218 protein-coding genes and 1 tRNA gene (1 of these 219 running past the window's edge) are annotated in these 223,784 nt (G+C 65.8%); 115 read left to right on the top strand and 104 right to left on the bottom strand.

The genetic code is table 11. From position 1 onward, the window contains the following. The 5 genes from ACZ1A1_RS01095 to ACZ1A1_RS01075 form a co-directional block, all read right to left on the bottom strand. On the bottom strand, nt 1–1,095 hold the 5' portion of the coding sequence (locus ACZ1A1_RS01095; protein ID WP_313192149.1) for a glutamate--cysteine ligase. Its footprint begins 279 nt before the window's first position; the window shows 1,095 of its 1,374 coding nt (coding positions 1–1,095); the start codon lies at nt 1,093–1,095; the stop codon falls past the left edge of the window. Nucleotides 1,096–1,259: 164 nt separating this feature from the next. Beyond that, nucleotides 1,260–1,997 carry a 16S rRNA (uracil(1498)-N(3))-methyltransferase gene (locus ACZ1A1_RS01090; protein ID WP_463618399.1) on the bottom strand — a complete coding sequence of 246 codons (738 nt, stop codon included), beginning with the start codon at nt 1,995–1,997 and terminating at the stop codon, nt 1,260–1,262. An 8-nt stretch (nt 1,998–2,005) separates the two neighbouring features. Further along, nucleotides 2,006–3,508, bottom strand: coding sequence for an inorganic phosphate transporter (locus tag ACZ1A1_RS01085; protein ID WP_463618398.1), 1,503 nt, complete (start codon nt 3,506–3,508; stop codon nt 2,006–2,008). A gap of 82 nt (nt 3,509–3,590) precedes the next feature. Then, complete coding sequence (locus ACZ1A1_RS01080) at nt 3,591–4,103, bottom strand: NUDIX hydrolase (protein WP_313192617.1); 513 nt, start codon at nt 4,101–4,103, stop codon at nt 3,591–3,593. 92 nt (nt 4,104–4,195) lie between these two features. Further along, nucleotides 4,196–4,990: a FadR/GntR family transcriptional regulator gene (locus tag ACZ1A1_RS01075; protein WP_463618397.1), complete on the bottom strand. Its 795-nt coding sequence runs from the start codon at nt 4,988–4,990 to the stop codon at nt 4,196–4,198. A gap of 142 nt (nt 4,991–5,132) precedes the next feature. Between ACZ1A1_RS01075 and ACZ1A1_RS01070 the strand changes: the two genes are divergently transcribed. Then, nucleotides 5,133–6,410 (top strand): DUF3422 family protein, encoded by a 1,278-nt coding sequence (locus tag ACZ1A1_RS01070; RefSeq protein ID WP_313192153.1) that lies wholly within the window; start codon nt 5,133–5,135, stop codon nt 6,408–6,410. Between the two features lie 18 nt (nt 6,411–6,428). Here ACZ1A1_RS01070 and ACZ1A1_RS01065 read toward each other — a convergent pair whose 3' ends face one another. Together ACZ1A1_RS01065 and aphA are read right to left on the bottom strand one after the other, a co-directional pair. Beyond that, nucleotides 6,429–7,325: a LysR family transcriptional regulator gene (locus ACZ1A1_RS01065; protein WP_463618395.1), complete on the bottom strand. Its 897-nt coding sequence runs from the start codon at nt 7,323–7,325 to the stop codon at nt 6,429–6,431. 23 nt (nt 7,326–7,348) lie between these two features. Then, the gene (gene aphA / locus ACZ1A1_RS01060; RefSeq protein ID WP_415214234.1) at nt 7,349–8,038 is read right to left on the bottom strand and encodes an acid phosphatase AphA; all 690 of its coding nucleotides are present in this window, start codon (nt 8,036–8,038) and stop codon (nt 7,349–7,351) included. Between the two features lie 260 nt (nt 8,039–8,298). Here aphA and ACZ1A1_RS01055 point away from each other — a divergent pair, with 260 nt between their 5' ends. The 4 genes from ACZ1A1_RS01055 to ACZ1A1_RS01040 all read left to right on the top strand — a co-directional run bounded on the left by ACZ1A1_RS01055 (nt 8,299) and on the right by ACZ1A1_RS01040 (nt 13,669). Next, nucleotides 8,299–9,735, top strand: a complete 1,437-nt coding sequence (locus ACZ1A1_RS01055; protein WP_463618393.1) for an FAD-linked oxidase C-terminal domain-containing protein — start codon at nt 8,299–8,301, stop codon at nt 9,733–9,735. Further along, a complete protein-coding gene (locus tag ACZ1A1_RS01050) occupies nt 9,732–10,931 on the top strand; it encodes an FAD-binding protein (RefSeq protein WP_463618391.1) in 1,200 nt (399 codons plus the stop codon). The genes ACZ1A1_RS01055 and ACZ1A1_RS01050 overlap by 4 nt, the downstream gene beginning before the upstream one ends. Nucleotides 10,932–11,105: 174 nt before the next feature. Further along, nucleotides 11,106–12,401: a glycolate oxidase subunit GlcF gene (gene glcF / locus ACZ1A1_RS01045; protein WP_463618390.1), complete on the top strand. Its 1,296-nt coding sequence runs from the start codon at nt 11,106–11,108 to the stop codon at nt 12,399–12,401. 521 nt (nt 12,402–12,922) lie between these two features. Next, a complete protein-coding gene (locus tag ACZ1A1_RS01040) occupies nt 12,923–13,669 on the top strand; it encodes a YoaK family protein (RefSeq protein ID WP_463618388.1) in 747 nt (248 codons plus the stop codon). A 136-nt stretch (nt 13,670–13,805) separates the two neighbouring features. Here the strand turns inward: ACZ1A1_RS01040 and ACZ1A1_RS01035 are convergent, their stop codons facing one another. Genes ACZ1A1_RS01035 through ACZ1A1_RS01025 form a run of 3 tightly spaced genes read right to left on the bottom strand, consistent with a single transcriptional unit; the run spans nt 13,806 to nt 18,239 of the window. Then, nucleotides 13,806–14,972, bottom strand: coding sequence for an FAD-dependent monooxygenase (locus ACZ1A1_RS01035; protein ID WP_463618386.1), 1,167 nt, complete (start codon nt 14,970–14,972; stop codon nt 13,806–13,808). A 10-nt stretch (nt 14,973–14,982) separates the two neighbouring features. Further along, nucleotides 14,983–16,986 carry a TonB-dependent receptor gene (locus tag ACZ1A1_RS01030; RefSeq protein WP_463618384.1) on the bottom strand — a complete coding sequence of 668 codons (2,004 nt, stop codon included), beginning with the start codon at nt 16,984–16,986 and terminating at the stop codon, nt 14,983–14,985. Continuing rightward, on the bottom strand, nt 16,983–18,239 hold the full coding sequence (locus ACZ1A1_RS01025; RefSeq protein WP_463618383.1) for an MFS transporter: 1,257 nt from the start codon (nt 18,237–18,239) through the stop codon (nt 16,983–16,985). Before ACZ1A1_RS01025 ends, ACZ1A1_RS01030 begins: the two co-directional genes overlap by 4 nt. A gap of 107 nt (nt 18,240–18,346) precedes the next feature. Here ACZ1A1_RS01025 and ACZ1A1_RS01020 point away from each other — a divergent pair, with 107 nt between their 5' ends. The 7 genes from ACZ1A1_RS01020 (at nt 18,347) to ACZ1A1_RS00990 (ending at nt 27,055) form a co-directional block, all read left to right on the top strand. Then, nucleotides 18,347–19,345 carry a helix-turn-helix transcriptional regulator gene (locus ACZ1A1_RS01020; RefSeq protein WP_463618382.1) on the top strand — a complete coding sequence of 333 codons (999 nt, stop codon included), beginning with the start codon at nt 18,347–18,349 and terminating at the stop codon, nt 19,343–19,345. Then, complete coding sequence (locus ACZ1A1_RS01015) at nt 19,342–20,259, top strand: helix-turn-helix transcriptional regulator (RefSeq protein WP_415212153.1); 918 nt, start codon at nt 19,342–19,344, stop codon at nt 20,257–20,259. Before ACZ1A1_RS01020 ends, ACZ1A1_RS01015 begins: the two co-directional genes overlap by 4 nt. A 118-nt stretch (nt 20,260–20,377) precedes the next feature. Next, nucleotides 20,378–22,552, top strand: a complete 2,175-nt coding sequence (locus ACZ1A1_RS01010) for a TonB-dependent receptor (RefSeq protein ID WP_463618381.1) — start codon at nt 20,378–20,380, stop codon at nt 22,550–22,552. A 7-nt stretch (nt 22,553–22,559) separates the two neighbouring features. Then, nucleotides 22,560–24,335, top strand: a complete 1,776-nt coding sequence (locus tag ACZ1A1_RS01005; protein ID WP_463618380.1) for an ABC transporter ATP-binding protein — start codon at nt 22,560–22,562, stop codon at nt 24,333–24,335. Beyond that, nucleotides 24,335–26,062, top strand: a complete 1,728-nt coding sequence (locus ACZ1A1_RS01000) for an ABC transporter ATP-binding protein (RefSeq protein ID WP_463618379.1) — start codon at nt 24,335–24,337, stop codon at nt 26,060–26,062. Before ACZ1A1_RS01005 ends, ACZ1A1_RS01000 begins: the two co-directional genes overlap by 1 nt. A gap of 251 nt (nt 26,063–26,313) precedes the next feature. Then, nucleotides 26,314–26,595 carry a hypothetical protein gene (locus ACZ1A1_RS00995; protein ID WP_463618378.1) on the top strand — a complete coding sequence of 94 codons (282 nt, stop codon included), beginning with the start codon at nt 26,314–26,316 and terminating at the stop codon, nt 26,593–26,595. Further along, the gene (locus tag ACZ1A1_RS00990) at nt 26,558–27,055 is read left to right on the top strand and encodes a DUF2478 domain-containing protein (RefSeq protein WP_463618377.1); all 498 of its coding nucleotides are present in this window, start codon (nt 26,558–26,560) and stop codon (nt 27,053–27,055) included. Before ACZ1A1_RS00995 ends, ACZ1A1_RS00990 begins: the two co-directional genes overlap by 38 nt. A 3-nt stretch (nt 27,056–27,058) precedes the next feature. Here ACZ1A1_RS00990 and ACZ1A1_RS00985 read toward each other — a convergent pair whose 3' ends face one another. Beyond that, complete coding sequence (locus tag ACZ1A1_RS00985; RefSeq protein ID WP_463618376.1) at nt 27,059–28,441, bottom strand: molybdopterin molybdotransferase MoeA; 1,383 nt, start codon at nt 28,439–28,441, stop codon at nt 27,059–27,061. On the opposite strand from ACZ1A1_RS00985, the gene modD reads away from it, so the two are divergent. Then, nucleotides 28,427–29,272, top strand: coding sequence for a ModD protein (gene modD, locus ACZ1A1_RS00980; protein ID WP_463618375.1), 846 nt, complete (start codon nt 28,427–28,429; stop codon nt 29,270–29,272). The genes ACZ1A1_RS00985 and modD overlap by 15 nt on opposite strands. On the opposite strand, the gene ACZ1A1_RS00975 is transcribed toward modD, so the two are convergent. Then, entirely contained in the window at nt 29,224–30,252 is a 1,029-nt protein-coding gene (locus ACZ1A1_RS00975) for an ABC transporter ATP-binding protein (protein ID WP_463618374.1), read from the bottom strand. The two genes, modD and ACZ1A1_RS00975, sit on opposite strands and share 49 nt — an antisense overlap. Here ACZ1A1_RS00975 and modA point away from each other — a divergent pair. Both modA and modB read left to right on the top strand, forming a co-directional pair. Beyond that, nucleotides 30,251–30,991: a molybdate ABC transporter substrate-binding protein gene (gene modA / locus ACZ1A1_RS00970; protein WP_463618373.1), complete on the top strand. Its 741-nt coding sequence runs from the start codon at nt 30,251–30,253 to the stop codon at nt 30,989–30,991. The genes ACZ1A1_RS00975 and modA overlap by 2 nt on opposite strands. Nucleotide 30,992: 1 nt before the next feature. After that, entirely contained in the window at nt 30,993–31,685 is a 693-nt protein-coding gene (gene modB, locus ACZ1A1_RS00965) for a molybdate ABC transporter permease subunit (RefSeq protein ID WP_463618372.1), read from the top strand. Between the two features lie 3 nt (nt 31,686–31,688). On the opposite strand, the gene ACZ1A1_RS00960 is transcribed toward modB, so the two are convergent. Then, complete coding sequence (locus tag ACZ1A1_RS00960; RefSeq protein ID WP_463618371.1) at nt 31,689–31,853, bottom strand: hypothetical protein; 165 nt, start codon at nt 31,851–31,853, stop codon at nt 31,689–31,691. 89 nt (nt 31,854–31,942) lie between these two features. Between ACZ1A1_RS00960 and ACZ1A1_RS00955 the strand changes: the two genes are divergently transcribed. After that, nucleotides 31,943–32,893: a LysR family transcriptional regulator gene (locus ACZ1A1_RS00955; protein ID WP_463618370.1), complete on the top strand. Its 951-nt coding sequence runs from the start codon at nt 31,943–31,945 to the stop codon at nt 32,891–32,893. Between the two features lie 15 nt (nt 32,894–32,908). Here the strand turns inward: ACZ1A1_RS00955 and ACZ1A1_RS00950 are convergent, their stop codons facing one another. Next, nucleotides 32,909–33,529, bottom strand: coding sequence for an arginase family protein (locus ACZ1A1_RS00950; protein WP_463618369.1), 621 nt, complete (start codon nt 33,527–33,529; stop codon nt 32,909–32,911). Nucleotides 33,530–33,845: 316 nt separating this feature from the next. On the opposite strand from ACZ1A1_RS00950, the gene ACZ1A1_RS00945 reads away from it, so the two are divergent. The 3 genes from ACZ1A1_RS00945 to ACZ1A1_RS00935 all read left to right on the top strand — a co-directional run bounded on the left by ACZ1A1_RS00945 (nt 33,846) and on the right by ACZ1A1_RS00935 (nt 36,634). Further along, nucleotides 33,846–34,508 carry an FMN-binding negative transcriptional regulator gene (locus ACZ1A1_RS00945; protein WP_463618368.1) on the top strand — a complete coding sequence of 221 codons (663 nt, stop codon included), beginning with the start codon at nt 33,846–33,848 and terminating at the stop codon, nt 34,506–34,508. Between the two features lie 337 nt (nt 34,509–34,845). Then, complete coding sequence (locus ACZ1A1_RS00940; protein WP_463618367.1) at nt 34,846–36,051, top strand: NAD-dependent formate dehydrogenase; 1,206 nt, start codon at nt 34,846–34,848, stop codon at nt 36,049–36,051. 58 nt (nt 36,052–36,109) lie between these two features. Beyond that, a complete protein-coding gene (locus tag ACZ1A1_RS00935) occupies nt 36,110–36,634 on the top strand; it encodes an HPP family protein (RefSeq protein ID WP_463618366.1) in 525 nt (174 codons plus the stop codon). Nucleotides 36,635–36,829: 195 nt separating this feature from the next. Here ACZ1A1_RS00935 and ACZ1A1_RS00930 read toward each other — a convergent pair whose 3' ends face one another. Both ACZ1A1_RS00930 and ACZ1A1_RS00925 read right to left on the bottom strand, forming a co-directional pair. Beyond that, nucleotides 36,830–37,540 (bottom strand): L,D-transpeptidase, encoded by a 711-nt coding sequence (locus tag ACZ1A1_RS00930; RefSeq protein ID WP_463618365.1) that lies wholly within the window; start codon nt 37,538–37,540, stop codon nt 36,830–36,832. Between the two features lie 195 nt (nt 37,541–37,735). Further along, a complete protein-coding gene (locus ACZ1A1_RS00925) occupies nt 37,736–38,473 on the bottom strand; it encodes a L,D-transpeptidase (RefSeq protein ID WP_463618364.1) in 738 nt (245 codons plus the stop codon). 214 nt (nt 38,474–38,687) lie between these two features. Here ACZ1A1_RS00925 and ACZ1A1_RS00920 point away from each other — a divergent pair, with 214 nt between their 5' ends. Both ACZ1A1_RS00920 and ACZ1A1_RS00915 read left to right on the top strand, forming a co-directional pair. Then, a complete protein-coding gene (locus ACZ1A1_RS00920; protein ID WP_415212181.1) occupies nt 38,688–39,317 on the top strand; it encodes a DNA-3-methyladenine glycosylase I in 630 nt (209 codons plus the stop codon). A 158-nt stretch (nt 39,318–39,475) separates the two neighbouring features. Then, on the top strand, nt 39,476–39,691 hold the full coding sequence (locus tag ACZ1A1_RS00915; protein ID WP_463618363.1) for a hypothetical protein: 216 nt from the start codon (nt 39,476–39,478) through the stop codon (nt 39,689–39,691). A gap of 237 nt (nt 39,692–39,928) precedes the next feature. Here the strand turns inward: ACZ1A1_RS00915 and copM are convergent, their stop codons facing one another. Beyond that, complete coding sequence (gene copM, locus ACZ1A1_RS00910; protein WP_463618362.1) at nt 39,929–40,312, bottom strand: CopM family metallochaperone; 384 nt, start codon at nt 40,310–40,312, stop codon at nt 39,929–39,931. 68 nt (nt 40,313–40,380) lie between these two features. Continuing rightward, nucleotides 40,381–40,701, bottom strand: a complete 321-nt coding sequence (locus tag ACZ1A1_RS00905; protein WP_463618361.1) for a hypothetical protein — start codon at nt 40,699–40,701, stop codon at nt 40,381–40,383. Nucleotides 40,702–40,851: 150 nt separating this feature from the next. Between ACZ1A1_RS00905 and hisS the strand changes: the two genes are divergently transcribed. The 6 genes from hisS to ACZ1A1_RS00875 all read left to right on the top strand — a co-directional run bounded on the left by hisS (nt 40,852) and on the right by ACZ1A1_RS00875 (nt 49,651). Then, complete coding sequence (hisS, locus tag ACZ1A1_RS00900; protein WP_463618360.1) at nt 40,852–42,366, top strand: histidine--tRNA ligase; 1,515 nt, start codon at nt 40,852–40,854, stop codon at nt 42,364–42,366. Between the two features lie 175 nt (nt 42,367–42,541). Continuing rightward, nucleotides 42,542–43,675 (top strand): ATP phosphoribosyltransferase regulatory subunit, encoded by a 1,134-nt coding sequence (locus tag ACZ1A1_RS00895; RefSeq protein WP_463618359.1) that lies wholly within the window; start codon nt 42,542–42,544, stop codon nt 43,673–43,675. Then, complete coding sequence (gene hisG / locus ACZ1A1_RS00890; RefSeq protein ID WP_313192167.1) at nt 43,672–44,367, top strand: ATP phosphoribosyltransferase; 696 nt, start codon at nt 43,672–43,674, stop codon at nt 44,365–44,367. The genes ACZ1A1_RS00895 and hisG overlap by 4 nt, the downstream gene beginning before the upstream one ends. A gap of 285 nt (nt 44,368–44,652) precedes the next feature. Continuing rightward, nucleotides 44,653–45,360 carry a glutathione binding-like protein gene (locus ACZ1A1_RS00885; RefSeq protein ID WP_463618358.1) on the top strand — a complete coding sequence of 236 codons (708 nt, stop codon included), beginning with the start codon at nt 44,653–44,655 and terminating at the stop codon, nt 45,358–45,360. A gap of 96 nt (nt 45,361–45,456) precedes the next feature. Continuing rightward, entirely contained in the window at nt 45,457–46,674 is a 1,218-nt protein-coding gene (locus ACZ1A1_RS00880) for an NAD(P)/FAD-dependent oxidoreductase (RefSeq protein WP_463618357.1), read from the top strand. 178 nt (nt 46,675–46,852) lie between these two features. Then, nucleotides 46,853–49,651 (top strand): bifunctional diguanylate cyclase/phosphodiesterase, encoded by a 2,799-nt coding sequence (locus ACZ1A1_RS00875; protein WP_463618356.1) that lies wholly within the window; start codon nt 46,853–46,855, stop codon nt 49,649–49,651. A gap of 24 nt (nt 49,652–49,675) precedes the next feature. On the opposite strand, the gene ACZ1A1_RS00870 is transcribed toward ACZ1A1_RS00875, so the two are convergent. The 3 genes from ACZ1A1_RS00870 to groES form a co-directional block, all read right to left on the bottom strand. Then, nucleotides 49,676–50,122 carry a hypothetical protein gene (locus tag ACZ1A1_RS00870; protein WP_313192171.1) on the bottom strand — a complete coding sequence of 149 codons (447 nt, stop codon included), beginning with the start codon at nt 50,120–50,122 and terminating at the stop codon, nt 49,676–49,678. A gap of 462 nt (nt 50,123–50,584) precedes the next feature. Next, nucleotides 50,585–52,222: a chaperonin GroEL gene (groL, locus tag ACZ1A1_RS00865; protein ID WP_313192172.1), complete on the bottom strand. Its 1,638-nt coding sequence runs from the start codon at nt 52,220–52,222 to the stop codon at nt 50,585–50,587. A 53-nt stretch (nt 52,223–52,275) separates the two neighbouring features. Further along, complete coding sequence (gene groES, locus ACZ1A1_RS00860) at nt 52,276–52,572, bottom strand: co-chaperone GroES (protein ID WP_119254427.1); 297 nt, start codon at nt 52,570–52,572, stop codon at nt 52,276–52,278. Between the two features lie 319 nt (nt 52,573–52,891). Between groES and ACZ1A1_RS00855 the strand changes: the two genes are divergently transcribed. The 6 genes from ACZ1A1_RS00855 to ACZ1A1_RS00830 all read left to right on the top strand — a co-directional run bounded on the left by ACZ1A1_RS00855 (nt 52,892) and on the right by ACZ1A1_RS00830 (nt 59,507). Then, nucleotides 52,892–53,740, top strand: a complete 849-nt coding sequence (locus ACZ1A1_RS00855; protein WP_463618355.1) for a TIGR01459 family HAD-type hydrolase — start codon at nt 52,892–52,894, stop codon at nt 53,738–53,740. Between the two features lie 19 nt (nt 53,741–53,759). Beyond that, nucleotides 53,760–54,740 (top strand): bifunctional riboflavin kinase/FAD synthetase, encoded by a 981-nt coding sequence (locus tag ACZ1A1_RS00850; RefSeq protein ID WP_463618354.1) that lies wholly within the window; start codon nt 53,760–53,762, stop codon nt 54,738–54,740. A 76-nt stretch (nt 54,741–54,816) separates the two neighbouring features. Further along, nucleotides 54,817–55,068, top strand: coding sequence for a hypothetical protein (locus ACZ1A1_RS00845; RefSeq protein ID WP_463618353.1), 252 nt, complete (start codon nt 54,817–54,819; stop codon nt 55,066–55,068). Nucleotides 55,069–55,335: 267 nt separating this feature from the next. Next, entirely contained in the window at nt 55,336–58,227 is a 2,892-nt protein-coding gene (ileS, locus tag ACZ1A1_RS00840) for an isoleucine--tRNA ligase (protein WP_463618352.1), read from the top strand. Nucleotides 58,228–58,403: 176 nt separating this feature from the next. Further along, nucleotides 58,404–59,018 carry a hypothetical protein gene (locus tag ACZ1A1_RS00835; RefSeq protein ID WP_463618351.1) on the top strand — a complete coding sequence of 205 codons (615 nt, stop codon included), beginning with the start codon at nt 58,404–58,406 and terminating at the stop codon, nt 59,016–59,018. Between the two features lie 3 nt (nt 59,019–59,021). Further along, a complete protein-coding gene (locus ACZ1A1_RS00830; protein WP_463618350.1) occupies nt 59,022–59,507 on the top strand; it encodes a GNAT family N-acetyltransferase in 486 nt (161 codons plus the stop codon). Nucleotides 59,508–59,514: 7 nt separating this feature from the next. Here ACZ1A1_RS00830 and ACZ1A1_RS00825 read toward each other — a convergent pair whose 3' ends face one another. Together ACZ1A1_RS00825 and ACZ1A1_RS00820 are read right to left on the bottom strand one after the other, a co-directional pair. After that, nucleotides 59,515–59,817, bottom strand: coding sequence for a hypothetical protein (locus ACZ1A1_RS00825; RefSeq protein WP_463618349.1), 303 nt, complete (start codon nt 59,815–59,817; stop codon nt 59,515–59,517). Next, a complete protein-coding gene (locus tag ACZ1A1_RS00820; protein ID WP_463618347.1) occupies nt 59,817–60,266 on the bottom strand; it encodes a nucleoside deaminase in 450 nt (149 codons plus the stop codon). Before ACZ1A1_RS00820 ends, ACZ1A1_RS00825 begins: the two co-directional genes overlap by 1 nt. Before the next feature lie 70 nt (nt 60,267–60,336). On the opposite strand from ACZ1A1_RS00820, the gene ACZ1A1_RS00815 reads away from it, so the two are divergent. The 3 genes from ACZ1A1_RS00815 to ACZ1A1_RS00805 are packed head-to-tail and all read left to right on the top strand — an operon-like array spanning nt 60,337 to nt 63,692. Continuing rightward, nucleotides 60,337–62,214: a pseudouridine synthase gene (locus ACZ1A1_RS00815; protein WP_463618346.1), complete on the top strand. Its 1,878-nt coding sequence runs from the start codon at nt 60,337–60,339 to the stop codon at nt 62,212–62,214. A gap of 6 nt (nt 62,215–62,220) precedes the next feature. Beyond that, complete coding sequence (gene rsmD / locus ACZ1A1_RS00810; protein WP_415212193.1) at nt 62,221–62,781, top strand: 16S rRNA (guanine(966)-N(2))-methyltransferase RsmD; 561 nt, start codon at nt 62,221–62,223, stop codon at nt 62,779–62,781. A gap of 41 nt (nt 62,782–62,822) precedes the next feature. After that, nucleotides 62,823–63,692 (top strand): patatin-like phospholipase family protein, encoded by an 870-nt coding sequence (locus ACZ1A1_RS00805; protein WP_463618345.1) that lies wholly within the window; start codon nt 62,823–62,825, stop codon nt 63,690–63,692. On the opposite strand, the gene ACZ1A1_RS00800 is transcribed toward ACZ1A1_RS00805, so the two are convergent. Then, nucleotides 63,689–65,491: a monovalent cation:proton antiporter-2 (CPA2) family protein gene (locus ACZ1A1_RS00800; protein ID WP_463618344.1), complete on the bottom strand. Its 1,803-nt coding sequence runs from the start codon at nt 65,489–65,491 to the stop codon at nt 63,689–63,691. The two genes, ACZ1A1_RS00805 and ACZ1A1_RS00800, sit on opposite strands and share 4 nt — an antisense overlap. 105 nt (nt 65,492–65,596) lie before the next feature. Between ACZ1A1_RS00800 and ACZ1A1_RS00795 the strand changes: the two genes are divergently transcribed. The 6 genes from ACZ1A1_RS00795 (at nt 65,597) to lpxK (ending at nt 71,569) form a co-directional block, all read left to right on the top strand. Beyond that, nucleotides 65,597–66,943 (top strand): TldD/PmbA family protein, encoded by a 1,347-nt coding sequence (locus ACZ1A1_RS00795; protein WP_463618343.1) that lies wholly within the window; start codon nt 65,597–65,599, stop codon nt 66,941–66,943. Between the two features lie 4 nt (nt 66,944–66,947). Further along, nucleotides 66,948–67,754, top strand: coding sequence for a 3'(2'),5'-bisphosphate nucleotidase CysQ (locus ACZ1A1_RS00790; protein WP_463618342.1), 807 nt, complete (start codon nt 66,948–66,950; stop codon nt 67,752–67,754). Between the two features lie 59 nt (nt 67,755–67,813). Continuing rightward, complete coding sequence (locus tag ACZ1A1_RS00785; RefSeq protein WP_313192186.1) at nt 67,814–68,050, top strand: DUF4170 domain-containing protein; 237 nt, start codon at nt 67,814–67,816, stop codon at nt 68,048–68,050. Nucleotides 68,051–68,212: 162 nt separating this feature from the next. Next, nucleotides 68,213–69,529, top strand: a complete 1,317-nt coding sequence (gene waaA, locus ACZ1A1_RS00780; protein ID WP_463618341.1) for a lipid IV(A) 3-deoxy-D-manno-octulosonic acid transferase — start codon at nt 68,213–68,215, stop codon at nt 69,527–69,529. 11 nt (nt 69,530–69,540) lie between these two features. Beyond that, the gene (locus ACZ1A1_RS00775) at nt 69,541–70,275 is read left to right on the top strand and encodes an HAD family hydrolase (RefSeq protein WP_463618340.1); all 735 of its coding nucleotides are present in this window, start codon (nt 69,541–69,543) and stop codon (nt 70,273–70,275) included. 247 nt (nt 70,276–70,522) lie between these two features. Continuing rightward, entirely contained in the window at nt 70,523–71,569 is a 1,047-nt protein-coding gene (gene lpxK / locus ACZ1A1_RS00770) for a tetraacyldisaccharide 4'-kinase (protein ID WP_463618339.1), read from the top strand. Between the two features lie 59 nt (nt 71,570–71,628). On the opposite strand, the gene ACZ1A1_RS00765 is transcribed toward lpxK, so the two are convergent. Both ACZ1A1_RS00765 and mutL read right to left on the bottom strand, forming a co-directional pair. Next, nucleotides 71,629–71,865: a DUF2093 domain-containing protein gene (locus ACZ1A1_RS00765; RefSeq protein ID WP_313192190.1), complete on the bottom strand. Its 237-nt coding sequence runs from the start codon at nt 71,863–71,865 to the stop codon at nt 71,629–71,631. A gap of 67 nt (nt 71,866–71,932) precedes the next feature. After that, nucleotides 71,933–73,738 carry a DNA mismatch repair endonuclease MutL gene (gene mutL / locus ACZ1A1_RS00760; RefSeq protein WP_463618338.1) on the bottom strand — a complete coding sequence of 602 codons (1,806 nt, stop codon included), beginning with the start codon at nt 73,736–73,738 and terminating at the stop codon, nt 71,933–71,935. Nucleotides 73,739–74,036: 298 nt separating this feature from the next. Here mutL and ACZ1A1_RS00755 point away from each other — a divergent pair, with 298 nt between their 5' ends. The 4 genes from ACZ1A1_RS00755 (at nt 74,037) to ACZ1A1_RS00740 (ending at nt 80,009) form a co-directional block, all read left to right on the top strand. Further along, nucleotides 74,037–75,734: a response regulator gene (locus ACZ1A1_RS00755; RefSeq protein WP_463618337.1), complete on the top strand. Its 1,698-nt coding sequence runs from the start codon at nt 74,037–74,039 to the stop codon at nt 75,732–75,734. A 192-nt stretch (nt 75,735–75,926) separates the two neighbouring features. Beyond that, nucleotides 75,927–77,282, top strand: a complete 1,356-nt coding sequence (locus tag ACZ1A1_RS00750; RefSeq protein ID WP_313192193.1) for a putative bifunctional diguanylate cyclase/phosphodiesterase — start codon at nt 75,927–75,929, stop codon at nt 77,280–77,282. A gap of 126 nt (nt 77,283–77,408) precedes the next feature. After that, nucleotides 77,409–77,744 (top strand): PilZ domain-containing protein, encoded by a 336-nt coding sequence (locus tag ACZ1A1_RS00745; protein ID WP_313192194.1) that lies wholly within the window; start codon nt 77,409–77,411, stop codon nt 77,742–77,744. A gap of 216 nt (nt 77,745–77,960) precedes the next feature. Further along, nucleotides 77,961–80,009, top strand: coding sequence for an oxidoreductase (locus ACZ1A1_RS00740; RefSeq protein ID WP_463618336.1), 2,049 nt, complete (start codon nt 77,961–77,963; stop codon nt 80,007–80,009). Nucleotides 80,010–80,077: 68 nt separating this feature from the next. On the opposite strand, the gene ACZ1A1_RS00735 is transcribed toward ACZ1A1_RS00740, so the two are convergent. The 5 genes from ACZ1A1_RS00735 to ACZ1A1_RS00715 form a co-directional block, all read right to left on the bottom strand. Next, nucleotides 80,078–80,773, bottom strand: a complete 696-nt coding sequence (locus ACZ1A1_RS00735) for a PRC-barrel domain-containing protein (RefSeq protein WP_313192196.1) — start codon at nt 80,771–80,773, stop codon at nt 80,078–80,080. Nucleotides 80,774–81,036: 263 nt separating this feature from the next. After that, on the bottom strand, nt 81,037–81,921 hold the full coding sequence (locus ACZ1A1_RS00730; RefSeq protein ID WP_463618335.1) for an SMP-30/gluconolactonase/LRE family protein: 885 nt from the start codon (nt 81,919–81,921) through the stop codon (nt 81,037–81,039). Beyond that, nucleotides 81,918–82,556, bottom strand: a complete 639-nt coding sequence (locus ACZ1A1_RS00725; protein WP_463618334.1) for a 2-dehydro-3-deoxy-6-phosphogalactonate aldolase — start codon at nt 82,554–82,556, stop codon at nt 81,918–81,920. Before ACZ1A1_RS00725 ends, ACZ1A1_RS00730 begins: the two co-directional genes overlap by 4 nt. Nucleotides 82,557–82,571: 15 nt before the next feature. Then, nucleotides 82,572–83,513: a 2-dehydro-3-deoxygalactonokinase gene (locus tag ACZ1A1_RS00720; RefSeq protein ID WP_463618333.1), complete on the bottom strand. Its 942-nt coding sequence runs from the start codon at nt 83,511–83,513 to the stop codon at nt 82,572–82,574. Further along, nucleotides 83,513–84,274 carry an SDR family NAD(P)-dependent oxidoreductase gene (locus ACZ1A1_RS00715; protein WP_463618332.1) on the bottom strand — a complete coding sequence of 254 codons (762 nt, stop codon included), beginning with the start codon at nt 84,272–84,274 and terminating at the stop codon, nt 83,513–83,515. The genes ACZ1A1_RS00720 and ACZ1A1_RS00715 overlap by 1 nt, the downstream gene beginning before the upstream one ends. 102 nt (nt 84,275–84,376) lie before the next feature. Between ACZ1A1_RS00715 and ACZ1A1_RS00710 the strand changes: the two genes are divergently transcribed. From ACZ1A1_RS00710 to ACZ1A1_RS00640, 15 genes are all read left to right on the top strand, one after another. Further along, nucleotides 84,377–85,165, top strand: coding sequence for an IclR family transcriptional regulator (locus ACZ1A1_RS00710; RefSeq protein WP_463618331.1), 789 nt, complete (start codon nt 84,377–84,379; stop codon nt 85,163–85,165). 269 nt (nt 85,166–85,434) lie between these two features. Next, nucleotides 85,435–86,172: a helix-turn-helix transcriptional regulator gene (locus ACZ1A1_RS00705; protein ID WP_119254455.1), complete on the top strand. Its 738-nt coding sequence runs from the start codon at nt 85,435–85,437 to the stop codon at nt 86,170–86,172. An 84-nt stretch (nt 86,173–86,256) separates the two neighbouring features. Next, on the top strand, nt 86,257–87,000 hold the full coding sequence (locus ACZ1A1_RS00700) for a helix-turn-helix transcriptional regulator (RefSeq protein ID WP_119254456.1): 744 nt from the start codon (nt 86,257–86,259) through the stop codon (nt 86,998–87,000). 123 nt (nt 87,001–87,123) lie between these two features. Next, on the top strand, nt 87,124–88,305 hold the full coding sequence (gene apbC, locus ACZ1A1_RS00695; protein WP_463618330.1) for an iron-sulfur cluster carrier protein ApbC: 1,182 nt from the start codon (nt 87,124–87,126) through the stop codon (nt 88,303–88,305). Between the two features lie 300 nt (nt 88,306–88,605). After that, a complete protein-coding gene (locus tag ACZ1A1_RS00690) occupies nt 88,606–89,589 on the top strand; it encodes a magnesium transporter CorA family protein (RefSeq protein ID WP_415214383.1) in 984 nt (327 codons plus the stop codon). 14 nt (nt 89,590–89,603) lie between these two features. Further along, a complete protein-coding gene (locus ACZ1A1_RS00685; RefSeq protein WP_463618329.1) occupies nt 89,604–91,505 on the top strand; it encodes a potassium transporter Kup in 1,902 nt (633 codons plus the stop codon). 117 nt (nt 91,506–91,622) lie between these two features. Beyond that, the gene (locus ACZ1A1_RS00680; protein WP_463618328.1) at nt 91,623–92,708 is read left to right on the top strand and encodes a helix-turn-helix transcriptional regulator; all 1,086 of its coding nucleotides are present in this window, start codon (nt 91,623–91,625) and stop codon (nt 92,706–92,708) included. 92 nt (nt 92,709–92,800) lie between these two features. Then, nucleotides 92,801–93,871: a helix-turn-helix transcriptional regulator gene (locus tag ACZ1A1_RS00675; RefSeq protein WP_463618327.1), complete on the top strand. Its 1,071-nt coding sequence runs from the start codon at nt 92,801–92,803 to the stop codon at nt 93,869–93,871. A gap of 133 nt (nt 93,872–94,004) precedes the next feature. Continuing rightward, nucleotides 94,005–94,358, top strand: coding sequence for a hypothetical protein (locus ACZ1A1_RS00670; RefSeq protein ID WP_463618326.1), 354 nt, complete (start codon nt 94,005–94,007; stop codon nt 94,356–94,358). 322 nt (nt 94,359–94,680) lie between these two features. Further along, nucleotides 94,681–95,871 carry a cell wall hydrolase gene (locus ACZ1A1_RS00665; RefSeq protein WP_463618325.1) on the top strand — a complete coding sequence of 397 codons (1,191 nt, stop codon included), beginning with the start codon at nt 94,681–94,683 and terminating at the stop codon, nt 95,869–95,871. Nucleotides 95,872–96,148: 277 nt separating this feature from the next. Then, nucleotides 96,149–96,544: an AtpZ/AtpI family protein gene (locus ACZ1A1_RS00660; protein WP_313192207.1), complete on the top strand. Its 396-nt coding sequence runs from the start codon at nt 96,149–96,151 to the stop codon at nt 96,542–96,544. A gap of 61 nt (nt 96,545–96,605) precedes the next feature. Continuing rightward, nucleotides 96,606–97,358, top strand: coding sequence for a F0F1 ATP synthase subunit A (locus ACZ1A1_RS00655; protein ID WP_313192208.1), 753 nt, complete (start codon nt 96,606–96,608; stop codon nt 97,356–97,358). Nucleotides 97,359–97,424: 66 nt separating this feature from the next. Then, nucleotides 97,425–97,652, top strand: a complete 228-nt coding sequence (locus ACZ1A1_RS00650) for a F0F1 ATP synthase subunit C (RefSeq protein ID WP_119254462.1) — start codon at nt 97,425–97,427, stop codon at nt 97,650–97,652. An 88-nt stretch (nt 97,653–97,740) separates the two neighbouring features. Continuing rightward, nucleotides 97,741–98,376 (top strand): F0F1 ATP synthase subunit B, encoded by a 636-nt coding sequence (locus ACZ1A1_RS00645; protein WP_463618324.1) that lies wholly within the window; start codon nt 97,741–97,743, stop codon nt 98,374–98,376. Nucleotides 98,377–98,387: 11 nt separating this feature from the next. Further along, nucleotides 98,388–98,873, top strand: a complete 486-nt coding sequence (locus ACZ1A1_RS00640; protein WP_463618323.1) for a F0F1 ATP synthase subunit B — start codon at nt 98,388–98,390, stop codon at nt 98,871–98,873. Nucleotides 98,874–98,944: 71 nt separating this feature from the next. Here the strand turns inward: ACZ1A1_RS00640 and ACZ1A1_RS00635 are convergent, their stop codons facing one another. The 5 genes from ACZ1A1_RS00635 to ACZ1A1_RS00615 all read right to left on the bottom strand — a co-directional run bounded on the left by ACZ1A1_RS00635 (nt 98,945) and on the right by ACZ1A1_RS00615 (nt 102,721). Beyond that, nucleotides 98,945–99,568, bottom strand: coding sequence for an ATP-dependent Clp protease proteolytic subunit (locus tag ACZ1A1_RS00635; RefSeq protein WP_463618322.1), 624 nt, complete (start codon nt 99,566–99,568; stop codon nt 98,945–98,947). Nucleotides 99,569–99,605: 37 nt separating this feature from the next. Beyond that, a complete protein-coding gene (locus ACZ1A1_RS00630) occupies nt 99,606–99,965 on the bottom strand; it encodes an SRPBCC family protein (protein ID WP_463618321.1) in 360 nt (119 codons plus the stop codon). Next, the gene (locus ACZ1A1_RS00625; protein ID WP_313192619.1) at nt 99,962–100,276 is read right to left on the bottom strand and encodes an ArsR/SmtB family transcription factor; all 315 of its coding nucleotides are present in this window, start codon (nt 100,274–100,276) and stop codon (nt 99,962–99,964) included. The genes ACZ1A1_RS00630 and ACZ1A1_RS00625 overlap by 4 nt, the downstream gene beginning before the upstream one ends. A gap of 353 nt (nt 100,277–100,629) precedes the next feature. Next, on the bottom strand, nt 100,630–101,298 hold the full coding sequence (locus ACZ1A1_RS00620; protein ID WP_463618320.1) for a ribonuclease HII: 669 nt from the start codon (nt 101,296–101,298) through the stop codon (nt 100,630–100,632). Between the two features lie 265 nt (nt 101,299–101,563). Next, nucleotides 101,564–102,721, bottom strand: coding sequence for a PA0069 family radical SAM protein (locus ACZ1A1_RS00615; RefSeq protein WP_463618319.1), 1,158 nt, complete (start codon nt 102,719–102,721; stop codon nt 101,564–101,566). A 135-nt stretch (nt 102,722–102,856) separates the two neighbouring features. Between ACZ1A1_RS00615 and ACZ1A1_RS00610 the strand changes: the two genes are divergently transcribed. Beyond that, on the top strand, nt 102,857–103,378 hold the full coding sequence (locus ACZ1A1_RS00610; protein WP_463618318.1) for a glycosyltransferase family protein: 522 nt from the start codon (nt 102,857–102,859) through the stop codon (nt 103,376–103,378). 71 nt (nt 103,379–103,449) lie between these two features. Here ACZ1A1_RS00610 and moaB read toward each other — a convergent pair whose 3' ends face one another. From moaB to ACZ1A1_RS00590, 4 genes are all read right to left on the bottom strand, one after another. Further along, on the bottom strand, nt 103,450–103,998 hold the full coding sequence (gene moaB, locus ACZ1A1_RS00605; protein ID WP_313192216.1) for a molybdenum cofactor biosynthesis protein B: 549 nt from the start codon (nt 103,996–103,998) through the stop codon (nt 103,450–103,452). Then, complete coding sequence (locus ACZ1A1_RS00600) at nt 103,985–104,881, bottom strand: 4-(cytidine 5'-diphospho)-2-C-methyl-D-erythritol kinase (RefSeq protein WP_463618317.1); 897 nt, start codon at nt 104,879–104,881, stop codon at nt 103,985–103,987. Before ACZ1A1_RS00600 ends, moaB begins: the two co-directional genes overlap by 14 nt. A 4-nt stretch (nt 104,882–104,885) precedes the next feature. Next, a complete protein-coding gene (locus ACZ1A1_RS00595) occupies nt 104,886–106,739 on the bottom strand; it encodes a tetratricopeptide repeat protein (protein WP_463618316.1) in 1,854 nt (617 codons plus the stop codon). A 163-nt stretch (nt 106,740–106,902) separates the two neighbouring features. Beyond that, nucleotides 106,903–107,919 carry a polyprenyl synthetase family protein gene (locus tag ACZ1A1_RS00590; RefSeq protein WP_119254471.1) on the bottom strand — a complete coding sequence of 339 codons (1,017 nt, stop codon included), beginning with the start codon at nt 107,917–107,919 and terminating at the stop codon, nt 106,903–106,905. A 108-nt stretch (nt 107,920–108,027) separates the two neighbouring features. On the opposite strand from ACZ1A1_RS00590, the gene ACZ1A1_RS00585 reads away from it, so the two are divergent. From ACZ1A1_RS00585 to ACZ1A1_RS00560, 6 genes are all read left to right on the top strand, one after another. Further along, entirely contained in the window at nt 108,028–108,249 is a 222-nt protein-coding gene (locus tag ACZ1A1_RS00585; protein WP_463618315.1) for a putative signal transducing protein, read from the top strand. A gap of 178 nt (nt 108,250–108,427) precedes the next feature. After that, entirely contained in the window at nt 108,428–109,207 is a 780-nt protein-coding gene (locus ACZ1A1_RS00580) for a tRNA1(Val) (adenine(37)-N6)-methyltransferase (RefSeq protein ID WP_463618314.1), read from the top strand. A 78-nt stretch (nt 109,208–109,285) separates the two neighbouring features. After that, nucleotides 109,286–110,161, top strand: coding sequence for a S49 family peptidase (locus ACZ1A1_RS00575; RefSeq protein ID WP_463618313.1), 876 nt, complete (start codon nt 109,286–109,288; stop codon nt 110,159–110,161). 30 nt (nt 110,162–110,191) lie between these two features. After that, nucleotides 110,192–110,383 carry a hypothetical protein gene (locus tag ACZ1A1_RS00570; RefSeq protein ID WP_119254475.1) on the top strand — a complete coding sequence of 64 codons (192 nt, stop codon included), beginning with the start codon at nt 110,192–110,194 and terminating at the stop codon, nt 110,381–110,383. 209 nt (nt 110,384–110,592) lie between these two features. Next, nucleotides 110,593–111,663 (top strand): dTDP-glucose 4,6-dehydratase, encoded by a 1,071-nt coding sequence (locus ACZ1A1_RS00565; protein ID WP_463618312.1) that lies wholly within the window; start codon nt 110,593–110,595, stop codon nt 111,661–111,663. Nucleotides 111,664–111,756: 93 nt separating this feature from the next. Continuing rightward, nucleotides 111,757–112,713, top strand: a complete 957-nt coding sequence (locus ACZ1A1_RS00560; protein WP_119254477.1) for a glycine--tRNA ligase subunit alpha — start codon at nt 111,757–111,759, stop codon at nt 112,711–112,713. Nucleotides 112,714–112,883: 170 nt separating this feature from the next. Here ACZ1A1_RS00560 and ACZ1A1_RS00555 read toward each other — a convergent pair whose 3' ends face one another. Next, complete coding sequence (locus ACZ1A1_RS00555; RefSeq protein ID WP_463618311.1) at nt 112,884–113,081, bottom strand: hypothetical protein; 198 nt, start codon at nt 113,079–113,081, stop codon at nt 112,884–112,886. A gap of 158 nt (nt 113,082–113,239) precedes the next feature. Between ACZ1A1_RS00555 and ACZ1A1_RS00550 the strand changes: the two genes are divergently transcribed. Together ACZ1A1_RS00550 and ACZ1A1_RS00545 are read left to right on the top strand one after the other, a co-directional pair. Next, nucleotides 113,240–113,788: a LemA family protein gene (locus tag ACZ1A1_RS00550; protein ID WP_313192224.1), complete on the top strand. Its 549-nt coding sequence runs from the start codon at nt 113,240–113,242 to the stop codon at nt 113,786–113,788. Nucleotides 113,789–113,802: 14 nt separating this feature from the next. After that, a complete protein-coding gene (locus ACZ1A1_RS00545) occupies nt 113,803–115,737 on the top strand; it encodes a DUF2207 domain-containing protein (protein WP_463618310.1) in 1,935 nt (644 codons plus the stop codon). Here ACZ1A1_RS00545 and ACZ1A1_RS00540 read toward each other — a convergent pair whose 3' ends face one another. Further along, nucleotides 115,738–116,829 (bottom strand): glycoside hydrolase family 25 protein, encoded by a 1,092-nt coding sequence (locus ACZ1A1_RS00540; protein WP_463618309.1) that lies wholly within the window; start codon nt 116,827–116,829, stop codon nt 115,738–115,740. Nucleotides 116,830–117,004: 175 nt separating this feature from the next. Here ACZ1A1_RS00540 and ACZ1A1_RS00535 point away from each other — a divergent pair, with 175 nt between their 5' ends. From ACZ1A1_RS00535 to mcpU, 4 genes are all read left to right on the top strand, one after another. After that, the gene (locus tag ACZ1A1_RS00535) at nt 117,005–117,502 is read left to right on the top strand and encodes a BA14K family protein (protein WP_313192227.1); all 498 of its coding nucleotides are present in this window, start codon (nt 117,005–117,007) and stop codon (nt 117,500–117,502) included. A 196-nt stretch (nt 117,503–117,698) separates the two neighbouring features. Further along, nucleotides 117,699–119,471: an acyl-CoA dehydrogenase gene (locus tag ACZ1A1_RS00530; protein ID WP_463618308.1), complete on the top strand. Its 1,773-nt coding sequence runs from the start codon at nt 117,699–117,701 to the stop codon at nt 119,469–119,471. 161 nt (nt 119,472–119,632) lie between these two features. Further along, nucleotides 119,633–120,394 carry a crotonase/enoyl-CoA hydratase family protein gene (locus ACZ1A1_RS00525; protein ID WP_463618307.1) on the top strand — a complete coding sequence of 254 codons (762 nt, stop codon included), beginning with the start codon at nt 119,633–119,635 and terminating at the stop codon, nt 120,392–120,394. A 180-nt stretch (nt 120,395–120,574) separates the two neighbouring features. Next, a complete protein-coding gene (mcpU, locus tag ACZ1A1_RS00520; protein WP_463618306.1) occupies nt 120,575–122,665 on the top strand; it encodes a methyl-accepting chemotaxis protein McpU in 2,091 nt (696 codons plus the stop codon). Between the two features lie 48 nt (nt 122,666–122,713). On the opposite strand, the gene ACZ1A1_RS00515 is transcribed toward mcpU, so the two are convergent. The 15 genes from ACZ1A1_RS00515 to ACZ1A1_RS00445 all read right to left on the bottom strand — a co-directional run bounded on the left by ACZ1A1_RS00515 (nt 122,714) and on the right by ACZ1A1_RS00445 (nt 134,389). Then, nucleotides 122,714–123,970 (bottom strand): class I SAM-dependent RNA methyltransferase, encoded by a 1,257-nt coding sequence (locus ACZ1A1_RS00515; protein WP_463618305.1) that lies wholly within the window; start codon nt 123,968–123,970, stop codon nt 122,714–122,716. After that, nucleotides 123,967–124,719 carry a TlyA family RNA methyltransferase gene (locus ACZ1A1_RS00510; RefSeq protein WP_463618304.1) on the bottom strand — a complete coding sequence of 251 codons (753 nt, stop codon included), beginning with the start codon at nt 124,717–124,719 and terminating at the stop codon, nt 123,967–123,969. Before ACZ1A1_RS00510 ends, ACZ1A1_RS00515 begins: the two co-directional genes overlap by 4 nt. Before the next feature lie 380 nt (nt 124,720–125,099). After that, a complete protein-coding gene (gene dxs / locus ACZ1A1_RS00505) occupies nt 125,100–127,028 on the bottom strand; it encodes a 1-deoxy-D-xylulose-5-phosphate synthase (protein ID WP_463618303.1) in 1,929 nt (642 codons plus the stop codon). A gap of 243 nt (nt 127,029–127,271) precedes the next feature. Then, nucleotides 127,272–127,664 carry a DUF1801 domain-containing protein gene (locus ACZ1A1_RS00500; protein ID WP_463618302.1) on the bottom strand — a complete coding sequence of 131 codons (393 nt, stop codon included), beginning with the start codon at nt 127,662–127,664 and terminating at the stop codon, nt 127,272–127,274. A gap of 18 nt (nt 127,665–127,682) precedes the next feature. Beyond that, nucleotides 127,683–128,105 carry a DUF1801 domain-containing protein gene (locus ACZ1A1_RS00495; protein WP_463618301.1) on the bottom strand — a complete coding sequence of 141 codons (423 nt, stop codon included), beginning with the start codon at nt 128,103–128,105 and terminating at the stop codon, nt 127,683–127,685. Beyond that, entirely contained in the window at nt 128,102–128,314 is a 213-nt protein-coding gene (locus tag ACZ1A1_RS00490) for a hypothetical protein (protein ID WP_463618300.1), read from the bottom strand. The genes ACZ1A1_RS00495 and ACZ1A1_RS00490 overlap by 4 nt, the downstream gene beginning before the upstream one ends. 13 nt (nt 128,315–128,327) lie before the next feature. Further along, nucleotides 128,328–128,747: an SRPBCC family protein gene (locus ACZ1A1_RS00485; protein ID WP_463618299.1), complete on the bottom strand. Its 420-nt coding sequence runs from the start codon at nt 128,745–128,747 to the stop codon at nt 128,328–128,330. Further along, nucleotides 128,744–129,067 carry an ArsR/SmtB family transcription factor gene (locus tag ACZ1A1_RS00480; RefSeq protein ID WP_463618298.1) on the bottom strand — a complete coding sequence of 108 codons (324 nt, stop codon included), beginning with the start codon at nt 129,065–129,067 and terminating at the stop codon, nt 128,744–128,746. The genes ACZ1A1_RS00485 and ACZ1A1_RS00480 overlap by 4 nt, the downstream gene beginning before the upstream one ends. Before the next feature lie 205 nt (nt 129,068–129,272). After that, entirely contained in the window at nt 129,273–130,196 is a 924-nt protein-coding gene (locus tag ACZ1A1_RS00475) for a pirin family protein (RefSeq protein ID WP_463618297.1), read from the bottom strand. Between the two features lie 97 nt (nt 130,197–130,293). After that, the gene (locus tag ACZ1A1_RS00470) at nt 130,294–130,542 is read right to left on the bottom strand and encodes an exodeoxyribonuclease VII small subunit (RefSeq protein WP_415214136.1); all 249 of its coding nucleotides are present in this window, start codon (nt 130,540–130,542) and stop codon (nt 130,294–130,296) included. A gap of 3 nt (nt 130,543–130,545) precedes the next feature. Further along, entirely contained in the window at nt 130,546–131,472 is a 927-nt protein-coding gene (locus ACZ1A1_RS00465; protein ID WP_463618296.1) for a histone deacetylase family protein, read from the bottom strand. A 70-nt stretch (nt 131,473–131,542) separates the two neighbouring features. Then, the gene (locus tag ACZ1A1_RS00460) at nt 131,543–132,493 is read right to left on the bottom strand and encodes a zinc-dependent alcohol dehydrogenase family protein (RefSeq protein WP_463618295.1); all 951 of its coding nucleotides are present in this window, start codon (nt 132,491–132,493) and stop codon (nt 131,543–131,545) included. 4 nt (nt 132,494–132,497) lie between these two features. Beyond that, on the bottom strand, nt 132,498–133,061 hold the full coding sequence (locus tag ACZ1A1_RS00455) for a biotin transporter BioY (RefSeq protein WP_463618294.1): 564 nt from the start codon (nt 133,059–133,061) through the stop codon (nt 132,498–132,500). Between the two features lie 48 nt (nt 133,062–133,109). Next, entirely contained in the window at nt 133,110–133,715 is a 606-nt protein-coding gene (locus tag ACZ1A1_RS00450) for an energy-coupling factor transporter transmembrane component T family protein (protein WP_463618293.1), read from the bottom strand. Continuing rightward, a complete protein-coding gene (locus ACZ1A1_RS00445) occupies nt 133,709–134,389 on the bottom strand; it encodes an energy-coupling factor ABC transporter ATP-binding protein (RefSeq protein ID WP_463618292.1) in 681 nt (226 codons plus the stop codon). Before ACZ1A1_RS00445 ends, ACZ1A1_RS00450 begins: the two co-directional genes overlap by 7 nt. Before the next feature lie 273 nt (nt 134,390–134,662). Between ACZ1A1_RS00445 and ACZ1A1_RS00440 the strand changes: the two genes are divergently transcribed. Then, on the top strand, nt 134,663–135,856 hold the full coding sequence (locus tag ACZ1A1_RS00440; protein WP_463618291.1) for a winged helix-turn-helix domain-containing protein: 1,194 nt from the start codon (nt 134,663–134,665) through the stop codon (nt 135,854–135,856). Between the two features lie 143 nt (nt 135,857–135,999). On the opposite strand, the gene ACZ1A1_RS00435 is transcribed toward ACZ1A1_RS00440, so the two are convergent. From ACZ1A1_RS00435 to ACZ1A1_RS00420, 4 genes are all read right to left on the bottom strand, one after another. Next, a complete protein-coding gene (locus ACZ1A1_RS00435; RefSeq protein WP_463618290.1) occupies nt 136,000–136,959 on the bottom strand; it encodes a hypothetical protein in 960 nt (319 codons plus the stop codon). A 74-nt stretch (nt 136,960–137,033) separates the two neighbouring features. Next, nucleotides 137,034–138,134 carry a 3,4-dihydroxy-2-butanone-4-phosphate synthase gene (ribB, locus tag ACZ1A1_RS00430; protein WP_313192247.1) on the bottom strand — a complete coding sequence of 367 codons (1,101 nt, stop codon included), beginning with the start codon at nt 138,132–138,134 and terminating at the stop codon, nt 137,034–137,036. Nucleotides 138,135–138,143: 9 nt separating this feature from the next. Continuing rightward, complete coding sequence (gene aroC, locus ACZ1A1_RS00425) at nt 138,144–139,241, bottom strand: chorismate synthase (RefSeq protein WP_463618289.1); 1,098 nt, start codon at nt 139,239–139,241, stop codon at nt 138,144–138,146. Nucleotides 139,242–139,507: 266 nt separating this feature from the next. Further along, a complete protein-coding gene (locus ACZ1A1_RS00420) occupies nt 139,508–142,639 on the bottom strand; it encodes a bifunctional diguanylate cyclase/phosphodiesterase (protein ID WP_463618288.1) in 3,132 nt (1,043 codons plus the stop codon). A gap of 274 nt (nt 142,640–142,913) precedes the next feature. On the opposite strand from ACZ1A1_RS00420, the gene ACZ1A1_RS00415 reads away from it, so the two are divergent. Then, nucleotides 142,914–143,174, top strand: a complete 261-nt coding sequence (locus ACZ1A1_RS00415) for a DUF1344 domain-containing protein (protein WP_313192250.1) — start codon at nt 142,914–142,916, stop codon at nt 143,172–143,174. A gap of 14 nt (nt 143,175–143,188) precedes the next feature. On the opposite strand, the gene ACZ1A1_RS00410 is transcribed toward ACZ1A1_RS00415, so the two are convergent. The 4 genes from ACZ1A1_RS00410 to ACZ1A1_RS00395 all read right to left on the bottom strand — a co-directional run bounded on the left by ACZ1A1_RS00410 (nt 143,189) and on the right by ACZ1A1_RS00395 (nt 146,356). Then, nucleotides 143,189–143,770, bottom strand: coding sequence for a histidine phosphatase family protein (locus ACZ1A1_RS00410; RefSeq protein ID WP_463618287.1), 582 nt, complete (start codon nt 143,768–143,770; stop codon nt 143,189–143,191). Between the two features lie 19 nt (nt 143,771–143,789). Beyond that, the gene (gene fabI, locus ACZ1A1_RS00405) at nt 143,790–144,608 is read right to left on the bottom strand and encodes an enoyl-ACP reductase FabI (RefSeq protein ID WP_119254947.1); all 819 of its coding nucleotides are present in this window, start codon (nt 144,606–144,608) and stop codon (nt 143,790–143,792) included. 132 nt (nt 144,609–144,740) lie between these two features. Continuing rightward, a complete protein-coding gene (locus ACZ1A1_RS00400; protein ID WP_463618286.1) occupies nt 144,741–145,784 on the bottom strand; it encodes a DnaJ C-terminal domain-containing protein in 1,044 nt (347 codons plus the stop codon). Nucleotides 145,785–145,885: 101 nt separating this feature from the next. Then, on the bottom strand, nt 145,886–146,356 hold the full coding sequence (locus tag ACZ1A1_RS00395; RefSeq protein ID WP_460929893.1) for an RT0821/Lpp0805 family surface protein: 471 nt from the start codon (nt 146,354–146,356) through the stop codon (nt 145,886–145,888). Between the two features lie 30 nt (nt 146,357–146,386). Here ACZ1A1_RS00395 and pdxH point away from each other — a divergent pair, with 30 nt between their 5' ends. Continuing rightward, nucleotides 146,387–147,007: a pyridoxamine 5'-phosphate oxidase gene (pdxH, locus tag ACZ1A1_RS00390; protein WP_415214149.1), complete on the top strand. Its 621-nt coding sequence runs from the start codon at nt 146,387–146,389 to the stop codon at nt 147,005–147,007. Between the two features lie 155 nt (nt 147,008–147,162). Here pdxH and ACZ1A1_RS00385 read toward each other — a convergent pair whose 3' ends face one another. Further along, complete coding sequence (locus tag ACZ1A1_RS00385; protein WP_463618285.1) at nt 147,163–148,218, bottom strand: polysaccharide deacetylase family protein; 1,056 nt, start codon at nt 148,216–148,218, stop codon at nt 147,163–147,165. A 36-nt stretch (nt 148,219–148,254) separates the two neighbouring features. Next, complete coding sequence (locus ACZ1A1_RS00380; RefSeq protein ID WP_313192258.1) at nt 148,255–148,398, bottom strand: hypothetical protein; 144 nt, start codon at nt 148,396–148,398, stop codon at nt 148,255–148,257. Nucleotides 148,399–148,485: 87 nt separating this feature from the next. Here ACZ1A1_RS00380 and ACZ1A1_RS00375 point away from each other — a divergent pair, with 87 nt between their 5' ends. After that, nucleotides 148,486–149,373 (top strand): LysR substrate-binding domain-containing protein, encoded by an 888-nt coding sequence (locus ACZ1A1_RS00375; protein ID WP_463618284.1) that lies wholly within the window; start codon nt 148,486–148,488, stop codon nt 149,371–149,373. Nucleotides 149,374–149,376: 3 nt separating this feature from the next. Here the strand turns inward: ACZ1A1_RS00375 and tldD are convergent, their stop codons facing one another. Both tldD and ACZ1A1_RS00365 read right to left on the bottom strand, forming a co-directional pair. Further along, the gene (gene tldD / locus ACZ1A1_RS00370) at nt 149,377–150,792 is read right to left on the bottom strand and encodes a metalloprotease TldD (RefSeq protein WP_463618283.1); all 1,416 of its coding nucleotides are present in this window, start codon (nt 150,790–150,792) and stop codon (nt 149,377–149,379) included. A 78-nt stretch (nt 150,793–150,870) separates the two neighbouring features. Next, nucleotides 150,871–151,401 (bottom strand): invasion associated locus B family protein, encoded by a 531-nt coding sequence (locus tag ACZ1A1_RS00365; protein ID WP_119254513.1) that lies wholly within the window; start codon nt 151,399–151,401, stop codon nt 150,871–150,873. Nucleotides 151,402–151,817: 416 nt separating this feature from the next. Here ACZ1A1_RS00365 and coxB point away from each other — a divergent pair, with 416 nt between their 5' ends. The 11 genes from coxB (at nt 151,818) to rnhA (ending at nt 161,455) form a co-directional block, all read left to right on the top strand. Then, a complete protein-coding gene (gene coxB / locus ACZ1A1_RS00360) occupies nt 151,818–152,702 on the top strand; it encodes a cytochrome c oxidase subunit II (RefSeq protein WP_463618282.1) in 885 nt (294 codons plus the stop codon). Between the two features lie 18 nt (nt 152,703–152,720). Beyond that, nucleotides 152,721–154,388: a cytochrome c oxidase subunit I gene (gene ctaD / locus ACZ1A1_RS00355; RefSeq protein ID WP_313192262.1), complete on the top strand. Its 1,668-nt coding sequence runs from the start codon at nt 152,721–152,723 to the stop codon at nt 154,386–154,388. A 202-nt stretch (nt 154,389–154,590) separates the two neighbouring features. Next, nucleotides 154,591–155,535, top strand: coding sequence for a heme o synthase (locus ACZ1A1_RS00350; RefSeq protein ID WP_463618281.1), 945 nt, complete (start codon nt 154,591–154,593; stop codon nt 155,533–155,535). After that, nucleotides 155,535–155,675, top strand: a complete 141-nt coding sequence (locus ACZ1A1_RS00345; protein WP_318913621.1) for a hypothetical protein — start codon at nt 155,535–155,537, stop codon at nt 155,673–155,675. The genes ACZ1A1_RS00350 and ACZ1A1_RS00345 overlap by 1 nt, the downstream gene beginning before the upstream one ends. Before the next feature lie 2 nt (nt 155,676–155,677). Then, nucleotides 155,678–156,283, top strand: coding sequence for a cytochrome c oxidase assembly protein (locus ACZ1A1_RS00340; protein WP_313192265.1), 606 nt, complete (start codon nt 155,678–155,680; stop codon nt 156,281–156,283). A 59-nt stretch (nt 156,284–156,342) separates the two neighbouring features. After that, nucleotides 156,343–157,221, top strand: coding sequence for a cytochrome c oxidase subunit 3 (locus tag ACZ1A1_RS00335; protein ID WP_313192266.1), 879 nt, complete (start codon nt 156,343–156,345; stop codon nt 157,219–157,221). 350 nt (nt 157,222–157,571) lie between these two features. After that, nucleotides 157,572–157,955, top strand: a complete 384-nt coding sequence (locus ACZ1A1_RS00330; protein ID WP_415213221.1) for a DUF983 domain-containing protein — start codon at nt 157,572–157,574, stop codon at nt 157,953–157,955. Nucleotides 157,956–157,980: 25 nt separating this feature from the next. Continuing rightward, nucleotides 157,981–158,709 carry an SURF1 family protein gene (locus ACZ1A1_RS00325; RefSeq protein WP_463618940.1) on the top strand — a complete coding sequence of 243 codons (729 nt, stop codon included), beginning with the start codon at nt 157,981–157,983 and terminating at the stop codon, nt 158,707–158,709. Nucleotides 158,710–158,797: 88 nt separating this feature from the next. Next, entirely contained in the window at nt 158,798–159,805 is a 1,008-nt protein-coding gene (gene ispH, locus ACZ1A1_RS00320) for a 4-hydroxy-3-methylbut-2-enyl diphosphate reductase (protein ID WP_119254522.1), read from the top strand. 247 nt (nt 159,806–160,052) lie between these two features. Beyond that, on the top strand, nt 160,053–161,018 hold the full coding sequence (locus tag ACZ1A1_RS00315; RefSeq protein WP_463618280.1) for a homoserine kinase: 966 nt from the start codon (nt 160,053–160,055) through the stop codon (nt 161,016–161,018). Next, the gene (gene rnhA, locus ACZ1A1_RS00310; protein WP_313192270.1) at nt 161,015–161,455 is read left to right on the top strand and encodes a ribonuclease HI; all 441 of its coding nucleotides are present in this window, start codon (nt 161,015–161,017) and stop codon (nt 161,453–161,455) included. The genes ACZ1A1_RS00315 and rnhA overlap by 4 nt, the downstream gene beginning before the upstream one ends. A 198-nt stretch (nt 161,456–161,653) precedes the next feature. On the opposite strand, the gene ACZ1A1_RS00305 is transcribed toward rnhA, so the two are convergent. After that, nucleotides 161,654–162,139 (bottom strand): redoxin family protein, encoded by a 486-nt coding sequence (locus ACZ1A1_RS00305; protein WP_463618279.1) that lies wholly within the window; start codon nt 162,137–162,139, stop codon nt 161,654–161,656. Between the two features lie 54 nt (nt 162,140–162,193). After that, nucleotides 162,194–162,982, bottom strand: a complete 789-nt coding sequence (locus ACZ1A1_RS00300) for a protein-disulfide reductase DsbD domain-containing protein (protein ID WP_463618278.1) — start codon at nt 162,980–162,982, stop codon at nt 162,194–162,196. 172 nt (nt 162,983–163,154) lie between these two features. Here ACZ1A1_RS00300 and ACZ1A1_RS00295 point away from each other — a divergent pair, with 172 nt between their 5' ends. The 3 genes from ACZ1A1_RS00295 to ACZ1A1_RS00285 all read left to right on the top strand — a co-directional run bounded on the left by ACZ1A1_RS00295 (nt 163,155) and on the right by ACZ1A1_RS00285 (nt 165,226). After that, nucleotides 163,155–163,760 (top strand): YqgE/AlgH family protein, encoded by a 606-nt coding sequence (locus ACZ1A1_RS00295; RefSeq protein WP_119254527.1) that lies wholly within the window; start codon nt 163,155–163,157, stop codon nt 163,758–163,760. A 107-nt stretch (nt 163,761–163,867) separates the two neighbouring features. After that, entirely contained in the window at nt 163,868–164,059 is a 192-nt protein-coding gene (locus ACZ1A1_RS00290) for a CsbD family protein (protein WP_306035209.1), read from the top strand. A gap of 108 nt (nt 164,060–164,167) precedes the next feature. Next, entirely contained in the window at nt 164,168–165,226 is a 1,059-nt protein-coding gene (locus ACZ1A1_RS00285; RefSeq protein ID WP_463618277.1) for a zinc-binding metallopeptidase family protein, read from the top strand. Nucleotides 165,227–165,235: 9 nt separating this feature from the next. On the opposite strand, the gene ACZ1A1_RS00280 is transcribed toward ACZ1A1_RS00285, so the two are convergent. Beyond that, nucleotides 165,236–168,148 (bottom strand): EAL domain-containing protein, encoded by a 2,913-nt coding sequence (locus tag ACZ1A1_RS00280; RefSeq protein ID WP_119254529.1) that lies wholly within the window; start codon nt 168,146–168,148, stop codon nt 165,236–165,238. Between the two features lie 16 nt (nt 168,149–168,164). Then, nucleotides 168,165–168,794 (bottom strand): GNAT family N-acetyltransferase, encoded by a 630-nt coding sequence (locus tag ACZ1A1_RS00275; RefSeq protein ID WP_463618276.1) that lies wholly within the window; start codon nt 168,792–168,794, stop codon nt 168,165–168,167. 258 nt (nt 168,795–169,052) lie between these two features. On the opposite strand from ACZ1A1_RS00275, the gene ACZ1A1_RS00270 reads away from it, so the two are divergent. Further along, nucleotides 169,053–169,202 carry a DUF1127 domain-containing protein gene (locus ACZ1A1_RS00270; protein WP_119254531.1) on the top strand — a complete coding sequence of 50 codons (150 nt, stop codon included), beginning with the start codon at nt 169,053–169,055 and terminating at the stop codon, nt 169,200–169,202. Between the two features lie 192 nt (nt 169,203–169,394). Here ACZ1A1_RS00270 and ACZ1A1_RS00265 read toward each other — a convergent pair whose 3' ends face one another. Beyond that, a complete protein-coding gene (locus tag ACZ1A1_RS00265) occupies nt 169,395–170,690 on the bottom strand; it encodes a M16 family metallopeptidase (protein ID WP_415213227.1) in 1,296 nt (431 codons plus the stop codon). A 17-nt stretch (nt 170,691–170,707) separates the two neighbouring features. After that, on the bottom strand, nt 170,708–172,105 hold the full coding sequence (thrC, locus tag ACZ1A1_RS00260) for a threonine synthase (RefSeq protein WP_463618275.1): 1,398 nt from the start codon (nt 172,103–172,105) through the stop codon (nt 170,708–170,710). A gap of 230 nt (nt 172,106–172,335) precedes the next feature. On the opposite strand from thrC, the gene ACZ1A1_RS00255 reads away from it, so the two are divergent. Then, nucleotides 172,336–172,902: a hypothetical protein gene (locus ACZ1A1_RS00255; RefSeq protein WP_313192277.1), complete on the top strand. Its 567-nt coding sequence runs from the start codon at nt 172,336–172,338 to the stop codon at nt 172,900–172,902. A gap of 73 nt (nt 172,903–172,975) precedes the next feature. Here ACZ1A1_RS00255 and ACZ1A1_RS00250 read toward each other — a convergent pair whose 3' ends face one another. Both ACZ1A1_RS00250 and ACZ1A1_RS00245 read right to left on the bottom strand, forming a co-directional pair. Beyond that, nucleotides 172,976–173,665 carry an HAD family hydrolase gene (locus ACZ1A1_RS00250; protein ID WP_313192278.1) on the bottom strand — a complete coding sequence of 230 codons (690 nt, stop codon included), beginning with the start codon at nt 173,663–173,665 and terminating at the stop codon, nt 172,976–172,978. A 322-nt stretch (nt 173,666–173,987) separates the two neighbouring features. Beyond that, nucleotides 173,988–174,665 carry an ArsR/SmtB family transcription factor gene (locus ACZ1A1_RS00245; RefSeq protein WP_463618274.1) on the bottom strand — a complete coding sequence of 226 codons (678 nt, stop codon included), beginning with the start codon at nt 174,663–174,665 and terminating at the stop codon, nt 173,988–173,990. Nucleotides 174,666–174,737: 72 nt separating this feature from the next. On the opposite strand from ACZ1A1_RS00245, the gene ACZ1A1_RS00240 reads away from it, so the two are divergent. Together ACZ1A1_RS00240 and ACZ1A1_RS00235 are read left to right on the top strand one after the other, a co-directional pair. Next, nucleotides 174,738–175,067, top strand: coding sequence for an NIPSNAP family protein (locus ACZ1A1_RS00240; RefSeq protein ID WP_463618273.1), 330 nt, complete (start codon nt 174,738–174,740; stop codon nt 175,065–175,067). Continuing rightward, entirely contained in the window at nt 175,064–175,411 is a 348-nt protein-coding gene (locus ACZ1A1_RS00235; RefSeq protein WP_463618272.1) for an antibiotic biosynthesis monooxygenase family protein, read from the top strand. The genes ACZ1A1_RS00240 and ACZ1A1_RS00235 overlap by 4 nt, the downstream gene beginning before the upstream one ends. Nucleotides 175,412–175,454: 43 nt before the next feature. Here the strand turns inward: ACZ1A1_RS00235 and ACZ1A1_RS00230 are convergent, their stop codons facing one another. Further along, the gene (locus ACZ1A1_RS00230; protein ID WP_463618271.1) at nt 175,455–177,113 is read right to left on the bottom strand and encodes a vWA domain-containing protein; all 1,659 of its coding nucleotides are present in this window, start codon (nt 177,111–177,113) and stop codon (nt 175,455–175,457) included. A gap of 233 nt (nt 177,114–177,346) precedes the next feature. On the opposite strand from ACZ1A1_RS00230, the gene ACZ1A1_RS00225 reads away from it, so the two are divergent. Further along, complete coding sequence (locus ACZ1A1_RS00225) at nt 177,347–178,477, top strand: DNA methyltransferase (protein WP_463618270.1); 1,131 nt, start codon at nt 177,347–177,349, stop codon at nt 178,475–178,477. A 511-nt stretch (nt 178,478–178,988) separates the two neighbouring features. Here ACZ1A1_RS00225 and ACZ1A1_RS00220 read toward each other — a convergent pair. Both ACZ1A1_RS00220 and mutY read right to left on the bottom strand, forming a co-directional pair. Next, nucleotides 178,989–179,606 carry an HAD family hydrolase gene (locus ACZ1A1_RS00220; protein WP_463618269.1) on the bottom strand — a complete coding sequence of 206 codons (618 nt, stop codon included), beginning with the start codon at nt 179,604–179,606 and terminating at the stop codon, nt 178,989–178,991. Continuing rightward, on the bottom strand, nt 179,603–180,697 hold the full coding sequence (gene mutY, locus ACZ1A1_RS00215; protein ID WP_463618268.1) for an A/G-specific adenine glycosylase: 1,095 nt from the start codon (nt 180,695–180,697) through the stop codon (nt 179,603–179,605). The genes ACZ1A1_RS00220 and mutY overlap by 4 nt, the downstream gene beginning before the upstream one ends. Before the next feature lie 177 nt (nt 180,698–180,874). Here mutY and ACZ1A1_RS00210 point away from each other — a divergent pair, with 177 nt between their 5' ends. The 5 genes from ACZ1A1_RS00210 to ppdK all read left to right on the top strand — a co-directional run bounded on the left by ACZ1A1_RS00210 (nt 180,875) and on the right by ppdK (nt 189,080). Next, nucleotides 180,875–181,381 carry a DUF721 domain-containing protein gene (locus ACZ1A1_RS00210; RefSeq protein WP_119254542.1) on the top strand — a complete coding sequence of 169 codons (507 nt, stop codon included), beginning with the start codon at nt 180,875–180,877 and terminating at the stop codon, nt 181,379–181,381. A gap of 115 nt (nt 181,382–181,496) precedes the next feature. After that, nucleotides 181,497–182,321, top strand: a complete 825-nt coding sequence (locus ACZ1A1_RS00205) for a DsbA family protein (RefSeq protein ID WP_463618267.1) — start codon at nt 181,497–181,499, stop codon at nt 182,319–182,321. A 234-nt stretch (nt 182,322–182,555) separates the two neighbouring features. Beyond that, nucleotides 182,556–186,020 carry a chromosome segregation SMC family protein gene (locus tag ACZ1A1_RS00200; protein ID WP_463618266.1) on the top strand — a complete coding sequence of 1,155 codons (3,465 nt, stop codon included), beginning with the start codon at nt 182,556–182,558 and terminating at the stop codon, nt 186,018–186,020. A gap of 81 nt (nt 186,021–186,101) precedes the next feature. Next, nucleotides 186,102–186,248 (top strand): hypothetical protein, encoded by a 147-nt coding sequence (locus tag ACZ1A1_RS00195; protein ID WP_162911171.1) that lies wholly within the window; start codon nt 186,102–186,104, stop codon nt 186,246–186,248. 162 nt (nt 186,249–186,410) lie between these two features. After that, entirely contained in the window at nt 186,411–189,080 is a 2,670-nt protein-coding gene (ppdK, locus tag ACZ1A1_RS00190; protein WP_463618265.1) for a pyruvate, phosphate dikinase, read from the top strand. A 27-nt stretch (nt 189,081–189,107) separates the two neighbouring features. Here ppdK and ACZ1A1_RS00185 read toward each other — a convergent pair whose 3' ends face one another. Together ACZ1A1_RS00185 and ACZ1A1_RS00180 are read right to left on the bottom strand one after the other, a co-directional pair. Further along, nucleotides 189,108–189,365, bottom strand: a complete 258-nt coding sequence (locus ACZ1A1_RS00185; RefSeq protein WP_245424701.1) for a hypothetical protein — start codon at nt 189,363–189,365, stop codon at nt 189,108–189,110. A gap of 62 nt (nt 189,366–189,427) precedes the next feature. Beyond that, nucleotides 189,428–189,808 (bottom strand): hypothetical protein, encoded by a 381-nt coding sequence (locus ACZ1A1_RS00180; protein ID WP_463618263.1) that lies wholly within the window; start codon nt 189,806–189,808, stop codon nt 189,428–189,430. Nucleotides 189,809–190,052: 244 nt separating this feature from the next. Between ACZ1A1_RS00180 and ACZ1A1_RS00175 the strand changes: the two genes are divergently transcribed. Then, nucleotides 190,053–190,958: a DUF1499 domain-containing protein gene (locus tag ACZ1A1_RS00175; RefSeq protein WP_415216159.1), complete on the top strand. Its 906-nt coding sequence runs from the start codon at nt 190,053–190,055 to the stop codon at nt 190,956–190,958. A 21-nt stretch (nt 190,959–190,979) separates the two neighbouring features. Here the strand turns inward: ACZ1A1_RS00175 and ACZ1A1_RS00170 are convergent, their stop codons facing one another. Beyond that, on the bottom strand, nt 190,980–191,927 hold the full coding sequence (locus ACZ1A1_RS00170) for an MBL fold metallo-hydrolase (RefSeq protein WP_463618262.1): 948 nt from the start codon (nt 191,925–191,927) through the stop codon (nt 190,980–190,982). Next, the gene (locus tag ACZ1A1_RS00165; protein WP_119254548.1) at nt 191,924–192,220 is read right to left on the bottom strand and encodes a cupin domain-containing protein; all 297 of its coding nucleotides are present in this window, start codon (nt 192,218–192,220) and stop codon (nt 191,924–191,926) included. The genes ACZ1A1_RS00170 and ACZ1A1_RS00165 overlap by 4 nt, the downstream gene beginning before the upstream one ends. Before the next feature lie 204 nt (nt 192,221–192,424). On the opposite strand from ACZ1A1_RS00165, the gene ACZ1A1_RS00160 reads away from it, so the two are divergent. Beyond that, nucleotides 192,425–192,499, top strand: a tRNA-Gln gene (locus ACZ1A1_RS00160). 214 nt (nt 192,500–192,713) lie between these two features. Then, nucleotides 192,714–193,199 (top strand): hypothetical protein, encoded by a 486-nt coding sequence (locus ACZ1A1_RS00155; protein ID WP_463618261.1) that lies wholly within the window; start codon nt 192,714–192,716, stop codon nt 193,197–193,199. Between the two features lie 601 nt (nt 193,200–193,800). On the opposite strand, the gene ACZ1A1_RS00150 is transcribed toward ACZ1A1_RS00155, so the two are convergent. The 14 genes from ACZ1A1_RS00150 to ACZ1A1_RS00085 form a co-directional block, all read right to left on the bottom strand. Next, complete coding sequence (locus tag ACZ1A1_RS00150; protein WP_463618260.1) at nt 193,801–194,430, bottom strand: CoA transferase subunit B; 630 nt, start codon at nt 194,428–194,430, stop codon at nt 193,801–193,803. Between the two features lie 69 nt (nt 194,431–194,499). Then, on the bottom strand, nt 194,500–195,198 hold the full coding sequence (locus tag ACZ1A1_RS00145; protein WP_463618259.1) for a CoA transferase subunit A: 699 nt from the start codon (nt 195,196–195,198) through the stop codon (nt 194,500–194,502). Between the two features lie 33 nt (nt 195,199–195,231). Beyond that, nucleotides 195,232–196,164, bottom strand: a complete 933-nt coding sequence (kce, locus tag ACZ1A1_RS00140; RefSeq protein WP_463618258.1) for a 3,5-dioxohexanoate:acetyl-CoA acetone transferase — start codon at nt 196,162–196,164, stop codon at nt 195,232–195,234. 8 nt (nt 196,165–196,172) lie between these two features. Then, nucleotides 196,173–197,180 carry a branched-chain amino acid ABC transporter permease gene (locus ACZ1A1_RS00135; RefSeq protein WP_463618257.1) on the bottom strand — a complete coding sequence of 336 codons (1,008 nt, stop codon included), beginning with the start codon at nt 197,178–197,180 and terminating at the stop codon, nt 196,173–196,175. A gap of 4 nt (nt 197,181–197,184) precedes the next feature. After that, nucleotides 197,185–198,048, bottom strand: a complete 864-nt coding sequence (locus tag ACZ1A1_RS00130) for a branched-chain amino acid ABC transporter permease (RefSeq protein ID WP_463618255.1) — start codon at nt 198,046–198,048, stop codon at nt 197,185–197,187. Between the two features lie 3 nt (nt 198,049–198,051). After that, a complete protein-coding gene (locus tag ACZ1A1_RS00125; RefSeq protein WP_463618254.1) occupies nt 198,052–198,753 on the bottom strand; it encodes an ABC transporter ATP-binding protein in 702 nt (233 codons plus the stop codon). Then, nucleotides 198,746–199,474, bottom strand: a complete 729-nt coding sequence (locus tag ACZ1A1_RS00120; RefSeq protein WP_463618253.1) for an ABC transporter ATP-binding protein — start codon at nt 199,472–199,474, stop codon at nt 198,746–198,748. The genes ACZ1A1_RS00125 and ACZ1A1_RS00120 overlap by 8 nt, the downstream gene beginning before the upstream one ends. A gap of 20 nt (nt 199,475–199,494) precedes the next feature. Continuing rightward, nucleotides 199,495–200,157: a DAPG hydrolase family protein gene (locus tag ACZ1A1_RS00115; RefSeq protein WP_463618252.1), complete on the bottom strand. Its 663-nt coding sequence runs from the start codon at nt 200,155–200,157 to the stop codon at nt 199,495–199,497. Between the two features lie 11 nt (nt 200,158–200,168). Continuing rightward, the gene (locus tag ACZ1A1_RS00110) at nt 200,169–201,371 is read right to left on the bottom strand and encodes an ABC transporter substrate-binding protein (protein WP_463618250.1); all 1,203 of its coding nucleotides are present in this window, start codon (nt 201,369–201,371) and stop codon (nt 200,169–200,171) included. Between the two features lie 144 nt (nt 201,372–201,515). Next, the gene (locus tag ACZ1A1_RS00105) at nt 201,516–202,775 is read right to left on the bottom strand and encodes an ABC transporter substrate-binding protein (protein ID WP_463618939.1); all 1,260 of its coding nucleotides are present in this window, start codon (nt 202,773–202,775) and stop codon (nt 201,516–201,518) included. 54 nt (nt 202,776–202,829) lie between these two features. Further along, entirely contained in the window at nt 202,830–203,756 is a 927-nt protein-coding gene (locus tag ACZ1A1_RS00100; RefSeq protein ID WP_463618249.1) for a 3-hydroxyacyl-CoA dehydrogenase family protein, read from the bottom strand. Between the two features lie 3 nt (nt 203,757–203,759). After that, complete coding sequence (locus ACZ1A1_RS00095) at nt 203,760–204,554, bottom strand: SDR family NAD(P)-dependent oxidoreductase (RefSeq protein WP_463618248.1); 795 nt, start codon at nt 204,552–204,554, stop codon at nt 203,760–203,762. Then, nucleotides 204,551–204,901 carry a cupin domain-containing protein gene (locus ACZ1A1_RS00090; RefSeq protein ID WP_463618247.1) on the bottom strand — a complete coding sequence of 117 codons (351 nt, stop codon included), beginning with the start codon at nt 204,899–204,901 and terminating at the stop codon, nt 204,551–204,553. Before ACZ1A1_RS00090 ends, ACZ1A1_RS00095 begins: the two co-directional genes overlap by 4 nt. 88 nt (nt 204,902–204,989) lie before the next feature. Next, entirely contained in the window at nt 204,990–205,826 is an 837-nt protein-coding gene (locus ACZ1A1_RS00085; RefSeq protein ID WP_463618246.1) for a cyclase family protein, read from the bottom strand. Nucleotides 205,827–206,010: 184 nt separating this feature from the next. Here ACZ1A1_RS00085 and ACZ1A1_RS00080 point away from each other — a divergent pair, with 184 nt between their 5' ends. Together ACZ1A1_RS00080 and ACZ1A1_RS00075 are read left to right on the top strand one after the other, a co-directional pair. Then, a complete protein-coding gene (locus ACZ1A1_RS00080) occupies nt 206,011–206,820 on the top strand; it encodes an IclR family transcriptional regulator (protein ID WP_463618245.1) in 810 nt (269 codons plus the stop codon). Nucleotides 206,821–207,169: 349 nt separating this feature from the next. Then, on the top strand, nt 207,170–207,310 hold the full coding sequence (locus ACZ1A1_RS00075; RefSeq protein ID WP_463618244.1) for a helix-turn-helix transcriptional regulator: 141 nt from the start codon (nt 207,170–207,172) through the stop codon (nt 207,308–207,310). Between the two features lie 409 nt (nt 207,311–207,719). On the opposite strand, the gene ACZ1A1_RS00070 is transcribed toward ACZ1A1_RS00075, so the two are convergent. Beyond that, on the bottom strand, nt 207,720–208,613 hold the full coding sequence (locus ACZ1A1_RS00070) for a LysR family transcriptional regulator (protein ID WP_463618243.1): 894 nt from the start codon (nt 208,611–208,613) through the stop codon (nt 207,720–207,722). Between the two features lie 143 nt (nt 208,614–208,756). Here ACZ1A1_RS00070 and ACZ1A1_RS00065 point away from each other — a divergent pair, with 143 nt between their 5' ends. The 4 genes from ACZ1A1_RS00065 to ACZ1A1_RS00050 all read left to right on the top strand — a co-directional run bounded on the left by ACZ1A1_RS00065 (nt 208,757) and on the right by ACZ1A1_RS00050 (nt 211,817). Then, nucleotides 208,757–209,704, top strand: coding sequence for an alpha/beta hydrolase (locus ACZ1A1_RS00065; protein WP_463618242.1), 948 nt, complete (start codon nt 208,757–208,759; stop codon nt 209,702–209,704). Nucleotides 209,705–209,758: 54 nt separating this feature from the next. Next, nucleotides 209,759–210,721: an alpha/beta hydrolase gene (locus ACZ1A1_RS00060; protein ID WP_463618241.1), complete on the top strand. Its 963-nt coding sequence runs from the start codon at nt 209,759–209,761 to the stop codon at nt 210,719–210,721. Between the two features lie 69 nt (nt 210,722–210,790). Next, complete coding sequence (locus ACZ1A1_RS00055) at nt 210,791–210,940, top strand: hypothetical protein (protein WP_463618240.1); 150 nt, start codon at nt 210,791–210,793, stop codon at nt 210,938–210,940. A gap of 193 nt (nt 210,941–211,133) precedes the next feature. After that, nucleotides 211,134–211,817 (top strand): Crp/Fnr family transcriptional regulator, encoded by a 684-nt coding sequence (locus ACZ1A1_RS00050; protein WP_463618239.1) that lies wholly within the window; start codon nt 211,134–211,136, stop codon nt 211,815–211,817. 176 nt (nt 211,818–211,993) lie between these two features. On the opposite strand, the gene ACZ1A1_RS00045 is transcribed toward ACZ1A1_RS00050, so the two are convergent. Beyond that, nucleotides 211,994–216,211 carry a cytochrome P450 gene (locus ACZ1A1_RS00045; protein WP_463618238.1) on the bottom strand — a complete coding sequence of 1,406 codons (4,218 nt, stop codon included), beginning with the start codon at nt 216,209–216,211 and terminating at the stop codon, nt 211,994–211,996. A 103-nt stretch (nt 216,212–216,314) separates the two neighbouring features. After that, entirely contained in the window at nt 216,315–218,081 is a 1,767-nt protein-coding gene (locus ACZ1A1_RS00040) for an adenylate/guanylate cyclase domain-containing protein (protein ID WP_463618237.1), read from the bottom strand. Nucleotides 218,082–218,364: 283 nt separating this feature from the next. Here ACZ1A1_RS00040 and ACZ1A1_RS00035 point away from each other — a divergent pair, with 283 nt between their 5' ends. The 4 genes from ACZ1A1_RS00035 to ACZ1A1_RS00020 are packed head-to-tail and all read left to right on the top strand — an operon-like array spanning nt 218,365 to nt 223,055. Next, complete coding sequence (locus ACZ1A1_RS00035) at nt 218,365–220,008, top strand: hypothetical protein (protein WP_463618236.1); 1,644 nt, start codon at nt 218,365–218,367, stop codon at nt 220,006–220,008. Between the two features lie 45 nt (nt 220,009–220,053). After that, nucleotides 220,054–221,340, top strand: coding sequence for a hypothetical protein (locus ACZ1A1_RS00030; protein WP_463618235.1), 1,287 nt, complete (start codon nt 220,054–220,056; stop codon nt 221,338–221,340). A gap of 12 nt (nt 221,341–221,352) precedes the next feature. Beyond that, nucleotides 221,353–222,636 (top strand): hemopexin repeat-containing protein, encoded by a 1,284-nt coding sequence (locus ACZ1A1_RS00025; protein WP_463618234.1) that lies wholly within the window; start codon nt 221,353–221,355, stop codon nt 222,634–222,636. 23 nt (nt 222,637–222,659) lie between these two features. Beyond that, nucleotides 222,660–223,055, top strand: coding sequence for a hypothetical protein (locus ACZ1A1_RS00020; protein ID WP_415216077.1), 396 nt, complete (start codon nt 222,660–222,662; stop codon nt 223,053–223,055). 90 nt (nt 223,056–223,145) lie between these two features. Here the strand turns inward: ACZ1A1_RS00020 and ACZ1A1_RS00015 are convergent, their stop codons facing one another. From ACZ1A1_RS00015 to ACZ1A1_RS00005, 3 genes are all read right to left on the bottom strand, one after another. Next, a complete protein-coding gene (locus tag ACZ1A1_RS00015; RefSeq protein WP_463618233.1) occupies nt 223,146–223,361 on the bottom strand; it encodes a phage integrase N-terminal SAM-like domain-containing protein in 216 nt (71 codons plus the stop codon). A 90-nt stretch (nt 223,362–223,451) separates the two neighbouring features. Further along, nucleotides 223,452–223,631 (bottom strand): hypothetical protein, encoded by a 180-nt coding sequence (locus ACZ1A1_RS00010; RefSeq protein WP_463618232.1) that lies wholly within the window; start codon nt 223,629–223,631, stop codon nt 223,452–223,454. Continuing rightward, nucleotides 223,628–223,784, bottom strand: a 157-nt coding sequence (locus tag ACZ1A1_RS00005; RefSeq protein WP_463618938.1) for a type II toxin -antitoxin system TacA 1-like antitoxin, incomplete at its 5' end; no start/stop codon positions are given. The genes ACZ1A1_RS00005 and ACZ1A1_RS00010, both read right to left, overlap by 4 nt.

Below are 223,784 nucleotides of genomic sequence, written 5' to 3'. Positions count from 1 at the left end.
CTCCTCGACCGTCCAGTCGCGCGTCAGCGCCTCGGCGGCATCGAGCGCGCCGTCGTCGTAGAGCAGGCCCACCCAGAAGGCGGGCAGCGCACAGATGCGCCGCCACGGGCCGCCGTCGGCGCCGCGCATTTCGAGGAAGCGCTTGAGGCGCACGTCCGGGAAGAGCGTGGAGAGGTGGTTCGTCCAGTCGCCGAGATTAGGTTCGAAGTCGGCGATCTCGCCCTTGAGGGCGCCTGCCATGAACTGGCGGAAGGTGACGTGCGTGCAGTCGTGGTACTTGCCGTCGCGAACGATGAAATACATCGGCACGTCGAGCGCCCATTCGACATAGTCCGCAAAGCCGAAATCGGGTGCGAAGGCGAAGGGGATGAGGCCGGCGCGGTTGTTGTCCGTGTCGCGCCAGATGTCGCCGCGCCAGGACAGAAGGCCGTTCGGCTTGCCGTCGGTGAAGGGCGAGGAGGCGAAGAGCGCGGTCGCCATCGACTGGAGCTTCAGCGACACCTGCATCTTGCGGCGCATGTCGGCTTCGCTGGAGAAGTCGAGATTCACCTGGATCGTGCAGGTGCGGTACATCATGTCGAGACCCTTGGTGCCGACCTTCGGCATGTAGCGGGTCATGATGTCGTAGCGACTCTTGGGCATGCGCGGGGTTTCCGCGAAGGTCCATTTGGGGCTGCCGCCCATGCCGAGGAAGCGGATGCCGAGCGGCTCGGCGATCTCGCGGAGCGTCGCGAGGTGCTGGTTGGATTCCTTGCAGGTCTGGTGCAGGTTTTCCAGCGGCGCGCCGGAAAGCTCGAACTGGCCGCCGGGCTCCAGCGAGATGGCGCCCATGCCGGAGGGTTCGGCAAGGCCGATGATGTTGCCGGCATCCATGATCGGCTCCCAGCCGGTCCTGGCCTGCATGCCGTTGAGAAGCGCCGAAATGCTCGCCTCGCCGAAATAGGGGACGGGGCTGTTGTCCGCCGTAAAGAAGACGAATTTCTCGTGCTCGGTGCCGATGCGGAACTTTTCCTTCGGCTTGCAGCCGTCGGCGAGATACTCGGCCATGTCCGCGACGGAGCGGATGGGCGTCTGGTCGGTGGTGTCACGGGCCATGGGCGTCTTCTTCTGAACGGATGGCGCCCGGCAGAACGCTGGGCCTGGGAGGGTGCTTGAACCGGAATTAGATGCGGTGCAAGCGAATTCCTTTCAAGGCAGATTCAAAAAAACCCAATCGACTTTTCCTGGACGCGGATTTTCCTGCTTTTGTGCAAGTCCGGCTATCGCCAGTCGCCGATCGCTGCCTGGATGACGGCCATCGCCGCCACCGCGGCCGTGTCGGCGCGCAGGATGCGCGGGCCGAGCGGGATGGGCGTCACGAAATCGAGGCTGCGCAAGAGCGTGCGCTCGCCATCCGAAAAGCCGCCTTCCGGCCCGACGAGAAGGGCGAGCCTGCGCTCCTCGATCTTCTGCAGAACCGGTAGCGGGTTCTGGCTGCCATGGCCCTCGTCGCAGAAGACGATCCGCCGCTCGCGCGGCCAGTCGGCAAGCAGATCTTCGAGCTTCCGTGGCGCGGCGACCTGCGGGATCGAGAGGATGCCGCATTGCTCGGCGGCCTCGACGGCATTGGCCTCCAGCCGTTCCAGGCTGGTAATCTTGCCCTGCACATGCTGGGTCATGACGGGCTGGAGCATGCCGGCCCCCATCTCCACCGCCTTCTGCACCAGATAGTCGAGCCGCCCGATCTTCAGCGGTGCGAAGAGGTAATGGAGGTCCGAGGGCTCGGGCTGCGGCCGGGTCTGCTCGACCGGCGTGAAGAGCAGGCGCTTGCGCGTCGGGAAGGAGAGCGTCGCGTGCCATTCGCCGTCGCGCCCGTTGAAGAGCAGCACGGCATCGCCCTCGGCCATGCGCAGCACGTTCGTCAGGTAGTGGAAATGCTCCTTGGAAGCCTCCACTGCCGAGCCCGCCGCAAGGGCGTCAGCGGTGAAGAGGCGCTGCATCCGGTAATTGGCGCGCATGACGTGTCTCAGCTGAAAAGCGTGTGGAGGGCGAGGAAGACGAGGGCGGAGAGGATCGCGGAGACGGGCAGCGTCACGATCCAGGCCGAGACGATCGTCATGAAATGCGAACGGCGCACGAGATAGCGCCGGCGCGTCTCGTCCGCGTTGACCGGCGGTTCCTCCGGCGCGACCTGGTTGCCGCGGCTGCGGATATAGTCGATGCGGCGGCGGGAATTGCGCGTGTACCATTCGCGGAAGAGGCCGACGCCGAAGACCGCGCCGACGGCGATATGCGTCGAGGAGACGGGAATGGCGAAGGCGGAGGCGGTCAGCACCGCGACGGCCGAGGAGAGCGCCACGCAGAAGGCGCGCATCGGGTTGAGCTTGGTGATCTCGCTGCCGACGATGCGGATGAGGCGCGGGCCGAAGAGCAGGAGGCCGAGCGAGATGCCCACGGCGCCGATGACCATCACCCAGAGCGGGATCGCGGCATCCCCGCCTGTCAGGCCCGAGCGCAGCGCCGACACCACGCCATAGAGCGGCCCGACGGCGTTGGAGACGTCGTTGGCACCATGCGCGAAGGAGAGGAGCGCGGCCGAACAGATCAACGGAATGCGGAAGAGCGTGCGCAGCGACTGGTTGCGGTTGTCGAGACCCTCCGCATGGCGGCGGACGATGGGCCGGGTGACGACATAGGTGAGGACGCCGAAGCCAAGGCCGATCAGCATCGCGTCGCGGAAGGAAAGGCCGAAGGAGCCGGTCGTGCCGCCATTCGCAAGGAAGGCAGCGAAGGCGCCGGCCATCAGTGCGACGAGCACCGGCACCCAGGTCTTCGCCGCCGCGATCTTGTCCTCGCGGTAGATGATGGTTTCCTTGATGAAGTAGAGGAAGGCCGCGGCGATCACCCCGCCGAGGATCGGCGAGACGGTCCAGCTTACGACGATGACGGCGATGGCGTCCCACTGGACGGTATGGAAGCCGCTCGCCGCCGCGCCCGCGCCGATGACGCCGCCGACGATGGCGTGGGTGGTGGAGATCGGCGCATTGGCGAGCGTCGCGATATTGATCCAGATCGCCGCCGAGACGAGGGCGGCCATCATGGCCCAGGCGAAGGTCTCGGGGTTCGGGAAGGCCGAGCGGTCGACGATGCCGGAGGCGACCGTCTGCGCCACGCCCTGGCCGGCCAGCAGCGCCCCGGCGATCTCGAAGACCGCGGCGATGACGAGGGCGACGCCCATGCTCATGGCGCGCGCGCCGACGGCCGCGCCGACATTGTTCGTCACGTCGTTGGCGCCGATGTTCATGGCCATGTAGGCGGCAAGGGCGGCGGTGACGGCGATGACCAGGACGCCCGCCGTGCCGGTGGCGAAGGTGCTGGCGACGACCATGGCGATCAGCAGGAAGACGAGCGAAATCCCCACGCCCGCCCAGGAGCGCAGCACGAACTGCGTGGCCTGTTCGGTATAGGTGAGTTTTTCAAGATCCTTGTCCAGCGTCGGCTTGCGGAGCTGGACCTGAGAATTCGCCATTCATGCTGCTCCGTTTCAAAGCCCCCCGCACTATCGCCTCAGGGCTTCGTCGGCAATATGACAACGGCCCGGCAGGGGCTTTTCAGGCGTCCGGCGTGCCGTTTTTGGGGATGGCCGCGATCTCGGAGAGGATTTTCCGCTCGAAGGCGAGGAGCAGCGTCTTGAGGCCCGGCTCCTGGACACGGTTGGAAGCTTCCGCGCAGTCGACCCATTCGGCGCGGCGCTCGCCCTTCTCCGGAAAATTCTTGCAGACGTCGTCGACGACGAGCGGGAAGACCCGCACCCGGCACTCGACCTTCATCCCGCCGGCAAGGCCCTTCAGGTAGTGGTAGCTGCCGACCGGCTCGTCGCTGATGACGCCCTTCACGCCGGCCTCTTCCCAGGCCTCGCGCGCGGCGGCGGCGGCGGCCGTCTTGCCGTCCATCGGCCAGCCCTTCGGAATGATCCAGCGGCCCGTGTCGCGGCTGGTGATGAGGAGGACTTCGACCGTCGGGCGCTTCTTCTTCACCCGATAGCACAGCGCGCCATACTGTTCGCGCACGGGCCGGCGGAACATGAGATGGACGTCACTGGCGATGCGGTTGAGAATGTTCAAGGTCTTCTTCATTCCTCTTGCCGGCCTCTCGCCGGGAAGCGCGCTCTGAGTCGTTATCGGCCATCTTGCTTGCGCGAGATTTGCGGCGCAAGTCAGGCTTGTGGGGGAAGGCCGCGCTTTTGCATGCGCAGCTGGGAAATCCTCTGCCATTCCCCGCTGCGCTCGGCTTTCCGGATCGCGTCGGCGATATAGTCCATATGCGCCTGGGCGGCCTGACGCGCGCCCTGTCCGTCGCCCGCCATGATGGCGCAATAGATCGCCTCGTGCTGGGCAAGCAGATGTCCGCGCGCTTCCTCCGAGGAGAAAACGAGGTGGCGGTGGAAAAAGATCCCCTGCGCCAGAAGCCTGTAGCAGGCGCGCAGCGTGTGCAGCAGCACGATATTGTGCGCCGCCTCGCCGATGGCGTTGTGCAGCTCCACGTCGGTTTCGAGCTCGGCATCGAAGGAGCTGCTGGCATGGGCCGCGCGCATCGCCTCCATGATGCGGGTCAGCATCTGCCGGTCGTAGTCCGTCGCGCGTCGCGCGGCGAGGTCCGCCGTGATGCCCTCCAGCTCCCGGCGGTATTCGATATAGTCCTCCGTCGCCCGCTGGTGGCGGGCGATGAGGTCGACGACGGGGCGCGAGAAGACCTGGCCGATGATGTCGGCGACATAGGTGCCGCCGCCGTGCTGGCTGATCAGCAGGCCACGGTTCTCCAGCTCCTTCAGCGCCTCGCGCAGGATCGGGCGGGAGACGTCGAGGCGTTTGGAAAGCTCCCGCTCGCCGGGCAGCCGGTCGCCGTCGCGCAGCACCCCTTCGAGCAGCAGCAACTCGATCTGCCGCACGACCTCGTCCGAGGTCCGGCTATGGCTGATGCGCGCGAAAAGGTCGAAGGCGGTGTCGGTCACGCTGCGACACTACCAATGCGGGCGGAAACTGGTCAACAATCTTGTCCAGTCTACGCCTTTCGGCCTGCGTCAATGCGCCCTATCGGCGCATGCCTGACATTTGTTAAGACTATGCTGTTGCACATGAGGGGAAGGTGCAGGCATGGCTAAGGGCAGTTTCGCCTTTCCGCAGGCGACCGCGCGTGCGCAGGCGCTCGGGGAAATTCACGCAAGACCGTATGCGCTGGTGCCGTCGCCGCGCGTCATCTTCCAGCTCGCGTTCCTCACGGAGGGCGGCTCGGCGGTCGACCATGCCGTCATGGCGGAGCTGTCGCGCTCGCGAGGCATCTCGCCGCCCGGCCGCGATTCCAGCCATCATGCGCTGAGCTGGGGGCAGGGCACGCTGCGCTGGGAGCGCCACACCGAGTTCTCGACCTATTTCTGGGATGCGCCGGTGCCGGAAAAGTTCGGCGGCGAGGTGCCCGTCCATCCCTTCGGCGACAGCTTCTCGCCGCCCGGCACGCTGATCTCCGGCATCCGCCTCGAAATCCGGCCGGATTCGCCCGAAACCCGCGAGGCGATCTCCGCCTTCGATCCGACGAGCCTCTGTTACAGCGAGATCAAGAACGGTCAGGGCGTCGTCCTCACCGACTTCCGCCAAGACGGCGACGGGCTGACGCAGATCCTCGTCATCGACCGCGGCATGACGGAGGCCGGGCGCGGCGCGCTCGTCCAGCGCCTGCTCGACATCGAGACCTACCGCACGCTCGCCATGATGGGCCTGCCGCTCGCCCAGTCGCTCTCGCCCGATATCCGCCGCATCGAGGACGGGCTGACCGGCATCACCAATGCCATGAAGCAGCACGCCCGCGACAAGGCCGACGAGCTGCTCACCGAGATCACCCGCCTTGCCGCCGAGCTGGAGGCCAACGCCGCCCTCAGCCTCTACCGCTTCGGCGCGAGCCGCGCCTATTACGGCATCGTGCAGGAGCGCATCCGCACGCTGGCCGAGACGGCGGTGCCGGGCTATGAGACGCTCGGCTTCTTCCTGGAGCGCCGGCTGGCGCCGGCCATGCGGACCTGTCAGTCCGTCGAGGAGCGGCAGGCGAACCTCTCGCGCAAGCTCGCCCGCGCCACGGCCCTGCTTCGAAGCTGGATCGACGTGGAACTGGAACAGCTCAATTCGACGCTGCTCAATTCCATGGACCGCCGCGCGAAATTGCAGCTTCGCCTGCAACAGACCGTCGAGGGCCTGTCGGTGGCGGCGATCTCCTACTATGTCGTGGGGCTCTTCGGCTATGTGGCGAAGGCGGCGCACGGTCTCGGCCTGCCGATCAAGCCGGAGACGCTGACGGGCATCGCCGTGCCCTTCGTCATCCTCGGCATGTGGCTGCTCGTGCGCGCCATCCGCCACCGCCATGCGGAGGAGGACCGGCACTGAGGGGAGCCGCCCCCGGCCTCAATGCTCCCAATAGGGCTGGTGGCCGTAGAGCTCGGCGAGATAGTCGATGAAGAGCCGCACCTTGACCGGCAGGAACTGCCGGCTCGGATAGACCGCCGACAGCACGACGTTGCGCGAGCCCTCGTAGCTCGGCAGCACCTGTTGCAGTCTGCCGCTCCTCAGCGCCGGGCCGACATCCCAGGTCGAGCGCAGCGCGATGCCCAGGCCGGACAGCACGGCCTCGGTCACGACCTCGCTGGAATTGGTATAGAGCGGCCCGTGCGGGCGGTAGGTGACGCTGCCTTCCGGTCCCTCCAGCCGCCAGGCGTCCTGGGTATGCGGCGGCAGGCAGACATGGTGCGCGAGGTCCTCGATCGAGGCCGGCGTGCCGTGGCGGGCAATATAGTCGGGCGATGCGCAGAGCACGCGCCGCACCGGCGCGAGCCGGCGCGCGACGAGCGAGGAATCCGACAGTTCCCCGATGCGGATCGCAAGGTCGAAGCCGCCGCCGACAATGTCGGAGAAGTCGTCGGTGAGGACGAGGTTGACCACCAGCTCGGGATAGCTGTCCATGAAGCCCTTGAGATGGGGCGCGATATGCATGCGGCCGAAGGAGGTCGGCGCGGAGATGCGCAGCGAGCCGCGCACCGCGCCGGAGCGTCCGGAAACGAAGGCTTCCGCCTCCTCGATGCCCGAGAGGATGCCGACGATGCGCTCGTAGAAGCCCTGCCCGGCCTCGGTCAGCGAGATCTGCCGCGTCGTGCGCTGGAAGAGGCGCGTGCCGAGCCGCTCCTCCAGCCGTTTCACGCGCTTGGAGACGACGGCGGGGGAAAGGCCGAGGGCCCGTCCCGCCGCCGACATGCTGCCCATGGCGATGACGCGGGAGAAGATTTCAAGATCGCCGAGATTTGTCACGCGCCGTCTCCGTCACCTGCGGTTCAATTGGTGGAATTGGCGATGACTTCCTCGCCGAACTTGCCGTTCTTCGGCTCCGGCTTGTAGGTCGAGTTCTGCGCCCGCATGACGCGGATCGGCCGGATGCCGGCCGCGAGCGCCGCCTTCATGTCGCTGTCGGCGTCGCCGTAATAGATTTTCAGCTTGTGGTCTTTCAGGAATTCCACCTTGTTTTCCGACGAGGCGGTGAAGACGACGTCGTTCATCTTCTCGATACCGAAGGCCTTCCTGATCGCGGCGGTCAGCGTCTCGCCGCCGCTGCCGCGGGTGCGGCCGGTGATGAAGAAAATCTCGTCGCCGCGCGCCGTGTGCATGTCGATCAGCTTGCGCGCGACCTCCTTGGGAATGGAATACTGGTCGCAATTGTTGGTGTGGATATCCGTCCAGAAGGCATCCATGTTGAGATATTCCTCCGAGGCCGGGGAATACTTCATCTTGCCGTAGTAGAAGCAGGGGCTGGAATAGAGCACCGTATCGTCCACGTCGAAGCCGACGGCCATGGGGGCCTCTCCTTCCAGCGAAGCCTCGACCTGCTCCACGGAAACCCAGTGCACCGGCGCGGTCGCCAGGAGCTCGGACGTCGTGATGCCGGGATTGAGGTTCGACACGTCTTCCGCGAACGCGGCGCCCGCGAGCAGCAGAAGGGCCGAGACGGCCGTGAACGATTTGCGCATGCTTTCCTCCTCATTGCCTGCCGACCGGAGGGGCGCGGGGCGTCGACTCCGGTCCGGGCGACTGTCGCATTCGTGTCACAGGCGGTCAATGCGATCGCGGCGCGATCCACCTCTCTCTCGGGCGGGCGGTGGCGACGGCATGGGTTTGCACTGGCCGGGACTCGGTGGTAAAGAAAATGGACCACTTGGGGATATGGGCGGAAGCGCCCGACGTTCCTGCCCGGCGAAAGCCGCAGGAAACAGGCGAGGAGAGGCACGGAATGGATCAGATAGAGTTCCTGGAGCCGCGTCCGGCGGTGCTGTCGCGCCGCCGTGAGATCGTTGCCGACCTCCTCGATCTCCTGCCGGAAGGCTGTCTCGTGCATGAGCCGCGCGAGCTGATTCCCTTCGAGACGGACGCCTTCGTCTCCTATCGCCGCCTGCCGCTCGCCGTCGCCCTGCCGGAAACGACCCAGCAGGTGGCGGCGGTCCTCAAATACTGTCATCGCTACGGCGTGCCGGTAGTGCCGCGCGGGGCGGGCACCTCGCTTGCCGGCGGGGCGATCCCGCAGGAGGACGCGGTGGTCGTCGGCCTTTCCAAGATGGCGCAGATTCTCGAAGTGGACTACGCCAACCGCACCGCCACGGTGCAGGCCGGCGTCACGAACCTCTCGATTTCCGATGCCGTCTCCGCCGACGGCTATTTCTATGCGCCCGATCCGAGCTCGCAGCTCGCCTGCACCATCGGCGGCAATATCGGCATGAATTCCGGCGGCGCGCATTGCCTGAAATACGGCGTGACGACCAACAACCTGCTCGGCGTCAAGCTGGTGCTGATCGACGGCACCATCGTCGAGCTCGGCGGCAAGGCGCTCGATGCCGGCGGGCTCGATCTTCTCGGCGTCGTCTGCGGCGGCGAGGGCCAGCTCGGCGTCGTCACGGAGGCGACGGTGCGCCTGATCGCCAGGCCCGAGGGCGCGCGCCCGGTGCTCTTCGGCTTCGACACATCGGAGGAGGCGGGCGCCTGCGTTGCCGACGTCATCGGCGCCGGCATCATCCCCGTCGCCATCGAGTTCATGGACAAGCCGGCCATCGAGATCTGCGAGGCCTTCGCCCATGCCGGCTATCCGATGGATGTCGAGGCGCTGCTGATCGTCGAGGTCGAGGGCTCCGAGGCGGAGATGGATGCGATGCTCGCCAGCATCATTGAGATCGCCGGCCGGCACGGCGTGAAAGTCGTGAAGGAAAGCCAGTCTGCCACCGAGGCGGCGCTGATCTGGAAGGGCCGCAAGTCCGCCTTCGGCGCCACCGGCCGCATCGCCGACTATATCTGCATGGACGGCACGGTGCCGCTCGGCCAGCTTCCCTATGTGCTGCGCGGCACGGCGGAGATCGTCGCCAGATACGGCCTGCGCGTCGCCAATGTCTTCCATGCCGGTGACGGCAACATGCATCCCCTCATCCTCTTCAACGCCAACGACCCGGAAGACGCCGCGCGCGCCGAGGCGGCGGGCAACGATATCCTGAAGCTCTGCGTCGATGCCGGCGGCTGCCTCACCGGCGAGCATGGCGTCGGCATCGAGAAGCGCGACCTGATGCGCCATCAATATACCGAGGCCGACCTTGCCCAGCAGATGGCCGTGCGCGCCGCCTTCGATCCGCAATGGCTGCTCAATCCCTCCAAGGTCTTCCCGCTCGAAGGGCGCCCCGCCGCATGACGCCGATCCACGAACCGCTTTCCGAAGAGGCCGCCGCGCGCCTCGTCCAGGTCGCCGCCCTCTCGAAGACGCCCCTCGTCATTCGCGGCGGCGGCACGCGCGATCTGCATGCCGTGCCCGAAGGCGCGGACGTGCTCTCGACGCGCGGCCTTTCCGGCATCGTCGCCTACAACCCCGCCGAAATGACCATGACGGCCCGCGCCGGCACGCCGCTGGAGGTGGTGGAAGCCTCCCTTGCCGAAAAGCGTCAGATGCTCGCCTTCGAGCCGAACGACCTGCGCGGCGTGCTCGGCACGTCGGGCCTGCCGACCATCGGCGGCGTCTTCGCCACCAATGCCTCCGGCCCGCGCCGCTTTACGGGCGGCGCGGCGCGCGACAGCCTGCTCGGCGTGCGCTTCGTCAACGGCAAAGGCGAGATCGTCAAAGCGGGCGGGCGGGTGATGAAGAACGTCACCGGCCTCGATCTCGTGAAGTTGCTCGCCGGCTCGCACGGTTCGCTGGCGCTCATGACGGAAGTCACCTTCCGGCTCCTGCCGGTGCCGGAAACCGCCGTCACGCTCGTCGTCTCGAACCTCAACGACGCGGAAGCCGCCGCCGCCATGGCGACGGCCATGTCGATGTCGGTCGAGGCCTCCGGCGCCGCCCACCTTCCCGAAAGCGTGCGCGGCCGCTTCGCCGGCGACGCATTGCCGGATGGCGCCGCCACCGTGCTGCGCCTCGAAGGCCTTGCCGCCTCCGTCAATGTCCGCGCGGAAAAGCTTGCGGCCGCCATGGCCGGCTTCGGCGCCGTCACGCGGCTGGAAGGGGAGGCCTCGCGCCGCCTCTGGCGCGAGATCCGCGACGGCGCGCCCTATGCCGACGGCACGCCGCGCCCGCTCTGGCGCGTCTCCGTTGCGCCGCTCGCCGGCCAGCAGCTCGTCGCCGCGCTCCGCCTCGAAGCCGGCATCGATGCCTTCTACGACTGGCAGGGCGGCCTCGTCTGGCTGCGCATGGAGGCCGATCCCGAGGCGGAACTCCTGCGCCGTTATGTCAAGGCCGTTGGCGGGGGGCACGCGACGCTCCTGCGCGCGCGGCCGGAGGCGCTGGCGGCAACCGAGGCGTTCCAGCCGCAGGCCGAGGCGGTCGCGATGCTTCAGGCGCGGGTGAAGGCGAGTTTCGATCCGGACGGGTTGTTCCGGTCACGGATGGTGGGGTGAGGAAATGATGACGATGCACGCTGTTCACCCCCCTCTGCCCTGCCGGGCATCTCCCCCACAGGGGGGGAGATCGGTTGGGGGCAAGGCGGTGCCACATCTCAATCTCCCCCCTTGTGGGGGAGATGCCCGGCAGAGCAGAGGGGGGTATGCCACGGCCTCGGAGGGCGCCCGCTGATGCAGACCAACTTCACCGCCGAGCAGCTCGCCGACCCGCATGTCGCGACATCGGAAAAGATCCTGCGCAAATGCGTGCATTGCGGCTTCTGCACCGCCACCTGTCCGACCTATGTGACGCTCGGCAACGAGCTCGACAGCCCGCGCGGCCGCATCTACCTCATCAAGGACATGCTGGAGAACGGCCGGCCGGCCGATGCCGAGGTCGTCACCCATATCGACCGCTGCCTTTCCTGCCTGGCTTGCACGACCACCTGTCCCTCCGGCGTCGACTACATGCATCTCGTCGACCATGCCCGCATGCATATCGAGGAGACGTACCGGCGGCCCTTCTGGAACCGTTTGACGCGCAACCTGCTGGCGGCGGTGCTGCCCCATCCCGGCCGCTTCCGTCTGGCGCTGAAGGCGGCAAGTCTCGGCCGCCCCTTCGCCGGCCTCCTCAAGCGCTTCAAGCCGTTCGAACCCTTCGGCGCGATGCTGGACCTTGTGCCCCGCCGCCTGCCGAAAGCCTCCGACAGCGCCAAGCCCGGCACGCATCCCGCCGCCGGCCCACGCCGCGGCCGGGTGGCGATCCTCTCGGGCTGCGCCCAGCCGGTGCTGAAGCCGGAGATCAACGAAGCGACGATCCGCCTGCTCACCCGCCTCGGCGTCGAGGTCGTGGCGCCGGCGGGCGAGGTCTGCTGCGGCTCGCTGGTCCATCATATGGGGCGTGAAGCGCAGGCGCTGGAAGCGGCGCGGCGCAATGTCGACGTCTGGCTCGGAGAAGTCGAGAAGGGCGGGCTCGACGCCATCATCGTCACGGCCTCCGGCTGCGGCACGACGATCAAGGACTACGGCTTCATGCTGCGCCTCGATCCCGCCTATGCGGAAAAGGCCGCGCGCGTCTCGGCGCTCGCCAAGGATGTCACGGAATATCTCGCCACCCTTGACCTGCCGCAGCAGGAGGCGAGGGGGCTGACGGTCGCCTATCACTCGGCCTGCTCCATGCAGCACGGCCAGAAGATCACCATGCTGCCGAAGACGCTTTTGAAGAAGGCGGGCTTTGCCGTGCGCGATCCGGCGGAAGGGCATCTGTGCTGCGGCTCGGCCGGCACCTACAACATCCTCCAGCCGGAAATCTCCGGCAAGCTGAAGGCGCGCAAGGTCAGGAACATCGAGGCGACGAAGCCCGATCTCATCGCGACCGGCAATATCGGCTGCATCACGCAGATCGCCACGGGCACGCAAATCCCGATTCTTCATACGGTGGAACTGCTCGACTGGGCCTATGGTGGAGAAAAGCCGGCGGTTGTGTGACATTCTGCCGAAAGGCCGCGGTGGGAATTGTCTTCCGCACGCGACCATCCCGATGGGGCAGCAGTTCGTATCCCTGTCGAAGCGGAAGAGGGTATCGTTTCAATCGCGGAACAGGGCGTCCGAGCCTTCGGGCCTTTGGTCGCCCGACGATACCACGATGAGCTTTTTCGTGATCTGCATCCGCCACGGGCATGAAGATTGGATCGGAGATTCTCTCTAGCGTCCCGCAGTGTACCGCGCATCGGCGGTTGATGATTCTGCAATCGGCGATCTGACGCGTTTGGATTTCCTATCAGGAATCGTTTTCCGCACCGCCATGGATGTGTGTATGCGGCACGATCATCGGCGAGAGCAAAGAGGAAGTTATCGCCGGGTGGCTGTTGGCTGCCATCTGGCGTGCAGCACTGAATATTCGGAAAGCTCCCACACACAAGCGGCTGCCGTCACGACGGTTTTGCCTTCATCGGACGCGGATTTCGCGGTAGGAGCCCGAATAGACGGCAACCTTGATGGAATTCGTAATGCGCGACTATTTTTTTGAGCTCGCTGACCGCGGCCGCAGCGAGCGAGCAGATACGCATCTCGCATATTTCTTGGCCTTCGTGGCGGGCGGAGCAAATGCCGGCGGCTTCATGGTGGTCCATCAATATACGTCTCATATGTCGGGTATCGTGTCCGGCATGGCCGACAGTCTGATTATCGGGCAGATGGATATCGCCTTGTTGGGAGCCGGTTCTTTCTTCGCATTCGTTTGCGGGGCTGCAACCTCGGCTTTTGCTGTCAACTGGGCCAGACGGCGCGAACTTCGCTCGGTCTACGCTCTCCCGCTGGCGTGGGAAGGTATTCTCCTCCTCCTCTTTTCCATCGTCTCCTGGCAGGCGCAACAGAGCGCGACCCACTTTACGTTTCAGGTGATTTTGCTCCTATGCTACGTGATGGGACTGCAAAATGCCGTTATCACCAAGCTGTCGGGCGCCCGCATTCGCACGACGCATGTAACGGGCATGGTGACCGATCTCGGCATCGAGATCGGCAAGCTCATTTACTTTAACAGGGATTCAACATCCGGGAGTTACCCGCCTGTCCGTGCGGACAGGCGGAAGATACGTGTGCTAGCGCTACTGATCGGCCAGTTCTTTGTTGGAGGGCTGACCGGAGCCTGGCTCTTCGAGACGGTGGGCTTGCCGGCCACGCTCGCCTTTGCGCTTCCGCTGTTAGGCATCGCCGCGCTCCCTTTATTCAGCGATCTCAAGAAATGCTTCCGTTGACTGCTGTGGCCTGCAGGCATCAGCCTTTCTTGCGAGACTGGCGTTATTTTGACCGCGAGCCTCATGCTGGATCGATGGCTCGGTTGAACTCGGCGACTTTCGGTGCAGCTGAATTCTGCGGTCTCGTCGAAGTGAGTCAATTGTCAGATTTCTCAAGTTCCACCGCGGGAGCTGCCAGACGGCTCGACGTGAATTTTATGAGCGGCCGGGAAAGCATGATCGGCAGGATCCAGGACTGCATGCGCATACCGAATGTGCTTTGTGGAACGTAGTGACCGCCGATCTTGCGGGAGACGGCCTGCATTTTCGTGACCAGTGGCCGCATCCGTGCCTCGTAGCTGTCGAGTGCTTCCGCATGGCCCTTGCGGGCAAGTTCCGCGGCCAGGATATAGGCGCCCGCCATCGCCGTGGACGTACCCTGGCCGGCGAGGAAAGTCAGGCACCATGCGGAATCGCCGAGCAGCGCGATGCGGCCCCTCGACCATTTCGACACCTCGATCTGGGAGACCGTGTCGAAGAAAGCCCGGTCCCAGTCGATCGCCGAGGTCAGCGCCGAGGCGATCGGCTCCGGCCAATCACCGAACTTCGCTTGCAGCACCGCGCGCCTCGCCTCGGGATCGAGCCGATCCGTCCGCGCGTCCCGCCAGCAGAAGAGCGTGGCGGCCGTGCCGTCGCCGACATCATAAAGGCCGCCCTGATGGTTGACGTCCATCATGCCGACGAAGCTTGCGCCGAGCGGCCTGGAGAGCGGCACGCGCCAGGCGCTGGCGCGATAGCCGAGCGGACGGAGAAAGTCTTCGTGCGGACCGAAGGCAAGGGCCCTGACCGTGCTGCGGTAGCCATCCGCCCCGACAACGAGGTCGAAGCGGTCGGTGCTGCCATCGGAGAAGGTCGCGGTAACGTCTGCGCCGTCATCGTCGAGCGCAGCGACCGTCGTCTCGTAGTGGATCGGGCATTTGTCCGTAACGGCCGCTGTCAGGATATCCTGGAAATCGCTGCGCATGATGGCGAGAAGGCGACCCTCCGCCGCCTTCGCCAAGACGCGGTAGTCATAGGAGAAGAGTTTTCGGCCGCGCCGGTCGAGATGATGGGCGGGTCCGAGCGGCATGGCCTTCGCACGGAAGGCCTCGACGAGGCCCAGCCGTTCGGCAACGCGCCAACCATTGATGTGAAGGCCGATGGAATAGCCGCCGGTGCTTCCGCGCGGGGCCTTTTCCACGACGACAGGCTCGATGCCGTGCCGCAGCAGGCAGGCGGCGAAGGTCAGGCCCGCGGGGCCGCCGCCGACGATGAGGATACGCATGGCCGCCTCCTCAGAACGTCACGTTGATGCGTCCGCCGATCGTGCGGCCCTGCCCGAGCTGATAGACGTTTCCATAGGGCGCGCCGGCATTGAAGCCGTAGGTCGTATAGGTCTTGTCGAACACGTTGGTCACGAAGGCCTCCGCCGCGACCGTCTCGTTGATTTCCCACTTCACGCCGAGGTCGACGAGGGCATGGGCCTTCTGGCCGATCGTGTTGGTCTCGTCGAAATAGAGATCGCCGACATAGGTGAGGCCCGCATAGGGCGTTAGCGTGCCATGGCCGCCTTCCAGCTCGAAGCGGTAGTCGACCATGAGATTGGCCGTGAAATCGGGGGCATAGGGCACGGCGTTGCCGGTGAGGTCGATGCCGGGCGTTACCGGATTGTCGTAGTCCGTGAAGCGCGTGTGGTTGTAGGCAAGGCCTGCAGTGATGCCGAGCTCTTCGGTGGGTCTTGCGCGGATCTTCAGGTCGATGCCCCTGGATGTCACCTCGCCGACATTCTGCAGATATTGCAGCGGCTGGACGCCGACGAACATCTGGTAGTCCTTGGTGACGTTGTAATAGGCCGAAAGCTGCGCTTCCAGCGTACCCGCCTCGTTGCGGTATTTCAGGCCGACCTCGCCGTTATAAGTGTGCTGCGGGTCATAGGTGAAGGCGATGTTGGCGGGCGTGAGGGTGCGGGTGAAACCCCCGGCCTTGAAGCCGGTGCTTGCGAGACCGTAGAGGCGCAGCTCTTCCGACAGGCCGTAGCTCGCCCCGAGCTTGGGGGAGAGCGCCGTGAAGGAGTTCTCGTCGTTGAGCGTGATGCCGCCGGTCGCCTCGGCCGCTGCGCGCTCGTAGTCGAGGCGAAGGCCCGGCGAGATGTCGAGCCGATCCGTGGCGTGCCAGGTCACGTCGCCGAACAGGGCGTAGGAGTCTATCTCCTGCTGCGAGACCTGCCCGGCGACCGGCACGTTCCTGGCGAAGTCGAGATGCTGGTAGTAGAGGCCCGCGACATAGTCGATGGCGCTGCCCTGGTCGGGATTGGAGGCGATGCGCAGCTCCTGGCTCAGCGTCCATTGCTTCTCCGGCGTGTAGGTGCCGAAGACGGTGCGGTCGAGGTCGCTCTTCTGGTAGCCTGTCAGCGCGGTGATCGTGGCGAAGCCGAGGTCGTAGGACGCGTTGAGGCCGAAATTCCAGGTGTCGAGATCGTATTGCGACGGGATGGGCAGCGCGATGCGGTCTTTCAGCATGGATTCCATCACGAAATATTCCTCAGTCGAGGAAACACGGCCCCGGCCGGCGCTGACCGTCACGTCCCAAGGGCTATCCTCGGGTGCGTAGCGAAGGCGCATCTGGCCGGAGATATCATCCGTGCCGCCGACGTCTTCGCCGGCGAACATGGTCTTGTAACTGTCGTCGCTGCGCGAGAGCGACAGGCTGGCATCGCCGTAGAGCACGCCGTCGATCAGCGGCGAGCTGGCATAGAAGGTGCCGCCCATGCCTTCGTTGCTGAGGCTGGTGTCCGCGCTGAAACGCGCTTCGTTATCCGGCTTGCGGGTGATGATGTTGATGACGCCGCCGATGGCGCCGCGGCCATAGAGCGTACCTTGCGGGCCATAGAGCAGCTCCACGCTTTCCAGCCCGCCGGGCAGGGTGCGCGTGAGGTTGAAGCTGTCCTGCGGCAGGCCGTCGACATAGACTTGGGTACTCGGATTGTAGAAGTCGAGCGAAGCCTGGCCGCGGATGGTGAAGTTGGCATAGGCGCGGCTGGAGCGCGAGCGGATGTTGACGTCCGGGAAGATGCGGTCGAGATCGGCGACCGCGTCGATGTCGCGCGTCTGCAACTCCTCCGCATTGGCGATGTCGGCCGCCGAGGGCAGCAGGAAGTAGTCCTCGCTGCGCTTGGTGGCGGTGATGATGATCGGCTCGAGCGTCGAGGTTTCGGTGCCGTCCTGCGCTGTTGCCGCATGAGGCGACAGGCCGACGGCGAGGGCGAGGAGGGAAACGCCGGACAAGCGGTGACGCATCATGGTTCCGATACCTTTTCTGGGATTGCGAAGCTCCGCGCCGCCCTTGCGGAAGCGCCGAGCGTGCGGGAGGCGAGGGCGATGGCTGCGAGGATGAAGGCGGCCGAAGCCGCGAAGAGCCAGCCGTAGCCGAAGGCGTTGCCGAGCATGCCGGCAATGGCGGATGCGGAGATGGCGAGGATCGCGTCGATGCTCTGGAGCGCGGCGAAATCCGTCGCCGTCTGCTCCGGATTGCACCAGTTCATCATGGCCGCATAGAGCGCGACGAAGGAGAAGGCGACCGCGCCCACCTGCAAGAGCAGGACGATGAGGGCAAGCGTCGGCGAGGCCGATCCGGCGAATTCGGCGGCGGCCAGGGTTGCAAGCAGCAGGACGTTGAGGATCGCGGCCAGCACGATCGACCGCGTGATGCCCAGCGCCTGCACGACGAGCGCGCCGAGCGAGGAGGCGACGAACCCGGCGAGCGCGCCGCCCGCGCCGCGCAGCAGGCCGATCGTGTCGAGCGCGATGCCCTTGTCGACGAGATAGGGGCCGGTCAGGGCAGAGCCCATGCGGATGCCGACCTGATAGACGACGAGGAAGACGAGCCCGGTCATCAGGGCGCGGTTCTTCATCGTCCTGCGAAGGCCGATTCTTTGCATCGCCGCAGCCTGTTTCACCCGCGGGCCGGCGAGCCCGCCGGACAGGAAGACTGGAACGGTCAGCAGGCAGACGAAGCCGGCCATGGCCGCCATGGAAACGGCCCAGCCGGCATGCTGATAGACGACGAGCCACAGGCCGCCGCCGATGAGGAAGCCGAGATAGGCGCCGGCGGTGGAGGCACCGCTGGCAAGCCCGCGTGTCTCGGCGTCGGAAGCCCGGACGGCAAGCGAATCGGTCGCGACGTCCTGCGTGGCGGCAAAGACGCCCATGACGAGCAGGACGATGGCAAGGGAAGCCATGTGGGTCTGCGGCGGCAAGGCCATGGCCGCCAGGAAGCACAGGATGATGCCGAGCTGGCAGAGGAGGATCCAGGTGCGCTCGGTCAGGAAACGGTCGATGAACGGCGCCCAGAGGAACTTCAACGCCCAGGGCAGGAACAGCACGGCGAGATAGCCGATTTGGTCGAGCGGCATGCCGGCGTCGCGCAGCACGACGGGCAGCGCGGTCTGCACCATCGAGCCGGTGACAGACTGGGCGGCATAGAGGCCGGCGAGCAGGCCGAGCACGGTCCAGCTTGCCGAGCGGGCGGCGAAATTCGTGAAAGCGGTCGACATTGCCCCTCGCAATGAGTTTCCCGACCTCACTAGGCCGATGTGCAAAACTTGACTATTGTAATCAGGTTCAACGATATTGCGATCAGGTCCATTATTTGGTGGGGCAGATGAATCTCCGTGTGGAACAGCGCGCTCTGGCGCAGTCCGATCAGGACGACGTGGTCGTGCTTGGCCCGAGCCCGGCCGACCCGACCTTTTCCGCGACCTCGACCGAAGGGGCCTACAAGATCCTCGGCGTGCGCCCGGGCCTGACCATCTCCGTCTTCGACATGGTGATCGGCGCCGATTTCGTCGGCCGCTTCGCGACGGAACCCTGCGTCGCGATCGATTTCCTCTTCGAGGCGTCGGGGCAGGGCTGGCTGCTGGGAAGCGACGCCGAGGAACGGTTATCGTCGATCCCCTATCGTCCGGGCCGCATCTACATCATGGCGGCGCCGCAGGGCGCCGTCGGCCTCTACGACGTGCCCGTCGGCACCCGCTTCAAGGGCATGGACATCCGCGTCGACATCGGCCTCTGGCAGAAGCTCGGTGCAGGCGATCTCCTTGCCAGTCTCGACGAGCAGCATGCCCTGCACATGGCGTCGGGCAACGGTACCTGGGTCGGCGTGCTGCCGGTGCCGCCGGACCTTCTCGCCGTGGCGCGGGCGCTGTTCGACAGCGCGATGGTCGAGAGCGACGACCTCGCCTTCGAGGCCCGCGCCCTCGACATCATCAATGCCTCCATCACCGCCGTGCGGCGCACGCAGCCGGCCCAGACGATCCCGCCACGCGACCGCCGCCCGCTCCAGCGCGCCCGTGACCTCCTGATCGCCGAGCTCGCCCGTCCCTGGACGCTCGACGAGCTCGCCCGCGAGGTCGGCCTGACGCAGAAGCGGCTGAAATCCGGCTTCAAGAGCCTGTACGGACTTGCCGTCTATGCCTTCCTCAAGGAGCAGCGGCTGCTGGAGGCCCGCCGCCTGATCGAGCGAGGGGAGATGAACGTCACCCAGGCGGCGATCGCCGTCGGCTACAGCAATCCGAGCCACTTTTCCCAACTCTTCCTCCGCCGCTTCGGCATGCAGCCGTCCCGGGCGCTTGCCATCCGCGCGGGGGACGGCGAGGCATGACGCAAGCCGTTCCGTTCGAGGCCGAGCCTTCCGCGGCCATGGAGGAACCGGCGGAAATGCAGGGCGAGTCGCGCCGCTGGCGCGAGGTCGGCCCGGGCATGTTCCTCGGCATCACCGATCTCCTGCTGGAGCGGCCGATTGCCTACCAGAGCCGGACTTTCCCCGCGATCTGCCTGTCGGTCGTGCTCGAAGGCTATGCGACCAACACGACCGAAGGCATCGAGGGCGGCTTCTGCCCGGACGAGGTGTGGATCACCTCCACCGGGGAAAGCCAGCCGACGAGCATGACGATCCATGCCGACCAGCCCGTGCGGGTGGTGGAACTGCTGCTGACCCCCGCCTGGGCGGAACACAACCTTTCGGCCATGAGGGGTGATCCGACCTTCGAGGCCATGCAGCGCGCCATGCGCCAGCCGGTCATGATCCGCCGGCATGCGCTCGATGCGCGGCTGCGGCAGATCGCCTGGTCCGTGCTCAATCCGCCGGCGATAGGTGCCTTCACCAACGTGCATCTCGATGCCAGCGCGATGAGCCTCCTCGGCTTCCTGGCGGAGGCTTTCCGGCCGCCCGAGATCGCGGCGACGGCGAACCTGACGCCGAAGTCGCTGGAGCGCATGCTGGAGATCCGACGGCATATCGATGCCAATGCCGCGACAATTGATTCCCTCGCCGCGCTCGCTGTCCGCTCCGCCATCAGCCAGAGCAAGCTCAAGCAGGACTTCCAGCGCGCCTTCGGCGTCAGTGCCCGGGAATACCTCCTGGAGCGGCGGCTCCTGATCGGCCGCAACGCCATCCTGCGCGATGGGCTGAGCATAGCCGAAGCGGCCTACAAGGCCGGCTACCAGCACCCGGCCAATTTTACCTCCGCTTTCACGAGGCACTTCGGCTATCCGCCTAGCCGGTTGAAATCTTGAACGATTTTAAACTTGATGAAAATCGCAAGCTTTTTGTCGAAACGCATAAGCCAACTGCCTCGACCCTCCCTCGCGCAATCAGGATAATCCGCGCGAAATCGGGTTCGGGGATTGATCAATGAAGACTGCCATCGGCTTTGCCGCGCTTCTGGCTGGCGTCAGCCTGCCTGTTCTCGCACTGGCGCAGGAGGTCGGCGAAGAGACCGTCCTCAAGCCGGTCATCGTCACGGCGCAAAAGCGCGCGGCCGAAAGCAAGGATGTGCCGGCCAGTATCGTGGTGCAGACCGGCGAAGGGCTGTCGCTGCGCAAGACGAAGCGCCGTGACGACGCGATCGCCGCCGTGCCGAATGCCCAGACGGGCGCTGTCACCGCCAGGCTCTATACGTCCTTCACGGCCATCCGCGGCGTCGGCTCCGCCCTTATCGAGAGCGACCCGTCGGTCGGCATCACCATCGACGGCGTCGGCATCGGCAATGCGCAGGCTCATAGCGGCACGCTGCTCGATGTCGACCGCATCGAGATATTGCGCGGCCCGCAGGGCACGCTCTACGGCCGCAACACAATAGCCGGCTCGGTCAACATCCTCTCCAACCGTCCCGATCCGGACTTCACCGGCGGCGAGGTCGGGGTGGACTTCGGCCGTTTCGGCACGCTGGGCATGACGGGCGTCTTCAACATGCCGATCGGCGACAATGGCTGGGCGGTGCGCGGAGCCATATCGGCCTCGAAAACGGAGGGCTTCCTGCATTCGACCGTGGACGGCGGGGATCTCGGCGGCGGCAGGGACGTGCATGGCCGCCTGAGCATTGCCGGCGACATCACCGACAATCTCGAGTTCCTCGGCATCGTCGACATCGAGCGGCAGGTGCTGGACGGCGAGATGTTCGGCATGCCGGAGGCGGACTTCCTGGCGGGCAGACGCGGTGTTGCAGTCGATGATCCCACCCGCATCGACAGCGATCTCGTCACGGCCTCGGGCCAATTGACCTACCGGCTCGACAACGGCGACAAGATCGTCTCGATCTCCGGCTTCCAGAAAAGCGCGGTGGGCGTGGGCGGCAACGGCTTCCCGATCGGCTACTTCGCCGCCTATGACGCGCTCTTCCAGTCCTTCGGCTTCCCCGATTTCCGCTACCGCGCGGAAAACCCCTTCGACGGCAGCTATCGCCAGTGGTCGCAGGAGGTGCGTTACGTTTCCGAGGACAATGACCGCTTCAACTGGGTCGCCGGCCTCTACGGCGAGTTCTCCCAGGCCTCGCGCATCTACGGCGCGAACAGTACCTTCACCGGTGGCGAGGCGACGCTCTCGACCCGCGGGGATACGGACACGGTTTCGCTCTCCGCCTTCGCGGACGGCACCTACGCGCTGAACGACCAGTGGAAGCTCTATGGCGGCCTGCGCGTCGGCCATGACCGCAAGGCGTTCGACTACGACTTCACCGCCAACGCCACCGCCCAGCTTCTGGGCCTCACGGGGACCTTCGCGCCGGGCTACAGCGCGAAGCTTTCGGAAACCTACGTCACGCCGCGCCTCGGCCTGCAGTTCGAGCCGATGGAGGGGCTGAACTTCTATGGCGGCGTTTCCAGCGGCTACAAGTCGGGCGGCTTCAATTCCGGCTTCGTCGGTCTCGGCGACGAGGGGGCATATGATTCGGAGCGCGTCGTCAGCTACGAGCTCGGCCTGAAATCGACAGCGCTCGATGACCGGCTCAAGGTGGAGGCGTCGGTCTTCTACATCGACTGGCGCGACCAGCAGGTTCAGGGCTTCAATGCACTGACCGGCGCGACGCCGATTTCCAATGCCCCGCGCAGCGAATCCTGGGGCGGCGAACTGTCCGTCGCCTATGACCTCGACGATCACTGGACGCTGACGGCCGGAGCCGGATATGCCGATGCGACCTACAAGGACTACCGCAACGCCCGGGCGCTCGATGGTTCCGGCACGGTCGATGTCAGCGGTAGCCAGCAGCAGTTCGTCTCGCGCTTCACCGGTTCGGCGGGCATCGCCTACCAGTGGGAGATCGGATGGGACGATCTCGTCGGCAAGGTCGGGATGAACTACCGCTACCGCTCGAGCTATTATTTCGATGTCCAGAACACGATCAGCCAGAAGGGCTACGGTCTCGTGGACGCCTATGCCGGCGTGGAGAACGACCGCTATGCGGCCTATGTCTTCGCCAGGAACATCGGGAATGTCGACTATCGCATCGTCGCCGCCGATCTAGGCACGGGTAAACTCGTCTCGCCCGGTGATCCGCTGACCTTCGGTGGCAGCTTCAAGATCAAGTTCTGAGCTGGCGATGGAAGAAAGCGCAGACGCGATGGCGCAGAGCGATGTTTCGGGCGGGGGTGCCGCCGTCCGGCTCTGGTCGCTCACCAGGGGCAGGCGCGGCCGGATGGCCGCCGTCATGGCGCTTGCAACTGGCGCCGCAGCCCTGGAAACGGGCGTTGCCGTCCTGATTGCGCTCGCCATCGGCGCACTGGTGGCCAATGAGCGGGACGGGGCGTTGCTCTGGTCCGCGGGCTTCCTGGGCGCGGTGGTCCTCTCTTGCATCCTGCAGGCGGCCTCGAACCTTCTTGCGCACCGCGTGGCGATCGACATCCAGGCGCAGACGCGGCTCGCCATCGGCCGAAAGCTCTGGTCCGCCCCTCTCGGCGCCATCCGGCGCATCGACGCCGCCGTGCTTCGCCGCACGCTGATGGAAGATGCCGAGCGCATCGAGGACGGCATTGCCCACCTGATCCCCGATCTCGTCGCCGCGCTCGTTGCGCCGCTCCTCATCGGAATCGCCATGCTTGTCGTCGACTGGCGTCTGGCGCTGGCGGCCTTCCTGCCAGTGCTTGCCGGGTTCCTCGCCTTTTCACTCATCCTGCGCAACGACGACGGCTTGTCGGCGCGCTTCGTCGCGGCGCAGGCAGGCGTGGACGCCGCCTTGCAGGAGGCGGTCGGCATGGTCCCCGTCATCAAGGCCTACGGCATGGCGCCCGAGAACCTGTCCCGCGCGGAGGGCGCCTTCCGTGAACTCGGGGATGTCGTGGGCCGGTGGCTCGCCTTTGCGGCATCGGGAACCAACTGGTTCTTCCTCGCCACGACGTCCGGCCTCCTGTTCGTCGCCCCGCTGGGGCTCTGGCTCTATCCGTTGCCGGATGGCATCGCCGTCCTGATATTCTTCCTGCTGGGGGCCTTCTCCCTGTCGTCCATCGGTGCGCGCCTCTTCGGCGCGATGGGGCGGCTGCGCATCCAGGAGGCTTCGCTTGCCCGTGTCGATGCCGTGCTCCGGCTGCCGGACCTTCCCTTGATCGAAGGCGCTGCGGCGGACGGCGGGAGCATCCGTTTCGACGGGGTCGGCTTTTCCTACGGGGACGGGTTCGCGCTTGAGGAGATCGATCTCGAGATCGGCGCCGGCCAGAAGGTCGCCCTCGTCGGGCCGAGCGGATCCGGCAAGACGACGCTGGCGCGGCTTCTCCTGCGCTTTTTCGATCCGGATACCGGCCGCATCATGCTCGGTGGGCACGATATCCGCGCCTTCCCGCAGGCGGAGCTTGCCGCGCGGTTCACGGCGGTCTTCCAGGAGACCTTCCTGTTCTCCCAGACGATCCGCGCCAATATCGCGATCGGCCGGCCGGGGGCGAGCGACACGGAGATCGTCGAGGCGGCAAGACGTGCCCGCGCGGACGATTTCATCCGCGCGCTGCCGGCCGGCTACGACACGGTGCTGCACAGGGGGGAGGGGCTATCCGGCGGGCAGAAGCAGCGGCTCGCCATCGCCCGCGCCTTTCTCAAGGACGCGCCGGTCCTCTTTCTCGACGAGGCGACCGCCTATCTCGATCCGGACGGCCAGCACGAAATCCAGGCGGCCCTGAGCGCGCTGGCGAAAGGCCGGACGGTGGTCGCCGTCGCCCATCGCCTGTCCTCCGTGCGCGACTTCGACCGCATCGTCTATCTGGAGGAGGGCCGCATCGTCGAAAGTGGCGCGCATGATGCCCTCATGGCCCTCGATGGCGCCTATGCACGGCAATGGCGCTCGCATGCCATCGCCCGCTCCTTCGCCCTTCGCATCACGGGAGCGGATTGATGGCAGTGCGTGACAGGCTTCTCGACCTTGGCTTCCGGCGCGATGCGGGGCTGCTCGGCCGCATGGCTGATGGCATTCTACTCGGTGCCCAGCCGCTGCTCGTCGCGCTCTTCCTGTGGCGGGCGGTCGGCGGGAATCCGGCCTCCGCGGCCTTGTGGGGCATCGCCGGCCTTGTCGGGATCGCCATCCTGCGCCGTCTTCTGCTGTGGCCCGCCTCGCGCCGGCTTCATGCACGAGCCTATGAGGATGGTCTTTGCCTGCGGCGCACCATCCTCGCCCGCCTCCTGCGCATGCCGCTCGGCGCGTTCCGCGCCATCGACGGCGGGAAGGTCATGCAGGCGGTGTCGGAAGATGTCCTCTGGCTGGAGAACCACGCTTCACACACCCGCCCGGAGATCGCCGCCAACGCCGCGGCGCTCGCCGCCTGCCTGGCCGGGGCGGCCGTCGTCTGGCCGGTCGCGGGATTGTCCGCCATCCTCGGCATGGCGATTGGCCTTGCCCTTCTGCTCTTCGCCCGCCGCAGGCTGTCCGTGGGGCTGGAACGGCGCGCCCGCAGCCTGGCCGAGATATCGCTGGTCATGCAGGAGCAGGCCGAGGGTGTCTCGGTGCTGCGGGCCTTTGCCGGAGAGGGGGATGCAAAAAGCGTGTTTGCCGGCTCTGTCGCACGCCTGCGGGACGGCGCATGGCTGGGCGTGCGGCGGATGACGCCGCTTGCCGTGCTGTTTCGCATGGTGATCGACCTGTCTGCCGCGCTCGCGATTTTCCTGTCGGTCCTCGCTTTCGGCGATGGATCGGGCGCCGATGCGGCCCGTCTGGCGATCGCGGGGTTTCTGGTGGTTTGCGCGACGGTTCCCGCGCGAAGCTTCGCCAGCCTTTCCGTCATGCTGGAGCTCGCACGGATCGGCCGCGGGAATGTCGATGGCCTTCTAGCCGTCCCTTTGCCGCCGGCTGGCCGGGATGGCCGCCCCGAAGCCTTCGACGTGCGCTATGAAGACGTGACCTTCACGCATCGCGGGCGAGAAGCTCCAGCTCTTTCCGGCATCTCCTTTACGGCGGAGCAAGGAGAGATGATCGCGTTCATCGGCGCCAATGGCAGCGGGAAGACCACCTGCATGCAGCTCCTCATGCGCTTCTGGGAGCCGGATCGCGGGCGGATCCTGATCGGCGGCCGGGACATCCGCGATATCGACGATCAGGCGTTCGCCGCGATGATCGCGCCCGTCTTCCAGGAGGCGTTGCTGTTCGACGAAACCATCGCTGACAATATCCGCGTCGGCCGTCCGTCCGCCTCGCGCGGGGAAGTGGAGGCGGCGGCGAGGGCCGCTGCCGTTCACGACGCGATCCTCGGCTTCGAACATGGCTACGAGACGAGGGTCGGTACGCTCGGCGCCCGACTTTCCGGTGGCGAGCGCCAGCGGATCTGCATCGCCCGGGCGATCCTGAAGGACGCACCGATCGTCGTCCTCGACGAGGCCACGTCGGCGCTCGATCCGGAAAACGAGGAAGCGATCCAGCGGGCGATATCGGCTCTTGCCGCAGGTCGCACCCTCTTTGTGATCGCGCACGACCTGCCTTCCGTCGTCAGGGCTGATCGGATCGTTCTCTTGAACGAGGGCGTCATCGAGGCCAGCGGCCCTCATGAAGCTTTGCTGGCTTCCTCACCAACATATCGGCGGCTCTGGACGTGCTCGATGGAAATGCGGCAATGGAAGATTGCTGCTGATTGAGGGAGTATGCTGCGGGTCGTTGTCCTAAGGACTACGGTAGCGGCGATCAACGACGCTTCGCCATTACCGATGGCGATGCCCGCATCGGCAATGCGCGTGCGCGTCAGAACGGGGGCGTCCGCGAGGAGCCGGGTTGTCGGGCTTCATGACGAGCTTGCGGCGGTGACCGTCGCGATGCGCCATCCGGAAGTCTTCGGCACCGCGCTCTCCGTGTCGGGTTCCTTTGGTGGAGCCCGGCCAGCACGCCGGAGATGGAGGATATCCAGTCCGCGACGTATGGCGAGGCGATGTCCTTCGAATTCATCCGCGAGGCGAACCCGGACTGGCTGCTGGTGCTCGACCGCGCCGCCGCCATCGCCTCCAGCGAACAGGCCGCCAAGGTCACGCTCGACAACGAGAGGCGGGCGGGAAGGATCAAACGGTGCTATGCTTTTGGCCATGACCAAGGTTCACTCCATCGCGATTATCGAGACCAGAGACAAAAGAGATCCCCAGTTGGTCCTTTCGCAGGCTGTGGCCACGCTTTCCGCTGAGGGCGTCAGGGTTGCGGGTACGCTTGCTGAAGACAGTGAGATCGAGGGCGCCTGCAGTGCGGGCTATCTACGCGATATCGTCACCGGAAGACGATTTTCCATTCAGCTTGGCACAGCGCCGGTTGGCACGAAATGCCATCTGGACGCCTTCGGAATCGAAAGCGCCTGCGACCTGCTGCTTCCGGAACTGGCGATGGCGGACCTCGTGGTCCTGAGCAAGTTCGGCAAGCTCGAAGCGATGGAGCAGGGCCTGTGGAGAGCTTTCTCTATAGCCGCGCGCGCAGGAACACCGCTGCTGACCACGGTCTCCTCCAGGCATAGCGACGCCTGGCAGGCCTGGGCACCGGCCGTGACACGACTGGAGGCGAGCGTTCAGGCTATCGAGGCGTGGTGGAGGGCGTTGGACCGGCCCATACTGGACCGGGAGCATCCGAGCTTCGCTGCTTCGCGTGATCCGTGACGGTCAGAAGCCGGCAATGCCATCGAAGCGGACGATCTGTACCGGCTCGCCCGCTTCCGCCGGCGGAGCGCCAGCCGGTCGGAAGAGCAATGCGTTCGCGCTGGCGAGCAGGGCGAGCATGGAGCTGTCCTGTTGGGGGAACGCCGCGACCGAGAGGCCGTCGTCACCGGTTGTCACCACCGCACGCAGATAGTCGTCGCGCTCGCCCGTCTTTCCGATGGGAGTGGACAGGCGCGCTGTCTCGAACTTCGGGCCTGCCGCATCCCGCCCGGTCAGAGCGCAGATGGCGGGTTCGAGGAAGAGCAGGGCGCAGACCAGAGCCGAGACAGGATTTCCCGGAAGGCCCAGCACCGGCATGTTGCCGAGCATGCCGGACATCAGCGGCTTGCCGGGCCTCATCCGGATTTTCCAGAAGTTGAAGCTCAGGCTCAGCGCCTGAAGCGCGGGGCGGACGCGATCGTGGTCGCCGACCGAAGCGCCGCCGGTCACCAGCAGAAGATCTGCCTTGAGGCCGGAAAGCGCGGTCGTGATGGCGGCATCGTCATCGCCGGCAACGCCGAGATCGACCGGCTCGCCACCCCATGCCCGGATCAGCGCGATGAGCGCCGGGCGATTGGCATCGAATATCCGCCCTGGGCCGCTTGTCTCCATGTCGGCAGCGAGTTCGTCGCCGGTCGACAGGACCGCGATCCTCGGCCGGCGGCGAACGGCGATCCGGTCATGGCCAGCCGCAGCGAGCAGGCCGATGTCTCTTGCGGTCAGCACGCGACCTGCCGCGACGACCTGTGCGCCCGCGTTGAAGTTGAGACCGGCCCTTCGGACGTAAAGACCAGCCTCGGCCTTTACTCGAAACATGATCCATCCGCCGTCGGCGTCAACGTCTTCCTGGATCACGATGGCGTCCGCTCCGGTCGGAACAGGGGCGCCGGTGAAGATGCGCATGCAGGTTCCCGGGGCGAGTGTCGGTACAGCCGGGATGCCGGCCTTCGAAACGCCGGAAAGCGGCAGGACCGTGTCGGCAGAAGGCACGTCTGCAGCGTGGACCGCATAGCCATCCATCGCCGACACATCGAATGGCGGCGACGTTACCACGGCTTTTACGCGGGCGGCCGACACACGGCCGAGCGCATCGGAAAGGCTGACGACTTCCTCTTCGACGCAGCGTATCTCGGCCGTGATCAAACGGCGCGCCTCGTCGACACTGATGGCGCTTTTCCCGAACGGCTTGTCCATGCCCATGTCGCCTTGCTCCCTGGCGTGCCGAAGCCGGGTTGCCTGCAAGGCATGCCGCTTCTGCGTTGACGCCATCGATTTCGTATCGTTAGTTGCAAAGGAATATAACGCCATGACGATGAAGGTCGACTGGGAAAAATGCCGACGATCCATGATGAAGACCTTGCCCGAATCCTGCTTGACGACTGCCCCTATTCGGACCCGACAACCGAAGGGCTCGGCATTTCCCGCACGCCGGCGCGGGCGATCCTGACGGCTCGCCACGACATGACGGTGTGCGCCGTCGAGGAGGCCGCCCGCATGTTCGAGCTGTCGGGAGCATCGGTCCGGATCGTCGTTCCCTCCGGTACACGGATCGCGGCCGGCACGCTGCTGCTGGAAGCACATGGAACGGGCGGAAGCCTGCACCGCACCTACAAGATGGCGCAGACGCTGATGGAGATCCTTTCCGGCATCGCGACAGCCACACGGGCGATCGTCGATGCGGCGCATAGCGGCAATCCGCATTGCCGCGTCACCTGCACCCGCAAGCATATGCCGGGCATGAAACGCTGGGCATTGCGTGCCATCGAGACCGGCGGCGCGGCGCCGCATCGTCTCGGGCTGTCAGATTACGTGCTGGTGTTCGAGGAGCACCGGAGCCTGCTCGATGGAAACGTCTCCCTGGCCGATCATTTCGCGCGGCTGAAGGCGTTTTCGCCGGAGCGGCGGCTTGCGGCGGAAGCATCCGAAGTCGAGGAAGCGGTCCTGCTGGCGCAAGCCGGAGCCGAGATCGTCCAGGTCGACAAGATGACGCCCGACCAGGTCGCGGCGACCGCCGAGCGGCTGCGCGCCTTCTCCCCGCGTCCCCTGCTTGCCGCCGCGGGCGGTGTCAATGCTTCGAACGCTACGGCTTATGCGGCGGCGGGGGCCGATCTGCTCGTGACGTCCGCGCCTTATCTCGCGCCGCCGCGGGACGTGAAGGTGAGGATCGAGCCGGCCTGATCCCTGGCTTTTGGAGCAGCGTGGTGAACTGCCGCCTCGTCCATGTGGATTGTCACCAGATCGCCGGGTGCGAGATGCGGCGGGGCGTTTGTGTAGCGGATGCGGCATATCCGGCCTTCGATCGAGACGAGGCAATAGCCGCTTTCGTCCGGCCCGCTGACGTGATGGCCGAGCAGGCCGTTCTCCGGCCTGCCCGCGGCAAAGGCACTGGCCGGGTCGCCATCCGAAACGATCCTGCCGTTCTCCAGCCGGATGACGCGATCGGCAAGGCGCAGGATCTCCGTGATGTCGTGGCTCACCATGAAGGTCGTGGTGCCAAAGGTCCGGTGGAGGCGCTTGAGTTCGTCCTGCAATTGCCGCCGCATGGCCGGATCCAGGGCGGACAGCGGCTCGTCGAGCATCAGGATGTCCGGCCGGCGGGCCAGCGCGCGGATCAGCGCCAGGCGTTGTTTCTGGCCACCGGACAGCCGGGCAGGATAAGCGCCGGCGAGCGCCTGAAGATCGACCAATTCCAGCAATCGCCGGACCTCGGCAGGTTCGAAATTACGGCCGATGGCATATTCGACATTCCGCCGAACGGTCATGTTGGGAAAAAGGGCATAGTCCTGGAAGACGAAGCCGATTGAGCGGTCCCGCACCGGCACTGCCGTCCCGTTCTGCGTATCGCACCAGATCGCCGAACCGACATGGATTCGGCCACGACGCGGCGTCGCGAGACCGGCAAGCAGGCGCAGCAACGTCGTCTTGCCGGCTCCTGACGGACCCACAAGAGCCACGAAGGCGCCCTTTGCCGCCGACAGCGCGACATCGAGGTCGAACGGCCCTGCCGGACCATCGAGCGCCATCTCCACGGAGAGATCGACCCAGCCGCCGGCATCGTCGGATGCGGCTGGATACGAGCGGGAGTTCTGATCGTTGTATTCAGTCATATACATCCATAGTATCGCCACTCGTTTCCGACGCAACATGGATTGGATCATGCCCCAAAATCGCTCATTCGCCTCTATCCTGGCAACCGGTCTAACGCTGTTCGCCGGCCTCTCCCAAGCCCATGCCGACGAGGCGACGCTTGCGGCTGGCGCGGGTTTTCGCAAGCCGTTGAGCGAGCTGGCTGCCGCCTATGAGGCCGAAAGCGGCAACAAGGTTCTGCAGGTCTACGGTCACGTCGGCCAGGTTCTTGCGCAGGCGCGCGAAAGCGATGAGATCACCATCGTCTGTGGTGACAAGGCAACGCTCCATCATGCCGACGGCCTCAAGTTCGACCGCATGGTGAAGCTCGGCCTCGGCAAGCTCGTGGTCGCCTACCGCAAGGATATTTCCCTGGCGAAGGCAGAGGACATTGCCGGCGACGGCATCAAGCGGATCGGCATCCCGGACCAGGCGAAAGCCATCTACGGCAAGGCCGGGCGGCAGTTTCTGGAGCGCGCGAAGCTTACGGCCGCCGTCGATCCGAAGCTGATCGCGGTTGCCACCGTGCCGCAGGTGACGAGCTACATTGCCAGCGGCGAGGTCGATGCCGGCTTCGTCAATGCTACCGATGCCATCGGCGCCGGCGATACGATCGGCGGTTATGTCGAAGTCGATGCATCGCTTTACGATCCAGTCGAAGTCTCTTGCGGCATCCGCAAGACGGACAAGGCGTCTTCCGCAACGGACGGGTTCGCGAAATTCCTGGAGACCGGGCCGGCGCGCGCGATCTTGACCCGTTACGGTTTCTGAAGTGGAGGCGATCGCGTCAGCCCTGAGCGACCCCGCGCTCGCCTATCCGGCAGCGCTGACGCTCAAGGTTGCCGCGATCACCTTGGCTTTTCATCTCGTGCTCGGTCTCGGACTCGGGTGGGCCCTGGCGAAGCCCCGCTGGCCCGGACGAACGATGCTGGATATCCTCGTCACCCTGCCGCTGGTGTTTCCGCCGCTGGCGCTTGGCTTTTTCCTGCTTCTGCTGCTTGGCCGCCGCAGCGCGCTCGGCGCCTGGCTGGATGCGGCCTTCGGCTTTTCCTTCATCTTCACTGTCGAAGGCGTCGTGCTTGCATCGGTGATCGCCGGCCTGCCGCTGGTGGTGAAGCCGGTCGAGGCGGCTATTGCCGGCATATCGAAAAGTCTTGGCGAGGCCTCGCGCACGCTCGGCCGTTCGGAATGGGAAACATTTCTATATGTCATCGTGCCGAATATCCGTGGCGCCATCGTCGCCGGGCTCGTGCTTGCCACCGCGCGGTCAATGGGCGAGGTCGGCATCACCCTGATGCTGGGCGGCAATATCGTCGGCAAGACGAACACCGTGTCGCTGGAAATCTACAACGCCGTATTCAATGGCGAGTATCCCCGCGCTGTCGTCCTGTCCGGCGCGCTGGGCCTGGCATCCATCCTCGTCTTCGTTCTTCTGCGGCGGAGTGCGCGGCCTGTCCTGACCTAGTTTCTATCTGCCGATGCCGACCTTGGCGACGAGGACCGGCTCGGTGCGGAAGCTCGCCGGGAACTGGCGCTTCAGATTATCGATCTTCGGCATGTCGTTGTAGAGGATGCAGGGATAGGTCGCCTGCATCTTTCTTTCCGACAGGTCGGCGCGAACGGAAACCGTCACGCGCTGCCATTCCGCGAAGGCGCTTTCCCTTCGCAGTCAAATCCACTAGTCGTTATATTTTCTTAAATATAACGAATTGAGAAGAGCGCGTGCTGATCAGACACCTCAGATTTTTCGTCGTCCTGGCGGAAGAGCAGCATTTCGGGCGCGCGGCCGAGCTCTGCAGCGTCACGCAACCCACGCTGTCGCAGGCGATCCGCAAGATCGAGGAGGAGCTGGATCTTGCCCTGATCATCCGCGGTCACCGTTTCATGTCGCTGACGCCGGAGGGCGAGAAGGTCCTGCGCTGGGGCCGGCAGATCCTGGCGGACTATGACAGCCTGCACGACGATCTCATGGGGAAACGGAAAGGCGGGCTCACCGGAACGCTGCGGCTCGGCGTCATTCCCGCGGCCATGCCATCTGTTTCGTTCCTCACCGAGCAATTCGAGGAGCGCAATCCCCTGGCCCAGGTCGAAATCCGCTCGATGTCGTCGCGAGCCATCGAAAAATCGCTGGAGAATTTCGAGATCGACGGCGGGATTACCTATCTCGACAACGAGCCACTGGAAAATGTCAGCCGTTTTCCGCTCTACCATGAGCGCTACGTCTTTGCCTGCCGCAGCGATCATCCACTGGCCGAGGTGGGGACGGTGACATGGGCCGAAGCCGTCGCGCAGCCGCTATGCCTCCTTTCGGAGGATATGCAGAACCGGCGCATCCTCAACGGCATCGCCGCAAGCGCCGGCGTGGAGCTGAGGCCGAAGGTCATCAGCAATTCGTTTCTCGGGGTCGCATCGCATCTGCGTCATGGCCACTGGTGTGCGATCGTCCCGCATAGCTTCGGCTTCGTCTTCGGCGACACCAGCGACCTCGCACTTCTCGACATGGTCGAACCTGTGCATCACCAGGCCATCGGCTTGGTGCTGGCCGATCGCCTGCCGCAATCCCCGATGGCGTTCGCGCTGCAGGAATGCGCCCGGAAAGCCGATATCGAGCGCAGGATCGAATCAGTCTTCGACCGCCGCACGGCAACGCAAACGCAACAGGCGATGGCCTGACCGATCGCGCGAAGATCAGCCGAGCAGCGGGGCGACGGTCTCCATGGCCATGCGGGCGGCGCGTTCGGCTGCAAGTGGATCATCGGGCAATTCCAGCTCCGCGAGCTCGATCCCTGCTATCTGCGAGCGGGGGATCGCGGCCAGAATGGCCTTCAGCTGATCGGGCAGAAGACCATCCGCGATCCTGTAGGCGGCCGGAACGAAACCCGGCTCCAGGACATCCCAGTCGATGTGCACCCAGACAGGGCTGGACCCGATCCGCCGGGCGATATCCGCTTCGTCGATCTCAGCGGGGGATATGATCTGTACCTTCGCCGTCTGGAGCAGGTCGAATTCCGCGGAATCGATATCGCGCGCTCCGATCAGGAGCGTCCTCTCGGGATTGACGCCACCGCCGTACCCACTGTCCCAGATGCCGCTTGCGCCCGCGAGCGCCATCCCGCCGAGATAGCCGGAGCCGGTCGTATCCGGTGTGTTGAAGTCGCCATGTGCATCGATCCAGAGCACGATGAGATCTTCGACATGACGCGCTGCGGCCGGCAGTGTCGCAAGGCTTGCCGAGCATGTATTGACCACGAGGAGCGGCAGGGAACCGGCGATCAGGCTCCGGTCGACGGCGTGGGCGAGGTCGCGCAAGGTTTGCCCCGCTCCTTGAAGGGCACGATCCCAATTGTCGATGCGCGCCGGCTCGGGTGTTCCGAGCGTTCTTTCCGGCAGCCCGCAGGCGTCGGAGAGCGCGCGGGCAAGTGCCGCCGCGCCCGGTATCGCCCCATCGGTGCGATCGCCTATCCTGCCCTGGGAAAGGATGATTTCGAAAGGTCGAAGCATTGTCATCGCTATATTTTAAAGAATACAACGATCCATCGAAGCGGCGATTTGCCCGGGCTTGTCAACCGGAAAAGCTCGCACGCACCGACATGATCGAGATCACCGCATTGCAGGGAAGCATGGCATGACGGCGCATTATCAGGAGTTCAGACTGGATGATCCGGCGGTGATCGCTCGCGTTATCATGCGCTGGCCGTTCGCTGCGATCGTTGCCAATGGCCCCGAATGGCCGGTCGTCGCCCACGCACCGCTCGTCCTGTCGAAAGCGGCCGGAGGCAGGGAGGGGTTTGAGGCGGTCGAATTCCACCTTGCCAAAATCAATCCCGCCCTGGCTGATCTCGGCGAAGGCATACCGGTGACGCTGGACGTGCAAGGGCCATCGGCGCATGTCTCTCCGGCCTGGTACATGGGGCGGTTTCCCAACAGTAATGCCGACCGGAGCCGGACGGCGCCGACATGGGATTATCTGACGCTGACGATGCGCGGACATCTTGCCGTTCTTTCCGATGTGGAGCTTGCAGCGCATCTCGCCGATCTGGTCGGCCAGGCCGAGGGGGAAAACGGCTGGCGGATTTCCGAGATCGACCCCGATTTCTTCACCGGTCTTCGAAGCCACATCCTCGGCTACCGCGTGCGCATAGAGAGCTTCGATTGCATCGCAAAATTCAGCCAGGACAAGAGCGACGCCGATATCGCGGGCATCATTGCCGGCTTGTGCCGGCGCGGCCGCGGACAGGACCGGTCGGTCGCGGAACTCGTGGGAAGCCTTGCGGGCATTACCGGCTGACCGTTCCGGTCCGTTGCCACGTCAACGACCGGACCGACACCGGCGGCCCAACGCTTCCGGGACATCCGGGCTGCATTGATCTCATCTATTGCTGCAATGCAGCTTCATTGAAGCCGCCTATGAATCCTTAAAAAACATCCATTGGATGCCACACCGGCGGGTGTGCAAGATGGATTTGTCTCGAAAGACAGTTCGCTTAACCCGAGGCATCCAGGAAGAAAGCCCCGAAACTCTCCGGCCACCGGCCGGTGCGCCCGGCCTTAACAGGCCTGTGAACCTGCGCGCTGCATGTGCGCGGAAGGGTATCCGGTTGTCTCAAGATCAGAAAGGAAATGTCATGGCCAAAGTAGTGTGCGTCCTCTACGACGATCCCATCGACGGCTACCCGACCGGCTATGCGCGCGATTCCCTGCCGGTCATCGAGCGCTACGCCGACGGCCAGACCCTGCCGACACCCAAGGCGATCGACTTCGTTCCGGGAAGCCTGCTGGGCTGTGTTTCCGGAGAGCTCGGCCTGCGAAACTATCTGGAATCGAACGGTCACACCTTCGTCGTGACCTCCGACAAGGACGGACCGGATTCCCGGTTCGAAAAGGAGCTGGCCGACGCGGATGTCGTGATCTCCCAGCCCTTCTGGCCCGCCTATCTGACGGCCGAACGCATCGCCAAGGCGCCGAACCTGAAGCTGGCGCTCACGGCCGGCATCGGCTCCGACCATGTCGACCTGCAGGCCGCCATCGACCGCGGCATCACCGTCGCCGAGGTAACGTTCTGCAACTCCATCAGCGTGGCCGAGCATGTGGTCATGACCGCCCTCAACCTCGTGCGCAACTATACGCCGTCGCACGAATGGGCGGTGAACGGCGGCTGGAACATCGCCGACTGCGTCGCCCGCTCCTACGATATCGAAGGCATGCATGTCGGCACGGTGGCCGCCGGCCGCATCGGCCTTGCGGTGCTGCGCCGCCTGAAGCCGTTCGGCATGCATCTCCACTATACCGACCGTCACCGTCTGCCGCGCGAGGTCGAACTGGAGCTCGGCCTGACCTGGCACGAGACGCGGGAGGAGATGTATCCCGCCTGCGATATCGTGACGCTGAATTGCCCGCTCCATCCCGAGACGGAGAACATGATCAACGAGGAGACACTGAAGCTCTTCAAGCGCGGTGCCTATCTCGTCAACACCGCACGCGGCAAGCTCTGCGACCGGGACGCCGTCGCGCGGGCCCTGGAAAGCGGTCAACTGGCCGGTTATGGCGGCGATGTCTGGTTCCCGCAGCCGGCTCCCAAGGATCATCCCTGGCGGACGGCCCCGAACAACGCCATGACGCCGCATATCTCGGGCACCTCCCTCTCGGCGCAGGCTCGCTATGCCGCCGGCACGCGTGAAATCCTCGAATGCTTCTTCGAGGGGCGGCCGATCCGCAACGAATATCTGATCGTGCAGGGCGGAGCTCTCGCCGGCGTCGGCGCGCATTCCTATTCGAAGGGCAATGCGACGGGCGGTTCGGAAGAAGCCGCCAAGTTCAAGAAGAACAACTAACCGATCCGGCCCGCGCGAATGGTCTCGCGCGGGCCGTCTTTGTCGGGAGCGAAATCTCATGTCCTCGAATGCCGATGTTGCCCGCCCAGTCTCGGCGGCGGATGCGCTTGTCCTCTATGTCCGGAAGAATGCCTTTCCGGCGCTCGTGTCGGGTCTCGGCGGCGCCGGAGCCATCTGGTTGCTTGCCGCGCTGACCGAAAGCCTCGGCCAACTGTTGTTGATCGCGCCGTTCGGCGCGAGTTGCGTGCTTTTGTTCGCCTTGCCGCAAAGTCCGCTCGCTCGCCCTCGCAACGTCATCGGCGGCCATGTGATTTCCGCGTTGATTGGCCTGCTGGTCCTGACCTTCATCGGCAATAGCGTCTTTGCCATGGGCATCGGCGTCGGGCTTGCGATCGCCCTGATGCAGTTCACCGGAACGCTCCACCCGCCGGCCGGCGGCGATCCGCTCGTCGTCATCCTGACCGGGGCCGGATGGTCCTTCCTGCTGCAGCCGATCCTTGCCGGAACCGCCGCTTTGGTTCTGGTGGCATGGATATATCATCGGGCGATCTCAAAGCGCGCATATCTCGTTCAGGACCGATAGATGCCTTCGGGATTCTCGTGGTCAGATGGCGGTTGTGTGCGCTGATCTCATGGCGTGCTCTATCCTGGCGTAGGAAAGCCATGCCGATTAACTGAGCCTATGGCGGGGAAAGGCCGGCCTCACTCTTGGTCCTGGACATGAAAAATGCCGGCCTGAAGGCCGGCATCGTCATCTGCCTTCAACGGTCGGCGGGGATCAGCCGCCGAAGCCGAACAGCGTGCCGAGGAAGTCGATGCCGCGGTCGTTGTACTGGATCGCGCCCTGCTTGTTGCCGGGGCCGACCACGATGACCTTGGTGCCGATGTCGGCGCGGGCGTAGAGGTGCTCCACGTCCTGGTTCATCATGCGGATACAGCCCGAGGACATGTTCTGGCCGATCGTCCAGGGCTGGTTCGTGCCGTGGATGCGGAAGATCGTGTCGCGGCCGCCCTGGTAGAGGTAGAGAGCGCGGGCGCCGAGCGGGTTGTCCTCGCCGCCCTGCTGGACGGCGGGCAGGATGCGGCCCTTCTTGGCCTCGCGGCGGCGCATCTCGGCCGGCGGCGTCCAAGTGGGCCATTCGGCCTTGCGGCCGACCTTCACCACGCCCGACCAGCCGAAGCCGTCGCGGCCGACGCCGATGCCGTAGCGCGTCGCGCGGTTCCTGCCCTCGACGTAGTAGAGATACTTGTTGTTCGTATCGACGATGACGGTGCCCGGCGCCTGGTCGGTGACGAACCGCACCTTGGTGCGCTTGTATTTCTGCGCCACCTGCTTCTTGCTCATGGGCTGCGCGACGAGCGTCACGGTCGACGCCGGCCCGATCCGGTCGCCCGGTTGCGCGCCCGGGAAGGCGCCTGCCGGCGTGACCGGCATCATCGCCGTGGCAGCAACCGTCGCCGCCAGCAAGATCGATGCGTATTTCCGCATGGTATAGTCCCTCTCACTCCTTGAATATCGCGAGGCTAGCCGAGAGTCTTGACCGATTGCAAGCCGGCTTGCCGGCAGTAAGACGGTTGCGAGGGCGGATTTCTTCGGCATCTGTTGCCGGAAAAGCAGACATCTCCGGCCGCGGGAGCAGCCGGAGATGTTCTTCATGCGCGAGGATTGCTGGAAGGCGGGCCTTCAGATCACGATGACCTTGGTGCCGACGTTCACCCGTTCGTAGAGATCGACGACATCCTCGTTGCGCATGCGGATGCAGCCGGAGGAGACGCCGTAGCCGATCGTCCAGGGCGCGTTGGTGCCGTGGATGCGGTAGAGCGTGGAGCCGAGATACATGGCGCGCGAGCCGAGCGGGTTCGCCGGCCCGCCTTCCATGAAGGCCGGCAGGTAATGGCCCTTGGCGGCCTCGCGCTGGATCATCTCCTTCGGCGGGGTCCAGCTCGGCCATTCGGCCTTGCGGGTGATCGTATGCGCGCCGGCCCATTCGAAGCCCGGCTTGCCGACGCCGACGCCATAGCGCCGCGCCTTGCCGTCGCCGAGCACGAGATAGAGGAAGCGGTTGTTGGTATCGATGACGATCGTGCCGGCCTTGTACTTGCTGTCGTAGGAAACGAGCTGCGGCAGGTACATCGGGTCGATCTTCGAGCGGACCGGGTTCTGCGCGCGGCTCGTCACGGCGACCTGCTCGACGCGGGCGCCGTCGCGCCGGATGACGCGACGCTGCTCCACCCGCTGGCGCTGGACGATGCGGCGGCTGTTGACGGCGGGCTGCACGCCCTCGCCGGTGAGCTGCATCAGCCACGGGGCGGCAAGGTCGGGGCTGACGATGACCGGCGGCCGGCTCGTGTAGCGGTCGCCCGCATAGGCGTTGGTCGTGGTGGCCAGGATGGTGGCTGCAAGAAGGACTCGTATCAACATCGGACGTACTCGCTACTGATCGTCGCCGGGATGCGCCGGAAGAAAGAAATGGCGCCGGTTCGCGGAAATGCTTGCACCCTTGGATGAAGCGAATGGTAAACGCCGGTTCATTCGCATTGCAGGAGGCGGATAAAGCTTTGAGTAGGGTTATTGCCCGCTTTCCAAATGTGGTTGATAAGTGGTAAACGTGAACAAACAGGAAACGGAGACGGCGATGACGGAACGCGGGCTGGTGGTGGGCGAGGACGGGCGGACGCGCTGCGCATGGCATGGCGGGCTCGAGGATTACCGCCGCTATCACGACGAGGAGTGGGGCCATCCGGTCACCAGCGACCACCGCCTGTTCGAGAAGATCTGCCTCGAAGGTTTCCAGTCGGGCCTTTCCTGGCTCACCATCCTGCGCAAGCGGGAAGGCTTCCGCGCCGCCTTCGCCGGCTTCGATTTCGACAGGGTCGCGACCTTCGACGATGCGGATATCGCGCGCTGCCTTGCCGATGCCGGCATCGTGCGCCATCGCGGCAAGATCGTCTCGACCATCAACAATGCCCGCCGGGCGCAGGCGCTGCGCGACGAGTTCGGCACGCTCGCCCGCTACTTCTGGGGCTTCGAGCCCAAGCCGGAGGAGCGCCCGGCCCGCATGGACTGGGAAACGCTTTCCGCCAATCCGACGTCGCCGACCTCGGTTCGCCTTTCGAAAGACCTCAAGAAGCGCGGCTGGACCTTCGTCGGCCCGACGACCGTTTATGCCTTCATGCAGGCGATGGGCCTCGTGAACGACCATGTGGAAGGCTGCTTCTGCCGCGCGGAAGTCGAAAAGAAGAGAAATCTGCTCGAACGGCCATAAATCCCGTATTGCTTTGGCAAAACGCTATTTGATTTTACAACGAATCATGTAGCTTAAGGTTGAGCGGCACAATCATACATCGGAAGTTCTGGGTCGATTCGCACGTGCGTAGTCGTGGCGCGCCGCTTTGTGCTGAATGATTTGGCATGAGGGGAAACATGTCGCCAAACGCACCTGCATTCGATGATTCTCGACTTGAGCTATGGGCCTGCGACAAGGCGCAGGAGATCATGCTCCGCGAGGGCTTTCGTCTCATCCGCTCCGCACGCAGCGGCAGCAACACCGACATCCGGGAAACCAGCCTCATGATGGCCCGCGTCATCGCGGCCTCGCTGGTCGAGGCGTCCGCCCAGCGGCAGCCGGCGGGCAAGTAACGGCCAAGACCGGCGGACGATCTGTTTGAAGGGCTTGCATGGCGGTCACGCCATGCGGCGTGGGCCTTCGGGCCAGGCGCGACGATGGGCGCGCAGGACGGAACGGGCGCCCTCGGGCGGCTCCGCATGCCGTGCCGCAGGGCGGTCCGCGCCTTCCGGCCTCATCCCGGCCTGCCCCGAAGGTCCACGACTGCCTTTGCGGAAAAGGCCCGCCTTGCGGCGGGCCTCCCTATTGGCTTACTTGGCGTTCTTGGCCAGCCACTCTTCCATCATCTTGATCTCACCCTCCTGGGCGCTGACGATGTCTTCCGCGAGCTTGCGGATGGCCGGGTCCTTGCCGTGCTCCAGCTCGACCTTGGCCATGTCGATGGCGCCCTGGTGGTGGGCGATCATCCCGCGCACGAAATCGACATCGGCATTGCCGGTGAATTCGATCTCCATGCCCTTGTGCATCTTCGCATTGGCGTCGACGAAGGCCTTGGTGGAGGCGCTCTGGTCGCCTGTGGTCTCGCCCATCGTCATGCCCTGATGGCCGGAATGATCGGCGGCATCCTGGGCGATTGCGGGCATGGTGAAGGTGAGCGCGAGGGCCGCGCCGAGAAGCATGTTCTTTGCGTTCATGAGGATTTCCAGTTCTGAATACGGTTGATGGCCGGGGCGCGGGCACCCCGGAACGCAATCAGGCGTCGTCAGGACCGGGGAGGGGGATCGAGCGGGGGAAGCGCAAGGCCGGCCAGTTGCGGCGTGGCGGCGGAAACGCGGCTCGAAATGTCGAGGCTGCGGCCGATCGGCTCCAGCCGGGCGGCCTCGATGGCGAAACAGGCCGAACAGGCGACAGGATGCGCGGAAGGTTTCGTCTTGCCGTGCTCGCCGCCGCCATTCTCGCCGGCCATGTGGTGCATGGCGTGCATGCCGGCCGGCTGCGCGGCCGTCATCGTCGCGGCGACCGCAGGCACCCAGCCGGAAAGCACGGCGCCCAGAATGGCGAGGACGAAGAGGACCTGTCTCATGGCAGGAGAGATAGGCGCACGCCGCGCAAAAGAAAAGGGGTGCGTATAAGGATGCCCCTCCTGCCCTGCTGCGCGCACCTGCGCCCTTGCCGCTGCCCCTTCAATCCGCTAGGGAAACCGCAACGGAAATACGGAATTTCGGGTATCCCGATGAGCGAAAAGCAGAAAAAGCCCCAGAAGCTGAAAGCCCGCCTGCCGCGCGGCTTCGTCGACCGTGACGCCGCGGACATCCGCGCCGTAAACGAGATGACGGCGAAGATCCGCGAGGTCTACGAGCATTACGGCTTCGACCCGGTCGAAACGCCGCTCTTCGAATATACCGACGCGCTCGGCAAGTTCCTGCCCGACAGCGACCGTCCGAACGAGGGCGTCTTCTCGCTGCAGGACGACGACGACCAGTGGATGAGCCTTCGCTACGACCTGACGGCGCCGCTCGCCCGCCATGTCGCGGAGAATTTCAACGAGATCCAGCTTCCCTACCGCACCTATCGCGCGGGCTACGTCTTCCGCAACGAGAAGCCGGGTCCGGGCCGCTTCCGCCAGTTCATGCAGTTCGATGCCGACACGGTCGGCGCGGCCGGCGTGCAGGCCGATGCCGAGATGTGCATGATGATGTCGGACACGATGGAAGCGCTCGGCATCGCCCGCGGCGACTACGTCATCCGCGTCAACAACCGCAAGGTCCTCGACGGCGTGCTGGAGGCGATCGGCCTCGGCGGCGAGGACAAGGTCGGCCAGCGCCTCACCGTGCTGCGCGCCATCGACAAGCTCGACAAGTTCGGCCCGGAAGGCGTCAGGCTCCTGCTCGGTGAAGGCCGCAAGGACGAATCCGGCGACTTCACCAAGGGCGCCGGCCTCGATGTGGGGCAGATCGACAAGGTGCTCTTCTTCGTCGGCATCAAGGACTATGCGGAAAGCGCGGCGGACCTTGCCAAACTCGTCGAGGGCACCGCGAAGGGTGCCGAAGGCGTCGACGAGCTGAACCAGATCGGCCATCTCGTCACCTCGGCCGGCTACGGCCCGGATCGCATCAAGATCGACCCGTCGGTCGTGCGCGGCCTCGAATATTACACCGGCCCCGTCTTCGAGGCCGAATTGCAGTTCGCCGTCACCAATGAGAAGGGCGAGAAGGTCGTCTTCGGCTCGGTCGGCGGTGGCGGCCGCTATGACGGCCTCGTCTCCCGCTTCATGGGCCAGCCGGTGCCGGCGACGGGCTTTTCCATCGGCGTCTCCCGCCTGATGACGGCGCTGAAGAACCTCGGCAAGCTCGGCCAGGACGAGGTGGTCGCGCCCGTCCTCGTCACCGTCATGGACGGCGACATCGAGAGCATGGGCCGCTACCAGCGCTTCACGCAGGACCTGCGCGCGGCCGGCATCCGCGCCGAGATGTACCAGGGCAACTGGAAGAAGTTCGGCAACCAGCTCAAATATGCCGACCGCCGCGGCGCGCCGGTCGCCATCATCCAGGGCGGCGACGAGCGCGCGGAAGGCCTCGTGCAGATCAAGGACCTGATCGAGGGCAAGCGCCTTTCCGGCGAGATCGAGGACAACATCGCCTGGCGCGAGGCGCGCGTCGCGCAGGTTTCCGTGCCGGAGGCCGAGCTGGTCGCGAAGGTCCGCGAAATCCTCGACGCGCAGGCCGAAGACCGGGCGCGGCGGGGGTGACGGGCGTGTGGAAGACCCCTCCCCAACCCCTCCCCGCAAGGGGGAGGGGCTTACCGTGCCGCACCCTACGAATTCGATTTGAGACGGTGAGCAAGCCTTTATCTTTCTCCCCCCTCGTGGGGGAGATGCCGGCAGGCAATGGGGGACTTGCCGCCCCGCGCCCGGAGCGCTTCCCATGCCCCTGACGAACCTTCCCGCCTTCGCGCCCGATCTCGTCGCCGACCTCGAAGGGCTCGGCACGCAGCGCGTCGACACGCCGGTCATCCAGCCGGCCGAACCCTTCCTCGACATGGCGGGCGAGGATTTGCGCCGCCGCATCTTCATGACCGAGAGCGAGACCGGCAAGAGCCTGTGCCTGCGTCCCGAATTCACCATTCCCGTCTGCCTTCGCCACATCGAGACGGCGACGGGCACGCCGCGGCGCTATTCCTATCTCGGCGAGGTCTTCCGCCAGCGCCGCGACGGCGCGAACGAATTCTACCAGGCCGGCATCGAAGACCTCGGCGAGCCGGATATCGCCCGTGCTGATGCGCGCATCGTGCGCGATGCACTCCATGTCATCGGCAACCGGCTTCCCGGCATGGCGCTCTCCGTGACGCTCGGTGACCAGGCGATATTCGAGGCGGTCGTCGCCGCCTGCGGCCTGCCGGCGGGCTGGCAGAAGCGCCTCATCCACGCCTTCGGCAATCCGGCGCAATTGCAGAAGCTGATCGCCGACCTGTCCGATCCCGCCCCGTCCGGCGTCTTCGGCCCGGAGGTCGAGCGCCTTGCCCGCCTCGGCATCCTCGACGACGAGGCAAAGCTGATCGCTCATATCGATGCGACGATGGAGGCGACCGGCTATTCCACCAATGCCAGCCGCGGCCCCGCCGACATCGCCCGCCGCCTGCGCGAGAAGCGCGAGCTGGCGAGCACGCGGCTCGACAGCCGCACGCTGGCGCTGCTCAAGGAATTCCTGGCGCTGGAGCTGAGCCTTGCCGAGGCCCCGCAGGCGCTCGCCGCCTTCGCGGACAAGGCCCGCCTTTCGCTCGGCGCGGCGCTGGAGCGCTTCGACGCCCGCGTTACGGCGCTGCGCGCGGCAGGCGTCGATCCGGCGACGATCACCTACCGCGCCGCCTTCGGCCGTCCGCTCGATTATTATACCGGCCTCGTCTTCGAGATCACGCCGGCCGGCGAGACATCGGTGCTCGTCGGCGGCGGCCGGTTCGACCGGCTGCTGACGCTGCTCGGCGCGAAGGAGCGCATCCCGGCCGTCGGCTTCTCGCTCTGGCTCGACCGTATCGCAAGCGCCGGGGGGGCCGCCGCATGACCATCACCATCGGTCTTCCCTCCAAGGGCCGCATGAAGGAGGACAGCTCCGCCGTCCTCGCCCGCGCCGGCTTCACCGTCGCCGCCGTCGGCAACGACCGCTCCTATCGCGGCCGCGTCGAGGGTCGCGACGATATCGAGATCGCCTTCCTCTCCGCCTCCGAGATCTCCCGCGAGATCGCCAACGGCACCGTCGATTTCGGCGTGACCGGCGAGGACCTCGTGCGCGAGGGACTGGCGGAGGCCGATGCCCGCGTCGAGTTCTGCGCCCGCCTCGGCTTCGGCCATGCCGATGTCGTGGTCGCCGTGCCGGAGATCTGGCTCGACGTCGACACCATGGCCGATCTCGGCGACGTCGCCACGGATTTCCGCGCCCGCCACGGCCGGCGCCTGACCATCGCCACGAAATACTGGCGGCTGACGCAGCAGTTCTTCTCCGGCAACCATGGCATCCAGCTCTACCGCATCGTCGAAAGCCTCGGCGCCACGGAAGGCGCGCCGGCCTCCGGCTCGGCCGACATCATCGTCGACATCACCTCGACCGGCTCGACGCTTGTCGCCAATCACCTGAAGATACTCTCCGACGGCGTGATCCTCAAATCGGAAGCCTGCCTCGTGCGTGCGCGCAAGCCGGAGCACGAGGGCGATGCTGTTGTGGCGGAGATCATCGAGCGGGTGCGCGGGGCGCTGTAGGACGGGATTTGCCCCTCATCCCGCTGCCGCGACCTTCTCCCCGCAAGCGGGGAGAAGGGGTATGCCGCACCGTTTTCCTTCCCGTCCCGACAGGGCGTGACGGAAACACGTCGAGGGACGGCAAATCGGTCCGGCCCGTCTCCTTCGCCCGGCTTGCGGAGAGAAGGTGGCCGGCAGGCCGGATGAGGGGCAGCATCCGCATCCTTCAGAAATTTCCCGCCACGCCACCCTGACATCGCCCGGCGACCTGCCCTATCTATGAACTCCCACCCGCAAGGAGTTCCCATGTCCGACCTGTCGTCCTTTCCCATCACGAAAAAATGGCCAGCCAGGAATCCCGATATCATCCAGCTCTATTCGCTGCCGACGCCGAATGGAGTGAAGGTGTCGATCGCGCTGGAAGAGCTCGGCCTTGCCTATGAGCCGCACCGCGTCGATTTCGGCGGCAACGAGCAGAAGTCGCCGGAATTCGTGTCGCTCAACCCGAACGGCCGCATTCCCGCGATCATCGATCCGGACGGGCCGGACGGCAAGCCGATCGGCCTCTTCGAATCCGGCGCGATCCTCGTCTATCTCGCGGAGAAGACCGGAAAGCTCATTCCCGCAGATCCCGCCGCGCGATACGAGACCCTGTGCTGGGTGATGTTCCAGATGGGCGGTATCGGGCCGATGTTCGGCCAGTTCGGCCATTTCTACAAGTTCGCCGCCGACAAGGTCGCCAACAATACCTATCCGATGGAGCGCTACCGGGACGAATCGAAGCGCCTTTTGTCCGTGCTGGAAGAGCGCCTGAAGGACCGGCAATGGATCATGGGCGACGAATACACCATCGCCGATATCGCCACCTTCCCGTGGGTGCGGGGCGCGGATGTCTTCTATGGCGGGCGCGAGGTGCTGGATTATGCGGGCTTCCCCGCCGTCATGGCCTGGCTGGAGCGCTGCCTTGCCCGCCCGGCGGCGCAGAAGGGCCTGGAAATTCCCGCGAAGCCCTGATGCCGGCGCGACCCGCCCGAGCACGGTAGCGGCACGTTGACGCCGCGTGGCCGGGCGGGTTACGTCTCGGTGAAAACAAGGACGGACGGAAATATCGTGACGGGAAGACTGGTTGTAGCGGGCGGCGGCCAGGCCGCATTTGCCCTGGTTGCCAAATTGCGCGCATTGAAGGACGAGCGGCCGATCACCATCGTCGCCGCCGAGGCGAGCCACCCCTACCAGCGCCCCCCGCTTTCCAAGAAATACCTGCTCGGCGAGGCAGACCTCTCGCGCCTGATGTTCCGCCCGGAAAGCTGGTACCCGGACAACGGCGTCGACCTTCGCCTGTCGACGGAGGTCACCGCCATCGACCGCGCGTCGAAGCGCGTGACGCTCAGCGACGGCTCGACGCTTGATTATGAATTCCTGGCGCTCGCCACCGGCGCGACGCCCCGCCGCCTGCCGGCCGAGATCGGCGGCGACCTCGACGGCGTCTTCACCGTGCGCGACTATCGCGATGCCGACCGCCTCGGCCTCGAAATGCAGGAAGGCCGCCGGGCGCTCGTCGTCGGCGGCGGCTATATCGGCCTCGAGGCGGCGGCGGTCGCGCGGGGCAGGGGGCTGCATGTCACCGTCATCGAGATGGCCGACCGCATCCTCGCCCGCGTGGCATCGCCCGCGACGGCGACGATCCTCAAGGCGATCCATACGGCCCGCGGTGTCGATGTGCGCGAGAAGACCGGCCTCGTCCGCCTTCTCGGCGAAAACGGCCGCGTCACCGGCGCGGAACTGACCGACGGCTTCGTTCTGCCGGTGGACGTGGTGATCGCCGGCATCGGCGTGGCGGCCAACGATCGGCTCGCCCGCGATGCCGGGCTGGAGGTCGCGAACGGCATCGTCGTCGATGCCCATGCCCGCACTTCCGATCCCGCGATCTTCGCCATGGGCGACTGCGCCGTCCTTCCCTTCGAAGGCAATCGCGTGCGGCTGGAATCCGTTCAGAACGCCGTCGATCAGGCGGAGGCCGCCGCAGCCGTCATCGCCGGCGGCGATGCGCCCTATGTGCCGAAGCCGTGGTTCTGGTCCGACCAGTACGATGTGAAGCTGCAGATCGCCGGCTTCTGCATGGGCTTCGACGATACCTTCGTGCGGCCGGGCCAGCGCGAGGGCAGCGTCTCCATCTGGTACTTCCGCGACGGCAGGCTGATCGCGGTCGACGCCGTCAACGATGCGAAGGCCTATGTCGTCGGCAAGAAGCTCATCGAGATGGGCCGCACGCCGGACAGGGCGGCGCTCGAAGATCCCGCCGCGGACCTCAAGGCCCTGACGCTCTGAAAGTCCAGGGTTGAGCGGAGCTGCCGCGATGAACCGCGCGATTGTGTCATTTTGACATTTGTTAAGCACGAATGGGCGCGGGGCCTGCGCGGGCCCGTTTCGATGCGGGGCGATTCACCAAGTTTTTAGGGTTGCCGGGCTCTGTGGGTGCCATCTTGCCCTCCCGCCTGGTGTCTCCATGCTGCGCATTCTCAACTGCATCGTCGGCGAGCACGATCTTCGTCTCGTCGTGCTGGCCGCATCCATCTGCTTCCTCTCCTGCTATGTCGCGGTCACGCTGACGCAGAGGGCCTGGGTCGCCGAAGGCAGGGCACGCAATCTGTGGCTGGGCGCGGCGGGCACGTCGAGCGGCTTCGGCATATGGGCGACCCATTTCATCGCGATGCTCGCCTACGATCCCGGCATGGTCATCGGCTACGACATGAAGCTGACGCTGGTTTCGCTCGGCGTTGCCATCGTCGTCACGACCGCGGGCCTTGCGCTCGCCACCTATGTCGCGGGCCGCGGCGCCGTCATCGCCGGCGGCCTGCTGCTCGGCGCGGGCATCACCTCCATGCATTATATCGGTATGAGCGCGGTGGAACTGCCGGGCACGCTCGGCTGGGACGCAGTCTATGTCGCCGCCTCGGTCGTCTGCGCCGGCCTTTTCGGCGCGCTGGCGCTTCTCGTCTGCATGCGCCCGCAGCAGCGCGTGCGCGACCGGGCTCTGGCGACCGTGCTGATGGCGCTCGGCGTGGTGGCGCTGCATTTCACCGCCATGACGGCGGTGACGTTCCAGCCGGGCCTGGTGCCGGTGAGCGACGACACGCTGATCTCGACGGGCCTGATGGTGCCGCTGATCGCGGTAGTGGCTTTCTCGCTGCTCTTCACCGGTCTTACGGCCGCCGTCTTCGCCCGCCAGGCCGAGCTGACCGCGACGGAAAGCACCCGCCAGTTCGCCATGCTCGTGCAGGGCGTCAAGGATTACGCCATCTGCATGCTCGATCCGGAAGGCCGCGTCGCCAACTGGAACGAGGGCGCCGAGCGCCACAAGGGCTACAAGGCGCAGGAGATCGTCGGCCGGCACTTCTCGCAGTTCTACGGCGAGGAAGACCGCGCGGCGGGCCTGCCGGAGCGGGCACTGCGGATCGCCCGCGAGGAAGGCCAGTACGAGAACGAGGGCTGGCGCTACCGAAAGGACGGCTCGCGCTTCTGGGCGAATGTCGTGCTCGATCCGATCCACGATTCCGCCGGCGCGCTCGTCGGCTATGCCAAGATCACCAAGGACATCACCGAGGAAAAGGCCAATGCCGACCGGCTGGCCGAGGTGACGAAGAACCTCGACCTCGCACTGGAGAACATGTCGCAGGGTCTGTGCCTGTTCGACAAGGATGAGCGCCTGCTGCTCGCCAACAAGCGGTACGGCGAGGTGTTCCGCATCGCCGACGACCGTATCCGCCCCGGCGTGACCTTCCGCTCCATCATCGAGCGCGGCCTTGCCGACGCCTATGGCGACCCGGAGATATGGCAGCCGAAGGCGCGTGATATCTATGCCCGCCACCGCGCCGTCATCCACACCGACGGGGGAGGCTGCCTCGTCGAGAAGCTGTCGACCGGCGCGTCCGTGCAGATCCGCTATCGCGCGCTGCCCGACGGCGGCTGGGTCGTGACCTACGAGGACATTTCCGACCGCCTGCGCTCCGAGGAGCAGATCTCCTTCCTCGCCCGCCATGACGGGCTGACGGGCCTGCCGAACCGCGCGAGCTTCAACAATAGGCTCGAGGCCGATCTCGATTCCGCCAGGCGGTCCGGCGGCAAGGTCGCCGCCATCGGCATCGATCTCGACAAGTTCAAGGAAATCAACGACACGCGCGGCCATGCGGCGGGCGACGAGGTTCTGGTAACGCTCTCGCGGCGCATGCAGGCCTGCCTTGCGGCCGACGAGACGGTGGCCCGCTTCGGCGGCGACGAATTTGCCGCCGCCAAGCGGTTCGAGGACATGTCGGACCTCACCGATTTCCTCCAGCGCCTCGAAACCTGCCTCACCGAGGACATCCGCATCGACGGCTACGACATCAAGCCGGGCGCGAGCCTCGGCGTCGCCATCTATCCGCAGGACGCCGACAATATCGAGGCCCTGCTCAACAATGCCGACCTTGCCATGTACCGCGCCAAGGACGCGCTGACGGAGACCGTCTGCTTCTACGAGGTGTCGATGGACGAGGCCGCCCGCAGCCGCCGCCTGATCGCCAACGATCTGTGGCAGGCCGTCGAGCGCGATGAGCTGCAGCTTCACTACCAGGTGCAGAAGGCGGTGAGTTCCGGCGAGACGCTGGGCTACGAGGTGCTGCTGCGCTGGCACCATCCCGTGCGCGGCACCATCCCGCCTAGCGAGTTCATCCCGATCGCGGAGGAATGCGGCGCCATCCTGCCGGTCGGCGAATGGGTGCTGCGCGAGGCATGCCGCGAGGCCGCGACCTGGAACAGCGAGCACAAGATCGCGGTCAACCTGTCGCCGGTCCAGCTCGGCAATGCGGACGTGGCCGATCTCGTGCAGCGGGTCCTGCAGGAAACGGGCCTCAGCCCGCATCGCCTGGAGCTGGAGATCACCGAGTCGACCATCATCGGCGACAAGGAGCGCGCCCTCAACACGCTGCGCCGCATCAAGGCTCTCGGCGTCACCATCGCCATCGACGATTTCGGCACGGGCTATTCCTCGCTCGAAACGCTGCGCGCCTTCCCCTTCGACAAGATCAAGCTCGACCGCAGCTTCATGAGCGAGGTGGAGGCGAGCCCCGAGGCAAAGGCCATCATCCGCGCCATCCTCGCGCTCGGGCAGACGCTGCGCGTGCCGGTGCTGGCGGAGGGCGTGGAGACGCGCAGCCAGCTCGACATCCTGCTCAGCGAAGGGTGCGACGAGGCGCAGGGCTATTTCCTTGGCCGCCCGGTTCCGGTCGAGCGCATCCGCCCCGGCGCAACGGCCAGCGAAGCCGCCTGATGCAGTAGGCCCTATTGGCCCCGCCTACTGCCGCCGGAAGCGGCGGCCGGCAAGGTCGATCTGGAAACGGGGGAAGATGAAGACGCCGATGATGCTGCCGGCGTATTTCTCCTCCAGGCCCGTCGATTCCCCGACGCAGAACACCGGCTGGCGCGGCGCGCCGTCGACATGGATCGTGGTGGAGAAGCAGAAGGACGACGAGGAGGCCGCGGCCTGCTCGAAAAGCTCCAGGACGCGCGTGCGGTCGAGCGGCTCGTAGCAGCGGATGAGGTTGAGCAGCCCGCAGGGGCGCAGCGGCAGGCCATGCGCCTGCGCGGCCTTTTCGCCGAGCATGAAGAGGCCGTTGGAAAGGTCGCCGGTCCAGCGCTCCGTCACGCAATATTGCGTCAGCAGCTCGTTGTCCGCCTCGTCGAGATCCATCGAACCCGGCAGGAAAGGAGACGAGAGATCGGTCTTGATTATCTTGAACACCTACGACCCCACGGCAGTTGCTCGAATTTTATCCGCACGTCCGCCCCCGAGCGCGACATGTTGAAAAACGAAAAATCCGGCTGACATTCCTTCTCGAAGCCGCCGAACCACTTTCTCATGTACTGAACTGCGCCCGGATCCTGCGATCTTCGGATCGGACGTACGCGCGAAAACCGCGGCTGGCTCCCTCCAGAGCTTGCAGCGGCTTCATGGGAATGAGGGAATCCTGGCAGCACAGCCGACCGGTCGTGTCGAAAACCAGCACCTGAACCCCGGGTGAATCTTTAAAGTTCACTTGGAGCGTTGTTATAGTTAGTTTTTTGCTACCATCAACGGCTTTTTTGTCAATTATTGCACGGTTGGAAAATTTCTTCGCAAACAACCCGCAAGCAAAAAGGGCGGCCCGAAGACCGCCCTTTCCGAACTGAACCGGTTTGGCTCAGATGTGAAGGCTGTCGCCTATCACATCATGTCCATTCCGCCCATTCCGCCCATGCCGCCTGGCATAGCCGGAGCGTCCTTCTTCGGCAGTTCGGCGATCATGGCTTCCGTCGTGATCAGCAGCGAGGCAACCGAAGCGGCGTTCTGCAGGGCAGTGCGGACAACCTTGACCGGGTCGACGATGCCGAGGGCGATCAGGTCGCCGTATTCGCCGGTCTGGGCGTTGTAGCCGTAGTTGTCTTCGTTCTTCTCAAGGATCTTGCCGACGACGATGGAAGCTTCGTCACCTGCATTGTCCGCGATCTGGCGAACGAGCGACTGGAGGGCGCGGCGGATGATGTTGACGCCGGCTTCCTGGTCGTCGTTCTCGCCCTTGACGGCGATCTTCGTGGAAGAACGGAGCAGGGCTACGCCGCCGCCCGGTACGATGCCTTCCTGAACGGCAGCGCGCGTCGCGTTGAGGGCGTCGTCGATGCGGTCCTTCTTTTCCTTCACTTCGACTTCCGTCGAGCCGCCGACGCGGATGACGGCAACGCCGCCGGCGAGCTTGGCAAGGCGTTCCTGCAGCTTCTCGCGGTCGTAGTCGGAGGTGGTTTCCTCGATCTGGGCCTTGATCTGTGCGACGCGGCCTTCGATTTCGGCCTTCTGGCCGGCACCGTCGACGATCGTCGTGTTTTCCTTGGAGATCGAAACCTTCTTCGCACGGCCGAGCATGTCGAGCGTGACGTTTTCGAGCTTGATGCCGAGGTCTTCGGAGATCACCGTGCCGCCCGTCAGGATGGCGATGTCTTCGAGCATGGCCTTGCGGCGGTCGCCGAAGCCCGGAGCCTTGACGGCAGCGATCTTGAGGCCGCCACGCAGCTTGTTGACGACGAGCGTAGCGAGGGCTTCGCCTTCGACGTCTTCAGCGACGATGACCAGCGGCTTGCCGGTCTGGACGACGGCTTCGAGAACCGGGAGCATGGCCTGGAGGTTCGAGAGCTTCTTCTCGTGCAGGAGAATGTAGGCGTCTTCGAGGTCCGCGACCATCTTTTCCGGGTTGGTCACGAAGTAGGGCGACAGGTAGCCGCGGTCGAACTGCATGCCTTCGACGACTTCGAGTTCGGTTTCGGCGGTCTTGGCTTCTTCAACCGTGATGACGCCTTCGTTGCCGACCTTCTGCATGGCTTCGGCAATGTCGAGGCCGATCTGGCGCTCGCCGTTGGCCGAGATCGTGCCGACCTGCGCGACTTCTTCCGACGTGTTGATCTTCTTGGCCTTGGCCTGGAGATCCTTGACGACTTCTGCGACGGCGAGGTCGATGCCGCGCTTCAGGTCCATCGGGTTCATGCCGGCGGCAACGGCCTTGGCGCCTTCGCGAACGATGGCCTGGGCGAGAACCGTGGCGGTCGTCGTGCCGTCGCCGGCGATGTCGTTGGTCTTGGAAGCGACTTCACGGACGAGCTGGGCGCCCATGTTCTCGAACTTGTCTTCCAGTTCGATTTCCTTGGCGACGGAAACGCCGTCCTTGGTGATGCGCGGAGCGCCGAAGGACTTGTCGATGACGACGTTACGGCCCTTCGGGCCGAGCGTGACCTTCACGGCGTCTGCGAGGACGTCGACGCCACGCAGCATCTTTTCGCGCGCGCTGCGGCCGAACTTTACTTCTTTGGCTGCCATTGTGAGAACTCCTAAAGAGGTGTCAGCAAATTCTGGAAGGGATTACCGGCGGATCAGCCGATGATGCCCATGATGTCGGCTTCCTTCATGATCAGAAGGTCTTCGCCGTCGAGCTTGACTTCGGTGCCCGACCACTTGCCGAACAGGACGCGGTCGCCAGCCTTGACGTCGAGCGCGACGACCTTGCCGGATTCGTCACGGGCGCCGGAGCCGACGGCGACGACTTCGCCTTCCTGCGGCTTTTCCTTGGCGGTGTCCGGAATGATGATCCCGCCCTTGGTCTTTGCTTCGGACTCGACGCGACGAACGACGACGCGATCGTGAAGCGGGCGGAAGGTGGTGCTTGCCATTGTCTTATCCCTCGATCGAATGACATTGCGGATCACGAAACGGATCCGATGGATTGATGTTAGCACTCACCGTTCAGGAGTGCTAGCGATGCCGAGATAGGCGGCGGCGGGTTTTGAGTCAAGAACGACGCCGTGAATTTATTTCGGCCGGAATGGTTACCGCAGCCGGCAGATGGGAGCGCTTTCGCATGTCATCAAGGCAGGTATATGAAATTTCGTCCGTTTCCCTGTGGATGGGGCAAAATTGCGGGAAGAGGCTTGTTTTCTTGGCGTCGCTTTGCAATGTCAGCCGGGCTCGACCTCGACATGGAAAACCCTGATGGCTCAACGCATCCAATCCTTCCGCGACATCGCCTCGCAATACGACGTGGTGCTCTGCGACGTCTGGGGCGTCCTGCACAATGGCGTCGAGGCCTTCTCCTACGCCTCCGAGGCGCTGGCCGAGGCCCGCGCCGCCGGCCTGACGGTCGTGCTCATCACCAATTCGCCGCGCCCGCATCCGGGCGTGAAGGTGCAGATCCGCGGGCTGGGCGTGCTGGACGAGGCCTATGACCGCATCGTCACCTCGGGCGATGTCACCCGCGCCCTCATCGCCGAAGGCCCCGAGAAGATCTATTTCATCGGCGCCGACAAGGACATGCCGCTGCTGGACGGGCTGCATGTCGAGCCGGCCGGGCTGGAAGAGGCGGCCGCCATCGTCTGCGCGGGTCTGCGCGACGACGAGGTGGAGGCCGCCGAGGATTATCGCGCGGAGCTTTCGAAGCTTGCCGCGCGCAAGCTGCCCTTCATCTGCGCCAATCCGGACCTCGTCGTCGAGCGCGGCCACAAGCTCATCGTCTGCGCCGGCGCACTCGCGCAGCTTTATGAAGAACTCGGTGGCGCGACCCGCATCGCCGGCAAGCCGCACCGGCCGATCTACGAGAAGTCGCTGGCCGAGGCGCGCGCGGTGCGCGGCGATTTCGACATGTCCCGCGTGATCGCCATCGGCGACGGCATACCGACGGACGTGCGCGGCGCCGAGGGCTACGGTCTCGACGTCCTTTACATTTCTGGCGGCATCCATGCCCAGCATTATGTCGAGGGCGGCGTGACGGACGAGGGCAGGCTCGCCGCATTCCTTTCCCGCGAGAATGCCCACCCGAAATGGTGGATGCCCCGGTTGCAGTGACGGGACGGAGACGGTCGTCATGACGGTATTTCACAGGAACGAGACCAGGGAGCCGCTGCCGGAGCACCTGCGCGGCGGCGTCATCGCCATCGGCAATTTCGACGGCGTGCATCGCGGCCACCGGGCGGTTCTCCAGCGGGCGCTCGACATCGCGGCCGCGCGCGGCATCCCCGCGCTCGTCCTCACCTTCGAGCCCCATCCGCGCACGGTCTTCCGCCCGGAGCGCCCCGTCTTCCGCCTAACGCCCGCCCCGCTGAAGGCGCGCATCCTCGAAGGCATGGGCTTTGCCGCCGTCATCGAATATCCCTTCGACACCGGCTTTTCGGAAATGTCGGCGCATGATTTCATCCGCGCCGTGCTGCTCGACTGGCTGCATGCCTCCGAGGTCGTCACCGGCTTCGACTTCCATTTCGGCAAGGGCCGGGAGGGTGGACCGGCCTTCCTGATGGCGGCCGGCGAGGAGAACGGCTTCGGCGTCACGCTGGTCGATGCCTTCCGCGACGAGAACGCCTCGGTCATCTCCTCCAGCTTCATCCGCGCGCTGCTGGGCGAGGGGGAGGTCGCGGAAGCAGCCGGCCAGCTCGGCTACCGCTATACGGTCGAGGCCGAGGTGATCGGCGGCAAGCAGCTCGGCCGCACGCTGGGCTACCCCACCGCCAACATGCAGCTTCCGCCGGAAGTGGAGCTGCGCAACGGCATCTACGCCGTGCGATTCCGCCGCCCCGACGGCAGCCTCCACGACGGCGTCGCCAGCTACGGCCGCCGCCCGACCGTCGATGCGAACGGCGCGCCGCTGCTCGAAACCTTCCTCTTCGACTTCTCCGGCGACCTCTATGGCGAGGTCTCCGCCGTCTCCTTCTTCGGCCACCTGCGCGACGAGCTGAAATTCGACGGCCTTGATGCGCTCGTCGTGCAGATGAAGCGCGACGAGGAGGAGGCGCGGACGCTGCTGTCCGGCGTGCGGCCGCTCGGGCCCATCGACCAGCGCCTCTGTTTCTAGGCCCGTGATGACGGATACGCCTTGCCCCATCTACCTCTTCCGCTCCGAGGGTTTTGCGCCTTCGGGCGATACTGTCGTGAGCATAGCGCCGCTGGAAGCGGTCGTGGCCGTCTATGGCGGCGGCGGGGCCTTTGACGCGGATGGACTTTCCTCGGCCTTCGGCGGCGCGACGATCTTCAGGAACGAGGCGACGGGCGCACTGTTCGCCGGTGTCTGGGGTGCGCGCAAGGCCTCCCGTTTCCGCCGCGAGATGCGCGAGCACATGTCCGGGGTGCTCGTTCGCGCGGCGCCCGAGGCGAGGCTGGTCGTCTGGAACGCGGCCGGCTAGCGGGCATTCGCGCGGCGGGACGGTCGATTGCGATGCTTGCCGTCTTTTCAAAACGCCCAAAAGGCCGTAAGACCGCGCGCATGATGCTCCACCGGCCGACCATCGCCCTGCGAATTAGTGGCCCGGCCTTCCGCGCGCTCTGAGCGAGGCCGGAAGGTCCGGGATTTCGGGCGTTCCTGACAGCGCCCCCGCCGTCATCGCCGGTGCAGATGACAGATATTCCCCCGCATGCGCGAAGACCCGCGCGACGAGACGATAGCCATATCCATGACCGATACACCCGAAAAAGTCGATTATTCGTCCACCCTCTACCTGCCGCAGACGGATTTCCCGATGCGCGCCGGCCTGCCGCAGAAGGAGCCGGAAACGGTGGCCCGCTGGCAGAAGATGGAACTCTACAGGAAGCTGCGCGCCTCCGCCGCCGGCCGCGAGAAATTCGTGCTGCACGACGGCCCGCCCTATGCCAACGGCAACATCCATATCGGCCACGCGCTGAACAAGATCCTGAAGGACGTCATCAACCGCTCCTTCCAGATGCGCGGCTACGACGCCAACTATGTCCCCGGCTGGGACTGCCACGGCCTTCCGATCGAATGGAAGATCGAGGAGAAGTACCGCGAGAAGGGCAAGAACAAGGACGAGGTCCCGGTCAACGAATTCCGCCAGGAATGCCGTGACTTCGCCAGCGGCTGGATCAAGGTCCAGACCGAGGAGTTCAAGCGCCTCGGCATCGAGGGCGACTTCGAGAACCCCTACACGACGATGAACTTCCACGCGGAAGCGCGCATCGCCGGCGAACTGCTGAAGATCGCGAAAAGCGGCCAGCTCTATCGCGGCTCCAAGCCGGTGATGTGGTCGGTCGTCGAGCGCACGGCGCTGGCCGAGGCCGAGGTCGAATATGCCGATGTCGAGAGCGACATGATCTGGGTGAAGTTCCCGGTCGTCGAAGGCCCGGCCGACCTCAAGGACAACTTCGTCGTCATCTGGACGACCACGCCCTGGACGATCCCCGGCAACCGCGCCATCGCCTTCTCCTCGCGCTATCCCTACGGTCTCTACGAGGTCGAAAGCGCCCAGAACGACTTCGGCCCGCAGCCCGGCGAGAAGCTGATCTTCGCGACGCGCCTTGCCGACGAGGCCGCCGCCAAGGCGAAGCTTACGTTCAAGTTCGTGCGTGACGTCGCGCCGGAAGAGCTGGCCGCCATCACCTGCGCCCATCCGCTCAAGGACCTCGGCTATACCTTCCCCGTCCCGCTGCTCGACGGCGACCACGTTACCGACGATGCCGGCACGGGCTTCGTGCACACCGCGCCGAGCCACGGCCGCGAGGACTTCGACGCCTGGACGGCGAAGGCTCGCGAGCTGGAAGCGCGTGGCATCTCCTCGAAGATCCCGTTCCCGGTCGACGACGCCGGCTTCTACACCGCCGACGCCCCCGGCTTCGAGGGCGCGCGCGTCATGGACGACAACGGCAAGAAGGGCGATGCCAACGAGCGCGTCATCAAGGCGCTGATCGCAGTGAATATGCTCTTCGCCCGCGGCCGCCTCAAGCATTCCTACCCGCATTCCTGGCGCTCCAAGAAGCCGGTCATCTTCCGCAACACGCCGCAGTGGTTCGTCTACATGGACAAGGAACTCGGCGACGGCACCACGCTGCGCTCGCGCTCGCTTTCGGCCATCGACGACACCCGCTTCGTCCCCGCCGCCGGCCAGAACCGCCTGCGCGCCATGATCGAGGGCCGCCCGGACTGGGTGCTGTCGCGCCAGCGCGCCTGGGGCGTGCCGATCGCCGTGTTCGCCGACGAGAACGGCGAGGTGCTGATCGATGACGCCGTCAACGCCCGCATCCTCGACGCCTTCGAGAAGGAGGGCGCGGACGCCTGGTTCGCGGAGGGCGCCAAGGAGCGCTTCCTCGGCAAGGAGCATGACGCGGCCCGCTGGACGCAGGTCATGGACATCCTCGACGTCTGGTTCGATTCGGGTTCGACGCACACCTTTACCCTGGAGGACCGCCCGGACCTGAAATGGCCGGCCGACGTCTATCTCGAAGGCTCGGACCAGCATCGCGGCTGGTTCCACTCCTCGCTGCTCGAAAGCTGCGCCACGCGCGGCCGCGCGCCCTATAACGCCGTCGTCACCCATGGCTTCACCATGGACGAGAAGGGCGAGAAGATGTCGAAGTCGAAGGGCAACGTCGTCTCGCCGCAGGACGTGATGAAGGAATCGGGCGCCGATATCCTGCGCCTCTGGGTAATGACGACGGACTACTGGGAAGACCAGCGCCTCGGCAAGACGATCATCCAGACGAACATCGACGCCTACCGCAAGCTGCGCAACACCGTGCGCTGGATGCTGGGCACGCTCGCCCACGACACGGGCGAGGAGATCGCCCTTGCCGACATGCCGGAGCTGGAACGGCTGATGCTGCATCGGCTGTCCGTTCTGGACGGCGTGGTGCGCGAGGGCTACGACGCCTTCGACTTCAAGAAGATCGCCCGGGCGCTGATCGATTTCTCGAATGTCGAGCTCTCGGCCTTCTACTTCGATATCCGCAAGGATGCGCTCTACTGCGACGCCCCGTCCTCGCTGAAGCGCCGTGCCGCGCTCTCGGTCATCCGCAAGCTGTTCGAGTGCCTCGTCACTTGGCTCGCGCCCATGCTGCCCTTCACGATGGAAGAGGCATGGCTGTCGCGCAAGCCGGATGCCGTCTCGGTCCATCTGGAGCAGTTCCCGGCGGTGCCGGCCGAATGGCGCGACGACGCGCTGGAAGCCAAGTGGGAGAAGATTCGCGACGTGCGTTCGGTCGTCACCGGCGCGCTGGAAATCGAGCGCCGCGAGAAGCGCATCGGCGCCTCGCTGGAAGCGGCCCCCGTCGTCCATGTCGGCGATGCGGAGCTTCTGAAGGCGTTGGAGGGCCAGGACTTCGCGGAAATCTGCATCACTTCGGCCATCACGGTCGTTGCCGGCGAAGGCCCGGCCGATGCCTTCCGCTTGGCCGAGGTCGCCAAGGTCTCCGTCGAGCCGAAGCTGGCCGAGGGCAGCAAGTGCGCCCGTTCCTGGCGCATCACGACCGATGTCGGCTCCGACCCGGATTACCCGGATGTCTCGGCGCGCGACGCCGCGGCGCTGCGCGAGATCGGCTTCCGCTGCGCCGCCTGACGGGCGTGCCTGTTGACGGCCGGTGCTTTCCGGCCGTCGATTTGCCCGGATGAATTGCGCTTGAGAAGATCATCCGGTAATGCTGCCTGAAAATGGTCGGATTGTTCCGCCATGGCACGGCGGACGTTTGCCGTGTCACAGGTATTCGGCGTACCGGCTCTGCTGGAAGGGTATTCATGGGAATGACGCGAAATATTCGGGTGCGTACCGGCCTTCTCGGCCTTCTCGGCGGCAGCCTTCTCCTGACCGGCTGCATGGGCCCGACCTATGGCACGGACAAGTCCGCCGGCGAGCAGCTGATGGACGACCTCGGCAACGCCGTCATGATCCAGCCGGACAACAAGGAAGCCAAGAAGATCCGCTACCAGCCGCGCGGCAGCCTCGTCGTGCCGAAGGACAAGATGGCGCTGGCCAATCCGCAGCAGTCGGTGTCCTCCAAGGACAATCCGGAATGGCTGGAGAATCCCGAGGACATGCGCGAGCGCCTGCGGGAAGAAGCGGATGCGAACACCAACAATCCGGGCTACCGCTCGCCGCTCGCTTCCCAGCATTCGAACGCCGACAAGGTCGGCGCCGCATCGCAGACGCAGGCCTATCGCGACGCCCGCCGCCTGCAGCAGGGCGCTTATTCCGACAAGCGCCGCTACCTGAGCGATCCGCCGGTGGAATACCGCAAGCTGCCGGAAGAGGCGCAGGCCGATCTCGGCGAGCCCGAGAAGCAGAAGGAACGCCGCCGCAAGAAGGAGGCCAAGGCCGCCAAGCAGTCGGGTTCCTCCTGGTGGCCCTTCTGACGGATGACCGCCTATCGAATTCGCCCGGCGACCGCGGCTGACGCCGCGATCATCCTGCGCTTCATCCGCGAGCTGGCGGATTATGAAAACGCCCTCGATGAAGTCGCCGCGACGGAAGAGACTGTCGCGGCCTCGCTGTTTGGCGAAGGCTCGGTGAGCTTCGCGGCGATCTGCGAGACCGAGGCGGGCGAGCCGGCCGGCTCCGCCGTCTGGTTCAAGACCTATTCCACCTGGCAGGCGAAGAACGGCCTCTATCTCGAAGACCTGTACGTGACGCCCGCCCATCGCGGCGCCGGCGTCGGCAAGATGCTGCTGCGCCATCTCGCGCGCATCGCCGTCGCGGAGGATTGCGCCCGCTTCGAATGGAGCGTGCTCGACTGGAACGAGCCGGCGATCCGCGTCTACGAGGCGGTCGGCGCTGAGCCGAAGAAGGAATGGGTCCGCTACCGCCTGACGGGCGACAGGCTGAAACGCTTCGCCGAAGGCTGAGAAGCGCTTATCCTCCGCGTCTTGCCAGCAGGAAGAGATGCAGCGCATGCGCGCCGATGAAGGCGGCGCAGAGCGGCAGCATCGCCATGGCCGTCCCGCCGCGGATCGCCACGAGGGCGAGCATGGCGGCGGCAAGGACAGGCGTGAAGGCGAGCGCCGCGTGACGCGGCAGGGACCAGTTCGGCCTTCCGTCCCGTTTCCATTGCATGGTGAGCCGTTCCGCGCCCGGGGCGATGCGCCGCGTGGCAAGGCCGGACATCAGCGCCATGAGGGCAAGGGTGGCGAGGATGAGAGTGGGAACGGGAGGCATCAGGTTTCCCGCCTTTCCTTGAAGAAATCCTTGAGGATATCCGCCGCCGCCGTGCCGCCGATCCCGGAATAGACGTCCGGCGCGTGGTGGCAGGTGGGCTGGGCGAAGAAGCGCACGCCGTTCTCCACCGCGCCGCCCTTCGGGTCTTCCGCGCCATAGTAGAGGCGGCGGATGCGGGCGAAGGAAATGGCGGCGGCGCAGAGCGTGCAGGGCTCCAGCGTCACATAGAGATCGGCGCCGGTCAGCCGCTCCTGCCCGAGCTTTCGGGCAGCCTCGCGGATGACGGCGACCTCGGCATGGGCGGTCACGTCGTTCTCCGCCCGCGTGCGGTTGCCCGCCTGCGCGATAACGGCGCCGTCCAGCACCAGCGCCGCGCCGACCGGCACTTCGCCCCGCGCGCCGGCGGCCCGGGCCTCCTCGAGCGCGATGTCCATGAAGCGATTTGTCATGCGCGGCACGAATTCCTCTTAACCCCGGACGCCTGACCTGATAGGACACGGCAAAACGCAGGCAGCACAAATGACATCCAAAGACAAGCCAAAACGGCCGGGCGCCAAGCCCGCGGGCCGTAATCCCAAGCCGCGTGGCGCCGCATCGGCGGTCGCGGGCAAGACATCCTTTGCCGCCGGCAAGCCGGCTGGCAAGAAACCGGGGGCAAAGCCTTTCGCCGGAAAGTCCGCCCCGCGCGACGACCGGCCGGCCCGCGCGGCAAGGCCCGCGCCGGCCGCCTCCGCCGGTGCCGAGCTCGCGCCCGAGCGCATTTCCAAGCTTCTGGCCCGCGCCGGCGTCGCATCGCGCCGCGACGTCGAGCGGATGATCATGGAAGGCCGCGTCAGCGTGAACGGCACGGTGCTGGACACGCCTGTCGTCAACGTCACCTTCGCCGACCGCATCGAGGTCGACGGCATGCCGGTCCGCGGCATCGAGCGCACGCGCCTCTGGCTCTACCACAAGCCGGCCGGCCTCGTGACGACGAATGCCGATCCGGAAGGCCGCCCGACCGTCTTCGACAATCTTCCCGAAGACCTGCCGCGCGTCATGTCCATCGGCCGCCTCGACATCAACACCGAGGGCCTGTTGCTGCTGACCAATGACGGCGGCCTTGCCCGTATCCTGGAGCTGCCGACGACCGGCTGGCTGCGCCGCTACCGCGTGCGCGCCCACGGCAAGATCGAGCAGGCCGATCTCGACAAGCTGAAGGAAGGCATCGCCGTCGACGGCGTGCTCTACGGCGCCATCGATGCGACGCTCGACAAGGTGCAGGGCTCCAACGTCTGGCTGACGCTGGGCCTGCGCGAAGGCAAGAACCGCGAGGTCAAGAACGTGCTCGGCGCGCTCGGCCTCGACGTGAACCGCCTGATCCGCATTTCCTACGGCCCGTTCCAGCTCGGCGAGCTGCCGGAAGGCCACGCCCAGGAGATCCGCGGCCGCACGCTGCGCGACCAGCTTGGCCCCCGCCTCATCGAGGACGCCAAGGCCAATTTCGATGCGCCGCTCTTCGATCACGTCTCGGAAGACGTGGAGGAGAAGCCCGCGAAGAAGAGCCGTAGCGAAGCGCCCGCCTGGAGCGAGAAGCCGGCCGAGCGCCGCGAGAAGCCCGGCGACCGCCGTGAGAATGCCCGCGCCCGCCTCGACACGAAGCGCGACGACCGCTTTGGCGACAAGCCGCGTGGCGGAGGCCGTGACCGGGACCGCGACGACGACCGCTTCGACAGCAAGCCGAAGCGCGAGCCGGCGACGCGCGCCCGCAAATCCAATGTCTGGATGGCGCCCGGCGCCCGTCCGGTTGCCGAGAAGAAGGCGGAAGGCGCCGAGGGCGTGAAGCGCGAAACGCGCGAGCGTCCCGAAGGCGCGCCCAAGGGCAAGCGCTATGGCCGCTCGGCCGACGGCACGCCGACCCGTTCGGCGAAGAAGTTCGATCCGGAACGCAAGGGCCCAGCCCGCGGCCGCCCCGGCGACGACCGGGTGGAAAAGCCGCGTATCCTGAAGACCCGCGACGAGGACGGCGAGTGGATCCGCGCCTCCGAGCCGGAAGCCCGCGACGAGGGCGGGCGCGGCGGCTTCGGCCGCAAGCGCTCCGGTGCCGGCGACGAACGCGCTCCGCGCGGTTTCGGTGATCGCCCGCAGCGTGGCGACCGTCCCTTCGGCGAGCGCAAGCCGCGCGCGGAAGGCGAGCGCTCCTTCGGCGACCGTCCGGCCCGCGGCGACCGCAAGCCCCGCGCAGAGGGCGAGCGGTCCTTCTCGGATCGTCCGCCGCGCCGTGACGGCGGCAAGCCTTTCGGTGGAAAACCCGGCGGCAAGTCCTTCGGCGGCAAGCCGGGCGGACGCCCGGCCGGTGGCAAGCCCGGTGGTGGCCGTCCAGCGGGCGGTGGCCGACCGCGCGGCAAGGGGAAGTAACGCATCGTGCGGATCGTCGGCGGAGAGTTTCGCGGCCGTTCGCTCGCAACGCCGAAGTCGGACGATATCCGCCCGACGACGGACCGCACGCGCGAGAGCCTGTTCAACATCCTGTCGCATGCCTATCCCGAGGCGCTCGACGGTACGCGCGTGCTCGATCTCTTCGCGGGCACCGGCGCCGTCGGCCTCGAAGCGCTGTCGCGCGGCGCGCGGGCGGCGCTCTTCGTCGAGCAGGGCGTCGAGGGCAGGGGGCTTCTCCATTCCAATATCGAGGCGTTGGGCGTGATCGGCCGCGCCAAGATCTTCCGGCGGGACGCGACGGCACTCGGCGGCATCGGCACGATGGAGCCGTTTCATGTCCTCTTCGCCGATCCGCCCTATGCCAGGGGCCTCGGCGAACGCGCGCTCGATGCCGCCCGTCGCGGCGGCTGGCTGGTCGACGGCGCCCTTGCGATCCTGGAAGAGCGCGCCGATATTCAGCCTGCCGCGGTCGATGGTTTCGAACTCCTGGAGGTTCGCACCTTCGGCGACACGCGCATGCATTTCTATCGCTACCGCGCCGGCTGACGTTCGGGCCCGCGGCGGCCTGCGCAGCAAAGGGATGAGCGATGACCGATGCCCTCGTTTCCGCTGAAAGCACCGGGGCCTCCGGCCCGACGGTCGCCATCGCGCTCGGCGGCGGCGGGGCGCGGGGCCTTGCCCATATCCATGTCATCGAGGTGCTCGACGAGCTCGGCATCCGCCCGGTGCTGATCGCCGGCGTCTCCATCGGCGCCATCATGGGCGCGGCGATGGCGGCCGGCATGACGGGCCGGGAGATCCGCGCGCACACGCTCGCCACCATCGGCCGCCCGGGCCAGATCATGAACCGGCTGTGGAGCCTGCGCCCGGCGGGCTTTTCGCAAATGGTCGCCGGCGGCTTCCGCGTCGGGCAATTCAACCTGGAGCGCGTCCTCAAGGCCTTCCTGCCGGAGCGCTTGCCGGAGACCTTCGAGGAACTGCCGATCCCGCTGAAGATCATCGCGTCGGATTATTACGCCCAGTGCGAATGCGTCTGCGACAGCGGGCCCCTGCTGCCGGCCATCGCCGCCTCCGCCGCCCTGCCGGCGGTCTTCCGGCCGGTGGTGCTGAACGGCCGCGTCATGATCGACGGCGGCCTCTGGAACCCGGTGCCCTTCGATCATCTCGCCGGCAAGGCGGATATCACCATCGGCGTCGACGTCGTCGGCAAGCCGCCCGCCGGGACGGCGGAGGTGCCGAACAGTATCGACAGCCTCTACGGCGCCACCCAGCTCACCATGCGCTCCATCGTCACGCTCAAGCTGGAAAAGGCCGCGCCGGACATCTTCCTCCAGCCGGACGTCGGCCGCTTCCGCGTGCTCGATTTCGCCAAGGCCGAGGAAGTCCTCGCTGCCTCAGCCGGCATCCGGGATGAATTGAAGCGCGTGCTGGACGCGCGGCTTTCCGCCATCGGCTAGGCCGCGTTCTCCTCTTCCTCCTCGTCGGCCTCCGCCTGCGTCTTCTTCTTCGGCTTGACCAGCGGCTCGGGCTTCACCGGCTTGGAATGCAGCATGTGCCGACCCGCGGCGATACCCTCGGCGGCCTGCAGCTCCAGCCGCGCCACGTCGCGGCGGCGGATGTCGTCGCTGATCGCCACGGCGTCGTCCGGCTCGACGCCGAGCTCCTCCAGCGTTTCCCGGCCGAAGACGAGGGCGGATTCGAAGGTCTCGCGCACGTCGTGCTGCACGCCCTTGGCCCTCAGCGCCAGGGTATGGATGCGGTCGTAGGAGCGCACGAAGAGCGTGGCATTGGGATATTCCGACTGGACGAGATCGACGATGCGGTCGGTCGCGCCCTTGCCCTGGGTGCAGATGGCGACGATCTTGGCGCGCTCGATGCCGGCCGCGCGCAGCACGTCCTTGCGCGTGCCATCGCCGAAATAGATGCGGAAGCCGAAGCTCGCCGCCTGCCGCACGCGATCCGTCGAATGGTCGATGACCGTGACCTCGCGTCCGCCGGCCAGCAGGATCTGCGCGGCGATCTGGCCGAAGCGGGAAAAGCCGATCATCAGCACGTCGGCGCCGGCCCCCTCGAAATCCTCCTCGATCTCCTCTTCCAGGTCCTCGACGAGCAGGAAGCGCGAGAGCGCGGCGGCAATCGGCGTCAGGGCCATGGAGATGGTGACGACGGCGATCAGCAGCGAGGCGAGCCCGTCGGAGAAGATGCCGCCGGCCGCCGCGGCCGTGAACAGCACGAAGCCGAATTCGCCGCCCTGCGGCAGCACGAGCGCGATGCGCACCGCATCGTTGTGCGGCGAGCCGGTGAAGCGGCAGAGGCCGTAGATGACGAGACTCTTGACCAGCATGACGGCGGGCGTCGCGATCAGGATCGTCAGCCAGCTCGAGAAGATGACGTCGAGATGCAGCGACAGGCCGACGGCCATGAAGAACAGGCCGAGCAGGATACCGCGGAAAGGCTCGACATCCGCCTGCAGCTCGTGCCGGTAGGAGGAATCGGCAAGCAGCACGCCGGCGAGGAACGCGCCCATGGCCATGGAAAGCCCGGCCATCTGCAAGAGCATGGCGGCGGCCAGTACCACGAAGAGCGCCGCGGCGATCATCGCCTCGCGCGCCCCGGTTCGGGCGATGACCTGGAACAGCGGGTTGAGCAGATACCGGCCGGCCACCAGCAGCGCCGCGATGGCGGCGACGGCGATGCTGAAATCCTCGAAGGCGCTGGTCGTGTCCTCGGGCCGCTGCTCGGCGAGCAGCGGGATCAGCGCCAGGAGCGGCACGATGGCAAGGTCCTGCAGCAGCAGCATGGAAAAGGCACGCTGGCCGTAGCGCGTGTTGATGTCGCCCCGCTCGTCGAGGATCTGCATGGCGAAGGCCGTCGAGGAGAGCGCAAGGCCGAAGCCGATGATCAGCGCGCCGTCCCATTCCTCCAGCCCGAAGGCGAGCGTCAGCCCGGCAAGCGCAAGGCCGGTGACGGCGACCTGCGCGATGCCGAGGCCGAAGATGTCGCGCCGCATCGCCCAGAGCCGCGAGGGCTTCAGTTCCAGCCCGATGAGGAAGAGCAGGAAGACCACGCCGAGCTCGGCGACGCCCAGCAATTCCTCTCCGTCGCGGATCTGGTGCAGGATCGGCCCGATCACCACGCCGGCGGCGAGATAGCCGAGAATGGTGCCGAGCCCCAGTCGCTTGAAGATCGGCGCGGCAAGCAGCGCCCCGCCGAGCATCATCAGGACCTCGTTATACGGGCTGTGGGTATAGGACATGCGGATGCTTTCTCTTCGGAGCCGGTCGCGGGGGCAAAAAAGGAGGGTGGCCCTTGATGCCCGTATCGGCGCACAATAAATGGGGCAGCAAAGAAAGGCCAAGTCATGTCAGAGACGATCGATTCCGCAAGCCTTCTCGCGCGCGCCGGCGAACTCATCGACCGCGCCATACAGGCGGGGGCGGATGCGGCCGATGCCGTCGTCGTCCGTGGCCGCTCCTCCTCGGTCAGCGTGCGCCTCGGCAAGGTCGAGGGCACGGAAGCCTCCGAGAGCGACGATTTCTCGCTGCGCGTCTTCGTCGGCAAGCGCGTCGCCAGCGTCTCGGCCAATCCCGGCTTCGACCTGAAGGTGCTTGCCGAGCGCGCGGTCGCCATGGCGAAGGCCTCGCCGGAAGACCCCTTCGCCTCGCTCGCCGACGAGGCGGACCTTGCGAAAGACTGGCCGGACCTCGAGCTCTACGACCCGACCGAAGTCTCCGCCGACCAGCTCACGGAAGCCGCTCTTGCCGCGGAAGCCGCGGCGCTTGCCGTTTCCGGCATCACCAATTCCGGCGGGGCCGGCGCTTCGGCCGGCATGGGCGGGCTCGTCCTTGCCACCTCGCATGGTTTTTCCGGCGCCTACAGCGCCAGTCGCTTCGGCCGCTCCGTCAGCGTGATCGCGGGCGAGGGTACGAAGATGGAGCGCGACTACGACTTCGATTCGAGCCTCTATTTCGCCGAGCTGAGGGATGCCGGGGAGATCGGCCGTGAGGCCGCCGCCCGCGCCGTCCGCCGGCTCAATCCGCGCCAGGTGCCGACGGCGAAGAACGTCACCGTCGTCTACGATCCGCGCGTTTCGCGCGGCATCGCCGGCCATATCGCCGGGGCGATCAACGGCGCGGCCGTCGCCCGCAAGACCAGCTTCCTGCGCGACCGCATGGGCAAGCAGGTGCTGAAGGCAGGGCTTTCCGTCACCGACGATCCGCTCATCGTGCGCGGCCCCTCCTCGCGCCCCTTCGATGGCGAGGGCGTCACCGGCCGTCGCCTCGCCATGATCGAGGACGGCGTGCTGCAGCACTGGTTCCTGTCGACCTCCACCGCCCGCGAGCTCGGCCTCCACACCAATGGCCGCGGCGTGCGCGGCGGCACCTCGGTCAGCCCCGCCTCGACCAACCTCGCGCTGGAGCCCGGCGAAATCGCGCCGGAGGACCTCATCCGCTCCGTCGGCACCGGCCTCTACGTCACCGAACTGATCGGCCAGGGCGTCAACATGGTGACGGGCGAATACAGCCGCGGCGCCTCCGGCTACTGGATCGAGAACGGCGAGCTGACCTTTCCGGTCTCCGAGGTCACCATCGCCTCCAACCTTGCCGACATGTTCCTGCGCATCACGCCGGCGAATGACATCGACCGCAGCTTCGGCGTCGCCGCGCCGACGCTTGCCATCGACGGCATGACGCTTGCCGGAAAGTAGGACCATGCCCAGCCCCGCCGACGCCTGGAGCGCAGATCTCGATCTTCTGGTCGGGGCTGCCCGGCTTGCGGGCGCAAGGGCGCTGGATTTCTTCCGCAAGGGGCCGGATGTCTGGTGGAAGAACGAGGGCCGCTCGCCGGTGAGCGCGGCGGATTTCGCGGCCAACGACATCCTCAAGAAGGAACTGCTCTCTGCCCGGCCGAACTACGGCTGGCTCTCGGAGGAGACGGACGACGATGCCGGCCGGCTCGATTGCGAGACGGTCTTCGTCATCGACCCCATCGACGGCACGCGCGCCTTCATCGCCGGCAAGGACATCTGGTGCGTCAGCGCCGCCGTCGTGCATCATGGCCGGCCGGTGGCGGGCGTGCTCTTCGCCCCCTCGCTCGGCGAGGTCTTCACCGCCGCGGCGGACGGCCCGGCGCTGAAGAACGGCAGCCCCATCGCGGCGAGCGAGCCGGATGCGGCGCGCCCCACCCGCATGGCGGCGCCGGAGGACATGGCAGAGGGTGTCGACCGGCACATGATCGGCGGCGTCCACCGCATCTCGCATGTGCCCTCGCTCGCCTATCGCCTCGCCATGGTGGCGGACGGGCGCATCGACGGAACGCTGGTCAAGCGCAATGCGCACGACTGGGATCTGGCGGCCGCCGATCTCATCCTTTCGCGCGCCGGCGGCGGCCTCGTGACGCTCGACGGCGCGCCGCTTTCCTACAACCGCCCGACCGTCAGCCACGAGACGCTGGCGGCGGCGGGTGCCGCCCGGCTTTCCGGGCTCGTCGATGCCGCGCGGCACCTCGCCGGCCATTGACCTTTCTTTCGGAATACCGCAAACCGTCTGCCGAAATCGGCATAAAAAAAGAGAGAAACATGACCGAATCGATCGAACCGAAACAGCTCCTTCATCTCGTGTTTGGCGGCGAGCTGAAGACCCTCACCGAAGTCCAGTTCCGCGATCTCGAGACGCTCGACATCGTCGGCATCTTCCCGGATTATGCGACCGCGCTGACAGCCTGGAAGGCCAAGGCCCAGCAGACCGTCGACAATGCGCATATGCGCTATTTCATCGTGCACATGCACCGCCTTCTCGACCCGCAGAAGGGCTGAACCGCATTTGCGACACCACCCCGCGCGGCCTTGCCGCGCCGGGCAGAAAGACTGGTCCTTCATGATCTTCGAGAGCCGGCAAGCCGCCAGAGAAAACCCAGCAGACATGCATGGCGGCCCTGTGCCTGCAGTTGCGGCAGGACAGACGAAGGCGTGCCGCCCATGAGCACACGGCTCGCCCGCGCCGCGCTTTCGCTTTACCGCTGGGGCGGCGTCGCGCTCTATCCGGTCATCGGCCCCTATCTCGCGCTGCGCGCGGCCAAGGGCAAGGAGGAACGCTCGCGCCGCAAGGAGCGCTATGGCGCCGCCAGCGTCGCGCGGCCGGAAGGCCCTCTCGTCTGGTTCCATGCCGCCAGCGTCGGCGAGACCAATGCGATCCTGCCGCTGATCAAGGAAGTGCGCCGCCGCGGCATCGCCGTGCTGCTCACCACCGGCACCGTCACCTCCGCCAAGGTCGTGCAGGACCGCCTCGGCAGCGAGGTCATCCATCAATATGTGCCGCTCGACCTCAAGCCGGCCGTCAGCCGCTTCCTCGAATACTGGCATCCAGACCTTGCCATCATGGCGGAGTCGGAAATCTGGCCGATGACCATTCTGGAGCTCGGCGCACGCCATATCCCGCAGGTCCTGGTGAACGGCCGCATCTCCGACCGTTCCTTCCCGCGCTGGAAGCGCCGGCATGCCCTTGCCGACGCGCTCTTCGAGAATTTCGCGCTGGTGATCGCCCAGTCGGAGACGGATGCGGAGCGTTTCCGCACGCTCGGGGCCTTGCCGGTGCTCGTTTCCGGCAATCTCAAGGTCGACACGGATGCGCCGCCCGTCGATCCGCCGGTGCTGAAAGCCTATCTCGGCCAGATCGCGGGCCGCCGCACCTGGGCGGCGATCTCGACCTTCGAGGGCGAGGAGGCGGCTGCCGGCAATGTGCACCGTGCCCTCAAGGAGCGCACGCCCGGCCTTCTCACCATCATCGTGCCGCGCCATCCCGAGCGGAGCGACGCCGTCGCGGACATGCTGGCGGCACGCGGCCTCAAGGTCGTCCGCCGCACTTCCGGCGAGCCGCTGACGCCCGATACCGACATCTTCCTCGGCGATACGATCGGCGAGATGGGCCTTTATCTGCGCATGACCGAGATCGCCTTCGTCGGCCGCTCGCTCTTTGCCGAGGGCGGGCAGAACCCGCTGGAGCCCGCCATGCTCGGCTGCGCGATCCTTTCGGGCGGCAACGTGCAGAACTTCCGCGAGGCCTACCAGCAGCTCGCCCGCAACGGCAGCGCCAAGATGGTGCGCGACATCGAGATGCTGGCCAAGGGCGTGCATTATCTCCTCGCCAACGACGAGACGCGCCGGCAGATGATCAATGCCGGACAGGAGACCGTGCAGGAGATGCGCGGGGCGCTGCGCGCCACGATCAAGGGGCTGGAGCCCTATATCAATCCGCTCACCGTGAAGGCGCGGCTGCATCCGCGCCAGACCTCCTGAAAGGACAGGGCATGACCAAGGCGGCGACCATTTCCGGCATCCTCTTCGACAAGGACGGCACGCTGCTCGATTATGCCAGGAGCTGGATCCCGGTGAACTACGAGCTGGCCCGCATCGCCGCCGGCGGGGACGAGGCGCTTGCCCGCAGGCTGCTCGTGGCGGGCGGCATGGATCCCGACACGGGCTATGTGACGCCGGACAGCCTGCTCGCCGCCGGCAATACGGTGGAGATCGCCGAGGGCTTGGTCGCCGCCGGCGCGCCCTTCACGGTGGAAGGCCTTGCCACGCATTTCGACGGCCTCTTCGCCAATTCCGCCGCGCTTGCGGTCGCCGTCACTGACCTTGCCGCCTTCTTCGCCACCATGCATGCCCGCGGCTATTGGCTCGGCGTCGCCTCCAGCGACAACGAGGCTTCCATCCGCGCGACGGCGAAACGCTTCGGTTTCGACGGCTACCTGCATTATGTCGCCGGCTACGACAGTGGCTTCGGCACGAAGCCGGAGCCCGGCATGGTGCTCGGCTTCTGCGAGGCCACCGGCCTCGAGCCGCACCAGATCGCCGTCGTCGGCGACAACAACCACGACCTCCACATGGGCCGCAATGCCGGCGCCGGCCTCACCGTCGCGGTGCTGACGGGAACCGGCTCGCGGGAATCGCTGTCCGCGGCGTCCGACTATTGCCTCAACGACATCACCGAACTCCTGCCGCTGCTGCCCAAGGCGGCGGTGGCGCGCCCGGCGGCGTGAGCCGTATGCCGGGATGAAGTCCCCCCTCTGTCCTGCCGGGCATCTCCCCCACAAGGGGGGAGAAAGATGGAGGCTTGCTCATCGTTCAAAATGGAATGCAGAGTGCGTGGCACAGTAAGCCCCTCCCCCTTATGGGGAGGGGTTGGGGAGGGGTCTTCCCGCAGATTGCAGAACCTCTGAGTTGATTTTCCATAAGTTTTCACATTTCTTGGCGTTGGATTGGGCAGGAACCCCCACGGGAGAAGACATGGTAACCGAAGCGCCGCCTTTCTGGTGGACGAAGCCGGACTGGCGCGCCTATGCGCTCTGGCCGGTCTCGCGCCTCTATGGGCTGATTGCCGGCTGGCGCATGCGCAAGGGTCGCCGGGCCGAAGTGCCGGTGCCCGTCATCTGCGTCGGCAACTTCACGGTGGGCGGCGCCGGCAAGACGCCGACGGCCATCGCGCTCGCCCGTGCCGCCAAGGCGCGGGGCCTTCGGCCCGGCTTCCTCTCCCGCGGCTATGGCGGCTCGCTGGACGTCACGACCGTTGTCGATCTCAACCACCACCGCGCCCGCGCGGTCGGTGACGAGCCGCTGCTGCTCGCCCGCGAGGCGCTGACCGTCATCTCGCGCAAGCGGGTGAAGGGCGCGCGCAAGCTGGTGGAGGAGGGGGCCGACATCATCATCATGGACGATGGTTTCCAGAGCGCGCGCCTCGCCTTCGATTATGCGCTGCTGGTCATCGACACGCGCCGCGGCATCGGCAACGGCCATCTCGTGCCGGGCGGGCCGGTGCGCGCGCCGTTGGCCGAGCAGATGCGCCAGGCGAGCGCGCTTCTGGCGATCGGCGACGGCGATGCGGCCGACCGGCTGATCCGCCAGGCGGCGCGGGCCGGCAAGGCCGTCCATCCCGCAACGCTCGTCACCGTGGGCGCGGAGGACCTGAAGGACGAGGTCGTCATGGCCTGGTCCGGCATTGCCGACAACGAGAAGTTCCACCGCACGGTGAACGAGACGGGCGCGCATCTCTATGTCTCCCGCGGCTTCCCGGATCACCACCATCTCACCGACGACGAGGTGGCGGAAATCCTCGACCATGCCGAAGGGCTCGGCTACCAGCTGGTGACGACGGCCAAGGACAGCGTGCGACTCGCCGGTGGCCATGGCCGTTCGGAGGAACTGAGGAAAAAGAGCCGCGTGATCGAGGTGGAAATCCGCTTCGACGACCCGAAGGGGCCGGATGCGATCATCGACGCGGCGATCGCCAATGCCCGGCGGCGCAAGTTGCAGCGGCTGGCGGTGGCGAAGGCCTAGCTTTTTGTTTTAACCGCATTGTCCGATGCCGAAGTGATCCCGCTTCGGCCGGAAATATTCTAGCGCTTCTGGTTGGGCAGCACGCCCGCGCGCTTTTCCGCGTCGAGCGAGGCCGCGCAGCTCACATAGGCTTCCTGCCGTGCGACGCTCCAGTAGCGGAGCTCGTCGACCGGCACGGCCTCGCCGGTCATCGCGCAGGTGACGTGCGAGCCCGGCATCAGGATCTGGAAATCGCCGTCGAGATAACGGATCTTCGCTTCACGGCTGCCGCCGCGGCCTTCCAAACGGTTCATCATCGATTTCAGTATCCGTATCATCCGATGCCGATGCAATATCGCGCCGGCCGTCAAATTTCCAGCTTTTTCAACTGCGGCCGAACAGCCGCTCGATGTCGGAAAGCTTCAGCTCGATATAGGTCGGCCGGCCGTGGTTGCACTGGCCGGAGCCGGGCGTCGCCTCCATCTGGCGCAGGAGCGCGTTCATCTCCTCGGGCCGCATGCGCCGGCCCGAGCGGACGGAGCCGTGGCAGGCCATGGTCGCGGCGAGATATTCGAGCCTGGCCTTGAGGCCGCTCGCCGTGTCCCATTCGGCAAGCTCGTCGGCGAGCTGGCGGATAAGGCCGGCCGCGTCCATCTCGCCGAGCATGGCCGGCGTCTCGCGCACCGCGACCGCGCCGGGGCCGAAGCGCTCGATGCCGAGGCCGAGCCTTGCGAATTCCTCGGCGTGGGAGACGAGCCGGTCGCAGTCGTCTTCCGGCAGGTCGACGATCTCGGGAATGAGGAGGGCTTGCGCCGGCACGGGCCGGGCATGCAGTGCCTCGCGCATCGCCTCGAAGACGAGCCGTTCATGCGCGGCATGCTGGTCGACGATGACGAGGCCGTCCTCGGTCTGCGCCACGATGTAGTTCTCGTGCAGCTGCGCCCGTGCCGCGCCGAGCGGATGGCGCTGCGGCGGCTCCTTCTCGCGGATGGAGGGGGAGGGCGCGAAGGCGGGCTCGCCGCGCGCCGAGGGCGCCGCGAATTCCGCAAAGCCCGCCTGATGCTCGCGGAAAGCCGTCGGCGAGGCCATGGCGCTCTCGAAGGGCCGGTAGGGCGAGGCGGAAGGCGTCCATGCGGCAGCGGGCCGCGCTGTCTCCGGCCGGAAGGCGCGCATCAGGCCGCTTGCGCCGGTCGTCGAGGCGCGGTCGCCCTCGCGGGCGAGCGCCTCGCGGATCGCGCCGATGATGAGGCCGCGCACGAGGCCGGGATCGCGGAAGCGCACATCCGACTTTGCCGGATGCACGTTGACGTCGACCAGCGCCGGATCGATGTCGATGGCAAGCACCGCGACGGGATAGCGTCCGTGCGGGATGGTCTCGGCATAGGCGGCGCGCAACGCCGACCAGATCAACTTGTCCTGCACCGGCCTTCCGTTGACGAAGGCGAACTGGTTGAGGCTGTTGCCGCGGTTGAAGGTCGGCACGCCGGCAAAGCCGGTGAGCCGCACGCCCTCGCGCTCCGCATCGATCTCGATGGCATTGTCGCGGAAATCGCGGCCGAGCACCTGCGCGATGCGGGCGAGCCGGTCCGTGCCGGTCGCGGGAAATTCCAGCGTCGTGCGGTCGGCGCCGGAGAGCACGAAGCGCACATGCGGAAAGGCGATGGCCATGCGGCGCACGACATCGGAAATGGCCGAGGCCTCCGCCTTCTCGCTCTTGAGGAACTTGAGGCGGGCGGGCGTGGCGAAGAAGAGGTCGCGTACCTCGACGACGGTGCCGCGGTTGGCGGCCGCCGGGCGTACCGGCTCCACCCTGCCGCCCGTCACGCTGATCTCGGCCCCTTCGCCGGCCTCCGCCGTGCGGCTGAGCAGCGACAGCTTCGCGACCGAGCCGATGGAGGGCAGCGCCTCGCCGCGAAAGCCGAGCGTGCGGATGTCGAGAAGGTCGGTATCGAGCTTGGAGGTGCAGTGCCGGCGGATCGCCATCTCCAAGTCGGCGGGCGCCATCCCGCTGCCGTTGTCGGTGACGCGCAGCAGCGTCTTGCCGCCGCCGGCCGTGGCGATCTCGATGCGGGTGGCGCCGGCGTCCAGCGCGTTCTCGATCAGCTCCTTGGCGGCGCTTGCCGGCCGTTCGATCACTTCGCCGGCCGCGATCTGGTTGATGAGGGTTTCGGAAAGCTGCCTGATGGTCATGGCGCCATTTTCGCGGATTCGCCCGCCGCCCGCCAGTGGGTGCGACGGCTTATCCCGGCTCTTGGGCGCCGGCCGGTTTAATCAGGCTTTAATAAAATGCTGCGAACGTGCCGTTGCGCTTGTATGAGCACAAGCCGGCCGGGTTCTCCGGTGGACGATTGCAGCGTCGCTGGCCGCTGGCATTCCCCAATGTCCCAAGGTGCGTGAGCACCGATCAGCATGTTTTCGGGAATGCCAACAGGCGAGGACTGCCAGGATGAATGATGTAGCGCCGTCAGACGCGCACATCCGGTCGGGAATGTTCGAAGCCGCGTGCGATATCCTCGCCGCCGCGGTGATCGTCTATGACAAGAACGACCGCCTCGTCTTCGCCAGCCGGCAGGTCCTGCGCTATTTCCCCATTCCCGCCGAAACGCTGGTGCCCGGAACGCGCCTGCGCGACGTGCTCGGCGCGATTTTCGACAGCGGCGTGCGCTACGGCATCTCGCCCGACCAGCGCCACAAGCCGGTCAACCGCGAGGAGTGGATCTCCGCCCGCATCTCCGCCCATTGGCGCGAGCAGTACGATGCCGTCGAGCGGCTCGGGCGCGACCGCTGGATCCATTTCCGCAAGCGCCGCCTGCCGAGCGGCTACAACGTCACCACCTTCGTCGACATTTCCGAGCAGAAGAAGCAGGAAGAGCAGTGGCGCCTCGATCTGGAGCGCATCGCGCTCACCGAGGAAATCCTCGAGACCCTGCCTTCGCCGATGGTCGTCAAGGACCGCAACCTTGCCTATATCGCGGTAAACCGGGCGTTCTGCGCGGTCTACGGCACCGATCCCGACAACATTCTCGGCCGCACCGTCTGGGCGCTGGCCGATGCCGAGAGCGCGGACCGCATCGAGGCGAGCGACCGTGCCGTGCTGGAGACGGGCGAGCCCTACATGCTGGCGGAGCACATCATCCGCGCCGACGGCTCGGACCTCTACGTCATCACGCGCAAGTACCGCATCGGCGCGCCCGGCCATCATGCCATCGTCACGGTGATGGAGGACGTCTCGGCCTTCGTCGCCGGCGAGCGGGCCATGACGGACGAGGGCGATGCGTTGCTGCGCGTTCCGGGCGGCTTCGTGCCCGCGCAGAACTGCTTCGATCCGGTGCGCGATGCCGAGCGGCGCCTGCTTCTCGACCAGTTGAATCGCGAGGACGTGGCGGCCGCGGCCGGAAAGCGCGTGCTCATCGTCACCGGCAATCCCCGCATCGAGGAAATCCTCGTCGACGAGTTCAAGGCCAAGGACGCCGATTCCTGCGCGGTCCATTCCGTGCGGGAATGCCAGGCCTTCCTCCTGCATGCGGCCGAGCAGGGGATCGTCCTCGATCTCGTCATCGTCGACGGCGACGTGCCGGACCATGCCGCAATCCGCAACAATGCCTATGGCGTGCCCGTGACGGTGATCTCGGCCGAAGGCATCGGCTCGGATTTCATGCGCGTCCTCGTGGAAGAGCACGAGCTCCTTTCCGAGGACACCTCGCCGCTTGGCGACATCCTCACGCCCGTGCCGATTTCCGACGACTGGTACATCGCCACCGACATCACGACCATGCTGCCGGCCGCCGTCGGCGACGTCGAGGTGCTGGTCGCCGAGGACAACCAGATCAACCAGTTCGTCTTCTCGCAGATCCTCGAGGGCCTCGGCATCTCGCACCGCATCGCCGAGAACGGCGAGGAGGCGGTCATGCTCTGGCGCAAGCACCAGCCGCGCCTCGTGCTGATGGACATCGCCATGCCCGTGATGAACGGCATCGACGCGGCGAAGGAGATCCGCGATGCGGAGAAGCTGACGGGCACCCACACGCCCATCGTCGCCGTCACGGCGCAGGCGCTGAATGTCGACATGCAGAACTGCATGGATGCCGGCATGGACGACTACATCGTCAAGCCGGTCAGCCCGGAAATGATCGAGGCCGTCTACCGGCGCTATGCCGCGCGCAAACAGGAGAAAGCTGTCGCCTGACACATGCGGGGAGGACTGGCCGGCCCGCGCCCCGTTACAAGGCATGCTTTAAGTTGAAAACGGACCGTCAACTCCCCAGAAATGGGGAGATCTGTGGGAAGGACTGACGATCGCTTGCTATGCATTTGTTAACGGACATGCCCCATCGTAGGGCAGTCCTCGGAGATCAGGCGCAAGTATGGGAAATCATTGATGAAGTCTGCTGATCATGCGGCGCTGGATGTTTCCCAGACTGACCTTCATGCCATGGCCTATACCGATCCTCTCACCGGTCTCGGCAATCTCTATCGCCTGCGCGACAAGGTGCGGCAGATCGCCCGCGAGCGGGAGGCGGACCCGGCGCCCTTCGCCATCGGCATCGCCAATCTCGACGGTTTCAAGCCCATCAACGATCTCTTCGGCCCGCGCGCCGGCGACGAGATCCTCTGCCAGGTGGCGCACAGGCTGAAGGCCTGCATTCCCGACGGCGCGACCGTCACCCGCCATGGCGGCGACGAGTTCGCCTTCGTGCTGCCGCTGGTCTTCGAGCGGAAGGGCGCGGAAAAGCTCGGCCAGATGCTGCGCGAGGTCCTGTCGGCCCCCTTCGATCTCGGCGACCGCAACGTGCGACTTTCGGCCTCCTTCGGCTTCGCCATCTATCCCTTCGCCGGCGAGGATTTCACCGAGCTCCTGAAGAGCGCCGATACCGCGCTTTACCGCTCGAAGCGCCGCGGGCGCGGCCAGATCACGGTCTATTCGCAGGAAATCGCCCAGGAGATGAAGCGCGCGACGCAGCTCGAGCAGGCGCTGCGCAATGCGATCATCGCCAACGAGGTGGACGTCCATTTCCAGCCGATCGTCAGCCTGCGCGACGATACCGTCGTCGGCTTCGAGGCGCTGGCGCGCTGGTGCGATGCCGATCTCGGCTATGTCTCGCCCGCCGTCTTCGTGCCGCTCGCCGAGGAGCGCGGCTTCATCGACGCGCTGTCCGACACGCTGCTGCGCAAGGCGGCGGAAGCGGCGCTTTCCTGGCCGAAGGAGCTCTTCCTCTCCTTCAACCTCTCCTCCGCCCAGCTCATGGACCCGAAGACGGCGTTCAACACGCTGGCGATCCTCAACCGCGTCGGGCTCGATCCGCGCCGGCTGGAGCTGGAGATCACCGAGACGGCGGTGATGACCGATGCCGACACGGCGCAGAAGATCGTCGGCGAACTGCGCGCGGCGGGCGTGCGCATCTCGCTCGATGATTTCGGCACCGGCCAGTCGAGCCTCGGGCGCCTGCGCGACTTCACCTTCGACAAGGTGAAGATCGACCGCGCCTTCGTCTCGCGCATCTCCAACGACAAGGCGTCCGAGCACATTATCAAGGCCATCGTCGCCATGTGCGAGGGGCTGGACCTTGCCGTCGTCGCCGAGGGCATCGAGGATTTTTCCGAGGCGCTGAAGCTGAAGGCGCTCGGCTGCGGCATGGGGCAGGGCTATTTCTACGGCAAGCCGGCGGATGCCGTCGCCACCATGCGCTTCCTCGCCGACCGCTATGTCAGCCTGGAAGGACGCGCGGCCTCCTGAGCCGCACCGGCGCGGGGCCAGGTGTCCCCGAATAAGCCATTTCCTTAAACTTGCATGCATTTTCTTATCGGGATGGCAAATGCTCTTCGCTAGGCTTGCTCCAGGATCAAGTCTGGGGTGACAGCGATGGCGACCATCAAGGATATGCCCGTCCGGGCGACCGATCGTTCCAAGGTACGTATTTTCGCGACAGTGAAGGTCATGCATCAGTCGACGCGGGCGCGCGTCGTCGATCTTTCGCCGAGCGGCATGGCGCTCGACATCGAAAAGCCGATCCAGGCGATGCCCGGCCAGCTCGTGACGATTGAAAGCGAGGAGCTGGGACGGCTCAGCGGCACGGTGCGCTGGTGCGCCAACGGCCGCCTCGGCATCCAGTACAAGCTGTCGACCAATGCGCTGGCGCAGATCACCTCCTATTTCCGCTTCTTCCACGAAGAGGTGCAGCCCGTCCTGCGCCGTTGACGGATCGTCTCCATAAAAGCAGGTTATGACGCCGGTAAGTTTTTTCCCGCGTTACAGCGGCGATCCGCCCTGTGTAGCCTCGCCGCGGTAGGTGCTGCAAGGCAACGAGGGGAAGGCGCGCGCTGGCCATGATTTGCCGCCGCGGCCGTCGCCCCGGACGTCGCCATTTGCGACTATCTCACGCACGATCACGGCCGACCTGCTAGGACCTTTGAGATGACGCTATCGAAAGACCCGCTGCTCCAGCCCTACCGGCTGAAGCACCTGACGCTGAAGAACCGGATCATGTCGACCTCGCACGAGCCGGCCTATTCGGAAGACGGCATGCCGAAGGACCGCTACCGGCTCTATCACCTGGAAAAGGCCAAGGGCGGCATGGCGCTGACCATGACGGCGGGCTCGGCGATCGTCTCGGAGGATTCCCCGCCCGCCTTCGGCAATCTCTACGCCTATTCCGACGAGATCGTGCCGTGGCTCAAGAAGATCGCCGACGACTGTCATGAGCACGGCTGCGCCGTGATGATCCAGCTCACCCATCTCGGCCGGCGCACGGGCTGGAACAAGGGCGACTGGCTGCCGGTGCTCTCGGCCTCGCCGGTGCGCGAGCCCGCCCACCGCGCCTTCCCCAAGGAGATCGAGGACTGGGACATCGAGCGGATCGTCGGCGACTATGCCGCCGCGGCCCAGCGCATGCAGGCCGCCGGCCTCGACGGCATCGAGTTCGAGGCCTACGGCCATCTGATGGACGGCTTCTGGTCCCCCGCCACCAATCGCCGCGAGGACGAATTCGGCGGTTCGCTCGACAATCGCCTGCGCTTTTCCGACATGGTGCTCGATGCGGTGCGCAAGGCCGTGGGGCCGGATTTCATCGTCGGCATCCGCATGGCGGCGGACGAGGACTGGGACATCGGCCTTTCGCGCGAGGAGGGCGTCGAGATCGCCCGGCGTCTCGCCGGTTCCGGCAAGGTGGATTTCCTCAACATCATCCGCGGCCATATCGACCATGACGCGCATCTGACGAAGGTCATCCCGATCCAGGGCATGGCCGCGTCCCCGCATCTCGATTTCGCCGGCGACGTGCGCGCGGCGACGAAGTTCCCGGTCTTCCACGCCGCCCGCATCGCCGACGTCGCGACGGCCCGCCACGCGATCGCTGAAGGCAAGCTCGACATGGTGGGCATGACCCGCGCCCATATCGCCGATCCGCATATCGTCAGGAAGATCGAGGAGGGCAGGGAGGCGCAGATCCGCCCCTGCGTCGGCGCCACCTACTGTCTCGACCGCATCTACGAGGGCGGCGGCGCGCTCTGCATCCACAATGCGGCGACCGGCCGCGAGGCGACCATCCCCCATGTCATCTCGAAATCGCCGGGGCCTCTGCTCAAGGCGGTGGTGGTCGGCGCCGGTCCTTCGGGGCTGGAGGCGGCGCGCGTGCTGGCCGAGCGCGGCCATGCCGTCGAGGTGCTGGAGGCGACCGGCGAGGCCGGCGGCCAGATCCTGCTCGCCGCCCGCAATCCGCGCCGCAGGGAACTGATCGGCATCGTCGACTGGCGCCTTGCCGAGCTCGAACGCCTCGGCGTGCCGATCCACTACAACGTCTTTGCCGGCGGCGACGACGTGCTCGCCCTCGATCCCGACCTCGTGGTGATCGCGACGGGCGGCATCGCGCAGAATCCGGAACTGGAGGCGGGCGACGACCTCGTCGTTTCGAGCTGGGACATCATCGCCGGGGCGGTGAAGCCGGAAGGCCCGGTCCTGCTCTATGACGACAACGGCGCGCATACCGGCATGACGGCGGCGGAGCTGATCGCGAAGGCTGGCGTGGAGCTGGAGGTCGTTTCGCCGGAGCGCTTCTTCGCGCCCGAGATCGGCGGCATGAACCACGTGCCCTATGCCAAGGCCTTCGCGGAACGGAACGTCCGCGTGACGATCAACACGCGCCTCAAGGCCGTGCGCCGCGACGGCAACGGGCTGGTGGCGACGCTCGGCTCGGATTTCTCGCCGGACGCCTCGGCCGAGCGCCGCGTGGCGCAGGTCGTCGTCGAGCACGGCACCATGCCGATGGCCGATCTCTATTTCGAGCTGAAGCCCTTGTCGCGCAATCTCGGGGCGGTCGACTACAAGGCGCTCATCCGCCAGGAAAACCCGATCCGCTCCCGCAATCCCGAGGGTGCGTTCGATCTCTTGCGCATCGGCGATGCCGTCCACAGCCGCAACATCCATGCCGGCATCTACGACGCCATGCGCTATGGCGTGCTGTTTTAAGCGCGCACAGAAAAACCCGGTGGCGCAGGGCGTGCCACCGGGCTGGAGGTCGGGGGAAGCCCGCCGGTTTATTCGGCCGGCTGGGTCGTCGCGGGCGCGGTGCCCGTGGTCGTCGACGAGGTCGTCGAGCTGTCGACCGGGGTATTGGCCTGGCGTTCGGCCACCTGCTGCGCCTTGGTCTTGAATTCCGGCGCGGCCTGCAGGCTTTCGGCCGTTTCCGTGGTCGTCAGCTTGACGTCGTCGGAATCCGGAACCTGCGTGATCGCGATCTTCTCGAACGGTACGGCGACCCACTTTTCGCCGATGCCCAGGAAGCCGCCGACACCGATGATGGCCGCGTCGATACCGCCGCTCTTTTCCATGATCAGGTCGGAGATCTTGCCGATGCTTTCATCGGCGCTGTTATAGACCGCCTGGCCGATATAGGTATTGGCGCTGATCTGTTCGTCCGACTGGGCCGTCAGATAGTCGCCACCGGCGGCCGGAGCCTGGGCGGTATCCTCGCTCGGGGTTGCGGGCGTCTGGGCCGTATCCGTGTTGTCGGTGCCGGTTGCCGGGGTCTGCGCCGTGTCTTCGCTCGGCGTCGTGCCCGGAGTGGCTGCGGTGTCGCCCGGGGTCGTGCCCGTCGTGGCGTCGGCGCCCGCGGCCGGCTGCTGTTCCATCGTCTGGGGCTGGGTGGCGTCCTGTGCATAAGCTGCCGGAGCCAGAGCCGCGCCCAGGAAGAGTGCACCAGCGGCAACGGAGGTAAGAAGTTTCTTGGTCATTTTGAACCTGCCTTTCGTCTCGTTGGCATCAAGGCGCGGCGGCGGTTTCGAAGTGCCCGTCCGCACCGGCTGATGGACAAGGAACGGCGACCTCCGGCTTTGGTTCCGATGAAAATTGCCTTCTTCTTGATTGCAGCCATGCAAAAGAAGCGGCCCGAACCCGTCGGACGGGGCGGACCGCCTGCCGATTTTGCATGGGAAGGGCGTCGGAGCATTTTCAGCAAAAGTGCGAAGCGGTTTGCGTTGGCAAATGCGGCAATGCTCTAAAGCGCGAATTTCGGCTCGAAGCGTCCCTTGACCTCAATGCCGAGCTCGAAGGTCTTGCCGGCCTCGGGATCGGCCGCGCGGGCCGCATCGTCGAGGTCCTGCCAGGCGGAGGTGACGAGCAGCCGGTCGGCCTTGCCGCCGATGAAGGCGGTGCAGCTCGCCTGCGCGGCGGGCACGTCATAGCGCGCGACCTTCGTGCCGTCGGGCCTGTAGACGTCGACGGCACTCGCGCCCCAGCGGGCGTTCCAGATCAACCCGTCTGCATCGCAGACGGATCCGTCGATGCCCCCCGGCGTGCCGCTCTCGTCGGAGAGGACTTCCGGCGCGCCGGTCGGCAGGCCGGTCTTCGGATCGACCGCCACCTTCATCAGCCGGTTGACGTCCGTGTCGGTGAAATAGGCGGTGCCGCCGTCCGGCGAGAAGCAGATGCTGTTGGGAATGGTGATGTCGGAGAAGAGCTTCGTCACCCGCTCGCCCGCGACATGGTAGATCGCGCCGGAATGCTTTTCGGCGCTGCGGCCCATCGTGCTCGCCCAGAGCGCGCCGGAGGGATGCACCCGCCCGTCGTTGGAGCGGTTGGCCGCCTTGTCCTCCAGTTTCGCGAAGGGGGCGAGCCTGCCGTCCGCGACGGTGCGCACGAAAAGCCCCTGGTCGGAAAGGATGAGCTGGTGCTCCGCGTCTATGACGGCGAGCACGCTGCCGAGGAAGGGCAGGTCGTGCACGGCCTTCGTCATGGTCGCAAGGTGAAGTTCGTGCAGCTTCCGGCCGCGGATGTCGAACCAGAAGGCCTTGTCCGTCGCGGGATCGTAGGTCGGCCCCTCGCCGAGCTGGCAGGCGGTCTCGCAGAGTGTGCGGCCGGCAAAGGCATGGGTTCCGGTCATCGGTTTGCCCCGTAGACGGCATCATAGGCTTCGATGGTGGCCGCGGCGCGGGCGCGGGCCTCGGCGCCTGTCATGCCGGGCTTGTAGAGGCTGGAGCCGAGGCCGAAGCTGCGGATACCGATCGCGGCATAGTCGGCGAAGTTCTTCTCCGAGACGCCGCCGACCGCGGCGATTTCGAGGTCCGCCGGCAGGATGGCGCGGATGGCGTTGATGCCGGCCGGGCCGAGCACGCTGGCCGGGAAGAATTTCAGGCCCGTCGCGCCGGCCCGGGCGGCGGCAAGCGCCTCGGTCGGGGTGAAGACGCCGGGCATCGTCACCATGCCCTTGGCGGCGGCGGTGGAGATCACCTCCGGCTCGACATTCGGGCTGACCATCAGGCGCCCGCCGACATCGGCGAGGCGGTTGACGTCGGCGACGGTCAGCACGGTGCCGGCGCCGATCAGGCAGCCTTCCGGCGCCATCTTCACGGCGATCTCGATCGACCTGAACGGTTCCGGCGAGTTCAGCGGGATCTCGATGGCGGTGAAACCGGTCTCGATCAGCGCGCCGACGACATCCTCGGTCTCGCCCGGCTTCAGGCCGCGCAGGATGGCGATCAGCGGGTGCTTCATGGGGGGGAAGGGAATACGGCTCATTGTTTCCAGCTTTCTTTAAAGGGACCAGAGCGCCCTGGCGCCCGCGGCAAGGCCGTTGCGCACGGCGGCATCGGCATCGATGAGGGAAGGGGTGAGGCCGGCGGCGGCGAGCGCCTCCCTGTAGAGCGCGCCGAGCCCGCCGGAAACGACGAGCGCGACGGGCGTTCCCTCGGCGACGAGCGAAAGCGCGCCCGCGATCTCCAGCCCGATCAAGGTGCCGGAAAGCCGCGCCTTGGCATCCTCGGGCGAAAGCCCGGCGATCAGCGAGCCGGCGCGCACGGAGAAGAGCTGGCTCGTGGCGAGCGCCGGCTTTTCCACCATGCGGGCGACGGCGGCGCGAAAGGCGGCATTGTCGCCGGAGATCGCGCCCGCCTCGGCAATGGCGTGGCTGAGGATGGTGTTCTTGGCGATGGCCTCGAAGAGCTCGCCCGTCATAAAGGTGGAAAAGCCCTCGACCCTGCCGCCGGAAAGGCGGACCCACTTGCTGTGCGTGCCGGGCATGCAGACAAGATGGTCGCCGTCGCCGAGTTCGCCGGCGGCGCCGAGAAGCTGCGTTTCCTCGCCGCGCATCACGTCGGGCGCCATGGCGTCGCGCTGCGCAAGGCCGGGCAGGATGCGGATATCCGCGTCAATGCCGGGAATGCGCACGGCGGCGGTCGGAATGTCAGCGAGCGCGGCGGGCGTGTCGAGATAGCCGGCCTCGATCCAGCCCTGTTTGGCGCCGGCCATGCCGCAGATGAGGACCGGCAGGCCCGCCGGCGCGGAAATCGCGGCAAGGTGGCTTGCCAGCACATCGGCAAAGCCGGTGCGGGCGGCCGTCGTCATGCCTTCGCCGCTGCGGCGCTCGGCAAGAACGTCGCCGTCCCGGCCGATCAGCCAGAGGCGGAAGCTGGAGGTTCCCCAGTCCACCGCCACATAGGCAGGCCCGGCGGTGCGTTGTGGGATGGGTTCGGTCATCAGAGCATGCCTCCGTCGACGATGAGCGTTTGGGCGGTGATGGCGGCGGAGGCGTCCGACGCCAGGAAGAGGCAGGGGCCGACCATGTCGGCGGCGACCAGCGAGCGCTTCAGGCACTGGCGGTCGATGCCGCCGGCAATCGCCGCCTCGTCGATCCACAGGCGCTTCTGCCGCTCGGTCAGCACCATGCCGGGCAGGATGGCGTTGACGCGGATATTGTCCGGGCCGAGCCGGCCGGCGAGCGACTTGGTGAGGCCGACGATGCCCGCCTTGGCGGTCGCATAGGCCGGCAACTCGCCCATGTTGAGCAGGAAGGCGATGGAGGAGAAGTTGACGATCGACCCGCCGCCGCCCGCGCACATATGCGGCGCGACGGCTTGCGCGGCGAAGAAGTGGTGGCGCAGGTTCACCGCCTGGTTCTCGTCCCAGTAGTCGGGCTCGACGGTTTCCAGCGCGTGCCGGTCGTCGCGCGCCGCATTGTTGACGAGCACGCGGATGCCGCCGAGCACGGATGCGGCCTCGGCGACCGCCGCGCGCAGGGCGTCGATATCGCGCAGGTCCGTCCTTATATAATGCGGCAGGTGCTCCACCTTGCCTTCGAGGCCGGAGACGAGCGTGCGGCTGTCCGCCTCGGCGATGTCGAGGAAGGCGACTCGCGCACCCTCGGCGGCAAAGCCGGCGACCAGCGCCGCGCCGATGCCCGAGCCGCCGCCGGTGACGAGCACGCCCTGTCCTGCGAGGTCCGGATAGCGGCCAGCCATCGCTTTCTCCCGAAATGTTCCATTATTTGGAACTGAGTTTGATTATTCGGAATTATTCCGCTACCATGTCGGCCTGTCAAGGGACGGAAGAGGGCTGCGACGATGACGACGACGCGGAACGAGGAAGGCGGAACCGGCACGCTCGGCAAGGCGGTCGCCGTACTGGAGACGGTAGCGCTTTCCGAAAGGCCAATGCGCTTTACCGACGTGCTCGCCGTCAGCGGCCAGCCGCGCGGCACGCTGCATCGCCAGCTTTCCCATCTGGTGCAGGAAGGGCTGCTGGAATTGCGGCCCGACCACGCCTATGTGCCGGGCCTTCGCCTGTTGAAGCTCGCCTCGGCCTCCTGGGCGCGCAATGAGTTCCGCGCCGTCGCCGCGCCCTTCCTCGAGGCGCTGCACGGGGAGACGGGCGAGACGGTGCATCTCGGCGTGCTGCGCGGGCGCGAGATCATCTATCTCGACAAGGTCGAAAGCCGGCAGGCCGTCCGCATGAATTCCCAGATCGGCAATGCGTCGCCCGCCTATTGCACCGGTGTCGGTAAGGCGGCGCTTTCGGTGCTCGACGCCGCCGCGCTCGATGCGATCCTGGGGGATTTGGAGTTCCGCAGCTTCACGCCGCAGACCATCACGGACCGCACCGCGCTGCTGGCCGAGCTCTCGGGGATCCGCGAGAGCGGCATCGCTTTCGACCGGGAGGAGCACGAGCCAGGCATCCGCTGCGTCGCCGCCCCGGTTATCGACGGGGGACGCGGGCTGGTGGCCGGCGTTTCCGTCACCGGACCGGCCTACAGGGTCGGGCAGGCGCAGCTCGAAGCATGGGCGCCGTCGGTGCGCCATGCGGCGCGCGCGATCATGGAGGAACTTGCCGCAAGGCTCGGCCCGCAACGATAAGTGGATTATGCGGCGTGCAGCCTATGGCTAAGTTGTTTTGCCTCCCGATTTTACGGTAAATTAGAAAATCGCGCTGGACGTGGATTGGGGTCGCCATTAGCTTTCCCCTTGACCGGCTTGTTCGAGCCGCGTCGCTTGCCGCGGACTTGAGGCGCGGTTCTCGAACATACTTGCATTGGGACACGGGGGTTCCTGAGGCAAGCAGGTGCATTGTGCGGATAGAGCTGTTCTGCCGCGCGAGCGCGTGCATTGCTGAAGGAAAAAGGGATATGGCGGATCGAATCCATACGACATCTGCACAGTTCCAGAACCGATGGGGTACGAACCTGTCGGCCCTGGCCGCGGAGGAGGACGTCGCCGAAAGGCTGGAGGGCATCGCGAGGCACTTCGGGTTCCGCGGCTATCTCCTGATCACCGTCCCGTCCGAAACCTCCACGGATTTCTCCTCCAGCGTTCTCCTGACCTCCTGGCCGGACGAGATGCTGAGGACCTACGACCATGCGGGCCTGATTTTCGGCAGTCCCGTCGTCGAGCGCCTGCGCCAGAGCACCAATCCCTTCGTCTATGACGCGGACGGCACCAACCGCCGGCGCATCGACGGCAAGGCCGCGATCGCCGCCGACCTCTTCGAGCGGCACGGCCTGTCGCGCGGGGCCTATTTTCCGGCGCACAATTCGGCGGGCCTGCGCGGCGCGCTCGCCTTCGGTGGGACGCGCGAGCTCCTGCAGCCGCGCGAGATGGCCGAGCTCAACGCGCTGGCGAACCAGATCTTCACGGAAGTCGTCGAGCGTCGCTCCGGCCGCGGGCCGAACGTGTCGCTGTCGCGCCGGGAGATCGAGTGCCTGTCCTGGGCGTCCGCCGGCAAGACCAGCGTGGAAATGTCGGAAATCCTCGGTCTCTCGGAGTATACTGTCAATCATTACCTGAACCGCGCAACGCGCAAGCTCGACGCGGTCAACCGGGTTCAAGCGGTCGCCAAGGCGATCCGCGCCGGGCTTTTGAACTGATGCATAAAAAACCTTGTGACTTTCTGGAAAGCGTGCGGTCCCGCTCCAACTGCCCAAGGGGAGGACTATTCTTTGCGGGGCACCATGACGGATGACGAGACCAGAAACGGCGAAAAGCAGGTGCAGGACGAAGGCGCCGAGATCGCAGCTCTCGAGACGCAGTTCGACATCGTGCGCTACATGCGCCGCAAGTGCGAGGAATACGGCCTCAGGTATTTCATCGTCTTCACGCTGCCGGGTTTCGAGGCGGAAAAGCTCTCGGCCTATTCCATCGTCAGCAACTGGCCGCAGGAGGTCCTCGCCAAGTACGACGCCATGCGCATGGTCCGCCAGAGCGCCGGCATCCGTAAGCTGCGGCTGACCACGGTTCCCTTCACCTACGACATGCGCGAATGGATCGGCGAATCCTCCGAACATGCCGATTTCAGCGAACTGCTTGATATGATGACCGGCCATGGCATGCTGGTCGGGCATTTCTTCCCCGTGCATGACGCGCTCGGCAATCGCGGCGCGGTGGTCTGGGGCGGCGAGAGCGCGACGCTCGGCCGCGACGACCGCCTGATGCTGCAGATGATCTCCGTGCATCTCTTCAACCGGTTGGCCGAGATCGGCTCGGCCTGGAAGTCGGGCCAGGTCATGCTGACCGACCGCGAGATCCAGTGCCTGAGCTGGACGGCGGCGGGCAAGACGAGCCTGGAGATCGCCGAGATCCTCGGCCTCTCCGAGCACACGGTGAACCACTACCTCAACCAGGTCACGCGCAAGCTGGAGGCGGTCAACCGCACTCAGGCCGTCGTCAAGGCCATCCGCCGCGGGCTGATCGCCTGAGGCAACCTGCCGCAAAGCCGCAGGTGCCCGTCGCCGGCAAATTCGTTTGGCGGCGGCCTTCGCGTGCACTATCTACGGGATAAAGGCAGCGGCCTGGCCGCGAGGGTATTCATCGAGGGTCTCATGACGGATGTAAGCAAGGAACAGGTGCTGGAACGGCTGCGCACGGTGCGCGGTCCGGACATGGACGGCAACATCGTCGACCTCGGCCTCGTCTCGGACGTGTTCATCTCCGACGGCAAGGCCTATTTTTCCATCACCGTCCCGGCGGAGCGCGCCCGCGAGCTCGATCCGCTGCGCGCCGCCGCCGAGCGCGTCGTCAAGGAAATCCCCGGCATCAAGGCCGCCATGGTGGCGCTGACGGCCGACAAGCGCGCCGCTTCCGGCCCGGCCGCCGCCCGCGCGCCGGCCCCCCCGCCGCCCGGCGGCGGCGCGGCCCACGGCCATGCCGGCCACAGCCATGCCGCGCCCGGCCAGCCGCCGCAGCGTGCGAAGGCCGGCATTCCCGGCGTCGGCGCCATCATCGCCGTCGCGTCCGGCAAGGGCGGCGTCGGCAAGTCGACCACCTCGGTCAACCTCGCGCTGGCGTTGAAGGCCAACGGCCTTCGCGTCGGTATCCTCGATGCCGACATCTACGGCCCCTCCATGCCGCGCCTCCTGAAGATTTCCGGCCGTCCGCAGCAGATCGAGGGCCGCATCATCAAGCCGATGGAGAATTACGGCATCAAGGTCATGTCCATGGGCTTCCTCGTCGACGAGGAGGTGGCGATGATCTGGCGCGGGCCGATGATCCAGTCGGCGCTGATGCAGATGCTGCGCGAGGTCGCCTGGGGCGAACTCGACGTGCTCGTCGTCGACATGCCGCCCGGCACGGGCGACGCCCAGCTCACCATGGCCCAGCAGGTGCCGCTCGCCGGCGCGGTCATCGTCTCCACCCCGCAGGACCTCGCCCTCATCGATGCGCGCAAGGGCCTCAACATGTTCAGCAAGGTCGAGGTGCCGGTGCTCGGCATCGTCGAGAACATGAGCTATTTCATCGCTCCCGACACCGGCAATCGCTACGACATCTTCGGCCATGGCGGCGCGCGCAAGGAGGCCGAGCGCATCGGCGTGCCCTTCCTCGGCGAGGTGCCGCTGACCATGGACATCCGCGAGACCTCCGACGCCGGCACCCCCGTCGTCGTCTCCAACCCGGACGGGGCGGCGGCCAAGACCTACCGCGAGATCGCGACCCGCGTCTGGCAGGAGCTGGAGGCGCTGAAGGACAAGGGCGCCCGCGGCGCGCCTTCCATCGTCTTCGAGTGAACGAAGGGCAGGCCGCCGGCGTTGTTCCTCTGGTCGGGGTTGCCCCTCACCCTAACCCTCTCCCCGCAAGCGGGGAGAGGGGGCTTGCCCCACGCATCGTTGGGGGTTGAGGAAAACGGCGCGGCATATCCCCCTTCTCCCCGCTTGCGGGGAGAAGGGGGCCGGCAGGCCGGATGAGGGGCCTGGCATCAGGCACGACCTTGATTTTTGTGCGGCGCCGAGCAATATGCGCGGCCGGCCGCTGAACGGCGGCGTCCAACCAGGAGTGTGAGCGATGGTCCGTTCCGGAGCCATTCGCCGGTGATCACGGTTTTCCGTTCCAACGGCGAGGCACGCGCCCTGCCCACAGAAACAGATTCTGCGGCCGCCGACGCACTTGCCGGGGCCGTGTGGGTCGACATGGTGGAGCCCGGCCGCGAGGAGGAAGCGCTGATCGAGCGCGTTCTTTCCATCGAGGTACCGACCCGCGACGAACTCAAGGACATCGAGCCCTCGAGCCGCCTCTACACGGACGGCAACGCGGCCTACATGACCGCCTCGCTGATGGTGAAGGCGGAGAGCGACCTGCCGCACCTGACCGACGTCGCCTTCATCCTGACGGCCGGCAGGCTACTGACGGTGCGCTATGCCGAGCCGCGCTCCTTCGCGCTCTTCAAGAGCGGCATGCACCGCATTCCCGGCGGCTGTTCCTCGCCGACCGTGATGATCACGCGCCTGCTGGAGACCGTCGTCGACCGCACCGCGGAAATCCTCGAAATCGCCGTCTCGCGCGCCGACAGGCTGTCCATCGAGGTGTTCGGCGACCAGCGGCATCTCAACCGCCGCCCGCCGCGCTATCTGGAAGACCGCGTCGTGCAGGTCTCGGCCTTGCACCGCCTTGTCGCCAAGACGCGTGACAGCCTGATGTCGCTGTCGCGCGTGCTGACCTTCCTGCATGCGCTGCCGGCCCTGCAGTCGGACCGCGAGAGCCTCGAGCTCTGCCGCACGATCACGCGGGACGTGCAGTCGCTTTCCGAACATGCCGGCTTCGTGGCGGGCAACATCACCTTCCTGCTCGATGCCTCGCTCGGCCTCATCAATCTCGAGCAGAACGCCATCATCAAGATCTTCTCGATCGCCTCCGTCGTGCTGCTTCCGCCGACCCTGATCGCCTCGGTCTACGGCATGAACTTCGAGTTCATGCCCGAACTGCACGTTGCCTCCGCCTATCCGCTGACGCTGGTCGCGATGGTCCTGTCGGCAATCCTCCCCTTCTTCTTCTTCCGCTGGAAAGGCTGGCTCTAGAGCCCGATCGCCCCATGCAACATCACGCCGGTAGCGCACCGCAATCCCAGAGCAGGGCGCGCACGCTGTTTCTCCTTTCCCTCGGCTCCATCGGCGTCGTCTATGGCGACATCGGCACGAGCCCGCTCTATGCCTTCCGCGAGGCGCTGCGTCCCGTCGCCCAGGACGGCATCACGCGCACCGAGGTGATCGGCCTCATCTCGCTGATCATCTGGACGCTGACGATCATCGTCACGCTCAAATACGTGCTCTTCCTGCTGCGGGCCGACAACCACGGCGAGGGCGGCACGCTTTCGCTGCTCGCGCTCCTGATGAAGACCGCCGGCCGGCGCGCCACGGTGCTGTTCTTCATGGGAGCGGTGGGCGCCGCGCTCTTCATCGGCGATGCCATGATCACGCCCGCCCTTTCGGTGCTGTCCGCCGTCGAGGGCCTGAAGCTGGTGACGCCGACGCTCGGGGACTATGTCGTACCCATCTCGGTCGTCATCCTCGTCATGCTCTTTGCCGTGCAGTCGCTCGGCACGGCCGCCGTGTCGAAGTTCTTCGGCCCGATCACCGCCATCTGGTTCATCGTCATGGGCCTTGGCGGCATCCGCCATATCAGCGACGACCTCGGCATCCTCGCCGCCTTCAATCCCTATTACGCCGTGGTCTTCATGATGAACGAGGGCTATGTCGGCCTCGTCGTGCTCGGCGCCGTCTTCCTGACGGTCACCGGGGCCGAGGCGCTCTACGCCGATCTCGGCCATTTCGGCCGCCGGCCGATCCAGTGGGCCTGGTTCTGCCTCGTCTTCCCGGCGCTGACGCTGAACTATCTCGGCCAGGGTGCGCTGATCCTCGCCCATCCCGAGGCCTTCGAGAATCCGTTCTTCCTGATGTTCCCCAACTGGGCGCTGCTGCCGATCGTCATCCTCGCGACGGCCGCCACCATCATCGCCAGCCAGGCGGTCATCACCGGCGCCTTCTCGCTGACCCGCCAGGCGATCCATCTCGGCTTCCTGCCGCGCATGGAGATCTTCCACACGTCCGAAACCCAGACCGGTCAGATCTATCTGCCGGGCGTCAACACGGTGCTGCTCTTCGGCGTGATGCTGCTCGTCTTCATCTTCGGCTCGTCCGAGAAGCTGGCGACGGCCTACGGCATCTCCGTCACCGGCGCGATGGTGGTGACGACCGTCATGGCCTTCGAGTTCCTGCGCGCCCGCTGGCGCTGGAAGCCGCTTGCCGCCATCGGCGCGCTGACGCCGCTCCTCCTCCTGGAGCTCACCTTCCTCGGCGCGAACCTTCTGAAGGTGCATGACGGCGGCTACGTGCCCGTCACCATCGCCGCCGCCGTGGTCCTCCTGATGTGGACCTGGACACGCGGCACGCGCATCCTGCGCGACAAGACCCGCCGCATCGAGGTGCCGCTGCCGGCCTTCGTCAAGTCTGTGGAAAAGCAGAGCGCCCATGCGCCCGTGCAGGTCGCCGGCACGGCGATCTTCCTGACGAGCGATCCCGATTTCGCACCCGCCGCGCTGCTGCACAACATCAAGCACAACCACGTCCTGCACGAGCGGAACTTCATCCTGACGATCAGGACCGCCAACACGCCGCGCGTCGTGCCTGCCGAACGCTTCTCGGTGGAGCGTATCTCCGACCGCTTCTCGCGCATCGAAATGCGCTTCGGCTTCATGGAGACGCAGAACGTCTCGCAGGCGCTGGGGCTGATGCGCAAGGCGGGGCACAAGTTCGACATCATGTCGACCTCCTTCTATCTCGGCCGCCGCAAGCTGGTGCCCGATGCGCAGTCCGGCATGCCCATGTGGCAGGACCGCCTGTTCATCGCGCTCGCCAACCTCGCCACCGACCCCTCCGACTACTTCCGCCTGCCGACCAACCGCGTGGTGGAACTGGGGTCTCACGTCGTCATCTGACGAAAGCATGCAGGGAGAGGCCGCGGCATTTTTAGCTTTTGCTAAGCGGATTATGAAATAGGCTGAGACGTCCGTCCTGCATCGCATGGCGGACGAGCACGCTGCCGGGTCCTATCCATGACCGACTTTTCCGCCATCATCGACCAGATCTACGAAGCGGCTTTTCTTCCCGAGAACTGGTATCCCGTTCTCGATCACATGGCTGCGAAGACTCGCGCGCAGGGCACCTCCCTCGTCAGCACGAGTGCGCCGCAGACGAAATGGATCGCCTCGGCGGCGCTCGAGGACATGAAGGTCAAGATGATCGACGAGGGCTGGTACCGCCACAACACGCGGACCGACAAGCTCCTTTCCATCGTGCATCATGGTTTCGTGAACGAGGCCGATTTCTTCACCGAGCACGACTACAACACCATGCCGATCTTCACCGGCATGATGCAGCCCCTGGGCTACGGTTTCGGCACCTCGACCTTCATCAGCACGCCGAGCGGCGAGAAGATCATTGTCGCGGTGGAGAAGAAGAAGGCGACCGGGCCGGTGAAACGCTCCGCCATCGCCTATCTCGACCAGCTCCGGCCGCATCTCGCCCGCGCGGCGATGATGTCGAGCCGCCTGGAGTTCGAGCGCATCAACGCGGCGGTCGAGGCGCTGCAGATGACGGGCCTGCCTTCGGCGGTGCTGCGTCACGACGGACGGGTAATCGCCGGAAACAGGCTGCTCGAGGAGTTCGCGCCGCAGGTGATCATCGCGGCGCACGACCTGGTACGCTTCCAGCATGCCCCCGCCAACACGCTGATGGCCGAGGCGCTCGAAGCGGCCCGCGCCGGAAGCAGCCTCGCCAGCCGGTCGTTTCCGCTGCCGCGCAACGAAACCGCTCCACCCGCTGTCGTCCATCTGGTGCCGGTGCGTGGCAATGCGCGCGATATCTTCCTGAGCGCGGCCTACTTCCTGATCGTGACTCCCGTCGACCGGTCGCGCGTACCCACCGCGGAGACCATCCAGGGCCTGTTCGACCTGACGCCGGCCGAAGCGCGCGTCGCCCGCGCGCTGGCCGCCGGAAGCGACGTCGCGGCCACGGCCGAGCAATTGTCGGTCGGTGTCGAGACCGTTCGCAGCCATGTGAAGGCCATCCTCTCCAAGTCCGGCATGCCGCGCCAGACGGATCTCGTTGCCGCAATCGCGAGCGTTCGCCCGATCGAATAGGTGTTCATAGCCGGGTCGCGGCCAGCATTTGTTCCGGCTCGCGCAAGCTCGTCGGGCTATTTCAGGGTCAACTTGTATATTCCGGAGGATTCTTGAGCCGCGCCCGTTCGATTGTCGATGAAATCTATGAGGCGGCGGTCCTGCCGGAATTCTGGCCGGGCGTGCTCGAACGAGTGTCCGAAGCGGCGGGATGCTTTGGTGGCGCGCTCTTTACCTTGGGGCGGCACGGTTCGGCATCCTGCGCGACACCAAGCTGCCAGCCGCATCTGGCCGCGATGATGCAGGACGGGTGGGTCGACCGCAATATCCGTGCAAAACGGGTGCTGGAGCTCGCGCGGCAGGAGTTCGTGACCGATCATGACGTCTGCACGGACGAGGAGATCGAGAACCATCCGATCTACACGCAGTTCCTGCGTCCCCGGGGAATCGGCTGGAGCGCCGCCACGCATATCGATGGAATCGATGAAGACATCGTCATCTTCTCGATCGACCAGCTTCACGAGCGCGGTCCGTTAGGAGAGGACACGAAGGCGTTTCTGAACGAGCTGCGTCCCCACATCGCCCGAGCTTCGATGCTCGCCGCCCGCTTCAGGATGGAGCGGGTGAGCGGCACGCTCGAAAGCCTCTCGCATCTGGGCGTGCCCGCTGCCGCCTGCGATCGCCGGGGGCGGGTCCGTCTGCATAACCGGCAGTTCGAACAGGCGGCGGAGAACCTGAGGATCGTGGCCTTCGACATGCTGCATGTGGCGGACCGGCGGGCGGATGCGATGTTCAAGGAGGCGCTCGCCACGCTTCACGATCCGGATACGACCAAATCGATCCCGTTCCTCGCGAACGGCGGCAGCCCCATGGTGCTGCACGTCATCCCGGTTGCGCTGAATGCGCGGGACATCCTGCCGGGCATGGACGCCATCGTCGCGCTGGTGCCCATCAATTTTCCGGGCCTTCCCTTCAAGCCGCTGCTCCGTGGTCTCTACGATGTCACCCAGGCGGAGGCGAAGGTCGCCGAGGGACTGCTGCAAGGTCTGTCGCCCAGGAATATCGCGGCAAGCGGTGGCGTAAGCGTCGAGACCGTGCGAACGCACCTCAAGAACCTGCTTTCGAAAACCGGCTCCAGCCGGCAGGCCGAACTCATCGCACGCCTCTCGTCGTTCCAGATCTAAGTCACGAAACGGATTGGACTGGGGGCTTGCACCGGACAGGCTACAAATCGGCACGGCATCACCCGTTTGGGTGATGTCCCATATCTGGCCGCGCATGATCCTTGGCTGCTCTGCAACCCAAGGGGAGGAAATCATGCGTATTTCGAAAATTCTGGCGCTCGCCATGGCGGCCTGTTCGATGCTGCTCATCCAGCCGAGCGAAAGCCTCGCCAAGTCGAAGAAGGCGGCGGCCCAGACCGTCTCCTGGGACGGCACGTGGTCGGGGAAGTTCAACGGCAGGTCCGCCGGCAGGATCATCATCCGGAACAACCGGGTGATCTCCTACTCCTTCCGGGGACGTCCGCAGACTGTCGGCAGCACCAGGATGTCCGGCCGGACCATTCGCTTCGGGTCGGGATACAGCATTACGATGACGATGACCGGCGCCAATTCGGCCAGCGCGGTGTGGCGGGGTGACGGCACGGCCCAGGCCGACATGACCCGTTAGTCCGATTTGCGCACGAAGGAGCCGTTCCGTCCTGACGGGACGGCTCCTTCGTGTTGTCGGGAGGGCCGATACCTTCGCGGCCGGAAGTCCCGCCCGGGCGACCATATCCCGGAAACGTCATTTCGTATTTTCCCATTAAACCGGCATTAACCATGCGGCTCTTATGGTTAATGCATACGGGGCCGATGCTTCATCTGCCCCGACAACGAGCCGCATTCGGCCCGTGCCTCGGCGCGGCAGGCTCCTATCGAACAGTTCCGGGCAGGAGGACACGCCGGTTGACCGTCGGCGCGGGGCCTGCATATGCGTGCGGAGTAGACAGTTGCGTAAGCGTAGCATTCGTCATGCCAAGGCAGGCCGCTTCTTTGCGTATCTGAAGCGGGAATGGAAAGTCCCCCTGGCGCTCGGGCTCGGCCTTGCCGCCATCGTTCCCACCGAATCGGCCAGGACCGACCTTGCCACCTATCTTGCCGGCCTCAACCGCAAGGGCGGCAACCAGACCATGGTGCTGACGCGCTCGCCGGCCGGTTCCGTGCACGAGATCGAGATCGATTTCGCCGACGCCATGACCACCGGCGGCATCGAGAGCGGGGCCGGCGTGGACCTGCCCGGCGGCGTCAAGGCGGCGGTGCTCAGCGAAGACAAGGGCAAGGGCGGAATTCCCGACGAGGAACGCGTCAACCGCCGCGACAAGAAGGGTCGCATCATCGCCGTCCTGCCCGTCCTGCCGCCGAAGGGCTTTGCCGCCGGCTCGATCCTGGAGCGCACCAGCTCGCTGCTCTCGCCGGTCTTCGACGCCGAGGAGCGCATGGCCTTCGCCAAGCCGCAGATCAAGGGCAAGGAGATCGCCATCGCCACCGCCTTCTACAAGAAGAAGGCCGCCCACAAGGATCCGGGCATCTCGCCCATGCTCGCAAGCCTCGTCACCAACGACAAGGCCGACGTGCTCGCCACCGCCTATGCTCCCGTCGGGCCGGACTACGCCCGGGAATCGCCCTTCGATTCGATCCTGAAGCCGAAGGAGGAACTCGGCCGCTTCATTCCCGACATCTCTCCCGACGACCACGCGTGGGCGGCCACGGCCCTGCCGGCGGAGGTCTTCAGTGCCAAGGAACAGAAATGCCTTGCCGAAGGCATCTATTTCGAGGCGCGCGGCGAGGAGGTGAAGGGCCAGGCCGCCGTCGCTCAGGTCATCCTCAACCGCGTGCGCAATCCCGCCTATCCGAAAACCATCTGCGGCGTCGTCTACCAGAACGAGAACTGGCGCGGCCGCTGCCAGTTCTCCTTCGCCTGCGACCGCATTCCCGACCTGATCCTCTCGCCCTGGAACTGGAAGACGGCGAAGGAAGTCGCCATGGCCGTCACCGCCGGCAAGATCTGGCTCGACGAGGTCGGCTCGGCCACCCATTACCACGCGACCTATGTGAACCCGCCCTGGGGCCGGACCATGAAGCGCGTGGCCAAGATCGGCAAGCACATCTTCTACCGCACCTATGGCGGCGGTTGGAGCTGAGGCGTCTGCCGGCGCCCCGGCCGGTGTGGTGAGTCCGTGCCACACTGCGCGCGATTCCCGGGGCGGAGAGTCGCGGCCTCCACATGAATCCCGCTAATTTACTGATATTATTCGATATTTTTGGTGCTGCGCAAAGCTTCGCCATGCCTTGACTATACCGGCACCTAAAACTATGTTGCGGCCGACTTCAAAAGGGGTCGGATATGGCTTGCAGCCTAGCCTTTAATATGTCCGCATTGGGGCGAACGCACCGGCGGAGAAGGACGAGGAGGGCGCCATGACCGATCAGCAAAAGGAAAGTCTGGAAGACCGGCTGAAGCGCCTCGACGCGGAACTCGCGGAGCGGCGCAAGACAGACGGGGCGGATGAAGCCGCCGAGGCAAGGGCCGCCGCGAGCCGAACGGGCTATGCGGTCGCTATGAAGCTCTCGAGCGAGTTCGTCGCGGCCGTCATCGTCGGGGCGCTTCTGGGCTATCTTTTGGACCATTTTGCGGGTACAGGGCCTTGGGGGATGATCATTTTCCTGCTCCTCGGCTTCAGTGCCGGCGTTCTGAACGTCATGCGCGCGGCTGGCATGGTGGCATCGCCCCACCCGGTCGACAGGCTGGCGGGGCGCGAGCCCGGCAAGGCCGGCGGCGGGCGGGACGAAACCGAGACGAAGGACGGCGCCTGACGGCGTGGTCCCGATAGTGGGTGACTTCCGCCGCAAGGCGGGCAAGCGAGAGAGATAAGCGGTGTCCAACGATCCGACCCATCAGTTCCTGGTCAACAAGATTGTTCCGATCGAAATCGGCGGCATCGATTTCTCGTTCACCAATTCCTCGCTGTTCATGGTCGCCACCGTCGCGGTCGCCGCGGGCTTCCTCTACTTCACCACGGGCCAGCGCGGCCTCGTGCCGAGCCGCATGCAGTCGGTCTCGGAAATGTCCTACGAGTTCATCGCCTCGATGCTGAGGGAAGGGGCGGGCAGCCACGGGATGAAGTTCTTCCCGTTCGTCTTCTCGCTCTTCATGTTCGTGCTGACGGCGAACCTCATCGGCATGATGCCCTATTTCTTCACGGTCACCAGCCAGATCATCGTCACCTTCGCCCTGGCGATCCTCGTCATCGGCACGGTCGTCGTCTACGGTTTCTACAAGCACGGCTTCGGCTTCCTCAAGCTCTTCGTGCCCTCCGGCGTGCCCGGCGCGCTTCTTCCGCTGGTCGTCTCGATCGAGATCATCTCGTTCCTCTCGCGCCCGATCAGCCTCTCGATCCGTCTCTTCGCCAACATGCTGGCGGGTCACATCACGCTGAAGGTCTTCGCCGGCTTCGTCACCTCGCTGAGCGCGCTTGGCGCCGTGGGTGTCGCAGGCGCCGTCCTGCCCCTTCTCATGACCGTCGCCCTGACCGGTCTCGAATTCCTCGTGTCGTTCCTGCAGGCCTATGTCTTCGCAGTTCTGACATGCATGTACCTCAACGATGCCGTGCATCCGGGTGGTCACTAAGGAAACAGTCGTCGGCGCCCTCGGGCGTCGCTCATAAGCCGCAACAACCCATTCAAGGAGTTCAACATGGAAGCGGAAGCAGCAAAGTTCATCGGCGCAGGTCTTGCCACGTTCGGTCTTGCCGGCACGGCTCTCGGCCTCGGCAACATCTTCGGCAACTACCTCTCCGGCGCTCTGCGCAACCCGTCTGCTGCTGACAGCCAGTTCGGCCGTCTCGTATTCGGCTTCGCCGTTACGGAAGCTCTGGGCATCTTCTCGCTGCTCATCGCTCTCCTTCTCCTCTTCGCCGTCTGATATCGGCCGAGGACCGGACCATGGCCCCTTGGGCCGTGGTCCACCGTACGCTTGAGTACATGATTGAGAATGCCCCCTGGAGGTGAGCATGTCCGTGACCCCGGCGTCGGCCGAGTCCACCCCTTTCGAAATCGCCCAGGCCGAGACTCCTGCCGTTACCACGTATGAGGCCCAGCCGGCAGGCGAAGTGCACACCGAAACGGGTGTCGCACATGGTGAAGAGCACGCCACCGGCGTCTTCCCGCCTTTCGACCAGACCACGTTCGCATCGCAGCTCCTGTGGCTGGCGATCACCTTCGGTCTTTTCTACCTTCTCATGTCGAAGGTCGTCATTCCGCGCATCGGCGGCATCCTGGAGACGCGTCACGACCGCATCGCGCAGGATCTCGACGAAGCCGCCCGCCTGAAGGCGGAAGCGGATGCCGCGATCGCGTCCTACGAGCAGGACCTCGCGAGCGCCCGCGCCAAGGGCAACGCCATCGCCTCGACCGCCCGCGACGAAGCCAAGGCCAAGGCCGATGCCGAGCGCGCCAAGATCGAAGCCTCGCTGCAGGACAAGATCGCCGGTGCCGAGAACCGCATCGCCGAGATCAAGGCCAAGGCGCTTGCCGATGTCGGCTCGATCGCCGAGGAAACCACGGCGGCCGTCGTCGAGCAGCTCATCGGCGCCAAGGCCACCAAGGCCGAAATCGCTTCCGCCGTGAAGACGGCCGCAGGCGAATAAGGGAGGTTTCGATGGAATTCGACGCAACATTCTACGCCTTTGTCGGCCTCCTCCTGTTCCTGGCCCTCGTCGCCTATCTCAAGGTTCCGGGCATGATGGCCAAGGGCCTCGACGCCCGCGCCGAGAAGATCCAGAACGAGCTGGCGGAAGCCAAGCGTCTTCGCGAGGAAGCCCAGCACCTGCTCGCCGAGTACCAGCGCAAGCGCAAGGATGCCGAGGCGGAAGCCGCCAGCATCGTCGCCGCCGCTGAACGCGAGGCAAGCGCGCTGACCGCCGAAGCCAAGCAGAAGACGGAAGAGTACGTCACCCGCCGCACGGCGCTTTCCGAGCAGAAGATCAAGCAGGCGGAAGCCGACGCAATCAACGCCGTGCGCGCCGCCGCCGTCGACCTCGCCGTTGCCGCCGCCGAAAAGGTCATCGCCGCCAAGGCGGACGCCGCGACCGGCAAGGCGCTCTTCGACAACGCCGTCAAGGAAGTGAAGGCCCGCCTCAACTGAGGTGTCCTCATCGGGAAAATCTGAAAAGGCCGGAGCGATCCGGCCTTTTTCTTTATTTCAACGCCCATGCATCAGCCCTCTGGCAAAAACATCTCGCCGCCATCCCGCTCGGTGAGGATATGGTCGATCAAGCCCCATTCCAGCGCTTCCTCGGCCGTCATGAAGCGGTCGCGATCCATCGCACGCTCGAATTCTTCGTAGCTGCGTCCGCAATGCTCCGCATAAAGCCGCGTCATGCGCTGCTTGGTCTTCAGAATCTCCTCGGCATGGATGAGCATGTCCGATGCCTGCCCCTGGAAGCCACCGAGCGGCTGGTGGATGAGGATGCTCGCATTGGGCAGGGTTGCCCGCTGGCCGGGCTCGCCGGCCATCAGCAGGAACGAGCCCATCGAGCGCGCCGTGCCCATGCAGAGGGTGTGCACGGGCGCGCGGATGAAGCGCATCGTGTCGTACATCGCAAAGCCGCTCGTCACCACGCCGCCGGGCGAGTTGACATAAAGCTGGATCGGCTTTTTCGGATTTTCCGCCTCCAGGAACAGAAGTTGCGCGCAGACGAGCGCCGACACCGTGTCGTTGACCTCGCCATTGAGGAAGATGATCCGCTCGCGCAGCAGGCGGGAATAGATATCGAAGGAGCGTTCGCCCCGGCTGGATTGCTCGACGACCATAGGGACGAGCTGCATCATTTCGCGCATGGGCGAACTCCTGTCCGTTGAAGATGATGGGGTGGTGTCAGGCCGCGCGCATCTGCGTGCAGCCATTGTCGTTCAAGGCCCACGGCTCCGGCTGGGTGAGCCGGGCATCGTCGAGGCGATGGACGATCCGAAGCGTGGTGCCGCCCGCGTCATTGGGGCTGAGCCGGAATGTCACGACACTTTCGAGATGGGGCGGTTCGTCGTCCCTGATCCTGTAACGGACCTCCTCGCCGGGGATTGCCGAGACCGGGGCGGTATCGGCAAGCTTGTCCGCCGGCAGCCACCGCTCGCGAAATGCAGGCATGTTGATCGCCCGCCACACCTTTTCGGTCGGCGCGTCGAGTTCGTATTCGAGATCGACGCCCGCGGCCTGTCGGTCGGATATCCTGTCGTTCATTGGTCCATGTCCTTCAGCAAGTCCTTCAGAGCGTCGATCCGCGCCGGCCAGTAGGAGCGGTATTTCGCAAGCCAGCCGGCAATGAGCGCGAGCCCGTCCGGATCGACCTCGTAATTCACGAAGCGCCCCTGCCGCTCCTCCCGCACCAGCCCGGCGCCCCGCAGCACGGCGAGGTGCTGCGACATGGCCGGCTGGCTGATCTCCATGCCGTCACGCAACGTACTCGCATTCATCGCACCATCCGCGAGCTTCTCGAAGATGCTGCGCCGGGTGGGGTCGGCCAGGGCCTTGAATATCTCGTTCTCGATCATGGCAATCAGATAAGCATACACTTATCTGATTTGCAACGACCATGCGGGAGGAGATGAAGAGATCGCGCGTAGCGACCATTTCTTTGCAGCCTCTTCGATCTGCGGCAGGCGTCGCCTGCAAGAAGAGCCCGCCTTCGCCTCAAGGGCAGCATAGGGCGAGGTATTGGAATGAGAGTTCGAGCGAGGCCATGGATGTCCTGCCCGCGGTATCTCTCATCCGCCGATCGGATAGGGAAAGGCCAGTGCATAGAGCCGATCGCCCATCCTGGAGGACGCCGCAATCGACAGATCGGAGAAGGGTGCTGCACAGCGCTGCGCACCATGATTGCCGCCAGACGGTTCGGATACGCCGATCAGTCCTGCCGCAGCGGGCGGAAACTCATGCGGTGGAGGCGGCAGGGGCCGATGGCTTGGATGGCCCTGCGGTGGACTTCCGTGGCGTAGCCGGCATGGATGGCGAAGCCGTAGCCGGGGAAAGTGGTCTCGGCGCGGGCCATCATGCGGTCGCGCATGACCTTGGCGACGATCGAGGCGGCGGCGATGGAGACGGAGAGGGCATCGCCCTTGACGACGGCGCGGCCTTCGCAGGCGAGCCCTGGCGGCACGTCGCGGCCGTCCGTCAGGACCAGTTTCGGCGTGACCTCGAGGCCGGCGACGGCCCGGCGCATGGCGTCGAGGCTGGCCTTGCGGATATCGATGACGTCGATGCGGCGCGACGAACTGGAGGCGACCGAGACGAAGGCGCTCTGCATGATGAGCGTGAACAGTGCCTCGCGCCTTGCCGCGCTCAGCTGCTTGGAATCGTGGAGACCGGGCGGGATATTGTCCGGGTCGAGCACCACGGCGGCGGCGACGACGGGGCCGGCGAGCGGGCCGCGCCCGGCCTCGTCCGTGCCGGCGACCGGCCACAGGCCCCGCTCGCGGGCCGCGATCTCCATCGAGAAATCGGGCCCTTCGGGCATGTCGAAAAGGAGGCGGGAATCGGAGGATATGCTCTTGGCCATGGCGGAGACCATGCACATCCGTCCGATTCCCTGCAAGTCCTCCGGCGGATGCGGCGCGCCGGAGGAGCTTCCGTAGCGCCCAGGGGATGGCGCGGGCCGGAAAGCGGTTCTGCCGAGGCCGGCCCGCTATCGGGCCGGAGGGCATATTCAAATCGACGCCGTTAGCTGTGTGGCTCCCTCATCCGGTCCTTCGGGCCGCCTTCTTCCCAAGGGGAGAAGGAAGAATGGCGAGGTCCAATTCCATAGCGATAGGCTTGCCGAAGAGAGATGTGTGGCGACGAGCTTACAGCAGCGAAAGCTGCACGCCGCTGCCCGAGGGCGGGATGAACTGGTCGATGGCGAGGTTGCGGCGGGTGCGGGTCAGCTCCAGCCGCTTGGCGGTCATTTCGAAGCGGCGGGCGATCTGCCAGGCATAGGGGCCGGCGCCCTTCATGCGCTTGCCGAACTCGGCGTCGTAATCCTTGCCGCCGCGCATGGAACGCACCAGCGACATGACATGGCGGTAGCGGTCCGGGTAGTTGCGCAGCAGCCAGTCGCGGAAGAGCGGGCTCACCTCCAGCGGCAGGCGGAGCAGCACGTAGCTCGCCTCGAGTGCGCCCGCCGCCTTGCCCGAATCGAGCACCCGCTCGATCTCGTGGTCGTTGAGGCCGGGGATGATCGGCGCCATCATGATCGCCGTCGGGATGCCAGCTTCCGACAGCGCGCGGATCGCCTCCAACCGGCGCGGCGGGGTTGCGGCGCGCGGCTCCATGCTGCGGGCGAGCTTGCGGTCGAGCGTGGTGACGGACATGCCGACCCAGGCGAGCCCGCGCGCCGCCATACGGGAGAGGATGTCGATGTCGCGCATGACGAGCGCCGACTTGGTGACGATGGAGACCGGGTGGTTCGCCTTGTCCAGCACGTCGAGGATCTGCCGCATGATGCGCCATTCCTTCTCGATCGGCTGATAGGGATCCGTATTGGTGCCGATGGCGATGACGCGTGGCTTGTAGCCGGGCCTGGAAAGCTCCCGCTCCAAAAGCTTCGGCGCATCGGGCTTGGCAAAGAGCTTCGCCTCGAAGTCGAGGCCGGCGGAAAGGCCCATGAAGGCATGGGTCGGCCGGGCGAAGCAGTAGATACAGCCGTGCTCGCAGCCGCGATAGGGATTGATCGAACGGTCGAAGGGAATGTCCGGCGATTCGTTGCGGGTGATGATCGTGCGGGGCTTCTCGACCTGCACCTCCGTGCGGAAGGGGGGAAGTTCCTCCAGCGTCTGCCAGCCGTCGTCGAATGTCTCGCGCGTCACCGGCTCGAAGCGGCCGGTGAAATTGAGGCCCGCGGCGCGGCCGCGCCGCCGGTCGCCGTCGACCCGCATGCCCGTCTGCGCCATCAGCGCATCGGCAACGTCCTTCGTGTGGCCGGGCGCCAATGCGCCCTGCCTGAGGCTCACAAGATCGTTCATGGCTGTCTCCGGGCGGGGCCGTTTCGCCCCGATTCAATGACTATATTCCTATCGCCGAAATGAGAACATTGCAAGAACAAATTTCTGGCGTTGGGGAACGATGGCAATCGATGCTGCAATGCGGTATGGGAAGGAATGCTGACGATCATCATGGAATGCCGCAACGACGAGGCGGAACTGGCGCAGACGCTCTCGGCGCTCGTGGCGGGCGCCGTCGAAGGCGTGGTGCGCGACGTGATCGTGCTCGACCGCGGTTCGTCCGACGGCTCGGCGCGGGTGGCGGACGCTGCCGGCTGCCGTTTCCTCGCGGATTGGGACCTGAAGGACGTGGTGCAGTCGGCGCGTGGCGACTGGCTGCTGCTGCTGGAACCCGGCGCCCGGCCGCTTGCGGGCTGGGTGGACGCCGTCGCCGACCATGTCGCGATCGATCCCAAGCCCGCGCGCTTTGCCGCCTCCCGCAACCATCGCCGGTCCTTCCTCCAGCGGCTCGGCCGCAGGCCGCCGCTCGAACGGGGCTATCTCGTCAGCAAGCGTGCGGCGGCGGCGGCCGTGCGCCCGGGCATGGCGCTGGCGGAGATCGCAAACGGCCGGGCGGCGCGCGAGCTCCTCGCCGAGATCGTGCCGGCCTGGGCAGTGAAGGCGATGCGCGCCGGCTAGAGCAATTCCAGCAAAAGTGCGAAGCGGTTTTGCGTCTGGAATTGCGTTAAAACAAAGAGTTAGAGAGTGAGTCAGCCGGGCGAGCGCTTCAGGTGCTCGTCGAGGCGTGGCATGATTTCCACGAAATTGCAGGGCATGTGGCGATAGTCGAGCTGCGCCTTGAGGATGCCGTCCCAAGCGTCCTTGCAGGCGCCGGGCGAGCCCGGCAGCACGAAGACGAAGGTGGCGTTGAGGACGCCGCCGGTCGCGCGCGACTGGATCGTCGAGGTGCCGATCTTGTCGTAGGAGATGCGGTGGAAGACCTCGGAAAAGCCGTCCATGCGCTTTTCGAAGATCGGCTCCAGTGCCTCGGGCGTTACGTCGCGGCCGGTAAAGCCCGTGCCGCCGGTGGTGATGACGACATCGATGGCTTCGTCGCGCGTCCATGCCTCCACCCGGGCGCGGATCGCGCCGACATCGTCCGGCGCGATGGCGCGGGCGACGAGGCGGTGGCCGGCATCGGCGATGCGCGCGGCGAGCGTGTCGCCGGAGCGGTCGGTCTCGGGCGTTCGCGTATCGGAGACGGTGAGCACGGCGATGCCGACGGGAATGAAGGGTCTCGTTTCGTCAAGCTTCGCCATCGTCGCCTCCGATTGTCCGGGTGGCGCTGATGAACCAGCGGGGATGGCGTTGCGCCAGCATCGCCGCCGCCGCTTCCGCCGCCGCCTCGCTCGTATATAGCGCGAAGCAGGTGGCGCCGGAACCGGACATGCGCACCACGCGCGCATCCGTCGCGGCAAGGTTTTCCGCGACCACGGAGATTTCCGGGCAGAGGGCGCGGGCGGGAGGCTCCAGGTCGTTGCGCAGGTGGCCGATGGCATCGAGCCAGTCGGCGGGCGCGTCGCTCATGACGAGCGGCGGATTGTGCCGGGAGGCGAGCGCCTTGAAGACCGCGGGGGTGGAAACGCCGACCAGCGGATTGACCAGCACCATCGCCAGCGCCGGCAGGGCGACGGGCGTGATATCCTCGCCGATGCTGCGGGCGATCAGCGGGCGGCCGGCAAGGCACATCGGCACGTCCGCGCCGAGCCCGAGGGCAAGCGCCTCGCGCTCCCCGTGCGGCAGGCGGGCCTGCCAGAGCGCCTCAAGACCGCGCAGCGTCGCCGCCGCATCCGCCGAGCCGCCGCCGATGCCGGAGGCGACGGGCAGGTTCTTTTCGAGATGGATATGGACGGGCGGGGCGGCTTTGCCATGCCGCGCGAGCGCGGCGCGCAGGCGATCCCGGGCGCGGATGACGAGGTTGTCGGCATCCGCCGCAAGGGTGTCGGAAAAGCGGCCGGAAAGCGTGAAGCGGTCTTCCGCCGCGGGCGACAGGCCGATGCGGTCGCCGAAGGCGGTGAAGGTCACGAGGCTGTCGAGGAGGTGGTAGCCGTCCTCGCGCCGGCCGACGACGGCGAGCGCGAGGTTGATCTTGGCCGGCGCCGGTTCGACAACGGCAAAGCCCGAAAGGCTTTCGGCGGGCATCGCGTCAGGACTTGCGGTCTGCTGCCGCCTTACCTTCCGGCGAGGTGTTCTGCGCGGGCTTGTCGTCCTTGGCTTCCGCGGAGGCCGGGGTGGTCTTCGCCAGGTCCGGCAGGCCGTTCTCGACCTTCAGCTTGATCTTGGGGATCTCCGCCTCTTCCGGCTTCAGGCCGAGCGCGCGGTTCCACTGGAAGGTGGCTTCCAGCTTGCGGCCGACGCGCCAATAGGCATCGCCCAGGTGATCGTTGATGGTCGGGTCGCCGGCCTTGAGCTCGGCCGCCCGCTCCAGCTCCGCCACCGCGTCGTCGAAGCGGCCCATGCGATAATAGGCCCAGCCGAGCGAATCGACGATATAGCCGTCGTCTGGCTTGAGGCTCACCGCCTTGCGGATCATGTCCAGGCCCTCGTCGAGGTTCAGGTTCATGTCCACCCAGGAATAGCCGAGATAGTTCAGCACCTGCGGCTGGTCGGGGTTGAGTTCCAGCGCCTTGCGGAAGTTCGGCTCGGCCTTCTCCCATTCCTTCAGGCGCTCATAGGCGATGCCGCGCTGGAAGAAGATGCTCCAGTGGGTGCGCTGCGGCACGGGGCCGATGACGTCGACGGCCTTGTCGTAGAGCGCGCCCATCGCCTTGTAGTCCTTGGCGTCGGAAAGCACGCTGCCGAGCGCCAGATAGGAGCGCAGGTCGGAGGGATCGGCGTCGATCAGTTCCTGGAGATGCTTCTTGGCGTCCTCGACCTTGCCGGTGTCGTTGAGGTTGAGGCCGAGCTGCAGCTCGGAAATGCGCCGCATCGGCGACTTTTCCGGCACGGCACGGTAATATTCGATCGCCTTTTCCGGCTTCTTCTGGCTCTCGGCAAGGCCGCCGAGAAGCACCAGCACGTCGTCGCTGTCGGGATCGAGCGCGCGGGCGGCCTGGAGATAGAGCGAGACGATGTCTTCCGCGCCCTCGCGGTTCAGCGCCCCGCCGATCGAGAAGAGCACGGCGGCGGCACCCTGCGCGGCGGTGCGAACCTGCTGCTCCTGCTTGTCGCCGGCCTCGATGCTCTGGCGAAGCGCCTTCAGCGGCGCATAGCTGGTGATGAAGTTGTCGCCGACGGAAACCGCGTCGAGCGCCTTCTGCCGGTTGCCCTCGCGCGCTTCCAGGCGCGCCAGCGCCATCACGGCGCGCAGGAACGTGTCGGGCGCGGCGCTCGCGCCGTTACGGTCGAGGATCGCCTCGTTGAGCCTTGCGCGGGCCGTCGCCTTGTCGCCGGCGGCAGCCGCGAGCGCCCCTGCATGGTAGTTCTTGAAGATGGCGAGCCATTCCGGCCCTTGCATGCCGCTGATGAGCTTCAGCGCTTCCTTCGGCTTGCCGTCGCCGAACTTGGCCCAGGCGAGCAGCAGGTCGTTCATCATGCGGTCGAGATCGTTCGGGCCCTTGTAGGCGAGGATCTTTTCCGCGGTCTTGTATTCGCGCTTGCGGATCGCCTCCATGGCGCGCACGACCGATGTTATGCGCTCGACGGCCGGGTCGTTCTTCAGCGTGTCGGCGAGCTTCACGCCTTCGGAGAAGTCGCCGTTCATGAGCTGCGTCACCATCAGGCGCTGCTTGACGTCCGAATTGGTCGGGTCGAACTGGAGGGCGATCTTGTAGAGCGAGACGGCGGTCTCGTAGTCCTTGTCGAAATCTGCGGTGCGGGCGGCGAGGAACGCGCCCGAGAAGGTGTTGACGCTGAGCGGGTCGAACGGCGTTTCCTCCGCGGCGGCGGTGGCCGCTGCTGCGGGCTTGTCCTCCGCGAATGCCGCCAGAGGACCGGTGAGCGCGATGCTGGCCGCAATCGCCACGCCGGAAAGAAGCCGAAGGAGAAGGGAATGCCGCATCAAAATGCCTTTCGCCGGAAGGTATGAAGTTCGCCCCGAGCCGCGCATGGCACATCGTGCCACGATGGCGCCCAAATCAGTCACGGACTCATGACGGCAGAGAATGGCTTTTTTGGCGCGGTGCGGCAAGAAAATCCTGCCGCCCGCGTTTTCGCGAACCGGGTCAGCTGACGCGGGCGATCGAGAAGTCGATGACCTCGAGCAGCGCGTCCTTCCAAGGCGATGCCGGCAGGGGGGCGAGCGCGTCGCGGGCGATCATGCCGTAGTGCTGGGCCCGGGCGATGGTGTCGGCAAGGCCGCCGTAACGGGTGATGAGGCCGAGCGCGCGCTCCAGGTTGGCGTCGTCGCTGTTGCCGCCCTCGATGGCCTCGCGCCAGAAGGCGCGGTCTTCCGCCGTGCCGCGCCGCCAGGCGAGGATGACCGGCAGCGTGATCTTGCCTTCGCGGAAGTCGTCGCCGGTGTTCTTGCCGAGATCGGCGGCCTTGCCGCCATAGTCCAGCGCATCGTCGACGAGCTGGAAGGCAAGGCCGAGATTCATGCCGTAGGACTTCAGCGCGTTGCGTTCGGCCCGGCTGGTATTGGCGATGATCGGGCCGACTTCGGCGGCGGCGGCGAAAAGCGCGGCCGTCTTGGCGCGGATGACTTCGAGATAGTCGTCCTCGGTCGTTTCCATGTTCTTGGCGACAGAGAGCTGCAGAACCTCGCCTTCCGCGATCACGGTGGCGGCGGTCGAGAGCACGTCGAGCGCTTCGAGCGAGCCGACCTCGACCATCATCTTGAAGGCCTGGCCGAGCAGGAAATCGCCGACGAGCACGCTCGCCTGGTTGCCCCAGATCATGCGGGCGGTGGACTTGCCTCGGCGCATGTCGCTCTCGTCCACCACGTCGTCATGCAGGAGCGTCGCCGTGTGCATGAACTCGACGCTGGTGGCGAGCTTGATGTGGTGGTCGCCGTCATAGCCGAACATCGAGGCGGCCGCGAGCGTCAGCATGGGACGCAGACGCTTGCCGCCGGAGGAGATCAGATGGTTGGCGACCTCCGGGATCATCTGCACGTCCGAACCGGCCTTCGACAGGATAAGCTGGTTCACCCGCTCCATGTCGGCTTTCGTAAGGTCGACGAGCGGCTTCACCGATGCCTGTTTGTTTTTGCCTTCTTCAAGCGGTATCACGACGCCCAAATGCCCGGACTCCTGTTCATTTTTGTTGAAAGACAATAGAAAGCGGGGCCTTCTGCGGCAAGAGGCGAATTGTCCCGCCCTCGGAATTAAGGCTGGAAAAAGACCGGAATGATCGAACTGATCCGCACCAACGACGCCGTCCTGCTCTCCTTCGCGGAAAGCCTGATGAAGGAGGTGGGAATCCACTGCCTTATCGCCGACGAGGGCATGAGCATCCTCGAAGGCTCCCTCGGCATGCTGCCGCGCCGCTTCCTCGTGGAGGCGGACCGGGAGGACGAGGCGCGGCGCATCCTCACGGATGCGGGGCTTGGGGCGGAGTTGCGGCCGTGAGGGGCATGGCTCGCATCTGGGCCAACCCCCCTCTGCCCTGCCGGGCATCTCCCCCACAAGGGGGGAGATTGGCTGGGGGCGAGGCGGTGCCACGATTCGATCTCCCCCCCTGTGGGGGAGATGCCCGGCAGGGCAGAGGGGGGTATCCCGCGCGTTCCGCCGCCGAGGCCTCCCACCCATGACCGTCCGCGAAACCGTCGACGCCTTCCACTACGGCCGCTTCCACCTCGTTCAGCCGAAGGGCATCGGCCATCGCTCCGGCATGGATGCGATGCTGCTCGCCGCGCTGGTCGCGGGCGAGGGGCCGATGCGGGTCGCCGATCTCGGGGCCGGGGCGGGCGCGGCCGGCCTTGCCGTCGCCTCGCGCATCGGGACAGCGGAGGTGACGCTCGTCGAGCGCTCGCCGCTGATGGCCGGCTTCGCCCGCAAGACGCTGGCGCTTACCGCGAATGCCGCCTTTGCCGGCCGCGTCTCGGTGCTGGAGGCGGATGTCTCCCTTTCCGGCAAGGCGCGCATCGCGGCCGGCCTTCTCGATGACGTCTACGACCACGTCATCATGAACCCGCCCTTCAACGACCGCACCGACAGCCGCACGCCCGATGCCCTGAAGGCGGAGGCACATGCGATGGAGCACGACCTCTTCGAGCGCTGGATCAAGACGGCCGGCGCCATCATGAAGCCGGGCGGCCAGCTCTCCCTGATCGCCCGCCCGCAATCCATCGCCGAGATCATCGCCGCCTGCGGCCGCCGCTTCGGCGGCATCGAGATCACCGCCCTCCACGCCCGCGCCGGAGAAGTGGCGCTGCGCATTCTCGTCACGGCCATCAAGGGCTCGCGCAGCAAGCTCTCGCTGCGCATGCCGCTCGTCATGCACGAGCCCGGCCAGCACGACTTCACCCCCTTCGTCGACGACCTCAACAACGGCCTTGCCGCCTATCCGCGCCTGCCGAGGGCCTGATTTTTCAGGCGCGGCATTGCGTTTTCGCCGGCCATGCATACATCTGCCGGGCAACCGAACAGGAGACAGGGTCGCGCGATGGCCGGATTTTTGAAGAGACTGGTGCCGAAAAAGTTCCGCAAGGAAGGGGTCGTCATCCCGGTCGTCCGGCTGCAGGGCGCGATCATGGCGGGCGGCCGCCAGTTCCGGCCGGCGCTGAACCTTGCCGGCGTCGCCACGGCGCTGGACAAGGCCTTCGCCTACAAGGATGCGCCGGCGGTCGCCGTCTCCATCAATTCGCCCGGCGGCTCGCCGGTGCAGTCGCGGCTGATCTTCCAGCGCATCCGCGATCTTGCGGCCGAGAAGGGCAAGCAGGTGCTCGTCTTCGTCGAGGATGTCGCGGCTTCCGGCGGCTACATGATCGCGCTTGCGGGCGACGAGATCTTCGCCGATCCCACCTCCATCGTCGGCTCGATCGGCGTCGTCTCGGGCGGCTTCGGCTTTCCGGAAATGCTGAAGAAGATCGGCGTCGAGCGCCGCGTCTACACGGCCGGCACCAACAAGGCGATCCTCGATCCGTTCCAGCCTGAGCGGGAGAACGAGATCGAATACCTGAAATCTCTCCAGCTCGAGATCCACCAGGTCTTCATCGACATGGTGAAGGCGCGGCGCGGGGCAAGGCTTGCCGATGACCCGGACCTGTTCTCCGGCCTGTTCTGGACGGGAACCCGCGGCCGTGCGCTCGGCCTCGTCGACGGTCTCTCCGACATGCGCTCGGAACTGAAGCGGCGCTACGGGCCGAAGACGCGGCTGGAGCTCGTCTCGGCGCCGAAGGGGCTCTTCGGCCGCAAGACCCCGGGCGTCGGGGGGCTTTCCGGCGACATGGCGGAGCGTATAGGCTCTGCGGGCGTGGCGGCGGTGGCCGACCTCGCGGAGGAAAAGGCGCTGTGGGGCCGCTTCGGCCTTTCCGGATAAGGCGCCGACAAAACGATAAGGGGAGGGGCGATGGCCCAGATCATCTTTCTGCTTCTGGTCGTCGGGCTCGCCTGGTACGGCTATCGCAAGTTCGTGACCGATGCCGAGCGGCTGAGCAAGCAGCGCCGCCGCACCGAGGAGGAGCGCCGCACCGGGGCGACGGGCACGCTCGTCAAGGACCCGGAGACCGGCGAATATCGCCTGCGCCGCGACGACGAGTAGCGTTGCGGCACGCCTTCGCCCTGTGGCGGGATCGGCGGAACGAGGGTTCTCGTGCCGTTCCGGCACATTAACCATGCCCCGTAAGGTTAACGCCGTATTTATCCGTTTGCGGGCGAGCCTCGCCGTTGCGCCCGCGCGCAGGCGGGACGATCTGTGGGCCAGGGTTGCATCATGCGGCCCGTGACGTTTCCGCATGAACGGAGTTAACCATGGCCTCGCTCGATCTCGGCCGGATCAACACCATCGTCGTGACCGGCGGCGCGGGCTTTGTCGGCTCGCATATCGTCGACGATCTCCTGGTGCATTGCCCGCAGGCGCGCATCCGCGTGCTCGACGCCTTCACCTATGCCGCCGACATGTCGCATCTCGACGCCGCCTTCCGTACCGGCCGGGTGACGATCCAGCAGGGCGATGTCGGCAATCTCGATCTCGTGACGGAAATGCTGAAGGATGCCGACCTCGTCGTCCATGCGGCCGGCGAAAGCCATGTCGAGCGCGCCTTCGCCGTGCCGGAACGCTTCACGGTCGCCAATGCGCTCGGCACGCAGGTGCTGGTCGAGGCGATGGGCCGCCGCCGCGTGCCGCTGATGATCCATGTCGGCACCGCCGAGGTCTATGGCGCCGGCACGGGCGCGCCGATCGGCGAGAGCGCGCCGCTCTTGCCGGACAATCCCTACGGTGCCTCCAAGGCCGCCGCCGAAATGCTGATCGCCGGCCTTCGCCGCTCCTTCGATCTCGATATCCGTGTGCTGCGCCCGGTCAATATCGTCGGCACGCGGCAGAACACGGAAAAGCTTTTGCCGCGCTTCCTCGAAATGGCGGCCGTCGGCCAGCCGCTGCCGGTGCATGGCGAGGGGCGCCAGACGCGCGCCTTCGTCACGATCGCCGATTTCTGTGCGGCGCTGAGGACCGTCGTCACCCGCGGAGCGGAAAACGCCACCTACAACGTGGCGGGCGACGACCTCCACGACATCCTCTCCATCGCCCGCATGGTGCTCGAGGCCGTTCAGGACCCGGTCGCGGGCGTCGCCTTCACCGAGGGCCGGCCGGGCGATGCCGGCCGTTCGCCGCTCGACACAGGCGCGCTGAAGGCACTCGGCTGGCGGGCAACGGGCACGCTGCGCCGCGAGCTGCCGATGCTGGCCGCCTGGTACGGCGCCCGCGTGCCCGGCGGCGCGCGCCGCCGCATCCGCGGGGTGCCCGGCCTTGCGCCGCAGCGGGTGCAGGCCGTCACGCAGGCCGCCGGTTCCGGCCTCTTCCGTTCGCTGGAGCGCCATTGAGGCGGCGCCCGCGCCCGGCCGAAACCCTTGACCCATCAGGCGCATCGTGGCACCAGTCCGCAAGCTCTTCCAGAATGCCCGGACACGAAACCGATGACTTCCACCGCCCTGCCTGACCACATGAATCCGACCCGCTCCTTCCAGGGGCTGATCCTGACGCTGCACAACTACTGGGCGGACAAGGGCTGCGCGGTGCTCCAGCCCTACGACATGGAGGTGGGCGCGGGCACGTTCCACCCCGCGACGACCCTGCGCGCACTCGGCCCGAAGCCCTGGCGGGCGGCCTATGTGCAGCCCTCGCGCCGCCCCTCGGATGGCCGCTACGGCGAGAACCCGAACCGCCTCCAGCACTATTACCAGTACCAGGTCATCCTGAAGCCCAACCCGTCGAACCTCCAGGAGCTCTATCTCGGTTCGCTCGCCGCCATCGGCCTCGATCCGCTGCTGCATGACGTGCGCTTCGTCGAGGACGACTGGGAAAGCCCGACGCTCGGCGCCTGGGGCCTCGGCTGGGAATGCTGGTGCGACGGCATGGAGGTCTCGCAGTTCACCTATTTCCAGCAGGTCTGCGGCATCGAATGCGCGCCCGTCGCGGGCGAGCTGACCTATGGCCTGGAACGCCTCGCCATGTATGTGCAGGGCGTCGACAACGTCTACGATCTCAACTTCAACGGCCGCGAGGGCGACGAGAAGATCACTTATGGCGATGTCTTCCTGCAGGCCGAGCAGGAATATTCCCGCCATAACTTCGAATATGCCGACACGGCCATGCTGCACCGGCACTTCATCGACGCGGAGAAAGAGTGCCAGGCGCTTCTCGCGGCAGGCGCACCGGGCGATACCAACGCGCTGCACAAATGCGTGCTGCCCGCCTACGACCAGTGCATCAAGGCCTCCCACGTCTTCAACCTGCTCGATGCGCGCGGCGTAATTTCCGTCACCGAGCGCCAGAGCTACATCCTGCGCGTGCGCACGCTGGCCAAAGCCTGCGGCGAGGCCTTCCTGCTGACGGATGCGGGCGGCGCGAACTGGACGAAGGACGCGGCCTGACGAGGAGCGCCCCTCATCCGGCTGCCGCCACCTTCTCCCCGCAAGCGGGAGAAGGGGAGGATGCGAGCTTTTCCCAAAGCTCAGATGGGTAGGAAGCCGTTCCTCGATCCCCTTCTCCCCGCTTGCGGGGAGAAGGTCCCGGCAGGGGGATGAGGGGCGATCGTCCTTCTTCAAGCATTCGCCGAAACCGTCACCCCCAGCTCCCAAACCGGCTTGAGCGTCGGATAGGCGCCGGTCGGGAGCTGGCCGGCATAGGTCTGGAGAGCCCGGCGCACGCCCGAGGGCCGCTCGACCGAAGCGCCTGCCGCATAGGCGAGGAAGAGGGCGGCAAAGCCGAGGACGTTGATGGAGAGGGCGAGGGTTTTCATGGCGGTTGCTTCGGGTTCGGGTGGTCGATGAAGCAACTATCGGGCAGGGCGACCGGCGGCGCGGTTCCCGCGGTTACAAGAAAGCGGCATCCGGGGCTTTCCAGCGGCGTTTCGGATGCTAATCTCCCGGAAAACGCGAACAGGGAGCTTTGAAGCGCATGATTGGTCTGGCAATCGCGGCGGTGGTCGTCATCTATGCCATCGTCATCTACAACGGCCTCGTGCGGGCGCGGCAGATGAAGGAGGAGGCCTGGTCCGGCATCGACGTGCAGTTGAAGCGCCGCGCCGACCTCATCCCCAACCTCCTCGAAACCGTGAAGGGCTATGCCGCGCACGAGAAGGAGACGCTGGAAAAGGTCGTTGAGCTGCGCAACCGGGCGCAGGCCGTTCCCGCCGGCGATGTCGCCGGCCGCGCTGAGGCCGAGGGCATGCTGAGCCAGGCGCTCGGCCGCATCTTCGCCCTTGCCGAGGCCTATCCGGACCTCAAGGCAAACCAGAACTTCGCCGAGCTGCAGCAGACGCTGGAGACCATCGAGGGCGAGATCCAGATGTCGCGGCGCTATTACAACGGCGCGGCCCGCGATCTCAACGTGAAGGTCGAGAGCTTCCCGTCGAACCTCCTTGCCAGCCTCTTCAAGTTCGCCAAGGCGCCCTATTTCGAGATCGACAACCCGGCCGACCGCGCCGTGCCGACGGTGAAGTTCTGAACCCGGAGCGCCCGATGACGCGGATCGCCGCCTTCCTTGCCCTGTGGTTCTGCCTCCTTGCGGGCGGCGTGGCGCGCGCGGAGGAATATTTCGACCGCTACAATTCCGATATCGTCGTGGCGAAGAACGGCGCGCTCACCGTCACCGAGACGATGCGCGTCCATGCCGAGGGCAACCGGATCCGCCGCGGCATCTACCGCGACTTTCCGCTGACCTTCACCGATGCGGACGGCCGCGAGAAGGAGGTCGGCTTCAAGATCCTTGGCGTCGAGCGGGACGGGCGCCCCGAGCCCTATCACACGGAGAGCATCCGCCACGGTATCCGCATCTTCTTCGGCTCGTCCGACACGCAGCTCGCCCCCGGCTTCCACGACTATCGCCTGACCTACGAGACGAGCCGGCAGATCCGCTTCTTCGACACGCATGACGAGCTCTTCTGGAACGTCACCGGCACGGAATGGGCCTTCCCCATCCACCGGGCGAGCGCCACGGTGACGTTGCCGGCGGGTGTCAGCGCGCAGGAACTCACCTACTTCACCGGCCCCTATGGCGCGACGGAGAGGAACGCCCGCGCCGAGAACCGCGGCAACCAGTCGCTCTTCGAGACGACGCGCGCGCTCGGTCCGCAGGAGGGCCTGACCATCGGCGTGAAGATGCCCGCCGGCAGCATCGACAAGCCGACGGCCGCCGAGGAGCGCGCACTGTTCTTCAAGGACAACCGCAATCTCTTGCTCGCCTTCGGCGGCTTCGCGCTCGTCCTCGGCTACTATCTCTGGGCCTGGCTTGCCGTCGGCCGCGATCCGCCGCGCGGCGTGGTCGTGCCGCGCTGGGATGCGCCGGAGGGCATTTCCCCGGGGCTGGTCAACTATATCGACGAGAAGGGTTTCGGCGGCCACGGCTGGACGGCGATCTCGGCGGCCTTCCTCAACCTCGCCGTCAAGGGACTGGTGGAGCTCAGCGACCTCAAGAATTCCATCACCGTGACGCGCACGGACAAGCCGGTGCAAGGCCCGCTGCCGACCGGCGAAGCGACGCTGCTGGCCGCCCTGCCGGCGGCGGGCAGCCATTTCTCCATCCAGAAGTCGAACGGCAGAAGCGTCCAGAAGCTCGGCCGGGACTTTCGCGACGCGATGGAGAAGGAGCACCGGCAGAAATACTACCACGCCAACTGGCCGCAGGCGATCGGCGGCATCGTCCTGACGCTCGCCTGCCTTGCGGCGCTGCTGATCTTCGGCTCGCTGCCGGAGGAGGGCATCGCGCTCGTCGTCATGCCCGTCTTCGCCTCGATCTTCATCTCCGTCTTCGCGGCCGGGCTCGGGCAGAACCTGCGGCAGGCCAAGACGCTCGGCGCGCGCATCTTCGCCGTCGCGCTCATCGCCTTCGTGGGCTTCATCCTCCTGACCGTCTTCGGCGGAATTGCGCTGGCGACCTTCGTTTCGGTGGAGGCGGCAGGGCAATTGCCGCTCTTTGCCGCCATCGGCGGCATCGTCGTCACCAATCTGGTCTTCTTCTTCCTGATGGGCGCGCCGACGCCGGTGGGGCGCAGGATGATGGACGGCATCGAGGGGCTGCGCCAGTACCTGACGCTTGCCGAGAAGGACCGCATGAACATGGCCGGCGCGCCGGAAATGTCGCCGCGTCATTACGAGACATTGCTGCCCTATGCGGTGGCGCTCGGCGTCGAGAAGCCTTGGTCGCAAACCTTCGACCGCTGGCTGCTGACGGCCGCGGCCGCCGGGGCTGCTGCCGCCTACCAGCCCGCCTGGTATCACGGCGACGGTTTCTCCTCGGGTGCCTTCTCCGACCGGATGGGCGGCTTTGCCGGCTCCATGGCGGGCACGATGCGCTCCTCGCTGCCCGATCCGCCGAAAAGCTCGTCCTCCGGCTTCTCATCCGGCGGCGGCTCGTCCGGTGGGGGCGGAGGCGGCGGTGGCGGCGGGGGCTGGTAGTCAGAAGTCCTGGTAGTTGAGCGGCGTCACCTCGACGAGGCTGCGGCCGGGCGTGACCGTCGCCGCGCCCGTCGCGGCAAGGCCGGCGGTGGCATCGGCCGAAACGCTGACGGAGAAGGTGGCGGCGGTGCCGGAGGCGAGGGTGATCGCGCCCGTCGTCTGCGCCGCCGCGCCGGTGGCGGCCGAGGCCTCGACGGAGGCCTTCAGCGCGCCCGTCGCCGGAATGGAGGCGGTGAGGATATCGTCCACCGGCTCGAACGGCTTTTCGGGCAGGAGGCTGCCGAAGGCCCAGACCTGCCGCAGCGCCGCCTTGTCCATCGGTGCCACATTGACGTCGATATCGCTTTCCGTGCCCTTGACGCGGTAGGGGCAGCGGCGCTTCGTGCAATTGGCAGCGGCGGAGAACTGCCAGAGCGCGTAATTCTCCCAATTCCCCATCGGGAAGCTGCTTGCGATAGCCGGCTTGTAGCGGGCATACCAGAGCGGCAGGCGCGAAAGGATGCGGTACCTGTCGCGGTTGGCGGCGATGTACCGGGCGGTGGCATGGTTGGTGTAGAGCACCGGATAGCGGCCGGTGCGCGTCTTGACATGGCCGGCGAAGACCTGCGCATCCTCGAGCGACATGTAATTGTCCGCATCGATGCCCTCGATGTCGAGCACCATCATCTCGTCGTCCCGCGGATTGGCATAGTCGAGGAAATGGTTGGCCTGCTCGATCGGGTTGCCCGGCCGCGCCAGGTGATAGGCGCCCCAGAGCAGCCCCTTCGAGCGGGCGAGCAGCCGGCGCGTCTCGTAGAGCTCGCGGCTCACCGCATATTTGCGCCACATCGTCTTGCAATGCGCGACCGTGTCGCCATTGTGGTCGCCCTTGCAGCTATAGCTTTCCGGCAATCCGTCCGAGGCCTTGGAGATGAAGCCGGCGATGCGCTTGTCGGCGAGCATCTCGGACCAGTCGATCTCGTTCAACTCGTAGGCGTCGATGACGATGGCATTTTCCTGCTTCTTCCACGGCTCGACATCCGCGGCCTCTGCCGCAAGGGCAAGGGCCGACGGGAGGAGGAGGGCGGCAAGGCCGGAAAGCTGCGGATTCATGGACGCTCCTTGCGAATCTCAGGTCCTTCGCAAGCGCACATGGTGCGGCCATCATGGTTAACGAAGCGCTAAGCGACCCCTCCCGCTTCCGTCCGGCGGAACCATCCCGGCCGTTTTGCGTTTCCGCATCAAAGCCTTGCGCTTTGCGCGCGGCAATCGATCCGGGAGAAATGCCATGAGACTCACAAGCAAATGCCTCGTCGTCGCCATTTCCGCCCTCTTCGCGGCAACGCCTGTCGTGCCGGCCGGCGCCATGCCGCTGCCGGTTGTGAAGGTGCAGCCGGCCGATGGCGGCGCGACCGTGGTGCAACGCGTCGCCGACCGGCGCTACTGGCGCAAGTTGCGTCATTCGCGCGGGCATAACTGGAACCGCCACGACCGCCGCTGGTACGGCCAGCGCCATGGCCGCTATGACGGGTGGCGCTCGTATCGCCATGGGCCGCGCTACCGCTACTACCGCCATCGCCATCACAGCGGTGCTTGGGTTCCCTTCGCTATCATGGGCATGGGCGCCATGGTCGGCGGCGCGATGGCGAACGACCGCGGCTACTATCGCGGCGGCAGTTCGCATGTGCGCTGGTGCGCCAACCGCTACCGTTCGTATCGGGCCTATGACAACACGTTCCAGCCCTATAACGGGCCGCGCCGCCAGTGCATCTCGCCCTATCGCTGAGTTTCCGCCTTCAAGGTGCCCGATGATCCTGCGGCACGCAAACGGGTCGACCGGTTCCCTCGCCGGCCGGCCCGTTTCTCTTTGGGCCTATTCTCCCGGGGAATGCGCTCGCGAAGATTGACGTTTACGTAAAAATCAATAATCTTCCGGCCAATAAGCCATGCCCATGGTCAGGGCGCGATGGAGGAGGATAGAGATGTACAAGGCGCCGGTCGAGGAGATTGCGTTCACGCTGAAGCATGTGGCGGGGCTCACCCCGGCGCTCGAAGGCGGCCATCTCGGCGACCTCACGGACGACCTCGTCGACGCCATTCTCTCGGAAGCCGGCCGCTTCGCCACCGAGGAAGTGGCACCGCTTGCCGAGATCGGCGACAGGCAGGGCGCCCGCCTCGTCGACGGCGCGGTGAAGATGCCCGAGGGCTGGCCTGCGCTCTACCGGGCCTGGGCGGAAGGCGGCTGGAATTCGCTGACGGCCTCGCCCGATTTCGGCGGGCAGGGGCTTCCCCACATGCTGCATGTCGCCGCGCTGGAAATGTGGAACGGCGGCTCCATGGCCTTCGCCATCGGCCCGACGCTGACCATCGGCGCCGTCGAGGCGCTGGCGGCGCACGGCTCCGACCATCTCAGGCGCACCTATCTGCCGAAGATGATCTCGGGCGAGTGGATGGGCTCGATGAACCTCACCGAGCCGCATGCCGGCTCCGATCTCGGCGTCATGAAGACCCGCGCCGAGCGCCGCGCCAACGGCACCTACCGCCTCTTCGGCCAGAAGATCTTCATCACCTATGGCGAGCATGACTTCACCGACAATATCGTGCATCTCGTCCTCGCCCGCCTGCCGGATGCGCCGGCCGGCACGCGTGGCATCTCGCTCTTCCTCGTGCCGAAATTCCTCGTCAACGAGGATGGATCGCTCGGCGCGCGCAACGACGCCTATTGCCATTCCATCGAGCACAAGCTCGGCATCCACGGCTCGCCGACCTGCACCATGATCTACGGTGACGGCCGCTTCGGCGACGAGCCGGGGGCCATCGGCTGGCTCATCGGCGAGGAGAACCGCGGCCTTGCCTGCATGTTCACCATGATGAACAACGCCCGCCTCGCCGTCGGCATGCAGGGCGTGGCGATCGCCGAGGCCGCGGCGCAGAAGGCCATCGCCTATGCGAAGGAGCGCACGCAGGGCAAGGCGCCCGGCTGGCAGGGTTCTGGCATGAGTCCGATCATCGAACATCCGGATGTCGCCCGCATGCTCTTGGCCATGAAGGTGCTGACCCAGGGCGCCCGCGCCATCACCTATGCCTGCGCCCATGCCGTCGACATGGCGCATGGCGAGGAGGCGCGGCACTGGGCGGAGCGTGCGAGCCTCCTCACCCCCATCGCCAAGAGTTTTGCCACCGATGCCGGCGTCGATGTCGCCTCGCTCGGCGTGCAGGTGCATGGCGGCATGGGCTTCATCGAGGAGACGGGCGCGGCGCGCCTCTACCGCGATGCCCGTATCGCGCCGATCTACGAGGGCACCAATGGCATCCAGGCCATCGACCTCGTGACGCGCAAGCTGCCGCTTTCAGACGGCAGCCACGTGCGCGGCTTCATCGCCGAGCTGCATGCGATCGCGGCAAAGGCGAGCGCCGCGAATGCACCGGAACTCGGCGAGACGGGTGCGCGCCTCGAAGCCGCCATCGCCGATCTCGAAGCCGCCACGGAATGGCTGCTCGCGACGTTTGCCGAGGGCCGGCAGGCCGAGGCGCTCGCCGGCGCCACGCCATACCAGCGCCTCTTCGGCCTCGTGCTCACCGGCGCCTACCTTGCCAAGGGGGCGCTTGCCGACGGCGGCGACGGCCGCAACGCCGAGCGCGCCGCGCTCTGCCGCTTCGCCGCGGAGAATGTCATCGGCGAGACGGCGGTGCTGAGGGACCGGGTGATGTCCGGTGCCGCGAGCCTGGAAGCGGCGCGGGTGGTTCTGGAATAAGGCCCCTCCCCAACCCCTCCCCACAAGGGGAGGGGCTTAATGTGCCGCCCCGGTGGCAATCATTTTGGAACGGTGAGCAAGTCTCTATCTTTCTTCCCCCTTGTGGGGGCGATGCCGGCAGGCAGAGGGGTCTTGCAACAGGACAAAGGAATTCCACGTCGATGACCGACCACATCCTGATCGAGCGCCCGCAAAGCGCCCCCGGCGTGCAGGTGATCCGCCTCAACCGCGCGGAAAAGAAGAACGCCATCACCCGCGCCATGTACCAGGCAATGACCGACGCGCTGAAGGCGGGCGATACGGACGACGACGTGCGCGCGACCCTGTTCCTCGGCTCCGAGGGCTGCTTTTCCGCCGGCAACGACCTCAACGACTTCATGGCCTTCGCCATGGGCGGCACGATGGGCCGCGAGGTGATCGATTTCCTCCACGCGCTCGCCGCGCACGGCAAGCCGCTGGTCTCCGGCGTCGACGGTCTTGCCATCGGCATCGGCACGACCATCCATCTCCACTGCGACCTCACCTATGCCTCCAGCCGCACGGAATTCAGGACGCCCTTCGTGGACCTCGCCCTCGTGCCGGAAGCCGCCTCCAGCCTCCTTGCTCCGCGCCTGATGGGTCACCAGCGCGCCTTCGCATTGCTGGCCGCCGGCGAGGGCTTTTCGGCAACCGCCGCTAGGGATGCCGGCCTCGTTTACGCAGTCGTGGAGCCGGCCGCCGTGGAGAGCGAGGCGCTTGCCGCCGCAACGCGCCTTGCCGCCAAGCCGCCGAAGGCTCTCGCCATTGCCCGCAATCTCATCCGCGGTGACCGGGCGGATGTCGCCGCGCGGATCGACGAGGAGGCAGGCCATTTCGCTGCGCAATTGAAGAGCCCCGAGGCGCGCGCCGCCTTCGAGGCCTTCATGGCGCGGGGCAGGAGGTAGGCGCGTCCCCCATTTGTGGTCCGTCAATTTTAAGAGGACCTTAAACACGTTTTCCTATGGTGCGGCATTCTCCCGGCGATCCAGCCGGCTGCCGCATGATGCGGTCGACCTTGCCTCCGGCATGCCGTTCAGCATCGCGCCGGCGCCCTTGCGCCGGTGATCGGAAGGAATATTGCCACCGTGTCCAGACGCTCCAATCTCATGACGCGCATCCTCGTCGTCGCGTCCCTCGTCGTCGTTGCCGCCTTCACCGGCTTTTCGCTCTATATCGACAGCCTGCAGCGCTCCGTGCTGACGAAATCCGTCGAGGAGAGCATAGACAGTTCCGGCAAGCAGGCTGCCCAGAGCATCGCCAACTGGCTGAACGGCCGCGTGGCGCTGACCGAAATGGCCGCCAATGCCGCCGCCAGATCCGCCGACCGGGCCGGCACCGAAGCCGTGCTGGACAACGAGGTTCTTATCAGCCAGTTCATCTCCACCTATGTCGGCGACGAGGCGGGCGTCTTCACGCAATGGCCGAAGTCGGACATGCCGGAAGGTTACGACCCGCGCCAGCGCCCCTGGTACCAGGACGCCGTCAAGGCGAATGGCGGCGTGCTGACCGAGCCCTATGTCGATGCCTCGACCAGCGACCTCGTCATCACCGCGGCGGTCCCCGTCAAGCGCGACGGCAAGCTCGTCGGCGTCGCCGGCAGCGACTTCTCGCTGAAGTCCCTCGTCGACATGGTCAATTCGGTCGATCTCGGCGGCGCGGGCTTTGCCTTCCTCGTCAGCAGGGACGGCCAGATCCTCGTTCACAAGAACCAGGCGCTCGTCACCAGGACGCTCGCCGATGCTTTCCCCGAAGCGACGCCCGCCATCGGCGGCGGCATCGCGCACACGACCTATGACGGCAAGCCGGTGCTCGTCTCCTTCGTGCCGGTCACGGGCCTGCCGTCGGTGGAATGGTATCTCGGCTTCACCATCGACAGCGGCATGGCCTTCTCGGCCATCGACCAGTTCCGCATCGCCGCGACGATCGCCACCGTGCTCGCCGTCATCGTCATGATGGGCTTCCTCGCCACCGTGCTGTCGCGCCTCGTCGTGCGCCCGGTCAAGGACATGACCGTCGCCATGGACAGGCTTGCCGCCGGTGATGTCGGCACCGAAATCCCCGGCGAGGAGCGCCGCGACGAGATCGGCCGCATGGCCGCCGCCGTCGCCGTCTTCCGCGACAACGCCATCGAGCGCACGCGTCTGGAAAACGCCGCCGAGGAGGGCCGCGTGCTCTCGGAAAGCGAGCGCCGCGAGCGCGAGGCGATGAAGGCCCATGAAGCCGCCGAGATCCAGCACGCCGTAGAGGCGCTGGCCGACGGCCTCGGCCGCCTTGCCGAGGGTGATCTCGCCCACCGCATCGAGGAGCCTTTCGCCGGCCACCTCGACCGCCTGCGCACGGACTTCAACCACTCGCTGACCAAGCTGCACACGGCGATGACGACCGTCGGCCAGAACGCCCGCGCCATCGATGCCGGCGCCACGGAAATCCGCTCGGCCGCCGACGATCTCGCCCGCCGCACCGAGCAGCAGGCGGCCTCCGTCGAGGAAACCGCCGCCGCGCTGGAGGAGATCACCACGACCGTCAAGGATTCCACCCGCCGGGCGGAAGAAGTGGGCTCGCTCGTCTCGCGCACCCGCACCGGCGCCGAAAAGTCCGGCGAAGTGGTCCGCCGCGCGGTCAACGCCATGCAGGGCATCGAAAAGTCCTCGCATGAGATCTCCAACATCATCGGCGTGATCGACGACATCGCCTTCCAGACCAACCTCCTCGCGCTGAATGCCGGCGTCGAGGCGGCGCGGGCCGGGGAAGCCGGCAAGGGTTTTGCGGTCGTCGCGCAGGAAGTGCGCGAGCTCGCGCAGCGCTCGGCCAATGCCGCCAAGGAGATCAAGGCGCTGATCACCACCTCCGGCGAGCAGGTCCGCTCCGGCGTGGCGCTGGTCGACGAGACGGGTGCGGCGCTGGAAGCCATCGTGCGCGAGGTGCAGGAGATCAATGGCCACGTGAACGCCATCGTCACCGCCGCCCGCGAGCAGTCGACCGGCCTCCAGGAAATCAACACCGCCGTCAACACGATGGACCAGGGAACGCAGCAGAACGCCGCCATGGTGGAGGAACAGACCGCCGCCAGCCACGGCCTGGCCGCCGAAGCCGCAGCCCTCAACACGCTGCTGGCGCAGTTCAGGCTAGGCGCGGTAGCCGCCTCCCACGCTGCCCCGGCGCGCCGCGCGGCGTGATCCGTAAGTTCGTAAAAAAGAAAGGCCCGGAGTGATCCGGGCCTTTTGCTATGCGGCCTTTTCCAGCACCGCCACGGCCTCCACATGCGCCGACCAGAGGAACTGGTCGATGGGCGTGACGAGGCGGATGCGGTAGCCGGCGGCGGTGAGGATGGAAAGGTCGCGGGCGAGGCTCACCGGGTTGCAGGAGACCGCGACGATGGTCTTGACGCCGGAGCGGGCGAGTTCCTTGCACTGGTCCTCCGCGCCGGCGCGCGGCGGGTCGAAGACGACGGCGTCATAGACCTTCAGTTCGGAGGTCATCAGCGGGCGGCGGAAGAGGTCGCGCCGCTCCACTGTCACAGGCTTGAGCCCTTGCGTGTTGCGCGCGGCATGGTCCAGCGCCTTGATCGCCTTCTCGTCGCCTTCCACCGCATGGACCTTCGCCTTGCGCGCGATACGCAGTGCGAAGGTGCCGGAGCCGGCGAAGAGGTCGGCGACGCGCCTGGCCTTGCCGAGCGCCTCCAGCACCAGTTCGGCCATGGCCTCTTCCGCCGGCTTCGTCGCCTGCGTGAAGCCGCCGGCCGGCGGGAAGACGCGCACGCCGGCAAAGTCGATTTCCGGCTTCACCGGCTCGATGAGGATCTCGCCGTCGTTGGAAACGCGGGCGATGCCGCGCAGCGCGAGGGTGCATTCGGTGACGGCCCGGCGCTCCCTGTCGCCAACCTTCTTCACGCCCTCGAAGGCGAGGTCTAGGCCGGTCGTGGTTTCCAGCACCGTCAGGCGGAAGGGCTCGCTCGACGTCGCGATGGCCGCGGCCACCTGGCGGATGTCCTCCAGCCGGGAGACGATGCCGTCGCTGGCGATGGGACAGTGCTCGATGGAGACGATGTGGTGGCTGCCGGCCTGGTTGAAGCCGAGCAGCATGTCCTTTTCCGTCTTGCGTGCGGTGAAGGCGACGCGGCGGCGCTCGCCCGGCCGGGCGATGACCAGCGGGGCGACATCCGGCGTCAGCCCCTTGGCTTTCAGGGCGTTGACGACGAGGCCGCGCTTGAAGTCGTGGTAGAGGGCGTCGCTCGCATGCTGCAGTGTGCAGCCGCCGCAGGTGCCGTTCCTGCCATCGGGGCCGAAATGCACGCAGGGCGGCTCCACCCGCTCGGGCGAGACGACCGACATGGACATGACGGTGCCGTGGTTCTTCACCCGCGCCACGGCGACCGTCTCGCCCGGCAGCGTGAAGGGCACGTAGACCGGGCCGCCCGGCGCGTCGGCGATGCCGTCGCCGCCGCTGCCGAGCCGCGCGATGGTGAGGGTTTCCGTCGTCATGGCTTTCGCCCTCCAAGAAGAAATTCGTGATTGCCGTCGCCACCGGTGATGGGCGAGGGCACGAGGCCGAGGCTCTGCCAGCCCATCTCCTCGACGAGCCAGCGCTCCAGCTCCGCTGCCACGGCAGGGGCGCTTTCCGGGTCTTTCAGGAGCCCCGCCTTGCTGATCGCCTCGCGGCCCGCCTCGAATTGCGGCTTGACGAGAAGGGCGCAGAAGGCGCCGGGTACGGCCAGGGTCAGGGCCGGCGGCAGGGCGAGCTTCAGCGAGATGAAGGAGACGTCGGAGACGACCGCGCCGATGGCGCGCCCGCCGAGATCGGCCCGGCTCATTGCCCGCGCATTCAGTCCTTCGAGATTGGTCACGCGTGGATCGGCGCGAAGGCGGGGATGCATCTGGTCATGGCCGACATCGACGGCGACGACATGCGTCGCGCCGCGCTCCAGCAGGACTTGCGTGAAACCGCCGGTGGAGGCGCCGATATCGAGACAGTCGAGGCCTTTGGGGTCGAGCCCGAAACGGTCGAGCGCCGCCGTCAGCTTCAGCGCCGCGCGCGAGACATAGGCCTGCGCCGGATCGTCGATGGTAATGATGGCCGAGGCCGGAAAGCTCGCGCTCGGCTTGGTGACGACACGGCCGTTCACCGTGACGGTGCCGCGCGTGATCGCATCGCGCGCCCGCGAGCGGCTGGCGACGAGGCCGGCATTCAGCAGGAGCTGGTCGAGGCGGATGGTTTCGCTGGTGTGGGACATGCGCCTCTCATGACGCTTCGGGGGCAAAGAGGCAAGCCCCGGTGGTGCTCCTTGCCTTTTCTCCGAGGGGGAGGAGGTGGCCCGGAGGGTCGGATGGGAGGAGATGGATTGAAAGCTGGGTTGGGTCAGAGAAGCCCCTCATCCCCCTGCCGGGACCTTCTCCCCGCAGGCGGGGAGAAGGGGGAGGATGCGCGGCTTTCCTCAAAAAACAGCTTGTTTGCGGGAAAACATATGCCCCAAGTCCCTTCGCCCCGCTTGCGGGGAGAAGGTGCCGGCAGGCGGATGAGGGGCGGCCGCAGGCAGGAAGCAAAGATTTTCGCTCGGAATACCCCTTTTTTCCGAGGGAAGACGGCGGATAAAGAGCAAGCCCTGCAGGCCGTTCAGCCCGCCGCGCCCACATCCGCGACGGCCTTCTGGCCGAGCGCCTGGAAGACGGTGGAGACGATGCCGGCGCGGTCGAGGCCGGCCTTGGCGTACATGGCTTCGGGCTTGGCCTGTTCCATCCATGCGTCCGGCAGCACCATGGGACGCACCTTGAGGCCTTGGTCGAGCAGGCCTTCCAGCGCGAGGAATTGCAGGACGTGGCTGGCGAAGCCGCCGACGGCGCCTTCCTCGATGGTGATGAGGACCTCGTGGTTGCGGGCGAGCTGGCGGATGAGATCGTGGTCGAGCGGCTTGGCGAAGCGCGCGTCGGCGACCGTGGTGGAGAGGCCGGCGGCGTCGAGGTCTTCGGCGGCAAGCAGACAGTCGGCAAGGCGGGTGCCGAAGGAGAGGAGGGCGACCTTCGTGCCTTCCTTGACCACGCGGCCCTTGCCGATCTCCAGGATTTCGCCGCGGGCCGGTAGGTCGACGCCGACGCCCTCGCCGCGCGGGTAGCGGAAGGAGATGGGGCCGGCATCATAAGCGGCGGCGGTGCGCACCATATGCTTCAGTTCCGCCTCGTCGGCGGCGGCCATCACCACGAAGCCGGGCAGTGTCGCAAGATAGGTCGTGTCGAAGGAGCCGGCATGGGTCGGCCCGTCGGCACCGACGAAGCCGGCGCGGTCGATGGGGAAGCGCACCGGCAGGCCCTGGATGGCGACGTCGTGCACCACCTGGTCGTAGCCGCGTTGCAGGAAGGTGGAATAGAGCGCGCAGAACGGCTTGTAGCCCTCGGCGGCGAGGCCGGCGGCGAAGGTCACGGCATGCTGCTCGGCGATGCCGACATCGAAGGTGCGGGCCGGATAGATGCTGGCCAGCTTGTCGAGGCCGGTGCCGGCGGGCATGGCGGCGGTGACGCCGACGATCTTCTCGTCGAAGCCGGCCTCCTGCACCAGCGCATCGGCGAAGACGGACGTATAGGCGGGCGCGTTCGGCTTGGCCTTCGCCTGCGCGCCGGTGATGACGTCGAACTTGTTGACGCCGTGATACTTGTCGGCGGCGGCCTCGGCCGGGGGATAGCCCTTGCCCTTCTGCGTGACGACGTGGATCAGCACCGGGCCCCTGGAATTGTCGCGCACATTGCGCAGCACGGGCAGCAGATGCTCGAAGGAATGGCCGTCGATCGGGCCGATATGATAGAAGCCCATCTCCTCGAAGAGCGTTCCGCCGGTGACATAGCCGCGCGCATGCTCGACGGCGCGGGTGATGGCGCGGTCGACCTTCTTGCCGAGATAGGCGGTCAGCTTCTTGCCGAGGTCGCGGAAGCCCATATAGGTGCGGCCGGAGGCGAGGCGCGCGAGATAGGCGCTCATCGCGCCGGTCGGCGGGGCGATGGACATGTCGTTGTCGTTGAGGATGACGATGAGGCGCGCATCGAGCGCGCCGGCATTGTTCAGCGCCTCATAGGCCATGCCGGCCGACATCGCGCCGTCGCCGATGACGGCGATGACGTTGCGGTGCTCGCCCGAAAGGTCGGCGGCGACCGCCATGCCGAGGCCGGCGGAGATCGATGTCGAGGAATGGGCGGCGCCGAAGGGGTCGTATTCGCTCTCGGCCCGGCGGGTGAAGCCGGAAAGGCCGTCTTCCTGGCGGAGCGTGCGGATGCGGTCGCGCCGGCCGGTGAGGATCTTGTGCGGATAGCACTGGTGGCCGACATCGAAGATCAGCCGGTCCTTCGGCGTATCGAAGACCTTGTGGATGGCGATGGTCAGCTCCACCACGCCGAGGCCCGCCCCGAGATGCCCGCCGGTGCGCGAGACGGCGTCGACCATTTCCGCGCGCAGTTCCGCCGCCAGTTGCGGCAGGTCGCGGTCGTCGACGGCCTTCAGGTCCGCCGGGATGCGGACCTTGTCGAGCAGGGGCGTGGCTGGCGTTTGTGTCACTCTCATGCCTCGTTGTCGGGCCCGAAGGCGATGGCTCCTCGCGGAGGCGCGCCCGGGCATTCGGTACATGTACCGCGCTAACCTGTCACATGCAGAATGCGGCGCGCGATTTCAACCGTTTCGGCAAGTCTAGAGCGTATTTCGCCGGATTGATACCTCGCAAACCGACGCATGCACCGAGTCTTGTTGGGCAAATGGGGCATTTTGCGGACGCCCGGCCTTGCCGGGCGGGCGGGGGAAAGGTGTCCTCTAGTTTTTCTTCTTCGCCCGCGAGGTTTGGTTGAGCGCGACCGCCGCGCGGATCAGCGCCTTCAACGCCTCTTCCTCGATGGTCTCGCCCTCGCGAAAGTCGATGGCGCGGCGCGTGTTGCCTTCGAGGCTGGAATTGAAGAGCCCGGCCGGGTCCTCCAGCGACGCGCCCCTGGCGAAGGTCATCTTCACCACGGCCTTGTAGGTCTCGCCGGTGCACAGGATGCCGTCATGCTCCCAGACGGGAACGCCCCGCCATTTCCATTCCTCGACGACCTCGGGATCGGCCTGCCTGATCAGGGCGCGCAGGCGCGCCAGCATCTCGCCGCGCCAGTCGGCAAGTTCGGCGATGCGTCCGTCGATCAGCTCGGAGGGAGATTGTCTGTCGGTCATGGTCCTGCCTTTCGCCGCTTACATGCGCTCGCCGGGAAGGCGGCTTGCCTGCCGGATCCAGCCGGCCAGCAGGTCTTCATCCAGCGCCTCGCCTTCGTGGATGTGGAGATAGCGCGTTTCCGCCGTACTGGAAGCGACCGGGGGCACGGGATCGAGCGAGGTGCCGCGGAAGAAGGAGAGCTTTATGTATTTCGCGAAGCAATGGTAGCTGAGGAACCAGCCGTCCCCCTCGATGCCGTAGAGGGGTGAATTCCACTTCACCGCCTTGTGGACATCGGGCACGATCTCTTCGATCAGCGCGTCCAGCCGCCGGCCGACATCGCTCTTCCAGCCCGGCATCGCCGCGATATAGGCCTTGACCGGGCCATCGCCGTAGCCTTTCGCGATCTGCGGGTTGCCGCCCGAAAGCAGGACGGGCTTGTCGCTGTTCTTTCCGGTCATGACGCCTCCGGGCCGCGCCGCCTCGTATAGGGTAGGACGAAGAGATAGAGCCCGCTCGCCAGCAGCAGGATAAGGGGCAAGAGGGCGAGGAGGCCGACCCAGACGGGAGGCTGCCCCCGTGTCATCGCCGCGATATTGACGAGCACGGCAAGCGTGAAGGCAATCGACAGCCAGCGGTGGATCTGCCGGATCTTCGTGGTCCAGTTCATGGCCCGCTCCTTCCTAGTCCAGTCCCGCCAGGACGTTTTCGAGGTTCGTGAAATGCTGTTCCCAGCCATGGCGCGCGCCGCCGAAGGCCTGCTTCTGCTCCGGCCGGAAACCGGTCTGCTCCATGCGCAGCAGCGTGCCGGCGCCCGTCGGCGTCAGGGTGAAGCTCACCACGCTCCTCAGGTCGAAAGCCGGGTCGGCGTGCGCGTGATTCCAGGTGTAGGTCAGGGTTTTTCCGGGCTCGACCGTCAGGACATCGCATTCGACGCTGCCCCAGTCGCCGCTCAGCGTGAACCTGTGGCCGACGACCGGCGTGAAATCGTTGCGCATCAGCCATTCGGCGATGAGATGCGGCTGCGTCAGCGCTCGCCAGAGCTTTTCCGGCGGATGGGCGATCTCGCGCTCAACGACGACGGTGCGTGTCTCCGTGTTCATTGGTCCATTCTCCTGAGCAGATTTTCGAGGTCGTCGAAGCGCGCCTCCCAGAACCGGGCCATCTGGCCGGTCCAGTCGACCAGCGGCGCGAGCGCGCCGAGCTGCGCGCTGTAATGGGTCTGCCTGCCTTCGTGGCGGTCGCGCACGAGGCCGGCCTGCTTGAGGAGGCTCAGATGCTTGGAGACGACCGGCTGCGAAACGCCCGCCTGCGCCGTCAGCGCCCCCACGGTCTTCTCGCCCTCGCGGCACAGCCGCTCGAAAAGCGCCCGCCGCGTCGGGTCGGCCAATGTGCGGAAGAGGATGTCATGCGGCTCGGTCAAAATCCATACCTCTGTGGCTATGGATTTTTATATAGCTGAATGGCTATGGATTCGTCAATGGCCTTCTTCGCAAGATGCGCTCCCTCTCCACCGTCATCCTCGGGTCGAGTCCGAGCATGACGGAGCGGTTGGGGGAATGTCTTCTTCCAAAGGCTGCAAGCCATGTGCTCGATGCTCAGTATATATATGCTTTCATAGCTATTCATCACCCCGCCGGCAGCGGCACGAACTCTTCCTCGTCGCCGGGCACGATGTCGAAGCGGCCGGTGCGCCACTCTTCCTTGGCCTGCTCGATCCGCTCCTTGGACGAGGAGACGAAGTTCCACCAGATATACCGCTTCGAGCCGAGCGCCGCGCCGCCGAAGAGCATGATGTGACAGCCCTCCGGTCCCGCCTTGAGGGTGATGGGATCGCCCGGGCGGAAGACGAGCAGCCGGTCCGCCTCGAAGACGTCGCCGGCGACATCCAGTGTGCCGGAAAGCACATAGACCGCGCGCTCCTCCCAGTCCGCCGCCAGCGGCGCGGTAGCGCCGGGGGCGAGCATCAGGTCGGTATAAAGCGTATCGGTCGGCACGCTGACCGGCGAGGCATGGCCCTCATATGTGCCGATGATCGTGCGCCCGGTGATGCCGTCGACGGAGAAGGCGGGAAGCTCGGATTCCGTCGTGTGGGAGAAGACGGGCGCCGATTCTTCAAGATGGTCGGGCAGGGCGAGCCAGGTCTGGAGGCCGGAGATGGATTGCGGCCTGCCGCGCAGGTTCTCCGGCGAGCGCTCGGAATGCACGATGCCGCGCCCGGCCGTCATCAGGTTCACGTCACCGGGGGCGATCACCATTTCGGTGCCGAGGCTGTCGCGGTGCTTGATCTCGCCATCGAAGAGATAGGTGACGGTGGAAAGCCCGATATGCGGATGCGGCTTGACGTCGATCGCTTCGCCTGCCCTCAGCAGCGCCGGCCCCATGCGGTCGAAGAAGATGAAGGGCCCGACCAGCCGGCGCTTGGCCGTCGGCAGCGCCCGCCGCACCTCCAGTCCGCCGATATCGCTGGTGCGCGGAATGATCAGGTTTTCCAGCGCATCGCACGCCGCCGCATCTCCCGCCTCGGGATCCTTGCCCGGAAAGAAGCTCATCACGCCCTCCTGTATCTGGTTGATGCCCGCATGCTAGCGGGCGGGGAGAGGCGTGGATAGGGCAGTGGCTGTTGACGGTGTGGTCACCGAACGGAACTTACGCCCCGTCGAGCGGCTCGGTACCCTGCGGCTTGCCGGCGCGGTCGAGGCGGATCTTCTCGATGCGGTTCTCGGCGGCCGAAAGCAGGGTCTCGCAGTGCTTCTTCAGCGCTTCGCCGCGTTCGTAGATCTCGATGGAACGGTCGAGCGGCACGTCGCCGCGTTCGAGGGCAGCGACGATCTTTTCCAGTTCTTCCACCGCCTGTTCGAAGGAGAGGGCGGAAACGTCGGGCGCGGTCGTGGTCATGGGTCAGCCTCTCATCAGGCGGTAGATATGGGTGGCGGCGGATTCGGCGAGGCCTTGCAGGTCGTAGCCGCCTTCCAGCAGGCTGACCACCCGGTTGTTCGCCGATTTTTCGGAAAGGTCCATCAGCTTGCCCGTCGCCCAGTCGAAATCGTCGGCGATGAGGTTGATCTGGGCGAGCGGGTCGCGGTGATGCGCATCGAAGCCGGCGGAGATGATGATGATGTCGGGCCGGAAATCGGCGACGCGCGGCAGGACGCGCGTCTTGAAGGCCTCGCGGAAATGGTCGCTGCCGTCATTGGCCGAAAGCGGCGCGTTGACGATGTTGCCCGCGCCCGTCTCGTCCTTTGCGCCGGTGCCGGGGTAGAGCGGCATCTGGTGCGTCGAGCAGAACAGCACGGAGGGATCGTCGAAGAAGATGTCCTGCGTGCCGTTGCCGTGATGCACGTCCCAGTCGACGATGGCGACGCGCTCGGCGCCATGGGCCTGCTGCGCATGGCGGGCGGCGATGGCGGCATTGTTGAAGAAGCAGAAGCCCATCGCCTTCTCGCGCTCGGCGTGATGGCCGGGCGGGCGGGCGGCGACGAAGGCATTGTCGGCCTTGCCGGAAAAGACGGCATCGACCGCCGCGATGGCGCCGCCGATGCCGGTCAGCGCCGCCTGAAGGCTGGCGGGGCTCGCATAGGTATCGGCCTCGACCTGGTTGATACCTTCTTCCGGAATTTCCGACATCACGGCCCGCAGGTGGCTTTCCGGATGGGCGAGCAGGACGAAATCCTCGTTGGCCTGCGGGGCCTTCTCACGCACCAGCGGGGAGAAGCGCTCGTGCTCCAGCGCAAGGTTCAGCGCCCGGATGCGGTCGGAGCGCTCCGGATGGCCCTCGGGCGCGGTGTGCTCAAGGAAGATCGGGTTCTCGAAGAGAAACGTCGTCATGGCCGGAAGCTACCCATTGCGGTTGGCGAGGTCCACGGGAAATGGGCCGGTGTCCACGCCTTTTCAACCATCAGGGCATAAGGAGTACCTTGCCGGCGCGGGCCGGATCGTCCTGTCGGGCGAGGGCGGCCGGAAGGTCCGGCAGCGAAAAGACGCTGTCGACCGCCGAGCCGAGAATGCCGGCGCGGATGCCGGAGAAGCTCCCGGCGAAGGCGGCCTCGATGGCGGCGCGCGGGATGGAATGCACCCAGTTGCGCAGCCAGAGGAAGGAGAAGGCGACCTCTTCACGCCGGGCCGTCACCAGGGCCGGATCGAGCTGCGCACCGGAAAGCGCGCCATACTGGATGAAGGCGCCGCCGGCGCGGATCTGCTGGAACAGCGCATCGCCCGCCGCGCCCCCGACCGCATCGAGCACGCCGTCGAGCGGCGGTGCGGGTCGAACGGCGATCTCGCCGCCGAAGGTTTCGCCGAGTCGCGCTGCCGTCGCGGCGCTGCGCACCAGCGCGACGGGCTGGAAGCCCGCCTCGCCCAGCAGAGAAAGCAGCATCCGGCCTATGGCGGAGGCCGCGGCGGTGACGCCGATCCGTTGGCCGTTCGTCGTGCCGAAATGCGCCTTGATCGCGTCGATCAGCCGGAAGGCCGTCAGCGGGTTCACATAGGCCATGGCGGCCTGATCCTCGGAAAGATCGTCCGGGACCGCAAAGCACCAGTCCGCCGGGCGGACGAGGTATTCCTGCCAGAGCCCGCTCGCGCCGATCGGCAGCACGCGCCGGCCGGCCGCAAGCCCCGTCACGCCCTCGCCGAGGCGGGTGACTTCGCCCACGCCCTCGAAGCCGGGCACGAAGGGCAAGGTGGTGCGGCTGCGATAGGCCCCGGTGACGGGGATGAGGTCGGAAGGGTTGATGGCGGCGCGGCGGATACGGATTTCCACCGCGCCGGGGCCTGGTGCCGTGCGTTCCACTTCTTCGAGGCCGATCACCTTTCGGGGATCGCCGAAGGCATGGACGACGGCACGCAGCATGGGCTCAGGCGCGCTGCGGCAGCAGCGGGTAGCCGGCGAGCACGGCGCGGCCGGCAAGGGCTGCGATGCCCACCTTGATCAGGTCGCCCGGCAGGAAGGCCGCGGAGGCAACGACGGCCGGCAGGAAGGCATTGCCGGTCGCGTAGCTCAGCCAGACGAGGCCGAAGAGATAGACGACGACGACACCGCCGACGAAGGCGGCCACGACGAAGGCGGCGATCTGGGCGATCTCGTTCTGCCCCTCGCGTACGAGGCGCTGGGCGATCAGACCGCAGACGAGGGCGCCGAAGGCCCAGCCGACGATATAGCCGCCCGTCGGGCCGGCGAGCACGGCAAAGCCGCCGCGTCCGCCGGACAGGACCGGCAGGCCGATGGCGACGAGCAGCAGGAAGAGCAGCATGGAGAGGAAGCCGCGCCGCGCGCCGAGTATGCAGCCGGCGAGCATCGGGCCGAGCGACTGCGCGGTGATCGGCACCGGAATGAAGCCGAGCGTGATCGGCGGCAGAAGGCCGAGAACGACCATGATGGCGGCAAAAAGGGCGACAAGCACGAGATCTCTGGTGGTCACTTCATGTCCTCGTTCGAAAAGGCTAGTGGTTCGAAAGGCCGGGGCACTTTAGTGACGCCGAAAGCCGCGGGCGTCAATCGCCATGGCGATCGTATCCGCATCCTTCAGCGTCAGGATGATCAGCGGCACAAGCGCGGTGAGCGGGCGCAGCGGCAGGCCGCGCGCCCTGTGCGCATCCGCGATGTCATGGTAGCGCGCCAGAATCTCCGGCACGAAGCGGATGACGAGGCCGACCGCAAGGCTTACATCCGCCGCCCGCACGAGGCCGAGGCGTTCCAGCGGCGCGGCAAGCCGGGCGATCTCGTCCATGAAGGCCGAAATGCCGGTCGCCGCGGTAATGGCGGCGGCAAGCAGCACGAGGATGGAAAGCCGGCAGAAGACGACGACCGCCTCGTGCGGCGATACGAAGACATAGTTCGCGGCCGCCACGAGCAGCACCGTGAAGAGCACGAAGCGCGTGCGGCGGAACGCTTCCGCAATGTTTATACCTGTCGAAAGGAAGAGCGCGGCCGCAAGGCCGAGCGCCGGCACGAGAAGGCGAAGGTCCGAAAGGAAGAACAGCCCGATCGCCGCCGTGAAGAGCACGATCAGCTTGCCGCGCACCGGCATGCGGTGGAGCGGCGAGTTGCCCTCGATGTCGAGCCCGTTCAGCATGCCGCGATCTCCCGGTAGGCGCAGATCGCCTCGTTCGGCGGCGCATCGGCGGCAAGCCGGCCCTCGTTGAAGACGAGCACGCGGTCGAAGCCCTCGAGCAGCGCGAGGTCGTGGGTGATGACGAGGACTTGTTCGGGAAGGCCGGCGATGGTGCGCTCGATCAACGCGCGGTTCTTCAGGTCGAGCTGGTTGGTCGGCTCGTCGAGGATGAGCAGGTCCGGCCCGGTGACGAGCACGCTGGCGATGGCGCCGAGCTGCGTCTCTCCGCCGGAAAGCTCGTGCACGCGCCGCCGCGCGAGGTGCGATATGCCGAAGCGGGCGAGAACGGCATCCGTCCTCTCGGCGATCTCGGCCTTGGCGAGGCCGCGGTTCTTGAGGCCGAAGGCGATGTCCTCGGCAAGGACCGGCAGGATCATCTGGTGCTGCGGATTCTGGAAGATGAAGCCGGTCCGCCCGCGCGCGGCCGCCTCGTCCTTCACGGTGTCGAGCCCCCCGACCGTCACCGTGCCTTCGGTCGGCTTGACGAGGCCGTTGATGAGCCGGGCCATGGTGGTCTTGCCGGAGCCGTTGAGGCCGACCACGCCGATGCGCCGCTCCGTGAGCGAAAGGTCGAGCGGATGGAGGGCGATGCGCCCGCCGTAGCGCACCGTGGCGGCGGAAAAGACGATGTCCAAGAGCGGGGTCCCGGTTCGCGGAAATTGGTGGGGAGCTATAGCATGGTGCGGCGCAAAGGGAACCCGGGCGGTGGTCGTTGGGGAGACCCCTCCCCAACCCCTCCCCACAAGGGGAGGGGCTTACCGCGCCGCTCCGTTGGCATTCATTATCGAACGGTGAGCAAGGCTTTCTCCCCCCTTGTGGGGGAGATGCCGGCAGGCAGAGGGGGTGGACTGGATGCGACGCTTCGAAAGAAGTGGAACAAACCAAGAATATATGCCTATCATCCAGCCATGACGATTCTTCTCCCCAATGCCGAAGCCCGGCGCATCTTCCTCGCCCGCCAGGGCCTTTGCGCTTCTCCCGGCCGCCTGCTCGGCAAGGAGGGGCTGCTCCAGCTCATCCACGATATCGGCTTCGTGCAGGTGGACAGCATCGCCACCGTCGAGCGGGCGCATCACCAGATCCTCTTCTCGCGCAACCAGACCTACCGGCGCGAGCATCTGGCCGAGCTTCTGGAAAAGGACGGCGAGCTTTTCGAGAACTGGACGCATGATGCCTCGATCATCCCGAGCGCCTTCTTCCGCTACTGGAAGCACCGCTTCCGCCGTGAGGACGCCACCATCATCGAACGCTGGCGCAAATGGCGCGAGCCGGGCTTCGAGGAGGCCTTCGACGAGACCTATGCGCGCATCGTCTCGGGCGGCGCGGTGCTTTCGCGCGATCTGAAGGCCGACGATCACAAGTCCGGCGGCTGGTGGAACTGGCACCCGAACAAGACGGCGCTGGAATATCTCTGGCGCACCGGCAAGGTCGCCATCGCCCGGCGGGAGAATTTCCAGAAGGTCTACGATCTCGTCGAGCGCGTCGTCCCGACGCATCATCACGAGCCGGACGTGGAGCACGACGCCTTCGTCGACTGGGCCTGCCGCAGCGCGCTGGAACGGCTCGGCTTTGCCACCCACGGTGAGATCGCCGCCTTCTGGGACCTCATCTCGCCGGACGAGGCGAAGGCCTGGGTGGAGGCCCACCGCGACGAGCTCCGCCCCGTCCTGATCGAGCCGGCCGACGGCGGCAAGCCGCGCGCCTCCCATGCCTTCGCCGATTTTCCCGAACGTCTCGGCGACATCCCCGAGCCGCCGAACCGGCTGCGCGTGCTTTCGCCCTTCGATCCGCTGATCCGCGACCGCAACCGGACGGAACGGCTCTTCGGCTATTTCTACCGCATCGAGGTCTTCGTGCCGGAGCCGAAGCGGCAATACGGCTACTACGTCTTCCCGCTGCTGGAAGGCGACCGCCTCGTCGGCCGCATCGACATGAAGGCCGACCGCAGGGCCGGCACGCTGGATGTCAAGCGCCTCTGGTGGGAGCCGAAGGTGCGCGCCTCGGCGGGGCGGATGGAGAGGCTGGAGGCGGAGCTGGGGCGGCTGGCGAAGTTCTCCGGCGTGGAGGAGGTGCGGTATCTCGATGGGTGGCGAGGCGGGTAACTCGGCCCCTCATCCCGCTGCCGCGACCTTCTCCCCGCAAGCGGGGAGAAGGGGTATGCCGGACCGGCGGGGGGTGAGGCAGCGCCACAACGCCCTTCTCCCCGCTTGCGGGGAGAAGGTGCCGGCAGGCGGATGAGAGGCAACTATGCCGCTACTGGCCGCCCGCCGAACGCCCCCCGCGCATTCTCCGCAAGCGCCCGAAACTTCTCCGAAGCCCCCACCAGCTTGGCGTCCCATTCCGGGTCCGGCGCCTGTCCGCGGATCGTGTCGAAATAGACGGCCATCAGCGCGGTGATGGCGAAGGGCTCCAGCACGGCGGCCTTGAAGGCCCAGGCGAAGACGATGGCGACGACGAAGCTGAGGCCGGCGATCTCGCCGGGGAAGGCGTAGAGGATCGCCGCGGCCGGCGCGAGCGCCAGCACGAAGACGAGGATGGAGAGCATCCACAGGAAGACGGAGAGCCAGACGGCATTCTTCACCATCTTCAGCCCGTTCTGCGCATAGAGCACGAGGCCGTGGCGCGAACTTTCCCAGGCGTTGTCGCTGTTCGTGCGGATGTTGTAGCCGAGGATGATCTCGTCGACATAGGTCAGCGACAGGCGGATGACGGTGTTGGCGAAGCGCGCGATGCCGTCGAGGCCGGGGATCGGCAGGAAGGCGGCGATGCCGCCGATGAGGCCGGTGATCGCCGCGATCACGCCCTTTATGAGCTGGTCGAGCGCGAAGAGCACGTTCGCCTCGCCGAAGCGGGCGGTGACGATCTCGCGGCCATAGGCGACCTGTCCCCTGCCGTCCGGCAGCGCCTCGCCATCGATCAGCTTGACGATGACGGCGATATGGGCGGCCTTGACCATGTAGAGCAGCCATTCGCGCGCCCAGTAGACGGCAACGCCCACGAAGCCCATGCCGAAGATGCCGCCCCATATGGCGAAGGATTCCGGGCTGTCGCTGAGCGAGCCCACCCCGTAGCCGATGCCCGCGCCGGTGCCGGACGCCAGGATGAAGGCCAGCGTGATGACGAAATAGATCACCATGCGCATGAGGATGAACGGCATCGTCCGCGCGAGGATGCCGATGGTCTTGCCGATGCTGAAATCCCACATGCCGTCCGCCCCCAAGGAAAATCCCGCAACCGCGAGACGTTTCACGGATGCGGGATATTCGGCGGGGCTGAAATTCAGCAGAGGTCTGTGGCGCTGATCTTGATGCCGAAGCCCTCGAGGCCGACATAGTGGCGCTCGCGCGAGGCCATCAGGCGGATCGAGGTGATGCCGAGATCCTTCAGGATCTGCGCGCCGAGGCCGATTTCCAGCCATTCGCTCTCGCGTGCCTGCGCCTCGTCATGGCCCTCGCGGTCATGCATGCCCTTGCGCGCCGTGGACGACTGGCCGACGCCGACCGAGCCTTCGCGCAGATACACGACGACGCCGCGGCCCTGTTCCGCGATGCGCTTCATGATGCCGTCGATCTGGCGATCCGCGCCGAAGACGTCGCCGCCGACATTTTCGAGATGCAGGCGCACCGGAATGTCGACGCCGTCGCGGATGTCGCCGAAGACGACGGCGAGGTGCTGCATCGGGTCCCAGGGCAGCGTGTAGGTTACGGCCCTGGCCCTGCCGTAGGGCGTCTCGATATCGAAGCTGCCGACCTGCTCGATCAGCGTTTCCTTGCGCTGGCGATAGGCGATGAGGTCGGCGACGGAGACCTGCTTGAGGCCGTTCTTTTCCGCGAAGGCCGCGACCTGCGGGCCGCGCATGACGGTGCCGTCGTCGTTGACGAGCTCGCTGATCACGCCGATGGGCGGCAGGCTGGCGAGCTTGCAGAGGTCGACGGCCGCTTCCGTATGGCCGGAGCGCATCAAGACGCCGCCCTCGCGGGCGACAAGCGGGAAGATGTGGCCGGGGCGCACGAAGTCGCTCGGGCCGATATTCGGATTGGCGAGGTTGCGCACGGTCAGCGTGCGGTCGTCGGCGGAAATGCCGGTCGTCGTGCCGTGCTTGAAGTCGACGGAGACGGTGAAGGCGGTGGTGTGGGCCGAATCGTTCTCCGCCACCATGGCGTTGAGGTTGAGGCGCTTGGCCTCCTCGCGCGGCATGGGCGTGCAGACGATGCCGGAGGTGTGGCGCACGATGAAGGCCATCTTTTCCGGGGTGCAATGCACGGCGGCGACGATCAGGTCGCCCTCGTTCTCGCGGCCGTCGTCATCCATGACGACGACGATCTCGCCGGCCTCGAAGGCGCGGATGGCGTCGACGACACGCTTCTGGTCGTAGCTCATGGCAGGCTCCTATTTCAGACGGCCGGTCTGGCCGCGGTCGCGCAGGTAATGGTCGGCAATGGCGCAGGCGACCATCGCCTCGCCGATCGGCACGGCGCGGATACCGACGCAGGGATCGTGCCGCCCCTTGGTGCGCACGTCGACATTGTTGCCGTCGGCATCGATGGAGCGGCGCTCGGTGAGGATCGAGGAGGTCGGCTTGATGGCGAAGCGCGCGACGACCGGCTGGCCGGTCGAGATGCCGCCGAGGATGCCGCCGGCATGGTTCGACAGGAAGATCGGGTTGCCGTCGTTGCCCATGCGCATCTCGTCGGCGTTCTCCTCGCCGGTGAGTTCGGCGGAGGAAAAGCCCTCGCCGATCTCCACGCCCTTGACGGCATTGATCGACATGAGCAGCGAGGCGATGTCCTGGTCGAGCTTGCCGTAGATCGGCGCGCCGATGCCGGCCGGAACGCCCTCGGCAACGACTTCCACGACCGCGCCGACGGAGGAGCCGGCCTTGCGGATGCTGTCGAGATACTCTTCCCAGACAGGCACGATGGCGGGGTCGGAGGCGAAGAACGGGTTGTTATTGACCTCGTTCCAGTCCCAGTTGTTGCGGTCGATCCTGTGCTTGCCGATCTGCACCAGCGCGGCGCGCACTGTCAGGCCCGGCACGACCTTGCGGGCAAGGCCGCCGGCGGCGACGCGCGCTGCGGTCTCGCGGGCGGAGGAGCGTCCACCACCGCGATAGTCGCGGATGCCGTATTTGACGTCATAGGTGTAGTCGGCATGGCCCGGGCGGTAGCGGCGGGCGATCTCGCCATAGTCCTTGGAGCGCTGGTCGGTGTTCTCGATCAGCATGGAGACCGGCGTGCCGGTGGTGATCATCGTCTCGCCGTCCTCGTCCAGCATCACGCCGGAGAGCACTTTCACGAGGTCGTCCTCGCGGCGCTGCGTCACGAAGCGCGACTGGCCGGGCTTTCGCTTGTCGAGCCAGGCCTGGATTTCGGCGAGCGTGAAGCGGATGCCGGGCGGGCAGCCGTCCACCACGCAGCCGAGCGCCGGCCCATGGCTTTCGCCCCAGGTGGTGACGCGGAAAAGGTGACCGAAAGTGTTGTGCGACATGAGCGGAACCGGACCTGAAAGATATGCGCCCTCTCTTAGTGGAAAAAGGCGGGGAGGGACAAGAGTTTCGCGCTTCTGGCGGCGCGATGTTGCGATTGCCCCTCATCCGGCTGCCGCCACCTTCTCCCCGCAGGCGGGGCGAAGGGACATCTGGCCCGGCTTTCCTTCCGGCGGAACGCTTGCGATTGAGGGAAACGATGCATCCTCCCCTTCGCCCCGCCTGCGGGGAGAAGGTCCCGGCAGGGGGATGAGGGGCAGCCTCGTAGCTAAGACGCGACCTTCCACCGCATCTCGGTGCCGAAGGCGAGGAACGCCTCGCGCGAGAGCGGCCTGGCGAAGGCGAAGCCCTGCAAAAGGTCGCAGCCGAGCCGGTTCAGCATCTCGGCGTGCTCCATCGTCTCGACGCCCTCCGCGACGATCTCGATGCCGAGCGAGCGGCCGATCTCGATGATCGAGCGCACCAGCGCCTGCTCGTTGTGCGAGGAGAGGATCGGCGCGACGAGCTGGCGGTCGATCTTCAGCCGCTTCGGCTTCAGCTTCAGGAGGCTGACGATGGAGGTGTGGCCGGTGCCGAAATCGTCGATCTCGATATCGATGCCGAGCGCCTTGATGCGCTCCAGATTGGCGAGAACGACGTCGTCGCTCTCATCGAGGAAGATCGATTCCACCAGTTCGAAGGAGATCTGGCCGGGCTGGATGGAAAGGCCGGTGAGACTGTCGATCAGGCTCTCGTCGCGCAGGCGCCGGGCTGAGACATTGACCGAGATCTTCGGCATGATGAGGCCCTGCGCCGCCCAACGGGCGCAGTCGATGAGCGCCTTTTCGAGCACGATGCGGTCGAGCGTCGCCATGACGTTGAGATCTTCGGCGATCTTGAGGAAGCGGTCGGGTGTCAGCAGGCCGTCGCGCGGGTGATTCCAGCGGATCAGCGCCTCGGCGCCGGCGAGCTTCATCGTGCCGGCATCGATCTGCGGCTGGTAATAGGGCACGAATTCGTTGTTCTCGATGCCCGAGAGGATGTCGTCGGCGATCCGCTTGTTCGAGATGATCTCGGCCTGCAGCACCTCGGTGAAGAATTCGTGGCGGTTCCGTCCCATCGCCTTGGCGCGGTAGAGCGCGATGTCGGCATTGACGAGCAGCTTCGCCGTGTCGATGGCGCGGCCCTCGGCGAGCGCAATGCCGATGCTGACGCCGAAGCGGCACAGATGCCCCTCGTATTCGACGGGCTGCTGCATGAGGCCGATGATGCGGCGGGCGAGCGTGCTGAGATAGGTCTCGTCCGTCGTGCCGCCGGCGACCACGAGGAATTCGTCGCCGCCGATGCGCGCGACGAGATCGCCCGGCCGCACGCAGGAGCGCAGCACCTGCGAGGCGTGGACAAGGAGGGCGTCGCCGGCCGCATGGCCGAGCGTGTCGTTGATCTGCTTGAAGCGGTCGAGGTCGATATGCAGGATGCCGACGCGCTCGTCGGCGGTCCCGCTGCGCGCGGCGATCGCCGTCAGCTCGTCGTCGAGCCTGCGGCGGTTGGCAAGGCCGGTCAGCGGATCGTGCAGCGCATTGTGCTCGATGCGGTCCTTGGCCTGCTCCAGCTCGACATTCTTGGCGTCCGCCTGTTCCTTCGCCGCCTTGAGGCTCTGCTTGAGGATCACGTCCTCGGTAACGTCGAAGGCGAGGCCGATGAGCTTGCGCCCGCCGTCCGGCGCGTGATGGATCTTGCCGACGGAGCGCACGTGGCGGACCGCGCCTCCGGCCAGCAGGATGCGCGATTCGTGCACGTAGGGAAGGTCGTGCTCGATGCAGTGGCCGACATTGTCGATGATCGCCTGCCGGTCCGCTTCGTGGATCGCGCCGAGCCACATCTCGCGCGTCACGATGCCGTCCGTGTAGGCCAGGCCGTAGAGCTGGTGCATGCGCTCGTCCCAGAGCGTCACGTTGCTGTCGAGGTCGGCTTCCCAGAGGCCGCACTGGTAGGAATCGAGCGCAAGGTCGAGGCGCCGCGTCAGCTTGGCGAGCTCGGCGTTCTGCACCTCGGCATGTTCCTTGGCATTCTGGAGCGCCTGATTGAGCAGGACGTCCTCGGTGACGTCCCAGCTGATGCCGGTCAGCTTCTCCAGGCCGTTCGGGCCGACGAGGCGCGAGCCGACATTGCGGATATGGTGCCAGCTGCCGTCCGGCATGAGGATGCGGTATTGCGACTTGTACTCGCTGCCGCCGGCGCGGATGAAGTCCATCTCCGCCCTGGTGGTGGCGACGTCGTCGGGATGCAGCACCGAGCGCCATTCCTCGTCGTTCGGCGTCTCGTTTTCGGGAAAGCCGTGCAGGCGGTGCATCTGGCTGTCCCAGCTGCGCGTGCCCGCGGGCAATTCGATTTCCCAGATGCCGATCTTGGAGGCGTCGAGCGCGATGTCGAGGCGCTGCGACAGGGACTGCACCTGCCGCTCGCGCGCCCTCAGCCGCGCCATGTTGCGCTGCCGCTCGCTGACGAGGCCGCCAGTGAGGAAGATCGGCACGATGATGATGAGCGCGGCGGCGGTGGCGGCCAGCCGGATCTGCGCGAGGTTGGCGGGCGGATGGTGCCAGCCGTCGGACGGAACCGCGCCAAGCTCCCAGCGCCCGCCGGGAAAATCGAGCACCTGCACGACCGGGTCATTGTCGAACACGTCGGCGCTTCCGAAGAACGGATCGACGATATTGTCCGGCACGCTCACGTCGCGGATGGCCAGCTCGATATCGGTGGTATGCTGCGGCGCGCCCTGGCGCATGCGATGGCCGGTCTGGAGGAGGCCGGCGTCGATGAGCAGCCTGCGCTCGTCGATCAGCCCGTCGATATAGCCCCAGAAATCGCTTCGCGCGCCCATACGGGTGAAGACCGGCATGAAGAGGTGGAAGCCGCGCCCGCCGCTGGCGAATTCGACCGGGCCGAGCATCAGCGAGCGCCCGCGCGCCCGCGCGCTCTCCGCCGCGGTGCGGAAGGAGGGGAAGCGGTTGAAGTCCGTGCCGATATAGTGCTCCGCGCCCTGCCGCGGAAACGCCTGCGAGACCCTGCCGCCGGGCGCAACGCCGATCCGGCGGAAGTGGTTGTTCTGCACCATCAGCTTGTGGGCGAAGGCGTCGAACTGCGCCATGCCGTTGTCGGGAGCGACGGAGAACAGGTTGGAGATGCTGCGCAGGGCGGCGATATTGCCCCGCACCTCGCTTTGCAGGCGTGCGGTCGCCAGCGTCAGGTCGGCCGACACGTGGTTCTGCAATTCGCTGCGGTAGATGTTCTCGTTCTGCCGCTCGTAGAGCACGTCGCCGGTCAGGATCACGCAGCCGGCGATCACCGCGGGAACGAGCGACGGCCGCGCCCACTCTGCGATGGACGCCAGATGACGGCGAAGGACGGAGGACAAAGGCAAAAGGGGTTCCCCGGTTGTGGCGAAACCCTACGGGAGGCTTCCTTAAAATTGCATTTATAAGCAACTGAAATACTTGCGCTTCCTCCCGAACGGGGCACCGGCGGCGGCCTGTCCGTTGGACAATGCGGGGGATGACGCGCGGCGCCGCCTTGATTCGCGCACCCTTTCCCGTCATCCATTCCATCCGGGACGGGCAACGGGCGAATTTCGCCATATTTGGGGGGCATCTGACGTGACCGGCAAAAAGACTGATTCATTCCCAGGGGGTCGCAAGATGCGGTTGCTCATCGCTACACTGATGGCCATGGCCGTTTTCCTTTCACCGCTTGCCGCTTCCGCGGAAAGCGCCGATGTCGAGGCGGTGATCACCAAGGTGGACACGGCCAATCTCAGCCTGTCGCTGGACGACGGCAAGAAGTACCAGGCACCGGAGGAGTTCAACTTCGAGGGCCTTGAGCCGGGCGTGAAGGTGGTGGTGTTCTACACCGAGGTCGACGGCAAGCGCGTCATCAACGATCTGGAGATCGTGCAGTAAAGGGCCGCGCTGCCCTAAAGCCAGTGCATCCCCGTTCCGTCGAGCCTGAGAATGCGGTCCTGATGGATCGGCGTGTTGGCCGCCTCTTCCTCATCCATGCCATTCAGCCGGAAGGCGGCGCGGAAGACGCCGCCGTGGCTGACGCAGACCGTCGGGCGCGTCACGTCGCCGAGGAAGGAGCCGATGCGCCAGCAGAGGATCTCGTAGCTTTCGGCGTCTTCCCCCGGGGGAATGAAGTTCCATTTGGCGTGGGCGCGCTCTTCCACCCGCTCCGGGGCGCTCGCCTTCAGCTCGGCGAGCGTATGACCCTCCCAGTCTCCGAAGGAGAGTTCGACGAGGCGTGGATCGGTGCGATAGGCGAGCGGGTCGAGGCCCATGGAGCGGCGCAGGAGCTCCATCGTCTCGCGCGTGCGCCCGAGGGGGCTCGCCACGAAATCGAAATCGGAAACGGTGTCGCCGAGAATGCCCTTGAGGGCATGGCCGTTGCCGGCCGCCTGGCGGCGGCCGGTATCGTTGAGCGGGATGTCCTTCTGGCCTTGCAGCCTGCCCTCTGCATTCCACGCGGTCTGGCCGTGTCGGATCATGTAGATGAGCAAGGCGGATCCCTGAAGTGCGTCAGTCCTTGATGACGGAAATGTCCGGCGCGTCGACGGCCTTCATGCCGATGACATGATAGCCGCTGTCGGCATGATGTGTCTCGCCCGTGACGGAGCGCGACAGGTCCGACAGGAGGTAGAGGCCGACATCGCCCACTTCCTCGATGGTGACGGTACGGCGCAGCGGCGCATTGTACTCGTTCCACTTGAGGATATAGCGGAAGTCGCCGATGCCGGAGGCCGCGAGCGTCTTGATCGGGCCGGCCGAGACGGCGTTGACGCGGATGTTCTTCGGGCCGAGGTCGACGGCGAGATATTTCACGCTCGCCTCGAGCGCGGCCTTGGCGACGCCCATGACGTTGTAGTTCGGCATGACCTTCTCGGCGCCGTAATAGGTCAGCGTCAGCATGGAGCCGCCGTCGGTCATCAGCTTTTCCGCACGGCGGGCGACCGACGTGAAGGAATAGACCGAGATCTGCATCGTCTTGGCGAAGTTGCCGGGCGTCGTGTCGACATAGCGGCCCGTCAGCTCTTCCTTGTCGGAAAAGCCGATGGCGTGCACGATGAAGTCGATCTTGCCCCACATCTTCTCGATATTGTCGAAGACTGCGTCGATGGACGCCTCGTCGGAAACATCGCAGTCGCCGGCCAGCACCGCGCCGATTTCGGCGGCCAGCGGCTCGACGCGCTTCTTCAGGGCATCGCCCTGGTAGGTAAAGGCGATTTCGCCGCCCTGTGCATGGATAGCCTTGGCTATGCCCCAGGCGATGGAACGGTTGTTGGCGACGCCCATGATGACGCCGCGCTTGCCCTTCATCAGACCAGATGCCTGAACCATGGTTTGCCCCCTGATATCAAAGTCGAAATTGCCTATGGCATAGGCGGCAATGCGGTTCAAGCGCGCGGGGGTTCAGGAACTGTTAGCATCCGTAACATTGGGTGCATGTTTCACAGAAGAGTCATAAATCGATTAAAGGTAGAGACCTTCGCGCAGCGACCGCATGAGATCGATCATCTTGGCATCCGGCTTCTCCCACAGGAGAAGGCGGATTTCGGCAATGAGATCACCACGTTCGCCGTTGTCTCTCGTCAGTCCCTCGCCCTCGATGCGGATCGCCTGGTCCGATCCCGACCAGGCCGGAACCGTCACGGGGATCGGGCCGAGCGGGCCGTCGATCGTCGTCTCGCAGCCGAGGACGGCGTTCTCGATGGTGATTGGCAGGTCGATCCTGAGATCGAAGCCGTCGGTGCGGAAGCGGCCGGGCGCGACTCGCACGGTGACGACGGCGTCGCCCCGCCGCAGATTCTCGATGCGGTATCCGGCCTCCCTGAGGCGGATCACCTGCCCGTCCGTCGTGCCCGCGCCGATCGGCACACGGATGGTCTGGCCTTCCGGCGTCTCGATGGTCGGACGCACCTTGTTGAGGATGTCCTCCACCGTCACGGTGACGTCGGCGACGAGATCCGGCGCCTTGTCGATCCTCGACCGGCTGCCGCGGATGCGGCGGATGATGGCGGAGATGATGGCGCCGCCCGGGGCGCTGCCGCGCGCCGGCATCGTCTCGTCGGTGGCGGCCTCGTCCGACGGCTTGCGCGCGTCCTGCTGCGGCTGGGCCGGCGAGGCGGATTGCGCCTGTGGCTGGGGACGGGCCTGCGGCCTCGGCTCGGCCTGCTGGCCGCGGGAATCGACGCCGAAGATGCGGGCGATCATGTCCTCCGCGTCTTCCGACATGCGCGGGGCCTCGGTCCTGCCCTTGCGCTCGGCCTCGCGGCGGCGCATCTGCTCCATGCGGCGAAGCTCGGCTTCGCGCTGCTGGCGGTCGTAGCGGCTGCGCTTTTCCGGGTCGCGCAAAAGATCGTAGGCGCGGCCGGCCTCGGTGAAGCGGACGGTCGCGAGCGGATCGTCGTGATTCTGGTCGGGATGCACGGCCTTCGCCAGCGAGCGCCAGGCGGCCTTGATTTCCTCCTGCCCGGCATTTTTCTTCACGCCGAGGACCGAATAGGGATCACGCATTACTTCCACCCGTTTCCGTTTACAGTCCAAGATAGCGAGGAACGTCCTAATCGGCTGTTACGGATCAGGGTTGAGAAAGTGCAAACATGCCTCGAACAGGGTCAACCTTGGCGGTCGAAGGCGAGCAGCAGCCATTCGCCGGTATTGCCCATGCAGGTGCGTCCGGTGAAGCTTGCGATGCCCTGGTAGGAGTGCTTGGTCGTCACGAAGTCGCGGCAGGTGCGGCCCGCCCTGTCCTGGTTTTCCGCGATGCTGCTGATGACGCCCGCGCTGCCCGAGGCGGAGTTCGCCCATGGAATGGGGTTGCCGCCGGTGCGCAGGAGGTCGGCCGAGGACACGGCGTTGCGCACGGTGATCTCGTCGGTCAGCCGTTCCGCGTTGCCGTTGGGCACAGTGTTGGTGCGCACCGTCTTGTCGACGTTGCTGTCCGAGGAGAACAGGTCAAGACCGCTCATGCAGCCCGAAAGCGCCACGCCGGACATCATGACGGCGGCGAGCCCGAGGCTGCGCGTCCAGTTTGGCTTTGTCTCCGGTCGCGTCTTTGTTATGTCTTTCACTCCAGACTGCCTCATACAGCTAGATAGATCGGCATTGATTCAAATATGAGCGATAATGCGTTAACAAGCGGTGACTTCACCGAGCAAAACGAACCCTATGCCCTGTTCGGCGCATGGCTGGCGGAAGCCGGTAAGACCGAGCCGAACGATGCCAACGCGCTGGCGCTCGCCACCGTCGACGAGACGGGCCTGCCCAATGTCCGAATGGTGCTGCTCAAGGGCTTCGACGAGCGGGGCTTCGTCTTCTACACGAATTTCGAGAGCCGCAAGGGCGTGGAGATCCTCGGCGCCCGCAAGGCGGCTATGTGCTTCCACTGGAAATCGCTGCGCCGCCAGGTGCGCGTGCGCGGCGACATCGAGATCGTGACGGATGCCGAGGCCGACGAATACTATGCCTCGCGCCCGCGCGGCAGCCGCATCGGCGCATGGGCCTCCAAGCAGTCGCGCCCGCTCGAAAGCCGCTTCGCGCTGGAAAAGGCCGTTGCCGAATATACCGCGCGCTACGCCATCGGCGACATTCCCCGCCCGCCCCACTGGTCCGGCTTCCGCCTGAAACCCGTCTCCATCGAGTTCTGGCACGACCGCCCCTTCCGCCTGCACGACCGCGTGGAATTCCGCCACACGGAGGATGGCAAGGGCTGGACGAAGGTGCGGATGTATCCGTGATGTTTGCGATGGGTCGGAGCGCTTGCCTCTCATCCCCCTGCCGGGATCTTCTCCCCGCAAGCGGGAAGAAGGGGCAGAACGGTGCGCCCATCGCTCCTCGCCCCGCTTGCGGGGAGAGGATGCCGGCAGGCAGGTGAGGGGCAATTGCTCGAAGCCTACCGCCGCATCAGCCGGAACGGGATGCCCGAGGCGAGCGCGCCGACATATTTCGGCTTCTGGTAAAGCCCGTTCAGCGAGATGCGGGGAAGGGCGGTCGGCATGTCGAAGGAGCGCGCGGAAAGCGTGCCGGGCTCGGTCGTCACGGCGGCGCGGAAGCCGAGGTCCCTGGCGAGGCGGTATTCGCGCGGCGATGCGGCGGCGCGGTCGCCATAGGGATAGGCGAAGGTTTCCGGGCGCTGGCCGGTGATCGCGGCGATGCGCTCGGCCGACTGGTCCATCTCGCGGTGGGCCTCCTCCTCGCCAAGGCGCGACAGCGCGCGGTGGCTGACGGTGTGCGCGCCGATCGAGGCGAGGGGGTTGAGCACGAGGCTCTTCAGTTCCGGCTCGCGCATGACAAGCCGTTCCGTGATCATCAGCGGATCGATGCCATGGGCCTTCGCCACGGTGTCGAGCCGCTCGATGGCCTCGGCCTCGTCGGATCCGCCATGGACGAACCTTGCGAAGCGGGCATAGGCCGCCTGCTTCTGGAAGGGCGTGGCGAGCGGCATGGTGACGGGGCCGGAGCCGAAGTCGAATTCCAGATGCGGTACGGCGCGCAGCAGCTCCGTCACCGTCTCCCACCAGATGCCATGCGTCTTGCAGGAAAGGCCGGGCGCGACGAAGACGGTGAAAGGCACCTTGTGCCGCGTGAACACCGGCTGGGCATGGACCGCATTGTTGCGGTAGCCATCATCGAGCGTGAAGGCGGCGAAGCGCTCGCCGGCACGCGCGATGGCAAGGCGCGCGGCCATGTCTGCAAGCGCGACGAACTGGTAGCCCTCGTCCCGAAGGTGCTCGATGGCGGCCTCCAGGAATTCCGGCGTGATCTCCAGATGCGCATTGGGATCGAAGGTCTGTGGTGCCTTCGGCCGCACATGATGCAGAGTGAAGATCGCGCCCATGCCGCGGGCGGAGGCCATCAGCCCGACGCGCTCCGCCAGATGCGCGAACTCCAGCCCGCCGGTGATCACGGCGCGCTTCAGTCCCTGTCGCATGACGCTGCGGATCGGCATGTCGTCTTCGTCTTCCCTTGCTGTTTTCCGCCGCGGTTATCGCATCCGGTCGGTATCCGAGTGGTTAACAACGGCTTTCCTGTGACGGGGCGGCGCGGGGCGGCCGGACTGGAAGGTGAGGATGCGGATCACCTCCAGGAAGATGGTCGTGAGATCGGCGAGCATGTTTCGGTCCTCCATGCCTGTTTTCCGCATGGATTGTCCGCCCGCTTGCCTCCCGTCCTCAAACGAGTTTATCGTCGACTTCAGATGACTTGAGGTTATGCGATGAAACGTGGACGGCTGCCGCTGACGGCGCTGAGGAGCTTCGAGGCGGCGGGCCGGCTCGGCAGCTTCACGCTTGCCGCCGACGATCTCGCGGTCTCGCAGGCCGCCGTCAGCCGGCAGGTCAAGGAACTGGAGGCCGATCTCGGCAGGCCGCTCTTCGAGCGCCGCCACCGCGCCGTGCGCCTGACGCCGGCGGGGCAGGCGCTGCTTGCCGTCCTGTCGCGCTCCTTCGATGCCATCGACGCCAGCCTGTCGGAGGTCCGTGGCCGGCGCGGCGGCGGGCTGGTGGAAATCAGCGCCGAGCCGTCCTTCGCCGCCTGCTGGCTGGTGCCGCATCTCGACGATTTCCGCGCGGGCCATCCGGAGATCGACGTCGCGGTCGATTCCGACATGCGGCTCATCGATTTCCGCACCCACGAGGCGGAGATCGCCGTGCGGCATGGACTGGATGCGAAGGCCTGGCCGCGCACCGAGGTCGACCACCTGGTCGACGTGGAACTCGTGCCGGTGATCGCGCCGGGCCTTCTTGCCAGCGGTCCCGCGATAAGGACACCGGCCGACCTTCTCGCCCATACCCTGCTGCACGAGGAGAACCGCAGCGTCTGGGAGCGCTGGTTCGCCGCCGCCGGCCTGCCGGACGTGACGCTCGGTCGCGCGCAGATCTTCGCGGAGGGCAATCTGGTGTTGCAGGCGGTGCTGCGCGGCCACGGCGTCGCGCTGGTCGACAGTTTTCTGGCAGCCGAGGACATCGCCGCCGGCCGCCTCGTCCAGCCCTTCGACCTGTCGATCCGCCACGGCGCCTACTGGCTGGTGGCGCGCAGCTTCAAGCGCCTCTCGCCGGAGGCCCGCGCCTTCCGCGACTGGCTGCTGCGGCGCATCGAAGCCTGAAGATCAGGCCTTCGTGCCGCCGACGGTGATCTGGTCCATTCGGAGATGCGGCTGGCCGACGCCGACCGGCACCCACTGGCCAGCCTTGCCGCAATTGCCGATGCCGGTATCGAGCTTCGTGTCGTTGCCGATCATCGAGACGCGGCGCATGGCGTCCGGCCCGTTGCCGATCAGCATGGCGCCCTTGACCGGCGCCGTCACCTTGCCGTCCTCGATGAGATAGGCCTCGGTGCAGCCGAAGACGAACTTGCCCGAGGTGATGTCCACCTGCCCGCCGCCGAAGGAGACGGCATAGATGCCGTTCTTCACCGAGGCGATGATCTCCTCCGGCGTCCTGTCGCCGGAGAGCATGTAGGTGTTCGTCATGCGCGGCATCGGGCGGTAGGCATAGCCCTGGCGGCGGCCGTTGCCGGTCGCCTTCATGCCCATCAGGCGGGCGTTCTGCCGGTCCTGCATGTAGCCGACCAGCCTGCCGTCCTCGATCAGTACGTTGTAGGCTGAGGGCGTGCCCTCGTCGTCGACGGTGATCGAGCCGCGGCGGTTGTCGATAGTGCCGTCGTCGACGACGGTGACGCCCTTTGCGGCGACCTGCTCGCCCATCAGCCCGGCGAAGGCCGAGGTCTTCTTGCGGTTGAAGTCGCCTTCGAGCCCGTGGCCGACAGCCTCGTGCAGCATCACGCCCGGCCAGCCGTTGGAGAGCACCACGTCCATCGTGCCCGCCGGCGCCTCGACGGCTTCGAGATTGACGAGCGCCTGGCGCAGTGCCTCGTCGGCGCCCGCACGCCAGCTTTCGCCGGTGAGGAAGGCGTCGAAGGTCGTGCGCCCGCCGATGCCGTAGCTGCCGGTCTCCTGCCGCTCGCCCTCGCCGACGACGACGGAAATGTTGACGCGGGTCATCGGGCGGACGTCCGTGACGCGGTGGCCGTCGGCGCGCAGGATATTGACGACCTGCCAGCTCGCGGCGATGGAGGCGGTCACCTGCCGCACCTTCGGGTCCTTGCCGCGCAGATAGGCGTCGATCTCGGTCAGGAGCGCCACCTTCTGCTCGAAGGTCGGCGAGCCGATCGGATTGTCCTGCGTATAGAGCTGTCGATTGGTGCCGACGGGCGCGTCGGCATAGTCGCCGGAATAGCCGCGCGTCACCGCGCCGGCCGCATCCGCCGCGCGCTTCAGCGCCGAAAGCGTCATCTCGCCGGAATGGGCATAGCCGACCGCCTCGCCCGCGACGGCGCGCAGGCCGAAACCCTGGTCTGTATTGAAGCTGCCGCCCTTGAGGCGGCCGTTGTCGAAGGAAAGCGACTCGGCCTGCGCATGTTCGAGGAACAGTTCGCCGTCGTCCGCCCCCTTCAGCGTTTCCCGCAGCACCGCCTGAACGGACGCCTCGTCGGCATCGAAGAGGGAAAGAAGGTCGGTGTTCATGGGCGGCTCCGCAGGCTCTTGAATACGGGGCTCATGTAAGTTCCCCGGCGGCGGGCGGCAAGCCCGCCGGTGTGCCTCTTACGGCAGCGCGTCGTAGCCTTCGCCGAAGCCCTTGAGGTCGACGGGGATGCCGATGCCCTCTTCCGGCGACTGGAAGACGATGAAGGTGGCCGTCGCGCCGGAGCGGAAGGTCTTCAGGAGCTCGTCCTCCAGCACGACTTCGGCATAGCAGCCGTCGGAGAAGCAGCGCACGAAATAGGCGCGGCCGATATCCTTGCCGTCGACATTGAGGCCGAGGCCGTTCGGCAGGAGAACGCCGAGGGGGGCGAGCACGCGCAGGATCTTCGCCTTGCGGTCGGCGGTCTTGAGCACGACGACCGACAGGCCGAGCTCGGGCCGGTCCTCGGCTAGCACGTTCTGCATCAGGGCGCACTGTTCGCCGGAGGCGCCGGCCGGCTGATCGCAGACGATCGACCAGGCGCCATGGTTCGATTTCACCGTGCCGGGCTGCTGTGCCGCCGCAAGGGACGGGAGCGCTGCGGCGCCGAGCCCCAGAACGGCAGCTCCAAGTGCCGCCCGGGACAGCCGGGAAAGGGAAGCAAAACCCATGAAAACCTCGGAATCTCGAATCAATCGCGGTATCTTTGAATAGGCGGCGGGGAAATGAAAAGCCCCGGCCGCTCATTTCCGATTGATTGAAGGCGGAAATTGGACGGCGGACGGGCCGGACGACGATACTTTATATAATAAGCCGCACGTGCTGCATTGCCCCGCCCTGCGGGCGCATGCCGCGCCGAGGACGGGCAGGGCGCTTCGGCTCGCCGCGGCCAAACCTTTCATGCTATAGGGAATTATGAAGAAACTGTGGGGAGTCGCCCCGGGCTTTTGCTTTTGCGCAAAAATGCCGCACGGGGTGTCCCCCATGGCTGTTGCGGCGAGCATGAAACTATGATTTTAAGCACTCAGTATAGCAGGGATTCTGCGCGCCTGTTTGATCCCAATCAAACGCCTTGGGGAGATACGTTGTGAAAAACAAAGCTTTTGCAGTTCTGGCCGCGATCGGCTGTCTGCTCTTTGCTTCGACCGCCTTCGCTGACCAGCCGATGCCGTGGCAGAAGGGCCTGCAGCCCGCCGCGACCTCGATCATGGAAGAGGTCCGCTGGTTCGAGCAGTACACACTCTGGTTCATCGTCCCGATCACCCTTTTCGTCCTGCTTCTCCTGATCCTCGTCGTCGTGAAGTTCCGCGAAAGCGCGAACCCCGTCCCGTCCAAGACCAGCCACAACACGCTGATCGAAATCGTCTGGACGCTCGGTCCGGTCATCGTACTCCTCTTCCTCGCCGTTCCTTCCTTCCAGCTTCTGACCAAGCAGCTCGCTCCGACGGAAGAGCCGGAAATGACGATCAAGGCCACCGGCTACCAGTGGTACTGGGGCTACGAGTACCAGACGGGCGACAATCCGCTTTCCTTCGACAGCCTGCTGATGGCCGACGCCGACCGCGCTGCCGCCGGCAAGGAAGACAAGGCGGTCTATCCGCGCCTCTTGACCGTCGACAACGAGCTCGTCGTGCCCATCGGCAAGCATGTCCGCCTTCTCGTCACCGCCGCCGACGTGATCCACGCCTTCGCCATGCCGTCCTTCGGCATCAAGATCGACGCCGTGCCGGGCCGTCTCAACGAGACCTGGTTCAAGGCCGATCGTGAAGGCCTGTTCTACGGCCAGTGTTCCGAGCTCTGCGGCAAGGACCACGCGTTCATGCCGATCGCCATCCGCGTCGTCTCGCAGGAAAAGTTCGATACCTGGCTTGCCGCCGCCGCGACGAATGTCGGCGATGCAAACAAGGCCCTGATGGCGTCTGTCGATGGTGCGGCCAAGTCCGTCGCCGTCGCCGAAAACGCCGCGCAGTAATACTAGGGAGTTGAGACCATGGCCGGAACATCCGCTGCCCACGGCGATCACCACGATCACCACGAACACAAGCCGCTTAGCTTCTTTCAGCGTTGGTTCCTGTCGACCAACCACAAGGATATCGGCACCCTCTACCTGATCTTCGCGATCATTGCCGGCCTTATCGGCGGCACGCTGTCGATCTTCATGCGCATGGAGCTGCAGGAACCGGGCATCCAGATCTTCCACGGTCTGGCGCAGATGGTCTACGGCTTCGAGGGCGATGCCGCCATCGACGGCGGCAAGCACATGTTCAACGTCTTCACGACCGCGCACGCGCTCATCATGATCTTCTTCATGGTCATGCCGGCGCTGATCGGCGGCTTCGCCAACTGGATGGTTCCGATCATGATCGGCGCGCCGGACATGGCGTTCCCGCGCATGAACAACATCTCCTTCTGGCTGATCGTCCCGGCCTTCCTGCTGGTGCTGCTTTCGATGTTCGTCGAAGGCCCGGCGGGCGCCTACGGGTCGGGCGGCGGCTGGACGGTCTATCCGCCATTCTCGACGACGGGCCAGCCCGGGCCGGCCATGGACTTCGTGATCCTCGGCCTGCACATCGCCGGCGCGTCCTCGATCCTCGGCGCGATCAACTTCATCACGACGATCCTCAACATGCGCGCTCCGGGCATGACGCTGCACAAGATGCCGCTCTTTGCCTGGTCGGTGCTGATCACCGCCTTCCTTCTTCTGCTCTCGCTGCCGGTCCTGGCAGGCGGCATCACCATGCTGCTGACGGACCGCAACTTCGGCACGGCCTTCTTCGCGCCGGAAAACGGCGGTGACCCGATCCTCTTCCAGCACCTGTTCTGGTTCTTCGGCCACCCGGAAGTGTACATCCTGATCCTGCCCGGCTTCGGCATCATCAGCCACATCGTCTCCACCTTCTCGCGCAAGCCGATCTTCGGCTACCTCGGCATGGCCTATGCCATGGTCGCCATCGGCGCCGTCGGCTTCATCGTGTGGGCGCACCACATGTATACGGTCGGCATGTCGCTCGACACGCAGCGCTACTTCGTCTTCGCCACGATGGTCATCGCGGTTCCGACGGGCGTGAAGATCTTCTCGTGGATCGCGACGATGTGGGGCGGCTCGATCCGCTTCACGACCCCGATGGTCTGGGCGATCGGCTTCATCTTCCTGTTCACCGTCGGCGGCGTCACGGGCGTCCAGCTCGCAAACGCCGGCCTCGACCGCGCCCTGCACGACACCTACTACGTTGTGGCCCACTTCCACTACGTCCTGTCGCTCGGCGCCGTCTTCGCCATCTTCGCGGCCTGGTACTACTGGTTCCCGAAGATGACCGGCTACATGTATTCCGAGTTCATCGGCAAGCTGCACTTCTGGGTCATGTTCATCGGCGTGAACCTGATCTTCTTCCCGCAGCACTTCCTCGGCCTTGCCGGCATGCCGCGCCGCTACATCGACTACCCGGATGCCTTCGCCGGCTGGAACGCGGTGTCGTCCTACGGCTCGTATATCGCAGGCGTCGGCGTCCTGATCTTCCTCTTCGGCGTCTTCGAAGCCTTCGCCAAGAAGCGCGTCGCCGGCGACAATCCGTGGGGCGAGGGTGCGAACACCCTGGAATGGCAGCTCTCCTCGCCGCCGCCGTTCCACCAGTGGGAACAGCTCCCGAAGATCAAGTAAGGTCTTGCAAGATCGGGGCCGCCGGCGACGGCGGCCTCAAGACTGGCAGAACGTTGACAATGCCGACGGGGGCCGGCGGTCGCTGGGTGGCAAACCCGCACCCCACCCTCCGTCATCCTCGGGTCAAGCCCGAGGATGACGACGGAGAGGGAAGGCCGCAAGGCCGACCCTCTTGCGGACAACGGAACGAAACGGAAAGAACATGGCGGTCATCGAGCATCACGAAACGATCCCGGGCGGCGGCGAGGTCTACCTCTCCGAAGCGTCCCCGCGCGATTTCTTCGAACTGCTGAAGCCGCGCGTCATGTCGCTGGTCGTCTTCACGGCCTTTGCCGGCCTCGTGGTCGCGCCCGGCACGATCAACCCGTTCATCGGCGCGATAGCGATCCTCTGTATCGCCGTGGGCGCCGGTGCATCCGGTGCCCTCAACATGTGGTACGACGCGGATATCGATGCGGTCATGACCCGCACCGCCAAGCGTCCCATTCCCTCGGGCCGCATCCGCCCGGAAGAGGCGCTCGCCTTCGGCCTGACGCTCTCGGCCTTCTCGGTCGCCATCCTCGGCCTCGTGGTCAACTGGCTTTCGGCGGGCCTGCTCGCCTTCACCATCTTCTTCTATGCCGTCATCTATACGATTTGGCTGAAGCGCTCGACGCCGCAGAACATCGTGATCGGTGGCGCGGCCGGCGCCTTCCCGCCGATGATCGGCTGGGCCTGTGTCACCGGCGGCGTCTCCATCGAGAGCGTCGTCCTCTTCCTCATCACCTTCCTGTGGACCCCGGCGCATTTCTGGGCGCTCGCGCTGTTCAAGATGCGCGACTACGACGCCGTCGGCGTGCCGATGCTGCCGAATGTCGCCGGCGAGGCCACCACGAAGATCCAGATCCTCGTCTATGCGGTGCTGACCGCCGCCATCGCGGTCGTGCCGAGCGTCCTCGGTTTCGCGAGCCTCGGCTACGGTCTCTTTGCCGCAGCCCTCGGCCTCGGCTTCGTGTGGTATTCTGTCGGCGTGTTGCGCATGCCGGAGGGTGATCGCGCGATGGTCCCGGCCAAGAAGCTCTTCGCCTTCTCCATCGTCTACCTGTTTGCGGTCTTCTCCGGGCTCATGCTCGACCACCTGATCGCCTCGTTCGGATGGGTGCTGTAATGGAAACGATAAATCTCACGGAAAGCCAGAAGAAGGCCCGTCGCGGCCGCAACATCGCGCTCGGCGCGGTGCTCCTGGGCCTCGTCGTGCTGTTCTACATCGTCACGCTGGTGAAATTCGGCGGCGGGATGGTGGGCTGAGCATGAGCGAGACGAAAACGACCGAAAAGAGCAGGCTCGGCAATGGCGCCATCGTCGCCATCTGCTGTTCCTTCGTCATCGGCATGGTCGGCGCGGCCTATGCCGCCGTGCCGCTCTACGAGATGTTCTGCAAGGTGACGGGCTACGGCGGCACGACGCAGCGCGTCGAGCAGGCATCCGACGTCATTCTCGACAAGAAGATCAAGGTACGCTTCGACGCCAATGTCGGCCCGGGCCTGCCCTGGACCTTCGAGCCGGTGCAGCGCGAGGTCGAGATCAGGATCGGCGAGACCGTGCAGGTCCTCTACAAGGCCCGCAACCACAGCTCCAAGGCGACGACCGGCCAGGCGACGTTCAACGTCACGCCCGAGGCGACCGGCGCCTATTTCAACAAGGTCCAGTGCTTCTGCTTCACCGAGACGACGCTGAAGCCCGGAGAGGAACTGGAAATGCCCGTCGTCTTCTTCGTCGATCCCGAGATCGTCGATCCGGTCGAGACGAAGGGCGTCCACACGATCACGCTGTCCTATACCTTCTATCCGCGAGAGGCGTCGAAGCCGGTGGTTTCGGCTGTGGACGTGAAGGCGGACGACGCGAACAAGCTTTGAAATATATGCGTTTCCGGCTATGCCGGGAACGGAACGCGATACATTCGGGGATAAGTCACATGGCCGATGCGCATCAGAAGAAACACGACTACCACATCATCGACCCGAGCCCGTGGCCGCTGCTTGCCTCCATCGGCGCCTTCGTCATGGCCTTCGGCGGCATCGCCTATATGCGTTATCTGTCGGGCGGCGCCTTCCACATGTTCGGCATGGACCTCGCCACGCCGTGGGTCTTCTTCATCGGCCTGCTGATCACGCTCTACACCATGTACGGTTGGTGGGCGGACACGGTGAAGGAAGCGCATGAGGGCCACCATACCCGCGTCGTCTCGCTGCACCTGCGCTACGGCATGATCATGTTCATCGCCTCGGAAGTGATGTTCTTCGTCGCCTGGTTCTGGGTCTTCTTCGATGCCAGCCTCTTCCCCGGCGAGCCGATCCAGGCCGCCCGCACCGCCTATACCGGCGGCGTCTGGCCGCCGAAGGGCATCGAGGTGCTCGATCCCTGGCACCTGCCGCTCTACAACACCGTCATCCTGCTGCTGTCGGGTACCTGCGTGACCTGGGCGCACCATGCGCTGCTGCACAACGACCGCAAGGGCCTCGTCAACGGCCTTGCGCTGACGGTCGCCCTCGGCGTGCTGTTCTCGACCGTGCAGGCCTACGAATATGCCCACGCGCCCTTCGCCTTCAAGGATTCGATCTACGGCGCGACCTTCTTCATGGCGACCGGCTTCCACGGCTTCCACGTCCTGGTCGGCACGATCTTCCTGATCGTCTGCCTCATCCGCGCCATGCGCGGCGACTTCACGCCGAAGCAGCATTTCGGCTTCGAGGCGGCCGCCTGGTACTGGCACTTCGTCGACGTCGTCTGGCTCTTCCTGTTCTTCTCCATCTACATCTGGGGTGGCTGGGGCGCTCCGCTCGCCCACGGCTGAGCGGACGGAACGGAACGACACGAACGGCCGCAGCGATGCGGCCGTTTCCCTTTGAGGCGCCTTTGTCGCGGGCTTTCGATTGGACGGGGCGCCGGCATGACGATATAGGATGGGGCAGGATTTTTGCCCCTCATCCCCCTGCCGGGACCTTCTCCCCGCAGGCGGGGAGAAGGGGAAAGCCGAGCCGTTTCCATCCTCTCCTCACCTCGCGGCAGGACGGAAAGCGGCGAGCCCATCGCTCCTCGCCCCACTTGCGGGGAGAGGATGCCGGCAGGCAGGTGAGGGGCAATCCGCTGAAAAACAATCGCCGCCGCTCGATTGCCGCGGCCGCACGAAACGGAATCAGCATCATGGACGAAGACAAGGCACTCTATCCGCCCGTCGACCCCTTCAGCGCCGGGGCGCGCGGCCGCTGCCCGCGCTGCGGCGAGGGCAAGCTCTTCGACGGGCTGCTGAAGGTCCGGCCGGCCTGCACCAATTGCGGGCTCGACTATTCCTTCGCCGATTCGGGTGACGGGCCGGTCGTCTTCGTGCTGCTCATCGTCGGCTTCGTCGTGGTGGGCGCGGCGCTCTGGATGGAGGTCAACTACAACCCGCCGCTCTGGGTGCATTTCATGCTCTGGATCCCGCTCGTCATCGGCCTCGGCCTCTGGCTGACGCGCATCCTCAAGGGCCTGCTGATCACCCTGCAATACCGCAACAATGCGCGGCCGGGCGAGATCGACCGTGGCTGAGGTGCCGGCAGGCCGCGCGCCGCGCATGGGCAGGGCCAAGATGGTCGTGACGTGGATCGCCTTCTTTGTCGCGCTCGCCATCCTGCTTTCGCTCGGCACCTGGCAGGTCCAGCGGCTCTACTGGAAGGAAGCGCTGCTCGCCGATATCGCCGAGCGCCGCGTCGCCGCCCCCGTGCCGCTTGCCGATATCGAGGCGATGGCGGCAAGGGGCGAGGATATCGAATACCGCCCGGTCACCGTCTCCGGCGTCTTCGCCAACAACCGTGAGCGCCATTTCTTCGCCACCTGGCATGGCCAGACCGGCTATTATATCTATACGCCGCTGCAGCTTGCCGACGGCCGCTTCCTCTTCGTCAACCGCGGCTTCGTGCCCTTCGAGGCGAAGGAGCCGGAAATGCGCAAGCAGGGCCAGCTCACCGGCGAGCAGACCGTTACCGGCCTTGCCCGCGCGCGCCTTGCCGAAAAGCCGTCCTCCATCGTGCCGGACAACGATCTTGCCAAGAACATCTTCTACTGGAAGGACCTCGACGCCATGGCGTCGAGCACCGGCATTGCCGCGGACAGGCTGGTGCCCTTCTTCGTCGATGCCGGCGATGCACCGAACCCGAAGGGCCTGCCGATCGGCGCCGTCACCCAGTTCGACCTGCCGAACAACCACCTGCAATATGTCGTCACCTGGTATGGTCTGGCAGCGGCGCTGGTGGGCGTGGCGCTCTACGCCCTGTTCCGCCGGAAGGGCGATCCGGCGCCCTGAAAGTGCCGGATGGAGCTGTTTTCCCTTGGCGCGGCGGCCCGTGCCGGCCTATATGGGCGCAAGGCCCCGTCCCATTGCCGGATAACCGATGAGCATGATTGAGAACCGACCGGACTTGACCATCAGGCTGTGCGGCCCGCGCGGCTTCTGCGCGGGGGTCGACCGCGCCATCCAGATCGTCGTGCTGGCGCTGAAGGCCTATGGCGCGCCGGTCTATGTGCGCCACGAGATCGTGCACAACCGCTATGTCGTGGAGGGGCTGGAAGCCAAGGGCGCGATCTTCGTCGAGGAACTCGACGAGATTCCGGAAGAGCACCGCCAGCAGCCCGTCGTCTTTTCCGCCCATGGCGTGCCGAAGTCGGTGCCTGCCGATGCCGAGGCGCGCAACCTCTTCTATCTCGACGCGACCTGCCCGCTCGTCTCCAAGGTCCACAAGCAGGCGATGCGTCACCAGCGCCTCGGCCGCCATGTCGTGCTGATCGGCCATGCCGGTCACCCCGAGGTCATCGGCACGATGGGGCAATTGCCCGAAGGCTCCGTCTCGCTGGTCGAGACGGTCGAGGATGCCGACAGATACGTGCCGCCGGACCCCGACAATCTCGGTTTCGTCACCCAGACGACGCTCTCGGTGGATGACACGGCCGGCGTCATCAAGCGCCTGCACGAGCGCTTCCCGAACCTCACGGCCCCCGCCGCCGATTCCATCTGCTATGCCACCACCAACCGGCAGGAGGCCGTCAAGCAGGCGGCGCCCGGCTGCGACCTCTTCCTCATCGTCGGCGCGCCAAATTCTTCCAATTCCAAGCGCCTCGTCGAGGTGGCGCTGAGAGCCGGGGCGGCGAAATCCGTGCTCGTCCAGCGCGCTTCCGAGATCGACTGGGAGACCATCGGCGACATCCGCACCGTCGGCCTCTCTGCCGGCGCCTCCGCCCCGGAGGTCATCGTCAACGAGATCATCGAGGCTTTTCGCGCGCGCTACAACGCGGTCGTGGAGCTTGCCGACACGGTCGAGGAGAACGAGCACTTCCTCGTCAACCGCGAACTGCGGAGCATTGAGCTCACCTCGGCCGACATGGCGTTTGTCAATGGTGAGTGAAGTGAGCTGCGTGTTCTCCGGCGTTGCCCCTCATCCCCCTGCCGGGACCTTCTCCCCGCAGGCGGGGAGAAGGGGAAATCCGGGCCGTTTTCCGTTCCCTTCTTTCTACTTTGAGGTTGGAAGGAAGCCCGTGAGACCATCGCTCCTCGCCCCGCTTGCGGGGAGAGGATGCCGGCAGGCAGGTGAGGGGCAGCGCGCCGCACCGACCCATCCGATCGATCCTATCCCCCAAGCCTGAGACCCGCCCGTGGCCGTCTATACCGATATCACCGAAGACGATCTCTCCCGTTTCCTCACCGCCTATGATGCGGGCACGCTGCTCTCCTACAAGGGCATCGCGGAGGGCGTGGAGAATTCCAACTTCCTGCTGCACACCACGAAGGGCGCCCTCATCCTGACGCTCTACGAGAAGCGCGTCGACCCGAACGACCTGCCGTTCTTCCTCGGCCTGATGCACCATCTGGCGGAAAAGGGCCTGTCCTGCCCGCTGCCCCTGCCGCGCAGCGACGGCGCGTTGCTCGGCGAGCTCTCCGGCCGCCCGGCCGCCGTCATCTCCTTCCTCGAAGGCATGTGGCTGCGCAAGCCGGCGGCCAAGCATTGCCGGGAGGTCGGCCGCGCGCTGGCGCAGATGCACCTTGCCGGCGAGGGCTTCGAGCTCACCCGCCGGAACGCGCTTTCCGTCGATGGCTGGCGGCCGCTCTGGGACAAGTCCGCCGATCGCGCGGACGAGGTGGAGAAGGGGCTGCGGGACGAGATTCCCGGTGAACTCGATCTCCTGGAAGCACGCTGGCCGAAGGACCTGCCGACGGGCGTCATCCATGCCGACCTCTTCCAGGACAACGTCTTCTTCATCGGCGACGAACTGTCGGGCCTGATCGACTTCTACTTCGCCTGCAACGACATCCTCGCCTATGACGTCGCCACCTGCCTCAATGCCTGGTGCTTCGAGAAGGACGGCGCGTTCAACCTCACCAAGGGCATGGCGCTGCTGGAGGGCTACGAGAGCGTGCGCCCGCTGTCCGACGCGGAGGTGGCCGCGCTGCCGCTGCTGGCCCGCGGCTCGGCCATCCGCTTCTTCCTGACGCGGCTCTACGACTGGCTGATGACGCCGCCCGGCGCGCTGGTCGTCAAGAAGGATCCGCTCGAATACCTGCGCCGGCTGCGTTTCCACCGCCAGGTGCGCGACGCCCGCGAATACGGACTTTCCCGATGAAGCATGTCGATATCTTCACCGACGGCGCCTGCTCGGGCAATCCCGGCCCCGGCGGCTGGGGCGCGGTGCTGCGTTACGGCGAGGTCGAGAAGGAACTTTCCGGCGGCGAGGCGGCGACGACCAACAACCGCATGGAGCTGATGGCGGCGATGAGCGCGCTCACCGCGCTGAAGAGCCCTTGCGAGGTCGATCTCTACACGGACTCGAAATACGTCATGGACGGCATTTCGAAGTGGATCTTCGGCTGGAAGAAGAACGGCTGGAAGACCGCCGACAAGAAGCCCGTGAAGAACGGCGACCTCTGGCAGGCGCTCGACGAGGCGCGCCTTCGCCACAAGGTCGAATGGCACTGGGTCAAGGGCCATGCCGGCCACCCGGAGAACGAACGCGCCGATGAGCTCGCGCGCAAGGGCATGGCGCCGTTCAAGAGGGGGTGAGCGGGTTGCCGCTGCCCCTCACCTGCCTGCCGGCATCCTCTCCCCGCAAGCGGGGCGAGGAGCGATGGGCTTGCCGTTTTCCCTCCCTCGAAACGTATCGGTAAGGGCGGGGAGGCCTCTACCTCCTCCTTCTCCCCGCTTGCGGGGAGAAGGTCCCGGCAGGGGGATGAGGGGCGATCCCTCATCCAAAACACGGCCTCAAAGCTGCTCGATCATCGCCGCCGCGCCGGAAACCGTCGCCTGGCCGGGGCTTTCCTCGACATTGAGCGACTTCACCACACCGTCCTCGACGAGCATGGAATAGCGCTTGGAGCGCACGCCCAGCGTGCCGGCGGAAAGGTCGATGTCCATGCCGAGCGCCTTGGTGAAGGCGGCGTCCCAGTCGGCGAGGAAGCGCAGCTTGCCCGCGCCGCCCGTCGAGGTCGCCCAGGCGCCCATGACGTGGTGGTCGTTGACGGCGACGACGGCGATGTCGTCCACGCCCTTGGAAAGGATCGCGTCGCGGTTTTCCAGGTAGCCCGGCAGGTGGTTCAGCGAGCAGGTGGGCGTGAAGGCGCCGGGTACGGCGAAGAGCACGACGCGCCTGCCCTTGAACAGCTCGTCCGTCGAGATGTCGGCGGGGCCGTCTGGCGTGCGTTCCTTCAGCTTGAGGTCGGGCAGCTTGTCTCCAACGGCAATGGTCACGGCGTCTCTCCTGTCTGGTGGCAAAATGGCTTGCGGCGGAACTATAGGGGAGCGCTAGTCGATGGCAAGCGGGCTTTCCATCGTCTTCTCGCCGGCGCGCACCGTCAGGCGGATCGGGTCCTTCGCAAGATCGAAGACCTTGGGCTTGTGCAGCACCGGCACCTCGGCGACATAGGCATCGCCCTCAAGCCGCGCGGGGCTCGCCGCGCCGAATTCGAAGCTCGATGAGCCCGAGAGGAAGACGTCGGGAAGAGGGCCGTCCGCCGGCGCCTCGAAGCGCACCGTCACGCTCTTGCCGTCCGCCGCCCACGCGCCGGAGAGCGGCTTGAAGCCGTTGCCCGCGCCATGCGGGAGCGTCGCCTCGGCGTCGGCGACGGCGGCTTCCTCGAGCGGGTTGGCGAAGCTCTCGTCGCTCGCATCCACCGTCAGTTCCGCCTGCACGGGAATGCAGATCTCCTTGCACATGCCGATGAAGACGGTGGCGGTGATCGGCCCTCCCGCCTTGTCGAGCGTCAGGGGCAGGCGCACCGGCCTGTCGTAGCCGATGTAATGGGTCTCGGCATCGCCGAGCCGCTTCGGCGCGGGAAAGCCGACCGATGTCAGCGTCGCCCCGGTGACTGCCACCGAGGGGGGAATGCCGCTGCCGCCGGGATCGCGCCAATAGGTCTTCCAGCCGTCATGCAGGCGGATGTCGAGAACGGCGCGCATCGTGCCGTCGGCGGAAGCCGGAAGGGCGACGAGGCGCACATCCCCGCCCGGCGTCTCGACCCAGGAAGAGGACGCGGCGGCGGCGGAAGAGGCGGCGAAAAGCAGCGGGATGGCGGCGATCAGCAGGCGTTTCATGACCTCATATCTAGCGCCGGCTCTTGCCGCTTGCCAGCAACAAAACCTCGCGCGGCCATCATAAAAGCTTGATCGCGCGCCGGCTGAGCATGCGTTTCATGTAAGGCCGGATGGGCGGGCCGGCGAAAAGAACGCTTTTCATTTGGCCGCGAATTGATAGGCTGTCTGCACTATGGCTATGTCGGTTCTGAAAAAGACACGAGAACGCGGCTTCCTTGACGGTCAGTTCCTGATCGCCATGCCGGGGATGGCCGACGACAATTTTGCCCGCACCGTGGTCTATATCTGCGCCCATTCGGAAGACGGCGCCATGGGCTTCGTCATCAACCGGCCGCAACCGCTCAGCTTCTCCGACGTGCTCCTGCATCTCGACCTCCTCGGCGAGGAGGAAGTGATCCGCCTGCCGGGCGCGACGCTCGATTTTCCCATCCGCTGCGGCGGGCCGGTGGAAAGCGGGCGCGGCTTCGTGCTGCATTCGGACGACTACATGTCCGAATCCAGCATTCCGGTCAGTGACGAGATCTGCCTGACCGCGACGCTCGACATCGTGCGCGCCATTTCCCGTGGTCGCGGCCCGCAGCGCGGCATGATGATGCTCGGCTATGCCGGCTGGGGCGCGGGGCAGATCGAGAACGAGATCGGTGCCAACGGCTGGCTGAGCTGCCCGGCGCAGGAAGAGCTGATCTTCGACACCAATCTCGACAGCAAGTACGAGCGCGCGCTCGGCCTGATGGGGATCACGCCCGCCATGCTCTCCACGGAAGCGGGCCACGCCTGAGCCGCGCCCTTCCGATTTTTTTCACCCTCATGGAACCTGTTGCGATGCACACCGTTCTCCCGGCGCGCCGATGGTGGCGCTTGCAACCGGACACAGGGAGCATGACGATGGGCAGCACGAGCGACAAGATCAAGGGCACGGCGAACGAACTGGCCGGCAAGGCCAAGCAGGCCGCCGGCAAGGCGACCGACAGCCCGAAGATGCGCGCCGAAGGCGCCGCACAGGAAGCCAAGGGCAAGACCCAGAAGGCCGTCGGCAAGGCCAAGGACGCCGTCAAGGGCGCCGTCGACCGGCTCTGATCCTGTCCGGATGGCCAAGGTCATCCAGTCCTTTTCGAACAGGGATACCCGCACCGGCAATGGCCGGTGCGGGTATCCTGCCGAATGCACCGAACGATCCGGGATGCCATGAAACTCTTCACCTGCGGGACCTGCGGCCAGACGATCCATTTCGACAACCGCTTCTGCATGCGCTGCGGCGCGCCCCTCGGCTTCCTTGCCGCGGACGTGACGCTGCATGCCCTGGTGCCGGAAGGCGAGGGTGTCTGGAAGATCGCGTCGGGCGGCCTCTATCGCTACTGCGCGAATGCCGTCCACGACGTCTGCAACTGGATCGTATCGGCCGACAGTCCGCATGCCTTCTGCGAGGCCTGCCGGCACAATCGCATCGTGCCCACTACCGATCCCGTCGGGCTGGAGCGCTGGCGGCGCATCGGCGCGGCGCAGCGGCATCTGTTCTATTCGATCCTGCGCTGGAAGCTGCCGCATCCGACCCGCGAGGAGGACCCCGCCGGCGGACTCGTCTTCGATTTCCTCGCCGACGAACTGGATGCGAACGGCTATGTCGTATCGCCCGCCATGACCGGCCACGAGGACGGCCTGATCAGCCTGCGCGCCGCCGAGGCGGACGATGCGGTGCGCGAGAGCGTGCGCGTCGCCATGGGCGAGCCCTATCGCTCGCTGCTCGGCCATTTCCGCCATGAGGTCGGGCATTTCTACTGGACGCAGCTCGTCCGCGACGAGGCGACACTGGAGGAGGCGCGCAATCTCTTCGGCGACGAGCGCGAAGATTACGCCGCCGCCCTCCAGCGCAACTACGACGAGGGGCCGCCTGCGGACTGGCAGGAGCGGTTCATCAGCACCTATGCGAGCTGCCACCCGGCCGAGGATTTCGCCGAATGCTGGGCGCATTTCTTCCATATCGTCGATACGCTGGAAACCGCCCGCGCCTTCGGCCTCAACACCGATCCGAAGGGGCATGAGGAACTGGAAGCGGAAGTCACCTTCGATCCCTATCGGGCGCCGAATGCCGGCCGGCTCGTCGAATCCTGGGTTCCGCTCAGCGTCGCGATGAACGCCATCCAGCGCTCCATGGGCCAGCCCGACAGCTACCCCTTCGTGCTCTCCCCGCCGGTGGTGGAGAAGCTGGATTTCATCAATAGGCTGGTGCGCCGCGCGGCGGCCTAGCGGGCGTTATCACGCCCGCTTCATCAGCGGAAAGCGTTCCTTCAGGAGGCGCAGCACCGAATCGTAGCCGATCGGCGGGCCGAAGATGTAGCTCTGGCCGAACTCGCAGCCCATGTTGCCGAGCTCGATGGCGTCCTCTTCCGACTCGATTCCTTCCGCGACAACCTGCATTTCCAGTTCCCGCGCCATCGAGATGACGGAGCGCAGCAGCACGGTGCGCTTGTCGGAACCGTCGCGCACCAGCGCCTTGTCGATCTTGATCGTGTCGAAGGGGAAGCGGGTGAGATAGGAGAGCGAGGAATGGCCCGTGCCGAAATCGTCGAGCGCAAGGCCGAGCCCGACATCGCGCAGCTTGTTGAGGATCAGGCGGGCCTGTTCCGGATTTTCCATCACGACGGATTCGGTGAGCTCCAGCTTGATCTTCTGCGGCTCGCAGCGGGTGCGGGCGAGCGCCGCGCGCACGTCGTTGTAAAGCTCGTTGTTGAGAAGCTGCGCGCTCGACAGGTTGACCGAGACGAAGACCGGAAGCTCGCCGGTCTGGAGCTGCCAGTCCATCAGGTCGCTCGCGGCCTTGTCGAAGGCGAAGAGGCCGAGCTGGTTGATGAGGTCGGACGCCTCCGCGATGGGGATGAACTCGGCCGGCGAGATATTGCCGCGCTTGGGATGGTCCCAGCGCATCAGCGCCTCGAAGCCGGCGATTTCCGCATCCTTGAGCCGGACGATCGGCTGGTAGACGAGGGAAAGCTCCTTGCGCTCGATGGCGCGGCGCAGGTCCGTCTCGATCTGCAGCCGGTCTGCGCCGAAGGTGCGGAAGGCGGGGCGGAAGGGCTCGACGCGGTTGCCGCCGGCCTTCTTGGCCCGGTACATGGCAAGCTCGGCATCGTTGAGCAGGCCGGCCGCATCCTCCTGCTGGTCGACCCAGGAGACGAGGCCGATGGAGGCCGTCAGGATGATCTCGCGGCCGCCGAAATTGATCGGCACCATGATCGCCTTGCTGACCGCATCGGCGAAATCCGCCACCTTGGCGGGATCCCGCTCCGACATGAGAATCAAGCCGAACTGGTCGCCGGCAAGCCGGGCCAGCGTATCCTGCGGCTTGAGGAGCCGGCGCAGGCGCCGGGTCAGCGCGATGAGGATATTGTCGCCGGCGGCGATGCCGAGCGCGTCGTTGACCTGCTTGTAGCGGTCGATGTCGATGGTCAGCACCGTCGGGCGCACGGTCTCGGAGCTGGCGGTTAGTGACAGGATCGATTGCAGGCGGTCGAGGAAGACCTGGCGGTTCGGCAGGCCCGTCAGGTTGTCGTGCAGGGCGTCCTGCAAGAGCCGGTCGATCGAGTTGCGCTGTTCGGTGATGTCGATGATCGTGCCGACGCAGCGGATGATCTCGCCATTGGCGCCGAGCACGGGGCGGGCGCGGATCGAGAGCCAGTGATAGTGGCCATCCTCGGCGCGCACGCGAAACTGATGATTGAGCCGGCCCTTGCGATGCTCCAGCAGCACGTCGAGCGTGGCGCGGAAACGGTCGCGGTCGTCGGGATGGAGGCGCGGCAGCCAGTTGCGCGCCGGGCCGTGCATGACGCCCGGCGCAAGGCCGAGCTGGATGGAGATATCGGGAATGGTGACGACGCGGTCGCGCGCCACGTCCCAGTCCCAGACAGTGTCGCCCGAGCCCGTCAGAGCCAGCGACTGGCGCTCGAGATCGGAGAATAGGCCCTGGCTGTAGGCGCCGCCGGCAAAGGCATGCTGCATCACCGTGAAGCCGATGAGCAGTACGATGAGGACGAGGCCGCCGCCGAGCGCCGGCTGGATGATGTCGTTGTTGAGCTGGCCCGTCACCGTTAGCCAGGCGCCGAACAGCCAGACGAGGATCAAAGCCCAGGCGGGCACGAGCAGGATCGCCCGGTCATAGCGGTTGAAGCCGAGATAGGCGATGAGCACGATGCCGACCGTCGCTGTCAGCGCGAAGGAGAGGCGGGCGATGCCCGAGGCGATCGGCGGATCGTAGATCGCGACGCCGAAGAGCAGGCCGAGGCCGAGGATCCAGGCGAGAGTCGCATAGGCGAGATGCGCATGCCATCGGTTGAGGTTGAGATAGGTGAAGAGGAAGACGACAAGGCCCGCCGCGAGGAACACCTCCGTTCCCGCGCGCCATATCCGCTCGTCGCCCGCCGTGATCGAGATGAGCTTGGAGAGGAAGCCGAAATCGACGCAGATATAGCCGAGCACCGCCCAGGCGAGCGCCGCTGTCGCCGGCAGCATGGAGGTGCCCTTCACCACGAAGAGGATGGTGAGGAAAACGGCGAGCAGGCCGGCGATGCCGAGCACGATGCCGCGATAGAGCGTGAAGGCGTTGACCGTGTCCTTGTAGGCGTCCGGCTCCCAGAGATAGATCTGCGGCAGGTCGGGCGTCGCCAGCTCGGCGACGAAGGTGACGACTGTGCCGGGGTTGAGCGTGATGGAGAAGACGTCCGCCTCCTCGCTCGGCTCGCGGTCGAGCGCGAAGCCTTCGCTCGGCGTGATCGAGATGATGCGCTTGGAGCCGAGGTCCGGCCAGAACAATTTTGACTGCACGAGGCGGAAATGCGGGGCGACGATCACGCGGTCGATCTGCTCGTCGGAAACGTTGGCGAGTGCGAAGACCGCCCAGTCGCCCTGGTGCTCGTCGGAGGTGGCCCGCACCTCGATGCGCCGCACGATGCCATCGGTGCCGGGCGCGGTGGAAACCTGGAAGGCCTCGCCCCGGCCGGTATAGATCTCGGTGGTGGCGGTGAGGTCGAGCGCGGTGTCGTCACGGGAAATCTTCACCGGCTCGACGGCATAGGCGCGTCCCGGCAGCATCCCCGCAAGGAGGATCGGCACCAGAAGGATGAAAGCGAGCAACCGGCTGGCACGCAGCGCTTGCGGCACGAAGGAAGACGTCATTGAAAGTGCATTGTCCTTAGGTACTGCCCAGTCCTGCCGCGCCCGGTGCCGCCTGGGGCCGCCTGTCGGCGGCCAGAAGCGAGAACATCACGTGGTCGCGCCACTCCCCGTTTATCTTCAGATACTCCCGAAGGTAGCCTTCCCGCTGAAAGCCGGCCTTTTCAAGGAGACGTATGCTTCTTGTATTGTCTGGAATACAGGCTGCCTCGATACGGTGCAACTGAAGGCTCGAAAAGATATAGGGTATGGCGAGGTTGAGTGCGCCGAACATGTGGCCCTGGCCGGCATGGCGCTCGCCCATCCAGTAGCCGATCATGCAGCATTGCGCCGCCCCGCGCCGGATATAGCCGACGGTGAGGCCGCCGAGCAGTGTCTTCTCCTCGCGCGTGAAGACGAAGAGCGGCACGGCCTGGCCCGACGAAAATTCCTGTTCATTACGAAGGACGCGGGTGCGGAAGGCGCCTTCCGTCAGGTCGTCGCTCCGCCATGTCGGCTCCCAGGGTTCGAGGAAGCGCCGGCTTTCCGAGCGCAGCATCTGCCATTGGCGGTAATCCTGGAAACGGGGGAGGCGAAGCAGGTGCCGTTCGCCGGCAAGTTCCACGGTGTCGGGCTGGCGCGACAGAAACCGAAAAACCGACCGTGCCATTCAGTCCTCCGCGCGCCGTCCTCGTGGCGGCCCCTTTCCTGCAAAGACTATGCCGAGAGCCTCGCCGGCGTCAAATGAAACGGGGCAGTCCTATGGCGCCGGCGACCTCCCTTTTTCATTCGCGTCGCCGGGCCGATTCGGGCCTGCCTCGTTGCTATGCAAAAGCCGCATGTCAGCGGTGTGAGCATATGCATTTTCTTTAGGCAGGAGGTCGCTTATCTATTGATCAACGCAAGGGAAACACAAAGGAATTGAACGATGAACATCTTCGCAAAGCTCAAGAAGAATGCCGCTGACCGCCGCGCCGTCCGTGAACTCGGCGCCCTCGACGACCGCGCCCTGCAGGACCTCGGCATCTCCCGCTCGAACATCCAGGCTGCCGTCAAGGGCATGGTCGTTTTCGGCTGATACGGCCTGGGGCGAACGCCCCGCGCCATGAGGGATGACATCGGCGCGCCAGATCCGGCTGCGCCAGCCTGGTCATCCCGCCCCATTCATCGGGACCTCTCTCCTCCCAGGGTCCCGATCAGGCAACCCGCCGCAAGGCGGGTTTTATTTTGCCCGCTTGCGGGTCCCCAGGATATCGGAAAAGGCGCGGCTTCAGCTCGCCGCGCGGTCGATGGTCCCGCGTGATAGCGAGCGCGTGATGTCGCCGGCCGGGACGAGGTGTTCCAGCGGGCCGATGGCCGAGATGGTCGGCACCGTGTCGAAGAACAGGCGTCCGGCAAGGTCCGTCAGGCGCTCGATGGTGATGCCGGCGAGGCGCTCCATCAGCTCCTCGTTGGGGATCGGGCGGCCGTAGAGCATCATCTGGCGGGCGATCTGGCCGGCGCGGGCGGCCGGGCTTTCCTGGCCCATCAGGAGCTGGGCGCGGATCTGCGCGCGGGCGCGCTCGATTTCCTGCTGGTCGATCGTCTCGGACGACTTCTTCAATTCGTCGAAGATGACGGGCATCAGCTCGGGCAGGTTCTCGCCGCCTGTCGCGGCATGGATGCCGAAGATGCCGGTATCGGAAAAGCCCCAGTGGAAGGCGTAGATCGAGTAGCAGAGGCCCCGGTGCTCGCGCACCTCCTGGAAGAGGCGGGAGGACATACCGCCGCCGAGGATGTTGGCGAGAATCTGCGAACAGTAGAAATCGCGGGCATGGTAGGCCTTGCCCTCGAAGCCGAGGAGGACCTGCGCGTCCATCAGGTCGCGCGTCTCGCGGATGTCGCCGCCCGTATAGCGGGCCGGCTCGAAGACCGGGGAGATTTTTGGCGCGGTCGGCAGCGAGGAGAAGCGATCCTCGACCTGGCGCACGAATTCGTCATGGTTCACCGCGCCGGCCGCCACCACGAACATGCGGTCCGTCGTGTAGTTGCGGTCGAGATAGCTGCGGATCTCGCCGGGCGAGAAGGACAGCACCGTGTCCGGCGTGCCGAGGATGGCGCGGCCGATGATCTGGTCGCGATAGGCGATCTCGGAGAACTTGTCGAAGACCACGTCGTCGGGCGTGTCGTTTGCCGCGCCGATCTCCTGCAGAATGACGTGCTTCTCGCGGCGCAGCTCCTCCTCGTCGAAGACCGATTCCGTCAGGATGTCGGCGAGGATGTCGACCGCGAGCGGGACATGGTCCTTGAGCACGCGGGCGTAGTAGGAGGTGGTTTCCGTCGAGGTGGCGGCGTTGACCTCGCCGCCGACATTCTCGATTTCCTCGGCGATCTGGCGGGCGGAGCGGCGCTCCGTGCCCTTGAAGGCCATGTGTTCCAGAAGGTGGGCGATGCCGTGCTCGTCCGTGGTTTCGTTGCGTGACCCCGACTTGATCCACACGCCGAGAGCGACGCTCTCTAGATGCGGCATGTTCTCGGTCACCACGGTCAACCCGGATGCGAGCCGGGTGCACTCAACTTTCATCATACGCACTTTCTGCGATTCTATCCCCGAACCCGCGTATGCTTCCCGATGAAGGTTTCCACCGCATCGAGTTCCGCTTCGAGGACGTCGAACCGCTCCTCCCTTTGCATGAGGTCAGCAAGCCACGTCGGAAGCGCCGGGTCAATACCGCACGCCGATTTTACTGCGGCGGGGAATTTCGCCGGGTGGGCGGTGGCGAGCGTCACCATCGGCGCGTTCGGCTTCTCGTGCTTTGCGGCGACGAAGACGCCGATGGCCGAATGCGGGTCGAGCAGGTAGCCGGTCTTGGCCAGCGTGTCCTTGATCGTCTGTGCCACCTGTTTTTCAGACGCGCGGCCGGCGCGGAACTTCTTGCGGATCGTCTTCAGCGCGCCGTCGCCGATCTCGAAGGCGCCCGACTGTTTCAGGCTCGCCATGGCGCGGCGCACGGCGCCGGCATCGCGGTCATGGGCTTCGAAAAGCAGCCGCTCGAAGTTGGACGAGATCTGGATGTCCATCGACGGCGAGGTGGTGGCCTTGACGTCCTTCATCTCGTAGCGGCCGGTCTTCAGCGTGCGGGCGAGGATGTCGTTCTCGTTCGTCGCGATCACCAGCTTGTCGATGGGAAGGCCCATGCGCCTGGCGGCGTAGCCGGCGAAGATGTCGCCGAAATTGCCGGTCGGCACGGTGAAGGAGATCTTCCGGTCCGGCCCGCCGAGCGCGACGGCCGTCGTGAAGTAGTAGACGATCTGGGCCATGATGCGCGCCCAGTTGATCGAGTTGACGCCCGAGAGCTTCACGCCGTCGCGGAACTTCGTGTCGTTGAACATCGCTTTCACGAGGTTCTGGCAGTCGTCGAAATTGCCCTTGACGGCGAGCGCGTGGACGTTCTTTTCCTTCGAGGTGGTCATCTGGCGCTGCTGCACCGGGGAGACCTTGCCTTCCGGGAAGAGGATGAAGATGTCCGTGCGCTCGCGGCCGGCAAAGGCGTCGATGGCCGCGCCCCCGGTGTCGCCCGAGGTGGCGCCGACGATGGTGGCGCGCTCGCCGCGGGCGGCCAGCGCATGGTCCATCAGGCGGGCGAGAAGCTGCATCGCCACGTCCTTGAAGGCGAGCGTCGTGCCGTGGAAGAGTTCCATGACGAAGGAAAACGGCCCGGTCTGGACGAGCGGCACGACCGCCGGATGGCGGAAGGTGGCATAGGCCTCGTCGATCATCGCCCGGAACTTTTCGGCCGGAATGTCGCCCTCGACGAAGGGAAGGAGCACCGTGAAGGCGATCTCCTGATAGGACTTGCCGCGCAGCGCCCGGATCTCCTTCTTGGAGAAGGCCGGCCACGTGCGCGGCACGTAGAGGCCGCCGTCACGGGCAAGGCCCGCCAGGAGCGCATCGGAGAAACCGAGGGAAGGGGCCTCGCCCCGCGTCGAAACATAATCCACAGTCACACGTCCTTGGAATTGCAAATGCCGTTGCGTCCTGCCCGTTCGCGCAAAGCGTGCCGGGCTTCTCCGAAATTCTGCGGGCGGTTTCATTCGACAATCGATTTTTCGCCGCGCCGCTGCTATAGACCATCGCCTAGGGTCGTGAAAAGGCCCGTGAAACGAGTTCCGAAGGGCTTGCACGCCGGGGGCGGGGCCTGATCGCAGGGGTAGAACGCAACGTGTTTGGAATGACTGTCCGCCGTTTTCTCGGCATTTCCCTTCTCGCCGTCGTCGCCGGCTGCAACCAGACCGACAAGCCCGCCGATCTCGGCGTGACGAGCGATCCATCGGGCGTTCAGGCTGCCGCGCAGCAGCAGACGCAGGTCGCGGTGATCCAGGGCTCCTGCCCGCAGGTCTTCCTGCGCGACGGCACCTCGGTGCTCCAGCGCTACGGCAAGGGCGCCAAGGACGATCCGCAGAACCTCGCCTACCAGGTGACGCTCGCCGACACCACGCGCCAGTGCGTGCTCAACGAAAGCCAGCTCGTCATGACCGTGATGGTGCAGGGCCGCGTCGTCATCGGTCCGGCCGGCGCGCCCGGCACCACCGTGAACGTGCCGATCCGCGTCGCGGTGCTCGACGGCACCAACTCGCTCTATTCGCAGCTCGTCCAGTTCCCGGTCACGATCCCGGCCGATGGCAGCGCGGGCCAGTTCATCTTCACGCAGGGCAATGTCGCGGTCCCCGGCGGTTCCGGCAGCTTCACCAAGGTCTATGTCGGCTTCGAGGAAGGCTCGGCGAAGAAGAAAAAGTAAGGACATAAATCCCTTACGCAAAAGGCCGCGGAAGGGCATTCCGCGGCCTTTGCTTTTGTAGCGGGTAGAAGCGTCAGATCGCTTCCTGCCATTCCGCCAGCGCGGCGATGACGTCCGGCAGCTCGCCCATGCGGGAGATGACCGTTTCGGCGCCGGCTTCCGTCAGGCGGTCGGCATGGGACGGATAGGTGTGGGAGGCGCCGGTGAAGCCGACCACGCGCATGCCGGCGGCGCGGGCGCCCGCGATACCGTGCACCGAATCCTCGATGACCAGCGTGCGCGCCGGATTGGCGCCGAACTGCTTTGCGCCATGCAGAAAGATATCCGGCTTCGGCTTCACACGGTCGGGGCCGAGGTCCTTGGCCGAATAGACATAGGGGCCGAAGACCTCCCGGAGCCCGACCCTAGAAAGCATCATGTCGAGACGATGCGAGGCCGAATTCGAACAGATGCAATAGGGCCTGGGGATGCGCGAGAGCATCGGCTTGACGCCGTCGATGGCCTTCACCTCCTGCGCGAGGCGCAGGTCAAGCAGCTTTTCCGACTTGTCGAGCAGGGTGGCCGAGAGCGGAATGGAGGCTTCGCGCTCGACGGTGAGCAGGATGTTGTGCCAGGTCATGCCGGCGAAGCGCTCGCCCATTTCCTCGATGCCGATCGGATAGCCCGCATCCGTCAGCAGCGCCGATTCCACTTCCGCCGCGATGATTTCCGAATCGACCAGAACGCCGTCGCAGTCGAAGATGATGAGATCGAAACCGTTCATGAGCTGCTGTCTTTCATAGGAGCAAGTCCGGGAAGGCTGCATCCGGAGTTGCGGAAGAACGATGGGGCGCGAGGCACCCGTTAGACCGCGGTTTCCCTACACGAAAGGCGCGCGCCGGACAATTGCCGATTCGGGAGGGAGCCATGCGTGGCGGCGGGGAGCGGCTGCCCCTCATCCCGCTGCCGCGACCTTCTCCCCGCAAGCGGGGAGAAGGGCATTGCCGCACCGCTTTCCCTCTTTGGGCAGAACGTTGCCACGACTTCCTTCTCCCCGCTTGCGGGGAGAAGGTGCCGGCAGGCGGATGAGGGGCATTCGCCATCCCTCAAGGAAACAGTGCCATGAACTTCCGCTCGCCCTCCGCCGTGAAGCGGATGGCGCGGCTGTCCTTCTCCCGCTTGGCCCAGCCATCCGCGATGAAGCGGGCGAGCAGCGCCTCGCCGAGGGAGCCGGCGAGATGCGAGCGGCGCTCGCTCCAGTCGAGGCAGGTGCGACACACCGGGCGGCGCTGCGCCCTGAGGGCGGGGACGTCGATGCCGAGCGCCGCCACGCGCGCCTCGCCGGAAGGCGTCAGGGCCGCGTCGTCGCCGTCTAGCGTGACGTCGCCGTCGGCCACCATCCGGTCCAGCATGCGCACGCCGAAATCGCCGGCAAGGTGGTTGTAGCAGACCCGCGCCTTGCGCAGCGCCGGGTCCTTCGGGCCGGGGCGGGTGCGCAGCAGGCCGCGATTGGCCGCAAAGCCCATGATGCTTTCGAGCAGCAGCCCCACCTCGTCGTCGGTAAGCGCGAAATAGCGGTGCCGTCCCTGCTTGCGCTGCACGACGAGCCCGCCGCCCTCCAGTCTGGAAAGGTGCGAGCTGGCCGTCTGCAGGGTGACGCCGGCCGCTCCGGCAAGCTCGGTTGCCGTCAGCGCCTGCCCGCCCATCAGCGCGGTCAGCATGTTGGCGCGGGCGGGATCGCCGATCAGCGCGCCGATCCGGGAAATGTCGGGACCTTCCTTCATACTTCGATGATAACCGAAGCATCGACGTCCGGCAATGTGGGAAAAGGGATCATCGCTCAACAGGAGACGACGATGATCACCTGCTTCATCCGCTACGAGATCGACCCTTTCCGCAAGGACGCCTTCGCCGCCTATGCCCGCAACTGGGGCGAGGCGATCCCGCGCTGCGGGGCCGATCTCATCGGCTATTTCGCCCCGCACGAGGGTTCCGCCACCATTGCCTACGGCGTCTACAATATCGAGAGCCTTGCTGCCTACGAGGCCTATCGCGCCCGGCTCGCCGCCGATCCGCTCGGCAAGGAGAACTACGAATTCTCCCGCAGGGAGCGCTTCATCCTGAAGGAGGACCGCGTCTTCCTGAAGAACGTCTCGCTGCCCCATGCGCAGAGGGTAGCGTCATGATCGCGGTCATCTTCGAGGTCGTGCCCGCGCCCGGCCGCATGGATCTCTATCTCGACACGGCGCGCGACCTCCGCCCGCTGCTCGACGGCATCGAGGGCTTCATTTCCATCGAGCGCTTCCGCAGCCTCACCGATCCGACACGGCTGCTTTCACTCTCCTTCTGGCGCGACGAGGCGGCGGTGAAGGCATGGCGCACCACCGAGGAGCATCGCACTGCCCAGTCGCTCGGCCGGGGCGGTGTCTTCGACGCCTATCGGCTGCGCATCGCCAGCGTCGTGCGCGACTACGGCCTCGACGACCGGAACGAGGCGCCGGAGGACAGCCGCGCCTTCCACGCGGCATGATGACGACGCGGCCCGCATATGGCGGGCCGCGTCGTCTTTCGGATCACTGCACCGTCACCTCGGCCCGCTCGCCGGCCTTGACTGTCGCCTTCGCCTCCTTGGGCGCGACGTCGCCCTCGTATTTCACCGCAATGATGTAATCCCCGGGCGGCACCGTGTCCTGCCATTCCGCGCCGTAATTGATCGACACGGACTTGCGGTTGCCCTGGATATCCTTCGCGGCGCTGAGGATTTCGATGGAATTGGCCCCCGGCGCGGTGATCGCCAGAACCCCGGCATTGATGTTGACGACGACTTCCTTCATCTCGCCGGCCTTGACGGTGAAGGGAATTTCCCCCGTCGCCGAGCCGAGCTTGGCCGTCAGCACATGGTCGCCGGCCGGAATGTCGAGCTTCGTGCCGGTCCCGTAGCCGTAGGCGACGCTCTTGCGGCTGCCGTCGATCGCCTTTTCCGGCGCCACGACCTCGAAGAAGACGTTGCCGGAATCGACCTCCGGCCCACCTTCCGCGTAGACCGCCTTGTTGAGGACGATGCCGGCGCCGATGACGAGGTCGCGCGCGATCTCCTCGCCAGCCTTCACCGCGACGGTTTCCTCCACCTTCGACGGGCCGATGGAGCCTTCCAGCTTCACCTCGCCGGCCGGAGCGTAGAACTTCGTCGTGCCGTAATAGGTGCTGGAATGGTTGCCGAAGGTAACCTGGATCGCGCCGTTCGAGTCGGGCTCGGCGTCGGTCGGCGTGCGCCGGGCGGTAACGGTCACATGGCCGGAATCGAAGTTCACGAAGGGCTTTGCCACTTCACCGGCCTTCACCTCGAAGGGCACCTGCCGTTCGATCGCGCTCTGCAACGTCACGACGGCGATGTATTTGCCGGGCGGATAGCTGCCGGAATAGGCGCCCTTGTACTGGCTGTCGATATAGTCGCCGGCCGGCTTGCCATCGGCACCGGCATTGTAGATCAGCCAGTGGACGTCGTCATTGTCGTCGAGCGAGGGCCCGCCTTCCGAAAGCACGCTGTCGGCCGCGGTGTTGAATTCCACGTCCGGCTCAGGCGTCGTCTCGACCGCTTCCGGCTTCGACATCGGCGCTTCCGCCACCGTCTCCGTCAGCGCGGCGACGAGCTGCGTGGCGTCGGACGCCTGGAAATATTTGCCGCCGGTATTTTCCGCAAGGCAGGCGACCTGCTTGCCTTCCTCCTCCGTCAGGCCGAAGCCCACGACATGGGTGGTGAAGTCGACGCCTTTGCTTTCGAGCGCGGAGGCGAGGGCGCAGGGATCGGCCTCGCAGGTCTCCAGACCGTCGGTGACGAGCACGACCGTCGCTTTGTCCTCGGTATATTTCAGCGCCTCGGCCGCTTCCTCGACGGAGCGGGTGAGGGGCGTCTTGCCCTTCGGGTTGAGGCCGGCGACGAAGGAGTTGATCGCGCTTTCGGTGCCCGCGCCCGGCGGCACGGCAAGCTCGATATCGCTGCAAGAACCCTTTTCCCGGTGGCCGTAGACCATCAGGCCGAGCTCGGTGCCGGCGGGCACGGATTTCAGCACGGTTCCCAGCGTATCGCGCGCGATCTCGATCTTGCTGCGGCCGTTGATCTGGCCCCACATCGAGCCCGATGCGTCGAGCACGATCATCGTCTTGTCGGCGGCGATCGCCTGGGTGGCGGCAAGAAGCCCCGCCAGAAGCATGCATATGGCCTTCACGCGCACGGTTGCCCTCCTCGTTTCCGGAAATCCCGGCCGGCCCCCGGCCGGGCATGCGACATCCCTCGGGAAACGTGTGGGGAGCGGCGTCTATTCGGTTCCCCTTGAATTCGGCGCTCCGGTCCCTTCCCGAAACGGATTTGGCTTTTTCTCCAAACCCTTCAGCCTTTGGTAACCATCTTCGGTAACCATAAGCATCATCAAGTTCCGTTCCGAGTAAGCGTATCAGCGAGTAAAAAATGCCATCTGTTCTTTCGCTTGCAGACGTCTCCCGTTCGCCCCGCAAGAGCGGCTGGCTCGACACGATCATCAAGGGCGACTGCGTCGCCGCGCTCGAGGCGCTGCCGGACCAGTCCGTCGACGTCATCTTCGCCGATCCGCCGTACAACCTCCAGCTCGGCGGTGCCCTCCACCGGCCGGACCAGAGCCTCGTCGATGCCTGCGACGACGAGTGGGACCAGTTCGCTTCCTTCGAGGCCTATGATGCCTTCACCCGCGCCTGGCTGCTCGCCTGCCGCCGCGTGCTGAAGCCCTCCGGCACGATCTGGGTTATCGGCTCCTACCACAACATCTTCCGCGTCGGTGCGACCTTGCAGGATCTCAACTTCTGGATCCTCAACGACATCGTCTGGCGCAAGACCAATCCGATGCCGAACTTCAAGGGCCGCCGCTTCCAGAACGCGCACGAGACGATGATCTGGGCGACTCGCGACCCGAAGGCCAAGGGCTATACCTTCAACTACGACGCCATGAAGGCCGCCAACGACGACGTGCAGATGCGCTCGGACTGGCTCTTCCCGATCTGCAACGGCGGCGAGCGGCTGAAGGACGCTGACGGCAAGAAGGTGCATCCGACGCAGAAGCCGGAAGCGCTGCTCGCCCGCATCCTCATGGCCTCCTCCAGGCCCGGTGACGTGGTGCTCGATCCCTTCTTCGGCTCCGGCACGACCGGCGCCGTCGCCAAGCGCCTCGGCCGTCACTTCGTCGGCATCGAGCGCGAGCAGGGCTATATCGACGCCGCCCGCGCACGCATCGATGCGGTCGAGCCGCTCGGCTCCGGCACGCTGTCCGTGATGAGCGGCAAGAAGGCCGAGCCGCGCGTCGCCTTCAACACGCTGATCGAGAGCGGCCTCATCGCGCCCGGCACGGTGCTGACGGATGCCCGCCGCCGCCACAGCGCCATCGTGCGCGCCGACGGTACGCTCGCCTCGGGCAGCGATGTGGGCTCCATCCACCGCGTCGGCGCCAAGGTGCAGGGGCTCGATGCCTGCAACGGCTGGACCTTCTGGCACTATGCCGAAGGCGCGGAGCTGAAGCCGATCGACGCGCTGCGCGCCGTCGTGCGCTCCGGCATGGCCGGCCTCGAATAGGCCACCTGACGACCTTTACTCTTTTACTCTTTCTCCAGCTGCGGCCTCCGGTGTTCCCTGCACCGGGGGCTGTGGCTTTTGTGGCCGGCCGGCAGCCCCGCATCCGGCCTGCCGGCCATCTTCTCCCCGCAAGTGGCGAGAAGGAATCGCGTGGCAACGCCTGCTTCCGCATTATCGATTCTGTTCTCGGGAAGCCGGTCCCGCACGGGCCCTTCTCCCCGCTTGCGGGGAGAAGGTGGCGGCAGCCGGATGAGGGGCTGCCAAAAAGCGTTGCGCTCCCCTCCTGCCCACACATTTGCGATGCCGCGTTCAAACGATGTTAACCATCACCCGCTTACTGTGATCCGGCAAACACATCAGGCCAAGCAACGGAAATCGTTGTGAAAGCCGAGGCCGAACAACCGGCCGGATATCGCTTTTCCGGTTTTTGTACCTTCAGTCCCGGAAATGCGAAAACGCCCGGAGCCTTGCGGCTCCGGGCGTTTCGGTTTTGGGCCACATATAGCCGGTATCAGAGCGCGATGCCGTGCGCGGCAAGGTCGTCCTTCAGCTTTTCCGGGCCGGTGAACAGCACGGCGTTCCAGCCCGCCATGCGTGCGCCTTCGACATTGGCCGGGGCGTCGTCGATGAAGAGCGTATGGGCGGGCGAAAGGCCGAAGTCGCGGCCGTGCGTCTCGTAGATCGCAAGGTCCGGCTTGATCAGCCCGATCTCGCCCGAGACGGTGACGCCGCGCGGCTTGTCGAGGAAGGGATACATCCTGCGCGCTTCCTTGAAGGTGTCGGCCGCGAAGTTGGTCAGCATGGTGACGTCACGTCCCTGCAAGATCAGCGTCTCCAGGATCGCGACACTTCCCGCATAGGCATGCGGGACCATCTCGGGCCAATATTTGCGGAAGGCGCAGATATGCTCGACGCGGTCGGGATGCGCCTCGATCAGCAGTGCCTCGGCATCCTCCCACTTGCGCCCGCGGTCCTGCTCCAGGTTCCAGTCGTGCGTGCAGACATTGGCGAAGAACCAGTTGCGCTCCGCATCGTCGGGGATCAGCCGCGCGAAGGGGATATGTGGATCGTAGTGGATCAGCACCCGGCCGATGTCGAAGACGATGTGGCGGATCTCGATGCTGCTCATGCTTTCCTCTTTTTTTGAAATGCGTCCGGTATGGCTTGCGTGATGGCCTTCTTCATGACGGTCGGCAGCGCCTCGCCGTCGAGCGTTTCCTTCGGCTGCCACCATCCCGCGCCCGCCTGCGCATCCCGCGGAACCACGGAGCGGTAGACGCTGAGGCGCAGCTCGAAATGCGTGAAGACGTGGACGACGGTGCCGCAGGCCTGCCAGTCCGCCGAAAAGGGCGCGGCGGTGATATCGGTCTCCCCGTCGATCCGCGCCGTCCAGGCGCTGCCCGGCACTTCCGTCATGCCGCCGAGGAGGCCGCTTTCCGCCCGCTTGCGCAGGAAGACGGCGCCGATCTCGTCCTCGGCGACGAAGGCCGCGCCGAGCCGGACGGGCTTTTCCTTCTTCGCCGCCTTGCGCGGAAAGAGTTCGGGGTCATCGCGCCCCAGCACCCGGCAGTCCGCGTTGAACGGACAGAGCGCGCAGGCAGGGCGGCGCGGCGTGCAGATCGTCGCGCCGAGGTCCATCATCGCCTGGGCGAAGTCGCCCGGCCGGTCCTCCGGCGTCATTTCGGCCACCAGCGCGCGCATTTCCGGCTTTGCCGCGGGAAGCGGCGTCTCGATGGCGTGAAGGCGCGAGACGACGCGCTCGACATTGCCGTCGAGCACCGCACTCTTCCGGTTGAAGGCGATGGCGGCGATGGCCGCCGCCGTATAGTCGCCGATGCCGGGCAGGGCCTTCAATCCCTCTTCTGTGTCGGGAAAGACCCCGCCATGCTCGAAGGCGACGGCTTCGGCGCATTTCTTGAGGTTGCGGGCGCGGGCGTAATAGCCGAGGCCCGCCCAGGACTTCATCACGTCCTCGTTGTCGGCATTTGCGAGGTCCGTCACGGTCGGCCAGCGCGCGGTGAAGAGCGCGAAATAGGATTTGACCGCCTGCACGGTCGTCTGCTGCAGCATGACCTCGGAAAGCCAGATACGGTAGGGATCGGGCGCAATCCCCCGCGCCGCCATCGGCGGGCTGACGCGCCACGGCAGGTCGCGGTGGTGCCGGTCGTACCAGGCGAGAAGCAGGTCGGCGGGCGCCGCGGTCCGGTGGGATTGGGTCATGGTCTGCCTGAAACGGGATCGGGGGCTTCTATAGCCTGACAGGGCGGCGCGCGCAAAACCGCTGCACATTTCTGCTGGAATTGCTCTATAACTGGCCGAACGGTCCGCGATGTTCAAGGCATCCTGCGGGCGAGAACAGGAATATTTTCCCTTGAAGGGTAGGCCGTGAACGCGAAAATGCCCGCACGCCAGTCGAGACGCGGTGTCGTCCAGATCAGCGAGGTCGCCAACGACCTCATCGATCCCGTGCTGGCAAAGCGCGCCGGTATCAACACGATGCTGCTCGGCTCGTGGGAGGAGATCGCCGGCGCCGAGTTCGCCGAATGCACGCGGCCGGAGCGCATCGCCTGGCCGCGCCGCGCCTCGGAGATGGCGGGCGAGGGCGGCGGCCACCAGCCGGGCGTGCTGACCATCGCCTGCGAGGGGGCGCGCGCGCTCTTCCTCAGCCACCAGCAGGGCGAGATCATCCAGCGCATCAACGGCTTCTTCGGTTTTCCCGCCGTCAGCCAGGTGAGGATCGTGCAGAAGCCGGTGGCGCTGCATCCGCGCCATCGTCCCCGGCCGCGTCCGCTGACCGGGGCTGCGGCCCGCCATCTCGACGAACTCGTCGAGGGCATCGAGGGCGAGGCGCTGAAAGCGGCGCTGAAGCGCCTCGGCACGGCCGTGCTCGGCCGCCGCCGCTGATCATCGAACGGTCACAATTCTTTGAAGTTACTGGCCTTCACACCGCTTGTTCGCGCCCGAAAGCAGGTATAACGGGAAAGCGAAAGAATTTTACATCCCTTCGACAGGAGAGACCATGTCCCTTTCCGAAATGAGCCTGATGAAGCGCCTTCTGACCGGCGCCGCCGTTGCGGCGCTCGCCGTGACGCTGGCCGCCTGCTCCGACGAGAAGAAGGAGACCGCCAAGGCTCCCGAGACCAGCCAGACGACGGGCGAGACCGCAAGCTCGACGCCGGCGACCGCCTCGGGCACGTCGAGCGAGACCACGGCGGCAACGACCGAAACGGCGGCGGCGCCCGCCGCGGCCGTCGACATTCCCTCTTCCGAAGGCAGCGTGGACATGGCCGAGGTGCTGAAGCCCGGCGCCCTGCCGGACATGGCGCTCGGCGAGGCGAACGCGCCCGTCACCATCGTCGAATATATGTCGACGACATGCCCGCACTGCGCGCAGTTCCACAACAACACCTTCGACGCGATCAAGGCCAAGTATGTCGACAGCGGCAAGGTGCGCTTCATCGTGCGCGAATTCCCGTTCGACCCGCGCGCCGCGGCCGCCTTCATGCTGGCGCGCTGCAACCCGCAGGATACGACGAAGCTCACCGAGGCGGCGCAGTATTTCCCGATGATCTCCATGCTGATGAAGCAGCAGGAAACCTGGGCCGCCGCGCAGGATGGCCGCGAAGCGCTGCTGCAAATGTCCAAGCTCGCCGGTTTTACACAGGAGAGCTTCCAGGCCTGCTTGACGAACCAGAAACTTCTGGATGATGTGAACGCGGTACGGGAACGTGCCGCCAAGGAATTCGGGGTCGCCGCGACGCCGACGTTCCTGATCAACGGCAAGCGCTACGCGGGGGACATGTCGGTTGACACCATGTCGGCCCTCATCGACAGCATGCTCTGATCCTTCGACCGGATTTTCGGCGGGCGACGGCGGGAGCCGTGCGCCCGCTTTTTATTGGGCGGTGGCGCTGCCCCTCATCCCCCTGCCGGGACCTTCTCCCCGCAGGCGGGGAGAAGGAGGAAAACGGCGCGCCCATCGTTCCTCTCCCCGTTTACGGGGAGAGGATGCCGGCAGGCAGGTGAGGGGCACTCTTCGCCATGCGAAGGAAGGGTATCCCACCCTCAAGGCCCCGGCATGAAATTCACCAAGCTCCGCCTCCTCGGCTTCAAGTCCTTCGTCGAGCCCACCGAATTCGTCATCGAGCGGGGCCTGACCGGCGTCGTGGGGCCGAACGGCTGCGGCAAGTCGAACCTCGTCGAGGCGCTGCGCTGGGTGATGGGGGAAAACTCCTACAAGAACATGCGCGCGTCCGGCATGGACGACGTCATCTTCTCCGGCTCCGGTAACCGCCCGGCGCGGAACACCGCCGAAGTCGGCCTTTATCTCGACAATTCCGACCGCACCGCGCCCGCCGCCTTCAACAACGAGGACGAGATCCAGGTGACGCGCCGCATCGAGCGCGAGAACGGCTCGGTCTACCGCATCAACGGCAAGGAGGCGCGCGCCAAGGATGTGCAGCTTCTCTTCGCCGACGCCTCCACCGGCGCCCGCTCGCCCTCCATGGTGGGGCAGGGCCGCATCGGCGAGCTTATCCAGGCCAAGCCCCAGGCCCGCCGCCAGCTTCTCGAAGAGGCGGCCGGCATTTCCGGCCTCCATTCGCGCCGTCACGAGGCGGAGCTGCGCCTGCGTGCCGCCGAGACCAATCTGGAGCGGCTCGACGACGTCACCTCGCAGCTCGAAAGCCAGATCGAGAGCCTGAAGCGCCAGTCGCGGCAGGCGAGCCGCTTCAAGGCGCTCTCCGCCGACATCCGCCGCCACGAGGCGATGCTGCTGCATATCCGCTGGGCGCAGGCCAAGGAGGCCGAGGGCGAGGCGGAAAGCCAGCTCAACCAGGCGACCTCGCTCGTCGCCGAGCGCGCCAATGCGCAGATGCAGGCGGCCAAGGACCAGGCCGTCGCCAGCCTGAAGCTGCCGGAACTGCGCGAGAACGAGGCCAAGCTCGCCGCCGTCCTCCAGCGCCTCCAGATCGCCCGCGCGCAGCTTGATGAGGATTCCGCACGGCTGCTGCGCCGCCGCGACGAACTCACCCGCCGCCTCGCCCAACTCGCCGAGGATATTTCCCGCGAGGAGCGCATGGTGGCCGACAATGCCGCTGTGCTGGAACGGCTGACGGCGGAGGAGGAGGAGATCGGCGAAATCCTCGCCGAGGCCGACGAACGCGCGGAGACCGCCCGCGAGACGATGGACGAGGCCGCCGCGAAGCTTGCCGAAAGCGAAGCCGCCCTTGCCGCCGTCACCGCCGAGCGCGCGGAGGCGCAGGCGGTGCGCAACCAGCTCGAAAAGGCGATCCGCGACCTTTCCGAACGCCATCTCCGGCTCGGCCAGCAGTTGGACGCGCAGGCGCGCGAACTGGAGGAGATGGACGCCCGCATCGCGGGGCTTCCCGATCCGGAAGAGCGCCGCGTCGCCGTGCAGTCCGCCGAAGAGGCGCTGGAGGCGGCCGGTGACATGCTCGTTGCGGTCGAAGAGGCTTTGGAAGAAGCCCGCTTCAACGAATCCGCCCTGCGCGGTCCGGTCGATACAGCTCGCGCCCGGCTTGCCGGGATCGAGACGGAAGCCCGCACCATCCGCCGCATGCTGGAAGCCGGTGCCGCCGGCGGTTCCTTCGCGCCGGTCGTGGAGGAGGTCGATGTCGACCGCGGCTATGAGACCGCGCTCGGTGCCGCCCTCGGCGACGATCTCGATTCGCCCGCGGATGTGGATGCGCCCGTTCACTGGCGGCTGTCGGGAGACCCCGTCGGCGATCCGGCCCTGCCAGATGGTGTGACCGCGCTAATTACCCATGTTCGTGCGCCAAAAGTCCTGCATCGCCGTCTCGCCCAGATCGGCCTTGCCGCCAGCGTGGAGCAGGCGCTCTCCCTGCTGCCGAGGCTGATGCCAGGCCAGCGGCTCGTCACGCGCGACGGCGCGGTCTTCCGCTGGGATGGCCATGTCACCGGCGCCGATGCGCCGAGCGCCGCCGCCCTTCGCCTCGAACAGAAGAACCGCCTTTCCGAACTCGAAACCGAGGCGGAAGACGCCCGCGCGGCGCTCGCCGAAGCGGAAGCCGATCTTGCCCGCGCTACTGAAGCGATCCGCGCCGAGACGCAGCGCCAGCAGGCGGCGCGCGAGGCGCAGCGGGGCGCTGCCCGCATGCTGGCCGAGGCCCGCGAGGCGCTGGAAGCGGCCGAGCGCGCCTCCGGCGACCTCATCCGCCGCCGCGCCGTGCTCTCGGAAACGCGCGCCCAGATCGAGGCGCAGGTGGAGGAAGCCGCCGAAAGCCTGGAGGATGCCCGCGCCGCGCTGGAAGACGCACCGGACCTCGCCGGTCTCGACCTGCGCCTGCGCACCCATACGATGGATGTCGCGACCGACCGGGCGACGCTGGCCGAAGCCCGCGCCGCCCATGACGGCCTCGCCCGCGAGATGGCCGACCGCCGCCGCCGCCTCATGGCCATCTCGGCCGAGCGCGAGACGTGGCGGAGCCGCGCCGCCAATGCGGAAAATCATATCGCCACCCTGCGCGAGCGCGAAGGCGAGGCGCGCGAGGAGATGGAAGAGCTCATCGAGGCCCCCGACGAGATCGAGGAAAAGCGCCGCGAGCTGCTGACCGGCCTCACAAATGCCGAGGCCGCGCGCCGCGAAGCCGCCGACGCCCTCCAGGAGGCCGAGAACCACCAGCGCGAGGCCGACCGCGTCGCCGCAACGGCCCTTTCGCAGCTTGCCGAAGCCCGCGAGACGCGCGGCCGCGCGGAAGAACGCCTCGTCTCCGCCCGCGAGCGCCGCGTCGAGGGCGAGGCGCGTATCCGCGAGGCGCTGTCCTGCGCGCCGCACGAGGCGCTGCGCCTCACCGGTCATCCGGCCGATGCCCCGCTGCCCGATCCGCGCGAGCGCGAGCGGGAGCTGGACCGGCTGAAGATGGAGCGCGAGCGTCTCGGCGCGGTGAACCTGCGCGCCGAGGAAGAGCAGAAGGACCTCACCGAAAAGCTCGATGCGCTCGTTGCCGAGCGCGAGGATATCATCGAGGCGGTGCGAAAGCTGCGCTCGGCGATCCAGAGCCTCAACCGCGAAGGCCGCGAGCGCCTGCTCGCCGCCTTCGATGTCGTGAACGTCCAGTTCCAGCGCCTCTTCACCCACCTCTTCGGCGGCGGCACGGCGGAATTACAACTGATCGAGAGCGACGACCCGCTCGATGCCGGCCTCGAAATCCTCGCCCGCCCGCCGGGCAAGAAGCCGCAGACCATGACGCTTCTTTCCGGCGGCGAGCAGGCGCTGACGGCCATGGCGCTGATCTTCGCCGTCTTCCTCACCAATCCCGCGCCGATCTGCGTGCTGGACGAGGTGGACGCCCCGCTCGACGACCACAATGTCGAGCGCTACTGCAACCTGATGGACGAGATGGCGGCCTCCACCGAGACCCGCTTCGTCATCATCACCCACAACCCCATCACCATGGCCCGCATGAACCGCCTCTTCGGCGTCACCATGGCCGAGCAGGGCGTGTCGCAACTGGTCTCTGTGGACCTGCAGACGGCCGAGCAGCTTCGCGAAGCCTCCTGATCGCCTGGAACAAAAGCCTTTCCAATGCGTTGACCGCCGCCCCGCACGTTGCGGCGGGGATCATGCAATTGGGGATCACACGTGAGCAGAAACGCACTTTACATGATCATCGGCGCCCTCATCGTCGTGGTGGCCGGGTTTTCCTATTATGCCTGGCAGCAGGAAAAGAAGCCGGACGGCGTGGAGATCCGGCTGGACGACAAGGGGCTTTCCATCGAGGGGAACTGAGCCGCCGATTGCCGCCGTGCCCGACGGGCACGGCCATAACCTCCTCTCGTGATGTTGCATTGCCGTTGCAAAATTGATGCAATGCAGCAAATTTCCCATCCCACCGCGTTTTCAAAGGGATGCAGTTCCTGTAGATTGCGGGAACGCATTTGGGAGGCGTCGATGGAGAAGTGGGTCTATACCTTCGGGGGAGGCCGTGCCGAAGGCAGCGCGGGCGACCGCAATCTGCTGGGCGGCAAGGGCGCGAACCTTGCTGAAATGTGCAATCTCGGCCTGCCGGTGCCGCCGGGGCTCACCATCGTCACCGCCGCCTGCAATCAATATTACGAGAACGGCCGCTCGCTGCCCGCCAGCCTGAAGGATCAGGTCCGCGAGGGGCTTCGCCAGATGGAGGCGATCACCGGCCGCGCCTTCGGCGACACGGCGAAGCCGCTGCTGCTTTCCGTGCGCTCCGGCGCCCGCGCCTCCATGCCGGGCATGATGGACACGGTGCTCAATCTCGGCCTCAACGACCGCACGGTCGAGGCGCTCGGCCACGATGCGGGCGACGCGCGCTTTGCCTGGGACAGCTACCGCCGCTTCATCCAGATGTATGGCGATGTCGTCATGGGCCTCGACCACGAGGTCTTCGAGGAGATCCTGGAGGACGAGAAGGGCCGGCTCGGCCACGAGCAGGATACGGAGCTCTCCGCCGTCGAGTGGCAGCACGTCATTGCCCGCTACAAGGAGATCATCGCGGAAGAACTCGGCGAGGAATTCCCGCAGGACCCGGAAGTCCAGCTCTGGGGAGCCATCGGCGCCGTTTTCGCAAGCTGGATGAACGCCCGCGCCGTCACCTACCGCACGCTGCACAACATCCCCGCCGTCTGGGGCACCGCCGTCAACGTCCAGGCCATGGTCTTCGGCAATCTCGGCAATTCCTCGGCCACCGGCGTTGCCTTCACGCGCAACCCCTCGACGGGCGAGAACAAGCTCTACGGCGAATTCCTCGTCAACGCGCAGGGCGAGGATGTCGTCGCCGGCATCCGCACGCCGCAGAACATCACCGAGGAGGCGCGCCTTGCCTCCGGCTCCGACCGGCCCTCGCTCGAAAAGCTGATGCCGGAGGCTTTCGCCGAATTCCGCGGCATCTGCGAGCGGCTGGAGCGGCATTACCGCGACATGCAGGACCTCGAATTCACCATCGAGCGGGGAAAACTCTGGATGCTCCAGACCCGCTCGGGCAAGCGCACGGCCAAGGCCGCGCTGAAGATCGCCGTCGACATGGCGACGGAAGGGCTGATCAGCGAGGGCGAGGCCGTCTCGCGTATCGACCCCGCCTCGCTCGACCAGCTCCTGCACCCGACCATCGATCCGCGCGCGAGGCGCGACGTCATCGGCTCCGGCCTGCCGGCCTCGCCGGGCGCGGCGACGGGCGAGATCGTCTTCACCTCCGAAGAGGCCGTGAAGGCGGATGACGAGGGCCGCAAGGTCATCCTCGTGCGCATCGAGACCAGCCCGGAAGACATTCACGGTATGCATGCCGCCGAAGGTATTCTCACCACGCGCGGCGGCATGACCAGCCATGCGGCGGTGGTGGCCCGCGGCATGGGAACGCCCTGTGTTTCCGGCGCGGGCACGCTGCGCGTCGACCTGCGCAACGAATTGCTGATCGCCCAGGGCGTGACGCTTCGGAAGGGCGACATCATCACCATCGACGGCTCCTCCGGCCAGATCCTGAAGGGCGAGATACCGATGCTGCAGCCGGAGCTTTCCGGCGATTTCGGCCGCATCATGGAATGGGCGGACCGCACGCGCCGCATGAAGGTGCGCACCAATGCCGAGACGCCGGCGGATGCCCGCGCGGCCCGCTCCTTCGGCGCCGAGGGCATCGGCCTTTGCCGCACCGAGCACATGTTCTTCGAGGGAAGCCGCATCAATGTGATGCGCGAGATGATCCTTGCCGAGGACGAGGCCGGCCGCAGGGCCGCGCTGGCCAAGCTCCTGCCCATGCAGCGCTCGGACTTCGCCGAGCTCTTCGAGATCATGCACGGCCTGCCGGTGACGATCCGCCTGCTCGATCCGCCGCTGCACGAATTCCTGCCGAAGAGCGACGAGGAAATCGCCGAGGTCGCTGCCGCACTCGCCATCGACGAGGCCGTGCTGCGCCGACGCGTCGATACGCTGCACGAATTCAACCCCATGCTCGGCCATCGCGGCTGCCGTCTGGCGATCTCCTATCCGGAAATCGCCGAGATGCAGGCCCGCGCCATCTTCGAGGCCGCTGCGGAAGCGGCGAAGAAGACGGGCGCTGCCGTCGAGCCGGAGATCATGGTGCCGCTCGTCGGCCTCAAGGCGGAGCTGGACTATGTGAAGGCCCGCATCGAGGCGGTGGCGAAGGCGGTGATCACTGAGAGCGGCGTGCCGATCACCTATCTCACCGGCACGATGATCGAGCTGCCGCGCGCGGCTCTTCGCGCCCATGTCATCGCCGAATCGGCCGAATTCTTCTCCTTCGGCACCAACGACCTGACGCAGACGACCTTCGGCATCTCGCGCGACGACGCCTCGGCGTTCCTGTCGACCTATATCCAGAAGGGTATCGTCGAGCAGGACCCGTTCGTCCAGCTCGATTTCGACGGCGTGGGGGAACTCATCCGCATCGCCGCCGAGCGCGGCCGGCGCACGCGGAACGACCTCAAGCTCGGCATCTGCGGCGAGCATGGCGGCGACCCGGCCTCGATCCATTTCTGCGAGGATGCGGGGCTGGATTACGTCTCCTGCTCGCCCTTCCGCGTGCCGATCGCGCGGCTCGCGGCGGCGCAGGCAGCGTTCAAGGGCACCAAGGCCTGAACGGCGGGAAGCGCGAAGGCGCTCGCCTTAGCGGTGCCGGTGGTCGCGCACGATGATGACCGGCGGCGGCATGTAGAGCGCGTCGCGGCTCGCCTGCCGCAGCGCATAGCGCCGGTCGAGGTCGATGCGCTGCAGGCATTCCGCGAAGGCATCCGTGCGGGGGCGGAAGCCGTAGGAGACGCAGCGGTCCTCATCGGCCGCGCGCATTTCCTCCGCCGTCTGGCAGCCGGCGATGACGACGGCGATGGCCGCAAGGGCGGCGAGCTTTGGAAACATCGTGGACATGCGGCCTCCGGCGGTCTGTTGACCCCATGGAGATAGGCTTGCTCCGGCCTTGCGGCAAGGCCTCAGATGCGTTCGAGCACGTCGATGAAGGCGTCGGCGAAGCGCTTGAGGTCCTTCGTCGAATCGTCGGGACTTTCGACCCGGATCGCGGCGCCTTCCGCATCGAGCAGGGCGAACACCACTTCGAGCGATCCGGCGTCTCCCTTCGGCACGCGCAGCGCCGCAATCCGCAGGCAATCCTCCGCAAGGCCGGAGGCGGGCAGCTCGAAGAGGAAATCCCCGCCCACCTGGCTGGCGGCACTACGTACGGCCTCGGTGAAGGTTTCCGCATCTCCGGTGAAGCCGTCGAGCGAAAGCTCCAGTTCCAGAAGCTCCAGGGGGAGGGCGGGCTCGCCAGCATTGGTGGCAACAGGTGTGTCGGCGGCTGTCTGCGTCGGCAACATCGTCAGGCTCCTAGCGCAATCCCAGCGAAGCGGCCCTGCCGCCGGAACTGCATCGAATGAAATTCCCCCGTTCGTGAAAACTCGTTAACGAGCGTGGCAAATTTGCGGCACGCAAGGATATTTGCCGTGCGAGGCCGGAAAGTCACAGCCACGATGCCGCAGCGGAGCGGTGGAAAATCCCGCCCTGTTGCGCTAGGAAAAGAGCGCGGCAGCGGCGCCGCGAGCATCCGGTGAGGCCATGGCGATCACGATCCAGTATGAACGGCCCGTTTCCCACGCGGCGCACTGGGCCCGGCGTCTGGCGCTGTTTTCCTGCACGCTCTTCATCGCCGTCGTGTTGTCGCATCGCTTCGGCCCGCTCACCACGCCGCATTTCCTGGCGCTCGCCGGCTTTGCCTCGGCCATGGCGGCGGTCGCCGTGCTGCTGGCCGCATTCGGCCTTGCGCGCCTCTGGCAGGTCGGCGCGCGTGGCGGCAAGGCATCGCTCGTCGCGCTGCTTTTTTCGCTGCTGCCGCTCGGCGTCGCGGGCGCCGCCGGCTATTCCTATTTCTACAAGCCGGCGCTCTTCGACGTGACGACCGACACCGCCGCGCCCCCGCCATGGCTCGCGGTGCCGTCCGCCGAACAGGACTGGCTGCCGCGTGCCGGCGCCGTGACGCCGCGCGACCGCGAGATCCAGCTCGAAGCCTATCCCGCTCTTTCTGGCCGGCGCTACGAAGGCGCGCTCGACCGCGTCTATCAGGGCGTGCGCAAGGTCGCAGCCGCCTATGGCATCACTATTACCGCGGAGGACGGGCTGGACAATATCCTCGCCGATCTCGAGGACCTTGTTGTCGATCCGAACAAGGCAGCGCAGAGCCCGGACGCCCTCGGGGAAGTGCCCATTCCCGAGGCCCGCCCCTTGGAAACGCCCATCACGCCGCATATCGGCGGCCCCGGCGACGTGCTCCTGCAGGGAGAATGGCGCTCGCCCGTCTTCGGCTTCCGCTTCGACGTGGTGATCCGCCTGCGCGAGGAGGCGGAAACGACGCTGGTCGACATGCGCGCCGCCTCCCGCTACGGCCCGCACGACCTTGGCATCGGGGCGGATCTGGTGGAAGGCTACCTCAAGGCGCTCGATGCCGAATTGCTGGGCATCGCCGGCGACTAGCGCCCGTCTTGTGAAGCATGCTCAAAGGCCGGGAGCGGGGAAATAGAGCCCCTTCAGCGAAGGCGGCCCCTCCGTCACCACCTCGCCGCGCGCGACGAGATCCTCCAGATGCGCCAGCACCGAAAGCGCCGCCGCCCCGTGCAGCCGCGGATCGGTCTCGCGGTAGATGACCTTCACCATGTCGGCGATCAGCCGGTCGCCCGCGCGGATGCGCTCGCGCACCGCCCGCTCGCGCATGCGCCGGTGGGTGCGCAGTCCGCGAAGAAAGGAGGCCGGCTCCGTCACCGGCCCGCCATGGCCGGGAAAATAGATGCGGTCATCCCGCTCCAGCAGCCGTTCCAGGGAGGCCATGTAGTCCGCCATCGCGCCGTCCGGCGGGGCGACGATGGTCGTCGCCCAGGCCATGACATGGTCGGCGGAAAAGACGATGCCGTCCGGCCCGTCGAGTGCGAAGGCGGCGTGATTGGCCGTGTGGCCGGGGGTCAGCAGCGCCGTCAGCGCCCAGCCGTCGCCCTCGACGGTCTCGCCGTGGCCGAGCGCGATATCGGGCGAAAAATCCGTGTCCGCGCTTTCGGCGAAGGGATTGCGCTCGCCGGCATGGAGCGGCCGGGCGGCGCGGTGTGGCCCTTCGGCGACGATGAGCGCCCCCGTCTCCGCCTTCAGCCGCCGGGCGAGGGGGGAGTGGTCGCGGTGCGTGTGGCTGACGGCGATATGCGTCACCTCGCGGCCGGCCAGCGCCTGCATCAGCGCGCGGAAATGCGCCTCGTCCTCCGGTCCGGGATCGATCACCGCAACCGAGCGGTCGCCGACGATATAGCTATTGGTGCCATGGAAGGTGAAAGGGCTGGGATTGTTGACGGTGAGGCGCTGCACACGCGGCGCGACCGGCACCGCCTCGCCATAGGCCGGCTTGAAGGCGAGGTCGAAATGCGGCGCTTCGTCCTTCCCGCCGCTCGCTTTACCCGTCACTTGTATTCGATCTCGATGAAGCTCATCGGCTTGTCGCCGCCATTGACGACATTGTGCGCCACGCCCGCCTCGCGGCGATAGACGGCGCCGGTCTTGGTGTGGACGCGCCGCTCGCCGGTCTCCTCCTCGATGAGGAAATCGCAATCCGTCATCGGTACCACGACATAGCCGAGCCCGTGCACATGGTGGCCGGTATCGGCGCCTGGCTCGAAATCCCAGCGCGTGACGCGCACGACAGCGTCGTCGAGAAGGACGGTGGGCACGGCCGGCGGGCGGGCGCGGAACTGGGACATGGCGTCTCCTCGGAAAGACGGCGGCAGCAGAGTTCGGCTGCAGCCGGAAGGATGATCTCACCGCCGGAGCCTATCGCCGCAGCACCGGCCTGCCAAGCGGCAAGCCCGCCGAAATCGCCGCCCGCCCCTTCAGAATAATCGCGTAAAATCGCAACTTAAGCATTGTCCGCGCCGCCCCGCTTTGCTATCAGGCTCCCGCCGTGTTGGGGCGTCGCCAAGCGGTAAGGCAGCGGTTTTTGGTACCGCCATTCCCAGGTTCGAATCCTGGCGCCCCAGCCAGCGCTCCCTTCTTCAAGTCAGAATCGCGGTTTTCCAGCACTTCCGAGTTAGCTGGGGATCGAATTCGGGGCACTGTCGTACAGGATTGCCTTACACGACTGTCTTACGGTAAGGCGAACAAGGCCCTGCTCACCCTTTCAGAAAGGGTTCAGCATGATGGCAATTCAGTACGTTCTAAAACGCGGTTCGGTCTACTGGCGGCGGCGTCTACCGAATGGAACCGGAAGAGCGCTCGTTGCACGCGGCCGGTCTCGACGACAGCATGATCGACGAGATCAGGAATAGCCTTGAATTCCACAGGATATCCGGCTTTGCCCGCCCTGGCAGACAGAAACTCGAAGGCATCCTGAAGCAGTATGACATCCCACTTGTCGACGGTCATTTCCGGGAGGCAGAATCGATCTACATGCGCGGTATGGCGGCAGCGTTCCTCAACACGGAGCGGCGTTGGTCCGGCGTGCGTGAAGACGATCTTGCACTTGTGCAGGCCGCGCTGTCCGCTCAGGTCGTGCTACCGACCGCAATAGCCGCGGCGGCGCCCTCTGCACGGCCGGTCCCCGAGCAATTTCCGCTGGCTGCGCAGACTCCGGCCCAACCATGGGAAGTCGCGATTGATGCATCCAAGCCTCTTAACGCCCTCGTCCAGACTATCGCCGACACCGCGGCAAGCATCATCGAGTCCGCCCTAGAGACACACTGATGAATGCTTATCCGAGTTGGGCAAGTTTAAGCGTCGGGCATTCATCGGCGATACGTCCGGTTATCGTTTGAAACCCCACAATAGCGGCCGCTCCTACTGGCCCATACCGGCACAGAGAGCAAGTAATTACATGGATTGAAAAGTTATATGAAAATGCTGCCACTGAACGATGGGGTCGATTGGCCGAGCCCCTTCAAAGGCCCTGCAGTGGGTGTCCGATGTTCCTCGCCTCCTCTCCTCTACGGCCAGCCGAACTCCTTTATCGACCAAGCGTTTGCCAGGATACTGACGGCAAGGACAAGGAGATAGAATATCATTTCGCATCTCGTTGATACCGGCGTGCGAAGATATCGGACCAGCCGCCGGTAACCCTCGAGGGGCTTCTCTTCACCGCCGCCGCGGCTCATCGATCTCACCTGGCTCTTGTAGTGCATCGCAATCCGAATTGAGAATGTGCCACCCGATTGATGGCCTTATGTGGCGACAAGTTCTTGATGCGACATTGGCTGATCGAAAGTGTCCCTGTGAACGATGGGGACACGCTTCTGGCATCGTGGGGCGCATCCGCGCGGTGAAGTCCATCGCCAATGTGCGCGCTACATCATTCGACAATATGAGCTTCGGTTGCGCGCCGAAACGCCGCTTCGGTGACGCCTTCGGCCAGTTCGACGATCTTGAGCCCGCCGGGAACCACGTCCAGAACACCGAGATTGGTGATGATGCGGTCGACCACGCGCCTGCCGGTGAGGGGCAGGGTGCATGACTTCAGCACCTTCGACTCGCCCGCCTTGTTGGTATGGTCCATGACCACCAAAACGCGGCCCACGCCCGCGACCAGATCCATCGCCCCGCCCATGCCCTTGACGAGCTTGCCCGGGATCATCCAGTTCGCGAGATCGCCTTCCTCGGACACTTCCATCGCGCCGAGAATGGCCATGGCGACCTTGCCGCCGCGGATCATCGCGAAGCTGGTCGCGCTGTCGAAATAGGCCGTTTGCGGCAGTTCGGTGATCGTCTGCTTGCCGGCGTTGATGAGGTCGGGGTCTTCCTCGCCTTCATAGGGGAACGGTCCCATGCCCAGCATCCCGTTCTCGGACTGAAGCGTCACCTCGATTCCCTCGGGAATGTAGTTCGACACCAGCGTCGGGATGCCGATGCCGAGATTGACATACCAGCCGTCCTGCAATTCCAGCGCCGCCCGTGCGGCCATCCGGTTTCGGTCCCAGCTCATCTGCATTCTCCCATCTTCCGGAGTGCGTAACAAAAGCCTCGCACGGCGTTCAGCATGATGGCTCCTTTCTCAGGCGGCTTTGCGCGTCGTGCGCTGTTCGATGCGCTTCTCGTGCTCGCCCTGGACGATGCGGTGCACGTAGATGCCGGGAAGATGGATATGGTCGGGGTCGAGGCTGCCCAAGGGCACGATCTCCTCGACCTCGGCCACGCAGACCTTGCCGCAGGTCGCCGCCGGCGGGTTGAAGTTGCGCGCGGTCTTGCGGAAGATCAGATTGCCCGACGTGTCCGCCTTCCAGGCCTTGACGATCGACAGATCCGCGACGAACCCGGTTTCGAGGATATATTCCTCGCCGTCGAAGACCTTCACGTCCTTGCCTGTCGCGATGACCGTGCCGACCCCCGTGCGGGTATAGAACCCTCCGATCCCGGCGCCGCCCGCGCGCATGCGCTCGGCCAGCGTTCCCTGTGGGGTGAATTCGAGCTCCAGCTCTCCCGACAGGTATTGGCGCATGAATTCCGCGTTCTCGCCGACATAGGAGGAGATCATCTTGCGGATCTGCCGGGTTTCCAGTAGTTGGCCGAGGCCGAAACCGTCGATGCCGGCATTGTTCGAGGCCACCGTCAGGTTTCCGGTCCCCGCATCGCGGATCGCGGCGATCAGCAGTTCGGGGATGCCGCAAAGTCCGAAGCCCCCTGCCGCAATGACCATCCCGTCGAAAAGCAGGCCGTCGAGCGCCGCGGACGCGCTCGCATATATCTTGTTCATTTCGTCCTCCGGTATCGTGTCGGGCGGAGAGGGTCAGAACGCGGTGCGATCCGCGCCTTTCAGGCCGAGTATCTCGCGCGCCTCGTCGGGGGTGGCGACCTCGCAGCCCAGATCCTCGACGATCCGGCGGATCTTGCCGACCTGTTCGGCATTCGACCGGGCCAGCTTGCCGCGGGAAATGAACAGGCTGTCCTCCAGCCCGACGCGGACATTGCCGCCCATCTGGCTGGCGGTGGTGGCAAGGCTCATCTGCGCCCCGCCGGCCCCCAGCACCGACCAGCGGTAATCGTCGCCGAACAGCCGGTCGGCGGTGCGCTTCATGAAGATCAGGTTGTCGACCTCCGGGCCGATACCGCCGAGGATGCCGAAGATGAACTGGATGAAGACCGGCGCCTTGAACAGCCCGATATCCATGCAAAAGCGCAGATTGTAGAGGTGGCCGACATCGTAGCATTCGTGTTCGAACTTGATGCCGTGCGCCGAAAGCTGCGTGGCCGCATTCTCTATGTCCGCGAAGGTGTTGCGGAAAATGTAGGTGTCGGACTTGGCGACATAGTCCTTCTCCCAGTCGAACTTCCAGGTGTCGTAGCGCTTGGCCAGCGGATGAAAGCTGAAATTCATCGAACCCATGTTCATGGAGCACATTTCCGGCGAGAAGCGCAAAGCGGGGGCGATGCGCTCCTCGATGGTGTTGTTCAGGCTGCCGCCGGTCGAGATGTTGATGACGGCATCGGCCGATTGCTTGATGCGCGGCAGGAAGGCGGCGAAGGCCTCGGGATCGATCGTCACGCCGCCGTCGTGCGGGCGGCGGGCATGCAGGTGCAGGATCGATGCGCCGGCCTCGGCGGCGGCGATGGCCTGCGCGGCGATGTCGTCCGCCGTATAGGGCAGGGCGTCCGACATGGTGGGCGTATGGATCGCGCCGGTCACGGCGCAGGTGATGATGGTCTTGGGGCGTTTGGCCATGGCAGGTCTCACTTCTTGGGGGGAATGTTCAGGACGCGGCGCGACAGCGGGAAGAGTTCGGCGCCGGTCCGCGACCGGATCAAACCCCACAGCCCGCGCGGCGCCTTCAGCATCACGAGGATCGCGACGAGGCCCAGCGCGATCAGGTAGATCGTGCCGAGATCGGCCATGGTTTCGCGCAGCGCGAAAAAGATCAGCGTGCCGATGATCGGGCCTTCGAGCGTGCCGATCCCGCCGATGACGACGATGAAGATGACGAAGGCCGTCCAGTCGTTGACGGAAAAGGCCGCTTCCGGGGAGATGCGCAGCTTCTGCAGGAAGATCAGCGCGCCGACCAGAGTCGTCAGCCCGGCGACAATGACATAGACCGCGAATTTCGTGCGCCAGATATCGACGCCGAGGCTGCGCGATGCCAGCTCGTTGTCGCGGATGGCGGTCAGGGCAAGGCCGTGGCGGGAGCGCAGGATGAGAAAGGCCGCGCCGATCACCGCGGCCATCACGCCGAGGGCCAGCCAGTAGGCGATGGCGTCGCGCATGTCGCGTCCCTCCGCCAGCGATTTGACGATACTGGCGGGCAGCGAGGCGCCCGATCCGCCGCCGAGGGCGGAGATCTGCGCGGCGCTCAGCCGGAACACCTCGGCGATGACCCAGGTGCCGATGGCGAAATAGGCGCCGCGAAGGCGGAAGATCAGTGCGGCGACCGGCATGGCGATTACCGCCCCCGCCACGGCGGCGAGTGGCAGCGCGAGGAGGATCGGAAGACCCGCCAGCATGGCCAGTGCGAACAGGAGATAGCCGCCGAGGCCGACATAGGCCTGCTGTCCGACAGAGACGAGACCGGCATAGCCGGCCAGCAGGTTCCACAGCGAGGCGAGCGCCATGTAGAGGAAGATTTCCCCCATCAGGCGCATCTCGGCCCGGCCCGCCCACCAGGGGGCGAAGGCGAGAATGATCAGGATCAGCGCGGCCAGGATCATGGCAGCCTGCGCGGTGGTCGAGGTGCGGGTGACGCGCATCGGCTCAGCCCTCCATTTTCGGGAACAGGCCGCGCGGGCGCAGCGCGAGAACGACGAGGAACACGATATGTCCGGGAAGGATCTGGAAGCCGGGGTTGATCTGGCCGCCGAGCGCCTGCGCCACGCCGAGGATCACGCCTCCCGCCAGCGTGCCCCACAGATTGCCGAGGCCGCCGATGATGACCGCCTCGAAGCCGAAGATCAGGCGGCTGCCGCCGATGGCGGGGTCGAACGACGTGCGGATGCCGAGGAACACCCCCGCCACGGTGGTCACCGCCAGCGACAGCGCCATGGCAAGGCCGAAGACATGTGCCCGGTTCAGCCCCATCAGCTGCGCGACGTCCTGCCGGTCCGACGTGGCCCGGAAGGCGCGGCCGAGCGCGGTGCGGTAGAACATCCATTGCAGTGCGCCGATGATGATGACGGCAGTGGCGAAAACGATGAGCGGCAGCACCCCGACGGTCAGGCCGCCAAGCGGCAGGCTCGCCGTTTCCAGCGCGCCGGCCTGCAGTTTCTGCGGGTCGGCGGTATAGGCCATCAGCAGGGTATTCTGCAGAATGACGGACAGGCCGAAGGTGACGAGAAGCGGCGGCAGGATATCCTCGCCCATGGTCCGGTTCAGGATACCGCGCTGCAGGATATAGCCGAACCCCGCCATGACCGGCACCACGACGATCAGCGCGAGGAGGGGCGACAGGCCCAGCAGCGTCATGGCGGTCAGCGCCAGGTAGGCCGCCAGCACGATCAGATCGCCATGGGCGATATTGACCAGCCGCATGACCCCGAAGATCAGGCTCAGCCCCGCTGCGAACAGGGCATAAAGCCCGCCCAGCAAGGTTCCCTGCACCACCGCGTTCAGCCAATCCATCCCTCACACCCCGAAATAGGCGCGGGCAATGGCCTCGCGCGTGACCTGCGACGAGGCGCCTTCCAATGACACCCGGCCTTCCTGCAGGCAGTAAAGGCGGCTCGTCACCGACAGCGCCTTGGCGATATCCTGCTCGACGATGACAGCCGCCATGCCCTGCGCGACGATGCCGGGCAGGGCCTCGTAGATCTGCTTGATGATCACGGGAGCGAGGCCGAGCGAAATCTCGTCCATCAGGATCAGGTCGGGATTGGCCATCAGCGCCCGGCCGATGGCCACCATCTGCTGCTGTCCGCCCGAAAGCGACGTGGACTGCTGGTTGCGCCGCTCCTGAAGGATCGGGAACAGCCGATAGACCGCCGCAAGGTTCCACGGGCCTTTCCGCCCGGTCTGTCCGCCGATCACAAGGTTTTCCTCGACGCTCAGCGAGGGGAACAGCAGTCGCCCCTCGGGAACCAACGCGATGCCGAGGGCCGCCACCTGATCGGCCCGCAGCGCGCCGATAGGCCGGTCTTTCCAGCGTATCTGCTCCGGCGCATTGCGGATCAACCCGGCGATGGAGCGCATCAGGGTGGTCTTTCCCGCCCCGTTCGCCCCGATGATCGCCAGGACCTCGCCCTCGGCGACACGGGCGTTCACGGCGCGCAGGGCTTGGAAATCGCCATAGAAGGCATCGAGGTTTTCGATTGTCAGCAGGTCAGGCATCGGCTTCGATCCCCAGATAGATTTCCCGGACCTCGCGGCTCGCCATGATGGCTTGCGGCTCGCCTTCGGCGATCTTGCGGCCGAAATCGATCACCATCAGCCGGTCCACCACCGCCAGCAGGGCATGCACCACATGTTCGATCCAGACGATCGAGACGCCTGTGGAGCGGATGTCCCTGATGGTCTGCACGAGGGTTTCGCATTCGCTTTCGGTCAGCCCGCCCGCGATCTCGTCCAGAAGCAGCAGCTTCGGTTTCGCGCAGAGCGCCCGCGCCAGTTCCAGACGCTTGCGTTCCAGCAGCGGCAACCCGCCGGCCATGGTATTGGCACGGCGCAGCAGGCCGGTGCGGTCCAGCACATCGAGCGCTGTGTCCTCGGCCTCGGCGCTCGCAAGGCCCGCGCCCTGCATCGCGCCGACAAGGCAGTTCTCGAACACCGTCATCGCGCCGAAGGGCTGCGGCACCTGGAAGCTGCGGGCTATCCCGGCGCGGCAGCGGCGCGCGGCGGGCCAGCGCGTCACGTCCTGCCCCGCGAAACGGACCGTGCCCCGGTCCGCCATGATGGCGCCGGTGATGAGATTGAACATCGAGGTCTTGCCGGCCCCGTTCGGCCCGATCACGCCCAGCGCCTCGCCCTCCGCCAGGCTCCAGCTCTGGCCGTCGGCCACCGTCACGGCGCCATAGGCTTTCGTCACGCCATCGAGACTAAGGATGCTGGCCATCGCGGCCTCCGTCTTGCGGCTCAAAACGCCGTGTCCCCCGTCACCTGCCGGTAGAGCACCGGCAGGATGTCGGACAGGTAGCCCATCTCCTCGGTCGCGTGCTGATGCAGCCTGCGGGCGAGCTCCTCCGTCACCAGCGCCTGCCGCAGGCCTTCCGCCTCGCCGTCGCCGATCTGGGGCGCCCCGTCGCGGGATTCGACGAAGCCGAGGAAGAAGCGGGACCGCATCTCGCAGCCCCATGGCGTGTTCCGGACGAAATGCACCATCCGGCCGAGATTCAGCGGCTTTTCCAGCGATCCGATCCGGGCGGCGACGGCGATCCCGTCGAACTGGTCGAATTCGGGGCTGCCCAGGAATTGCCCGGGCAGCTGGAACTGGATCTTCAGCTTGAACACCGGGCCGTCGGCCCCGCCGAGATATTCGTGCACCAGATGGCTGGCGCCGACATAGACGCCGTTCTCGCGGCCCTCCCAATCGCTGAACAGGTGATCCGTGGGGTGCCACAGCTTGTATTGCTCGGTGCCGCCCAGCCAACCGAACCACCAATGCACCATCTTGGCGCGGCAGTTCGGCATGCGGGTCAGGGCCGCCACGGTTCGGAAACCGTCGGGATAGGTCATCGTGCCGGATTCGAACGGGAGATAGCCAGGCAGCAACAGGTCGGAGACGTTTTCAAAGCGCATGTCGTGAAACCTCAAAGTGCCGGCAGCGGCTCGACGGGCCGGGTAACGGGAATATCGATCGATGTGGGATTGGCGGCGATTTCCAGCGTGAAACCTTCCGGGGACTGCCACCACTGCCCGCCGAGCATCACCGATTTGGCGACGTTCGCGATGGGCGAAGCACCGAAGTTCGCCCGGCCCATCGTGGTCTCCACATCCAGCTTGCGGATGGCGGCGATGATGCTGTCCGCATCGGTCGGATCGCTCGCGCCGCGCAGGGCGGCCAGCCCGATATCGAGGAGGCCGTGTTTCAGGCCGAGCGTCTGGATCCAGGGCTTGCCGGTTTCCGCCGTCCAGGCCTTGGCGATGTCGCGCCCGCTTTCGCCGGTCGCGGCCGAGACGAAGGGAAGGTCGGGATGCCAGGCAAGCTCGGTCGTCAGGCCGCTGGCGGCCGTGCCGATGCCCTGCAGCACATTGGGCAGCAGCAGCGACTTGCCGATGGTGGCGACCTTGGGGCGCAGGCGCTGCTGGGCGGCCTGTGTCCAGAAGGTGGTGAAGTCCGGGGGGATCATCGACCCCATCACGATATCGACGCCTGCATTCTGGAAGGCTGCGATCTGGGCGCTGAAATCGTCCGACATCGGCTGGTAGCGACCGGGGTCGATCACCTCGTAGCCCGCAGCTGCAAGGGCCGGCGGGAAGCCGAACTTCGCATCGCCCCAGGCGTTTCCGTCCGCATCGTTGGGCAGGAGCAGGCCGACCTTGCGGTTGGTCGGCACGTTTTCCCAGAGCTTCAGATAGGCAGCGATCACGTCCTCGAGGCCGAAGGCGAACAGGAAGGTGCTGTTGAACCCGGTCTCGGGCGTGCTCCCCCGCCCCATGACGAAGGGCTGCCAGGGGCAGGACGTCGCAAGGCTGGGCGTTCCGTTGATTTCCGCCTGGTCGGCGACCGGCAGAACGGTATCCGGTCCCCCGGCCGCCAGCAGCAGCACCACCTCGTCCTGAAGGATCAGTTGCGAGGCGACCTCGGCCGCGCGATTCGCGTTCGATTGGCTGTCCTTGACGAGAATCTCGACCGGCCGCCCGCCCGCGCCCTTGGAAAGTGCGGCCTCGAAACGTTTGAGAACGAAAGCGTCCGGCTCGGCAAAGGATGCGAGCGGCCCGGTGCTCGGGGTCACGAGCCCCACCCGCAGCGCATCGCCGGCGGCTTTCGCGCGGCCGGCGCGAAGGATCATGGGCGCTGCCAGAAGCGCCCCGGAGGCCACAAGTAGGTTTCGGCGTGATATCATGGGCTTCATCCGTGTTCTCCCGGTGATGTTGACCCGCCCGGCCCTGCGGATGGCGCGGCCGGACGGTTTGGCGCGGGGCGGGCCTTCCCGTCAGAGCAATGTCAGCTCACCGCTCAAGGGAATCTCCGGCGCCTGGGCATTGGCGACGATCTTCAGATTCAGCGCGCCGCCGTCCTTTTCCCACTGGCCGGCGACCAGCGGCGTCTTGGTGACGTTCTTCACCGGCCCGACCGCCCAGTTCACCGGCCCGACGACGGTCTTGAGATTGGTCGCCGCGATTGCCGCCACGATGGCCGCGGGATCGTCCAGGTCGTCGGCCCGCGCCACCACATCGGCCACCACCTCGAAAAGCGCGTGCTTGAAGCCGATCGGCTGCGTCCAGGGCCGTCCCGAGGCTGCCGTGTAGCCGTTCGCCAGCTCGGCGGAGGAAACGCCGGTCAGCGACGAAGCGAATGGGTGGCCGGGCGACCACCAGACTTCCGACGATAGGCCGATGCCACGCTCGCCCAGACCCTCGATCGCGCTGGGGAAAAGCAGGGCCTTGCCGATGGTCACGATGCGCGGCCTGAAACCCTGCTGGGCGGCCTGCGACCAGAAGGTGCCGAAATCCGGCGGGATCATGTTGCCGGTGACGATCTCGCATCCCGCCTGCTTGAAGGCGTTGATCTGCGCGCTGAAATCGTCGCTCAGCGGCTGGTAGCGGCCGGGGTCGGTCAAGTTGTAGCCTGCGGCGGCCAGCGGCTTGGGCAGGCCGCGTTCCGCATCGCCCCACGCATTGCCGTCGGCATCGTTGGGGAACAGGCCGCCCACCGTTTTCGCCACATCCGCCTTGCTCCACAGGTCGAGGAAGGCGCCGATAACGTCCTCCAGCCCCCAGAAGAAGTGGTAGGTACTCTCGAAGCCGCTCTCCGGCTTGCCGCCGCGGCCGAAGAAATAGGGCTGCCAGGGGCAATCCGTGGTGATGCAGGGCGTGCCGTTGATCTCGGCCTGATCCGAAACCGGGTTCACGGTATCCGGCGTCGAGGCCGCGACGATGATGTCGACCTCGTCCCTGAGGATGAGTTCGCTCGCCACTTCGGCGGCGCGGTTCGGGTTCGACTGGCTGTCCTTCGAGATGATCTCGATGTGCCAGCCCTTGCCGTTGTTCTCGATCCCCGCCGCGAATTTCTCGGCGACGGCCCTCAGGATATAGTCGTCCGCCTCCGCGAATCCGGCCAGCGGGCCGGTGCGGGGGCTGACATGGCCCACCTTCAGCGTCGGCATCTGCGCATAGGCGCGCGTGGCCCGCAGGATCGCGGGGGCCGCCAGCAGGGCAGAAGCCCCGGCCAGGAAACGGCGGCGGTTCATCAGCGGTGTCATTTCATCCTCCCAGTGAAATGTGGGGCGTCTGCCGCCCGCTTCCATTCAGTCTTCGAGTATTCCCTCCAGCGCGCGCAGATGGCGCACGACCTTTTCGCGCACTGCCTTCGCCTCCTCCGGCGTCCAGCGGCGGAACCCTTCGCCCGACTTCATCCCCAGCCGCCCCTCGGCCACGAGCTGTCGCAGGAGAGGGGACGGTCCCGGCCGATGCTCCAGATCCGCAAGAACGGTGTCATGGATGTCCAGCGTCAGGTCGGTGCCGACCAGATCGGCGTTCTCCAGCGGCCCCAGCATCGCGAGGCGGCGGCCGAAGCTGGCCTTGATGACGGTATCCACCGCCTCGGCGTCACAGATACCGCGTTCCACGAGCGAGATGGCCTCCCGCCACAGCGCATGCTGCAAGCGATTGCCGATGAAACCCGGCACGTCCTTCTCCACCCTGACAGGCGTTTTCCCGGCATCGGCGAGCAGCGCCATCATCGCGGATATCGCCGGCTCGCAGGTGTCGGCCGTGCGGATCACCTCGACCAGCGGGATCAGATGCGGCGGGTTCCACCAATGGGTGCCCAGGGCGCGGCTCTTGTCCTGCAGCCCTTTCATGATCTCGGTGATCGGCATGACCGACGTGTTCGAGGTGAGGATCGCTCCGGCCGGAGCGTATGCCTCGATCTCGGCGAACAGCGCCTGCTTGAGCTCGATCTTCTCAGGCGCCGCCTCGAAGACGAACGCCGCCTTCGCGACGGCCGCGGGAACGGTCTCGACGATCTCGATCCTTTCCAGAATGCCGGTTATGCCGGCATCGTCCTCGCCCATGAGACGCAGGCTTTCGGCGATCCGCCCGGAAAGCGAGGCGCGCGCCTCGGCCATTGGGTCGGTGATCGCCACATGCTGGCCGGCGCGCGCCAAAATCAGCGCGATGCCGTGCCCCATCAATCCCGCGCCGATCACCGCCGTCTGTATGTTCTCGCGCATCGATCAGCCCGCCGTGTAGCCGCCGTCGGCATAAAGGATATGCCCGGTGTAGAAATCCGATGCCTTCGAGGCGAGGAACAGGAGCGGCCCCGCCAGATCCTCCGGCTCCCCGAGACGTCCTTTGGGAACGCGCGTGAGAAAACCGTTGCGCACCGCCTGCGCGTTCTCCGTCTCCTCGAACATCCAGGCTGTCAGCGGACTGCGGAACACGGTGGGCGCAATCGCATTCACGGTGATGCCGGTCGGTCCCAGCTCGCAGCCGAGCGCCTTGGTGATCCCGTCCACGGCGGCCTTGCTGGCGCAATAGGCGGTGTAGCCGGCCGGGTGCCCGAGCAGCCCGCGCGCCGAGGAGACGAGCACGATCTTGCCGCCGTCTCCCTGCGCCTTCATCTGGCGGGTCGCCGCGCGTGCCAGCAGCCAGCTTTGCGTGACATTGGCATCGATCACCGACAGGAAGGCCTCGGGCGCCATGTCCTCGATCTTCGCCACCTTGTTCATGCCGGAGGCGACGACGAGGATGTCGAGCCGTCCGAAATTCTCGACGGCGGCCCGCACCAGCGCGGCGCAATTGTCCTCGCTGTCGGGGCGGGCGTTCACCTCGACGACCGCCGCGCCGTCCTCGCGGCATTGCTGCGCGATGGCGGCAAGCTCGGCGGCCTTGCCCGCGGCCAGTACCAGCGAGCACCCGGCGCCGGCCAGCACCCGCGCGGCGACCATTCCGAAGGCGCCCGATGCGCCGGTGATCAGCGCGACCTTGCCCTTCACGTCGAACATCGAAAGCGGATCGTGCAGGCTCATTGCGGCACCTTCGCAGGATAGGGGACGACGACGACCATCTTGCAGACATCGTTCGTTCTGTTGACGATCTCGCGCACTTCGCCGGGGGCGATCGTGCAACTGTCCAGCGCTCGCAAAACGGTTTCCTGCCCGCCCACGATCACCGTCATCTGGCCTTCGAGCACGAGATAGACCTTTTCGAACGGTGTGGAATCCGGCCCCGCTCCGCCGCCCGGCAGGAACTGCGAGTAGCCCATCCACTGATTGGCCGGCCCGCCATCCTCGAAACCCTGAAGGCGTAGCCCGACCACCCCGCGGTGGTTCGGCGCTTCATAGGGTTTTGCGTCCTGAAATCGTTTCACCAGCATCCGGCAGTCCTCCCAAACCACCAATTCCCGTTCATTCCGGCTCATGCCCCTTCAAGGGAGGCGGGGAAGCGGATCCCCGCCTTCATCATCAGAAATCTTCGCCGCGCTCGATGCGGTAGTCGCCGGTCTTGTCGATCATCGCGACGAGACGGATGATGCAGCCGTCGCCGCGGTCCCAGTTCCAGGGGAAGAAGGCGAAGGTGCAGCGCTTGCCGGTGACGGCATCGAGGTCGCCGCCGACATTCTCGATGCCGAGAATGCCGTTCTTGAAGAGGATCTGGTGGACGGGCTCCCATTCGGGGAAGTCCTTCTTCCAGTCGCCCCCGTTTGTATGCTCGCGCCATTCGGCCTCGAGGTGCGGAAGCAGCGGGCCGTTGCGCTGCGGGCCGATGGCGGTGGCGAGCGGGTGGTCGTTCGCCTGCGTGTCGTGGCCGACGACCTTGATGCCCTTCTCGACCATCCATTCCCCGGCGGATTTCACGAAGCCGGGGCAATAGGCGAAGTAGTCGCCATCCTCGTAGTCCTTGTGCCAGCCGGTATTGATGATCAGCACGTCACCCTTGCGGATCGATTTGCCGCAGGCAGCTTCGAGGTCGTCGCCGGTGATGAACTCCCACTTCTTCTTGGGCATGCCGACGACGATGCCGGTGCCGAAGAAATGCGGCAGCGGCACCTCGTCGATGAAGGGCGTACCCTGCACCACATGGGCGGGGGCGTCGATATGCGTCGTCGCGTGCATCGTCGTGGTGATCCGCTGCGACAGCACGCCCGACTTGGCCATGTAGTGGATGCGCTCGATCTTGGTGTCCTGGAAATAGGGCCAGTTCGGGTTCTGGAAACCGAAGCGATGGCTCAGATTGTAGAACTCCAGCCCCATGCTGTTGTCGAGGTTGCCCTCGAATTCGATGCCGCGAATCTTGACCATCAGACACTCTCCTCCGTGCGCCGCGATGCGGCGGTAAGCGATTGGGGGACCAGAAAGGCTCCTCCCGATCTGTCCCGCATATTGATGCATGCGAACCGCATCGTGGTCAATAAGAATCTTGCAATGCAGTTCTTCTGTATCGTATTGTGGTTTTCATCACTCGGCGGTGCTCTCGGGTGGGCGCATGAAGGGCATCGTTTCCATTTCTTCAGAAGGACCACGAATGACCGTTGAAGATGCGGACATCGACAAGGTAGCGGCTCGTCAGGGCGTACAGGTAATCGCCCGCGCCGCTGCGGTGCTGAGGACACTCAAGGAAGCGCCGGGCGGAATGAGCCTTGGCCAGATCGCCGAGCGGGTTGAGCTGCCACGCTCGACGGTTCAGCGCATCGTCCAGGCCCTTCAGGAAGAGCGCCTGGTGATTACCTCCGGTACGGCCGGGGGTGTGCGTCTCGGACCTGAACTGCATGCTCTCGCCAGAGCCGCGCGATACAACATCGTCGATCAGTTGCGGCCGCTTCTGCAGGAATTGATGGAGGAGACGGGCGAGACGGTCGATCTGTCGGTGCTGCGCGGCGGGCGAATGATCTTCCTGGATCAGGTCCAGGGGACGCACCGGCTGCGCGCCGTATCGTCCGTGGGAGAGGTGTTCCCGGTTACCTCGACCGCCAACGGCCGCTCGTGCCTGGCGCTTATGTCGGATGCGGAAGCGCGCAAGATGGCCGAGAACGAATGGGAGCGGCTCGGTCAGCAGCCCGACTGGCTGAGACTTTCAAAAGCGCTGAACATCGCGCGCGCCTCCGGCTTGGCAGAGGACCATGATGACCATACTGATGGTATAAGCGCCCTCGGTTTCGCTTTCACCGATGTCGTCGGTGACCTGCATTCCGTGTCCGTGCCGATACCCAGCCCGCGCTTCGAACAGCAGAAGGCTGCTGTAATGGCCGCACTGCAGCGGCTGCGCACGGACCTGCTTCGGGTGCTTGGAAGTTGATCCATCGCGGATATCGCTTACGGTTGCTCCCGCAAGCATGGAAGGTGGGATTTTGTCACGCGCAGGGTCGTTCAGGCCAAACGTGTCGATGGTCACAGGCCCCAGTTGTCCAACGGTTCGAATCCCATCAAGAGCCGAACGTGGCTCTCTACGGATAGACGCAACAACAAGCCGCGTGGGTAGAAGCATAGTTCATGCCGCCGTTGCCACTCTCTCGACACGCCGCTGGACGTGCCTCGCTCGCCGCGTGCGCGGGCTTCAGCGAATGCACTTTCCATCGCCGGTTCGTGGCAGCGACCGGCGAGACGCCGGCCCGCTTCGTCGAGACGCCCGCCTCGACGCCGCGCGCATGCTTCTCTCGCGCGGGCCGTCGCTGAAATCGGTCGCGGCCGAGGTCGGCCTCTTCCCGCCCGCGCGCCTCGCGGAGGCATTCGAGCGCCGCTTCGGCGTCGCGCCGAGGCTCTTCCGCGACATGCATGCCGAACTGTAATTGCCGACAATAGGAAATCCGCGGCTCACGCCAAACACCTCGACAATTTCTGGGTGATCACCCAAGGAAAGGCGAGTTTCGCCGAAGTTTTTCTTTCCAACATTGCTGCCATAGCCTCTCTCAACAGGTGCGCAAAAGTCTGGAAACCTGCGGCACGATTTGTCCGGCGGACTAATGTCAGGTTTTTGGCGCTGCGATCAGGCCAATGAATGGCCGACATGCAGTCGGTTCCGGCCGGCCCGTAACGCGCGCCCATTCCGGTCGTTCACCCAGCTTCGATGATTCAGGAAAGCGGACGATCCGCTTCGTGACTCCGCAAAGCGCCAATAGCGGTCTTGGGGCTGAAACGCCGATGCACCCTCGCTAAGTGCTCCAAGCTCTCTGATCCAGTTTCAGGACGAGAGGCGTGTTACTCCCTGAACCGGATCGTCTCGACGAACAGGCGGAAAGCGGTGGATGCATGCCGGCGATGCGGATAGTAGAGGTGATATCCTGGCAGGTCAGGAGTGAGCCTGCCGAGCACCCGCGTCAGCCGTCCGGTGTCGAGATAGGGCTGAACCTGATCGAGCGGCAAATAGGCAAGGCCATGGCCGTCAAGTGCTGCGTCCAGGATCAGGTCGATGGTGTTGAGGACGAGCGGCCCGTCGATCCGCACCCGCGTTTCACGCCCGCCGCGCATCAACCGCCAGCCGTTCAAGGTGCCGGAAGTCGGCAGCCGCAGGTTGATGGCGCGATGATCGATGAGCTGCGTTGGCGACGTGGGAGCCGGATGCCGGCGGAAATAGCCGGGTGAGCCGACGATCGCCATCGGGGTGTCCGGGCCGATGCGCACGGCGATCATGTCCTTGGCGATGTCTCCTCCCAGCCTGACGCCCGCGTCGAACCGGTCGGCGACGACATCGGCCATACCGTAGTCGATGGTGATCTCCACCTTGATATCGGGGTTGTCGGGAAGGAGCCGCTTCATGGCCGGAACGATGATCGTCTTGGCCGCGTGCTCCACCGTGGTGATACGGATCGTTCCGGATGGACGGTCGCGCAATTCGCCGAGCGAGGCGACTGCGGTGTCGAGATCGTGCAGCATGGGACCGAGGGTCGCAATCAACCGTTCGCCCGCCTCGGTTGGCGCCACGCTACGCGTCGTGCGCGACAGCAGCCGCATGCCCAAGCGCTCCTCGATACGGCGCACGATCTGGCTGAGCGCGGACTGCGTCATGCCAAGACGCTGTGCCGCCTTGGTGAAGCTGCGTTCCTCGGCGACCACGACGAAGGCTGCCAGGTCGGCGATCTCATCCCGTCGCATTCATCACCTCAATGATAGGCCCAATAAGAATTAGCCGTCTAATCCACTCAATCGTTTTGGCCTAGATTACGTCCATCGGCAAGGGCGACCATCTCATGGATCATCGCACCGGCCTACAAGGCTTCAACCGAAGGAGACTGCAAATGGGCAAGATCAGCTTCGCCAATTCCAACAACAAGACAATCACCATGTCGGCGGTGATCAACTTTCCCGAAGGCTTCGACGAGACGAAGCGCTATCCGGCGATCGTCGTGTCGCATCCGGGCGGTGGCGTGAAGGAGCAGACTGCCGGCACCTATGCCAGGAAGCTCGCCGAACAGGGCTTTGTCACCATCGCCTATGACGCTTCCTATCAGGGTGAAAGCGGCGGCGAGCCACGTCAGCTCGAAAACCCCTATATCCGTACCGAAGACGTCAGCGCCGTCATCGACCATCTCATCACGCTGCCTTATGTAGACAAGGAGCGGGTCGGCGCGATGGGCATCTGCGCCGGCGCGGGCTACACGGCCAATGCCGCGATCCAGGATCGCCGCATCAAGGCGATCGGCACGGTCAGCGCGGTCAACATCGGCTCGATGTTCCGAAATGGCTGGGAGAACAACGTCAAGTCGATCGATGCGCTGCCCTATATCGAAGCCGGATCGAACGCCCGCACGTCGGACGCCGAGGGCAACGGATACGCCACGATGCCGCTGGCACCGCTGACGGAGAAGGACGCGCCGAACGAGGAATTGCGCCAGGCCTGGGAGTATTATCATACGCCCCGCGCCGAATGTGCCACCGCACCGGGCTTCGCGACGCTACGCAGCCTGAACCAGATCATCACATACGATGCCTATCACATGGCCGATGTCTACCTGACGCAGCCGATCCAGATCGTCGCCGGCAACGTCGCGGGCAGCAAGTGGATGAGCGACGATCTGTTCGACCGTGCCGCCAGCACCGATAAATCCTTCCATATCGTCGAAGGGGCCAACCATATGGACCTCTATGACGGCCAGAAATTTGTCGACGAGGCCGTTTCGGTCCTGGCGCCCTTCTTCCGGACGAAGCTCTCGGCCGACGTCACCACGAAACAAGCCGCCGAGTAACAGAGATACGGACGCAATGAGCGCGCAGCGCTCCACTTGCCACAGGAGAGACACATGGAAACCGTCAGCATTCGCAATCCCGGCATGTATTGGGATATCGCCGCCAACATTCACTTCCCGCCCGACTTCGATGCCGGGAAGCGCTATCCGGCGGTGGTTTCGAACCATCCCATCGGCAGCTGCAAGGAGCAGACGGCTGGCAACGTTTATGGCGCGGCACTGGCCAATGCCGGCTTTGTGGTCATCGTGCCGGACGCCAGCTTCCAGGGTGGCAGCGGCGGTGAGCCGCGTTGGATCGAAGATCCCGAACAGCGGGTGAAGGACTATCGCGACGTCATCGACTACGCTCAGTCCCTGCCTTATGTCGACCCTGCCCGGATTGGCATCCTCGGCATCTGCGGCGGTGGCGGCTACTCGATCAAGGCCACGATCATCGACAAGCGGATCAAGGCACTCGTCAGCATCACCGGGGTGAACTTCGGGCGGCTGATGCGCGAAGGCTTCAGCAATTTCGATCCCGTCGGCGCGCTCGAAGGCATGGCAGCACAGCGCACCGCCGAGAATGCCGGGGCTGATGGGCGGGTCAACATCTTCCTGCCCGCGAGCGTCGAAGAGGGCAAGGCCGCCGGCATCACCGACATCGATGTGCTGGAGGCGACCGACTATTATCGCAACCGTTGCCCGGCCGAGGGATCGGGCACGCGGATGCTGGTCTCGCATGCCGCGTCGGCAGTCGCGTGGGATGCCTTCGCCTTCGCCGAAACGCTGCTGACGCAGCCGATGATGGTGGTGTTCGGTGACAAGCCCGGCGGCTTTGGCGCCTATCGCGACGGCATGGAAATCTACGGCCGCGCCGCCTCGAAGAACAAGGAAATGGTCGTGGTCGAAGGCTGGTCGCATTATGATCTCTATGACAATCCGGTCCCGACCGGGATTGCGCTGGACCGCGTTATTCCCTTCTTCACCCGGCATCTTGGCGAAACCAACGTTTCCCGCATGGCGGAAGCCGCGGAATAAGGCGACCGGGCACAGCCGCCGCGATGGAGGCTGTGCCGCCCACGCCCGCCTTCCCCAAAGGAAAATCCAATGACCAAAGTTCTTTTGCTGGGCGCGGGCGGTCAGATTGCGCACCACATGATCGATGCTCTCGCCAATGACGGCGAGATCGAGATGACGCCTTCATGTCGGTCGTTCAAGCCGACCTGCGGAATTCTTGAAGGCTGCCGATCCGCTTAGGTTACTGCGATGTCCGTGACGGGGTGGTTTCCCGCCCTTCCGCTTCTGGACGGTGAAGTGGGGAAGCGGTCCTTCGATGGGGAAGCGGACCGGGACAATCGGATGAAATCCCGTCTGTCCCGCAACCCGATTTAAACTTTTCAGGGTAACATTCTACTATTGCCGGAGCCGATTGAGGTTTCCAGGATTAGCCATGGCCCAGCCCGACACGAATGAAAGAAGCAGTTTTCCCGAGCTGGCCCGGATCGCGCCTCCCGTATTCGAGATGCTGTTTGCCGGGCGCCGGCCGGAGCGGTATGGCGCCGGCCAGTATCTTTTCCTGCAGGACGATGCCGCCGACCGAATCTACGGGGTCGTCAAAGGCACTGTCGAAATATCTCACTATTCGTCCGACGGCCAGAAGCTGGTAGCGAACATCGAGCTTTCGCAAAGTGTGGTGGGCGAGATCGCGGCGCTGGACGGTTATCCGCGCACCGCCACCGCCGTCTGCCTCACCGACTGCGAGCTTGTCTCCGTGAGCCGCGCCCAGCTGTTCGAGCGCATCGAACGGAACCCGGTCCTGGCAAGGGCGATGATCGAGCTGCTGTGCGCGCGGTTGCGCTGGGTCAGCAGCGAACTGGAGGGCAAGGCCTTTTTCGACATCGAGGCAAGGCTGGCGAAGCGGTTGAACTTTCTGGCCGGGTTCATGACGGATACAGACGGATGGATCACCGTCTCCCAATCGGAACTGGCGGAATTTCTCGGCGCCACCCGCGAATCCATCAACAAAACACTTGGCGACTGGCGCGACCGCTCGCTCATAAGCCTGAAACGCGGCGGCCTGCGGATCGTCAACGGCGCGGCGCTGCGACGGATAGCCAAAGCGCAGGAAGATTGATCCGGAGCAATTCCAGCAAAAGTGCGGAGCGGTTTCGCGCCCGGGATCGTGCCAATCGAGCAGTCGGAGCATGTCTTCGAAAAGCGTGAGCCGTTTTTGGGGCGAAGACATCCGTGAAAACGGGAACCTGAAGCGCGGGACGCGGATCTGGAGGATCGCGACGCGTTTTGTCGCGGTCAAAGCCGCGAAAGCAGGAAGCGCAACGCCGACCGGCTCGGCATGAAGAAATAACCGCCGCCGCGCGTCGTGACGAATTGCGGCATATCCTTCAGCACGACGGGACCGTCCCAGGATGGAATGGTGAAACGGCCGTCGGCGCCGCGTGAACCGATCGTCGGATCGTTCTCACCCGCAAGCCCCTGGAAGGAGCCCGCGGATACCCAGGTTTGCTGGATGAATTCGTACTGGCGCTCAATGTCGGCGTTGAGACACATGAACAGCAGGCCTTTCTCCAGCTGGCTACTCCGGTTGCCCGGCGTTTCATAGGTGCGGCCGACACGCAGTATGCGGTGACGCTTGCCGATCCTGATCTGTGTCTCACGGTCTTCCCCCAGCGAATCCCGCGGGTTCGACCGGCGTATGTGCGCACCGAGCGGACATCTGTGGCCCTGCGGATCTTCGCGGCCGAAGGAGAAATCGTTGTCCGCCAACCGTCCGGGCCTGCCTTCGGGATTGCGCACCAGCGAACTGCCGTCCGGCCATCGCCCGAGCATCTTGGCCGCTATCCAGCCGGGGGTTATCGCCGCGTTGCCGGCGCCGGCGGCTGCCTGTTGCGCCGCGCGGCTGCAATAGTCCTCGAAGTCCTCGACATGCTGCTCCATCTGCCGGACGACCATGAAAGATCCGTTGCGGCCGAATTCGTGCGCGGCAGGCTTTTGCCGGACATCGCCGGAGGAATGGCATTGGTCCGGCAGGATTCCGTTCCGGTCCAGCGTCGCGGGAACGACAGGACAGGGCGGATAGAACCCGCTTTCGTCGCGATAGCCTAAAAGAAACTCACCCGGTGCTACCAGATGCATCGGCGGCACAGCACCATTCGCCCGCGCCGAGCCTTTAACGATCGGCTGCGACACGCCGTCGGCGAAGCCGAAATGCTCGACCGCGCGCTTGCCGACGCGCTTGACGACCAGGGATAATTCGGTGACGAGCTGCATTCCCGTGCGCCTGACCGCCCTTTTTACCTCTCCGATTTCACGATCGAGGTCTTTCGCTTCGGCCGCGTAGCACAGAATGACCATGTCCACGCGCTTGTCGGGAGAACCCCATCGCCAGTGCTCGGGCGCGTTCCGGCCGGTATCGTTCAGGATGCGGCTTCGTTGCGGATCGCCCATGCCATGGCGGAAGGCGGACGGAAACGTGGCGAGCGGATCGTCTTCCGGGCTGCCGCTCAGCCCAAGCCGCGCCAGCCCCTCGCAGCCGATGCCGACGATCGTCGCGCGCCGGCGCGGGATCGTGTCGCCGAAGCACGTTCGGGCCGTCACGAAGTCCAGCCACTCCCTGCGTCTAGCTTTCGAAATTCCGTCAGGAATGCGGATCGCCAGCATGTGGCCGAAGGGAAGCGCACCAAAGGCGCTGAAAAAGATCGACTGTATCTCGCCTGTGTCGAGCGGCTCGACCACCGGCGTGGCAACGGACGCAACGGCTTCCGCCGTCGATATGGTGGCCGGTCGCGGCAGCGAGCCGAAAAGGCTCAGCCAGTCGCGCGCTCCGTACTCGGTCGCCGTCGCGAAGCCGCGCCTGATCGCCGAGTTGACGCGGATGTCAACCGTATCGAGCCCCGGATAGGCGCTGTACCAGAACAGCGTCGGTATCTGCTGTCGGCGCGCCCAGCGCTTGAAGCGGTCTCCGTCGCGGGCCCCGTCCAGCGCAAGCCAGCGCGTGCGCGGAAAACCCAGCGCGTTGCTCCATATGCCCGTCAGGCCGGAAGCGGCCTTGGCGATGAAATCCTCGAGATAGCTTTCCCAGCTGCCACCATAGTTGGAAAAGAAGACCAGCTTGCCGGTCCCGGGCAGGACGACCCAGCGGGCGAAGTGGATCGTGTTGATATTGATGAGAAAGCCGGGCCGGAAGACTTCCTTCGAGGCGATCGATACGACATAGAAGGCCAGTCTCAGCGCCATGCGCCTCAGCAGGCCGGGCTTGAGGGTGGAGACGGCGATGAGGTTGTTCTGCGCCGCGTGGTTTTCGTTGGCGAGAATCCGATCCAGCAGATCGAGGTCGACGGCGCTGTCGTCCGGCTGGTCGGACTTCTCCAGCCGGCGCAATGCCAGCAGGTAGACGCCGACGAACAGGATCGCCAGCAGCGAAACGCCCATCAGCGTGAGAACGAGGGCCGTTCCGGCGATCAGCAGGTTGCGCGCAATGCCGCTCACCGGGTCGAACACTAGGGAAAAGGTCGTCCACCAGCAGCAAAGAAGCAGGAGCGCGACAGAGATCGTCACAGGGGGCGCGGCGAGTGTGCGGCTGGCGGCCCGCCACCAGTTTCCCTTCGGCTTCTCCAGCAGGCTCTCTGCCGGCTCCAGCGCCCAGCCAAATCCTTCCCGTGCCTCGATGTGCCGGCGAACTTCGGCGAGGACGTCGGCTGCTCCAATGGCGGCGCTTCGCGGCCGTTCCACGAATTCGCGCGCGACCGCGGCGAGCTCGGCCTCGGCGCGGATGCGTTGGACCGAATGGCCTGGCGTACCGCAGAAGACAAGCCCGGCATTGCTGCCGAATGTCTGAGAAATATCTATGCGGTGGCGGTTGAGGAAATCCTGCACAGCCATGTCGGCGGGAAGTCCGCAGGCTTCCGCCAGTATCGGCCGCAACGGCTTTTCCGTCGCGGCCGCGAATGCCGCCAGCACCTCCTGCGCATCGCCATCCCCTGACAGTTCCAGAACGAACGTGCCTTTTTCCTGCGGATCGGCGTCGTCGTTGACGGGAATGACCGCCAGGCTGGCGAAATGGATGACGCCGGAAGCGTCAAGAGGGTCGCGCACAAGGTCATGCGCCGGATTCCCCAGGGCCGCGATCTTCTCGCGGACGGCGGAGAGAGATATTTCCGGCGTCACCGGGATAACCACCGTTGTCATGGACTGAGCGGTCGTGCGGCAAAGCCGGCTCCGCTCGAAATCCACCTTCAGGCTCGCCGGATAGGCGCCGATGCGTGTCAGCCGCCCCGCCTTCCCCCCGGCGCGTCGCAACCCTTCCTTCCGAAACAGGGCGCGCAGGCTTTCGCCGATCTGCACCCGAGCGACCTCGGCACCGATGCACAGGTGGATGCCCCTGCCATAGACGAGATAGTCGTGCTGCGGGCGGTTCGGGTCGAAGGTTCCGGTATCCGGCACCGCATCGGGATCGAACATGGCCGACAGTGTCGAAGGCATGATCGTGGTGCCGGCCTTCACCAGCCGCTCCCGGTTCGTCCCGCGCGCGATCACGGCGTCGCTGGGCACATAGCGCCATGGTCCGATCCAGATCGGCTTGAAGCGCATCGCTTCGAGGATGATCCTGTCCAGCCTGCCATTGTCGCCCTCGGCCAGTGCCGCCCGGAGCGCCTCCTGCGCCTCGGGCTTCGATAGGATCACGTCTAGGCAGTTGCCGGCGGCCAGCAGGTTGGTCGGCGCGAAGCCGGAGATCATGCCCATCATCACCGAGTGGATCTCGGCCTGCGAGACATTGCCCGCATCCATCTGCGCGACCAGCCTGCCGAGCGGAGTATCCGGGCTTCCGCCCCGCTCGCGGATCGTCTGGATGGACCGGTCGACGAGTTTCGTCACTCGGTCGCCGGCGACGACGGCAAGCTCGCGCGTGACCGGGCTTGCGAAGGGATCGGAGAAGAACAGGGCGCTGAGGGCGATCGACCAGTCGGCGAATGCGCTCTCGTCGTCGATCTCCAGGCCGAAATAATCGCGGCAGATCCGGACCGGCACGACCTTGAGGAGCCCTGACACCGCGTCGAAGCCAGGTTCGGCAAGCCGCATGATAGCAGTGGAATGACGCGCCGCGATAGGCCTCACCACCGCCTCCACTTCTGACGGCGGGAAGGCGCTCAATATGGCGGACTTCATCCGGCGATAGTCGGCCCCATCGGCCATGCCCAGTATGAAGTTCTTCCCGTTCGCGAGCTCCGTCATCTCGGCGCCATAGGGCGTGGCGAACTCGTCACCGCGCTCCAGTATGTCGCGCACGTCCTCGTTGCGGGTCACCAGCAGGAAATTGCCAAAGCCGACGTTCGGCCGAAAACGCCTGAGAAGGGCCAGCCACCAGCGCGGGTTTTCGAGGAAGAAGGCGGTTATGCGGGCCGTGAGGCCGGTGGCCCGCAGCCGGTCCAGATCGAAAGCCGGCAATTCCGGGACAGGGCGCTGCTCTTGCTGGGCTTTTCGTATTCCGTCGAAATATTTGGTCCTGATCATCGCCGCCCCGTGCCCCTCTGCCTTCACATCGCTTCGGCGACAGGTTCCGCGGTCCGCCGCGCCGCGTATGTGAAATGCTTCACACCCTTCGGATTCGTCGCTTTCAATCCGGGCACCTCTCGGCCAGCTCGAAATTGGCGATAAAGGCGTCGGTGATGCCTCTATCCGCGAAAGGTATCCAGCGGATGCGCTGGTAGGAAAAATCGGGGTGGCGCGTGCGGAAGATCGCCAGCTCGCGCCGCGCTTCTTCATGCCGGCACTGTTTCATCAACGCTCCGACCTTGAGGAAGCGTGAATAGAAATAGCCGGGCGAAAGGTTGAGCGAGCGGTCGGCGGCGGCAATGGCGGCCGGCCAGTCCTGCTCGAGGCTGTGGGCGGCAGCCAGTTCCCCCAGATTGTGGAACCCGTAAAGGTCGAAGGGGCTGAGGCGGTCTGCCTCCATCAGGAAGGGAATGGCGCGGCGCGCGTCCCCCAGCAGAAGGTGGGCGCTGCCCATGGCCGAGTTCGCGAAGGCGAAGCTCGGATTGATATGCAGGGCCTCGCCCAGATGCCGGATGGCGTCTTGAGGAAGACCGCGCATGATGCAGGCGACGCCGAGATGGGCGTGGGGGCGCGCGTCAAGGCTGTCCATCAGGAGCGCCTTGCGGGCGAACTCCTCGACCTTGCCCAGGTCGTCGCTGTCGCCGAGCCGCAGCCATGCGCGCCAGAAGTACCACCAGGCAAGCTCGTTCAGCACCGCGCTCGCATTCGGGTCCGCTTTGTAGGCCGCCATGAAGAAATCGAACGCGGCTTGCGTGTCCGCGCGGGTACGCTTGCTCATGTGCCAGCGACCGCGGCGCACCATCTGCCATGTTGCAAGGCTTTCCCACGGCACCTGGAAGGTGCGCACCTGCTCGGCGCGGTCCACCTCCTTTTCCAGCGCCGATACGATCTCGCCGCCGATCTGGTCGCGCAGCGTGAAGACATCTGCCATGTCCCGCTCGAAATGCCGGGACCACATCCGCCGGCCCGTCGACGTGTCGGTCAGCGAGGCCGCCACCCGGATGCGGTCGGCATGATGCAGCATCGAGCCGCCGACCAGATAGCGCGCGCCGAGCGTGTTGCCGATCAGGCGCGTATCCAGGGTCTCGTCCCGGAACTGGAAACTCGAACCGTTGGCGATGACCGACAGCCAGCGGATGTTGCAGAGGCCGTGGATGATATCCTCGGCCATGCCTTCGGCTATGTAGCCGATATCCTGCCCCGCGTTCTCGCTGCGGAACGGCAAAACGGCGATCGTCGGCGGCCCGTCGCCGGAGGGCCTTGGCCGGATCGGCGGCGAAACGGTCCCCGCATCCGCCCGCCGGTCATGTCCCGCCAGGAAGACACGCACCGGCAAGGCGATGTTCTTCAAGGTGAGTTCGCCCATGTCGGCGAACTCGGTGGAGGTCTTGTCCCTGACATGGTGCCAAGTGGTTCCCGAAACGGCGAGCCCGCCGGCGGGGGCGAATTCCTGAAGCCTCGCCGCGATATTTATGTCGTCGCCATAGAGGCGGTCGTCGCGGACGATCACATCCCCGGTGTTGATCCCGGTGCGGAAACGCATCCTCATATCGGCGGATGCTGAAGCGTTGAGGGTAGCGATCCGCTTCTGGAAATCGAGGGTTGCGTTCAGTGCGTCCACCGGACTGCCGAACTCGGCCATGATGCTGTCGCCGGCGTCGCCGAAGGTCCGGCCGCCGAAAGCTGCGCAGCTTTCGAAGATCGTATCCCTGCGTTCCTCGAACGTGGCGACAGCGGTCTCCGCGTCGATGCCCATGAGGCGTGAAAACCCCACGGCGTCGATCGAGACGATCGTTGCAAGGTGACGGGTATATGGCCGTCCCGCCATTGTTTATCCCAGTTTTCAAGGTCTGGACCGAAACCGCCGCCGCGGTTCGGCGATACAGGCCGCCGCTTTCCGAATGGCCTGCCGCCCGCGGGCGGCTTCGGCTCTGACCGATTTCTAGAGTCTATCCGGCCATCTGCCAAGGTTTATCGGAGGTCCGGCGTGCGCCGGAAGCAAAGCCGCCATCCTGTGTGAGCCGTTTCACATACGCCTCCCGGCCCGCCCGCTATGAGACGTGGTGTCGTGGATGCCGCGGCATCAAGCACACCAGCCACAGGAGGCGGAAATGGCAAATGAACCGGGTGCAGCAGTACTCACGATATTCGAAACGCTGGTCGATCGCATAAAGCAGATGTCGCCGGCCCGGACCGACGACAAGCCTTTGGGGTCCATGGTCTATTCCCAGCTTCTTTTGGGCATGCCTATCTGGAAGGACGACTACTATAAGCCTTGGACTCCCGCCGGCGGCACCAGCCTGAGGGAGGCCGTCAAGGCCGACGGCACGGCCGCGCCCGAGGGTGCTGCGCCCGGCTCGGTTCCGGCGCCCGACGACCGTTACCTCCGCGCCATGCAGGCGGCGTGGAAGACCTCGCTGCTGTGCCGGACCATGCTGGAAGTCACCAGTGACGGCACCTACCGCGAATATCCCACCGGCCGGCATCTCGACTTCGCCTATGAAAGCATCCTGAAAGGCATGCAGCCCGGACAGGAGCCAGAAATGGCCCCCGAGGTCAAGCAGCGGATCGCGGATGCCGAAAAGGTCCTGTTCGAGCTGGACGAGGACGGCTCCATCATCGGCAAGAAGCAGATCTACAAGAACTACATCACCAACGCCCAGGCGCTGGCCAAGGCCAAGGCCGACTACGCGGTCGCTAACGCGGCGGCGATGGCGGATCCGCAGAAGGCGGCCGCGTGGCCGGTGACATCGGCGACCTACCAGCAGATCGTCGACGCCGCCCGCGACGCCCTCGCCTCTGAAGGCGGACCCAAAGTGGAGCGTGCGCTGGACACGATCGCCTCGGTGGGCGTGCCCATGCAGGCGCACATGATCTCCAAGGCACGCGACATGTTCGACAACTGGAGTCTCGGACTTTCCGGCGTCGTGCCCGGCGCCATGCCTTACTCCATGGTCATGCCGACGAACTGGTGCGACTACGAGGACAGCCAGGGCTTCGAGCGCCTGACGATAACCAACAGCGAATACCGCTCCCATGTCGGCCAGCAGAGCTCGTCCGCCAGCCAGCAGTCGTGGAGCAAACATGCCTCCAAGACATCCGGCGGCGGCGGCGTCTCGTTCGGCTTCATAAACTTTGCCGGCAAAGGAAGTTCTTCCAGCCGGGATTCCTCGTGGCAGAACTCGTCGGAAGCGCACTTCTCCAGCAATTTCCAGAATTCCGCCAAGAACCTGACCATCGACCTGGAATACGGCCTGTGCACCATCGTCAGGCCATGGCTGATCAGCGATCTCTTCTACCTGAAGAACTGGTATCTGGTCGGCACCAAGAAGAACTCGATCAGCGACGGCACCATCGACGGCCAGAAGGACAGCCAGGAAAAACTGCTGCCGATGATCCCGCAGCAATTCCTGGTCGTCCGCAACGTGAAGATCACTTCGACCGACTGGGGCGCGGACAGCACCACGCTGTCCAACATGTATTCCGGCGCGCAGGGCTCGACCCATTCCGGCTCGTCCGGCGGCGGCGGAGGCGGCGGCGTTGCGCTGGGCTTCATCAACTTCGGCGGCGCAGCCTCGCACGCCTCCTCCAACGCCAGTGGCCAATCGTCGGCGTGGCAGGCGCGGGACTCCGACTCCTACTGCGGCACGACCTTCGACGGCCAGACGCTGGAGATCAAGGGAACGCAGATCGTCGGCTTCCTGAGCGACATCGTTCCCGCCGGTCCCGAACTGGACGACCCCGGCCAGCAATGAGCAGGCCGGAATCTTCGTTCAACTCGAACGCAGCGGGAGGGCGCCATGCCCGGAATCCAGGACGTATTCACTACCCTGCATAATGTCGTTCTCAATCATATGCGCGCTGGCGGCCTTGACGCCGGCGGCGGCCTGATCGCATTCGAGTTCGGCACGCCAATACCCGACGATACTTTCCAGCTGTCGGACGCGGACGCCACCGTCTCGCCGACGCTCGCCGTCGAGTTCATGTCCGCCCACGCGGACACGCTTCCCGAGATCACGGAATCGATGTTCCGCAGGCGCAGTCTTTCGGTCGACGACCAGTACATGCTGCTTCTGTCGGGTTCGACGGCGTCGAAGGCCGAGACCGTCGACATGTTCGGCCTCGTCAAGCGCCAGGCGCTCGCCGATTTCGAGCCGACCCTCGGCGCGCTGAACGGCATGTACCGGTTTAGGCCCGTCTACGCCTCGCCGATCAACTGGTACGACCTTGCCGAAACCTCGAACTGGACCTCGATCAGCATAGGCGGAAGCGACAACCCGCCGCCTCGGTCCGGCACGCTGCCGAAGATCGATCCGGAGCTGATGAAATGGCAGGTGGTCCCGCAAAGATACAAGCCTTGGCTAGACAGGCGTCCGACGAAGAAATCGTTGCGTACCATGAGCCCGCGGCAATCCTTCGATACGATGGAGGTGGTCCCGGACTTGCGCCGCAGCGGTGACGCCGAATTTCGTTCGCATGCCATCACCGCGTTGAAGCCATCAGTTCTTTCCCGGTTCAAGGCGGAAAAGGTCGTGCGGACCGTCGGCCTGCCCGCCGCCGCCACGGAAATCCTGCCGATGGTCAGGAAAACCGTCCCGTTCACCCGGAAGTTCGACACGCTGAAGGTGAGCGATGCGCCGCTATCCTATGTCGCGACCAACCTGAACCAAACGATATTACAGGAAGCGACGGCCAGGCCGATATCGGGCGACAGGTTCTCGATCAGCTTCGGGCTTTGCTTCGTCAAGCTCTCGCGGCCCTGGCTGTCCAACGTCCTGCTGAACTTGCCGGGTTGGTACGTGCCGAACTATGGGCGTGCCTCCTTCTGCGACGCGGCGGCGGCCAGCGGGCCGATGGCCTATCTGCCGACCGGCTGCATCCTGATCCGCGACCTGAAGATCGGCGGGCAATGGTCGGACAGCGACCGTTCCGCCATCGAGGGCTCGTCCATATTCGGCGGTTTCAGCCTGCTCGGCCGCAGTTACGATCGTGAGACGGCGACCATCAGCGTTCCGGGAATGCAGTCGATCGGCTGGCTCTGCGAGCCGATGCCCAACCTTCCCCCCGACGACCAGCCAACCGCTTGAAGGAGTTCTCCGATGGATGCCGCAGTCGCATGGCCGAACAGCAAGCTCTATCTGTTTTCCGGTTCCACCTATTCCCGCTACGACGTGCCTTCCGGCGCGTTCGAAGCCGACGGCCAGTCGATAGAACAGTTCTGGAGTGGCCTGTGGCCGGACGGGATCGACGCCGCCGTCTATTGGGGCTTCGGGAAAGCCTTCTTCTTCCGCGGCGACGAATATGCGCGCTACGACGAGGATAGCGATAGCGTCGAATATGTCCGCAAGATAAACGCAAGCTGGCCGGGATTGTGGGAATTCGGCATCGACGCCGCGATCAACTGGACGAACGGCAAGATCTACCTGTTCCGCGGCCCTGAATATGTCCGCTGGGACATCGCCCATGACCGAATGGACGAAGGATATCCCAGACCCATAGCCGGTAACTGGCAGGGCATATGGGAGGACGGCGTGGACGCCGCGGTCTATCCGGGCGGCGACGAGGTCTATTTCTTCAAGGGCGACGTCTACCGTGTCTTCAACGTCGGCGCGGACCGCTCGGACGGCACCGACCTGTCCATATCCTCCTTCGCGCCGGCGCCTCTGCCGGCCGGATTGATGACGGCCGCGCGAGACCTGACACCAGCCGAGGCGGCGGGCATAGCCATCTGGCAGTCGAACCGGGGCGACTATGCTTTCAAGGACAGCTGGACGAGCCTGCGGCGCGATGCGGACGGCGCGATCGCGTCGCTGGATCCGAAGAAGCGCGTCGCCGTCTCGCCCTCCACCATCGGCAAGGTCGAGTACCGCAACATCGCGAACCCCTTGTCCGGCCTGGTCGACAATCTGGACCTGCGCATGCTGATCGCGCTGGAGCGCCTTGGCCGCTGGCTGAACGGCGACAAGGCGGATGTCGATGCTGTGGTGCATCTCGGCATAGGCCATGGCAAGGGGCCGGCGAACGATTGCCACAACGAGGGCCGCGCGCTCGACCTCGCCGGAATCGCCGGGAACATGGGCGGCGCCGAATTCTCGATCTCGGTGCTGGATGACTGGGGGAGCCGGCCTGAGACCGACAAGGGCACCTACAGGCTGGACCCCTCGACCTCGCCGGTGGCTTTCGACCTGTTCAAGCGCGCCTATGCCTTCGGCACCTACGAATGCGAATGCAAACCGTCCAACGCATGGCCCCCGACCGAGATCGGCGAGGGCGGCATGGTGATCTGCCCCGACTATTGGGGGCAGGACGCGGCCAACCGTGAGAAATACCGCAGCGACCACAACAACCACATCCATATGCAGATCGGACCGACGCGGTCCTGACCCCTAACCCGGAGTTACAAGCCATGACCGACGCAGCAAACCTGAAGGATTGTTTCAATGTCGATGCGCCCTGCCTGTCCGAGGACGGAGCAAGCTGCATCATGCCGCACCACGTGTCGAGCCTCACCCATGTCATCACGACCGTCTACTACGGCTGCTCGTTCGAGGACGTGGAGATCGTCGTTGAGTTCACGATCAAGGCCGATGGCTTCTATACGACGGAAGACGAGTTCGCGACCGTCAGCCTGTATTCGGAAGCCTATGCCATCCGGCCCGGCGAACAGGTGACGCTGGGCGCCGAGATCGGCGGCGTTCTCGTGCCGGACACGCATGTCGACATCACATGCCAGATATGGGTGAACGGAGACGCCGTCGACGGGGCCTCCAACATCCATGCCAACATGGAAATCGAGGAATAAGCACCGCCTTCCACCCACGGGCGGAAGGCTCGCCCACGCCAGATTGGTCTGTCCGACGGAAATCATTCAGCGCGGCTATCGACGGCAGCCTCAAGCTATGAGCAGATCATCCTGCTGCTCGATCTGGAACCGGCGCAGGTCGTCGGCAGTAGCCGTGTCAGGTGAACGACCGAGGAAAGTCGCCAGGCGTCCGATGTCGCGGAGGTAGTTGCGCTGCGTCTCGCGTGAGAAATGACGCATGTTCATATCGTCGATCAGTCGCTGGCGCAGCGGGCTGACGGGTGTGTCGAGATTGAGGTGCTGCATGGTCAGGCTCCTTGTTGAAGAAGCCCGTCATGCTCTGCGCCGATGGACGATGCTCAACGCGAGCGCGGCACCCGGCCGGCACCCTCTACCTCAACCGCAGCCGCCCTGCCGCGTGGCGGTGGCGAGCGGCATGACCCGCGTGGGCGGGTGGCTCTCAAGCGGCTCGACCCCATAGCTGGCATACCATCGCGCCGCCCGCGCGCCCTTGGCGTCGGACTGATGATCGTGCGATTTCGCGATGGCCTCCTCTCTCCAGGAGAGCAGTGTCATAGGATGTCGGGAAACGCCGCAATTGCCGCCCGCAGCTTTGCGTTGGGCTTGAGCGGATTTTCCAGCAGCTCAAGCACGCGCGCATGGTCGCGGGACGAAAGCCGAACAACCTCGGGGCGAGAACCGGGAGCATCGCCTCCGCCTTCAGCCGCA

The organism is Shinella sp. R2-11 (assembly GCF_055330205.1).
The sequence above is the reverse complement of the archived record's forward strand: the minus strand, read 5'-3'. Positions and strand labels throughout refer to the sequence as shown.

Bases quoted from the DNA above. Each gene is read 5' to 3' on its own strand.
- ACZ1A1_RS01090 (WP_463618399.1), bottom strand. From the start codon at position 1,997: ATGCGCGCCAATTACCGGATGCAGCGCCTCTTCACCGCTGACGCCCTT.
- ACZ1A1_RS01085 (WP_463618398.1), bottom strand. From the start codon at position 3,508: ATGGCGAATTCTCAGGTCCAGCTCCGCAAGCCGACGCTGGACAAGGAT.
- ACZ1A1_RS01070 (WP_313192153.1), top strand. From the start codon at position 5,133: ATGGCTAAGGGCAGTTTCGCCTTTCCGCAGGCGACCGCGCGTGCGCAG.
- aphA (WP_415214234.1), bottom strand. From the start codon at position 8,038: ATGCGCAAATCGTTCACGGCCGTCTCGGCCCTTCTGCTGCTCGCGGGC.
- ACZ1A1_RS01055 (WP_463618393.1), top strand. From the start codon at position 8,299: ATGGATCAGATAGAGTTCCTGGAGCCGCGTCCGGCGGTGCTGTCGCGC.
- ACZ1A1_RS01050 (WP_463618391.1), top strand. From the start codon at position 9,732: ATGACGCCGATCCACGAACCGCTTTCCGAAGAGGCCGCCGCGCGCCTC.
- glcF (WP_463618390.1), top strand. From the start codon at position 11,106: ATGCAGACCAACTTCACCGCCGAGCAGCTCGCCGACCCGCATGTCGCG.
- ACZ1A1_RS01040 (WP_463618388.1), top strand. From the start codon at position 12,923: ATGCGCGACTATTTTTTTGAGCTCGCTGACCGCGGCCGCAGCGAGCGA.
- ACZ1A1_RS01035 (WP_463618386.1), bottom strand. From the start codon at position 14,972: ATGCGTATCCTCATCGTCGGCGGCGGCCCCGCGGGCCTGACCTTCGCC.
- ACZ1A1_RS01030 (WP_463618384.1), bottom strand. From the start codon at position 16,986: ATGATGCGTCACCGCTTGTCCGGCGTTTCCCTCCTCGCCCTCGCCGTC.
- ACZ1A1_RS01025 (WP_463618383.1), bottom strand. From the start codon at position 18,239: ATGTCGACCGCTTTCACGAATTTCGCCGCCCGCTCGGCAAGCTGGACC.
- ACZ1A1_RS01020 (WP_463618382.1), top strand. From the start codon at position 18,347: ATGAATCTCCGTGTGGAACAGCGCGCTCTGGCGCAGTCCGATCAGGAC.
- ACZ1A1_RS01015 (WP_415212153.1), top strand. From the start codon at position 19,342: ATGACGCAAGCCGTTCCGTTCGAGGCCGAGCCTTCCGCGGCCATGGAG.
- ACZ1A1_RS01010 (WP_463618381.1), top strand. From the start codon at position 20,378: ATGAAGACTGCCATCGGCTTTGCCGCGCTTCTGGCTGGCGTCAGCCTG.
- ACZ1A1_RS01005 (WP_463618380.1), top strand. From the start codon at position 22,560: ATGGAAGAAAGCGCAGACGCGATGGCGCAGAGCGATGTTTCGGGCGGG.
- ACZ1A1_RS01000 (WP_463618379.1), top strand. From the start codon at position 24,335: ATGGCAGTGCGTGACAGGCTTCTCGACCTTGGCTTCCGGCGCGATGCG.
- ACZ1A1_RS00995 (WP_463618378.1), top strand. From the start codon at position 26,314: ATGGAGGATATCCAGTCCGCGACGTATGGCGAGGCGATGTCCTTCGAA.
- modD (WP_463618375.1), top strand. From the start codon at position 28,427: ATGCCGACGATCCATGATGAAGACCTTGCCCGAATCCTGCTTGACGAC.
- ACZ1A1_RS00985 (WP_463618376.1), bottom strand. From the start codon at position 28,441: ATGGATCGTCGGCATTTTTCCCAGTCGACCTTCATCGTCATGGCGTTA.
- modA (WP_463618373.1), top strand. From the start codon at position 30,251: ATGCCCCAAAATCGCTCATTCGCCTCTATCCTGGCAACCGGTCTAACG.
- ACZ1A1_RS00975 (WP_463618374.1), bottom strand. From the start codon at position 30,252: ATGATCCAATCCATGTTGCGTCGGAAACGAGTGGCGATACTATGGATG.
- ACZ1A1_RS00945 (WP_463618368.1), top strand. From the start codon at position 33,846: ATGACGGCGCATTATCAGGAGTTCAGACTGGATGATCCGGCGGTGATC.
- ACZ1A1_RS00940 (WP_463618367.1), top strand. From the start codon at position 34,846: ATGGCCAAAGTAGTGTGCGTCCTCTACGACGATCCCATCGACGGCTAC.
- ACZ1A1_RS00935 (WP_463618366.1), top strand. From the start codon at position 36,110: ATGTCCTCGAATGCCGATGTTGCCCGCCCAGTCTCGGCGGCGGATGCG.
- ACZ1A1_RS00930 (WP_463618365.1), bottom strand. From the start codon at position 37,540: ATGCGGAAATACGCATCGATCTTGCTGGCGGCGACGGTTGCTGCCACG.
- ACZ1A1_RS00925 (WP_463618364.1), bottom strand. From the start codon at position 38,473: ATGTTGATACGAGTCCTTCTTGCAGCCACCATCCTGGCCACCACGACC.
- ACZ1A1_RS00920 (WP_415212181.1), top strand. From the start codon at position 38,688: ATGACGGAACGCGGGCTGGTGGTGGGCGAGGACGGGCGGACGCGCTGC.
- ACZ1A1_RS00915 (WP_463618363.1), top strand. From the start codon at position 39,476: ATGTCGCCAAACGCACCTGCATTCGATGATTCTCGACTTGAGCTATGG.
- copM (WP_463618362.1), bottom strand. From the start codon at position 40,312: ATGAACGCAAAGAACATGCTTCTCGGCGCGGCCCTCGCGCTCACCTTC.
- ACZ1A1_RS00905 (WP_463618361.1), bottom strand. From the start codon at position 40,701: ATGAGACAGGTCCTCTTCGTCCTCGCCATTCTGGGCGCCGTGCTTTCC.
- hisS (WP_463618360.1), top strand. From the start codon at position 40,852: ATGAGCGAAAAGCAGAAAAAGCCCCAGAAGCTGAAAGCCCGCCTGCCG.
- ACZ1A1_RS00895 (WP_463618359.1), top strand. From the start codon at position 42,542: ATGCCCCTGACGAACCTTCCCGCCTTCGCGCCCGATCTCGTCGCCGAC.
- hisG (WP_313192167.1), top strand. From the start codon at position 43,672: ATGACCATCACCATCGGTCTTCCCTCCAAGGGCCGCATGAAGGAGGAC.
- ACZ1A1_RS00885 (WP_463618358.1), top strand. From the start codon at position 44,653: ATGTCCGACCTGTCGTCCTTTCCCATCACGAAAAAATGGCCAGCCAGG.
- ACZ1A1_RS00875 (WP_463618356.1), top strand. From the start codon at position 46,853: ATGCTGCGCATTCTCAACTGCATCGTCGGCGAGCACGATCTTCGTCTC.
- groL (WP_313192172.1), bottom strand. From the start codon at position 52,222: ATGGCAGCCAAAGAAGTAAAGTTCGGCCGCAGCGCGCGCGAAAAGATG.
- groES (WP_119254427.1), bottom strand. From the start codon at position 52,572: ATGGCAAGCACCACCTTCCGCCCGCTTCACGATCGCGTCGTCGTTCGT.
- ACZ1A1_RS00855 (WP_463618355.1), top strand. From the start codon at position 52,892: ATGGCTCAACGCATCCAATCCTTCCGCGACATCGCCTCGCAATACGAC.
- ACZ1A1_RS00850 (WP_463618354.1), top strand. From the start codon at position 53,760: ATGACGGTATTTCACAGGAACGAGACCAGGGAGCCGCTGCCGGAGCAC.
- ileS (WP_463618352.1), top strand. From the start codon at position 55,336: ATGACCGATACACCCGAAAAAGTCGATTATTCGTCCACCCTCTACCTG.
- ACZ1A1_RS00835 (WP_463618351.1), top strand. From the start codon at position 58,404: ATGGGAATGACGCGAAATATTCGGGTGCGTACCGGCCTTCTCGGCCTT.
- ACZ1A1_RS00830 (WP_463618350.1), top strand. From the start codon at position 59,022: ATGACCGCCTATCGAATTCGCCCGGCGACCGCGGCTGACGCCGCGATC.
- ACZ1A1_RS00825 (WP_463618349.1), bottom strand. From the start codon at position 59,817: ATGCCTCCCGTTCCCACTCTCATCCTCGCCACCCTTGCCCTCATGGCG.
- ACZ1A1_RS00820 (WP_463618347.1), bottom strand. From the start codon at position 60,266: ATGACAAATCGCTTCATGGACATCGCGCTCGAGGAGGCCCGGGCCGCC.
- ACZ1A1_RS00815 (WP_463618346.1), top strand. From the start codon at position 60,337: ATGACATCCAAAGACAAGCCAAAACGGCCGGGCGCCAAGCCCGCGGGC.
- ACZ1A1_RS00805 (WP_463618345.1), top strand. From the start codon at position 62,823: ATGACCGATGCCCTCGTTTCCGCTGAAAGCACCGGGGCCTCCGGCCCG.
- ACZ1A1_RS00800 (WP_463618344.1), bottom strand. From the start codon at position 65,491: ATGTCCTATACCCACAGCCCGTATAACGAGGTCCTGATGATGCTCGGC.
- ACZ1A1_RS00795 (WP_463618343.1), top strand. From the start codon at position 65,597: ATGTCAGAGACGATCGATTCCGCAAGCCTTCTCGCGCGCGCCGGCGAA.
- ACZ1A1_RS00790 (WP_463618342.1), top strand. From the start codon at position 66,948: ATGCCCAGCCCCGCCGACGCCTGGAGCGCAGATCTCGATCTTCTGGTC.
- ACZ1A1_RS00785 (WP_313192186.1), top strand. From the start codon at position 67,814: ATGACCGAATCGATCGAACCGAAACAGCTCCTTCATCTCGTGTTTGGC.
- waaA (WP_463618341.1), top strand. From the start codon at position 68,213: ATGAGCACACGGCTCGCCCGCGCCGCGCTTTCGCTTTACCGCTGGGGC.
- ACZ1A1_RS00775 (WP_463618340.1), top strand. From the start codon at position 69,541: ATGACCAAGGCGGCGACCATTTCCGGCATCCTCTTCGACAAGGACGGC.
- lpxK (WP_463618339.1), top strand. From the start codon at position 70,523: ATGGTAACCGAAGCGCCGCCTTTCTGGTGGACGAAGCCGGACTGGCGC.
- ACZ1A1_RS00765 (WP_313192190.1), bottom strand. From the start codon at position 71,865: ATGATGAACCGTTTGGAAGGCCGCGGCGGCAGCCGTGAAGCGAAGATC.
- mutL (WP_463618338.1), bottom strand. From the start codon at position 73,738: ATGACCATCAGGCAGCTTTCCGAAACCCTCATCAACCAGATCGCGGCC.
- ACZ1A1_RS00755 (WP_463618337.1), top strand. From the start codon at position 74,037: ATGTTCGAAGCCGCGTGCGATATCCTCGCCGCCGCGGTGATCGTCTAT.
- ACZ1A1_RS00750 (WP_313192193.1), top strand. From the start codon at position 75,927: ATGAAGTCTGCTGATCATGCGGCGCTGGATGTTTCCCAGACTGACCTT.
- ACZ1A1_RS00745 (WP_313192194.1), top strand. From the start codon at position 77,409: ATGGCGACCATCAAGGATATGCCCGTCCGGGCGACCGATCGTTCCAAG.
- ACZ1A1_RS00740 (WP_463618336.1), top strand. From the start codon at position 77,961: ATGACGCTATCGAAAGACCCGCTGCTCCAGCCCTACCGGCTGAAGCAC.
- ACZ1A1_RS00735 (WP_313192196.1), bottom strand. From the start codon at position 80,773: ATGACCAAGAAACTTCTTACCTCCGTTGCCGCTGGTGCACTCTTCCTG.
- ACZ1A1_RS00730 (WP_463618335.1), bottom strand. From the start codon at position 81,921: ATGACCGGAACCCATGCCTTTGCCGGCCGCACACTCTGCGAGACCGCC.
- ACZ1A1_RS00725 (WP_463618334.1), bottom strand. From the start codon at position 82,556: ATGAGCCGTATTCCCTTCCCCCCCATGAAGCACCCGCTGATCGCCATC.
- ACZ1A1_RS00720 (WP_463618333.1), bottom strand. From the start codon at position 83,513: ATGACCGAACCCATCCCACAACGCACCGCCGGGCCTGCCTATGTGGCG.
- ACZ1A1_RS00715 (WP_463618332.1), bottom strand. From the start codon at position 84,274: ATGGCTGGCCGCTATCCGGACCTCGCAGGACAGGGCGTGCTCGTCACC.
- ACZ1A1_RS00710 (WP_463618331.1), top strand. From the start codon at position 84,377: ATGACGACGACGCGGAACGAGGAAGGCGGAACCGGCACGCTCGGCAAG.
- ACZ1A1_RS00705 (WP_119254455.1), top strand. From the start codon at position 85,435: ATGGCGGATCGAATCCATACGACATCTGCACAGTTCCAGAACCGATGG.
- ACZ1A1_RS00700 (WP_119254456.1), top strand. From the start codon at position 86,257: ATGACGGATGACGAGACCAGAAACGGCGAAAAGCAGGTGCAGGACGAA.
- apbC (WP_463618330.1), top strand. From the start codon at position 87,124: ATGACGGATGTAAGCAAGGAACAGGTGCTGGAACGGCTGCGCACGGTG.
- ACZ1A1_RS00685 (WP_463618329.1), top strand. From the start codon at position 89,604: ATGCAACATCACGCCGGTAGCGCACCGCAATCCCAGAGCAGGGCGCGC.
- ACZ1A1_RS00680 (WP_463618328.1), top strand. From the start codon at position 91,623: ATGACCGACTTTTCCGCCATCATCGACCAGATCTACGAAGCGGCTTTT.
- ACZ1A1_RS00670 (WP_463618326.1), top strand. From the start codon at position 94,005: ATGCGTATTTCGAAAATTCTGGCGCTCGCCATGGCGGCCTGTTCGATG.
- ACZ1A1_RS00660 (WP_313192207.1), top strand. From the start codon at position 96,149: ATGACCGATCAGCAAAAGGAAAGTCTGGAAGACCGGCTGAAGCGCCTC.
- ACZ1A1_RS00650 (WP_119254462.1), top strand. From the start codon at position 97,425: ATGGAAGCGGAAGCAGCAAAGTTCATCGGCGCAGGTCTTGCCACGTTC.
- ACZ1A1_RS00645 (WP_463618324.1), top strand. From the start codon at position 97,741: ATGTCCGTGACCCCGGCGTCGGCCGAGTCCACCCCTTTCGAAATCGCC.
- ACZ1A1_RS00640 (WP_463618323.1), top strand. From the start codon at position 98,388: ATGGAATTCGACGCAACATTCTACGCCTTTGTCGGCCTCCTCCTGTTC.
- ACZ1A1_RS00635 (WP_463618322.1), bottom strand. From the start codon at position 99,568: ATGCGCGAAATGATGCAGCTCGTCCCTATGGTCGTCGAGCAATCCAGC.
- ACZ1A1_RS00630 (WP_463618321.1), bottom strand. From the start codon at position 99,965: ATGAACGACAGGATATCCGACCGACAGGCCGCGGGCGTCGATCTCGAA.
- ACZ1A1_RS00625 (WP_313192619.1), bottom strand. From the start codon at position 100,276: ATGATCGAGAACGAGATATTCAAGGCCCTGGCCGACCCCACCCGGCGC.
- ACZ1A1_RS00620 (WP_463618320.1), bottom strand. From the start codon at position 101,298: ATGTGCATGGTCTCCGCCATGGCCAAGAGCATATCCTCCGATTCCCGC.
- ACZ1A1_RS00615 (WP_463618319.1), bottom strand. From the start codon at position 102,721: ATGAACGATCTTGTGAGCCTCAGGCAGGGCGCATTGGCGCCCGGCCAC.
- ACZ1A1_RS00610 (WP_463618318.1), top strand. From the start codon at position 102,857: ATGCTGACGATCATCATGGAATGCCGCAACGACGAGGCGGAACTGGCG.
- moaB (WP_313192216.1), bottom strand. From the start codon at position 103,998: ATGGCGAAGCTTGACGAAACGAGACCCTTCATTCCCGTCGGCATCGCC.
- ACZ1A1_RS00600 (WP_463618317.1), bottom strand. From the start codon at position 104,881: ATGCCCGCCGAAAGCCTTTCGGGCTTTGCCGTTGTCGAACCGGCGCCG.
- ACZ1A1_RS00595 (WP_463618316.1), bottom strand. From the start codon at position 106,739: ATGCGGCATTCCCTTCTCCTTCGGCTTCTTTCCGGCGTGGCGATTGCG.
- ACZ1A1_RS00585 (WP_463618315.1), top strand. From the start codon at position 108,028: ATGATCGAACTGATCCGCACCAACGACGCCGTCCTGCTCTCCTTCGCG.
- ACZ1A1_RS00580 (WP_463618314.1), top strand. From the start codon at position 108,428: ATGACCGTCCGCGAAACCGTCGACGCCTTCCACTACGGCCGCTTCCAC.
- ACZ1A1_RS00575 (WP_463618313.1), top strand. From the start codon at position 109,286: ATGGCCGGATTTTTGAAGAGACTGGTGCCGAAAAAGTTCCGCAAGGAA.
- ACZ1A1_RS00570 (WP_119254475.1), top strand. From the start codon at position 110,192: ATGGCCCAGATCATCTTTCTGCTTCTGGTCGTCGGGCTCGCCTGGTAC.
- ACZ1A1_RS00565 (WP_463618312.1), top strand. From the start codon at position 110,593: ATGGCCTCGCTCGATCTCGGCCGGATCAACACCATCGTCGTGACCGGC.
- ACZ1A1_RS00560 (WP_119254477.1), top strand. From the start codon at position 111,757: ATGACTTCCACCGCCCTGCCTGACCACATGAATCCGACCCGCTCCTTC.
- ACZ1A1_RS00555 (WP_463618311.1), bottom strand. From the start codon at position 113,081: ATGAAAACCCTCGCCCTCTCCATCAACGTCCTCGGCTTTGCCGCCCTC.
- ACZ1A1_RS00550 (WP_313192224.1), top strand. From the start codon at position 113,240: ATGATTGGTCTGGCAATCGCGGCGGTGGTCGTCATCTATGCCATCGTC.
- ACZ1A1_RS00545 (WP_463618310.1), top strand. From the start codon at position 113,803: ATGACGCGGATCGCCGCCTTCCTTGCCCTGTGGTTCTGCCTCCTTGCG.
- ACZ1A1_RS00540 (WP_463618309.1), bottom strand. From the start codon at position 116,829: ATGAATCCGCAGCTTTCCGGCCTTGCCGCCCTCCTCCTCCCGTCGGCC.
- ACZ1A1_RS00535 (WP_313192227.1), top strand. From the start codon at position 117,005: ATGAGACTCACAAGCAAATGCCTCGTCGTCGCCATTTCCGCCCTCTTC.
- ACZ1A1_RS00530 (WP_463618308.1), top strand. From the start codon at position 117,699: ATGTACAAGGCGCCGGTCGAGGAGATTGCGTTCACGCTGAAGCATGTG.
- ACZ1A1_RS00525 (WP_463618307.1), top strand. From the start codon at position 119,633: ATGACCGACCACATCCTGATCGAGCGCCCGCAAAGCGCCCCCGGCGTG.
- ACZ1A1_RS00515 (WP_463618305.1), bottom strand. From the start codon at position 123,970: ATGACGACGGAAACCCTCACCATCGCGCGGCTCGGCAGCGGCGGCGAC.
- ACZ1A1_RS00510 (WP_463618304.1), bottom strand. From the start codon at position 124,719: ATGTCCCACACCAGCGAAACCATCCGCCTCGACCAGCTCCTGCTGAAT.
- dxs (WP_463618303.1), bottom strand. From the start codon at position 127,028: ATGAGAGTGACACAAACGCCAGCCACGCCCCTGCTCGACAAGGTCCGC.
- ACZ1A1_RS00500 (WP_463618302.1), bottom strand. From the start codon at position 127,664: ATGACCGACAGACAATCTCCCTCCGAGCTGATCGACGGACGCATCGCC.
- ACZ1A1_RS00495 (WP_463618301.1), bottom strand. From the start codon at position 128,105: ATGACCGGAAAGAACAGCGACAAGCCCGTCCTGCTTTCGGGCGGCAAC.
- ACZ1A1_RS00490 (WP_463618300.1), bottom strand. From the start codon at position 128,314: ATGAACTGGACCACGAAGATCCGGCAGATCCACCGCTGGCTGTCGATT.
- ACZ1A1_RS00485 (WP_463618299.1), bottom strand. From the start codon at position 128,747: ATGAACACGGAGACACGCACCGTCGTCGTTGAGCGCGAGATCGCCCAT.
- ACZ1A1_RS00475 (WP_463618297.1), bottom strand. From the start codon at position 130,196: ATGAGCTTCTTTCCGGGCAAGGATCCCGAGGCGGGAGATGCGGCGGCG.
- ACZ1A1_RS00470 (WP_415214136.1), bottom strand. From the start codon at position 130,542: ATGACCACGACCGCGCCCGACGTTTCCGCCCTCTCCTTCGAACAGGCG.
- ACZ1A1_RS00465 (WP_463618296.1), bottom strand. From the start codon at position 131,472: ATGACGACGTTTCTCTTCGAGAACCCGATCTTCCTTGAGCACACCGCG.
- ACZ1A1_RS00460 (WP_463618295.1), bottom strand. From the start codon at position 132,493: ATGCTGCGTGCCGTCGTCCATGCCTTCGGCGATCCCCGAAAGGTGATC.
- ACZ1A1_RS00450 (WP_463618293.1), bottom strand. From the start codon at position 133,715: ATGCTGAACGGGCTCGACATCGAGGGCAACTCGCCGCTCCACCGCATG.
- ACZ1A1_RS00440 (WP_463618291.1), top strand. From the start codon at position 134,663: ATGACGATTCTTCTCCCCAATGCCGAAGCCCGGCGCATCTTCCTCGCC.
- ACZ1A1_RS00435 (WP_463618290.1), bottom strand. From the start codon at position 136,959: ATGTGGGATTTCAGCATCGGCAAGACCATCGGCATCCTCGCGCGGACG.
- ribB (WP_313192247.1), bottom strand. From the start codon at position 138,134: ATGAGCTACGACCAGAAGCGTGTCGTCGACGCCATCCGCGCCTTCGAG.
- aroC (WP_463618289.1), bottom strand. From the start codon at position 139,241: ATGTCGCACAACACTTTCGGTCACCTTTTCCGCGTCACCACCTGGGGC.
- ACZ1A1_RS00415 (WP_313192250.1), top strand. From the start codon at position 142,914: ATGCGGTTGCTCATCGCTACACTGATGGCCATGGCCGTTTTCCTTTCA.
- fabI (WP_119254947.1), bottom strand. From the start codon at position 144,608: ATGGTTCAGGCATCTGGTCTGATGAAGGGCAAGCGCGGCGTCATCATG.
- ACZ1A1_RS00400 (WP_463618286.1), bottom strand. From the start codon at position 145,784: ATGCGTGATCCCTATTCGGTCCTCGGCGTGAAGAAAAATGCCGGGCAG.
- ACZ1A1_RS00395 (WP_460929893.1), bottom strand. From the start codon at position 146,356: ATGAGGCAGTCTGGAGTGAAAGACATAACAAAGACGCGACCGGAGACA.
- pdxH (WP_415214149.1), top strand. From the start codon at position 146,387: ATGAGCGATAATGCGTTAACAAGCGGTGACTTCACCGAGCAAAACGAA.
- ACZ1A1_RS00385 (WP_463618285.1), bottom strand. From the start codon at position 148,218: ATGCCGATCCGCAGCGTCATGCGACAGGGACTGAAGCGCGCCGTGATC.
- ACZ1A1_RS00380 (WP_313192258.1), bottom strand. From the start codon at position 148,398: ATGGAGGACCGAAACATGCTCGCCGATCTCACGACCATCTTCCTGGAG.
- ACZ1A1_RS00375 (WP_463618284.1), top strand. From the start codon at position 148,486: ATGAAACGTGGACGGCTGCCGCTGACGGCGCTGAGGAGCTTCGAGGCG.
- tldD (WP_463618283.1), bottom strand. From the start codon at position 150,792: ATGAACACCGACCTTCTTTCCCTCTTCGATGCCGACGAGGCGTCCGTT.
- ACZ1A1_RS00365 (WP_119254513.1), bottom strand. From the start codon at position 151,401: ATGGGTTTTGCTTCCCTTTCCCGGCTGTCCCGGGCGGCACTTGGAGCT.
- ctaD (WP_313192262.1), top strand. From the start codon at position 152,721: ATGGCCGGAACATCCGCTGCCCACGGCGATCACCACGATCACCACGAA.
- ACZ1A1_RS00350 (WP_463618281.1), top strand. From the start codon at position 154,591: ATGGCGGTCATCGAGCATCACGAAACGATCCCGGGCGGCGGCGAGGTC.
- ACZ1A1_RS00345 (WP_318913621.1), top strand. From the start codon at position 155,535: ATGGAAACGATAAATCTCACGGAAAGCCAGAAGAAGGCCCGTCGCGGC.
- ACZ1A1_RS00340 (WP_313192265.1), top strand. From the start codon at position 155,678: ATGAGCGAGACGAAAACGACCGAAAAGAGCAGGCTCGGCAATGGCGCC.
- ACZ1A1_RS00335 (WP_313192266.1), top strand. From the start codon at position 156,343: ATGGCCGATGCGCATCAGAAGAAACACGACTACCACATCATCGACCCG.
- ACZ1A1_RS00330 (WP_415213221.1), top strand. From the start codon at position 157,572: ATGGACGAAGACAAGGCACTCTATCCGCCCGTCGACCCCTTCAGCGCC.
- ACZ1A1_RS00325 (WP_463618940.1), top strand. From the start codon at position 157,981: ATGGGCAGGGCCAAGATGGTCGTGACGTGGATCGCCTTCTTTGTCGCG.
- ispH (WP_119254522.1), top strand. From the start codon at position 158,798: ATGAGCATGATTGAGAACCGACCGGACTTGACCATCAGGCTGTGCGGC.
- rnhA (WP_313192270.1), top strand. From the start codon at position 161,015: ATGAAGCATGTCGATATCTTCACCGACGGCGCCTGCTCGGGCAATCCC.
- ACZ1A1_RS00300 (WP_463618278.1), bottom strand. From the start codon at position 162,982: ATGAAACGCCTGCTGATCGCCGCCATCCCGCTGCTTTTCGCCGCCTCT.
- ACZ1A1_RS00295 (WP_119254527.1), top strand. From the start codon at position 163,155: ATGGCTATGTCGGTTCTGAAAAAGACACGAGAACGCGGCTTCCTTGAC.
- ACZ1A1_RS00290 (WP_306035209.1), top strand. From the start codon at position 163,868: ATGGGCAGCACGAGCGACAAGATCAAGGGCACGGCGAACGAACTGGCC.
- ACZ1A1_RS00285 (WP_463618277.1), top strand. From the start codon at position 164,168: ATGAAACTCTTCACCTGCGGGACCTGCGGCCAGACGATCCATTTCGAC.
- ACZ1A1_RS00280 (WP_119254529.1), bottom strand. From the start codon at position 168,148: ATGACGTCTTCCTTCGTGCCGCAAGCGCTGCGTGCCAGCCGGTTGCTC.
- ACZ1A1_RS00275 (WP_463618276.1), bottom strand. From the start codon at position 168,794: ATGGCACGGTCGGTTTTTCGGTTTCTGTCGCGCCAGCCCGACACCGTG.
- ACZ1A1_RS00270 (WP_119254531.1), top strand. From the start codon at position 169,053: ATGAACATCTTCGCAAAGCTCAAGAAGAATGCCGCTGACCGCCGCGCC.
- ACZ1A1_RS00265 (WP_415213227.1), bottom strand. From the start codon at position 170,690: ATGATGAAAGTTGAGTGCACCCGGCTCGCATCCGGGTTGACCGTGGTG.
- ACZ1A1_RS00255 (WP_313192277.1), top strand. From the start codon at position 172,336: ATGACTGTCCGCCGTTTTCTCGGCATTTCCCTTCTCGCCGTCGTCGCC.
- ACZ1A1_RS00250 (WP_313192278.1), bottom strand. From the start codon at position 173,665: ATGAACGGTTTCGATCTCATCATCTTCGACTGCGACGGCGTTCTGGTC.
- ACZ1A1_RS00245 (WP_463618274.1), bottom strand. From the start codon at position 174,665: ATGAAGGAAGGTCCCGACATTTCCCGGATCGGCGCGCTGATCGGCGAT.
- ACZ1A1_RS00240 (WP_463618273.1), top strand. From the start codon at position 174,738: ATGATCACCTGCTTCATCCGCTACGAGATCGACCCTTTCCGCAAGGAC.
- ACZ1A1_RS00235 (WP_463618272.1), top strand. From the start codon at position 175,064: ATGATCGCGGTCATCTTCGAGGTCGTGCCCGCGCCCGGCCGCATGGAT.
- ACZ1A1_RS00225 (WP_463618270.1), top strand. From the start codon at position 177,347: ATGCCATCTGTTCTTTCGCTTGCAGACGTCTCCCGTTCGCCCCGCAAG.
- ACZ1A1_RS00220 (WP_463618269.1), bottom strand. From the start codon at position 179,606: ATGAGCAGCATCGAGATCCGCCACATCGTCTTCGACATCGGCCGGGTG.
- mutY (WP_463618268.1), bottom strand. From the start codon at position 180,697: ATGACCCAATCCCACCGGACCGCGGCGCCCGCCGACCTGCTTCTCGCC.
- ACZ1A1_RS00210 (WP_119254542.1), top strand. From the start codon at position 180,875: ATGCCCGCACGCCAGTCGAGACGCGGTGTCGTCCAGATCAGCGAGGTC.
- ACZ1A1_RS00205 (WP_463618267.1), top strand. From the start codon at position 181,497: ATGTCCCTTTCCGAAATGAGCCTGATGAAGCGCCTTCTGACCGGCGCC.
- ACZ1A1_RS00200 (WP_463618266.1), top strand. From the start codon at position 182,556: ATGAAATTCACCAAGCTCCGCCTCCTCGGCTTCAAGTCCTTCGTCGAG.
- ppdK (WP_463618265.1), top strand. From the start codon at position 186,411: ATGGAGAAGTGGGTCTATACCTTCGGGGGAGGCCGTGCCGAAGGCAGC.
- ACZ1A1_RS00185 (WP_245424701.1), bottom strand. From the start codon at position 189,365: ATGTCCACGATGTTTCCAAAGCTCGCCGCCCTTGCGGCCATCGCCGTC.
- ACZ1A1_RS00180 (WP_463618263.1), bottom strand. From the start codon at position 189,808: ATGTTGCCGACGCAGACAGCCGCCGACACACCTGTTGCCACCAATGCT.
- ACZ1A1_RS00165 (WP_119254548.1), bottom strand. From the start codon at position 192,220: ATGTCCCAGTTCCGCGCCCGCCCGCCGGCCGTGCCCACCGTCCTTCTC.
- ACZ1A1_RS00155 (WP_463618261.1), top strand. From the start codon at position 192,714: ATGGAACCGGAAGAGCGCTCGTTGCACGCGGCCGGTCTCGACGACAGC.
- ACZ1A1_RS00150 (WP_463618260.1), bottom strand. From the start codon at position 194,430: ATGAGCTGGGACCGAAACCGGATGGCCGCACGGGCGGCGCTGGAATTG.
- ACZ1A1_RS00145 (WP_463618259.1), bottom strand. From the start codon at position 195,198: ATGAACAAGATATATGCGAGCGCGTCCGCGGCGCTCGACGGCCTGCTT.
- kce (WP_463618258.1), bottom strand. From the start codon at position 196,164: ATGGCCAAACGCCCCAAGACCATCATCACCTGCGCCGTGACCGGCGCG.
- ACZ1A1_RS00135 (WP_463618257.1), bottom strand. From the start codon at position 197,180: ATGCGCGTCACCCGCACCTCGACCACCGCGCAGGCTGCCATGATCCTG.
- ACZ1A1_RS00130 (WP_463618255.1), bottom strand. From the start codon at position 198,048: ATGGATTGGCTGAACGCGGTGGTGCAGGGAACCTTGCTGGGCGGGCTT.
- ACZ1A1_RS00125 (WP_463618254.1), bottom strand. From the start codon at position 198,753: ATGCCTGACCTGCTGACAATCGAAAACCTCGATGCCTTCTATGGCGAT.
- ACZ1A1_RS00120 (WP_463618253.1), bottom strand. From the start codon at position 199,474: ATGGCCAGCATCCTTAGTCTCGATGGCGTGACGAAAGCCTATGGCGCC.
- ACZ1A1_RS00115 (WP_463618252.1), bottom strand. From the start codon at position 200,157: ATGCGCTTTGAAAACGTCTCCGACCTGTTGCTGCCTGGCTATCTCCCG.
- ACZ1A1_RS00110 (WP_463618250.1), bottom strand. From the start codon at position 201,371: ATGATCCTTCGCGCCGGCCGCGCGAAAGCCGCCGGCGATGCGCTGCGG.
- ACZ1A1_RS00100 (WP_463618249.1), bottom strand. From the start codon at position 203,756: ATGCGCGAGAACATACAGACGGCGGTGATCGGCGCGGGATTGATGGGG.
- ACZ1A1_RS00095 (WP_463618248.1), bottom strand. From the start codon at position 204,554: ATGAGCCTGCACGATCCGCTTTCGATGTTCGACGTGAAGGGCAAGGTC.
- ACZ1A1_RS00090 (WP_463618247.1), bottom strand. From the start codon at position 204,901: ATGCTGGTGAAACGATTTCAGGACGCAAAACCCTATGAAGCGCCGAAC.
- ACZ1A1_RS00085 (WP_463618246.1), bottom strand. From the start codon at position 205,826: ATGGTCAAGATTCGCGGCATCGAATTCGAGGGCAACCTCGACAACAGC.
- ACZ1A1_RS00080 (WP_463618245.1), top strand. From the start codon at position 206,011: ATGAAGGGCATCGTTTCCATTTCTTCAGAAGGACCACGAATGACCGTT.
- ACZ1A1_RS00075 (WP_463618244.1), top strand. From the start codon at position 207,170: ATGCTTCTCTCGCGCGGGCCGTCGCTGAAATCGGTCGCGGCCGAGGTC.
- ACZ1A1_RS00070 (WP_463618243.1), bottom strand. From the start codon at position 208,613: ATGCGACGGGATGAGATCGCCGACCTGGCAGCCTTCGTCGTGGTCGCC.
- ACZ1A1_RS00065 (WP_463618242.1), top strand. From the start codon at position 208,757: ATGGGCAAGATCAGCTTCGCCAATTCCAACAACAAGACAATCACCATG.
- ACZ1A1_RS00060 (WP_463618241.1), top strand. From the start codon at position 209,759: ATGGAAACCGTCAGCATTCGCAATCCCGGCATGTATTGGGATATCGCC.
- ACZ1A1_RS00055 (WP_463618240.1), top strand. From the start codon at position 210,791: ATGACCAAAGTTCTTTTGCTGGGCGCGGGCGGTCAGATTGCGCACCAC.
- ACZ1A1_RS00050 (WP_463618239.1), top strand. From the start codon at position 211,134: ATGGCCCAGCCCGACACGAATGAAAGAAGCAGTTTTCCCGAGCTGGCC.
- ACZ1A1_RS00045 (WP_463618238.1), bottom strand. From the start codon at position 216,211: ATGATCAGGACCAAATATTTCGACGGAATACGAAAAGCCCAGCAAGAG.
- ACZ1A1_RS00040 (WP_463618237.1), bottom strand. From the start codon at position 218,081: ATGGCGGGACGGCCATATACCCGTCACCTTGCAACGATCGTCTCGATC.
- ACZ1A1_RS00035 (WP_463618236.1), top strand. From the start codon at position 218,365: ATGGCAAATGAACCGGGTGCAGCAGTACTCACGATATTCGAAACGCTG.
- ACZ1A1_RS00030 (WP_463618235.1), top strand. From the start codon at position 220,054: ATGCCCGGAATCCAGGACGTATTCACTACCCTGCATAATGTCGTTCTC.
- ACZ1A1_RS00025 (WP_463618234.1), top strand. From the start codon at position 221,353: ATGGATGCCGCAGTCGCATGGCCGAACAGCAAGCTCTATCTGTTTTCC.
- ACZ1A1_RS00020 (WP_415216077.1), top strand. From the start codon at position 222,660: ATGACCGACGCAGCAAACCTGAAGGATTGTTTCAATGTCGATGCGCCC.
- ACZ1A1_RS00015 (WP_463618233.1), bottom strand. From the start codon at position 223,361: ATGCAGCACCTCAATCTCGACACACCCGTCAGCCCGCTGCGCCAGCGA.
- ACZ1A1_RS00010 (WP_463618232.1), bottom strand. From the start codon at position 223,631: ATGACACTGCTCTCCTGGAGAGAGGAGGCCATCGCGAAATCGCACGAT.